This window comes from Limnobacter sp. UBA7229 (assembly GCF_002473065.1).
GTDB classification, from domain to species: domain Bacteria; phylum Pseudomonadota; class Gammaproteobacteria; order Burkholderiales; family Burkholderiaceae_B; genus Limnobacter; species Limnobacter profundi.
Window position 1 is genome coordinate 57,672 of record NZ_DKTN01000013.1, and the last position, 205,092, is coordinate 262,763.

The window sequence follows — 205,092 nt, forward strand, 5'->3', positions numbered from 1 at the left end:
GAATTCAGTGGTTCGGTGCCCTGCACAGCCAAACCCTGCAAGTGTTGCTGACTCAAAGCATTGAAGCACTGTCGCGCCCCGTGGCCGGCATCAATTCAGATCTGGAAACCCAGCGCCAGCTGGAGACACAGCTTAGGCTGGACACACTGCCGAAACTGGCCCAACTCAAAGCACACATTGCCCAAGCCACCAACGGTTTCCTTGTCTTGGTATTCGGCCTTGCGACCTTGCTGGCTTCGATTGGCTTTGCCCTGGGCGTTCAATGGAACACCCATCGAAAAACACTTGCCCTGGGTCGTCGCGTACAAATGTTGAGCCGCGCATTGCATAGCCAACAAGAAAACGACCAGAAACGGGAGGGAGCCCACGCGGCCCTTGAAGGTGTGCTGAAAGCGTTGAACAGCAATCAGCAACTGGAGCATCGCGGCACGCTGATGCAAATTGGCCAACAACTTGAAGAACTGAACCAGAGCGGGCGGGCGGTGTTGCAGTTTGCAAAATCATTTCACCAGCTGTCTACCCAAGGCACCCAAGTGGTGAAATCAACCTTGAACAGCGAGCAACGCAACGCCAAAGCCGAAAACCACATGGAAATCATGCAAACCCAACTTGAAGGTTTGCGCGCCGACATTCGAAGCGCTGCGCAGGGCTTGCGGAAAGCCGGCGAGGTCAGCCGCCAGCTGCTGGGCCGGCTGGATTCCTCACAAATGGAATTGACCCTGACCGAACCCGAAAACAGCCGGCAATTGCAGCAACTGGTCGAGCAAAGCCAACAGGCCTTGAAAGAATCGATTGAGGGTTTGGTATTGGCCAGCCAAAAAATAAATGCAGGGCAGCATGAATCAAACAAGCTGGCCGAGTACATGGCTGTGAATCAAACCGCGTGGTCTAACCTGCTGAGCCAGGTTGAACAGGTGGCCGAATCTGCATCGCAAGAATCAGAAAGCGCCCTTCGCCTTGCCAAACGCCTGATGGAACAAAGCCAGCACACAGCACTGGCCTCGCCAAACAATCAAGCAGCCAAGGCACCACCGCAGCTGCTGCCCTGACCCGCGGTACAGCCATAGCAATGGTCACCCACCACCACTTCGATGGAATCAAGCGCGGTCTGCGTCAAATCAGCCAACGTCAGCGCCCTGCCCTGTGAATCGCGCACAGGCCAACCCAGTTGCTGGTTGAAGTCGCAATCGTACAGCGTGCCTTCGTAGTCAATCGACACCAGGCTGCGGCACATCACCGCCGCCAGGTTACTTTCCCGGTAAGCACCTTTCAGCGTGTTCATATAGGTCTCGAACGTGCCCTTGCTGATCAAGGTGCTGCCAAAACGGGCAATCGGCATGTTGGTGATTGTCACCAGGCCGGTGAAGCGAATGCCAAACTTCTCGAACAACACAGCCTTGTAATCGGCTTCCAGTGCTTCTTGCGGGGGTGGCAATGAAGGACCTTGTGGGTTGAACACCAAGGTCAAACGCAGCTTGTCACCATAACCCAGTGCATTCAGTTTTTGCAGGCCTGCAATGCTGGCATCGAACACACCCTTGCCGCGTTGCTTGTCCACATTGTCTTCAAGGTAGCAAGGCAAGGATGCAAAAATTTCAACTTCATTTTCAGCGAGAAATTCAGCCAAATCCTCATAGCCTGGCTCACTCAAAATGGTCAGGTTGCACCGGTCAATCACATGCACACCTGCTTTGCGCGCAGCCACCACCAGGCGCTTGAAGCGCGGGTTCATCTCCGGAGCACCACCGGTCAAATCAAGTTTTTTCACCCAACCCTGATTCATCAGCGCAATCAACTGGTCAATTTGCTCGTCTTGCATCAGCTCGGTGCGATTGGGGCCTGCATTCACATGGCAGTGGGTACAGCTTTGATTACACAGGTAACCCAGATTCACCTGAATGGTTTCCAGGTTCAAGCGCTTCACGCTGGGGAAGGTGGTACTTTTCAACAAATGAACTACTGAGTGCATGTAGGCTCCGGTTTCTGTGCGCCGCGCGGTTATTTCGTTTTCAGATAATGAGAGAATCAAGGCTTGCAAGCAAGATTGATCCGGTTTGATTATCGCGTTAATCGATAGTAACAAACTTACACAAGCTCATTCGCTCAAGCCATGATTCAAGTTACAGTCAACGGTGAAAATCGTGAAATGCCCGAGAACAGCACTGTGGCGCACCTTGTGGAAAGCCTCAAACTCACCGGCAAGCGCATCGCTGTCGAACTGAACGGTGAAATTGTGCCCAAAAGCCAGCACGCCACCACGCCATTGAACGCCGGGGTCAGCCTTGAAATTGTGGTTGCCGTGGGTGGTGGCTAAATAATCAGTACCAATCAGGAGCAGTACCCGCATGAACACCTCAACTGAAAAGCACAACGACACCTGGAAAGTAGGTGGCCGTGAATTCACCAGCCGCTTGCTGGTGGGCACTGGCAAATACGCCAGCCTCGATGAAACCCGCGAGGCCATCACTGAAAGTGGTGCTGAAATTGTGACAGTGGCCATCCGCCGCACCAACATCGGCCAAAACGCAGGTGAAGCCAGCTTGCTCGATTACATTCCGCCCAGCAAATTCACCTACCTGCCCAACTCGGCTGGTTGCTATACCGCCAAAGATGCGGTGCGCACCTTGCGCCTGGGTCGTGAACTGCTGGATGGCCATAATCTGTGCAAACTCGAGGTGCTGGGCGACCCCACCAACCTGTACCCTGACATGGAAGAAACACTGATTGCCGCCAAAGAACTGGTGGCTGATGGGTTCGACGTGATGGTGTATTGCTCTGACGATCCCATTTATGCCCGCAAACTGGAAGATGCTGGCTGTTTGGCCATCATGCCCTTGGCCTCGCTCATTGGTTCTGGCATGGGTATTTTGAACCCCTGGAACATCAACCTGATTCTGGAAAAAGCACAGGTGCCCGTGATTGTGGATGCCGGTGTGGGCACGGCGTCCGATGCCGCCATCGCCATGGAACTGGGTTGTGCTGGCGTATTGATGAACACCGCAATCGCCAAGGCACAAAACCCGGTGCAAATGGCCCGTGCCATGCGTTTGGCCACACAGGCCGGTCGCGATGCCTTTCTTGCGGGTAGAATGCCGAAAAAGTTTTACACGGCCAGCCCCTCTTCCCCTGTGGAAGGCGTTATTTCCTCCAGTTCAAAATGACAGACCAAACCCCCGACAATCCGTTTCGCGACCAGCACATCAAAAGTTTTGTGAAACGTCGGGGGCATATTTCACGCGCCCAAGAACGTGCCGTAGAAGAAGGCATGCCCAAATGGGGCATCGCCTACAGCCCACAAACCCACATTGATTTCGACAAGCAATGGGGCACACAAGGCCAAGCCAATTGGCTTGAAATCGGCTTTGGCATGGGCGAAACCACCGCAAAGATTGCCAAGGCACACCCCCATGTAAACTACTTGGGTGTTGAAATTTATACCGCCGGTGTGGGGTCGCTGATCAAGAAGATTGAAGAAGAGGGCATAGAAAACATTCGGATCATTTCCCATGATGTGGTCGATGTACTTCGCGACATGATTCCCGATGCCAGCCTTGACAAAGTGTTGCTGTATTTTCCCGACCCCTGGCGCAAGGCCCGCCACCACAAACGGCGACTCATCCAAGCTGAATTTGTGGCAAAGCTGGCGAAAAAGATGAAACCTGGCGGGGTGCTGCACTGTGCCACCGACTGGGAAAATTACGCCCACCACATGCACGATGTACTCAGCGTGGCGCCCGATTGGCAGAATGTGGCGCCAACACCCTTTGCGCCACGGCCCGATGACAGGCCTCTGACCAAGTTCGAGAATCGCGGATTGAAACTTGGCCACGGTGTCTGGGACCTTCTCTACCGTGTTCGCTGACACGGTTCAAACAGACCTCCCCTCTTGCGGTATGCCTTGCTGCGCCTGAATTTGCTTTAATCAGGCTCAACCTCGCAAATTCGATACGGCATGCTTTCATCGCAAAAAAACGGGCTGTTGCGCGCGCTGATCGCCAACAGCACCGTCATCTCGCTTAACTCACGCACGTTACTGGTTTGCGTTACAGCGCTGTTGGCCCTGTCACTTAGCATTTACGCCATTTTGAATAATCAGTTCAGTGCACAACATGCCGAACGCATAGATCAACTGCTCATTGCCAAAGCCCAAGCCATTGACCACAAGGACCACTCCGGGCACAACCACGCAATGGCCATGACGCCGGTGTATTACCACTCCGGCAATATTGAGGGTGCACAAGGCACACTGCACTGGCCCAAAGATTGTGAACTTTCCCAAGCCCCATCGGGATCAAAAATTCAGCGATTCAAGTGCGAAAACGGCGTTCGCCTGCACGCACTTCAGGCCATGCTGCCCCTGGAAGACTCGGCGAATCAAACAATCACCCTGTGGGCCACGCACATTCCAAATGCCTCACTGCTCAACATGCAAGTTGAAGACATTCTTGGACTTACCGCCCTGGTGCTGGTCATCAGCACCTTGTGCAGTCGCTGGATCAGTCAGTCCATCACCCAACCCCTGGGAGAAATTACCACCAGCGCGCAACTCATGGCCGAGGGAAATTACGATTGGCGACTTCCTGAAAGCTCCATTGGCGAAATCAACCAGCTGGCGTTCACCTTCAACCACATGGCGAAGAGCCTGCAAGAACGCGACAAGGTGATTCGGCGCACCGCCTACAAAGATCAATTGACGGGGCTGGACAACCGCGCGTATTTAACCCTTGCCCTGCGAGAACGTACGCAAAGCGCCCGCGAACCGTTGAGCATTGTGATTTGGGGAATCGACAACCTGGACAATATCAATGAAGTGCTGGGGCATGATGTTGCGGACAAAGTGTTGGTTAAAGTGGCACGCAAAGCCAGTCGCATTTGCCAGGAAAACCTGGTGATTGCGCGTCTTGAAGGCAATATTTTCTGCATGCTTTTGCCACGAGAATTGCTGGAAAGCATGCTGAAAAAACACACCCTGAAACGCATGTTGCATGGTTCACTGCGGGTACAGAACTATCAACTGGACATTCAAAGCCATGCGGGCCTTGCGCACTATCCCGAGCACGGTCAATGCCCCGAAACGCTAATGCGCCGGGCTGAAATTGCTCGCCAACTGGCCAAAAAAACACGCCAAACCAGCATTGTTTTCGAGGCGCGGCTTGAACAGCGTTCGGCCAATCGGCTTGAACTGATTGCCCAACTGCGCAAAGCCATTACAGACAACGAATTCTGCCTGTTTTTTCAACCCAAATTGAACCTGCGCACCAACAGCATTAACCAGGCGGAAGTGCTCTTGCGCTGGAACCACCCTGTTCACGGTTTGATTGCGCCTGGGGCCTTTATTGAACTTGCCGAGCAAACCGGCATGATCCGCGACATTACGCGCCTGGTTCTCAAACAAACCTACGCCATCATTACGCTGTGTGCCAATCAAAACATCAGGTTGTCAGTCAATCTTTCCGCGATGGATCTGGAAGATTTCAGCCTGATTGATTTCATGCAAACTTTGCACAAGCAGCAACCCGATGCCTCGCGCCATATTGTGTTGGAAATCACTGAAAGTGCAGCCATGCGAGACCCAGAGCAAGCGTTGGACATACTCAATCAGTTGGCTGCCATGCATTTTCAAATCGCGGTGGATGACTTTGGCACGGGCTACTCCTCACTGGCCTATTTGAAGCGCTTCCCGGTCACCGAATTGAAAATTGACCGCTCACTAGTGCAGGGCGCAGACCTGGACACGGATGGTCAGATCATTCTTGAATCAACCATCGAAATGGGCCACATCATGGGCTTGCTGGTCACCACCGAAGGTGTAGAAACCCAGTCCGAATACGAACTGGTTAAAAAGCTGGGGGCCGACTATGTTCAAGGCTTCTGGCTGTCCAAACCCATGCCGTTTGACGAATTCAAACTGAAACACCTGGTTGGCAACCACGACCAGCTGGTCCAACACCTCTAAACGGCTCAAATAGCACATCAAAATTGGTCGTATTTGACCCGGGCACCCTCGGCTTCGATATGATGTGAGCATGACAATTCACACATTCAAAGCATCACCGTGAAAATGAAACAGTTCGATGTCGCCATCATTGGCAGTGGTTTGGCAGGATTAACCACCGCCCTACAATTGGCCGACAAGCTCAAAGTGGCCATTATTTGCAAACGCTCGGTTTCCGACTCGGCAAGCCGTTGGGCCCAAGGTGGCATTGCCGCTGTGCGCGACCCTGCCGACAGCGTGGCCGAACATGTGCAAGACACCCTGGTAGCGGGTGGCGGCCTGTGCGAACGTGATGCCGTGCAATTCATTCTGGAAAACGCATCCAAATCCATCGACTGGTTGGTGGAACAAGGTGTGCCGTTTTCTCGCGAAGACGAAGAAGGCCCCAGCAATACCGAACCCAACGGGTTCCACCTGACCCGAGAAGGCGGGCACAGCCGCAGGCGAATCCTGCACGTGGCCGATGCCACAGGCGATGCAGTACAAACCACGCTGGAAGCCAAAGCGCGCAACCACCCCAACATTCAATTGTTTGAACACCACATGGTGATCGACCTGATCACCGGCGACCGGCTAAGCGAGAAAAAGGCCGGCATTTTGGGTGCTTACGTTCTGGACGAACAATCGCAACGCGTACTCACCCTGACCTGCCCTTACATTGTGCTGGCTTGCGGCGGCGCGGGCAAAGTGTACAACTACACCACCAACCCCGACACAGCCACGGGTGACGGGATTGCCATGGCCTGGCGTGCAGGATGCCGAATTTCCAATATGGAATTCATCCAGTTCCACCCCACCTGCCTGTACCACCCCTATGCCAAAAGCTTTTTGATTACCGAAGCGGTGCGCGGCGAAGGTGGTTTGCTGAAACTGCCCGATGGCACACGCTTCATGCCCGAGCACGACGAACGGGCAGAACTGGCACCGCGTGATGTGGTGGCGCGCGCCATCGACTTTGAAATGAAAAAACGCGGCCTGGATTGCGTGTACCTGGACATCAGCCATGAACCGGCTGAGAAACTGAAAAAACATTTCCCTACCATTTACAAACGTTGCCTTGAACTGGGCATCGACATCACCAAGCAAGGCATTCCTGTTGTGCCTGCTGCGCATTACACCTGCGGTGGCGTGGTCACCGACCACAATGCCCGCACCGACATTCCCGGCCTGTATGCCGTGGGCGAAACAGCCTACACAGGCCTTCACGGTGCCAACCGGCTGGCCAGCAACAGCCTGCTGGAATGCGTGGTATTGGGGCAAGCTGCCGCCAACCACATTTTGACCAAACCCAACCGCGAAACCATGGGACTGCCGGATTGGGACGAAAGCCGGGTTACCGACCCAGATGAAGAGGTGGTGATTTCCCACAACTGGGCAGAACTTCGCCAGACCATGTGGAACTACGTGGGCATTGTACGAACCGACAAACGCCTGGAACGGGCGCAGCACCGCATCCAATTGCTTCGTGCCGAAATTCTGGAGTTCTACAGCAACTTCCGCGTAAGCCGGGATTTGCTGGAATTGCGCAACCTGGTGGACGTGGCCGATTTGATCGTGACCAGCGCACTAAGCCGCAAGGAAAGCCGTGGTTTGCATTTCAGTGCCGACTACCCGGGCACCCTGCCCAAAGCATTCCCCACGGTGTTGCAACGACCCAAGAAAAAATGAATATGCGTGATTTCAAGGGAATCGGACAACCCCGTCGGGTTGACGCACCAAACCAACAATTCGCGCTCACTCCATTACTCGAAGCGAATAATCCACCGCCGTAACGTCTTTCGTGAGCGCCCCGATCGAAATGCGGTCCACACCAGTCTCGGCAATGGCTCGCACCGTGTGCTCGTTTACCCCGCCTGATGCTTCCAGAATAGCCCTGCCTTTGTTCACCTCAACGGCCACACGCATGGCCTCCAGCCCAAAGTTGTCCAGTAGCACCGACTTGGCACCAGCTTGCAGCGCCTCCTCAAGCTGAACCAAACTTTCAACCTCAATTTGCACACTCACATGCGGCGCACCCAAGGCATCGGCATTGGCCAGCACCGGGGCAATTCCTCCCGCAGCCGCAATGTGGTTTTCCTTGATCAAAATACCGTCGTACAACGCCAAGCGCTGATTCAAACCGCCCCCAACCCGCACAGCGTACTTTTGAGCCAAACGCATGCCGGGCAAGGTTTTTCGGGTATCCAGAATGGATGCTTTTGTGCCTTCAATCAGGCGCACAAAATGGCGTGTTCGGGTAGCCACTGCAGAAAGCAACTGCAAATAATTCATCGCTGAACGCTCGGCCGTCAGCAAAGGCCGGGCATGGGCATCAATCTCACACACCACTGTGCCAGGCTGAACCTCGTACCCCTCAGGCACTTGCCAACGCACCAAAGCATCCGGGCACAGTGCATTGAACACCCCGTTGAACCAGTCCTGCCCACACACCACCGCCTTGTCGCGGCACAGCAGCTGCGCCTTGCAGCGCTTGCCCTCGGGCACTAACAGACCGGTCCAGTCTGTATTGCCCATGTCTTCGGCAATCGCATCATGCACATTTTTCAGCAAGGCCAGCTCAAGCGCCGGCCCAAACGATTGAAAGAGTTCTGAACGGCTCATGCTGGCCCCACTCCCTTGTGTGCCTGTTCCAGGCGACCCTGGCCACGCGGCCCGGAAATACCATGTGTTTTCGCGAAATCCAGCATTCGGTCGATGCAACGGTAAGCCTGTTTGCCCAGCGCGGAGTCCACATGCACCTCGCCCAAGCCGGTATCAAACCCGGTCTTCAACACATCGCGCAGGTTTTTCAAACCATTCATGGCCATCCAGGGGCAATGGGCGCAGCTTTTGCAAGTGGCTGAATTGCCCGCGGTAGGCGCCTCAATCAAGGTTTTACCCGGTGCAAACTGACGCATTTTGTGCAAAATTCCGTTGTCAGTGGCCACAATGTAGGTGTCAACACCTGGGGTTTGCGTGGCCTTGATCAGCTGAGTGGTCGAACCCACCACATCGGCCAGTGCCACCACATCGGCTGGCGATTCCGGGTGCACCAACACCATGGCCTGCGGGTGCTGGGCTTTCAGCATTTTGAGTTCTTCAGCCTTGAACTCGTCGTGTACCAGGCACGAGCCCTGCCACAGCAACATATCGGCACCAGTCTGTTTTTGGATGTACTGCCCCAAATGCCGATCGGGTGCCCAAATCAGCTTTTGCCCCTGTGCATGCAAATGGCCCACAATGTCCAAGGCAATGCTTGAGGTCACCATCCAGTCTGCGCGCGCCTTCACGGCAGCACTTGTGTTGGCATACACCACCACTGTGCGATCGGGGTGTTTATCACAAAACGCGTTGAACTCTTCCGAGGGGCACCCCAGGTCCAGTGAACATGTGGCATCCAGGTCTGGCATGAATACGCGTTTCTCGGGATTCAAAATCTTGCTTGTTTCACCCATGAATCGCACGCCCGCCACCACCAGGTTCTGCTGCTTGCTCTCGCGCCCAAAACGCGCCATTTCAAGGGAATCTGAAACACAACCGCCAGTTTCCTCAGCCAGGTCTTGCAATTCAGAGTCCACGTAATAATGCGCCACCAACACGGCATCACGGGCTTTCAGCAAAGCCTTGATCTCCGCCTTCAAGGCAGCCCTTTCGTCGGGCCCCGGTTGCTGGGGCACACGGGCCCACGCCTGGGAGGGTTTACAACTGGTGGAGGGACTGGCCTGTGAGGGCAAATCGAACTCAACAGGCTTGATGTCTACTTGATTCACGGAACGCTCGGTTGGTGACAAGGAAAACACGCATTTTACTCCCTTGGCCCCAGAAAATCCCGGGAATCCAGAACGAAGAACGATCTGAACTTTTGAGTGCTCCCCGTCACTCAAAGGGAGCATTTTCATTAATGCGACAGCGCTCGTTGCCCAAATGCCCGAAGCACTTGTCTTTTTAGCCCTCATCAATACTCTTGGAGCACTCCACATGTTGAAGCAATCCCTTAAATCCTTGTCCATTCTGGCTGCATTGTTGTCCATGCACTCAGTTGCACAGGCCACCTGTCAAGGCAATGACTGTCAAGTTGAAATCGATGCCAATGTTGAATTTGACAGCAGTTATTACCTCAGCCCAAACCACAACGGCATTTTCATTCAAAGCAACACTGGCACCAATGCTGCAATCGTTGATCTGCAAAACGTGGTCATGCGCGACAACGGCGATATCACTGGTTCAGCCCAGGCCGTGGGCAACAACATTGCCATTTCTCTCAGTTCATCATCCAAAGTTCCTGTTCGCCATGTGTCCCAAAGCAACTATGGCGATCAACTGGCGTCAGTCAACCTGTCCCAGCGGAGCACATCAAAAACTGGCGAAGTTCTCATTGAAGCCGTTTCAATTGGCAACAACTTCAGCCTGAATCTTGACAACACAAGCCTGGCCGAATTGTCAGTGGCTCAGTGCAACGTCAGCGACAACGTGGCTGTGGCTGAATACCGTTGGGATCCAACCCGCCTCACAGCGTCAGCTACCGCAGTTGGCAACAACATTTCAATTGGCGGCGCACGTCCTTAATTGAACTTTTTTGCCCCAAGCGACAACCTACAGCCAAAGGTCGCTTGGGGCAAACCCACCCCCATAAATCCCATCCGGAAATACCAAGGAAGCCATCGAATGAAATTACTCAAACTTTGTTTTGCCACTCTTGCCCTGGGCCTTGGCAGCGCACACGCACAAACCTTTGAAGGCAATGTCAGTTCATTCGAAACACCTTTTGGCATGCGCAGCGTCACCGACATCGACTCACCCGCAGGCACACGCCGCGACGCGAATTTCAACCGCACCCAAGTTGACTCTCCAGGCTGGGGGTTCGCCGCCACCGCAATCGGCAACTTGATCAATGTACAAACCGACGGCAACAACAACACCGTTGTCATTAATGCCACACAAATCAACAATGGCGCTCAGAACGCCACGATTGATGGCGGCTTCTGATCCAAAGTCACTTACTGCTCTTGAATACACAAAGGCCCACTATGTCCCGCTATCCGCTTCCAAAATTTGCATTCATCTCGATGCTTGCCGCATCGGCCAGTGCATGTACAACGCTACCCTCCTTCAGTGAAGCGGAGTACGTCAGCCCCTTCGACGGAGCAAGCGTGGTAGAAAATACAACCCGCTACAGCCCTGCACTGGAATGCCTGAGACCCATGGTAGGCGGCCGAGGTCCCAATGCAAAACGGTTTGCAGTCGGGCGGGTCAGTGATTTCACGGGAAAAGAAGACCTGGTCAACGGAAAACGAATCACCCAAGGTGCAGCCTTAATGGTTATTTCTGCTTTGGCAAAAACCGGGGTGCCCATGGTTGAGCGGTTCGACACCTCGATTGCCGACATGGAATTGAAGTACTCCGACAACAAGTTGATCACCGACAACCCGGACAGCAAAGCACATCGGCAAATTTTTTCAGGTTCGCTGCCAGGCTCTGACTATCACATCGTGGGTGGCATCACCGAGGTGAACTACAATATTCGCAGTGGCAGCCTGGAGTCATCCATTCGCTTCATCGGCGCGGCAGCCCGCTACTTTGTCATGAACGTAGCAGTTGATCTGCGTGTAGTGAACACCAAAACACTTGAAGTGGTAAACACACAAAGCCTTCAAAAACAGATTATTGGTACTGAATTGAATGGCGGTTACTTCCGCCTGTTCAGCGATGGCCTGGTCGATGTGAATGCCGCTGAACGAACGCAAGAGCCAATTCAAAAAGGTGTTCGAATGGTGATTGAACATGCGGTGTTCAATATGCTGACCGAGATGAACAATTTGTCAGCACAAAGCTGTGCAAGATTAAGTACAGTCAAACCCGGCGAAATGCGCAGCAATCAAGCCGCCATGAATACGCCAGCCAAACAGCGCAGCAACAATTCAATCGTGCTAACCCCTCCACCCGCTTCAACCTCGGCAGGGCAAGACCCCAGCATTGTGATCGACCCCTACACCGGAGAAATCATTCGCGAAGCAAGCATTGAGAACGCCGCCACCGCGTCATCACAAAGCGAGGTAACTGAGTTGAAAGGCTTGTTTGGCAGTGGCAGCAACGCGCAAACCGCACCGCAGGAATCGACTAGCAACACCACCCGTGAAATGCAGGAAAAACTGCTGTGGGGCAGTCGACCACAGATTCGATAAGCAATTGGGTAACAACGGTTGCGGAGTAAGCAATACGCAGCGCACCAACAAAAAAGCCTCAAGAGTACTTGAGGCTTTTTTAATGGGGTTTTTTACCGGTTTATAGGGTCTTAAGCAGACTCATCCGACTGCACACCATCTTCCTTGATCGGTGAGGCCAAAATTTTGTCAATCCGCTTTTGATCCATGTCCACCACTTCAAATCGCCAACCTTCCCAATCCACCGTGTCTCCGGTGGCTGGCAAGCGCCCTGTCAACAACATCACCATGCCACTCAGGGTGTGGTAACGGCCTTTTTCTTCTTCCGGCACACTCTTGATATTCAAGGTGTCTTTCAGTTCCAGAATGGCAATGGCACCATCCAGCAACCACGAGCCGTCTTCGCGCTGTACAGCCCAAGAGTCTTCCTTGTTGTGCGGGGTAAACTCACCAGTCAGAGCTTCCATCAAATCGTGCAGGGTCACAATGCCTTCAAGTTCGCCATACTCGTCGATCACAAAGGCAATGTCCATGTTGTTGCTGCGGAACTGGGTTAACAGCTCCATGCCCGTCAGGGTTTCCGGCACAAACACACACTGCTGCAAATTGGTTGAAAAGTCGGGCATCTTGCCCTGTGCGGCGTAGGCCAAAGCCTGTTTGGCATGAATTACACCGATCAAGTTGTCAAGGTTGCCATCGACCACCGGGAAGCGTGAATACTGCGATTCAATCACACGCTTCAGATTTTCCTCCTGAGGCAGTCGAATATCGAGATACAACACATCGGAACGGGGAATCATGAGTGAACCCAGCTGGCGATCGTCCAAGCGGAACACATTGCGCAGCATGGTGTGCTCGCTGCTTTCGATGACGCCCGATACCGAACCCTCGTCCAACATGGCGTGAATTTCTTCCTCGGTCACACCGTTGTCGGTGTTTTCTTTCACACCCATAATGCGCAACAAACCGCGGGTCGAAAAAGACAAAAACATGACGAACGGGCGCGTGGCAATTGCTAGAATTTGCATGGGCCTTGCCACCAAGCGGGCAATGACCTCCGGGCTGATTTGCCCCAAACGCTTGGGCACCAGTTCACCGACCACAATTGACACATAGGTAACACCAACAACCACAATGGCTGTGGACACAATGTCTGTCATCGCCACTTCCAGGCCGAAGGTTTGCAACCAAAGCGCCAGTGGTTTGGCCAATACCGCCTCACCCACAATACCGCTCAGCACACCAATCGATGTGATACCAATTTGTACTGTTGACAAAAACTTGGTGGGATCTTCAGACAACTTGAGCGCAACCGCAGCGGATTTGTCACCTTCTGCAGCCAACTTCACCAAACGCGCCTTTCTGGCGGTAACCAGGGCAATTTCGGACATGGCAAACAAGCCATTGGTCACAATAAGACCAATCAGAATCAGCACTTCCACGTCAACTCTCCTCTTTTCAAGGGCAAAACAAGGGTGCCAAGCGCAAGGCTTAAAGGAGCATTGTCAAGCAGGAAGAACTTGGGAAAACGACGCGCAACGAGCGCTTTGAAGGGGGTTGCCAATGACGGCGCGGTGAAGTTTGAGCAACTTCGACAACTGGAACTATCCATATACGGTCGGGAAAGGCCCGAGCACTCCTATCAGAAAAAAACACCGCCTAATCGTACAAAGACGAAGGGGCGGTGTCAATTTTTCTTTTAAAAATCAGGTCTTGTGGTAAATCTCAGACCCTTTCTTGATGAACTCGATCGATTTTTCTTCCATTCCCTTGCTCAAGGCATCTTTTTCAGAAACACCCAGTTTTTCTGCGTATTCACGCACATCTTGGGTAATTTTCATCGAGCAGAAGTGCGGGCCACACATTGAGCAGAAGTGAGCCACTTTCATGCTTTGCTTGGGCAGGGTTTCGTCGTGGAATTCACGGGCCGTATCGGGGTCAAGCCCCAAATTGAACTGATCTTCCCACCGGAACTCGAAACGGGCCTTGGATAAGGCATTGTCTCGAATTTGAGCGCCAGGGTGCCCTTTGGCCAAATCGGCGGCGTGGGCTGCAATTTTGTAGGTGATGATGCCGTCTTTCACGTCTTTTTTGTTCGGTAAGCCCAAGTGTTCTTTTGGGGTCACATAACAAAGCATGGCACAGCCGTACCATCCAATTTGTGCGGCACCAATGCCACTGGTGATGTGGTCGTAACCCGGGGCGATGTCCGTGGTCAAAGGGCCCAGTGTGTAGAACGGGGCTTCATGGCATTCCTTCAACTGAATGTCCATGTTCTCTTTGATCAATTGCATGGGCACATGGCCTGGACCCTCGATCATTACCTGCACATCGTGCTTCCAGGCAATCTGGGTCAATTCGCCCAAGGTGCGAAGCTCGCTCAGCTGCGCCTCATCATTGGCATCCCAAACCGAACCGGGGCGCAAGCCATCACCCAGCGAGAAGCTGACGTCGTAAGCCTTCATGATTTCGCAAATGTCTTCGAAATGCTCATACAAAAAGCTTTCTTTGTGGTGGGCCAGGCACCACTTCGCCATGATTGAACCACCACGAGACACAATACCTGTCATGCGGCTTGCGGTAAGCGGCACATAAGCCAGGCGCACACCGGCGTGAATGGTGAAGTAGTCCACACCCTGCTCAGCTTGCTCAATCAGCGTGTCGCGGAAAATTTCCCAGGTCAGGTCTTCAGCCTTGCCATTGACCTTTTCCAGGGCCTGGTAAATAGGCACTGTACCAATGGGCACAGGGCTGTTGCGCAAAATCCATTCGCGGGTTTCATGAATATGCTTGCCAGTGGACAAGTCCATTACCGTGTCGCCACCCCAACGAATGGCCCAGGTCATTTTCTCGACTTCTTCACCGATTGAAGATGACACAGCCGAGTTACCGATGTTGGCATTGATTTTCACCAGAAAATTGCGACCAATGATCATCGGTTCAATTTCAGGGTGATTGATGTTGGCGGGAATGATGGCCCGACCACGGGCAATTTCATCGCGCACGAACTCTGGTGTAATTTGCTCAGGAATGGACGCCCCAAAAGACTGGCCTGGGTGCTGACGGGTCAGCAAATCAACCATTTTGGCGCCAATTTTTCCACCTGCGTTCTTCAGGCTTTCAATGTATTCCTGGCGGCGCAGGTTCTCGCGAATGGCCACATACTCCATTTCCGGCGTAACAATACCCTGGCGAGCGTAATGCATTTGCGTCACGTTTTTACCGGCCTTCGCCTTGCGCGGTTTGCGCTGCAAGTTGAAACGCAGTTCTGTCAGCTTGGGGTCATTCAGGCGCTCAATGCCGTATTCAGAACTGGGGCCACTCAGCAACTCTGTGTCATTGCGTTCTTCAATCCAGGCATTGCGAATGGCAGGCAAGCCTGAACGAATGTCGATTTTTGCAGTGGGGTCTGTGTAAATGCCGGAGCAGTCGTACACGTAAATCGGCGGATTTTTCTCGCCACCGAATGAAGTGGGTGTGTCGTCTTGTGAAATTTCACGCATGGGCACCTGAATGTCGGGCCGTGAGCCCTGCACATAGACCTTGCGGGAATTGGGAAGCGGCTTGACCGCAGCTTCATCCACCTTCGCGGTGGCTGCGAGGAAATCGGGATTGGCGCTCATGTGTACTCCTGTTGGGCGTGAATCGTTGTGCCGGGTGCATGAACATTCCACCCAGCCAAGCCCAAGGAGCAAAGCCAGTGAAACGCTTCCTGCAAACAGCATTATCTGCACAGGTGTGAGGGTTTTTCTCACCCGGCAACAATTTGCCAGGACCCCTGCGTTAAACTTGAATAAGCTCAAAGTATAGGCCCGCCTGCGTCGTACCTCAATACGCGGTTTGCACAAGGCGCTCTTTTTGTTCAACTTTCTCGGATCACGCAATTCAATGGGCAACAGACTCAGTTCAATCACCACCCGCACTGGCGACGATGGCACCACTGGCTTGGCCGATGGCAGCCGTTTGGCGAAAAACGATCTTCGTGTTCATGCCATGGGCGATGTCGATGAGTTGAACAGCCACATCGGCCTGATATTGACTGAAGCCTTGCCTGAGCGCCTGGCCACCGAACTCACCCGCATTCAGCACGACCTGTTTGATTTGGGCGCAGCCCTGTGCATGCCGGGTTTCGATGTGTTTCCACCCCAAGCAGTGGCGCGGCTGGAAGACTTGATCAAGGAGTTCAATGAACCCCTGCCGCGTCTGGAAGAATTTATTTTGCCTGGCGGCAGCAAGGCCTCTGCTTACACCCACATTGCGCGCACTGTTTGCCGCAGGGCGGAGCGGGTACTGGTGGACTTGAACCAGCAACAAAAACTGCCAGAAGACTTGCTTTTGTACATGAATCGCCTATCGGATTTCCTGTTTGTGGCTTCCCGCTGGATTCACCACAAGAAAGGCGTTCGCGATGTGCAGTGGAAGAAAGGGTTCAACCGCCCACAAGAATAAGTTCGCTTGCAGGCTTGATTAATCGCTACTTCGACTCGGTTTTGGCTGGGCTCACGGCATTGCTGACCGCTGCGCCCGCTTCTTTGGGTGGATAGAAGAACTCGCCAGGGCTCTTGAAAAACCGCTTGAAAATACGCCCCGCCAAAGACAGGCTTTCCAATCTTCGAACACCACGTGCACGTAAGGCGGTAAAAAACGCCAGGCTAAAGCTGACGCCCAGGTTCACCATACCGATCAGGAACACACCCACGGCGGCAATCGCCACCTCAAGCCCGCTCAACATGAATTCATGGGCCTGAATTCCGTAAGCCATGTTTGCCGCGGCAAAGGTAATGTGCCGAATGTCGATTGGCAAACCAAGAATGAGTCCTATAAAACCTGCCGAACCCAACATGCAACCGAAAAAGAAGTTGCCTGCCAAGGCCCCTGTGTTTTTGCTCAAATAATCGGCCAGTTTGTTGGCACGCACCACACCCAAGCGCTTGCGCAACCAGGGCACCTTCCGAATTCTGTCCGGAATACGGTGGTAAATCGACAGGTTATCGTAGTAACCCGCAATAACACCCGCCAAAAACAGAAAAACCCCGGCGATTGCCGCATGGGGCAAAGCTGCCGACAACAAGGGATTGAGCTCCAGCAACATTTTTTCGCCCTTCTCAATTGCCACAGGCGGCTCTCCGAGCAGGAATGTAAGCCCCACAGCCACCACGGTGGCAGTGGCAAATGCTGGCAACACATTGCCCCAAATCGAGATGAATTGGGTGCGTGCAACCTGGGTAATCAAATCAGCCACCCGGTCGGCCGAGCTTAAGCGCCCGTTGGCAGCATCAATGGCCGCTGCGATTCGCGCTGCGGTCATGGCTGGCTGCTTGGTGGCAATGGTGAAACCCAACAGGTGAATGATCACAAAGCCAATGCCGTAATTCAGGCTGAAAAATACGGCCTCCCAAAATGGGGGCAAATGCCAACTTGAAATGCCGGCCTTGAACAAAGAAAGAAGCGCGATAATAACGCCCGCGCCCATGGCCGCTTTGGCCATTTTCCAGTACTCGGCGCGGGTTTCTGTGGCGTACTTCTCACCCGACTGGCTAGCATGTTCAGTAATTCGCAACGCCAGCTTGTCAGTCAAGCCACGCCACAAATCGGTAATGGAATGTTTGCGGTTTTCCTCTTTGGTCAAGGTGCAGAAAAACTGCACGCATGTGCCTACCCGGTTTTCTGTGGGCAAGGCGCCCAGTAGTTGCAGCAGTCGTCGCATGCGGTTGATCGATTGTTCGAGCCGAATCAGCTGCATACTTAAGGTGACTGAAATACCTTGCACGCGAGCCTGCGCATAGGCTTTCTTGATTTGGCCCTGACACTGGTCCAACAACACATCCAGGTGGTCGCCCAAATCGTGCAAGGGCTCCATATTGCTCAGCTTTTCATGGGCCTGCCCAATCATATTGCGCAATTCCAGGTGCTGCTCAACAAAAGGTGAAGTGTGCCGCTCTGAAATACCCAGGCAGCGTACCACTTCGGAATCAATGCCCAGGGCCGCGATTCGCACCGCCAGCATTTCCATGGCCTCAAGCATTTCGTGCTGAATGCGCTTCCACAACGGCATGGCGGGGTCTAACCATTCCAGCACATGAAACAGGCGGGTCCAGCTGGCCACACTGATTGATTCAAGCCATTCATGATCATCTGGTTTGGTGAACATCAGGCTGAGCGATTCACGAACGGTTTTGTCTTCGACCGTGGCCGGCAACAGGCGCTGAAATATCCTGTTTTTCATGGCCTGACCAAATGTTTCATTGCCCAGAATACCGAGCTCGGCAAAGGTATACCGGTAACGTGATTCTTTCAGGAATTGTTCAAGGTAGCCCTTGACCTGCACACGCAGGTCGTTGGACTGCTCAAGCGCTTCCACCAGCATGGAAAATCGCCGCTCGATTTCGAAGTCGGAGCCCGGAGCCCCTTCTCGAAACCATTCCATGAGGTGACACAGGTGGGCAATGTCCGCCTCATGCCTGGTGTCTGGACCCATCCCGTTCAGGATGGTCAGCAGCGCACCTCGAATATTGTAGTTTGGGTTCGTTGCCATATTCTGAATACCTAGTCCGAGGGCTAGTGTACCCGATGAATTGGCTATTTACTCCAACTGTCCTTCAGCGTAGTGGCCCGATTGAACACCGGGTTTTCCAGAGTATGGTCCTTCAAATCAGGCACAAAATAGCCGTGGCGCTCGAACTGGTACACCGTGCCAGACCAGGCATCCTTCAGCCCTGCCTCCAGATAAGCCTTCACTTCGGTCAGTGAATTGGGGTTCAAGCTGTCCATGAAGTTTTTACCACCAGAGTCGGGGTGCTCTTCGGTAAACAGGCGATCGTAAAGGCGCACAGTGGCAGGCAGGCAGTCCTCTGCATCCACCCAATGAATATTGCCTTTCACCTTGTAGTTGTCTGCACCTGGCGTGCCCGATTTGCTGTCCAGAAACACCTGGGCATGCACGGCGATTACTTTGCCGTTTTCATCTTTGTCGCAGCCCGTGCATTCAATCACATAGCCATATCGCAGGCGTACTTTGTTGCCCGGGAACAGGCGGAAAAACTTTTTCTCCGGGTTTTCCTGAAAATCCTCCGCTTCAATCCACAGGCGTTTGCCGATGGTGAACTGGCGCATACCCCAATGCGGGTGGTGCGGATGAACAGGCGCGGTGCACATGTCGGCCCAATCGTCGTCCACGTTGTCCAGGATCAATGGAATTGGGTCGAGCACCGCCACAGCACGGTGGGCAATTGGGTCAAGCGTGTCGCGTAAAGCGCCTTCCAGCACCGAATAATCAATCCAAGAATCGGATTTGGACACGCCAATGCGGGCACAAAACAACTGAATTGCCTCAGGTGTGTAGCCACGACGGCGCAAACCCACAATGGTCGGCATGCGGGGGTCGTCCCACCCATTGAGTTTGTTTTCAGTTACCAGTTGCTGCAATTTGCGCTTGCTGGTGACCACATAGCTTAGGTTCAGACGGGCGAACTCAATCTGCTTGGGCAAGGGGTGGCTTAGAAGGGGCTTTAACACACCGCCATCCGCCGTTTTGTGTTCAGAAGCTAAGTTGTCCAGAAGCCAGTCGTAGAACGGGCGCTGGTCTTCGAATTCAAGCGTACAAAATGAATGGGTTATGCGTTCCAGCGCATCTTCGATGGGATGCGCAAATGTGTACATGGGGTAAATGCACCAGTCATCGCCAGTGCGGTGGTGAAATGCCCGGCGAATGCGGTAAACGGCCGGGTCACGCATGTTCATATTGGGGCTGGCCATGTCAATTTTGGCACGCAGCACCGCAGCGCCATCGGGCAGTTCGCCCGCGCGCATGGCGCGAAAACGGGCCAGGCTCTCAGCGGCTGGGCGATTGCGGAATGGGGAATCCACACCCGCTTGGGTCAAGGTGCCGCGATTGGCACGCATGTCATCTGCATTCTGTTCATCAACGTAAGCCAAACCCGCTTGAATCAGGAATTCAGCGGCTTGGTACATGAATTCGAAATAATCGCTGGCGTAATACAGGTTGTCGTCACCAAAGTTTTCCCAGCGAAAGCCAAGCCAATGCACGGCATCCAGAATGGAATCCGCGAATTCCTCGCTTTCTTTTTCTGGGTTGGTATCGTCAAAGCGCATGTGGCACGCGCCACCGTATTCTTTGGCCAAACCGAAATTCACACAAATGGCCTTGGCATGGCCCACATGCAAGTAGCCATTCGGCTCGGGCGGAAAACGCAGGCGAATGTTCGCGGGATCAGCGGGCGCACCGTCGTGCACATCGGCCCCTCCGGGTTTGCCGGCCCACGGGCGTACCTGATACTCGGGCTTTTTCAAGTCCGCATCAATGATGTTGCGAAGGAAATTCGAGGCGGGGGCGTTGTCGGCCCCGGCATGGGTATTTTTGTTTGCAGAATCAGACATCAGCACATCCTGTTGGCGAATGCGCTGATGTTAGCAAAAACAAGCCTTAGGCAACGGCCAAGGCCTCGCCCTTCTTGGAAGAAATTCCAGTAAATGCGAAATCCAGTTCAGGCTGCTTGCCATTCATGATGGACGCGATTGATCGGCCCGAACCACAAGAATGGGTCCAACCCAAAGTGCCATGGCCTGTGTTCAGGTACAGGTTTGAAATTTTGGACACACCAATGTAAGGCACGTTCGAAGGGGTCGCGGGGCGCAAACCAGTCCAGTACACAGCCTGCTCCGGGTCAGCCATGCCGGGGAACAGCTCCATGACACGGCGGGTAATTGCCTGGCAACGCACATGGTTCAAGTTGGTACTGTAGCCATTCAATTCTGCGGTGCCTGCAATGCGCAACTTGTCGCCCAGACGGCTGAATACCAGTTTGTATTCATCGTCTGTCAGGCTGACTTGTGGGGCCTTGCTGGCGTCGTCGATTTGCAGGGTGGCCGAGTAACCCTTGGCTGGGTAAATCAGCAAATCCACGCCCAGGTCTTTTACCAGCATTGGGCTGTAGCTGCCCATGCACAGCAGGTACTTGTCAGCTTTCAGCACTTGTACTTGACCATCCGCGCCACGCACGCGCACACCGCTGATTTGGCCACCTTCAGTGTCCAAGCCCAGAATGGCGGTGTCGTACTTGAACTCAACGCCTTTTTCCGCGCACAGCTTCGACAGGTTTTGTGTAAACACATGTGCATCGCCGCTTTCATCTGCATCAGTGAAGGTGGCGCCAGCAATTTTGTCTTTCACAGTGGCCAATGCGGGTTCAAGGCGAACTGCTTCTTCTGCGCTGATTACTTTTCGGTCGCAACCAAACTCGCGCATGATTTCAGCAGGTTCCAGTGCATCGTCAAATTCTTGCTGGTTGGTGTAGAAATGCAAAATGCCTTTGGTGAGGCAGTTGTACTGAATACCAGTCTCGGCGCGCAGTTCTTGCAGGGTGCTGCGGCTGAATGTGCCTAGGTTCACCATTTGAATAATGTTATGGCGTGTGCGCTCGGGGGTGCATTCACGCAAAAACTGCATGCCCCAGCGCCACTGGCGGGCATCGGCGCGCAAACGGAACAGCAGGGGCGCATCTTCTTTCATCAACCACTTCAGCACTTTCTTGGGTGCGCCCGGGTTGGCCCAGGGTTCAGCATGGGACACAGAAATTTGGCCACCATTGGCAAAGGAAGTTTCCATGCCTGCGGCAGGCTGACGATCCACCACAGTCACGTCGAAACCTTCTTTTTTCAAAAACCAGGCGGAAGTAATGCCGGTAACACCAGCACCGAGAACAATAGCTTTCATGAGGATAAGGCTCCACAAACAGTAAAAAGGGCTTTCGGCAAACAATTTGCCTTGTAGCCCCTCTCTGTCCGTTTGCCTGAAAGATTCACAACGGGTTGCGTTGCTTGCCTCTTCGGCGGCTGTACTTACGCGGCGATTGGCCGCGCACAGCGCTCTCCAGATTTGAATTCTTGAACCTGTACTGAAGCCTGAGCGTTCATGGGGATTGCGCCTTCGGCGGACCAGCACAGATACGCGCTAGCCACTCTCCAGATTCAGCCTTCAATTGTACTACCGCCGATCTGGAGAAGCCAGTCTAAATTACTTCTTCAAGGAATCACGGATTTCACGAAGCAACAGAATATCTTCAGGAGTGGGTGCTGGCGCGGCTGGTGCGGCCTCCTCTTCCTTGATCAGAGCTTTGGTCAATTTGCTGACCTGACGAACCATCATGAAAATAATGAAGGCCAAAATAATGAAATTAATCAGCACCGAGATAAAGCTGCCATAGGCCAACACAGGCACGCCAGCAGCCTTGACGGCGGCCAGCGTGGGGGCCACTCCCGCCGGAATTTCTGCCAAAGGCAAATACAGATTGGAGAAATCGAGACTGCCAAAAATACGACCCACAATCGGCATGATGACATCATCAACCAGGCTTTTAACGATGCCGCTGAAGGCACCACCAATGATCACCGCCACAGCCAAATCAACCACATTGCCTTTTACTGCGAACGCCTTGAAGTCTTTGAGCAAACTCACGCTGCCTCCTTGTTGAATGTATACCAATGTAAAAGTCCAATACCCGCGCAGATTATCGCTGTGGAATCCTTTCAGGGCAATACGGCGAGTGCCCGGTGGTGATAAAATCGCACCTCTTTGATTCAACAACAGAAAGTGAGCCATGGCAGGACACAGTAAATGGGCCAACATTCAGCACCGCAAAAACCGGCAGGATGAAAAACGCGGCAAGGTGTGGACGAAAATCATTCGTGAAGTCAGCGTGGCGGCCCGAGTTGGCGGTGGCGATGTGGCCACGAACCCACGCTTGCGCCTGGCCATGGAAAAGGCTGCTGCGGCCAACATGCCCAAAGACAACGTGCAGCGCGCCATTGCCAAAGCCACAGGCGAAGCCGAAGGTGTGAATTACGAAGAAATTCGCTACGAAGGCTATGGTGTGGGTGGCGCAGCCGTAATCATCGACTGCATGACGGACAACAAAGTGCGCACTGTGGCTGAAGTTCGCCATGCGCTGACCAAGCACGGTGGCAATTTGGGCACCGACGGTTCTGTTTCTTTCATGTTCAAGCATTGTGGTCAGTTTATTTTTGCCCCCGGCCACAGCGAAGACACGATCATGGAAGTGGCGCTGGAGAATGGGGCCGATGATGTTGTTACTTCCGACGATGGCGTGATCGAGGTAACTTGCCCTGTACCCGATTTTCATACCCTGAAAACCGCTTTTGAAGCGGCGAACATGAAATTCGAAAACGCAGAGCTGACCATGAAACCTGCAAGCGAGACCGAGCTTGAGGGCGACGATGCCATTCGCATGCAAAAAATTATTGACATGCTGGAAGACCTGGACGACGTGCAACAGGTTTACACCAACGTGATCATCAACGAATAAAAAGTACGGAGCACTACACACATGAAAATTTTGGTGATTGGATCAGGCGGCCGCGAACATGCCATGGCATGGCGTATTTGCCAAACCCCGGGCGTAACAAAGGTATTTGTTGCTCCTGGCAATGGCGGTACTGCCCTGGAAGCCAAAATGGAAAATGTGCCAATCAGCGACCTGACCGAACTAGCCGATTTTGCAGCCAAAGAACAAGTGCACCTGACCGTGGTTGGTCCGGAAGCGCCATTGGCCGCGGGGGTGGTTGACCTGTTCCGCCAGCGCGGCTTGCGTATTTTTGGCCCAGCCAAACTTGCAGCCCAACTGGAAAGCTCGAAGGACTACGCCAAGGCCTTCATGAAGCGACACAAAATTCCCACTGCGGAATATGAAACCTTTACCGATGCTGCCAAAGCCCACGATTATGTGAATGTCAAAGGTGCCCCCATTGTAATCAAGGCCGATGGCCTGGCCGCGGGCAAGGGCGTGGTTGTTGCCATGAGCCTGGAAGAAGCCCACCAGGCCATTGACGACATGTTGCTGGGCAACAGCATGGGCAGTGCCGGTTCTCGGGTTGTGGTTGAAGAATTCCTGGAAGGCGAAGAGGCCAGCTTTATCGTGATGGTCGATGGTGTGAACGCTTTGGCCATGGCCAGCAGCCAAGACCACAAACGCCTGCTGGATAGCGACCAAGGCCCCAACACCGGTGGCATGGGTGCGTACAGCCCCGCCCCCGTGGTTACGCCCACCATGCACGCCCGCGTGATGCGAGAGGTTATTTACCCCACCATCGCCGGCATGAAAAAAGACGGCCTGGTGTACACCGGCTTTTTGTATGCGGGCTTAATGATCGACGACAAGGGCGACATCAAGGTACTGGAGTTCAACTGCCGCATGGGCGACCCGGAAACCCAACCCATCATGATGCGCCTGAAAAGCGACTTCGTGAATTTGCTGGACCACGCCATTGATGGCACGCTGGACAAGGTTGAAGCAGAATGGGATCGCCGCACCGCTTTAGGCGTAGTGATTGCCGCGCACAACTACCCACAAACCCCGCGCACGGGCGATGAAATTACCCTGCGCGCCGAAGCCAGCGACGAAGCGGTTGTATTTCATGCCGGAACTGTTGAAAAAAATGGCAAGGCAGTGACCGCGGGTGGTCGCGTGTTGTGCGCCACCGCCTTGGGCGACACCGTGCGCCAGGCACAGGCCAAAGCCTATGAATTGATCGACACTATCAGCTTTGATGGCATGCAGTTTAGAAGCGACATTGGCTACCGCGCCATCAATCGCAAGTAATCAGGACTTAGAGCAATGACACCTTCTGAACTGAATCAGGTAAAGCAATACCTTCAAGGCCTTCAAAGCAGCATCATCGCGGGCATTGGTCAGTTCGAAAGCAAACCTTTTTTGAACGATTCCTGGGAGCGGGCTGAAGGGGGCGGCGGTTGCAGCCGCGTGCTGGAAGAAGGCAGCTTGCTGGAGCGTGGCGGTGTCAATTTCAGCCATGTAATGGGCGACAAGTTGCCCGGCTCAGCCACTGCCAGCCGCCAGGGCCTTGCTGGTGCCAGTTTTGAAGCCATGGGTGTATCACTGGTATTTCACCCCCGCAACCCTTATGTACCCACAGTACACATGAATGTGCGCCTGTTTGCAGCCACCACCGTGGAAGGTGAATCGGTGTGGTGGTTTGGCGGCGGCATGGATTTAACCCCCTACTACGGCTTTGAAGAAGACGCAAAACACTTTCACCAAAGCTGCAAAAATGCACTCGACCCCTTTGGTGCGCACTACCATGCCAAGTTCAAGAAATGGTGCGACGAGTATTTTTACCTGAAACACCGCAAAGAACCCCGCGGTGTAGGCGGTGTGTTTTTCGATGATTTTTCCGAGCTGGGTTTTGAGCAGAGCTTTTCAATGACTCGCAACGTGGGCGATGCCTTCCTGAAAGGCTACCTGCCCATTGTTGAGCGCCGCATGAACATGGCCTACGGCGAACGCGAACGCGACTTCCAGGCCTATCGGCGTGGCCGCTACGTTGAATTCAATTTGGTATTCGACCGTGGCACCCTGTTTGGCCTGCAAAGCGGTGGCCGCACAGAATCAATCCTGATGAGCATGCCCCCGCAGGTGAAATGGCGCTATGACTGGCAACCTGAGGCAGGCAGCGCCGAGGCAAGGCTGTACACCGACTTTCTGGTGGACCGCGACTGGCTGGCGGCCTGAGCCATGCCCACACGGCAAATCTGCATCATTGGCGGCACCTTCAACCCCATCCACATGGGGCATTTGCAAATGGCTCGTTCAGCCCAAGCACAGTGCATGGCCGATGAAGTGTGGTTTATGCCCGCAGGCCAACCTTGGCAAAAACCCAACGCAGACCTTGCACCTGCCGATGTTCGTAAAAAATTGGTTGAACTCGCCATTGAGGGCGTGCACTCCTGGCGCATGGAACCCTTCGAAATTGAGCATGAAGGCCCCACCTACACCGTGGACACGCTTGAGAAGCTGAGCGAACAGCACCCTGACCACAAACTTTCCTTTGTGATTGGGGCTGACCAATTGGCCAACCTGACCAGCTGGAAACATTGGCAAAGCCTGTTTGATTACGCCCGTATTGGCGTGGTGGACCGCACCCAGTGGGGCGATTTTCAGGTGCCCGAGGCTTTAAAACGACATTTGCTCCAAGATCGCCTGTTTCGCATACCCATGCCCAGCGTGAACATCAGCTCAACCCAAATTCGAAGGCAATTCCAGCTGTTACAGTCTGGCAACGCCGAAGTCCGGGAAACCGCCCGCTTCAAACTTGAGGCCAGCCTACCCACCGCTGTGCTCAAGTACCTGACACTGCACCCAGTTTATGGTCGCGCCCAGCCCTGAAAGTTGTTAGAATTCAGGCAATTAACAAACCTTTGGAATTGCATGGAATTGCGTAAACTGCAGCGCGTCGTGATTGACGCCCTCGAAGACATCAAAGCACAAGACATCGCCGTTTTCGACACGACCCACCTTACCGGTGTTTTTGACCGGGTCATCATTGCCTCAGCCTCTTCAAACCGCCAAACACGCGCTTTGGCCAACAACGTTCGCGAGAAAACCAAGGAAAACGGTGGCGAAGTGTTCAGCACCGAAGGTGAAGACACCGGCGAATGGGTACTGGTCGACCTGGGCGATGTGGTGGTGCATTTGATGCAACCCGCCATTCGCGAGTATTACAACCTGGAAGAAATTTGGGGTGGCAAGCCCGTGCGCGTGAAGTTGAACCCGCACAGCCTGAGCAAACCAATGCCCGGCGTGGATTATTTCCCGCAGCAGGCCGAGGCCTATTCAAGCCAGTACAACTAAGATTTTCGCTTCGCTTTGAAAATCCACGTTATCGCCCTGTCTCACAAAATCGAGCCATGGGCGCAACAGGCCGTAGATCAGTTCCAGAAACGCTTTCCAGGCGACTGGAAGCTGACCATCAAAGAATTGAAACCTGAAGACCGGTCTGCGGGCAAACCCGTGGACCAAATTCTCGCCAAAGAAGCCGAGCGCATTCGAGCGGCCATACCCAATGGCGCACGCGTCATTGCACTCGATGAACGGGGGGAACGCCACACCAGCAAAGCCTTGGCTGAGCAACTTCAGAAATGGCACAACAGCAGCGAAACCTTGTGCCTGCTCATCGGCAGTGCCGATGGGCTTGATGAAAACCTGAAGCGGCAATGCCAGGGCATGTGGCGGCTATCCGACCTTACCCTGCCCCATGCACTGGCGCGCGTGCTGTTGGTGGAAGCGCTGTACCGCGCATTTTCCATTACCATTGGGCATCCGTACCACCGCGAATAAGCCCCAACATGAACACACCCGTTCGCCCCGAGCACAGTGGCCTGCCGGCCCAGGTTTGGCTTGCTTCGCGCAGCCCGCGCAGGCTTGAATTACTTGAAACACTCGGATTAAAAGTGCAGGTGTTTCTGGCGCAGAGTAGCTCAGAGGCCGAAGCGCTTGAAGCGCCTTTTGAACACGAAGACCCCTTGCTGTACGTGCAACGCGTGACCCAACTGAAACTGAATGCAGCGCTTGAGGCCATGCGTGCGCAACAATTAAGCGGGCTGGTATTGGCGGCCGACACCACAGTTGCACTGAACGGCACCATTCTGGGCAAACCGCAACATGCGGCGCAGGCCTTTCAAATGCTGCAAAGCCTGTCCAACACCACCCACGAGGTGCATACCGCAGTGGCTGGCGCTTGGCTTCATGTCGATGGCAGCACCACTGCAACCAGAAGCACCGTGCAAACGTCACACGTGGAGTTCACAAAACTTCCCGAAACCTTCCTCCACGCCTACATCGACAGTGGCGAGCCCTTCGACAAAGCGGGCGCCTACGGCATTCAGGGGATCGCAGGGCAATACGTTCGTCACATTTCCGGCAGTCATTCTGGCATTATGGGTTTACCACTGTTTGAAACCAGCGAATTGATACGCCAACTCCAAACAGCGGCCCAAAACAGAAACTGAGCTGCAACAAGAATCGATTAATACCCAAGAAGCAAAAGATGATCAACGAACAAATACTGGTGAACGTGACACCGCAGGAAACGCGCGTGGCCATTGTTCAGCACGGTGCTGTGCAAGAACTTCACATTGAACGCACATCCACACGCGGCATTGTGGGCAATGTGTACCTGGGCAAAGTAGTACGCGTGTTGCCCGGCATGCAATCTGCATTTGTCGACATTGGATTGGAGCGCGCAGCGTTTCTGCATGTGGCCGACCTGTGGGAACACCGCACCTACAACCACCACCAATCGAAACAGAATGGCAACCCACCGCCCGCCATTGAAAAAATGGTGTTCGAGGGGCAAACCATTATTGTGCAAGTGAGCAAAGACCCACTGGGCACCAAAGGCGCCAGGCTCACCACGCAAATCAGCCTGGCAGGCCGCATGTTGGTGCACCTGCCGCAAGACCCACACATTGGTGTTTCACAGCGCATTGAGAATGAAGGCGAGCGAGAAGAGCTGCGCGCAAAACTAACTCGCCTGCTGCCCGAAAACACCGGTGGCTTTATTATTCGCACGCACGCCGAAGAAGCCACCGATGAAGAATTGACCGCAGATGTGAATTACCTGCGAACCCGCTGGCGCGAGATGCTGGAATTGACCCGCACGAAGCCCGCACCCAGCCTGATTTACGAAGACCTGACCATGGCGCAGCGCGTGGTGCGCGACCTGGTGAGTGCCGACACCCAAGCCATTCTGATTGATTCAAAAGAAACCCTGAAAAACCTGCTGACCTTTGCTGAAACCTATGCACAGGAAACCAAAGACCGCCTTCAACTGCATCAAGGAGAGCGGCCTCTTTTCGAGCTGTACAACATTGAAGATGAATTGCAAAAGGCGCTGGGCCGTCGGGTTGAACTGAAATCGGGCGGTTATGTAATCATTGACCAAACTGAAGCGCTCACCACCATCGATGTGAACACGGGCGGTTTTATTGGTGCCCGCAATTTTGAAGAAACGGTGTTTAAAACAAACCTGGAAGCGGCGCACGCGATAGCGCGCCAACTGCGCTTGCGCAACCTGGGTGGCATCATCGTGATCGACTTCATCGACATGAGCACCGAGGAACACAAAAAAGCGGTGCTAGCGGAACTTCAAAAGGCGTTGGACCGCGATCGCGCCCGAACCAGCGTGACAGACTTTTCTGCACTGGGCCTGGTGGAAATGACCCGCAAGCGCACCCGTGAAAGCCTGGCCCATTTGTTGTGCGAACCATGCCCCAGCTGCCAGGGCAAGGGGCAGGTTAAAACAGCCCAAACAGTAGCCTATGAAATAATGCGGGAAATTGTGCGCGAAAGCCGCCAGTTCAACCCCAAAGAATTTCGCATACTGGCCAGCCCAGCCGTGATCGACCTGTTTCTGGAAGAAGAGGCCCAACACTTGGGCATGCTGGAAGAGTTTGTGGGAAAGCCAATTACCCTGCAAGTAGACAACCTGTTTGTGCAGGAACACTACGACATTATTTTGACCTGACCTAAGCGCGATGAACCTGAGCCAAGCCAGCCAGCAACGCCTTGACCTTTTGGCCCAAGACAGCGGCAAGCGGGTGTTGCTGCCCTGCCCTTTGAACCAGCGTGCATTCGATTTTTCCAGCAACGATTATTTGTGCCTGGCCCAGCGCGCCGACATTGTAGAGGCAGGCCATGAATGCGCGAAAAAATACGGTGCAGGTGCAACCGGCTCACGTTTGTTGTCAGGCAACCTCGATTGCTTTGAACAACTGGAATCGCAAGTTGCACAATTCAAAAACGCTGAAGCCGCACTAGTATTTTCAAGCGGCTACCAAGCCAATGCCAGCGGGTTGGCCGCACTGCTGGACAAAAGCCTGTGGGGTGGCGTGGTGGGTGGCACTGAGCCCCTTGTGTTCACCGACCGCCTGAACCACGCCAGCTTGCACCATGCCTGCCAACTTGCGGGGGTGAAACAAATTCGTTTTCGCCACAACGACATGGCGCATTTGACTGAGCTGCTGGATAAACACACGGAATCCAGGCAGCCAAAAATTATTGTTTCAGAAACGGTTTTTGGCATGGAAGGTGATCTACTGCCGGTTGAACAACTCGCGGAAACTGCCCTGCAACACAACGCTGTGGTGTACCTGGACGAAGCCCACGCCACGGGAATTTGGGGACCGGAAGGTCGAGGCCTTGGGGCGATGCAACACCCCGCCATAGATGCACTGAAAACCTTGGGGCACTGGGTCATCATGGGTACCTTCAGCAAGGCTGTGGGGGTCAGCGGGGCGTACATTGCATGCAGCGAAATATTCAAACAATACCTGGTCAACCGTTGCACCGGCTTTGTGTATTCCACCGCGCCCTCGCCTTTTGTAATTGGCGCAGTTGGCAAAGCATTGGAAATTATTCCGGGCCTGAATAAAGAACGGGGCATGCTGCACACCGCCGCAGACACACTGCGCAACCAGGTACATAAACTGGGCTTCGACACGGGCTTGTCGAACACCCACATTGTTCCCTTGGTGGTGGGCAGTAACAATGCATGCCTTGAACTCAAGACCCATTTGCAACAGGCAGGCATTCGAACCTCTGCCGTACGCCCTCCCACCGTGCCCCCCAATGCCGCACGGGTTCGGCTTGCACTGAACACTGGCCACACTCTTACAGTGTATGAGCAACTGCTCCACGCACTGGCCAGCTGGAAGGTGGGCACATGAAGCAGCCCGAAATAACGCAAGTGCTATTGATGGCCCACGGCTGGGGTTACAACCACCGTTTCTTCAATGCCTTGTTGAATACACTTCCCGCAAATACACGCGAGACTACCTTGTTTGTTTGCCTGGAAGCGGGTTACTTTCCAGAGCAAGCCAGACAAGGCTTGATGATTCATACCCCAGGTATCAGCACGCAAGACCAATGGGTACACTACACGGCAGAAGTGCTACACAGCTTGGTGCTTGCATACGCCGAAGTACCTTGGCTGGGACTTGGGCATTCGCTGGGGTTTTCAAAACTGCTGGATTTTTCAGTGCGATGGCACAGCCTGTTGAGCATTCATGGCTTTACTCACTTTGTGAAAGGCGATTCCAACACCCAAGGCACTCCACCGCGTTTTCTGTCTCGCATGATCCAGAAGGCCGAACAGAACATGCCAGAGGTATTGCGCGACTTTCACAACCGCTGCGGGCACCATGCGCAATGGGCCACCCTGGATGAACAAACGTTATTGACTGACCTTCGCAGCATGCAAGAATTGAACGCAGCACAGGCATTGCAACAGGCCCTTTCCCATGGCGCCGAATTACACGCCTGGGCCAGCAACACGGATGAAATAGTGCCACTGGCTTTGGCACTGCAATGCTTTGAGCACACGCTGAAACAGCAAAACCGCGAGTTGCATACACTGGCTTCCGAGCACGCAGGCATTGCCACCGCCCCTGCGCGGTATACTGACACTTTATTGTCCCTTCTCAGCCAGCATTAATTTCAAGCCGCATTGAAATGTCTGAAAACGCCTTGCCGCGAAAACTGAATTCTGCCCAGGCTGCCTCACGCCGCTTTTCCGATGCTGCCCGCGATTACGATCACCATGCGCGCGTGCAAAAACATTCAGCCCAACACCTGTGTCAGTGGCTGGATCAAATGCTGCCAGTCGACTTCAACCCCAAAGCTTGTGTGGATGTGGGCAGCGGCACCGGGTTTTTAACCGAGCATTTGCTGAACAAGTTTCCCGAAAGTGCGGTGCATGCCGTCGATTTGGCGCAAGGCATGCTGACCGAATTAACGCGCAAGTACCCCACTGAACGCCTGCACACCCACTTGCTCAATGGCGAGGAATTGGCAGTTGAGCACCTATGGATTCCGAACCACTCCCTGCTCATTTCAGGCATGTGTGCGCAATGGTTTGGCAACATTGAAGAGGCGATTCGACGCTGGCTTTCAGTGTCGAATACCGTGGCTTTCAGCGTACTGCTGGATGGCTCTTTTCAGGCCTGGGAAGTGGCACACGAGGACACCGGGCAAACCAGTGGTCTGCGGCCACTGCCCTGCGACGATGACTTGCAGGACATCATGAACGCATTGGTGGCCGAAGGCATTGCCGCCAGCACTGCTCACCACACCAAAAACTTTCTGGACCATCATCCCGATGGGCTTTCATTTGCACGCAGCCTGCGTGCCATTGGTGCGGACCAGCCCCGCGTAAACCACACACCGGTTAATTTGCGCAAGGTGATATCCGCCTTGGGCGAAGCCTGCACCATGAACTACCACATTGGTTTTTACTACCTGGAACGGCCGTGAAACATTTGTTTGTGACAGGTACCGACACCGGCATCGGAAAAACGATTGTGAGTGCTTGGCTGTGCACTCACTGGCAAGCAGATTACTGGAAGCCGGTACAAAGCGGGCTCGAGGGTGGCAGCGACAGCGAGTGGATTGCCCGCCTGAGTGGCTGTGCAGTGCACCCGGAAACGTATCGCCTCACCCAGCCCTTATCGCCTCATCAGGCTGCCGACATCGATGGCGGCAAAATTCAACTGACCGATTTTACGCTACCCACAGCCGATCGACTGGTGGTGGAAGGCGCGGGCGGTTGCATGGTGCCCCTGAACTGGCGGGACACCATGCTCGACCTGATGAAACACCTGGGCAGTTGCGCTTTGTTGGTGGCCCGCAGCGGGCTTGGCACCATCAACCACACTTGCCTTTCACTGCAGGCCTTGAAAGCTGCTGGCGTGCCTGTGCTGGGCGTGGTGATGGTGGGTGAGACCAACCCTGCCAATCGTGAGGCGATCGAACATTTTGGTGAAGTGCCGGTGTTGGCTGAATTGCCGGTTTTCAATGAATTAAGCCCGCAGGCACTGGCTGAATTTGGCATGCCCGAGCGCCTTGTTCGCGCGCTTGACAGCTTGTGATCGCACAGCCCTCATGAAACAGCTTACCCACACCCAATTGCTTGAACTGGATGCACAATACTGTTGGCACCCCTTCACGCAAATGCAAACCGCTGCGCCACCTTTGGCAGTGGTACGTGGTGAAGGCGAATTTTTGTTCGATGCCCAAGGCAACAAGTACTTTGATGCGGTTTCAAGCTGGTGGGTGAATATTCATGGTCACAGCAACCCCACCATTGCAAAGGCGATTGCACAACAGGCGCTTGAGCTTGAACATGTGATGTTCGCGGGTGTAACCCACCCGCCTGCTGTGCAGTTGGCCGAACGCCTGGTGCACAACGCCCCAGCCCCCATGGCCAAGGTGTTTTACTCCGACAATGGGTCCACCGCCATTGAAGTAGCCCTGAAAATGGCCTTTCAGTATTGGCAAAACAAGGGCGTGGCCGGTAAAAGTCGCATTGTTGCGCTGGAAGGTGGATACCATGGTGACACCTTCGGCGCCATGGCCACTGGCAAATCCAGTGGTTTTTACGCCCCCTTCGCACCCTGGCTGTTTCATGTTGATTTCATACCCACCGGTGTTTGCGCCTGCATGGAAGAACAGGCCCTGGCTGCACTCGATCATTTGCTGGCAAACAGTGCAGGTGAAATTGCTGCGCTGGTACTAGAGCCCTTGATTCAAGGTGCCAGCGGCATGCGATTCATGCGCGCAGCCCATGTGGCCGAACTGTGTAAACGCTGCGAAGCGGCTGGTGTGCTGGTGATATTCGACGAAGTATTCACTGGCTTTGCCCGAACCGGCACCCTGTTTGCCGCCGAACAAGTGGCGCAATTTGGCGGTCAGGCTGACATTATTTGTATTTCAAAAGGGCTTACCGGCGGCTTCATGCCCATGGCAGCCACACTCACCAGCCAAGCGGTGTACGACGCGTTTTTAAGCGACCAGGTTGGCCATGCCTTGCTGCACGGCCATTCCTACACCGCAAACCCATTGGGTTGCGCTGCGGCCCTGGCCAACCTCGCCTTGTTCGATGAAGAAAGCACATGGGCGAACATTCACCGCATTGAAGCCACCCACCAACGCTGGTTACCCACCTTGGCTTGCCACCCCCTGATTGAAAACCCGCGCGTGTGCGGCACCGTGGCAGCCTTTGAGCTAAAATCCAGTCACAGTCAGTATGGTTCCAGCGCGAGTCAATGGATACGCCAAACGTTTCTGGAACTGGGCATTGTGGTGCGCCCCCTGGGCAACACCGTGTATTGGGTTCCGCCTTATTGCACCGAGCCCGAGACACTGGAAAACGCCTACCAAACACTGATGCACGTATTACAACGCTGGGGCAGCCTGATTGCACCCGGCCCCGGAAGCGAATTGTTCTGAAGGATGCACATGGAAAGCCAAATTACCTGGGTTGAAAACAAAAAAGCAGCCCCACCCGCCGTTGATCAGCAACGCTGGAGCGTCGAGGCCATTGAAGCCCTGTTCGCACTGCCGTTCAACGACCTTATTTTCAAAGCGCAGCAGGTGCACCGCGAGCATTTCGATGCGAACACCGTGCAGCTGTCCACCCTGCTGTCGATTAAAACAGGCGGCTGCCCGGAAGACTGTGGTTATTGCCCCCAATCGGCCAAGTACAACACTGGCGTGGAAGCAGAAAAGCTGATGCCCATCGATGAAGTGCTGAAAGCCGCACAGGCCGCCAAGGACAAAGGCGCCACACGTTTTTGCATGGGTGCCGCATGGCGCAGCCCCAAAGACCACCAGGTTGAAGCTGTAGGTGAAATGGTAACTGCAGTGAAAGCCATGGGCCTGGAAACCTGCGTCACCCTGGGCATGCTGAAAGAACACCAGGCCAAACAGCTACAAGAGGCGGGTCTGGATTATTACAACCACAACCTGGACACCTCGCCCGATTTTTACGGCGACATTATCAGCACCCGCACCTACCAAGACCGCCTGGACACGCTGGACCGTGTACGCGATGCGGGTATCAAAGTGTGCTGCGGTGGCATTGTGGGTTTGGGTGAAACGGTAACCCAGCGGGCCGGGCTAATCGCCCAACTGGCCAACATGGCCGAACCGCCCGAGAGTGTGCCTATCAATAATTTGGTGAAAGTTGAAGGCACACCACTGGCGAACAACGAAGAAATCGATCCACTCGATTTTGTACGCACCATCGCCGTGGCTCGCATCACCATGCCCACCAGTTTTGTACGTTTGTCCGCTGGCCGCGAGAGCATGAATGAAAGCACACAGGCCCTCTGTTTCCTTGCAGGCGCCAATTCAATTTTCTACGGCGAAAAACTGTTGGTAACAGACAACCCGGAATTGGAACGTGACACCAAGTTATTTGAAAAACTGGGCTTAAAGCGACTTGAGAATTAAACAGCAAAACCCCTTGTTTTTATTCAAGAACTATCAAGCAGCAGGTTTAAATACCTGATTCAAATCAATGGTTTGGCGGGGTGAAGGCAACCCTTCTCCCGCTTTATCCACACCAAAATTACGCGCATAATTAAAGCCTTGCATGCGAAACAGCGCAAATTGCTTGAATTGCTGCTGTTGAAGGGAATAACAATATGAAAAAAACATTGATTTGTGCCTGCCTTGCGCTGGCACCCGCCTTGGCCAGTGCCCAAGCTGGTGGCGTGACATTGAATATCGATGGGCAAAACCCATTGAGCAAATGGGGCCGCTGGACCAGTTCCGAGAACGGTGGCTTAGGCTATGGTTTCAGATTGAACCAGGACCGCAACAAAGCCCCCATGAGTGCCCAATGGGGTACCGGAGATTGGGTATTCAAACTAAGCCGTGAAGAGGGCAACAAGTACCCCGATTTGTTTTTTGGCTTGAAAGTATCCGAGAACCAACTTCAAACCACCTCGCTGGGTTGCATGAGCAACAGTGGCAGTGCCACACGCTACAGCAGCACCTTGTGCGGCGTGCAACTGGACATGAATTTGCAATAATCGATTCGATTGAATTAAGCCAAGTTGAGTTGTATAAAAAAGCACCTGAACAACCAGGTGTTTTTTTTTCGCCTGGTTTTTTCGCTTCATGTGCGAATGGATATGCGCGTTGCGCTGGCTGAAATAGAAAAAGCCACCCGAAGGTGGCTTTTTCAAACTTTGCATTCAAACCAAGCTTATGCTTGGCGTTGAATTAGAAGTTGTGACGCAGACCAATTGTGAAGTTGTCCTGATCTGTTTCAGCACCAGTTGCAACTACTTCGTTAGTCAAGCGGTTGAAACCAACGTATGTACGTGTGCGCTTGCTAAAGTCGTAATAGTAAGCGATTTGGGCTTGAGTCAATTCCAAAGGAGTGCTCACACCAGCAACGGTGTTGTTGTTACGCTCTGCATCGGCGTAGGCACCGAAAATGCCGCTGTTGGCGCTCAGAGGAACGGTTGCTGACAACAGGTATTCAGTGTTGCTGTCTTCGCCGTTAGCTGCTGGGCCGTACAGTGAAGTTTGAGCAACCAGACCGGCCAAGGTGAATGAACCGAAGTTGTAAGCTACAACACCCTGAACTGTATTCTCAGGCTGGGCAGCAACTGTAGGATCTACACCTTGCTGGTCGAAAATGTTGAAACCACCACCAATTGTCAACGCGCCAACTTTGTAAGTTGCAGCAACTTCGGTTTGACGTGTGCCGTTTTCTTTGATCGGTGTATTGTTGGCGTTGTTGTTGTTACCAACAGCACCAACAGACAAAGTATTCAGGTTGTCACCAGCAGTCAAAGCATGACGTGCTTCGATTGCAACACCAGCGATGTTGGTCTTGTAACCGAAAGAGTTGTCAACGCGCTGTACACGGTCAATAGCGACGCCGTTACCCAAAGAAGTGCCGCCACCACCAATGGTTGTCAAAGGACCACCTTGGTTAGAAACGCCGCCAGTCAAAGAAGCCTGGGTGTACAAAGGAGCAACTGACTCGTTACCACCGTCTTGCTTACCGGCCACGAATGTACCCCATGCACCCTTCATACCGATGTATGAGTGACGACCTGAAACACCAGTGTTGTTGTCAGCAGATACGGCGAATTCGTAACCGAATACCAAGCTCAAACCACCACCCAGGTCTTCCTGACCCTTGATACCAAAACGTGAAGACACGTCTTCCAGGGCGAAGTTACCGCCTGTGTCGCCAGCGTTGGAGCTGGTGGACTGGTGATCCAGGGCTTGGTGTACGCGACCGTACAAAGTTACGTTTGATGAATCAGCAAATACTGGAGCGGCAAATGCCAGGCCCAGAGCAGCAGCTACTAGCTTCTTGTTCATATTTCACCCTTATTAGTGTTGGTTGAATCTTTGCCGCCATTTCTAGCGGCACGAGAGACAATGTACACGGGGACCCTTGGGCCGACCAACCAAATCGTGGTGTGAGAATGGGGAAATCGGTGTTTTTGTCGCTGACGTGCAACAGGAGAAATTGATCATTCCCATAGTTTTATGACATCAACAATTCGCCAAAATTGCCCCGAGAGCCGCAAAAAGCCTTGTGAATGAAAAACTTAGAATTTCAGAACCAGGCAAACGAGGCACCAAAGCAGGAGACTGTTGAGGCCATGCATTAACTGTGACTTTTAACCAACAAGAGGCGGTCTGAGCGGCCCATTTCTGCGCAAATTAGGGTGATGGCTTCTGAAGCGCTGATCACCCGATCCGCGTACGCAATCAGGCCCATGGCCCGGGGCAAACCCAGTTGTAACCAGCCGGGCTGACTAGCACTCAATTGCCGGGCGAGTAATCGATTTTCCCCAACAACCGCCGCTACGGTTAAGTGCGTATTGCCGCCAAGCTGAGCAAGGCTGCATTGCAATGCCTGCCATTGCAAATCCAGACTGGGTGCATTTTCTTCGGCATACAGCAAGGCCACAGCCTTGATCAGACTCGGTGATGTTTTGCGATACAGCTGGGTTGCATAAGCCAAGGCTTGGGGCCCAGCCTGTAACAAGGGCCGTTCAGCCTGCAAAAAGCCCGACAATTCCTGTTGCATGAATTGCCCCCCAACGCCCAACATTTTTTGAACATGCTGAAATTGTGCATCGGCTTGCTGGTTTTGCTCTGGCAAGTCCGCCAAAGCAGAAACCCCAATACACAGGTTGAGCTTCAAGCCGCGCAGCTTTTTAAACTGGGCGCGTTTTTCAAGGTAATAAGAAAGGCGGGTTTGCGCGGGGCGCCGGGGTTCCAAGGCGCGCAAGGGGATGTACACGGGCACCCGTGCGTCCATTTCAAACAAAAACAAGCTGCCTCGGGGGCCAAACAACACCCAATCCGCACCAGGATATTCAGCCTGCAATTGCCCCCATGCCGCGCGTGCCGCCAGGGCACTGTGTAGCCCTTGGCCAAACCAAACGCCAATTCGCTGACTCACTGGCAAACACCCAGGCATCAAGAGCGACCCAACCGAGGCGTTTGAATGGTGCCCACCAAGCCATCAATATTGCTTTGTTTGCCAAACTGGGCCAGCACGGTTTGCCGGCCCAGTGCAGCCATGTTGCGGGCTTTTTGGGGTTCAGCCAGCACGACACCCAGTGCTTGAACCCAAGCATCCAGCGCACCGGGCGCATGGGGTGCCGGGCACACATAGCCAGTCACGCCGCTTTGTACAGTTTCAGGCAAACCGCCTACGTTGCTGACCACCACAGGCACGCCCAAGCCAAGGGCTTCAATTTGGCTCATGCCCAAAGGCTCGTAACTGGAAGGCATAACCAATACATCAGCACGCTTAATCAGCGGTGCCACGGGGCTCAACATGCCCGGCAGCACCACATGTTTGCCCAAGCCCAAACGCCGTGCTTCGGTTTCGATGGCCTGGCGGGTGTCCCCCTCGCCGGCTGCCACGTACAACAAATTGGGAAACTGTGGGAGCAAGGCTTTCACCACCTGCAACATGAAGCTGTGCCCTTTCTCAACCCGAAACATGGCCGCATGGGCAATCACAGGGCGCTGCTGCAAATCGCTCAGGCGGGCATCAAGTTCAGGGGGCAAACCAAGCGCCGCCGCAGCAGCGATACTTTCAAAATCAACACCGGGATACAACACCCCGATTTTTTCGGGCAGTACGCCCGTGTTTTGCAGCAGCTGGTCTTTCAGGGCCTGGCTGGGCGTGAAGGTTTGATCAAACATTTGGTTGTAAGTGAATGCTTTGGCCGGGCCGGGCTGGTAAGTGCGCATACGAATTAACGTGGGCCGGGGCTTGAGCAAACCAATTTTTGCCAGGGTATGAATGGTAATAGAGCACAAATTGGCATCGTGGCTGCTGTGGCACACCACCGCCACCGGCTTGTGCTGCCGAACCAAATTGGCCAGCCTTAAAACACTGGGCGGGTGAATGGCATTGCGAAATGCCACAAACTCAACATTCAAACCCAGCTTGTAGGCTTCCTGAGAAATTCGACTGCCTGGCCGGCACAATATATAGGGGGTGTAACCTTTGGCTTTCAGACCCACCGCCTGCTCAAGCAATTGCAGTTCTTGACCACCGATATTTTTGGAACTTTCAGAGAAGAAAATGCTGGTCATTTGAATTGGAAAACAAAATTGGTTGAAATCACGGTCTATATTCGCTCTGTGTTTGCTCAACGTATGTGCGGGCTCACTTGGCAGTTTAATGCGCCACCGCACACGCATGGGCGTGAATTCACTCTAATCAATACCGGGTTGAAATACTTTGCAGAAAATTTTGGTGATTAAATTAAGGCATCACGGCGATGTGCTGTTAACCACGGCCCTGTACCACGCCTTGCACGACCAATTTCCCGGCATACAGGTTGATACCCTGATTTACAAAGAAACCACGCCCCTGTTGCAAAACAATCCACACTTAAACCGGGTGCTGTGCATTGACCGGAAGCTGAAAGGTTTTGCAAGGTTGAAGGCCGAACTTGGCCTGATTTTTCAAGTGAGGCGCACCAGTTACGATGCAGTGGTGCATTTAACCGATCAATGGATTGGTGCGTTGATTGCACGCTTTTCAAATGCACCAGTGCGCGTACAAATGGCCTATGCAAAACGCGACAAGGCCCTGTGGCATGCTTGTTTCACGCACCGCGTAGTACCCCCACCCCGGGGGCAAGCACACGCCGTGGAGCTGAACCTGCTGTGCCTGCAAGCCTTGGGCATTAACCCCCGCAGCCTGCGCGGTGAAATGGTGTTGCGCCCAAGCCCCGAGAATCTGGACAAAGCCGACAAACTGCTGGCCCAACACAAGGTGAATGGACCATTTGTGTTGATTCACCCTGCTGCTCGCTGGCCCTTCAAATGCTGGGAAGACGACAAGTTTGCTGACGTGGTTGTGCATTTGCTAAACCAAGGTTTACACGTGGTGCTGACATGCAGCCCAGACCCCGTGGAAGTGGCCATGACCGCCGAGATTGAGCGGCTGGCACGCACCAAGCGTTCGCCGGGCTCAAACCAACTGGTGAATGTGGGTGGCCAAATGAGCCTGCCTTTGCTTGCGGCTTTGTTGAAATTGAGCAAGTTTTATGTGGGCGTAGATTCGGCCCCTATGCACATGGCAGCGGCATTGAATGTACCGCAAGTGGCGCTGTTTGGCCCCTCGTGGGTACAAGAATGGCGGCCTTGGTCAGACAAAGCCACAGTCATTTATGCGGGCGATTTTGGGCCACTCCCCCACCCCGACAGCATCAATACCGATGACACCACGCGTTTGCTGGCGGCCATTCCCACTGAGGTTGTAATTCAGTCAGTGGATAAACTTGTGGACTGATTTTGAATGGAATGCAGGTAGTGGTATTTGCCCTGTCTTGCCAGCAACTCCTGATGGGTACCCTGCTCAATCAACTTGCCCTGATCCAGCACGATTATAAAATCGGCCGTGGTCAGTGTGGACAATCGATGTGCAATCACCAGTGTGGTTCGACCATGGCGCAATCGTTCCATGTCCTCTTGAACTTCACGCTCAGCTTCGGAATCGAGTGCAGAAGTGGCTTCATCGAGAATTAGAATTGGGGCGTTTTTAAGGAATGCCCGTGCGATTGAAATACGCTGGCGCTGGCCACCAGACAATCTCAGTCCGTTGTCGCCCAGCACCGTATCAAGCCCATTTTCAAGTTTTTCGATAAATGGCAGGGCATTGGCCATGCGGGCGGCATTCAAAATGGCTTCGTCGCTGGCACCACGCATTTCGCCGTAAGCAATGTTGTTGCGCACGGTGTCGTTCAGCAAATGGCTTTCCTGGGTTACCACTGCAATTTGGCGGCGAAGGCACTGCAAATCCCATTGTTTCAAATCAACACTGTCCAGCTTCACCACGCCACTTGTGGGGTCCAGAAAACGAGGCAGCAGGTTGATCAGGGTTGACTTGCCACCGCCCGACACACCGACGATACCCACGGTTTGCCCGGGTTTGACCCACAAATTAATGTCGATCAATGTAGGCGCTTCGGCACCAGGAAAGGTAAGACCCACTTTGTTGAATTCAATGTAACCCAGCGCCCGATCGGTGGTGTGGGTGCCGCTGGAATTTTCAACCGAGCGGTCGACAACCCGGAATACGTTGTCGGCAGCCGCCAAGCCTTTTTGAAGCTGCTGGTTAATGTTGGTCAGGCGCTTCACTGGGGCCAACAACATCATCATCGCGGTCATGAAAGAGGCGAAATCGCCCGCAGTCATGCTGTCACTTTCAGCCAAAATACCCGCGAAGTACACCACAGCAGCCACAGCGGCGGCGAGTATCCACTGAACAATTGCAGAGTTGGCCGCACTGGTGGCCACCAGCTTCACGCGCGACCTCATGATTTCATCTGCACTTTTCATGAAGCGATCGGTTTCCACCTGTTGCGCACCATAAATTTTGATGATTTTTTGCGCACCAATTACTTCAGAAATGCTTTGCACCAAATCGGCATGCGAGGTTTGCGCGCTGTGCGCGAAGCGGTTCAAACGCTTGGCCGCCACGGATACACCAATGGCGATCAAAGGAAGAATTGCAAAGCAGATCAGGGTGAGTTGCCAATTGGTGTAAAGCAGAATAGCCATAAGGCCAATGACAATTGCACCGTCACGAATCAGCACAGTGATGATGTTGAAACCCGCTTCGGTGACCGCATCCACGTTGGTAGACACCGTAGAAATGATTTTCCCGGCGGGTTGCTCAACAAAATATGAATTCGGGAAACGCAAAATTCGGGACAGCATGTCAAATCGCAAATCGTGAACCACCAAGCCAGCCAGTTTGGCGCTGCAATACTCGTTGATGTACGTGGCCAAACCGCGGATGAGGAACAATACAATGATGATGACCGGCAGCCACTTCGCCATTTCGGTTCGCTCGCCGGAAAAGTTCTCGTCGATCAGCGGCTTCATCAGGCTGGCAAACAAGGGCTCAGTGACAGCGGCGAACACCAGGGCAATTAAAGATGTCGCGAAAAGCGGCCAGTAACGCAGGCTGTAGGAAAGCAGGCGTTTGTACAGACCTTTGGCGGTGTAGTCAGTGATTTCGGGCATGCAACGTGAACGTGGATTGGATGGACGAAGTTTACACGGTTGTGGGTGGCAAGCGGGTTCGACTCAAGCGGCATGTGTTCGTCGCACAATCAGCGTATTCGCTTGCACAATCAGCGGCGATCACGCAACCGAGCCCTAGCGGAGTGTGTGGAAGATTCGCCAACGGCGGTGCTTCGGCCAACTCGGCAGTGGGTTTGCCTGTTACGAACTTCAAGAAAACCGCCCCGTTTGGATTCATTCGCTGCGTTTGGCGATTAGCCAACACCGAGACTCGGCCATGTGTTTTGCCGAGCGAGGTGAGCAAGAATGAATTCAAAAAGGGATGAAGCGGTTTTCGGTGAGGAATCGGGCAGCCCCGCTGAGTTGGCTGGAAGAATAAGGCCGCTCGTCTAGCCGAACACCCACTTGGCATTGCCTTCACCCAACCAGCCTTGCATTTCAATCAGCAAATCTTCTTCGGGCCGCACTTTCCATTCACTGCTCAACTGGGCCACGCAGGCTGCATGGCCATTGTGATAGTCAATTTCAACCAGGCAACCCTGCTCAGGGTCACGAAACGGTTCCAGCATGGCGCGCAGCTTTTCAGCATCCGATTGTCCATTCATGCTAAGCCTCAGGCGGCTGACAAAGTGAGCACGTGCACTGGCCAGCGAATACAGGTTCTCGGCTGAAATTCGCAAGCCTCCGGTGTAAGAGTCTTCAGACACCTTGCCCTGTAAAACCAGCAAGGAGTCTTCTTTCAACAAGTTGCGATTGGCCTCAAACTGCTCGTTGAAAATGGACAACTCAACCTGCGCGGTAGAATCGTCGAGCAACACAACCGCCATTTTCCCGCGCTTGGTCATCATGGTGCGCAGCGATGCGATTACACCCGCCATCCACACCAAATCCCGGCCAGGCGACAGGTCTTTCAACTTCAGTTTGACGAACTGGCGCACTTTGTCTTCATCCGCCTTGAACAAATGCCCGCTGAAGTAATAACCCAAGGCCGCTTTTTCCTGCTGCAGCTTTTCACGTTCGCTCCAGGTGGGCACTTCCACCAATTCCGGCGGTGCATCGCCACCCAAGGCTTCACCGAACAAACTCACCTGTGCAGCCGTGGCGGCCTGTTGAGCAGCCCATTCCATGGCCTGCCCTGAACTGGCCAACAACCTTGCGCGGTCTGGGTTCAGAGAATCGAAAGCACCTGCGCGAATCAGTGCCTCAATCACCCGGCGATTGATCTGTTTGCTGTCTACACGCTTCACGAAATCGAACAGACTGGTGAACGGACCATTGGCGTTGCGCTCGGCAACAATGGCCTCACAGGCAGCCTGGCCAGTTCCTTTTACAGCACCCAAACCGTAGCGAATGGCGCTTGCACGCTTCTCACCATCAATGCGCACCGCGGTAAAGCGGAAATTGGACTCGTTCACATCCGGACCCAGCATCGTGACCATGGTGCCGGCTTTCTTGCCCGGCACCTGACACATGGCCATGGCGTCTTCAACAAAGATTTTGACTTTGTCGGTGTCGTCCATGTCTGAACTCATGGACGCAGCCATGAATTCCGCTGGGTAATGTGCCTTTAACCAAGCTGTGTGGTACGCAATTAGCGCATAAGCGGCCGAGTGCGATTTGTTGAAACCGTATTCTGCAAACTTTTCCATCAAGTCGAAAAGCTGCTTGGCCACCGCCGGGTCTACACCGCGCTCGGTGGCGCCAGTCGTGAAAATTTCACGCTGCTTGGCCATTTCCTCGGGCTTCTTTTTACCCATGGCTCGCCGCAACAGGTCAGCACCGCCCAAGCTATAGCCCGCCAGAATCTGGGCAACCAGCATCACCTGTTCTTGGTAAACAATCACACCGTAGGTACTTTTCAGGATGCCTTCGAGCTTGGGGTGGAAGTACCACTCCGCACGCCCTTTGCCGGTTTTGGAGGTTTCCTTTTTACGGGCAATGAAGTCGTCCACCATGCCCGAGCCCAAGGGGCCAGGGCGGTTCAGTGCCATCAAGGCAATGATGTCTTCGAAGTTGTCCGGCTTCAGCTTCTTTTCAAGGTCTTTCGCCGAGCGCGATTCAGACTGGAACACGGCTGTCGTGTTGCCCTCTGAAAACAACTGATACACCGCCGGGTCATCCAGCGGCAAATCTTCCAGGCGGAAGTCGCGTTGGTCTTCGTAGTTCTCGCGCACCCAGCGCACTGCCCAATCCAGAATGGTCAGGTTGCGCAAACCCAAGAAGTCGAACTTCACCAGGCCCACGGCTTCCACGTCGTCTTTGTCGTATTGCGACACCACGGAATCGGTAGATCCATCGGCACAATACAAAGGGCAGAAATCAGTCAGCTTGCCCGGTGCAATCAGCACACCACCGGCATGCATGCCCACGTTGCGGGTCAGGCCTTCCAGCGGCCGCGCCACCGCAATAATTTCCTTGGCCTCGTCTTCGTTTTCCACACGCTCGCGGAATGTGGGCTCGTCGGCCATGGCGCGATCCAGGTCCCAGGGGTCGGCGGGTGTTTGGGGAATCAGTTTCGACAAGCCATCGCAATACATGTAGGGCATGTCGAGCACACGGCCCGCATCGCGAATAACAGCCTTCGCGCCGAGCGTACCGAAGGTCGCGATTTGGCTAACCGCATCGCGCCCGTAGTTTTGCTTCACATAGTCGATGACGCGGTCGCGGTTGTCCTGACAGAAGTCAATGTCGAAGTCGGGCATTGAAACCCGCTCAGGGTTCAAGAAACGCTCGAACAGCAAGTCGTACCGCAACGGGTCAAGATCGGTAATACCCAAGGCATAAGCCACCAGCGAACCTGCACCAGAACCCCGGCCAGGCCCCACGGGCACGCCATTGCTTTTGCCCCAGTTGATGAAGTCCTGAACAATCAGGAAGTAACCAGGAAAGCCCATGCCAATGATGGTGTCGCATTCAATTTTCAAACGCGCTTCGTATTCCGGACGCATTTTTTCCCGTTCCTCGATATTCGGGAACAGGTGCGCCAAGCGTTTTTCCAAACCTTCCTTGGACAAATGCACCAGGTAGTCATCCAGTGTCATGCCATCGGGCGTGGGGAATGCGGGCAGCTTGGGTTTGCCCAATTCAAGCGTTAAATTGCAGCGCTGGGCGATTCGAATGCTGTTGCGAATGGCACTGGGAATGTCGGCAAACAGTTCTGCCATTTCCTGCGCGGTTTTGAAATACTGCTGCTCGGTGAAGCGGCGAGGCCTGCGCGGATTCGACAAAATTTCGCCCTGCGCAATACACACCCGCGCCTCATGCGCACGGAAGTCTTCGGGCTTCAAAAACTGGATTGGGTGCGTGGCCACCACAGGCAACTGCAACTTGGCAGCCAACTGGCAACTCAAATTCACCAGGTTCTCGGCCTGGGTGGACCCATCGCGCTGAAGCTCAATGTAATAGCGCCCCTCGAAATACTTCAGGAATTTGCGGGCCGAATCTTCGGCGCGGGCCATGTTGCCACCCAGCAAAAACTGGCCGATATCGGAATTGGCAAACCCTGATACAGCGATCAGGCCATCACAACCTACCTCATCAAACCACTCAAATTTCAACGTGGCTTTGCCGCGCTTCTGGTTGCGCAAAAACGCCCGGCTTAACAACTCGCAAAGTTGCAAATAACCTTTGTGGTTTTGCACCAGCAGCAACATGCGTGCGGGTTGTTCTTCGTCGCGGTCGCTTTCAATCCACACATCGCAAGCAGCAATTGGCTTAACGCCAGCACCACGCGCCTTGCCGTAAAACTTGATCAGACCAAACAGGTTGGACAGGTCGGAAATGGCCAGGGCAGGCATACCGCAGCCTGCGGCGGCTTTGACAGCCTCGCCCACGCGCACCATGCCGTCGAGCACCGAGAACTCGGTGTGCATGCGCAGGTGAACAAAAGTGCTGGGGAGCGGGTGGGATGGATTTATCATGCGACCATTTTACTACCAAGTGGCTGGCAAACTATTGAGAATGACGAATCCACGGACTAGAACAAGGGGTGAGCTAACTGCTGTGTAGCAGCATTCGACTTCCTTGCTGGACTTCGATTGAAATAATCGTGACGGACCTTTATGTTTGCGTAGTTAACCGGCAAAACCGCCAAGAAACGCCCCCGAAGATTATCTTCAATATCTGATTCATGATTGTTCCACATATCCAAAAATTGAGATTTACTCAAAGTGACATGTCCTAGCGATGGGTCTGCCAAATGCACGGTATTTCGACCAATCCCCTTAAGAACAGAGAAATGCTCGGTAGTCCTGTGTTTTAAGTACACAAGCACAGGGGCTTTGAGGTTGAGCAACTGATCATAGGTTGCAGCGAAACCTTGTGCTTTAAACCCAAAACTGGGCAATGTGCGCTGCATATCAGCAAAGCTTGCTCTGGCATCGCCTTTATCCAATACTGTTAACAACTCCTGCTCAGAAATTGACTGCCCGTAAAACTGATTCAGGATAGTAGCAAGCCCAGCCGCCCCGCATGAAAAATCAAGGTTTTGCTTGACTATTCCTTCATCACGAATCGACTTCCAATTTTTCAATTGCAGATTCACAACAGACGACGGGGTCAAGTAAGTAGGTTGAGCTGAAATATGTTCTGAAAACATCATAAAAATAACCAGAACAAAAATGGTATGCAGCTTAAAAATGCTCATAAATAATAAGTCAAAAATATAGTGCATAATCAATAGATTCTCGGGATCGAAATCAAGCACTCTAATGGAGTGAGATTTCTGTTTATTTTTTTCCGTTTCGCTTACGTTCGTAGAGAGCAATCGCCACCACGAAAAAAGCACAAACAATTCCTAGTATAATCGATGAAATATACAACTTTACTAAATTCGCATTTTCGTCAAATAAGACCTTCCATAAAAAGAAAACCGTGGCTACAGAAATCATAATCGACGAAAATAATTTAACCAAACTCCAACTAGCGAACAAGAACTTCTCTTTCAAGAACACCGCTAGAACAATAATCAGATTTTCCACGCTACTATTTTAATAAAAACTTTAAATTTATTGCGTTACTGGCGAAGAATTTAAAAACTCACCAAGAAATTGATGACATCATTTTACACTTCATATGGATATGCTCAAATATCTTTTAGAGAAAACACTTTACATTTAATGTTTGGAACATAAACAATGACGACCGTCAAATTTTAATAAACCCAAACCAATAAAACCACCAACTAAACTAATTAATCAATATTACTTATAACCCCCATCTAAAAATATCTCACGAGTATCGACTTGAAACCCACGATAATATTTTTTTTAGAATATAAAAACCGACGAAGTAAAATGCGGATACAAAAATCGAATCAACTATCAAATCGATCAGAATTTTTTTCTCACAAAACATTTGACTTAATCCAAAAATCAAAAAACAAAGTGAAAATATTAATATATATGACGTTAAAAAATTCGAGCTTTCGATTGAATAATCCACGATTCTGCTAGATGCAAAAATCAAAGTAATTATTGCTAGAACATCAAATAGATCACACAGATTAGTCATATTTTCCTATTGATTTATCCTTATCTCAGCCTGTTATAGATTGAGATAAGGGAATTTTTACACTATTTGAAATCAGTAAGGCATATACCCTACACCAGATCCGCCATAGCCAGCCCCAGATGGAGAGTACATCGCACCATAGCCAGAATAACTATTGAATGAATTCGAATACCATGACTCTGCGCCTGCGGCTCCAATCAAATAACCTGCACCGTAGCCCATTCCTCCGACTACGCGACCAACGGGGGAAGCATAAAATCCGCCAGTTGCGCCAGCTCCAACATCACGCCAATCAACGTTTCCGTCATTTCGAGCGTAGCTATACACAGCGCCAGACCCTGCACCGAGTGCTGTGTAGCCAATCACAGGTAAAAACCAAAGAAATGAACCCTCGGTTTCCTTCATTTCTTCCGTGCTCAAAGCTGCAACTTCAACAGCATTAGACTCTGACGCAAACAGAGCCTCATAATCCACAGCTTCAAACGCCAGCGTTTCAGTTACTTGCTTCTGCTCTGCAAATACGGGTTTTACAACGCTTCCCACCAAAAGTATTGCGATAAGACTTTTACTCAGCTTATTCATATTCTTCCTGAAAATAATTATGGGTGCTGTTAGATATGTCGCCGAAAACTACAAAGTTTGCAGCCAACTTAACCTCAGGTCTGCACCCTGCCCACCTGAAGTATTCGTTTTTAAGGAAAGATTGATTGATGACCCTTCTTGCAAGCCGTAGCCGGCCCCCAAGACCAAACTTGTTTGAGTCCGCCGAGCAAATTGGGATTGACCATTCACTGAATCGGCTAATCGTGCTGTCCATTGGAACCCTGTGCTGAGCGACACACGATCATTGGCAGCAAAAATTACAGTTGGCGATAGGGTCCAGATAGCGCCTGGTTTTACGTTAGCGCCATTCTCATCTCGAGAAGCACTTGCTCTATAGGCTGCGGTAATTGCCAATACGACAGGATCAATTGCCTTGTAGGCAGTTAAGCCAATCAAGGTAGATTTCAAATTACTTGAATCTGAACCGCGATTTTCATACAACGCCAGCTCGCCAAATCCAAGAATGGCTGGCGTTGCATCATCGGCCTTGAATTGGTGGGACACCCCAAGCCAAGCGTCAGCAACATAGGCGTCTGACTGGGAGTCGAATCCCATCCCACTCATTTGACGACTTTCAGTGAACAAATACGAGACACGCGAGGTAACCTCCGTGCGAGCGCTTAGTCCATAACGCAGACCCAGTGAGCCAACCAGAGTATCTGCATTATTTTGAACCTGACCAAATTGAGTAGGAATCAAAACGAATGAGGTAGGTCCTGTCTGAAGTAGCAGTGGCTCTCCCGCGAATAAGCCGGTTTGATCACTGTTCGAATAGGTACCCGACAACTCGAAACGGTACCTACCCTGATCGGTCAGAATATCTTCGACAGTTAACGGAATATCAGCATTGGCAGTTCCCAAGCTTGTACCAATCAGTTGGCAGCAAAGGACAAAACGCCACAAAATATGACACATAAAAAAACCTCCTAATACGTCGGAGATTAGTTAAGTGCATTTATTGACTGAATACAAACCGGGTAACTCGCACGAGCTACCCGTGATTAACTGCCTATGACCTAGCCAGCCTCTTGGCAAACTCAGCCACCCGGGCACCATAAACTTTCGCAGTTTCCAGGTCAGAAGCAGGCGGAGTCACGTCTGCCGGGGCATTGTCCGATTGAGTCATCACACCCACCCAAGAACCCACGCGGTTCAGTTCATTGACATCGCCAGGCTTCTGGGCACCCGGGGTGGCACTGCCCACCCAGATCATGCCGTGTTGCATGGCGTAGGTTACAAAATATTGCAAAGTACTCAGCTTGTCGCCGCTCATGGACATGGAGTTGGTGAAGCCACCCGCCACCTTGTTTTTCCAGCCTTGGCTGAACCACACTTTGCTGGAAGCGTCTGCAAACTTTTTGAAGTCCGCCGAGGCACCGCCCATGTAGGTGGGTGAGCCGAAAATGATGGCATCAGCCTTGGCCAATACGTCCCAAGTGGCGTCATTCACGTCGTTGACTGAAATGAGGTGGGTTTGTACACCTGCCACGCCCGCTGCACCTTGTTCAACGGCCTGCGCCACTTTGGCTGTGTGACCATAACCACTGTGATAAACAATTGCTACTTGTGTCATTTCTTACTCCCTCGTTGTTTTAACAATCAAGCTGGCAAGTCGAAGAAAAGTACTTCGGCCTGTTCGCTCACATCAAAATTCAGTTCCCGCTCACCGGCGATCAACAGTGCATCCCCGGTTTGAAGCAACACATTGCCCACATTCAAAGAACCCTTCGCCACATGCAAATAGCCTTTGCGTGCCGGGTCCAACTCACGGTGTACGCTTTGATTGCTCAAGCGGCCTGCGTACATTTTTGCGTCCTGGTGGATGAAGGCGATTTTTTTCGCATCAGCCTCTGCCCTGTCGCCTGTCACGATCAGACCAAGCTGACCGGTGATTGTGGCTACATCCAGATCGTGGTCCTTGTAGCCAGGCTCCACGCCATTCACGGCAGGCTCAATCCAGATTTGCAGCAAGTGAGCCACGTCGGTTTTGTGCGCATTCATTTCTGAATGTCGAATACCGGTGCCAGCACTCATGCGCTGAATCTGATTGGGCTTGATGGCCGAACCACCACCCAAACTGTCCCGGTGGCTAAGCTCGCCACCCAACATGTAAGTAATAATTTCCATGTCGCGGTGACCGTGCGTGCCAAAACCGGTTTGCGGCTGAACCCAGTCTTCATTGATTACGCGCAGTGGGCCGAAACCCATGTGCTTGGGATCGTAGTAGCTGGAAAAAGAAAAGCTGTGATAGCTCTCAAGCCAACCATGATTGGCATAACCGCGCTCGTTGGATTTTCTGATCTGGAACATGTTCAACCTCCTGTTGAATGATGAATTCAGTGTAGGTGGTGCCATGCGGCCAAACAAGGCGTAGAATTTGACGAACTCATTCAAAAAAACTGAACCCATGACCATCAACCTCGACAGCCTTGCCCTGCTTGAATTGATTGAAGCACGGGGCAGTTTTGCCGCCGCCGCAGTGGCCCTAAACAAGGCACCTTCGGCGATCACCTACCAACTTCGGCAGCTGGAAGACAGTCTGGATGTTCTGATTTACGACCGGTCTGGCCACAAAGCCAAACTAACCCCTGCGGGCAAAGCCCTGTTGGAAGAGGGTCGCAAGTTACTTGAAAGCACCGATGCACTCACCAAGCGCGTAAAAGCCGTGGCCAGCGGTTGGGAGACCGAGCTGCGTATTGTGCTGGATTCGGTTGTGCCCTTTGAACAAGCCATTCCCTGGATACAGGCTTTTGATGCACTGGAAAGCCCGACACGGCTGCGTTTCTCAAGCGAGGTGTTGTCGGGCACCTGGGAGGCTTTGTACTCAGGTCGAGCCGACCTGTTGATTGGCAGCCGCCTGGATCAAAACCAGTTTGCCAGCGCCACCGGGCTGCACATTCAAAGCTTCGGGCAATCGCTGTTTGTGTTTGCAGTGGCCCCAAGCCACCCGCTGGCCAATGCGGAGGAACCGCTGTGCATCGACACCATTCGCCAGTACCGTGCGGTAGCCGTTGGCGACACGTCCCGCAACTTCAAGCCGCTTACTTTTGGCTTGCAAAGCGGGCAGGCCGTGCTGACGGTGCCCAATCTTCAGGCGAAAGTGAAGGCACAACTGGCCGGCCTGGGTTGCGGCTGGCTACCCTGGAACTTGATTGAGCAAGAGGTGGCCAACGGAGAACTGCTTGTAAAAAAAACCGAAGACAGTACCCGCCAAAGCAGCCTGTGCTTTGCCTGGCAACGGGGCAGCCAAGGCAAGGCACTGGACTGGTGGACCCAACACTTGGCCACAGTGCACCTTAACTTTCAACCACCTCAATAAACAGTGCTGAACATACCTGCACAAACGCCCTACGTTGGCCGCTTTGCCCCCTCGCCCACCGGCCCCTTGCATTTGGGTTCGCTGGCCACCGCGCTTGGTAGCTTTCTGGATGCCAGGGTGCACCAAGGCCAGTGGCTTTTGCGCATTGAAGACATCGACGAAGGGCGTTGCGACTCCGCCGCTGTGGAGCACATTCTTCACACCTTGACTCGCCATGGTCTTCAATGGCAAGGCGAAGTGTGGGTGCAATCGCAACGGCACTCGGTGTATGAAGTGGCCTTGAAACGATTGAGCGTGCTAAACCTGACCTACCCTTGCGCCTGCACCCGAAAGGAAATCGACGATGTCAATTCAACGCGCGCGCCAGGCGAAAACCGCATTTACCCCGGCACGTGCCGGCACGGCATGCCAGCTGGCCGGGAAGCCCGAGCCATTCGTTTTCGTTGCCCAGTTGCACCCATTGCCTGGCTCGACCACAGGCTGGGGCGGTTTGAAAACGACTTGAACACCAGCAGTGGCGATTTTGTATTGAAACGGGGCGATGGTTATTGGGCCTACCACCTGGTCGTGGTTGTCGATGATTTGGCAAGCAAGGTGACGCACATTGTGCGCGGTGAAGACCTGGCAGACACCACCGCCCGGCAAATTGCGGTGTGGAAAGCCTTGCAGGGCGGGCTTGATGCGCAAGCTGTTGCTCAAGCTACATTGATCCCCCCAAGCTATTGGCACTTGCCAGTGATACTGGCCAAAGACGGGCAAAAACTTTCCAAACAAACCGGTGCTTTGGCTGTGCCCGAACACGACCCTGTGCTGAACTTGAACATCGTATGGCAACACTTTGGTTTGGGCAAAATAAAAGCCACTGAAGTGACTCAGTGGCTTGAATTGGCGACTCCGGTTTGGGCCGGTTATCGGGCAGCACAAGCTGCGCGATAAGTCTTAATTGCGTGGCTCAATTTCTGGGATTAGTTTCTCGGACTACCACCCAACAAAAACGCCACAGGCGCGGCATTCTTGTTTTTTGGTTTGTTGTTGCCAACCGAAGACTGACCCGAAGCAGCAGCTTCACCAGCGGCCTTGTCTTCCTTGGATTCCTGATAAGGCTGATTGAACAACGAGTCTTTCACACGTGTTTGGGCCAGCTTGGCACGCAAGCGTTCGTATTCCGCATCGCGGTGAATTGGCGCATTGTCGTTGAAACGGGCCCCCTGATAAGACATATCACGTGAAGGGCGGCGTTCACGGGCTGGTGCAGCCTCATCACCACTTCGTGCAGGGCGACGGTCGGAACGACCCTCGTAAGTGCGGCCCTCATTGCGGCCTTCGCCACGTCCCTCGCTGCGACCTTCGCGACCGCCTCGCTCTTCCCTTGGCGCGCGTACCCCGGGCACAAAGCCCTCAAGTTCTTCACGCACAAAGGCTTTGCCAATCAGCTTTTCAATGTCTTTCAAGGCACGTTCATCGCGTTTTACGACAAACGAATACGCAGTGCCCTTGGCGCCAGCTCGGCCAGTGCGGCCAATGCGGTGCACATAATCTTCAGGCGTGGTGGGCAGGTCGTAGTTGATCACGCAAGGCAAATCAGCAATGTCCAAACCGCGTGCGGCTACATCGGTAGCCACCAGCACCGTCACCTCACCAGCTTTGAAAGCCTCAAGCGACTTCGTGCGTTCTGCCTGGGTTTTGTCACCGTGAATAGCAGTGCTGGAAACACCCTGCTTCTCGAGATAAATTGCCAAACGTGCAGTACCCAGCTTTGTGTTTGAAAACACAATCACCTGGCTCAGCGCTTTGCTTTGAATCAGGTGGCAAACCGCCATGCGTTTGTCTTCTTCGCTGTCGAGCGCGAAAATAACCTGTTTGATGTTCTCGGAAGTTGCATTGCGGCGGGCCACTTCAATCAAAGTGGGTGCCACCATAAAGCTTCGGGCCAGCTTCTGGATTTCAGGCGAGAACGTAGCGGAGAACAGCAGGTTCTGGCGCGTTTTGGGCAACAAATTGATTATTCGTTGCAGGTCGGGCAAAAAGCCCATGTCCAGCATGCGGTCGGCTTCATCGAGCACCAGCACCTGCACTTGGCCCAAGTTAATGCTTTTTTGCTGAACGTGGTCCAGCAAACGGCCAGGCGTGGCAATCACCAACTCAACCCCACGGCGCAAAGCCTGAATTTGGGGGTTAATGTCAACACCGCCGTACACCACGGTGGAACGCAGGGGCGTGAACTTGGCGTAGGTGTGCACATTGGCAGCAACCTGGTCAGCCAACTCCCGAGTGGGCGTCAAAATAAGCGCACGAACCGGGTGGCGGGCAGGCGAGGTATTTTCCGTGGCCAAGGGCATCAGGCGGTTCAAAATCGGCAGTGAGAAACCAGCGGTTTTGCCCGTACCGGTTTGGGCCGCGCCCATGACATCCACACCAGTCAGCACCACTGGAATGGCTTTGGCTTGAATGGGTGTAGGTTGGGTGTACCCCTGGGCATCGATGGCTTTCTGGATGTCGGGGTGCAGCGCGAAGTCTGCAAAGGTTACATTCGCGAGTGCAGCTTCTTCAGCTGCGTTGGTGGTATACGGTTCAGTTTGTGTCATGCACGCATTCTAAGCCTATTTGGTGCTTATTATTTGTGCAATCGCTTTAAATTCACTCGCTGCACCGGCTGGGTGCAGCAAATGTACTTTTCATACAACAGCCAATCGACCCTGTCTGCTTACAGGTTTTCAGCAATAAACTCGTCCACGTGTTTAATGGCCAAACGCCCAGCGTTGGCCTGCGAACTTTCGGTGCCCCAAGCCACGTGTGGCGTGATGATACAGCGCGGGTGCTGCCACTGCACCATCAGGTGATCGCGGGGCGGCGGCTCTACTTCCAGCACATCGAGTGCAGCACCGCCCAAGTGCCCACTTTCTATGGCTTGTTTCAGCGCATCAAACTGCACCAAACCACCGCGTGCAGTGTTAATCAGTATCGCGCCCTTTTTCATTTTCGGAATGGTGTCTGGTCCGATCAAACCTTTGGTTTGATCGTTCAAGGGGCAATGAAGGCTAAGCACATCGCTGTGGGCCAGTCCGTGCTCGAAAGTCACATACCCCTCACGAGGTTTTTCAACGCCTTGGCGTTCAATGTGCAAAATAGTCATGCCAAAAGCTTTGGCGAATTCAATCAACTTGCCGCCAATCGCCCCGCTACCCAGCACGCCCAGTGTTTGGGTGTGCAGGCCACGCATTGGCAGTGTGTGCAGGCAGAAAAAGCGCGATGCGCTCCAACTGCCATCGTGCACCAACGCTTCCCACTCGGGTACACGGCGGGTCAACTGCAAAATACACGCCATGGCGTGCTCAGCCACGGATTCAGGGCCGTAATTCACCACATTGCTCACCTTGATGCCGCGCTCGGCACAGGCCGCTTTGTCCACGTTGTCAGTACCCGTGGCCACCAATTGAATCATTTTCAGTTTGGGCGCCGCATCCAGTTCAGCCGGGCCAATTTTCACCTTGTTGATGATCAGGATTTCCGCTTCCCTGATGCGCTCTTTCAGCGTGTCTGCGGTGGTAAAAGGGTATTCAGTCCACATGTGTGCGCACTCTGGGCGAGGCAAGGGGGTACGTACGGTTTCGCTTTCCAGCCAAACAATGTTCATGGTGTTGTATCTCCAGTTCAGTTGCTAGAAGGCTACCGGCTAATCGCTGGCTTCGACACTGGGGCTAACCATGAAAACATTTGACCAACTTAGACCTTGACGACTGCATCACCAAGCAAAAGTTCAGTGGCGACTCCGGCAATTCGATAGCAGTTTTTACCCGCCTTCTTGGCTTGATACATTTGCTCATCGCTAATTTCAAGCAGCTCTTGAATGGAATGCCCGTGCAGTGGGTGCATGGCTGCGCCAATACTGCAAGACACCGTCAAACCATGGTTTTGCCGAACACGCACCAATAGCTTGTCGCAGGCAAATGATTCAATAATTCGTTCCGCAATGTTTTTAAGCAATTGAATATTACAGCGGGCCACAATAATGGCGAATTCGTCGCCGCCCAAGCGCGCAACATGGTCCACATTGCGGGTTGCTCCCTTCAACAAGGTGGCACTGGTCTTCAAAATTTGATCGCCTGCTTTGTGGCCCAGGGTGTCATTTACGGCCTTGAACCCGTCAAGGTCGAGAAACATAAGCCCAAGAGTTTCTCCCGGCAGCAGTCGTGAAAGCCGAGCCTCCAGGGTCATATCGAACCCACGTCGGTTCAGCACGCCGGTCAGTGGATCGCGCTCTACCTCATTGCGCAAGTCCTCCACATTTTTGCGAATACTGACGTCGTCTACAATCAACACCGCATGGGCACCCTGAATTTTGTCGTTGTACACCGCAAACCGGAATTGCAGCACCCGGCCATCCGTGAAATTCAGCTCAACAGGCATCTCATGGTTCCCAAAATAATCAGTCACCAGGTCTTTCAAACGAATTCGCTGCTCTCGAACCACCCCAGCTTGAATCAACACCGACTCAAGCTTCGCCGACGCGGGATTGAGTGTTTCAATTTTCAGCATTTTTGCCAGGGCTTTGTTCAGGTACAGCAAGTTGAAATGCTCATCCAGATAAGCAACGCCACTGGCCAGAGACGACAACAGCATATCGAGTCGGTTTTTCTCGGACACAGACCGTGCATGGCTTTCCTCCATGGCCTTCATTTGCAGCTCAATGGCCTGGGCCATGCTGTTGAAGGCTGCACCCAGACAGGAAATTTCATCACGCCCGGTTACCTCGATTCGGGACTGAATTTTTCCAGACTGCAATTCCATGGCCTTGCTGCGAAGGTCCTCGAGCCGGGCAGACAGGGTATTGCTCAAGCCCAACAGAATCATTGAGCAGGCCAGCGCACTCAATAAAAAAACACCGGCCAGGTAAAACAACATGTCATTGCGGCTGCGATATACCTCGTTTTCATCAAACAACACCTTCAGTTGTTGCCCGGTATTTGGTATATCAAAAATCGACAACAAAGGGGTTGCCACTTGGGTCAGGTCGTCGGGCACGTCGCCCATGGCATAAGCCATCTCGCTGCCCTCGTTCACCCACACGGCTGCGGGTTTGTGGCGCGAGTAGAAATCCCGAACGATTGAAGAAAGTGCGTTCAGCGAATGGCTGTTATTGGCCAAATGAGCCTTGGTCAGTTCGGATTGAAAACTTTCCTGAATGCGAAGCAGATCCTGCTCGGCCAACTTGCCCATGTGTATGTATTGAATGGTCGTGAAAATGCCCCCCAGCAGCAACTGGGCTACAAACGTAGTAAGCAACCATTTCCACTTGAAAGACATTGTGAACAAACCCGTTTTGGATAAGGTACACAGTCAGTATGTGGGTTCGCTTCGCACCCGGTAATCCCACGAGAGGGGCACATTTTCGGCAATCGCAAAAAAAATGACTTATTTCTGCAATGGGGTGTTGTGTTCAATATTGTTTTTTGCCATAATTGCGGGCTTGCCGAGGTGGCGGAATTGGTAGACGCGCTGGACTCAAAATCCAGTGGTAGAGATATCGTGCGGGTTCGATTCCCGCCCTCGGCACCAGCCCCCAGGACAACATGAAAGCAACCATGAAACTGTCCGAATTCGATTTTAATCTTCCTGAACAACTGATTGCCCAACACCCCCCGAAACACCGTGGTGAGTCGCGCTTGCTTGTTTGCAACAACAACAAACCCATTGAAGATCATCTGTTCGCGCATGTGCTGAACTTGCTTCAGCCCAATGATGTACTGGTGGTTAACGACACCAAAGTGCTGAAGGCCCGACTTGAAGGCCACAAAGCCAGTGGCGGAAAAATCGAAGTGATGCTGGAGCGAATTCTCGACGACAGGCGCTTTACCGCCATGATTCGGGCCAGCAAGTCACCCAAACCGGGCAGTGAAATTGTATTGGCTGGCGCGGCCACAGCCCGTGTGCTGAGCAAACACGACATGATGTACGAGCTGGAGTTGCTGGAAAGCAGCCTGAGCCTGCCCGATCTGCTGGATACGTATGGCGCCCTGCCCCTGCCCCCCTACATTGAACACAGCGCCAACGCACAAGACGATGAACGCTACCAAACCGTGTTTGCGCGCGAACCAGGTGCTGTGGCAGCCCCTACAGCGGGCCTGCATTTCACCGAAAAGCTGCTACAAGACGCACAGGCGCGCGGCGTAAAGCTGTTGAACCTGACATTGCATGTCGGCGCTGGTACTTTCCTGCCTGTTAAAACAGACAACGTGGATGAACACGTGATGCACAGCGAGCGCTACGCCATTTCGGGTTCGCTCATCGAAGCCATGATCCAAGCCAAAGAAAATGGTGGCAAGGTGGTTGCAGTGGGCACCACTTCCCTGCGGGCATTGGAGGCCTGGGCCACGGAAACAGGCTGCAATTTAAGCACCACCGAAGGTTTGAATAAGGCAGCAGAATTTGCGCGTAGCGGCCATGGCGGCGACACGCAAATTTTTATCAAACCCGGCTACAGCTTCAAAGTGGTCGACAGGCTGATCACCAATTTCCACTTACCCAAAAGCACCTTGCTGATGCTGGTGTCTGCTTTTGCCGGAAAAACCAACATACTCAACGCATATGCGCATGCAATTGCGCAACAATACAGGTTCTTCAGTTACGGCGACGCCATGTGGCTTGAACGCTCCGAATGATCGAATCTGCATACCCCGTTGTTTCTCACGATGGCAGCGTTATACAAATGATGCGCTGGTCTAACTCCGGAAACAAACCCAAACTGCATTGGGCACACGCCACCGGGTTTAACGCCAAAACCTACACCCCATTGCTACGCGAGTTATTGCCACACTTTGACGTACACACCTGGGACATGCGCGGACATGGCGAAAGCCGGTCAGCGGGCAACCCAAAAACATTTCGCGGCTGGTCCACTTACTACCAAGACCTGATCGCCGTGCTTGACCAGGCCAGCGAACCCATGTGGCTTGCCGGGCATTCAATCGGTGCCACCACCAGCCTTGCGGCAGCAGCCCAACGCCCTCACAAAGTAAAGGGCCTTGTATTGGTAGAACCGGTGTTGCTAGACCCCAAGCAAGGTTTTGCCTTGCGCTTGGCAAACTGGTTTGGCTTTGCTGACCGAATTGCCATGGCTGCAGCAGCCGCCCGACGGCGGGCAAGTTTCCCAACACACCAAGACGCTTTTGAGAATTACCGCAGCAAAAAAGCATTTGGTACGTGGAGCGATGAATGGCTACAAGCCTATGTAGAACATGGTTTTGTGCCCAGCCACAACAATGAAGTTGAACTGGCCTGCCCACCCAGCTGGGAATCACTCACCTTTCAACACACAGAGCCCAATGCCGCGCGCTGGATTCGTGACCCAGGCTGCCCAATCCATATTCTGGCAGCAAGTCGAGGATCTACATTTCCCGCCACCGCACACGCGCACATTCAGAAGCATTTGCCCAAGGCCCACATCGAGGTGATTGCCGATGCCACGCACTTCTTGCCGATGGAACACACCGGGCTGGTCGTGCAACGCATCTGCGACCTCGCAAAAAAATAAAGCCCGGTGATTTCTCACCGGGCCTTTTGAAAACAAGCGATTTGCGTCGAGCTTACTCGACCGCTTTCACCATGTCTTCAATCACTTTCTTGGCATCGCCAAACACCATCATGGTTTTGTCCATGTAGAACAACTCGTTGTCCAAACCGGCGTAACCCGCGTTCATTGAACGCTTGTTCACGATAATGGTTTTTGCCTTGTAGGCTTCCAGAATTGGCATGCCTGCAATCGGGCTCTTGGGGTCTTTTGCTGCGGGGTTCACCACATCGTTCGCACCCAGCACCAACACCACGTCGGTTTGTGCAAATTCGCTGTTGATGTCTTCCATCTCAAACACCTGGTCGTAGGGCACTTCAGCCTCAGCCAGCAACACGTTCATGTGGCCAGGCATACGGCCCGCAACTGGGTGAATCGCATACTTCACCGTAACACCCATGTGAGTCAGCTTCTCGCTCAGTTCTTTCAGGGCGTGCTGCGCGCGAGCCACGGCCAAACCGTAACCAGGCACAATCACCACGGTTTCCGCATTGGTCAGCAAGAAGGCCACATCGTCAGACGAGCCACTTTTCACGGTGCGTTGTTGGCCACCACCTGCTGCGCCTGCATCGGCCTCGCCACCAAAACCACCCAGAATCACGTTGAAGAAGGAGCGGTTCATGGCCTTACACATGATGTAAGACAAAATCGCACCGGAAGAACCCACCAGCGAACCCGCCACAATCAACATGCTGTTGTTCAGCGAGAAGCCAATACCTGCTGCCGCCCAGCCAGAGTAGCTGTTCAGCATGGACACCACCACTGGCATGTCGGCACCACCGATTGGAATAATCAGCGTGACACCCAGGATGAAAGCTGCAATCGTCATGATGACAAAGGGCGTCCAGTCTTGCGTAATAGCGAACCAGACACCGCAACCAATCATCACGATGCCAAGAATTGCGTTCAGCTGATGCTGACCCGTGAAACGCACAGGTGCGCCCTGAAACAGGCGGAACTTGTACTTGCCGCTCAACTTGCCAAAAGCAATGACTGAGCCTGAGAAGGTAATTGCACCCACAAAGGTACCGATGAACAGCTCGATTTTGTTACCCAGTGGAATGTCGAAATTGCCCTTGGCGGTGATACCAAATGCGTCGGGCTCGGCTACAGCAGCGATCGCAATGGCCACAGCAGCCAAACCAATCATGCTGTGCATGAAAGCCACCAGCTCAGGCATTTTCGTCATTTCGACACGCTTGGCCATGACGGTGCCCAAACCACCGCCCACCACCAAACCAGCCAGTACCCAGCCCAAACCGGTTACGGCCGATTGCCCAGCAATTTCAGCCAGCTTGAAGATAAGGCCGATTGTAGTGGCAATGGCAATTGCCATGCCCACCATACCGAAGGTGTTCCCCAAACGCGAAGTTGTGGGGTGTGAAAGGCCCTTAAGAGCCTGAATGAAACAGATTGACGCCACCAGGTACAACAGCGTCACTGCGTTGAAACTCAATTCCATAAATTTCTCCAGATCGCTGTTGGTTTATTTGTTCTTTTTCTTGAACATTTCAAGCATGCGACGGGTGACCAAAAATCCACCGAACACATTCACAGCGGCCAAGGCCACAGCCAGCACACCCATGAATTTGCCCAGGGGCGTTACGGTCAGCGCGGCTGCCAGCATGGCACCCACAATCACGATTGCTGAAATAGCGTTGGTCACCGCCATCAAGGGGGTGTGCAGCGCGGGGGTTACGTTCCAAACCACGTGGTAACCCACGTAAATGGCCAGTACAAAAATAATCAGGTTGACCACGGTGGGGCTAATTGCGTCCATGTTGGCTCCTTCCTTAAGCGTTTTTGCGTTTGAGTTCGCCGCCGGTGCACATCAGGCACGCAGCAACAATGTCGTCTTCCATGTCGATCTTGAAGGCGCCTTCCTTGTCGAAAACCAGCTTCAGGAAATCGATCACGTTGCGGGCATAGAGTGCGGATGCATCTGCGGCCACCATGGCGGCCAGGTTTGCATAACCCACTATTTTTACGCCGTTGACGTCGACAATTTCGTTCAGTTTGGACAAGGGACAATTGCCGCCCTGCTCCACCGCCAGGTCGATGACCACAGAACCGGGCTTCATTGCACGCACGGTTTCTTCATGCAGCAATGTGGGCGCCTTGCGGCCGGGGATCAAGGCCGTGGTAATCACGATGTCGCTTTTGATCGCTTTGTCATGAACGGCAGCAGCTTGGCGCTTCATCCAGCTTTCAGGCATGGGGCGTGCATAGCCACCCACACCTTGGGCAATTTCACGTTCTTCGTCTGACTCAAAAGGTACATCAACAAATTTTGCACCCAACGATTCGACCTGCTCTTTCGTGGCAGGGCGTACGTCAGATGCCTCAATAACCGCACCCAAACGCTTGGCAGTTGCAATGGCTTGCAAGCCTGCAACACCCACACCGAGAATAAGAACGCGAGCAGCTTTTACGGTACCGGCAGCAGTCATCAACATGGGCATGAAGCGCTGGTAAACGTTGGCCGCAATCATCACCGCTTTGTAACCTGCAATGTTGGCTTGTGATGACAACACGTCCATGCTTTGCGCGCGCGTCGTGCGTGGCGCAGCTTCCAGTGCGAAGGCGGTTAAACCGGCCTTGTTCATGGCTTCCAGTGATGCATTGTCAAAGGGGTTCAGCATGCCAACCACTACCTGACCTGCACGGTAGGCCGACAATTCGTTTTCAGCGGGCGCGCGCACTTTGAGGATCATGTCGCAGTTGCTGATTACATCCATTGCGCGATCAACAATTGTTGCACCCACATCGCTGTAGGCCTGATCGGTGATCGAGCTGGCAATACCTGCACCTGCTTGAACAAACACTTCGTGTTTTTGAGAAATGAGCTTCTTCACCGTTTCGGGTGTTGCGGCTACACGCGTTTCTCCGGACCTTGTCTCGGCCGGGATTCCGATTTTCATGGAACTTCTCCTTGTGGGAAAGCGCTTTTATTTGATGTTTAGGAACTGCAAATACACTGCTGGTGCGGACTATAGCACGGTAGTATCACTCAATCTAAGGGATAACCACAACCCAGCATCTGACAATAATTCTTGTCAAATAATAATTGAATCCGTTGAAATTGTGTTGATCCAGTGATCTAAGCATCAATTGGAGAATGGTGAGAAGCGCAGGGCTGCTTCTGAGTCAAAAATTCAGCGGCGAGCCTGCTCAATGTGTGCGCACACCAACTTGGCGGCCCCAATAAGGCGCGGGCCATTGCGCACCAAAATATCATTGGGAACGGTATACACATGGTTGCGCTTTACAGCTGGCATCTGAGGCCAGCTGGCCCATTGCATGACGAAACTTTGATGATCTCGCTCGGAGCCACTTGCCAGCAACACCTCGGGCTTGCGCTTCAGTACCCCTTCCACGCTCACCTGTGCAGCAAGGTTTGGCAAATCAACAAATATGTTTCGCCCGCCACACAGCTCAATCACCTCGGATACTGCATGCTGCCCACCCAAAGTCATCAATGGCTGACTCCACACCTGATAAAACACCGGCACTATTGATCGACCGCCGTACTCGGCTCGCAAAGACTTGAACTGCTGCAACCAATCGTCTATGCGGGAAGCACTTCTCTGTTCTGTGCCCAGCAGGGCAGACAACCTGCGCATAGTGCTAGCCACCTGCTCAATTTTCTTGGGCTCGCTGACAAATACTGGCACACCCGCTTTGCGAAGCTGTGCCACAACTTCCATTGAAATACCTGATTGCCACACCAACACCAAATCGGGTTTGCGGGCGAGAATTGATTCTGCACCGAGCATCCACGGGTTACCTAACTTGGGCAAAGTATTCACGCTTTCCGGAAAATTACTGGAACCATCCACAGCGATAACCTTGCTCATGCCACCCACGAAATCCACAATTTCCGTGAGGTGCGGTGCAAGCACCAGCACTCGCTGGGCTTGCTGTACACACACGGTTTGGTTTGTGTCGTCCTGGACGCAGACAGCAGCCACTGCCTGGCCAGAAAGCCAGGTCAGGCAAACCGCTGCGAGCAAACGAATGCATTTCATGACAATTAAAACTCGGCATTCAGATTAACAAAAAACGCACGACCAATTTCCGGATAAATGCCGTTCGGGCCGAACTGGGTTCGGTAGTATTGCTTGTCCAACACGTTTTGAACTTGGAACACCACACTGTACGAATCAGCACGATATCTCCAGTTCAAATCGAGCACGCCAAAGCCCGGGATCTGCAGATCCGTATTCGCGGCTGAACGTTGATCCGACTGAATATTCAAAATTGCCTCTGTCGACACACTCGATGTCCAGTCATATTCGGTGGCCACCTTCAAATTGTGGGCAGCCACCAGAGGAACACGGCCTCCACTCAGCGAGCCTGATTTAAACTCAGCATCCAAATACTGGTATGCCGCGATCATGCGCAGGTCTTTCCGAATACTGCCATTCCATTTCAGCTCTGCGCCTTGCCTGCGCAGTTCGTCCAAATTGCTGTTCAAACCGTTGATGAACATCGTAGGGTCCACAATGGTCGGGTCGAAAAACAATTCATTGTCCACATCCATCACGAACAGCGTCGAGCTGAACTCACCATTCCACAAACCTGTTTTCAAACCCACTTCAAATTCGTCAGCAATTTGAGGATTCAAAAATGGAACACGTGTGGTGCCAACACCCGCAAACCCGTTTTCATTGGCATTCGGAATTCTGAAACTGCGAGCCAATTTCGAGAACAATGTGAGATTTTCGGCAGCTCTCCATGAAGCGCCTAACTGGTGCGCCACCAGAGAATAATCGCGTGTCTGGCCACTGGCCTTTTGCTGCTCGGAACGCTCGTAACGACTACCCGCGTTGATTCGCAGAACATCATTCACAGTCCAGTCATCTTCAATAAAAATCGCATTGGATTCCAGCGTACCTGCATCGAACCCTCGCAAAGCTGCTTTTTCAATGTCGTAACCAACCCGAATCACATGGGCACCCGTGCTGTGGGGCAGCGTGAAAGTGAGGTAAGGACTGATTTGATCTTGTTCATATTCCGAACGAGCGTCAAAAACGAAGGTACCAAAATCAAACGATCCCAATGCTTCGTGAGTGCGTCGACTTACACGCACACCAGTGCCCCAATTGCCGTAATCCGCCTCACCATAAAACCGGAATGTATTTCGCTCAAAAGAGCCGAAATCATTGGGGCTGTTCGTTTGCTTTGGGTTCTGCTCGAACTGCGCGCGGTTCAATGAACCGGGAAAACGCGACTTGGACCCCTCAGCCGAGAAAGATGCGCCTGCACTGTACACATCGCCTTGCCAATCCAGCGCAAGGCTACCCAAATCGCGGCTGGCTTCGCTGTTGTCGCGGTACCCGTTCGTAAACTCTTTTGATCCGTTGAACACAAGTGAGAAACCATTCGCACCACCGTACAGGGTTGCGCCCAATTCTTTGGTGTCATAGGAACCATAAGATGCAAATACGTCACCACCGAAACCTTCACGCCCCCTGCCTTTTTTAGTGGTAATTCGAATGACACCGCCACTGGCACCGCTGCCATAGGCAACAGAGCTTCCACCGCGAATTACTTCAATGGTTTCAATGCTACTAACAGGTATGCTGCCATAACGCGGCGTAACACCCTCGTTGTCGTTGAGCTTCACGCCATCGACCACAAACACCACGTTGGCCGACGCAGTTTCTCCAAAGCCACGTAAATCAACTGATGCACTGCGACTGCCGTCCAGCGGTGTACGCACATTGACCAAAGCCAGCTTGGAAAGCACGTCACGTACGGTGGTGTAACCAGACTGGCGAATCTGCTCAGCGGTAATCACCGTGGTTGAAAATGGTTGATCTTTTTCTGACACAGCAGTGTGTGTGGAGGACACGAAAACAGGCGGCAGCGCATAAAAGGCCAATTCTTCCTGGGCAAGTGCTGGCGAAGCAGCCAACAAACAAACGATTGGTAATTTTTGAAAACGAATAGACACCTTGAACTCCAGTAAACCGCACCCACCGTGCAGCAATAAATTCACTGGAGAAGACAAAGAACAGGCGAAAGAACAGTGCGCGCAACAAAACCACGGACAATACGCCAGGGTAAGTTACGGAAAAAAGTTCGATTAGAAGCAATTAGCCGCCTGCGCACTGCCTCCCCGCAGCACCAGTCGCTCGCCTGAATGGGACAGGCTGAACGGTCAAGGCCGGTATCCGGGCTTGTAAGTTTTGATGTGTCGCCTTCCCAGTTGCTGCGTTTAGAACAGCTTTACTACCAGTGGCAAAATGACACACCCGCACTTACTTACCGTTGCGGGGGCAGCGCAGGCTTGAACCTGCTTCCCGTTTAACTGCGCTCAAAAAATGAGCACAAGCACCTTAACCCTGCTATTCTAACGTGTTTTTTAACTCCCAAACCTCGGCGCACCCTGTTTAGGTAGTGCGATTGAAAACCATGTCAGAAGTCTGGAAACCCAGCGTTACAGTCGCGGCCATTGTTGAACATCAGGGCAAATTCCTGATCGTGGAAGAACACACCACCGACGGCATCAAACTGAACCAACCTGCAGGCCACCTGGACCCAGGTGAAACGCCACAATTCGGTGCTGCACGCGAGGCGCTGGAAGAATCGGCCTGGGAAGTAAAACCTGTTGGTTTACTGGGCATATACATGAGCCGCTATACCAGCTCGCGCACTCTGGAAGACGTCACTTACCTTCGCTTCGCATTTGCAGCCGAGGTGGTTAAACACCACACAGAGCGTGCCCTGGACGACGGCATTATTCGCACCCTGTGGATGACGGTTGAAGAACTGCGCGCCACTCAAGACCAACACCGCAGCCCCTTGGTGATGCGTTGCGTTGAAGACTTTCTGAACTGGAAAGCGGGCAAGCAACCTATTATGCCGCTTGAGCATGTGTACACGCACCCCAGCGTACTTGCGGGGCCAATGCCTCCCGGCGTATCGTAAATATCATGGCAAAAACAGTAGTTATTGGCATGTCGGGCGGGGTTGACTCCTCAGTGTCGGCATGGCTGCTCAAACAGCAGGGTTACAACGTGATTGGTCTTTTCATGAAAAACTGGGAAGACGATGACGACTCGGAATATTGTTCCAGCCGGCAAGACTGGCTGGACGCTGCAAGTGTGGCTGACGTGGTGGGCGTGGACATTGAAGCGGTAAACTTCGCCAGCGAATACAAAGACCGGGTGTTCTCCGTGTTTCTGGAAGAGTATTCCGCCGGCCGCACGCCCAACCCCGACATTCTGTGCAACAGCGAAATCAAGTTCAAAGCGTTCCTTGATCACGCTTACAGCCTGGGCGCCGATTACATCGCCACCGGGCACTATGCCCGCGTGCGGGAAGTCAACGGTGAATTCCAGCTGCTGAAAGCGGTGGACCACAGCAAAGACCAATCGTATTTTCTGCACCGGCTGAACCAGGCGCAGCTGAGTAAAACCTTGTTTCCGCTCGGTGAAATACAGAAAACCGAAGTGCGGAAAATAGCGCTTGAACTCGGTTTGGCCAACGCCACCAAAAAAGACAGCACTGGCATATGCTTCATTGGCGAGCGCCCTTTTCGCGAGTTTTTAAATCGGTATTTGCCCACTGCACCCGGCCCCATTTTGAATGACGAGGGCCATCAAATTGGCGAGCATGTGGGGCTGAGCTTCTACACACTGGGCCAGCGCAAAGGCATCGGTATTGGTGGCCAGAAAGAAGGCAACGGCGAACCCTGGTTTGTGGCCCGTAAGGATCTGAAAAACAACACGCTGTATGTGGTGCAAGGCCATGACCACCCTTGGTTGCACCAGAAAGTGCTGGCAGCCGAACAGGCCCATTACATTTCAGGCCAGGTGCCTTCAGAAACACACATGGCTTGCAAGGCGCGCTATCGCCAGGAAGACTCGGCTTGTGACTTCCAATTGACCAATCAAGGCTTCGAGTTGAACTTCATGGAAAGCCAGTTTGCAGTGACACCCGGGCAAAGCGCAGTGCTTTACCAGGGTGATGTGTGCCTGGGTGGCGGAGTTATTGCCAGTTACTGAGGTTTGGTGTCCTCAAAGCTTGGGCGACAGGCAATGCGTTCGGAATATTCATTCAATTCCGGATACAACTCGCGCCATTTCAGTTCAGGCATGCGGAAATCCAGGTAGAACAATGCACAACCAACCGTGATGTCCGCCAGGCTGAATTGCTCGGTCAGGTAAAAACCGGGGGTGGTTTTAATGCGGTGGGAAACCCAGGCCAAGCCGTTGTGAATTTTCTGGGTTTGACGATCAATCAATGCCTGGCTTACTTTGTCGCCCTCATGGAATTTCTTCTCCAGAATAATATCAACAGCGGCCTGGCTAATACCCTGCCCCAAAGACTCCATGGTGCGAACCAAGGCACGCATATTGGGGTTTGTTGGCAACAAGGGCACTGTTGGCATCATGTATTCAAGCGTGCCTGAGATTACCAAAGAATCGAATACAGTCTGACCACCATCCAAAATCAGACAAGGCACTTTGCCCAGCGGATTGTGGTCGGCGATGCGGGTATTTTCATCCCACACATTTTCCAGAACAAACTCGTACGGAATTTCTTTTTCTTGAAGCTGAACGCGAATTTTGCGCACGAAGGGGCTAGTCAGGGATCCCACTAGTTTCATCACAGTTCTCCTAAATACAATCCTGGATGAGATTGCGTCTTGTTTTTTACGACCTGAAAGTGTCTAACAGTTTTACAAATTGAACAAGCAGAATTCCAAAATACCACCGCGGACACCATTCTGTCCAAACAGTTTCCAGTGAGACAGGTTACAATACAAGGCTTTGAAAAACCTCAATTTTTACCACCCGCATGATCTCTTCAGACTCTTTAAGCACCTTAACCGCAATCAGCCCGCTTGACGGCCGTTACCAGTCCAAAGTGGCCAATTTGCGCCCATTGCTCTCTGAAGCGGGGTTCATGCACCACCGCGTGATCGTAGAAATCGAATGGCTCAAGGCACTGGCCAATGCGGGCTTTTCTGAGCTCCCTGCCTTCTCCGCAACAGCTTTGGCAAAACTTGAAGCCATCAAAACCGAATTTTCAGAAGCAGATGCCCAACGCATCAAGGAATTCGAAGCGACCACCAACCATGATGTCAAGGCTGTTGAATACTTTATTAAAGAAAAGTTTCAAGCCGATGAAGAACTGAAAAAATCAGCGGAGTTTGTTCACTTCGCTTGCACGTCTGAAGACATCAACAACATGAGCCATGCACTCATGTTGAAAGCAACGCGTGAACAAGTGATTTTGCCGACACTGGACCGCATGGTGACCACCCTGCGCAATTACGCCCACCAGTTTGCAGACCTTCCGATGATGTGCCGCACCCATGGCCAGCCAGCCAGCCCCAGCACCATGGGCAAAGAATTTGCCAACGTGGTACACCGGTTGGAGCGCGCCATCGCCGCGATCAAAGCAGTCGAGCTGCCGGCCAAAATGAACGGTGCCGTGGGCAACTTCAACGCTCACCTGTCAGCCTACCCCGATTTTGACTGGGAAAGGCTCAGCCGTGATTTGATTGAAAGCCTGGGGCTTACCTTCAACCCTTACACCATTCAAATTGAACCACACGACGGCATTGCTGCGCTGATGGATGCAATTGCCCGCACCAACACCATTCTGATCGACTTGAGCCGCGACATTTGGGGCTACATTTCCCTGGGCTACTTCAAACAAAAGCTGAAAGCAGGTGAAGTGGGATCATCCACCATGCCGCACAAAGTGAACCCCATCGACTTCGAAAATGCAGAAGGCAACCTGGGCATGGCCAACGCGGTGTTGAAACACCTGGCGGAGAAACTGCCAGTTTCACGCTGGCAAAGGGACCTGACCGACTCTACCGTGCTGCGCAACTTGGGCGTGGGCATAGGCTATGCGGTGTTGGCCTATGAAAGCTGCCTGCGTGGCCTGGGCAAACTGGAGGTGAATGAAGCAGCCATCGCCGCCGACATCGACAACGCCTGGGAATTGCTCGCAGAACCAGTACAAACCGTGATGCGTCGTTACGGCCTGCCCAACCCGTACGAACAGTTGAAAGAACTGACCCGCGGCAAGGGCATTACACAAGAAGGATTGAAGCAATTCATCGCCCAGCTTGATCTGCCCGAAGCGGAAAAAACACGCATGCTGGCCATGACTCCCGCAAGCTACATCGGCAAAGCCGCCGAGCTGGCCAAGCGCATTTGACAATCACCCCCGGGGCAAACGACCACCGTTTGTAAGTACCCTGCCTCGGGGATGATCAGCACGAAATACCCACGCATACTCAAGCACATAGAGTCATTTTTGGTGTTTGACCATGCGTGCGGGCCTCGGATTTACCTTGATTGAACTGACATTTGCAATCGCAATTGTCGGTGTACTCGCAACGCTAAGCTATGCTGGGTATGAATCTTCTTGGGAGAAGTCCAACTTTCGTTCCATGCGGGAGTTTGGCGTAGAGTTGGCATTAAGCCAGCAACTGCACAGGCAACGTTACGGACGCTACGCGCAGGGTGTCTCAAGCAATGGCGCACCGAATGCAAACCGCTTGGTTCTTCCTTCATCAGCCAAATACAGCGTGGTGGTCTCGAATTCCAACTTTCGGGGTTATCGCGCAGAAGTTACCCCCAGCGCGAGCGCGCCACTGAAGCTGCCCGAGGCCTGCCGAATCCTGATTGTTGAAAGTGACATGGGCATTCAACGTTTTGGCGCCCGGTCTGCCTCTAATCAAAACACATCTGAAAGGTGTGTTCCACATGGCTAAGGCAGACAACGGTTTCACCTTAATCGAAATAGTGGTTGGCTTGGCCGTGGTAGGCGTGTTGGCCGTTTCTGTAATCCCGAGTATGAACTCGGTGTTGAACAAACAAACGCTGAAGGTCAAGGTATCCCGGCTGGACACGTATGTGGACCAAGCGCGCAATTTGGCTGCAATCACCGAATGCCCGGTTCAAATGAACCTGCAACCCGCCAGCGCGGCGGTGAATCTGAATGTGACTGTTCAACACGATCCGTTCCTGAAGGGTTGTAGCGCGTGGTACGCACAAACCAGCAGCCAAAACAATCGCGGATTTTCAGCCACCTTGAATGACGTCACCTTGGCAGGTGCGGTGCGCCTGAATTTCAATGCGGTGTCGGGTGTGCTCGACACACAAAACCAAACACGCCTGACCCTGAATTACCGTGACAGGCGCGCACAGATTACCTTCTTGGGTATCGGCAACGGGGTGGTGAGCTATGACTGACAAAACCCGGCGTTGTCACGGCGCATCCACAGTCAGCCTTTTGATTGGCATGGCCTTGTTGGCGATCAGCATTACCGGCGCACTGAAATTAATGGGTGTCAGCATGCGCGCACAAAACGATTTGAATACCGAAAAGCTGGTGGATCAGGTTAATCGGATTGGTGAAATTATCACGGTTCACCTGAACCGGGGTGGCAGTTACCAAAACCCGGATGTCGAGGCCAAAGGCATACAGCTGTGCAGCTTGCAAAACCAGGCGGCCCAATGCAACGGATACCAACCCACCAGCCAAAACTTTTGTCTGAGTATTCCCACCCGGGTCAGTCGCAGCGGAAATGACGTGATTAACTTAACCGGCTTTCGTCTGCTCAATGGCGTGCTGGCTCAAAGGGAACTGAACGGCGTCAATATGGCGCAATTTGACCATGGCGCATTTTGCAACAACAGCCCGGACTGGCTTGATTTAAACAACAAGCACGACTTTGAATTCACCAACATTCGGTTTTGCAGATTTCAAGCCAACACACCGAATCAAGTCACAGCGCACTACGAACAGAATTGCAACTCGGTGATAGAGAACAACCCCGAATCCAATATGTTCTGGATTGCCATGTTCAAAGCCAAAATTGGCAACAACCTGACCGAGGGGCAGTATGAAGAAGCGAGAATTATTCACCTGCTGAACACCACGCGGGTAAGGGTTGGATCATGAAAAAGCGGCGCAGCTTGTTGCACCATAAATTACAAACCGGTGCGCTTGGCGTGTTTGTATGTGTGGTGTTGGTGATTGTGTTCGGGCTGATCAGCCTGCAAAACATCACCACCACGAGTCTGGATCTTTATCTGTCCAACTCCAAACAGCACATTGAAGAGGCACGCCAGTTGGCCTATGCCGGCCTTCGACATTACACCCACAATTTTGGCAACGATGAGGCCATTCAGCAGCTTATTGATTCGCACCAAGGAGACACTCGGGTCATCGGCGAATGCTCCTACACAGTTGATTTACCCGAAACACTCGACCCGCAAGTACAGTTGGCCAGCCCAGACACGCCGGTCGACACGCGCCAGGACATTGTGATTCGCGGCATTGTAGTGCCGTACAACTGCGATCACTCTATTTCAGAGGAAAACTACAGGGCCACTTTTGAAATTGTGGCCAGTGTCAACTGTTCAGGAAGCAATGGTGTTGAATCGGGTTGCGTCAAACGCTCATTTGTGTTCAATCGCGAAGACAGCAACGGCTTACCCTACGTTACAAGAAAAACACCACCGCCCCCACCGCCCCCACCAGACCCGAATCCACCGCCACCTCGAGCTGAGCCTTCACGTCCACCCGCTGGGCCACCTTCCGGGGAAGTAAGGGAGCCGCCACCAAAATCGAAGGGCAAACATGAAGTTGGATTCTAGAAAAAACGGATTCTCAATGGTCGACGCATTGATCGCCATTCTGGTGCTGTCCATTGGTTTGGTGCTGTATGCCAAAAACTGGACAGCCAACTATGGCGCCAAGAATTCGACCCATGTGCGTTCAATCGCTGCAACCCAAGTCGCAGAGATTGGCAATGTATTGCTGGCCAATATTTCCGACCTGGACAGGGACACGCCACGCGGACAAATCATCGCCCGCATGCAGCAGTTCTCGGGGAGGCTGGAAGATCACTTGAACAGTTACGCGGGTGCCAGGGGCTACGAATGCACCAACAATGGACCAAGGGCCTTGGGTGCACCCAACAATTCAATTAACCTGAGCCAGGCCACATTGCCGCGCGCATGGGCGCAGGGTGCGGCGTCGTGTGTCAGCATTCGGCCCTTACCCAATTTGAACACCCAGACCAACGGCGTTTGGGTGCACATCGAAGCCAGATGGATTGACGCGCACACACGAGACAACCAGACAGAAAATGTCAGCGTGTACACCTTGGTTAGTCCGCTTTGAGGCTACTTTGAATACAGTTGGGGAGCCAAACGGAGATTCAGGCGATCGCTAACAAACGCGTGAATGACTGCAAATTGTTCATCGCTCAGCGACTTTAAGGCAAAGCCATAAGTTGATGAGGAGGGGCCAGAGTCACGCGGTTTTGAGACCACCTCGGCATCGCATTCAATCAAATACTTGCGATCATCCAGAATGATTTGAAACGCAATCGAGATGGATTGCCCTATTTTGAAAGACACCGCCTTGGCAAACAACAGTTCAAGCCCCCCAGTTGAAATATTATCGATTACAGCAGTGATCGATTCGACTGAACCACTTTGACTGCCATTCAAACGAATGGTGGCAGGCAAATCGCAATTCACACGCCTGGCGCGGCGAATGGCCTGCGACTCCAGGTGAGTTTCATGGGGCCATGACATCACAATCAGCGGGTGCGGCGACAGCAACACCTTTTCAATCATTGAACTGAAGCGGTAAATGGACAAACCATAGGTGGCCTGGAATTCCCAAACCTGCCCTTCTTTGGCAAATACACATTTGCCATCCCGCATGGGGTGCGTGATCAAAATGGCGGCTTGAGGGATGCTACCGATTAAACGAACATGGAAAGGGTCTTTGGATTGCCCAGGCGCAGACATTTTCAGTTGGCTGCCCGTCTCGAAGGGATCTTCAAACGCCTGTTTCGCGGGAAGCATTCTGGGCAAGGCGTTTGGATCAATTTGGGGCTTGCCCGGTTGAATCACAAACTTGTTGGCCCACCGGGGGTTATGGTACAAGCCCTTGGCGGCCAGTTCATCAAGCTGTTTCTGGCTATTAACCGCCTGGCCTTCTGCCAACAGCAGTACACCGCTTCTGTCAAAGATTGCGAATGGCAGCGCCTTGCCAATTTCAATGTCGCCTTTGGCCAAAGGCGAAAGGTCTTTGGGATTGTCCACGCTGCCTCGCTTACTAACCCCGTTTTACGGGGTCTCAAATTCTTTGTCTTTTTTCACAGGCTTCACCAAGTCTTCCCTGGTCAGGCCCAGCCACATCAACAGGGGGCTGGCCACCAACACTGAGGAATATATGCCAAAGCAAATACCAATGGTCAGCGCCAAGGCAAAACCGTGCAAGGTAGGACCACCAAAAAACAACATCGAGCACACCATGATCTGGGTAGAACCGTGGGTAATGATGGTGCGTGAAATTGTTCGGGTAATTGCGTTGTCGATGGTCTCTTCAACGGTCATTTTTCGGACTTTCTTGAATGTTTCGCGAATTCGATCGAATACCACCACCGATTCGTTCACTGAATAACCCAAAACAGCCAATATCGCTGCCAGCACCGCCAGGGAAAACTCCCAACCGAAGAAGGCAAAAAAACCGAGAATGATGACCACGTCGTGCAAGTTGGCCACAATGGCTGAAACCGCAAACTTCCATTCGAAGCGAAGGGCCAGGTAGATCATGATGCCGATGATCACCACCATCAAGGCAATCACACCGTTCTCGGCCAACTCCCGACCAACTTGTGGGCCAACAAACTCAACTCGCATTAGCTGCACGTTTGGGCCACCCAAATTTAACACCTGCTCGGTGAGTGCCTGTTGATTCAGCTTGCCTTCGGTGCCCAATACGCCCGATTGCAAATCTTTCACAGCCAAACGAACCAGCACATCGCGCGCTGTACCGAAGTTTTGAACCTGCGGTTCATCAATTCCGGTGGCACGCAAACCTTCGCGAATTTTCTCGAGTTCGGCAGGCTGGGAATAACGGGCTTCAACCAGTACACCACCGGTGAATTCAACGCTCAAATTCAAACCTTTGTGAGCAAGGAAAAACACCGCTGCCGCAAAAGTCAGGAACGAGATGATGTTGAAAATTTTGGCATGCCGCATGAACGGAATGTCGTTTTTGATTCTGAATAGTTCCATTTTGCTTTTAGTTCACTTGGTTCGGTTGGTGTGGGTCACGCTTTTTTAGCGACAGCAGTGTCATCACTTGGACGCCAAATTTGCCCGATACTGACAGAGTCCAGTTTCTTTTTACGGCCATACCACAGGTTGACTACACCACGGGACACCACAACCGCACTGAAAATCGAGGTCAAAATACCCAGACAATGTACCACTGCAAAACCACGCACAGGGCCTGAGCCAAAAATCAGCAAAGCCAAACCGGCAATCAAGGTGGTAATGTTCGAATCCAGAATGGTGGCCCATGCTCGCTCGTAACCTGCAGCAATGGCTTGCTGCGGCTGCGCGCCGTCACGAAGTTCTTCGCGAATACGCTCGTTGATCAGCACGTTGGCGTCAATCGCCATACCCAGGGTAAGCGCAATCGCTGCAATACCTGGCAATGTCAGGGTGGCCTGCAACACCGACAACAAGGCAAACAACAACATCACGTTGACCGCCAGTGCAAACACTGAAAACACACCAAACAACAAGTAGTACACGATCATGAATGCGCCCAGCACAACAAAGCCATACAGGGTTGAGTTAATACCCTTGTCAATGTTGTCAGCACCCAGGCTAGGGCCAATGGTGCGCTCTTCAATGATGTCCATGGGTGCAGCAAGCGAACCCGCACGCAGCAACAGGGCCAGGTCAGCCGACTCAACCGTATTCATGCTGCCTGAGATTTGCACGCGGCCACCGCCAATTTCACCGCGAATGACCGGCGCGGTGACAACCTCGCCCTTGCCTTTCTCGATCAGCACAATCGCCATGCGCTTGCCAATACTTTCAGCAGTTACGTTACGGAAAATACGGGAACCCTGGCTGTCCAGCGTCAAATGCACCGCAGGTTCCTGGGTTTGATTGTCAAAGCCGGCTTGCGCATCGGTCAGGTTGTCGCCAGTCAAAATCACTTCCGATTTCAGCAACAAATCGCGGCCACCACGCTCGGTGTAACGCTCCAGGCCAAAAGGAACAATACCGCTGGCCAGGGCAGACTGGGCCTCCGGGCTGTCATCCACCATGCGAACTTCCAGCGTCGCAGTGCGGCCCAGAATGTCTTTGGCCTTCGCCGTGTCTTGCACACCCGGCAACTGCACCACAATGCGGTCCGCACCCTGGCGTTGAATCACGGGTTCGGCCACACCCAATTCGTTAATTCGGTTGTGCAATGTAGTGATGTTTTGGCGCAAGGCGTACTCGCGCGCCTGCTGTTCAATTTCTGGCGCCAACGTCGCTACAAGCGCAAATTCAGTGCTGTTTTCAGGAGTGGCAAGCTGCAAGTCCGGGTATTCCTTGGCCAGGGCAGCCTGCGCCTTGTTGCGGGCTTCTGCATCGCGGAAGGTCAGGTTAAAACCAGCGGGCGTGCGGGGCGCGCTGGCATACCGCAAATCTTCTTCGCGCAAGGTTTGCTTGGCGCTGGCCAGCAAGGCGTCCTTGCGTTTTTCAAGTGCAGCATCCATGTCCACTTGCAACAGGAAATGCACACCACCCCGCAAATCGAGACCCAGGTACATGGGCAATGCATTGATGTTGGTCAGCCAGTCAGGTGAGCGCGACAACAAATTCAGGGCAACAATGTAATCGGGGTCTGCCGGGTCTGGGTTAAGCTGGCTTTGAAGAAAGTCTCTCGCCTTTAATTGCTCTTCAGACGAGTTGAACCTTAATTTCAGAGTTCCGCCGCCCAGTGTTTCTTCGAAAAATACCCCATCGGGCTTGACGCCTTGCGCCTCAAGCTGACTGAACAATCGGTCAGCCAGATCGGGTGATAATTTCAAGGTGGACTTGCCACTTGAAACCTGCACAGCGGGCGCTTCACCATAAAAATTGGGCAGGGTGTACAACACACCCAGCACCAACACAATGGCGATCATCAGGTACTTCCAGACAGGGTATCGATTCATGACAGCAAAATTAACGTGTTTCTTTCAGGGTGCCGCGAGGCAGCAGGCTTTGCACAGCAGCGCGTTGCAGCACAACTTCAACAGGCTTGTCACCCATTTCGGCCACTTCCAGCGTGATGTACGATTCGTTGATTTTGCTGATCTTGCCCAGCAAACCACCCGAGGCAATTACTTCATCGCCTTTTTGCAGGGCTTCAACCATGGCTTTGTGTTCTTTCTGGCGCTTCATTTGGGGACGAATGGCCAAGAAATAAAGTACGCCAAACATCAAAATGAGGGGCAGGAAGCTTAAAAGGCCACTTTCCGGGCCAGCGGCTGCGGATTGCGCAAACGCGGATGAAATCACAGTCATCTCCTTAAAGTTGTGATGGGTTCGCGCCGAGTATACAACGCTTGACACTTAAAATTCAGACCAAAAGGCTTGACTTGGGTTCCACTTAAAGATTCACTTAGCGATTGTGGGAACAATAAAAATAGGCTTTGATCTATGTCGAGCAAGATAGAACAGGCAACCTTGGGCGGGGGTTGTTTCTGGTGCACGGAAGCTGTTTTCCGGCAACTCAAAGGAATCGAGTTGTGCGAATCGGGCTACAGCGGGGGAAGCGACCCCAACCCCAATTACGACAAGGTGTGCGGCGGGAGAACCGGGCATGCCGAGGTAATTCGGCTGCACTACGACCCCGAAATCATTTCGTTTCGCAAAATTCTGGCGGTCTTTTTTGCCATCCACGACCCCACCACCTTGAACCGTCAAGGCAATGATGTGGGAACCCAATACCGCTCGGTTATTTTCTTTCACACGCCCGAGCAGCGCGACACAGCCGTGGCTTTTGTTGAAGACCTGGAAAAACGGAAAATTTTCCGCGACAAGGTAGTGACCGAGATTTCGCCCTTGCTGAATTATTTTCCGGCCGAGAAATACCACCAGGAATACTTCGAGAACAACCCGATGCAACCTTACTGCGCCTATGTGGTGGCCCCAAAGGTTGAGAAAGCTGAAGACCTGTTTGGTGATCTGTTCAAGCGCTAAGTTTTAAGAACCAGGTTTGCTGCGCTTATCGACCGCGTGCGCAATGGCCCACGCGGTCATTTGCATGCCCATGGTGGCGGTTACTGCAACCACTGAACCGTAACCTGCGCAATTCAGCCCAGCCGCGGGCTCACAAGCATCGCTGCGCTTGACCTGCTCCGCTGAATAGAAAACCGACACGCCCAATTTTTTCTTGGGGTCCTTGGCATACCCGTGTTCGCGGCGCAAGGTGTACCGCACCTTGGCCAGCAAGGGGTCGTTGGTGGTGTCGCGCAAATCGGCAGGTTGCACAAGCCAGGGTTTGGTTTTTCCGCCCGCGCTGCCAGACAGCACCACGGCAAGGTTTAAACGCTTGGCCCAAGTCACCATGGCCACCTTCGCCCGCACATTGTCGCAACAGTCCAATACAACTTTGCATTCGCCAGCCGCAGCGGCAAATTCAGTCAATAGGGCCTGTGCATTGTCAGGCTCCAGGAACGCATCCACCAAAGTAATTTGGCACTGCGGGAAATAGCCATGAATATGATCGGCCAAAGCCTTGATTTTTTCCCGCCCCAAGGTGGCATCAGTGGCCTGAATTTGCCGATTGATGTTGCTTTCAGCAACATGGTCCATATCAACCAGCGTAATGTGGCCAACCCCACTGCGCGCCAAGGCCTCGGCAGCCCACGAACCCACGCCCCCCACACCCACCACCAGGGCATGAACGCGCTGGTTGAGAAACGCATGTGTGCCATCACCGTACAGGCGACTTATTCCGCCAAAACGTCGATCCAGATCCGAGTGCTCGTCTGTTGATTCAACCATTAACGTGCTTCCAGATCCACGATGCTGACAGCCACTTCTCGCGTGTCATCGCCCCGCATCACCAGCAGCTTGGCAGTGCCGCCCACGCCGATTGTCTCCAGTGCTTTGGACAGCTGCAACACATTGGCCACTGGCTTGCGGTCTACGGCGATAATGATGTCGCCCACCACACCAGCCTGCAAATCAAAGGGTTTCAAGCCAGCCTGGGCTGCAGGCGAACCCGGCTCAACACCCATGACTGCAATGCCACGAATACCCAGGCGGCGGGCCAGCGACTCATCGGCCACCGCAATTCCGATACCGGGGCGGGGTAAAGTGCCACGCTCAATCAATTGCGGCACAATTTCATTGACCAAATCAACAGGAATTGCAAAACCAACACCTGCCGAAGTACCGCTTTGAGAAAGAATGGCGGTGTTGACACCGATCAAACGCCCGGCAGAATCCAGCAAGGGGCCTCCTGAGTTGCCAGGGTTGATCGCTGCATCGGTTTGTATGACGTCAGGAATTTCACGCCCGTTGCTCACAGGCAAAGTACGCCCCAAGGCACTGACAATGCCGGCAGTGAGCGTTTTGGACAAACCGAAGGGGTTGCCAATCGCAAACACAGACTGCCCCACCAGCAAGTCGCCAGAGGTGCCCACAGGGATGGGCCGCAGGTTGGCAGGCTTGTTCACCAGCCGGATCACCGCGAGATCGTATGAGGGTGCAATACCCACAAGACGCGCCGGTAAAGGCTCGGAATCATCAAGCTGCACACGAATACGACTGGCGCCCTCCACCACATGGGCATTGGTCACAATGTGGCCGGCATCGTCCCAAATAAAGCCTGAGCCTGTGCCTTCCGCCACTCGCCTGAAAAACAGTTGACCCTGCACGCTTTCCGTAAAAATGTAAGCCACGGACGCCTTGGACACCTCGAAGAGCTCAACCACGCTTTTTTCGCCTGCGGCGAGATCTCCCCGCGCCTCCACCACACGTGGCGTGACATTTTCGGGGCGGCTGGTGAACAGGTTTTCGATACTAGACTGGTTGTACAGCACGTACAGCAAAGCCACAAACAACACAAAGGCAAGCAATGCAGTGGCTGAGGCACCGCGTTGATTCTGGTTCGGTTTCACGAATTGGGATCCTGCTGGTTAACTTCTGGATTCGGGTTGAATTGAAAACGCAGCGCCACAGCGCTCGATTCAATCGGCAGCAATTTCAACGTGCAAGTGCATTGACCCGTGGACGTGGTTTTGTCACGGCGCAGCCTTGTGCGCGCAGCAATCAGGGTGTCGGGGTCTACTTCGGGCACTGCCCAACTGGCCTGGTGAATCAGCTCGCCTTTGCTTTCTTGCAAGCCTTTCGCAAGCAGGTCCATGTCATTGCTGTGCAACAGGCCAATGCCTTGCTCACCTTCAATCAACACCCTGCCCTGTTCATCTTGATACATGCCCAAAGGCCAACACACCAAGCCGGTGTGGGTGCTCAACATCAAAGCGCCGTGTTCCAGCGGGTGAATTCGATACACCCAAGGCGTGTACGCCAGGTGCACATAAGCCTTTTGAGGGCCATTCTGAAAATAGTAGCGGCCATCGGCCTCACGGCCGTAATTGCGCGCCATGAAATTCAAGATTCGCGGGTGACTGATTGTTAACCCTTCTGGCACTGGCCCGGTCAGCAGCCAGTCGCCCTGCAAGTTTAACTTGAGCCACCCGGCAATAGCCGGCACGTTGGGCCAGCGCGCCAGTGCTTTTTCTACAAGGTCATCCACCACTTGCTCCTGTTTGCTTTGCAGAGTGCTGCGCAAAGAAAGCATCGCATTGCTTGGGCAACCAGTCCAGCCCCAAACGCAAGCTGCGACCATTGGCAAAGCCCACATGGCCACCATGCTCTGTAAAAAGGCACTTCACCTGCGAAGAAACTTCATGGTGTGCCGGCAAATGTTGACCACTCATGAAGGGATCATTTTTTGCGTGAATCATCAAGGTGGGCACCGCAATATGTTTCAGCAGCGGCTTGGCCGAGGACACAGCGTAATAATGCTCGGCATCCCGAAAACCGTGCCAAGGGGCGGTAACGCGGTTGTCGAAATCAAAGAAATCTTTGCAATTGGCAATGTCTTCAGCCTTTCCCAATTCCGGAAAGCGCTTGACCTTGTCAATTGACTTTGGCACCAAAGTACTCAAAAACATACGGGTATAAACCAGGTTGAAACCTTTGGCCAGCGACACAGCCCCAGCCAGCAAATCGACAGGCGCACTCACCGACACCGCTGAACTGACCACCTCTTGCGCCTGCTTTTCCTGCTCACCCAGCCACTTCAACAACACATTGCCACCCAGCGAAACACCAGTCACATGCATGTGCTCAACGGCTGGCAACTGTTCACGCAAGCGGCGCAGTATCCAGTCCATTTCAGGAGAATCGCCCGAATGATAGGCACGCGGCATCCAATTGTTTTCGCCGGAACACCCCCGAAAGTGCACAACCACACCCAAAGCCCCCGCCATGCGAGCCTGGTTCATTACCGCAAGGCTGTAGTGACTGCGGGAGCAACCCTCCAGGCCGTGAAACAACACCCACAACGTTTGGTGTTTTGCTGCCTGTTCAGGAGGCTCAGTGAAGTCGAGGTCGATGAAATCGCCATCGGGTGTATTCCAGCGCACACGGTGATAATGCACGCTGGGTTTGTTGGCCCAACGTGCAGCCATGATGGTTTGGGAATGGCCCTCGGGAAGCCACCAGGGCGGGCGGTACACCATACTGCCTCAGCCTGATTAATGCAGCGTAGGCTGCGGATCGAAGTCGGACAGATCGTCCTCGACCATTTCTTCAGAATCCATGGCAGGGCTTGCGTGATGCATCACGATTTTCCAGCCGTTCGGCCCCTTGTGATACACATTGGTCGCATTCACCTGCACGACATGAGGCTCACCCCGCGGGCTGCTCATCATCACTTGTTCAACAATGTTGTGTACCGACACCATCACGCCTTCCACACGGTGCACAGGCACCACTCGAATTTGCAGAGCGCCCGCTGAAAGAATTTCCTTCCACGAGTCGCGCACGTCGTGATAGCCCTCCACACGGGGGCCGCCAGGGTGAATGCACACCACATGTTCATCGTCAGCCCAAAGATCCATCAGGGCTTCAAGATCGGCCGCTTCAAGTGCCTCGTAAAAGGCTTGCTCGATGTCTTGCGGTGAAGAATGAATAACTTTGGCTCGGGACATTCAACGCACTCCGATAGGTATTAATGTGTTTTGAATGACATTTTTGAGGCAACTCACTGAAACACCACGGTTTTTGATCCATTCAAAACCACACGGTGTTCACAATGCCATTTCACCGCACGGGCCAACACCATACACTCGGTGTCACGTCCTCGGGCGGTCAACTCTTCTGGGGTTAAAGAATGGTCAACGCGTGCTACATCTTGTTCAATAATCGGGCCTTCGTCCAGATCTGAGGTCACATAGTGCGCCGTGGCACCAATCAACTTGACACCCCGATCAAAAGCTTGCTGGTAGGGCTTGGCACCCTTGAAGCTGGGCAAGAAACTGTGGTGAATATTGATCACCCGACCCAGCATATCGCGGCACAATTCCGGCGACAAAATTTGCATGTAGCGGGCCAGCACCACCAGGTCAATTTTCTCGCGCTCAATAATTTGGCGAATCTGTGTTTCCTGAAGCTCCTTGGCCTCATGCTTGACAGGCAGGTGGTAAAACGGAACACCGTACGAAGCGGCCAGCAGGGCAAAATCCTGATGATTGGAAACAATGGCCGGAATTTCACAGGGCAGCTGACCACTTTTCCAGCGAAACAGAAGATCGTTCAGGCAATGACCGAACTTGGATACCATCAGCAGCACGCGAGGCTTTACACGGGCATCAAAAAACTGGTATTTCATGGCGAAGGGCTCTGCCACCTTCGCGAAATTGGCCTGCAATTCGACTTCGGTCAGCTTGCTTTCAAGCGGCAATGAAAAATGCACACGCAGGAAAAAAAGATTGGTGGACTCGTCGCCAAATTGGGCAGAGTCAAGAATATTGCACTGTTGGTCAAACAAAAATTTGCTGACGTTGTACACAATGCCCGTGGTGTCAGGGCAAGAAATAGTCAGGATGTAATCACGCATGGTAAGGCCAGGGTGCGTTGAAAATGGGCTTGTAAGATCATACTCCCTGAGAAGCAGGCACCAGCTGTTCCAACACCATTTTCGGGTCGAGCTTTTTCAGGCAATTGGTGTGGCCCAGTGGGCACTCCCGCTGAAAACAGGGGCTGCACTCCAGATTGAGGTAATACACTTTGGCCCTGCTGCTCAAGGGCGGTGTGTGGTGCGGGCTGCTGGAACCAAACACCGCGTGCACCTGCACGTTTAACGCAGCAGCCACATGCATCAAGCCCGAATCGTTGGTCAACAACTGACTAGCCGCCGACATCAGGGCCACAGCCTGCGCCAAACTGGTTTTACCTGCCAGGCTAGAGGCACGGGTTTGTAAATCCAAAGGCAGCAGGCCAAGAATTTCCCCGCAAAAACCAGAGTCTTTGGGCCCACCGAACAGCACAGCCTTCTGTGAAGGGTTGCGCAGTAAAAACCCGGTCGCCACTTCAGCGAAATGCCCGGCTGGCCAGCGCTTGGCGGGACCGAACTCGGCACCGGGCGCAATGGCCAAAAAACCGGGCTGAAGGCCAAACTCGGTGCATGCTTCGATGCGCATCCCCTCTTCAACATGCAACACCGGAAACTCAAGCACATCGGCGAAATAGGCTCCAAGTTGGCCGTACCACTCGATCATGGGAGGCTTGGCTTTTTTGGAGGGCTTGGGCAAGGGATGCGTAAGCACCGCTGTGCGCAGCTCTCCGCTATAGCCCACCCGTTTTGGAATGCCTGCAAACCAGGGCACCAAAGCTGATTTCAGGGAATTGGGCAAAACCACCGCCATGTCAAAACCACGACCGGCCAGCGAAGCACCCACTTGTTTGCGCAAGCGCCACTGTAATTTTCCATGGGAAAAAGGTTCAACCTGCACAGCTCGGACAGCGTGGCTGAACTGGTACACCGGCGCAGTGACCGGTGGGGCTAGAACATGGATTTCGCAGGGTCTGCCGTCAGCAAACCGCAGGGTGTTGTCTTGATGCAAGGCTTGAATCAGCGACAGGCTCATGACCGCATCGCCAATCCAATTGGGCGCAACAATTAAAACCTTCAATGTGCGTGTACTTTTGCACCAGGCTTCAAGGTGTACACCGTGCCGCAATAAGGGCAGGTGGCCTTGCCTGTTTTGGTCACATCCAGGTACACCTTGGGGTGTGTGTTCCACACCGGCATGGCCGGGTTGGGACAAAACGCAGGCAGCTGGTCGCCATCAAGTTGCACAGTTTCGTGTTTTGCTTTTTTATCACTGATCATGATGCTTTACACCCGGGTCAGCCAGTGTTCATATTTTTCATTTCGACCGTACACCACGTCGAAATAACGCTTCTGCAATTCCTCGGTAATTGGGCCGCGTGTGCCAGCACCGATGGTTCGGTTGTCCAGTTCGCGTACGGGCGTTACTTCAGCCGCCGTGCCAGTGAAGAAGCACTCGTCAGCGATGTAAATGTCATCACGGGTCAAGCGCTTGCTTTTCACCTCCATACCCATTTCCCGGGCCAGGGAAATAATGGTTGAGCGGGTAATCCCGACCAGGGCCGAGGCAATTTCAGGCTCGTAAATGCAGCCGTCTTTAATCACGAATACGTTTTCGCCAGCGCCTTCAGCCACAAAACCGTCCACATCCAGTAACAGGGCTTCATCGTATCCGTCTTGCACAGCTTCAGTGTTGGCCAGAATTGAGTTGGCATACGTGGCCGCAAACTTGGCACGCGCCATGGTCACGTTCACATGGTGACGGGCGTAAGACGATGTTTTAACCCGAATGCCTTTCTGCAGACCTTCTTCGCCCAGGTAAGCGCCCCAAGGCCAGGCAGCAATTGCCACGTGGGTTACAGCACCCTTGGGCGATACGCCCATTTTCTCAGAGCCGTAAAAGGCAATTGGGCGGATGTAACAAGAGTCCAGGTTGTTGGCGCGCACCACTTCGCAACAGGCGTCCATGATCTGCTCGCGGGTGTAGGGCATGTTCATGCGGTAAATGTGGGCCGAATTGAACAGGCGATCGGTGTGCTCTTTCAACCTGAAAATGGCAGGGCCTTTGTCTGTTTTGTAAGCACGCTCGCCTTCAAACACCGACAAACCATAATGCAAACTGTGGGTGAGCACGTGAATTTGAGCTTCACGCCACGGCACGAGTTTGCCGTCAAACCAGATAAAGCCATCGCGATCGGCCATTGACATGCTGAATTCTCCGAAATTCCAAGATTTACCAAACCGACATATTCTACAACCCAACAAGCACCGATTTGGGCTTACCACGTTGACTCGGTGAAGAATGAACCACTATAGTGCAATCAACCACTCTAAAAAAAGAAGTACACCTATGAAGCAATGTCTGGCGAATGCTCAACCCCGTTGGACGCGTAGAAAACAAGAGCGCCCACAAGAACTACTCGATGCCGCACTGACCATTTTCAGCGAAAAAGGATTCGCTGGAGCCCGCCTTGAAGACGTGGCCAAAAGCGCAGGCGTCAGCAAAGGCACGGTTTATCTGTATTACTCCAACAAGGAAGAACTACTGAAAGCCGTGGTGAAAGAACATGTTTCACCCATTGTGGAAGAGGCAAAAAGCCTGCTGGAACCCGACAAAAGCTCGGCCACACTGATTCGTGAAGCCATCCACCTGTGGTGGTTGAAATACGGCTCTACCAAATTAAGCAGCATCACAAAAATTGTACTGTCCGAGGCCAATGCATTTCCCGAGCTGGCTCGCTTTTTCTATGACGAAGTGGTTCGCCCGTGGTGGGACTACCTTGAATCCGTGCTGAAACGTGGCATTTCCCGCGGAGAATTCACAGACATTGACACCGAGTACGCTGCCCAAGTGCTGTGCGCACCGCTGGTTACCCTTGGATTGTGGAAACGAACAATGGATGGTTGCTGCGGCGTGGAAACCAACCCCATGCGCTACATTGAAGCGCACATTCAAATGGTGCTGAATGGTTTGACCTGCCCGCACACATCGCGTGTTGCGTAAAATTTGCTAAAATAGCGAGTTACCCATTATCCCCACGCGAGAACCCGCCATGGACTTCGAGAAAGCCCGCTTCAACATGATTGAACAACAAATCCGCCCTTGGAACGTGTTGAACCAGAAGGTGCTTGATTTGCTTGAAATGATCAAACGCGAGAATTTTGTGTGTACCGGGCTTGAAAAACTGGCCTTCACCGATTGTGACTTGCCGATCCGGGTGAATGGCGCCGACACAGGCGAGGCCATGTTCAGCCCAAAAATGGAAGCTCGCATTCTTCAGGAACTTGAGTTGGGTACGCATGAAAAGGTGCTGGAAATTGGCACTGGCACGGGCTATATGGCTGCGCTGATGGCACAACAGTGTGCCCATGTCACCACCATTGAGTTGAACCCGGCCATTGCCGAACTGGCCCGCAGCAACTTGAAAAAAAACGGAATTACCCGCGTGAAAGTGCTTGAAGGCTGTGGATTCCAGTTGGCGCCAACGCTCGGCCAGTTTGACGTCATCGTGCTGTCTGGTTCCACACCCATCATGCCCGCCGGCTTGCTTGAAGCGGTCAACCCACTTGGACGCCTGATGGCCGTGATTGGTCAGGCACCGGCCATGCAGTTGGTGTTGGCCCGCAAGTCGCGCGATGGCCAACTGATTACCACACCTTTGTTTGAAACCATGACCAAGGTGTTAATCAACGCACCCAAGGCCAACGAATTCGTATTCTAAGGACAAGGGACTCATGACCCAGCCCGATCAACCCGTGCCAACGCGACAGAAATCGGGCCTCAAGCACTTGCTGTTCATGACTTTGCTGGGATTGCTGGGTTACTCAACGCTCAGTAATTCGGCATGGGCTCAAAACCCCACCCCTCAAAACCTGCTCACGCTGTACAGCCTGGCCAAACAAAACGACCCCACCTTTCGGGCAGCAGCTTCGCAGTTGCAGGCTGACCTTGAAACTGAAAACCAGGCATTTTCAGCTTTGCTGCCCAATATCAACTTTGGGGCACGCATTGAAAAACAAGACAACACCTACGATGCGTTTGGCATGTCGATTGACGCCAGCCGCAATCCCGGCACCTACAGCCTGGTGCTGAACCAGGCACTGTTTCGCCCTCAAGCCTGGGAAACCTACAAGCAAAGCCAATTGAGCGGAGAAGTTGCCAAGCTCAGCTTTCAGCAAGCTGAACAGGAACTTGTTTTGCGGTTGACTCGCGCATATTTCGATTTATTAACCGCGCAAGACGACTTGGCCAGCATTCGTGATCAAAAAACGGCGATTACTGAACAATTGGCCTTGGCGAAAGCCAATTTTGAGGTGGGCAGCGCCACCGTCACCGATCAACAAGAGGCACAAGCCCGATTTGATCTGGCCGTGGCCCAGGAACTGGCTGCCCAGAACCAGTTGGCCCAACGCAAGCTACAACTGGAAACCATAGTGGGCATGTCGGTGGATGAACTGGCCACACTTGCACCCACAACGCAACTTAAAGCACCTACGCCAAACACCGCCGAGGCCTGGGCAGAGCAGGCCCGCAACAACAACCTGAAAGCCCAGCAAGCGCGACTTGCAAAATTGATTGCCAAAGGCGAGAGCAACAAGGCCAAATATGGGCACTTGCCTACCCTTGACCTGACTGCCCAAATGGTTGAAACCGAGCAGCAGATTTTTGATGGTAACAGTGGGCGCCCCTTCGACTTGGGAGTTGACAGCACTACAATTGGCTTGGTGATGAACATACCGATTTTTAGCGGTGGTGGCACTCAAAGCCAGGTGCGCCAGCAAGCTGCACTGCTGGAAAAAGCAATGAACAATGTAGAACTGGCAGGCAGGAATGCCACGCAGGCTGCGAAGTCAGCATTCTTGGGCGTTCAAACCAGCCTTGCACAGGTGAAAGCACTTGAAACCGCACTGGCCTCGAGTGAACTAGCCCTGCAATCGAATAAAACCGCCTATGAGGTGGGAATCCGGATCAATGTCGACGTATTAAACGCCCAGCAACAGTTCAATGCCACGCAACGTGACCTCTCAAAGGCCAAATACGCCAGCCTGATCAATATGCTTGAACTACAAGCAGTGGCTGGGCAATTGAATGCTGAAACGGTGCAGCAAATTAATCAGTTACTGGTTCAGTAAGCAAACCAGCTGCTGGCAACTGGCTTGCTTGGTTCAGTACATCGAAGCTGCGCTGGGTTGCGCCACGATGGCCCCGAGCATAAGCAAAAGCGGCCCTCTTGCCCTCATCAAAACCGTGAAAACCACTCAAGTAAAATTCACATGCCGCCAGCAAATGTTCGAATCGGCGAGCCGCTTTCGCGGCCAGAGCATCCTCTGCGGCCTTGGCAAAATTAAAAGTATTGGGCCCCATCCACACCGGGCAACCATAGGCGCAGGCCTCAATCAGGTTTTGCCCGCCAAAAGGTAACCAGGAACCGCCCAACAAAGCCAGATCGGCCACGCTGTAATAGGCCGGCATTTCACCCATGGAGTCGCCCAACACCAAACGGGCCTGCCCAAAACCTGCCAAGGCAATATTGCTGCCTGCATTGAAAGAGGCACTTCGACGTACGGGACGAGCCACGCCCATCCGCGTGGCTGCCTCTGCCATCAATTCAAACACCTCATCAAAACGCTGAGGGTGACGCGGCACAATCCACACACTGGCTTTGGGCATGCGTTTGAAAAATTGACATCGATTCAAGGCGTCGAGTAACAACGCCTCTTCCCCTTCCCGACTGCTGGCAAACAACACCACCTGCTCAGCCTGGGTAGCCTCTCTCCAGGCGCGCCCCGTGGTGGCCAACTCAGGCTTCAGCGCCACATCAAATTTCAGGTTGCCACACACCGCATCTACAGGTCGACCAAGTTTCTCGAACACAGCCGCATCGGTCTGTGTTTGCGCAATCAAGGTACCAACACTTTGCAACACGGGCTGGCTCAACAGTCTTAGTTGCGCCAATCGTCTACCAGTGGTGGGCGAAACCCGGGCATTGAGCAAGGCAGTGTGCACTTTGGCCTTGGCTGCCCCCAACAGCAAATTGGGCCACAGCTCTGTTTCAACCACCCACAGGGAATGCGCGCGCACTTGTTTGAGTGTGCGCGCAACCAGATAAGGCAGATCGTAAGGTAGATAAAAAAATTGAACCTGATTCAATGTCGAATAAAGCTGGCGGCATGTGGCCAAACCCGTGGGTGTGGTGCAAGAAACAGCCCATTCATGTTGAGGATAAACCTTGGCCCAATGCTGCACCAAAGGGGAAATGGCATGGGCCTCGCCCACTGACACAGCATGCACCCAGATTCGCTTTTGCCCCCCGGGCACAGATCTGAATTCAGGCAGGTTCGCCAAAAAACGCTGACCCCACCCCTGACGATATTCAGGCTGCCGAATACCGCGTTTGAGCAAATACAAGGCTAAAACTGGCTGAAACAAAAAAAGAATCAGGCTGTAAAGCGATAGAAAGAAGCGAGCTGACACACTCAAAGTTTATTTCCCCGTAGCAAACGCGTTGCCGCCTCGAACACTTCACCCACCGCAGGCTCTCGACCTACATCGCCCAAACTGATGGCATGTGGGTTAAAGCGCGGTGCGAATCGCCACGCTGGCGTGGCGAAAAACAAAGCGACCATGGGTAAATAATGCGCAGCCGCCAAATGCGTTATACCGGTGTCCACACCAATTACAAGGCCGGCCCTCTCCAGACGAAGGCGCAATTCGCCCAAAGCCATTCGAGGCAGCACCTCAACCCGGGCTATGCCAGTGGCTATTTTTTCTGCCTGCTGTTGTTCTGCGTCGCTGCCCCAAGGCAGTTTGACCGCATACCCGAGGTCTGAAAATCGATGAGCCAATTCACGCCATTTGACAATTGGCCATTTTTTTTCATCGCGGGCCGTGGCGTGCAAAAACCAGATTTCAGCACCGCTTGGAATGGCGGGAAGTACTTTTTGCGGGGCGATGTCATAAAAAACCGGCTTGCCTAGCAAACGGTAGCCCAATAACCCGGCTGCCAACTCTCGCAGACGCTCGACCGCATGGGCTTGTGGATCCCAGCCTGCACGTTTCGAATAAAAGAGGCAAGCCAGGCTTTCCTTGGCATAAGAAAAACCAGGGCCCATTAGGGTGCCCTTCGCGGCGCGCGCCAGCACTGCGCTTTTGATCAGGCCCTGCAAATCAACAATGGCGTCGTATTGCCTGTCAGCCAATTTGCTTTTCAGCAACTTCCATTGCTGCCAGGTGTAGCGAATTCCCTGCTTGCGCCACTTGCGCAAGTTGACCGGCACCACCTCGTGAACATGGCGACTGCCCCGCACCAAGTCCACAAACGGCTCCTCCACCATCCAGTCAATCTGGATGGATGGATCTTGGGCGTGAATATCATTCAAAACCGGCAAGGCATGAATGACATCGCCCATGGAAGTGGTCTTAACAATTAAGATACGCTTCATCTAGCGCTTAGGTTGATCGCAACCGCATTATTGTAAGCGGCAAGCGAGTAGCCATTCCGAATCCGCTCAGCCAAGGAACGATAAATTTGAACACAGCAGCCAACAACCGCATCGCCTTGTCCGCCGTGCTGATCACCCTGAATGCCGGCAAACAACTTGCTGCAGCCCTTGAAAGCCTGCAATTTTGTGGTGACCTGGTGGTGGTCGATTCCAACAGCACAGACAACACCGTTGAAGTTGCGGAAAAATTCGGTGCACGTGTTGTGCAGCAAAACTGGCTTGGCTTCGGACCACAAAAACAGTTTGCAGTGGCCCAAGCCACCTACGACTGGGTACTTTGCCTGGATGCAGACGAACGAGTAACGCCCGAGCTGGAGCGCACTATTCGAGCGGTCATTCAACAAGCCGAACAGGGCCTTTTACCCAGCGATGTTGCCGGGTTTGAAATGCCCCGCTGCAACTTTTTTTTGGGTCGTTACCTTCGCCATGGTGAAGGCTACCCGGACTATTCACGCCGCTTGTTCAACCGAAAGATGGCCAACTGGAGCAATGACGCAGTCCATGAAAAAGTAGAAAGCAGCTCCTCAGGTGCCCGCTTTGAGAAGCTTGAAGGCGACTTGCTGCATGAATCTGCAGAAAGCCTTGAAAGCTACATGACCAAGCAAAACCGATACACCAGTATTCAGGCACACAGCTTGGCTGCGCGCGGAAAATGGCCAGGGCTTGGAAAACTGATGCTGTCGCCGGTAGTGCGGTTCATCAAGTTTTATTTGGTGAGAAAAGGCTTTCTGGATGGTTGGCCCGGGCTGGTTCACATTGCAATTGGGTGCTTCAACAGCTTCTTGAAATACGCCAAGACACGAGAGTTGATGCAGCAAAAACGTGAGCGCTGATTGTGGTGCGGCGTGCGGCGTGCGTGATACTAGTCAAGCAACTGACCCTGCGCAAGCCCCGTTTGCTTGAAGGCCCAAAGGAAAAGAGTCACCCCTTGCTTTGGGAACCGGAGGACCAACTCGCGCTGCGCACTCAAACAGGTCCATCCGGGGCCCTTCGGACCATCCCAAAGCGGCGAGTTGACGAAGTATGTGGTCCTTCTTGAATCGCAAACTGCGGCTTGCGCAGGGTCAGGTGCTTTCACTGAGATGACATGCCCGCACAGCGTTGCGACGCGGGATTATCGCTGATACATCGCCGATGCAGCACAAGCTTGCATGTCGCTTGCGCTAGAAGAATTCCTACCCAGCTGAGTGTGCCCAACATTCACGTCTCGTCCGCCGTTTCCTCATCTGAAATGGATTAGACGCGAAGCGGCTCCGCAAGGCGCCATTGCGCTTGCGGCATCCATTGCAGATGGGAGAAGAAACGGCCACAGCCGCGCACATCACCTTGGGCGAGGCGGTTGGGCAAGCTTGGCTAGGTGGGAATTCTTCAGCACGCGCCCGCATCCAGGCGCAGCGTTGAATCAAGGTGCTGCCGCCAGAGCCCAAGCCCTGGCAGCACCGAACTCCGGATCAGTGACCCAGAATTTTCGAGAGAAACAACTGCGCACGCTCCGAGCGTGGTGTACCAAAAAAGTCTTCTTTGGTGCAGTCTTCAACAATATTGCCTTGGTCCATGAAAATAACCCGGTCTGCAACCTTGCGAGCAAAACCCATTTCATGGGTTACGCACATCATGGTCATGCCTTCTTGGGCCAATTCCACCATCACATCCAGCACCTCGTTCACCATTTCAGGATCGAGCGCTGAGGTGGGTTCATCAAACAACATGCAAATTGGGTCCATCGACAAAGCGCGTGCAATCGCAACGCGCTGTTGCTGACCACCCGACAATTGTCCGGGAAACTTTTCCGCCTGCGCTTTCAAACCTACACGGTCCAATAAACCCAAACCTTTGGCAACAGCCTCTTCTTTTGAGCGCCCCAACACCTTGATTTGCGCCAAGGTCAGGTTCTCGGTGATGGTCAAGTGCGGGAACAGTTCAAAGTTCTGAAACACCATGCCCACGCGTGAACGCAACTTGGGCAGATCAGTGCCTTTGGCACCCACCGAGACACCATCTACCGTGATGGTGCCTTCCTGAAAAGGCTCCAGCATGTTCACGGTTTTAATCAAGGTTGACTTGCCCGAACCGGAGGGGCCACACACCACCACCACTTCCCCTTTTTTAACAGAGGTTGTGCAATTGGTGAGCACCTTGAAACTGCCGTACCACTTACTTACTTTATTGATTTCAATCACAGTGCTCTCCTGTTATCGAATGATTTGAGTTTTTTTCTGGAGCGCCTTGACCAGCATGGACATGCTGAAACAGATCGCCAGATAAACCAAGGCCACGAAGGTGTACATTTCAACCAAGGCGCTGTCGCGCTGCGCAATTTTAGACGCGGCACCCAGGAAGTCGGTGACAGAAAGTACATACACCAATGATGTGTCTTGGAACAAAATAATGGTTTGGGTCAACAACACGGGAAGCATGTTGCGGAAAGCCTGTGGCAGCACAATTTTCGCCATGGTCAAGCGGTAATTCAAACCAAGTGCCTGCGCGGCAGCCACCTGCCCCTTCGGAATACTTTGAATACCAGCCCGCATGATTTCGCAGAAAAATGCGGCTTCAAACATAATGAAAGTGATGTAGGCAGACCGGTCGGGACCAATTTGCGGAGGCCGTTCGTACCCCATCACAGACTGCAAGACCACTGGCACCAGAAAATAGAACCAGAAGATCACCAGAATCAGGGGAATGGAACGCATCAGGTTCACGTAACCGGCTGCAATCATTGCCAAGGGCTTAATGCTGGACAAACGCGCCAGCGCCAAAAGCGTACCGAAGAAAATACCGCCCAAGCAGGCCACCACGGTAAGCTGCACCGTGTAAGTCAAACCCTGCATGAGATAAGGCAATGAAGTGCTGATTGCACTGAAGTCGAAGTCGTTCATTATTTACCTCCCGTGATGTAACCGGGCACAGCAGTTCGGCGCTCGACCAAAGCCATGACTCGATTCACCGTCATTGCCACAATCACGTACAACACAGTGGCAGCAATGTAGGCTTCAAAAAACGCAAAGGTGACTTCACCCATTTCACGGGTTCTGAAGGTGAGTTCAGTCAGGCCAATGGTTAATGCCACCGATGAGTTTTTAATCAGGTTCATCGCCTCGGAGGTCATGGGCGGGACGATGATTCGGTAGGCCATTGGCAACAACACGAAGCGATAGGTTTGCCCTTCGGTCAAGCCCAAAGCGTAACCCGCAGCACGTTGCCCGCGCGACAGCGACAAGATGCCCGACTTGACCTGCTCGGCAACCCGGGACGCGGTAAACAAGCCAAGGCAAACCACAGAGGCCAGGAATTGCACGAAGGTGGGGTCTTGCTCAATCGACCATTCTTTCAGGGCCGGAATGAATTCTGGCACCACAAAATACCAGAGAAAAAATTGGACAATCAGTGGGATGTTGCGGAAAATTTCCACATACGCATTGCCCAGAAACGCCAAAGGTTTGCTGGAGGCTGTGCGCAAAACACCCATCAAAGAACCCACAGTGAAGGCAATGACGCCTGCAACTGCGGATGTGGCAAGGGTCCACAGCAGGCCGGAAAACAACATTTCCCACCAAACCAGGGTTTCACCTTCCACAATCGGCTGAAAAAACAACAGCCAATTCAGGTCGCTATTCATTTTGGATACTCCCGAGTCAATATTCTCGGCCAATACAAGTAAAAGGCCGGCTCACGTTTAAAACGCACAGCCGGCCCGTGACTAACTAGGGCTGTTTATTTAACGCCTTTGTCGTTTGGATTCGCAAATGCTTCCTTCAACAGCGGAGACATCGGGAAATTCAAGTTCACGTCCTTGGGTGGAATTTTGCTCATGAACCACTTGGTGTACAGCTTCTCAGCTTCGCCAGACTTGATCATGCTGTTCACGGTTTCATCCAGCAAAGCCTTGAACTGGGGATCGTCCTTGCGCAGCATGATGCCGTAGGGTTCTGTGCGCAAAATTTCTGGCAGGAACATGAACTCATCCGGGTTCTTGCTTTGAGCAACCAAACCAGCAATCAGGATGTCATCCATCACAAAAGCCTTGGCACGGTCATTGGCCACCAACAAGAAGCTTTCAGCATGGTCTTTGCCGTAAATTTCCTTGAAGTTGATGTTTGCGCCCTTTTCGTTTTGCTTGATCAACTGAACTGACGTGGTGCCAGAAGTTGTTGCAATGGGCTGTCCATCCAGATCGGCCAGTGACTTGATGCCACTGCTTTTCTTCACAACCACTTTTACGCTGGTAATGAAAGTGCTGTTTGCGAAAGAAACCTGTTCCTGACGAGCCACGGAATTGGTTGTAGAGCCACATTCCATGTCGATGGTGCCGTTTTGCAGCAGCGGAATGCGGTTTGCAGAAGTAACCGGTTGCAATTGCACATTCAGATTTGGCATTTTCAACTTGGCTTTGACTGCATCAACAACCTTGTTACACATGTCCATGTGGTAGCCGATAGGCTTCTGGTTGTTGTCCAGGTATGAAAATGGAACAGAGGACTCACGGTAACCCACCACGATGGTTTTGGTTTCGGTAATCTTTTTCAAAGTACCCGTGAGATCTTGGGCAACTGCGGGCTGAACAGCGGCTACACTGGCCACGGCCAACGCTGCTGCGAGGAGATTCCTTTTCATTTTTGCTCCTTGAATGAAAAAATTAAGCACGAATTGTGCATACACCCTACGCCATGCGAACCAGGTTCGTGGCGGTACTAAAGTTTTATTCTCCGAGGACGGGTGAGAACCTCGGGTCTGAGTATTTCATTCAACTGCTGCTCTGACAGTAAGCCTTTTTCGAGAACAAGCTCGGAAACCTTCCGGCCGGTTTTCAATGCAGTTTTTGCAATCTCAGATGCTTGATCATAGCCTATGTAAGGGTTCAGTGAGGTGGCCAAACTGGCTGATTCCTCGACCCTTTGACGCAAAAGTGACTCATTTGCGGTAATCCCTAATACGCAATTTTTCGTCAGCGTTTTACAAGCGGCGGTTAAGTGATAAATACTCTTGAACAGGCTCCATGCAATGATGGGCTCAAATGCATTCAATTGCAGTTGTCCGGCCTCGGCTGCCATGGTCACGGTGACGTCGTTTCCGATCACCTCAAACGCGACCTGGTTGACCACTTCGGGGATCACCGGGTTCACCTTGCCAGGCATGATGGACGAACCCGCAGCGCGTGGCGGCAGGTTGATTTCGTTCAGGCCGGCTTGGGGACCTGACGACAACAGACGTAAATCGTTGCACATTTTGGACAACTTCACGGCCACCCGCTTGAGCACCCCGGAAAGTTGAACAAATGAGCCCGTGTCCTGGGTAGCCTCTACAAGGTCTGCGGCAGTAACCAAGCCCAGCTGGGTGATTTCTTCCAGATAATGGCGGGCGCGGGCGGCATATTCCGGGTCGGTGTTGATGCCGGTGCCAATGGCTGTGGCACCCAGATTGATTTCAGAAATCAAGCTGGTCGCCTCGCGCAGGCGTGCCATGTCTTCGCCCAACATGACCGAGAAGGTTGCAAACTCCTGCCCCAGGGTCATGGGCACGGCATCCTGCAACTGGGTGCGGCCGATTTTCAGGATTTTCCGGAATTCAAAGGCTTTTTCGCCGAAAGCCTCTTTGAGTTCTTCCATCGCGACCAACAGGCCCGAGATGGCGTTGATCAGACCGATTTTTACCGCAGTTGGGTACACATCGTTGGTGCTTTGCGAGGCATTGACATGCTCGATTGGGTGCACCATTTTGTAATCGCCTTTTTTGCCGCCCAGAATTTCAATGGCACGGTTGGCAATCACCTCGTTGGCATTCATGTTGGTCGAAGTGCCAGCCCCGCCCTGAATGACGTCTACCACGAACTGATCATGAAGTTTGCCGGTTCGAATTTCCTTGCAAGCCTGGGTGATGGCTTTGGCCAAATCGTGGGGAACAGTGTCCAGGTCTGCATTGGCCTTGGTAGCAGCCCATTTGACCGCAGCCAGTGCATTGATAAGTTCGGGGGCGTTGTAAAGCGGAAAACCAGTAATTTGGTAATTGTCGAGGGCGCGGCTGGTGTGCACTCCCCAGTAGGCCTCAGCGGGAATCTTCTTTTCTCCAAGAAGATCTTTTTCCACGCGATGCTCTGAGTGCTGCTTGACCATGTCATCCCCTGATGAATTTTGAATGTGGGCCATGCTAAATCTTTAGTGGCCGGCACTCCAATACTTAATCAGCATTAAACCATGCAATTCCCGCATATCCAAAGAAACCCTAATAAGGGTTATCCACAGAGGGGGATTAGTCTGGCCAATAATGCCAAATCAAATCCACCTGCTCGTGGGCAACCGAGTTTTCAGTTGGACGATGCGTGCGGCGATACAGGCGAACTTCCATGTCGGTGAAATAGGGTCCGGGAATTTTGCAAAGACCAGAACCCGTGGCCACGGCGCTTTCCGGCAACCACGCCACGCCCAAACCAGCCTCGCACATCGATTTCAAGCTTTCCGACATATCCGTTTCAAACAGCGACTTTTTCAGGAACAGCGGGCCCGACTCCATGGCAATGTCAGTCATTTTCGACAGGTAAGCATGTTTGGAATACGAGAGGTAAGGCACGGGCAAAGGGGCCAATGGGTCTAGCGAGTAAATTGGGCTGCCATCGGCCTTCGCCGCACTGTAGGGCGCAAACCGTTCCGTGCCCAGCACCCGCACTTCAAACTTGCTGGGGTCGAGTTCAATGGGTTCCCGGCTGTGGTGGTAGCACACCAGAAAGTCACTTGCGCCATCGGTGAAGTACAGCACCGCATCGTGCACATTGCTGGCAGTGAGCTGAAAACTCAGGTCGGGCAGGCGATCGGCAAGCTTGGCTTTCAAACTGCGCACCCAATGTGGCGCTTTGCTGCAGGCCAAAGTGTGCGGCACCACCAACCGGATGGGTTGGCGACTTTGCAAACTACCACCTCGAACAATGGTGCGGGCCTGGCGGATCTGCTCCAGCATGGTGAGCGCCTGCTCGTAAAACACCTCGCCTTGCGGACTCAAGCGTGTGGGGTAGGAACCCCGGTCAATCAATTCGCAGCCCAGCCAACCTTCAAGCGCCTGAATTCGGCGCGAGAAAGCAGGCTGGGTTACGCACCGCAAGTTGGCCGCTTTTGAGAAGTTCTTGGTTTGGGCCAGCGTGATGAAATCTTCAAGCCATTTGGTTTCCATGGGCAGACGCGTTGGGTTGACTGTGCTGTTGAATCAGCCACATTCGGGCGTATTCACCATTCTTGTCAAGTAGTGATTCATGGCTGCCACTTTCGATCACCTCACCCTGACTAATCACCAGAATTTGGTGAGCATGCACCACCGTGCTTAAACGGTGGGCAATAATCAAGGTCGTGCGGTTGCGGGACAGCATTTGCAGTTCTTGCTGAATGGCGCGTTCTGATTTGGAATCCAGCGCTGAAGTGGCCTCGTCGAAAATAAGAATCGCCGGGTTTTTCAAGATGGTGCGGGCAATGGCCACGCGCTGCTTCTCTCCCCCAGAAAGCTTGAGCCCACGCTCGCCCACTTGGGTTTTATAGCCATCGGGCTGATTCACGATGAATTCGTGAATGTGCGCGGCCTTGGCTGCGGCCTCAATTTCCGCCTGTGTTGCATCAGGCCTGCCGTAGGCAATGTTGTAGGCAATGGTGTCGTTGAACAGCACGGTGTCTTGAGGAACAATGCCAATATTTTTACGCAATGAGGTTTGTGCCACCTCCCGAATGTCTTGCCCGTCAATGAGAATCGCCCCGTCGGTGACTTCGTAGAAACGATATAGCAAGCGCGACAAGGTAGATTTGCCTGCACCGCTGTGCCCGACCACTGCCACAGTGTGGCCAGCCGGTACGGTGAACGACATGTTTTTAAGCACTGTACGGCGCTCGTCATACCCAAAGTTCACGTTGCGAAATTCTATGGCACCGCCCCTCACCTGGAGCTCGGGGGCATTGGGCTTGTCTTTCACTTCAAGGTTTTCATCCATCAAGCCAAACATGCGCTCAATGTCGGCCAAAGCTTGCTTGATTTCCCGGTAAATGACACCCAAAAAATTCAGAGGAATATACAACTGAATCATGAAGGCGTTCACCAGCACCAAATCACCCAGGGTCATTGATCCGTCCAGCACACCGGCGGTTGCGCGCCACAACACCAGCGTGACTGCAATGGCGATGATTGCGCTTTGCCCGGTGTTCAACAGGGTGAGGGATTTTTGTGAACGAATGGCAGCCTCTTGCCAGGCCGCCATGCTTTTGTTGTACCGCTCGGACTCAAAACGCTCGTTGCCGAAATACTTCACGGTTTCATAGTTGATCAGCGAGTCGACCGCCCGCACATTGGCTTTGGAGTCGAGGTCATTCATGGTGCGGCGAAAATGCAGGCGCCACTCTGTGATTTTTACGGTGAAGAAAATGTACAAGGTCAGTGCCACCGCAGTGATGACCGAGAACCAGATGTCGTAGTTGATGAACAAATAGCCCACCACCAGCACAATCTCAATGAGCGTGGGCAAAATGCTATACAGGGTATAGCTGACGAGACTTGAAATGGCCCGGGAACCCCGTTCGATGTCACGAGTAACCCCACCCGTTTGCCGATTCAAATGAAACCGCAGCGACAGTGCGTGCAGGTAATCGAATACCTGAATGGCAATGGCCCGGACTGCATTTTGGGTGACCCGGGCAAACAGGAATTCGCGCAGTTCGGTGAACACTGTGGTGGACAGGCGCAACAAGCCGTAAGCCACCAACAACACCATTGGCATGGAGGCGGCAGCCAGCAAGGCGTTGCTTTGCAAAAGTGGCGTTAGCTCGTCAATGATTTCCTTGAGCACCAAAGGCACGCCCATGTTGGCGACTTTGGCGAGCACCAAACAGGCAATGGCGAAAACAACCCGCCACTTGTATTCCCACAGGTAGGGCAAAAGCTGGGCGATGGTACCCCAGTCGCTTCGTTTTCGGGGTCTTGGCGGGGCGGATTCCACCGGTGCGGTTCTGCGCATGCGATACTTCTCGGTACAAAAAAAGAGGCGATGGAGGCAATGCTACCACCCGCCTTGCCAAACGAGTTGCATACCAAGCAGGAGACAAAAGCAAATGGCAAGTATTCAAAACAAAGTGATCGTAATTACCGGTGCATCCGAGGGCATTGGCGCCGCATTGGCCATCAAGCTGGCCCCGGGCAACAAACTGGTGCTGGCAGCCCGTCGACTTGAAAAGCTGCAAGAGGTTGGACAGCAGGTTGAGGCGGCTGGCGGGCAGGTGCACTGTGTGGCCTGTGACGTGATGGAACAGGCTCAGTGCGAGAACCTGGTGGAAGAATCGGTGAAAGCCTTTGGCGGCATTGACATGATTGTGAACAATGCCGGCGTTTCAATGCACGCCTGGTTTGAGGACATCACCGACTTGGGTACCTTCGAACGGTTGTTCCGCGTGAACGTGATGAGCATGGTGTGGATTACCCACAAGGCCCTGCCCCACATTAAAAAGTCCAAAGGCCTGATTGTCGGCGTTTCCAGCCTGGCTGGTAAAACCGGCGTGCCCGCCCGTACCACCTACTGCACCAGCAAGTTTGCGATGAGTGGTTTTATGGAAGCGCTGCGCATTGAATTAATGGGCACAGGCGTGGATGTGTGTGCCATTTTCCCGGGTGTGGTGGATACGGAAATTCGCCGCAATGGCTTGAACCCCAATGGCGAGCGGGCTGGTGTCTCTGGCCTTCGCGAGAAAGGCGCCATGACGGTTGAGCAATGTGTGAATGAAATTGTGGATGCCATGGCCGAGCGCAAGCGAGAATGGGTCATGACAGCCAAAGGTCGCTTGGGCCTGAAGCTAAAACCCTTTGTGCCAGCCGTGATCGACAAAATGGCCAAAGATGCCCTGGACGATGAACACGGTGGCAAAAAATCAGCCTGACAGGCTGCAATACACCCAGGTTCAGGCGCTGAACAACACCACCGCCTGAACCACCACCGCCAAAATGCTCAATGCCAAAACAACGCCCAGCACGGTAACCGCTTTGCGATTGGATTCGATTTGCGCAACCAATTGCGTATTTTGACTGGCCAACTCTTTGATGACCCCGGCAGACTGAACCACCTGAGCCTGCAAATCTGTGATTGTTTGCTCAGCCGAATGCAGGCGATGTTCCAGCTTTTCGACGGCAGCCATATCCGTGGCCAACATCACATCGGTCACGTCGCTGTCGGTTTCACCATCAACCCGCTTTTTGGACACGCTGTTCCACAGCTTGACCGCACCATCGGCCACCTTGGGCGCATTTTTAATCACTTCGCCCCAAGGCACCATTTGCAACACTGTTACCCAACCTGCAGCCATCGCTTCCTCAACTCATGGACTCAATAAAACCCCATTATCGTCTGTTTCATGAGATGGGGTTGGAAGCATGCACCTAGAATGAAATGCAGACTCTAGGTGCTCAGCGTTACAATCGAAAGTTAAACCAACAACAAAGCACCTGCACATGAGCACACCCAAACCCATTTTGTTACCTGTCGACCGTGAACCCGTGATTCGGGTCATTCCCATGCCCAGAGACTCCAACGCGTCGGGCGACGTGTTTGGCGGCTGGATTATGGCGCAAGTGGATCTGGCTGGTTCGGTACCAGCAACAGCCCACGCCAAAGGCCGAATTGTGACCGTGGCGGTGAACGAGTTTATTTTTAAGGAACCAGTGTTTGTTGGTGATTTGTGCAGCTTTTATGCCGAAGTGGTAAAGGTGGGCAGAACCTCCATGCAAATTTACGTGGAGGTGTTTGCGCAACGCCGCTTGAAACCCGACGATGTGGCCAAGGTAACTGAGGCCTATGTAACCTATGTGGCTGTAGACGAGAACCGGAATTCCCGCCCAGTGGACCCGCTTAAATAAAATATTCGCTTCAGAAGTGTGAGAGGTCTTGTTGATGCATTTCGAATGCGAACTCGACTTCGTTCACATGCTGCCAGGAACTTTGGCCCTTGGCCTGCTTGCGCGACAATTCAATTCGGTAGTCATATCGATCAGGGCGATACAGACCTTTGAGCACTTGCACGGGCCTGCCATTTTCATCGTAAGCCACCCGTGAAATAGCCAGCAACGGCGCACCCACCGGCACGCCCAAGGCATAGGCTACCGAAGCATCGGCAAGCCTTGCAGAAATGGTTTGGCGGGCTTTGGCCACCTTCACCCCTGCTTCTTCAAGCAGCACCAAAATTGGAAACTCGCGTAGGCGTCGGCGACAAATGCGTCCCGACAAATCCTGTGGAATAAAGCTGGTCAGGTGCGCCACTGGTTGCCCGTCAAGCTGACGAATGCGAATCAGTTTTTCGACGATGGCATCGCTGGGCAAATGCAAGAGCGTTGCAATGTCGGGCGGTGGCAAAATACGTTTGGACGTGATGAGTTGCAAATCGGACGAATCACCACTGGCCTGCAAACGCATGGCCGAAGCGCTCAACAACTGGCTTTGCCCCACCGACGAGTTGCGTGACTCGGTGCGCGGTTTTACGAATGTACCCTTGCCACGCCCCCTTGCGACCAAGCCTTCTTTGACAAGGTCTTGCAGTGCACGACGCATGGTGACGCGTGACACATTGAACTGCTCGGCCAGCACCAGCTCACCTGGCAAAGGCTTGGTGTCGTAGTGACCCTCAATAATGCGTTCACGCAGTATCAGGTAAATTTGGTGGTAAAGGGGAACGACTTGATTCGGGTCTAATTTGCTGTCACCGAAATTCGATTCTTCTGGGGATGCGGCGGGAAACTGACTGTCCATTCGTACTGTCCAAATGCTACTGGGCTACGACATGGATAATACAACACAATGCAACACAATTCATACTGAATAAGTGTGCGAAATAAACAAGGGCCATTGAAACAACGCTTCAATGGCCCCTGGTCAGAATGCGTCTGCGTAAGACTTATTCTTCGTGGAATGCCTCTTCCCGCTTCTTGCGAATAGAAGGCATGAACACCACGATCAAGGCAATGGCTGCAATGGCCAGCATGGTTGCACTGATTGGACGCGTAACCAGCACTGAGAAATCACCACGCGAGAGCAACAAAGCCCTGCGCAGGTACTCTTCCATCATTGGGCCCAGAATAAAGCCCAACAGCAAAGGCGCAGGCTCGCACTTCAATTTAGAGAAGATGTAACCCAACACACCGAAGCCTGCCAACAAGTAGATATCGAATACCTTATTGCCCAAGCTGAACGCACCAATACAACAAAATACCAAAATGGCCGGATACAGGAAATGATAAGGCACCGAGATCATTTTGACCCAGATACCAATGAGCGGCAGATTCAGAACCACCAGAAACAGGTTACCGATCCACATGGAAACGATGATGCCCCAGAACAAAGCAGGCTGCTCGGTCATGACCGCTGGACCTGGTGTAATCCCTTGAATGATCATGGCGCCGATCATCAAAGCCATGACCGGGTTGGACGGTATACCCAAGGTTAGCAAGGGGATGAACGAGGTTTGAGCGCCTGCATTGTTGGCTGACTCGGGACCAGCAACACCTTCGATTGCACCCTTGCCAAACTGCTCGGGTGTTTTCGAGATTTTTTTCTCGATGGAGTAAGAAGCAAACGAAGCCAGCATGGCACCGCCACCGGGCAAAATGCCCAGCAATGAACCTAGACCCGTACCGCGCACAATCGGCATGGCCATACGCTTAAAGTCTTCTTTGTTGGGCATCAGGCCCTGAACCTTGCTCACCATGGCAGAGCGTAAGTGTTCTTCTTCGAGGTTCTTGATGATTTCGCCCAAGCCAAACATGCCCATGGCCAAAATCACAAAGTTAATGCCCTCAGCCATGTAAGGAGTGTCGAAGGTGTAGCGCTCCAAGCCTGAATTCACATCGGTGCCTGCCATGCCCAGGAGCAAACCCAGCACGATCATGCCAAACGCCTGCAACAAGGAACCGCTGGCCAACACCACCGAGGCGACCAAACCAACCACCATCAACGAGAAATATTCGGCAGCACCAAACTGCAAAGCGATGTCTGCCAAAGGAGGCGCAAACAAGGCCAGCAATACGGTTGCGAAAGTACCTGCCACGAAAGAGCCAATTGCCGCTGTGGCAAGGGCCTTGCCCGCCTTGCCCTGCTTAGCCATTTGATAACCATCAAGCGCTGTAACCACCGAGGATGATTCACCAGGCAAGTTGACGAGGATAGCCGTGGTTGACCCACCATACTGAGCGCCGTAATAAATACCGGACAACATGATGAGAGACGACACTGGCGGCAGGCCGAAAGTGATTGGCAACAACATGGCAATGGTAGCGGTGGGGCCCAAACCGGGCAACACGCCAATTGCAGTACCTAAAAACACACCAATCAAGCAAAAAAACAAATTATTCAGTGTGAATGCTGTTTCAAGGCCGATAGACAGATTACCAAGAAGTTCCATGATTACATTCCAAACCAAGACCCGAAGATGGGCAGCGGAATACCCAGACCTTTGACGAAAAGCAGGCTGCAGAACACAGCAGAACACACTGCAATCACAAGGGTTAACTTCCAGTTGAAAAATTTACTTGCAGCGGCAGAAATACCAAATACAAGCATGACAGCGATCGCAAACCCCGCACCTTCAACCACCAAAGCAAACACAAGGATTGAGACGGTGACGTACAGAATTTTCGACAGCGGGAACCCTGTTAAAGGCTCGCCCTCGACAACAAAAGAACGAATCAGCGAAAGGGACCCAATGAAAATGAGCAGACCGCTCAATACCTTGGGAAAATAGCCCGGGCCCATACTGACTGCAGTACCCATTTCATAATCAGCGGCCATATATAAGGCTGCTGCACCGATAATCAGGTACAGCAGCCCGGCCCAAAAGTCTCGTAAATCTTTTGGCATTTTAGATCTCTGTTATAGATCAGTCAGCGTACTGACCAGCTTTGTCGATAATTGGCTTCCAACGTGCAATTTCAGCATCCAGGTGCTTGCGCAAGGCGGCTGGTGTGGCTTGGTCTTGAGGCACTGGCTCGGTGCCCAATTCAGCAAAACGCGAAATCACTGCTGGGTCTTTCAAGGCTGTTTGCAGAGACTTGCTCAGGCGATCAATGATGGGCTTGGGTGTGCCTTTGGGGGCATACAAACCGTGCCAAACACCCACTTCAAAACCAGGCAAACCAGCCTTGTCCAATGTTGGCAGATCAGGCAGAGAGGCCACTGGCTTTTTGGTGGTCACGGCGTAGGCCTTGATTTTTCCGCCTTTGATTTGGCTGGTGGTGTTGGTGGTTTGGTCACACATGAAGTCGACCTGACCGCCCAACAAATCGTTCATGGCTGGGCCAGTGCCTTTGTAAGGAACCGTTGTAAGGTCTACACCCACAGCTGTCTGGAACAACATGCCGCACAGGTGCGAAGCTGAACCAATACCTGCATTGGCGTAAGTCACTTTGTCTTTGTTGGTTTTGATGTAGGCCAGCAATTCCTGCATGTTTTTGGCAGGCATATTGCCACGGGCCACGATGGTCATGGGTACATCGGTTACCAGGCCAATGGTTTCAAAGTCGGTTGATGCGTTGTACGACAGCTTGCGATACAAGGAAGGCGCAGTGGACTGACCAATGTGGTGAAGGAAAATGTTGTAGCCATCGGGTGCAGAACGGGCCGCCTTGCCAGCAGCCAGGGTGCCGCCTGCACCGCCGAGGTTTTCAACAATCACTTGTTGGCCCAGGTCTTTGGACATGGACTGTGCAATCAAACGACCCACCGTGTCAGTTGGGCCACCCGCTGCAAATGGGATCAGCATGGTGATGACTTTGGACGGGTAAGCATCTTGGGCTTGCACGGAACCCACCAAGCCCAACAGGGCAACTGCCAATACGGATTTAATCGATTTCTTCACGGAACTCTCCTTGTGATTTGTATCAGAATGTCAACTGCGAAAGCTGTTTTTCTTATTGAATTTCCACACATATTTGCGCAGGTGGATGGAGTATCAGCATGCCCGTGATGCGCAGCAATTGTGGTTTTCCATATACGCAGAAACCACAGCATGAGCCATTCGGAGAGAAGTTCAAATCAAAAAATACTGCGCGACAAAGCTTAAAAAAAAGTTAGCTTAAGAAAATTAACTAAATTACAGTGAAAAATGAGTAAATACCTTTTTTTCAAGAAAAATAATTTATAAATCGATATTAATTGAAAGGGTAATTCAATCACCTAGCCAGCAAAAAACGGATAAAAAAATCGACTAATGCGCTCAGTGAGCGGCCATTATTTTTTTGTTTGAGTACTCAACCAGTCGTTCAAGGCGGTTGCAACCACCTGATTAATGCCTTGATCTGTACCTACCGCGTATTCACGCAGGCGACTTACCAAATCGGCAGGTAGACGGTAATTCACCGGAACCAGTTTGCTGGCGGGAATATCAGCAGCACGCTCACGTTTGTTGTTTTGCACTTTGGAGGCTTGACCGAAACGATCAGGAAGGCTTTCGGATTTCAGTGAACCGTCAAGTTTCTTGGCCATGTTTTTGGCCATGTCGGTGGATTTAAGCGCCATGGGGTTCCTGAGGAAAGGGGCAGATCGGGAACGAAGTATAGCGCCAAACCACGCCCCGAGGTGAGCCAACGATTAAGCCACTGTCAAGCCCGCTTGATCAAACGAATCAACATCAACAACACCACTGCGCCGACGGTTGCCACCACAATGCTTCCCAACAAACCACCGCCGCTGGAAACCCCCAGTGAATTGAACAGGAAACCACCCACAAAGGCGCCAATTACGCCAACCACCAGGTCGCCGATCAAACCGAAACCACCGCCCCGAACCAACTTTCCAGCCAACCAGCCGGCAACAATCCCAACCAGCAAAAAGACCAACAGACTCATTTTATTCTCCTAAAACGAATGGACGAAACGTGGAGACGTGACCAAATCGCCAGAACAAAGGTCGTTTTTTTCGTACTCGGCAACCAAGGCAGCGGCCTGATCAAAGTGCTCAGAAGCAACAAAAACATTGGCAAAACCGTTGGGGGAGAGGTCGCCGACAGCGCCCTGAAGAAAATGGCCGCCAACGTAAGTGGGTATTTCGCAGGCGTTCAGCATACCGGCAACGATATGCGCCTCGATAATGTTGCCCGCTTTATAAACAATTTCCATGTTGCCCCCTTGTTCAGCAAGACTAGCCGAAAACAAGGGAGCAGGTAAACACATCATGTGACTGAATGCTAACGGGCACTCACGCGAAGTACCTTGCCATCCGAGCTGTCGGTCAACAGGTAAATTGCACCATCGGGGCCTGTGCGAACATCCCTGAAACGCGCACCCACTTCTTTGAACAACACTTCTTCTTCAGACGCTTTGTTGCCTCTCAACACCACTCGACTGACCTGCTGGGCCTTCAGTGCACCCACCAGCAAGTTGCCTTTCCACTGGGGAAACATGTCGCCGTTGTAAACGGTGATGCCCGAGGGCGCGATGGACGGCACCCAGTAAATTGCGGGTTGTTGGGTACCCTCGTATTCTTTGTAGGGTGAAATTTGTGCACCGGTGTAGTCGATGCCGTAAGTGGCTTTGGGCCAGCCGTAATTGGTCCCGGGGGTAATAACGTTCACTTCGTCGCCACCACGCGGACCATGCTCATGAGCGATCAAGCGTTTGTTGGCGGCATCGTAGGCCAGGCCCTGAACGTTGCGATGACCGTAACTATAAATTTCAGGTTTGGCGCCCTGTTTGCCCACAAAGGGATTGTCTTTGGGCACAGAACCATCGGCATTGAGCCGAACAATTTTTCCAAGGTGATTCGACAAATTCTGCGCTTCTTCACGATAACTGTAACCGTCGCCCAGTGTCACGATCAGCGTGTTGTCGGGCAGCCACGCCATGCGCCCGCCATAATGGGCACTGCCTGATTTTGCCATCTGCGAACGGAAAATTTCTTTGACATTCGCAAGGCTGTTCTCGCCAAGCTTGGCGCTGGCCACACACAGATGGTTTGCACTGCGCGTGCCGCAGGCATAGCTGAGAAAAATTTGCTGACTTTGCGCAAAATCGTGGGAGGGCAAGACATCAAACAAACCCGCCTGGCCGCCATAAAATACCTTCGGAACACCAGCAATTGGGGCATTCACCAATTTGCCATCGGCGGCCACCAGGCGCAGCTGGCCAGGTTTCTCGGTGATCAATGCGCGGCCATCAGGTAAAAATGCAATGGACCAGGGACTGTCCAAACCATCGGCAAAAGTCTCGATTGTGTAGGGTTTGGCAGATTGGGCCTGGGCCTGGCCGGGTGGCAGCGCAACACTGGCAATCAGTAATGCAAGAATTGCTGGACTGGCCGACAGTTTGCGGGTCGACAGTTTGGCGAACAAGGCGCCCGAGACCGCCGCGGCTGCAAGCATGGAAAACATGCCCCCGACGGTGCGGGTGGATGAAATAAGTATTGGCATTGGTGCAATCATGTCGACCACTTTGAAAGTTACCCACAGACCCAGTGCAGCACCGAAAACACACCAAAAGGTACGCCATGCAGTGCCGGTGAAACGCGTGAACAGCAATGCGACGGCCTGAGATACCGCAAAACTGCACCCAAAGATGACTGCATAAACGGGCGAGAAGTTCCCGAGATCGTGCAGGGTGGTGTGAAGCCGTGTACTCCATGGAATGACAACCCCCAAGTTTTGCAATGCCTGCAAATTGACCTGTGACTGCACCAGGGTGCCCAGTAAGGAACCCAGCAATCAGACCAAAAGCCAAACCAGAAAAACCGAAAACCATTTGTTTGCGTGATTCATGAAAGCATGCCCAAGACGGCCGGCGCGTGCCGAACCTGATGTGTTAACACAATAATTCGATTGATTTATTCGGGTTGTCGCCCATATGAAATAGACTGCACCACGCCCCCCCGAAAGCGTACGGTGGCAATCAAATTACCCTGCCCCCTGTCGTACACCCACACTTCTACGGGCAGGCAAGGCACCAGCGATTGCGCAAACGGAGAGGGAACCGGTTGCAGGGTACCGGGAAAATACACTGGATCACAAAAAGTATCTTTCAAAGCGGGTTGCCCGCATTTGTAGAGCACAGAGACCCTGCTGTCGCCCTCATAGGCACTGCCCTGCGAACACCGCAAGGCCTCTGCTTTTGCCGGTGAAACCAGGCAAAACAGGGCAAACATTCCGATTGTGAGCAGTGCATGTTTCATGGTTCAACTGTCTCCTTCGTGAATTCGACAGCCTGGAAAAAACGAAAGTTCAGTGAATAGCGCAATCAACCGAGAAGGCTTAGCCGTAAACCGCTACCACCTGATAGCCCAGCGATGCCAGTTGACCATTCGGGGTCCACAGTTTGGCGCTTTGATTCACATAGCCGTCCGCACCGGCTTTGGTTTCCATGTCGATTTGAAACCAGCCTTCACTGTCGATATTGGCAGGAATGGGCGGCAATTCAAGCGACCAGCTTACCGAACTGGCCATGACAGGCCCTTTAAAGTGGCTAAGGCAAGGTGTGGGCGGGCCATCGCTGAGCATGACAATCAGCACTTCAGGGCTCAGGTTTTTGTCAGTGGCACGAATGTAAATGCCACTTTCCCAAAACGGGTTGCCCATGTAGGGAATGCTGCCAAGCGCCCAGCGCATTTCAACGTGCTGCAAAAAGTTGGGGGTAATTTTCGGAATGAAAGGCAATGGCGCAATGTCGTCCACTGGCTTGGGCAGCGGTTTGTGCTGAGGGCTAAGGACTGGCAATGCGGTTTCACGCGGGGCGCCAAACACACCCACCACCAAACCCGCCAAGGTTTCGTCGCTGTAAATTTCACATTGCACCTGACTGACACTTTTGCCCTGCCGGAGCAAACGCGTGCGGTACACCACATCACCGGCGGGCACAGGGCCCACAAAATTGGTTTGCAGCGCACGCAAGGGCATGTCGATACCCAGCGTATCGCGCATGGCAACCACGGCAAGTGCTGAGAGGAAGCCACCGAACATGGTGCGACCCTGCATCCAGTCCTCGGTGGCGGTGAACGTGACTGTATCGCCACTCAAACGGCGATTGGACAAAATTTCTGAAAGTGCAACGGTCATGCTGAGCCCTTGGTGCTTATTGGATTAGTTTTCGAACTGCTTGAAATTGGGGGCACGCTTTTCGCCAAATGCTTTGAATGCCTCTTGTGCCGGGGCTTGCGGAATCATGCTCATGAACAAGTGCCCTTCTTCGGCCATTTTTTCGGCCACAGCAGTTTTGTTGGCCGACTTCATCAAACGCTTGGTGGTCAACAGGCTTGTGAGTGGCAGGTCGAGCAGTTTTTTCACTTGCGCTTGCACATGTGCGTCCAGTGCCGCTGGTTCAAGCACATCGGAAACAATGCCGGTGTCGTAGGCTTTCAAGGCGGTGAAACTATCGCCCAGCAACAACAGTTCAGCCGCTTTCTGATAACCCGCAGAGATAGGCAGCAACAAGCTGGACGCCGCTTCCGGGCACAAGCCCAGTTTCACGAAAGGCATGGAAAATTTTGCGGTGCTTGCTGCATACACCAAATCACAGTGCAGCAATACGGTAGTGCCGATACCAATGGCCAAACCTTGCACCTGTGCTACCACAGGCTTGGGGAAGACAGAGATCATGCGAAGAAAACGAAACACCGGTGCGTCCAGATCGGTGGGTGGGGTGTTCAGAAAATCGCCCAGATCATTGCCCGCAGAAAAACAGCCTTCATGGCCTTTGAGCAACACCACTTTCACGCCACTGCTGTGCGTGGCATCGCGAAACGCGTCCGCCAGCGCGGTGTACATGGCATTGGTAAATGAGTTTTTGCGTTCTGGCCGATTGATGGTGATGGTCATCAAGCCATTGCTGATTTCTGTTTGAATGTCCACTGCCGTATTCCCTGTCTGTTTTTGTTGTAAAAACTCAAAAAAAACGGGTGAAGGTTTGCACCCACACCCGCTTTGATTTGCGCTGAAATTACACGCGTTCGAAGATGCCTGCTGCACCCATGCCGGTACCGATACACATGGTCACCATACCGTATTTCAGGTTGTGCCTGCGCAGTGCATGCACTACAGTGGCTGCGCGAATTGCACCGGTTGCACCCAGTGGGTGGCCCAAGGCGATTGCGCCGCCCATGGGGTTCACCTTGGCTGGGTCCAGTTCCAGGTCTTTCATCACAGCCAAGGATTGCGCGGCAAAGGCTTCGTTCAATTCAAACCAGTCGATGTCGCTGGCTTTCAGGCCAGCAGTTTTCAACACCGCAGGAATTGCTTCCTTGGGGCCAATACCCATGATTTCGGGGGGCACACCACGCACGGCAAAACCGCGCCACTTGGCCAGGGGAGTGAGGTTGTAGCGCTTCACGGCTTCTTCAGAAGCCAGAATCAAGGCACCAGCACCATCACTCATTTGCGAGCTGTTACCGGCGGTCACTGAGCCCTTGGCAGCGAATACAGGCTTGAGTTTGGTCAGCCCCTCAATCGAAGAGTCGGCACGGGGGCCTTCATCCAGCTTCACTTCTTTGGTGCTGGTTTTGATTTCGCCTGTTGACAAATCAGGCGTGGCTTTTACAACTGTGAACGGTGTAATTTCATCATTGAACTCGCCGGCCTGTTGAGCGGCGATTGCCTTTTTGTGGCTGTTCAAGGCGAATTCGTCTTGCGCGTCGCGGCTGATGCCCCACTGCTGGGCTACCTTTTCGGCGGTCATGCCCATGCCATACGCAATACCCAGGTTTTCATCTTTCTGGAAAATTGCGTTGTTGAAGCTGGGCTTGTTGCCGCTCATGGGCACCATGCTCATGCTTTCGGCGCCGGCTGCAATCATGACTTCGGCTTCGCCCATGGCAATGGCGTTGGCAGCCATTGACACAGCCGTAATACCAGACGCACAGAAGCGGTTGATCGTGACGCCACCCACAGTGTTGGGCAGACCTGCCAGCAACACAGCGATACGGGCCATGTTCATGCCCTGCTCGCCTTCGGGGAATGCACAACCCACGATCGCATCGTTGATTGAGGCTGGGTCGAGAGTTGGCACCTGGGCCATGGCGCTGGCAATGGCATGCACCAGCAGGTCATCGGGGCGGGTGTCTTTAAACACGCCACGGGGGGCCTTGCCGATTGGGGTGCGCGTTGCTGCGACAATGTAAACATCTTTACAAGTTTGAGCCATGTTTGCTCTCCTTAATTAGTTACGCACTGGCTTGCCGGTTTGCAGCATGCCCATGATTCGTTCTTGTGTCTTGGGGTTGTCGAGCAACTTCACGAAGTGCTTGCGTTCCAGGTTCAGGAACCACTCTTCATCCACCAAGGAGCCTGTTTCAATTTCGCCACCGCACACCACTTCGGCAATCACACAGCCCAAGTGGAAGTCGTAAGCAGAGATGAAACCACCGTCGCGCATGTTGACCAGCTGCGCCTTGATCGTGGCGTAGCCTGATTTGCCTGCGGCTGGCACACCCTTGATTTTGTGGGGTGGGCGATAGCCGCCGTCGAACATGGCGCGTGCGCGTGAAATGGCGACATACAACAGTTCATGGCTGTTGAAAACGATTGTGTCAGATTCCTTGATGAAGCCCAGGTCGCGACATTCCATGGCCGATGTGCCCACCTTGGCGGTTGCAGCGGTCATGAAGCCGTCTTTCAGGAAAGCCAATACATCGGCTGAACCCGCTTTTTGAGCTGCCAAGCCGGCGTTGACAGCGATTTCTTTCAAGCCACCGCCGCCGGGGATCAGGCCTACGCCCACTTCCACCAGGCCCATGTAGCTTTCCAGGTTGGCCACACGTGCAGCACAGTGAATTGCAAATTCGCAACCACCACCCAAAGCCAAGCCAGTTACAGCGGCCACAGTGGGAACCTGTGCGTATTTCAGCGCCGCAGTGCCTTTCTGGAATTCAGCCACCATGGGTTCGATGGCCTTGCCACCGCCCTGCATGAATGCGGGCAACATGGCTTGCAGGTCAGCACCTGCGGAGAAAGGCTCGTCCGGGCTCCACAACACCAAACCCTTGTAGCTTTTCTCGGCCAAGGCAATGGCTTCGTGGGTGCCAGTGATGACATCGGGGCCAATCGCGTGCATTTTCGTTTTGATCGACAAAATCAACACATCATCATGACCAGGTGCAGTCCAAATGCGAACTGCATCGTTTTCTTTGATCGTGGTGCCGCCGTTGTGACCCGTCACGGTTGTTTCGCCCAACACTTTGGCGCGGAAAATTTGACGCTGGTACACCGGCAAATCTTTGCGGGGTACGAATGAATTGCTTGCTGGGCTGAATGCGCCAGCGGTGCTGTACACGCCGCCGTTGTCTGCAACAGGGCCTTCAAATACCCAAGCTGGCAAAGGTGCGTTGCACAAGGCTTCGCCTGCATCGATGTCGGCCTTCACCCACTGGGCAACCTGCTTCCAGCCTGCGGCTTGCCAGGTTTCAAATGGACCTTCTGTCCAGCCATAACCCCAGCGCAGTGAGAAATCAACTTCACGTGCTGTGTCTGCGATGTCGTTCAGGTGAAATGCGATGTAATGGAATGCATCACGGAAAATCGCCCACAGGAATTTGGCCTGTGGATGCTCGGAAGCACGCAAAGCAGCCATGCGTTCGGCCACATTGCGGTTCTTCAAAATCTTCAGCACGGCTTCGTCGGCCTTGCCCTCAGACGCCACATAGCTGCTGGAGTTCGCATCGAACACCATGATCTGCTTGCCTTCTTTCTTGAAGAAACCACCTTTGGTTTTCTGGCCCAGTGCACCTTTCTCAACCAGTGTTTTCAACACGGCGGGTGTGGCATAGCTGGATGCAAACGGATCGTTGGGCAATGTGTTTTGCATGGTTGCAATCACGTGGCCCATGGTGTCCAGACCAACCACATCCGCAGTGCGGAAGGTGGCCGATTTTGCACGGCCCAGTTTGGAACCAGTCAGCTGGTCGACGATGTCGAATGGAATGCCGTACTTTTGCGCTTCAGCCATGGTGGCCAGCATGCCAGCCACGCCCACGCGGTTGGCCACGAAGTTGGGCGTGTCTTTGGCAGTAATAATTCCCTTGCCCAAGGTGGTGGTCAGGAAGGTTTCCAGATTGTCCAGAATGTCTTGGCGTGTGGTCGGCAGCGGAATCAGTTCGCACAGGTGCATGTAACGGGGTGGGTTGAAGAAGTGAACGCCACAGAAGCGGCTCTTCAGTTCTGCATCAAAACCTTCGCTCAGTTTGGAGATGCTCAAACCCGATGTGTTGGTTGCAAAAATAGCAGTGGCGTTGATGTGCGGTGCCACTTTTTTGTACAGGTCGTGTTTCCAGTCCATGCGCTCGGCAATGGCTTCGATCACCAAATCGCAGCCCTGCAGCAATTCCAGGTGCTCTTCGTAGTTGGCTGCTTGTACATATTGCGCAACGTCCTTCGCGCCAAACGGGGCAGGCTTCAGTTTCGTCAGGTTCAAGATGGCTTTGTCTACGATGCCGTTCTTGGGACCTTCTTTGGCGGGCAGATCAAACAGCACCACGGGCACTTTGGCATTGGCACAGTGGGCAGCAATTTGTGCGCCCATCACGCCAGCGCCGAGCACGGCGACTTTGCGAACGATGAAATTGGACACGCGTGTCTCCTTCGAGTTAATTGGATTCAACGCCCGCAACCACGTGTGGCTGCGGGGTACTACGGGACAGGATTTGTTAGAACAGGTCGGCTTCCATTTCCATCAGGCTGCTGGAACCCGCACGCGCCTTGCGAATCAGCATGGCGGTTTCAGGCAGCATTTTCTGGAAGTAGAAACGGGCTGTATGCAGTTTGGCGGTGTAGAACTTGTCGCCACTGGCTTGCTTTTCCAGCGCGATTTTTGCAGCTTTCGCAAAGAAGTAGCCGTAGAACAGGTGGCCCACAACACGCAGGTAATCCACGGCTGCAGCACCCACTTCATCTGGGTTTTGCATGGCCTTGCCACCAATTTCCATGGTCAGTTTGCTGACCTTGTCGCCCAAATCAGCCAGGGGTTCAATGAACTCTTTCATGGCTGGGTTGTTGGCTTCAGATTCGCACAAGGCGCGCACCATTTTGCCGAACTTCATCAGCTTGGCGCCACCGTCGCCCAGCACTTTACGACCCAGCAGGTCCAGTGACTGAATGGTGTTGGTGCCTTCGTAGATCATGTTGATGCGGCTGTCACGAACATACTGTTCCATGCCCCACTCAGCGATGTAACCGTGGCCGCCATACACTTGCATACAGTGTGATGTGGCTTCCCAAGCGTTGTCGGTGATGAAGGCTTTTACGATTGGCGTGGCCAGGGCAACCATGTCGGATGCTTCCTTGCAAACGGCTTCATCAGGGTGGTTCAGTTCTTTGTCCAGCTCCAGCGCGGTCCACATGCACAGTGCACGGCCACCTTCGGCGTATGCGCGAGTGGTGAGCAACATTTTCCGCACATCGGGGTGAACGATGATGGGGTCAGCAGGTTTGTCAGTGGCCTTGGGGCCAGTCAGCGAACGGCTTTGAATGCGATCCTTCGCATAAACAACAGCGTTTTGATAAGCCACTTCAGTTAAGCCCAGTGACTGCATGCCCACGCCCAGGCGGGCTGCGTTCATCATCACGAACATGGCGGCCAGGCCACGATGGGGTTGACCAATCAGCCAGCCGGTTGCGCCGTCCAGGTTCATTTGGCAAGTGGCGTTGCCATGAATACCCATTTTGTGTTCGATGGCGCCACAGAAAATCGGATTGCGCTCACCAATGGAACCGTCGGCATTCGGAATGAACTTGGGTACCAGGAACAAGGAAATGCCTTTGGTGCCCACAGGCGCATCAGGCAGTCGTGCCAACACCAGGTGAATGATGTTCTCGGCCATGTCGTGTTCGCCAGAGCTGATGAAGATTTTCGCGCCGGTAATTTTGTAGCTGCCATCGGCCTGTGGCTCAGCCTTGCTGCGCAACATGCCCAGGTCGGTGCCGCAGTGTGGTTCGGTCAGGCACATGGTGCCAGTCCATTCGCCGCTGGTCAGCTTGGGCAGGTACAGGTCCTTCTGTTCCTGGCTGCCGTGCTCGTGCAGGCAATCGTAGGCGCCGTGCGTCAGGCCGGGGTACATGGTCCAGGCCTGGTTGGCGCTGTTCATCATTTCGTAGAACGCCTGGTTCACGGTCACGGGCAGGCCTTGACCACCGTAGTTGGGGTCGCAGCTTAGCGAGGCCCAGCCAGCTTCCACAAACTGCTGGTAGGCTTCCTTGAAACCGGTTGGGGTTTTCAGGGAATGGTCGGCCTTGTTCAAAGTACAACCTTCCGAATCGCCCACAGCGTTCAGGGGTTGCAACACTTCCGCGCAGAATTTGCCGCCTTCTTCGATGATCTGATTCACCGTGTCTGCGTCAATTTCTTCAAAGGCGGGAATGCTTTTGAAAGTGGCTTCTGCGTTCAACATTTCGTGCAGTACGAATTGCATATCGCGGATCGGGGGCGTGTATTGGCTCATTGAAGTGTCTCCTGGTACTACTGGCTCAGAATTTCTGACTGGGTTTGCTGGTAATGCTGAATCATGCGCTCGAAGCCTTGGCTGGCCCGCTTCACAGACGAGGAATCGCCCATGAGGCGACCTTGCTGGTGGGCTGCCAGAATCAGGCCGACCATCTCGAAAACGAGTTGATCCGCATGGGCCTGATTGGCGGGTAAATGGTTTTCTTCGATGGCCTGTGCCGTGGCACGGTGCATTTCTTTTTGCCAGTCGCGATGCATTTTCACCAGGACATCGCGAACTGCCCCTGGCCTGTCATCGTATTCTGTCGCGCCTGAAATATAGATGCAACCACTGTCGATTTCCTTGCCGATCCGGTCAAGCCAGCGCATGAAAATTGCGCGCAAACGCGGCAATCCACGGGGCTCTTTCAGGCAGGGGAACAACACGGCATTGATGAATTGGGTTTCGTACTCTTGAAGGACGGCAATTTGAAGCTCTTCGCGCGAACCAAAGTGGGCAAACACACCACTTTTGCTCATGGTCATTTTTTCTGCAATGGAGCCAATGGTTAAACCCTCGAGCCCTTGCGTGGACGCGATTTCAAGCGCCGCCTCAACAATGGCGGCTCGGGTTTGTTCACCTTTGCGCATATAGAAAATAGACCGAACGTTCGTTTTTTTATGAGTGTACGCTATTTCTTCAGGAAAAAGGGAATGGACCAGGTTAGAGAAATTCTTCTAGGGCATCATGATCAGCAAATAATTATTCAAATTATTTGAACAATTACTGCAAAAAAGGTCACTCGATTTTTGGCAATTGAACGCGCATGATTCGCTCATCGATTCAGTGAATCGCAAACCCAATACGGAGAATTGAAATGACTACAGCAAACACAACACACGCAGGCACGAATGTGCTGGACAATGCCTTTAACTCATCCGCCTCAACCATTGCCCTGATTGGCCGGGTTCTACTGGCTGCCATGTTTGTTCTGGCGGGCTTCGACAAAATCGGTGGGTTCGAGGGCACCGCCGGGTACATCGGTTCTGTGGGTCTGCCTTTTCCAGAAGTACTTACTGTGCTGACCATTGCGGTTGAAATTGGCGCGGGGCTGGCTTTGATCGTCGGCTTCCAGGTAAGAATTGCAGCGTTGCTGCTGGCCGGCTTCACCCTGGCTGCCTCAGTGCTGTTTCACAACTACTGGGCCATGCCTGCTGAACAAGCCTATGTTCAGCAACTGATGTTCATGAAAAACGTCAGTGTGGCTGGTGGCCTGCTAATGATTGTGGCTTTGGGTGGCGGCACACTTGGCTTGAGCAAAGGCAAGTAAAAAGCAATCAGTGGGCAAATCAGCGGGCTGAACGGCCCGCTGTTCACACCACTGGAAATACTGCTTCGCCAGCCTGGGGATTCACTGCATAACCGCCCGTGAAAGCACCAAATGAAGGCAGTATGAGCTGATCGGTTTTCAGGTAGAAGCATGGCACTCGGGCTCGGCTTCTGCCTTTTCCGTTCAGCACCACGACTGGGTGCTCATGCCCGGCAAGCACCAAAGCATTTTGTACGGTTTGCGGGTGATGGCACAAAGCAAACCCACCCAGCATGAAAGGCTCCTCCACCACCGAAATGTTCAAACTTGCGGGCGGATCACCTGCCTTGCTGTCGTGATTGCCGCGAATCAACGTCATGGCCAGGTTTGTGTGCTGGGCACGCCAAGCCAGCAGTTTGCCAAGCAAGTCGGGGTTGTGCGCCATTTTTGCGTGCAACAAATCGCCCAGAAAATACACCGAAAGTGGATTGAATTCTGCAATGCATTCTGAGAGCTTATCCAGATTCTCTTGCGTGGTCCCGGCTGGCACAGGCACACCCAGGCTGCGAAAAGTTGCGGCTTTGCCCAAATGAACGTCGGCGACAAAAAGCGCCTTGTGTGCGGGTGAAAACGCCGTTTTGTGGCGCGACAGTTGAAGTGCGCCAAAAGGTGTTTCCATTGAATGTACTGAAGAGTTTGCTGACAACAAATGCACGGTGAAGATGACCTGAATTGTAATTTTGAAATCTGTTAAACCTGAGCAGCTTTCTCCAGCTCGGCCACCATTCTTGCCACACGATCGCTGAGCTTTTCCGTGCTGACGGTTTCGCGCAATCGCTCAATCAGCAAGGGAAACGCAAAAGGTGTTGGGCGATCAATCGACTTGAACACCAAAGTTTTGCGGTGAATTGCACAAAGCGCTGCCTCCATTCGTTTCAAATCAAGCTCTTGTTCAAGCGCCTCACGCTGGGCCTGGTCCAGCAACAAATTATTTTGATCGTGTTTTTTGAACACCTCAAAAAACAAACCGCTGGAGGCTTGTAACTGCTTTGCACTTTTTCCCGCCCCGGGGAAGCCTTGAAAAACCAACCCCGCAATTCTGGCGATTTCCCGGAAACGTCGCTGGGCGAGTTCAGAAGCGTTGAGACAAGCCAACACATCCTCAAAAAGATTCTCCGTTGAAAACAACGGGGCTTGCGCAAGGCTGCCCGCAATCCATTCATGCCAGTTCACGGGTTCCGCGCTCAATAGCTCAAACCCGTAATCGTTCATGGCAATTGAGAACGTACCCGGTTTGTGCCGCGAGGCACGCCAGGCCAGAAGACTGGCCAAACCAATGTGCACCGTGCGTCCTTCAAATGGATACACAAACAGGTGGTGACCTTCTTTGCTGTGCAGCGCTTCAATCAGCAAGTTGCCCGTATTGGGCAAAGCACTCCAGCGCATCTGCAAAGCCAACAAACTCTCAAGTGCCTGCAGCTCAGGCAAGGCGGTCTTTTTTCCAGAAGAAATAGCCTGATGTGCCAACTCCAGCATTTGCAGGGAGGCGTGAGCAAGTTCACTGCTCAAGGGCATTTTACCGCCCTGCCACTGCGGCACTGTCGCTTTTTTGCGGTTGGCTTTGCGCACATACGCGGTCATGTCACGCACCTTCACCAGTTCAAGCACGCGGCCTGCAAAACTGAAACAATCACCCGTTTTCAGGCGTGCAATAAACCCTTCCTCAATGGTGCCAAGGCGCCCGCCAGTCATCCACGCCACATGCATGGCGGCATCAGAAACAATGGTGCCCACCGACATGGCATGCCTGCGCGCAATGTCACGCCGCGGCACGCGGTAAATGCCTTCCTCATCGGCAGCTACCCTTTGATAGTCCGGATATGCCGCCAGGCTTTCGCCTCCCTTTTCTACAAAAGCCAGGGCCCAATCGAACTGGGAGCGGCTCAAATTTTCATACGCACTTGTGGTGCACACTTCGGCAAACAATTCATCGGGTTTAAATCCAGTGCCCATGGCCACAGTCACCAGGTGCTGCACCAACACGTCCAGTGGGGCCTGTGGGCTGAAACGCGATTCAATCTGTTTTTGCTGGGCAGCATGTCGGGCAGCAGCAGCCTCGACCAATTCAAGCGCATGGGTGGGCACCACGGTGATTCGGGAAGGCCTGCCGGGTGCGTGCCCGGAACGGCCTGCACGTTGAAGCAGACGGGCAACGCCCTTGGGCGAGCCAATTTGAATCACGCGTTCTACGGGTAAAAAATCCACGCCCAAATCAAGCGATGAAGTACACACCACCGCCTTCAGGCTGCCGTTTTTTAATCCTTGCTCAACCCAATCGCGCACGGTTTTATCGAGTGAGCCATGGTGCAAGGCCAGTAAACCGGCGTAGTCGGGCCGGGCTTCGAGCAAAGCCTGATACCAAATTTCTGCTTGGGAACGTGTGTTGGTGAACACGAGGGTGGATGCAGACTGGTCGATTTCTCGCGCCACAAACTCGAGCTGATTCAAGCCCAGATGCCCACCCCATGGAAAACGCTCAAAGGTGTCAGGAATCAAGCTGTCGATCATCAATTGCTTGGGCAACTTGCCCTGGACCAAAGTGCACTTGGCGTGGTTTTTAACAGGGTGTAGCAGCACATCCATGGCCACCGGCAAGTTACCCAAGGTGGCGCTTAAACCCCACACCTGCAAGCCCGGGTTAATGCGCGCCAGGCGTGCGATGGCCAACTGCAGTTGCACACCACGTTTGTTGCCGATCAGTTCATGCCATTCATCGACCACCAACACTTGCAGTTTGCTCAAGTTGGGCTGGCTGCTGGTGCGCGTGAACATCAGGGTCAGGCTTTCAGGCGTGGTGACCAATGCGAAAGGGGGTTTGCGCAAAATGGCTGCTCGCGCGGCTGAATCGGTGTCGCCGGTTTGCAAGGCCACATCGCAATCACCCACCAAGGCTGACAGCGATTGTTGCAAAGCCTTGGTGCTGTCAGCAGCCAAGGCGCGCATGGGTGTTATCCACATGACACGGGTTGCAGCGCCCCTTGGCGTGGGAAGTTGTGCCAGCCTAAGCAAGGCACCCAACCACACCGCCAGGGTTTTACCGGCACCAGTGGTGGCATGAAGCAAGCCGCTGTGGCCTTTTTGAAATGCCTTCCACACCTGCAATTGATACTCGAAAGGCTGCCAGCCTTGTGCGTCGAACCACTCCTGAAGATTGGCCAAGGTGAGTTCTGACAACGGCGGCCTATTCGCATGAAGAGCGACTTCGGGGGCTTGACCTACAATGGCTGGTGCCGAATTTACTGCCCTGTCGGCCGCTTTCTTTTTGCGGCGCAAGGCCTTGAGCTGTGTGCCCACATTGGGGCCTGGCGGAATGCCTCGAAATTCAGACATGGTTTACTGCATTGATGATCCGGTTCCCGATTGTGCCATGGTTAATGCAAACCCGGTTGGTGATCAGCCAGCAGCGTCAAGTTACCACCGATGGCTGCGGTGTTGACCGACAGCACCTGCTCACAAACCAGCCTGTAATCTGGATAAACGCCATTCTCATCGCCCAACACCAAAGGAATGATTGCTCCCGGGTGCTGTGCCAGACGATCACACACCCATTTCAAGATTTCTGTGTTTTCCGGGTGACAAATTACCAGGTTGATATTGCCAAGATCGATTTCAGACAACACCTCGGCATTCACGATTGAATGCGGGTTTCGGTCAGCATCTGCGAGTTCACAAACCGGCACATTCCCGGTGGCCAGCACTGCGTCAATTTGTTGTTCAAGCAAAGTAAGATCGCGTGCAGTGCACCAAACCCGGCCACGGGGTCGGCAACGGTAAAGGTTTTTTTCACCTGTGGGGCCGGGCAATTCTTGGTTCTGCATATTCTTAAGCTGAGGCAGGCGCATCAAGGTAGGCAAATAATGCGGGCCACCCGCTTTGGGGCCGGTTCCCGATTTGCCATGCCCACCAAATGGCTGGCTACCCACCACAGCACCTACCATGTTTCGGTTCACATACACGTTGCCCGCTTTCGTGGTGTTGTAAACCAGATCGATGGTGGATTGAATGCGGCTGTGAATGCCAAAAGTAAGGGCGTATCCGGTGGCATTCAATTCATGAAGCAAGGCAGGCAAGTGGTCGGCCTTGAAACGCAAGACATGCAGTACCGGGCCAAACACCTCTTGCTGCAGTTCATTCAAGTGCTGTAGTTCGATCAGGGCCGGTGCTACAAAGTGACCCGCGACGCAGGGATCTACGCGCTCCGCCCGGAACACAGGAAATCCATTTGCGTTCATGTTTTCAATGTGGGTATTCACTGCTTGCCATGCATCTTGATCAATCAGGGGTCCAAGATCGGTGGAAAAAAATGCAGGATCGCCCACTTGAAGCTCCTGCATTGCAGCTTTTAGCAGAGCGATGAGGCTGTCGGCGATGTCCTCTTGCACACACAGCACCCGCAGTGCCGAACAACGCTGCCCCGCACTTCCAAAAGCCGATTCAAGCGTATCCCCAACCACTTGTTCAAGCAATGCCGATGAGTCAACCACCATGGCATTTTGTCCGCCTGTTTCAGCAATCAGCAAGGCGGGGCTTTGCAAGCAGTCACGATTCAACAAACTGGCTTGAATATGCTTGGCCGCTGCATTTGAACCCGTAAACAAGACGGTATCCACTGCTGGATAACTGCATAGCCACGCACCCACTTCCCAGTCGCCATAGACCAGCTGCAACACCTCAACAGGCACGCCTGCCTTGTGCAACAGCTTTGCTGCATAACATGCAATGTGCGGCGTTTGCTCGGCGGGCTTGGCCACCACCACGTGCCCACTGGCCAGTGCACCCACCACCTGCCCCATAAAAATGGCCAAAGGAAAATTCCAGGGGCTGATGCACACCGTAAGGCGCGGTGTTGATTCGGGTTGCAATGCACGCAAGGTGGAAACCTGGGCTGCATAGTAGCGGCAAAAATCAACGGCTTCGCGCACTTCCATGTGGGCATTTGGGATGGTTTTTCTGGCTTCGTGAACCAGCAAGTTAATCAATTGAAGGTGATGACTCTCAAGCAGCTTCGCTGCTTGCAACAAGACAGCCGCCCAGTGTTCTGGCCCTTTCTCAAACCAGTCGCCACCCGTACTGCGTGATCGAAAAGCAACACCCAATGCGGATTGCACCTGCCCATGTGTGCTGTAAGCCAAGGGTTCCAAATCCTTAAAGGTTCCGCTACCCACGGCTTGATGCAGTTGCTGCAGAGTGCGTTTGCAATACAAATCAAGCCCGCTTGAGTTCAGGCGATTGGCACCAAACAAATTCGGTGCAGGTACGCAGGCTGGGTTGCTTTGAACACCATGCCTACGCAAGATGAGAACCGGGTGTTCCAGCAGTTCATTCACGTCTACATTCGGATCCACCATCTGGTTGACAAACGAAGTGTTGGCACCATTTTCCAGCAAACGGCGCACCAGGTAGGGAAGCAATGTTTGGTGAGTGCCCACAGGCGCATAAATCCTGGCACGGCTGTAAAGCCCCTCACCCATGCCGTGCAAACACTGCATCTCGAACTGCCGCACATTCAGTTGCTCGGTCATGTGCTGAACAGCGGCGTAGGTGTGGGCGTTGTGGGTGGCAAATTGTGGGTAAATGAAATTGGCATTGCGCAACATCAGCTCCGCGCAACACAGGTATGAAAGATCGGTGTGAACCTTCTGGGTAAACACCGGGAAATGTGCCAAACCCTGTATTTGGCAACGCTTGATTTCACTGTCCCAATATGCACCTTTGACCAATCGAACCTGGATAATCCGTTCACTGGCGCGTGCCAGTGCAGCAATAAACCGAACCACAGCTGTCGCTCGGGTTTGATAGGCCTGAACCGCCAGCCCAAGACCATTCCAGCGCTTTAATTCAGGCTCGAAGGCCAAGCGTGTGAACAGGTCGAGTGATAGTTCCAGACGCTCGCTTTCCTCTGCATCCACATTGAATGCAATGTTGTGCTGCCTGGCTGAAAGTGCCAGTGTGTACAGCCGCGGGTACAGGTCGGCTTGCACGCGTTGTTCTTGCCACAAGGTGTATCGCGGGTGCAATGCTGACAACTTCACAGAAATACCGTGACCGTCGATTACGCCTTTGGAATTACTTTGTCCAATCACATGGATTGCATGCAAGTAGCTGCTGAAGTAAGCCTGCGCGTCCGCTTCACACAAAGCGGCTTCACCCAGCATGTCGAAGGAATGGGTAAAGCCCTGCAATGATTTCGCACGGCTGTTGCTTAAGGCCTCCTCAATCGTTTGGGCGGCAACAAACTGCTGCCCCATGAATTTCACCGCCTGTTCCACCGCAGCACGCACCAGGCCTTCGCTGCTGCGTGCGATCAAGCGCCGCAGGGTGGAGTACAGGGTGTTGTCATCTGGAATTTGAATCCAATGACCAGCCATGAACAAACCCCAGGTGCTTGCATTCACAAACAGGGAGGTGCTGTTCCCCAAGTGAGCTGCCCAATTCGCATGGCTTAATTTGTCGCGAATCAAATCATCGCGTGTTTGGGTATCCGGAATTCGCAACAGAGCCTCGGCAAGACACATCAGCGCAACACCCTCCTGAGTGGACAAGCGATATTCCGCCATCCACTGGTGGATGCCTGCACGGTGCTTTTGCACCTCATGCAAACGCTTTACATGCCCGAGTGCGGCCTGTTTGATGACATCAAACCCGGTGTCAGGCCAATCGTATTGTTCAAGCAGGTTGCGCACTCGCTGTGTTTCATCCACCCGAGTCAGTGCATCTATTTCTGTGCGCAAACGGTCCAGCTCAGCCTGCATGTTCAGCCCAGTCAAACGAACGCTGTACATGCCGCTCCCAATGCGGATTCAGAAGAACAGTCAACAACTCCACTGCACGCTGCGCACTGCTGCCAGTGGGGTCTGCAGCAGGGTTTAACTCAACCAGATCGACCGACCCAACACAACCGGTTTGAGCAATGCGCGCCATGCAATATCGAAGCGAATCGAGCTGCAAACCACCGTCTTCCGGGGTACTCACGCCGGGTAACACCAAGGGGTCAAGGCAATCCACATCGAAACTCACGTGCAAATGCGTACCCGGCTCAATGTCGCTCAGTGCAATATTCATGGCCTGAATAATTCCACGCCCTTGTATGTGCCGCATGGTAAGCATGGGCAAAGCCGCACGGCGCACCGCGCGGCGCTCTTCAGGGTCAACAGAACGCACACCCAACAATCGAATTTGAGAAGCACGCAAGGCTGGGGCGAACCCGGCAAGCTCGGTCAACTCAGAAGGTCCCTGACCGCACAGCGCGGTCAATGGCATGCCATGCATATTGCCGGTGATCGAAGTATTGGCCGTATTGAAGTCTGCATGCGCATCCAGCCACAACACGCGCAGTTCTTTGTTCTGACGTTGGCAATTCGATGCCACCGCACTGATTGACCCCATGGCCAGCGAATGATCGCCACCCAGCAATACGGGAATATCGCCAACATTCAATGCGTCGGCCACCGCGGCATACACTGCCCGATTCCACGCCAGTACTTCATGAAAATTCCGATACCCCTGCACCTCGACATGCGGTTCAGATGTCGGTATTTTTAGATCGCCGCGGTCAATCACTTTGCAACCGATTTTTTGCAAACCTTGCTGAACACCCGCACGCCTTAGTGCACAAGGCCCCAGTGCTGCACCAGCCATATTTGCGCCGGCATCGCACGGGGCACCGATCAGTGAAATCATGCGACCTCCCCGTGTTTCAACCAACTGTACAAATTCTTGGGATCCGGCAGTTCGGGGATCAAGGACAGTGATTCAAGCTCACCCTGTGCAAGCGCCAACCTGTGCATGTAGCGCATCGCGGAAAAATCCTCGAGTGCAAAGCCCACCGAGTCAAACACAGTGATTTGATCGGGCGCTGTGCGCCCAAGCGCAAAACCAGTCAGCACTTCCCACAACTCCGTCACTGGAAAATCCTTGGGCATTTGCTGGATCTCACCCTCAATCCGCGTTTGCGGTTCATATTCAACAAATACGCGGGCGTCGCGAAGAATATCGGGGTGAAGCTCGGTTTTGCCGGGGCAGTCGCCGCCTATGGCATTGATGTGAACACCCGGCCTCAGCATGTTTTTGGTCAACACGCTGGCATGGGTTTTTGCGGCTGTGGCAGTGGTGATCACGTCAACCTCACGTACAGCTTCCGGGACACTTTTGCACAATATAGTCTTCAAGCCGAGTTCATACAAATGAATGGCCAGTTTTTCAGTGGCCGAAAAATCGGTGTCGTACAAATAAAACGTGTCAATGCCCAGCAGCTCGTGAAACGCAACAGCCTGAAACTCGCTTTGCGCACCATTGCCGATCAGCGCCATGCTACGCACCGCTGGGTTGGCCATGTGCTGTGCTGCCAGTGCAGAAGTCGCCGCAGTACGCAACGCGGTAACCAACGTCAATTCACTGACAAACTCCGGCAGGCCGGTTTCTACACGAGCGAGAACGCCAAAGGCCATGACCGTGGGCAATTCATGCCGGTGATTGTTGGGATGCCCGTTGACGTATTTGAAACCATAGGTTTGTCCATCGCTGATTGGCATGATTTCAATCACGCCCTGTGCAGAATGACTCGCCAGGCGCGCCGACTTGTCAAACTGTTCCCAGCGCTTGAAATCATGATCAATCTCGTTAACCATTCCCCGAATACAGCGTGCCAGACCAACCCGCGAAATCAGTGTTGCCGCGCCCTGAGCGCTCAGGAATAAGGTGCGCATCGCATCCTCCCTCACCTGCTGAATTGCAAGTAGAACCACCATTGTGCTGCCCATTCAAGGCAATCAAAAGCACACAATTTGCTTACAAAATGGCATTTTTCTAGCACAATGACAGAACCACCTTACACTTCGATAGCATGGATACTTTAGATCGCCAACTTTTGGGGCTGCTTCGTACCAATGCCAGGTTGAGCATCGCGGCGTTGGCCCACCATCTGAAAGTGTCCCGCGGCACAGTGACCAATCGAATCAACAAGCTGGAGAGCTCAGGCGTGATCGTGGGCTACAGTGTCAAATTGCGGCCTGACACAACACCCAATCTGATTGTCGCCTGGATGAGTATTTTGATTGAAGGCAATGACAGCCGCACAGTGCTGGCGAAGCTGCTCGGGGAACCTGGGGTAACCGCCATTCACAGCACCAATGGACGCTGGGACTTGCTGGTCGAGTTGCAGGCAGAAAACCTGACCGGGCTGTCAGGAATTTTGGAACGAATTCGACTGATCAAGGGGATCAGCAACACCGAGACCAGCATTCATCTATCAAGCTACAAAAGCTGAGTAATTTGCAGACAATTGCGGAACCAAGCTTGGATCTTGTCAACTCACTACAATATCCATCCTCGCGACCTGACTTATGTTCAAGGCAAACCAAATTGCGGTGTGCGACGCAAAAGCGGTTGAAGAACCCTCTGCTTCCGAGGAAGCTTCAATACAACACACACCTTCAGTTTCAAGCGCCGCGAAAACAATTGCGAGATTGTCCCTTCCTGGTTTGGTGGCGAACCGGTGTCAATTACCCAATCAATCCGAACTATCGAGTTCACGTGCAATAAAAACGGCCGACGGCAAGTGGCCTAAGGTAATAACAAAAGAAAAGCTGGGTGACGGATTTGTGCCAAGCAGCCTGAAAACACACTACACCAAACCGCCCGCACCAGACTGCAAAAAGGCTGGGCTAGATGAAATTCCAATACTTGACGCACGCCTGCACCTGCTTACCTCAGGGCAAGATGATGCAGCCATGAAACGCAATTTCGACTACATTTTCAATCAGCCAGTGAACCCAATCGTGATTTGCCTGGCGGATCAAAAACTTGAACAGTTCAAGACTCGGATACCGGAAGTTCAACCCTCGCACCTGGAACAGCTTGCCCTGCTTCGCCGTGGTGGTTCAGAAACACTGAAACATCGAAATGCACACCACAGCGTCGCCTTGGCGAATTGGGACCTGGCCAGCACCATCGTCTACGAAACCGCCAAGCGCAGGGAACCTGTAACGCCGGAGGCCATTCGCAATTTGTTCATTCGCATCAATACGGTGCTGATGCAAGAAATTCACAACAGTGCGGGTGGGAAAGTAAGGCAACTGAACAATGTGTGGGTCGGACCCTGTGACGCCAAAGGCAGCACCGACCCCCACCCAAGCCGCCTTGCGGTGCCCGGCTCAATGGTCAACACCGAATTGAACACTTTGTGCAATGAAGTGGCCGAAGAATTGAACCTGGGCAATGTCAACCCAATTTTGCTGGCGGCAAGAACCGCCATGAAAGGAATTTCAATTCATCCTTTTTCAGATGGCAACGGCAGAACCTGCCGCCTGATTGCTGATTTTGTGCTGCTGAGATCAGAACTGTTGCCCGCTTGCTTTGACGATGAAGGCAAAAACATGATGGTGTTCCCAAGGATTGCGCCTGACATGAACCACAACACAACCAGTGCAGCAAATTTGATGATGGCTGCACTGCAGAGAAGCTACCAACAATTTGATTAATTCAAACGATCGTTTGATTTATTACAAATGGCTTTGCTATGATGGACTTCCCAAAATCATCAACAAGTGACCATGAGCATGCCAACCCCAAACACCATCAAAATCGGCGGCGCCTGCGGCTTTTGGGGCGACAGCAGCCTGGGCACTGAACAACTGCTGAAGGTTCCGGGAATACAGTACATCACCTACGATTACCTTGCGGAACTGACCCTGGCCATCATGGCGGGCATGCGCATGAAAAACCCGGAGCACGGATATGCACTCGACTTCATTGACCTGATGAAGAGGACCCTGCCCGCGGCCAAATCCAAAGGCATCAAGATTATCGCGAACGCAGGCGGGCTTAACCCTGCCGGTTGTGCAGCGGCCTTGCAGCAAGCCATGATAGAGGCTGGCCACACCATTCGAATTGGCGTGGTCAGCGGCGATGACGCAACAGGCACGCTTGGCCAGCTGCGCAAGGATGGCGTTGAATTGCGAGACCAGCATTCAAGCCAGGCTGCGCCGCCATTTTTCCTGACAGCCAATGCCTACCTGGGTGCTTTTCCCATTGCTGCTGCACTGGATGCGGGTGCTGATATTGTGATTACCGGCCGTGTGGTCGACAGCGCGATGGTGTTGGGTGCACTGGTGCATGAATTCAAGTGGCAAACCACAGACTTGAACCCGCTTGCGCAGGGCAGCCTGGCAGGTCACATTGTGGAGTGCGGCGCACAGGCCACCGGCGGGCTGTTCACAGACTGGCAACAAGTGCCTGACTGGGCCAATATTGGTTACCCGATTGTGGAAGTGGCTGCGGATGGAAGCTTTGAATTGAGCAAACCGGAAGGTACAGGCGGATTGGTGAACAAAGCCGTGGCCACCGAGCAATTGCTTTACGAAATTCATGACCCGGCCAACTATGCCCTGCCCGATGTGGTGTGCGACTTCACCACAGTGAATATTGAAGAAACCGGCCCAAACCGGGTACGGATTTATGGAGCCACTGGCAAAGCACCCAGCGACCTGTACAAGGTGTGTGCCACGTATCCAGAAGGTTTTCGGTGCATTGGCATGCTGTCGATTGTGGGGTTTGATGCGCATGCCAAGGCTAAGCGCACAGGCGAAACCATTCTGGAACGTACACGCGCCATGTTCAAGCGCCAAGGTTTGGCAGACTACACACGCACATCCATCGAAATCATTGGCAGTGAAACCGATTTGGGCCCACATGCACAGGTGCAGTTGGGTCACGAAGCCATGATGCGCATTGCAATCACGCACAGCGACAAAAAAGCCGCTGCAATTTTCTCTCGTGAAATTGCCCCGGCAGGCACCAGCTATGCGCCGGGTACCAGCGGCAACTTTGGTATGGGACGCCCCAATGTAACCCCCTTGGTAAAAATGTTCAGCTGCTTTGTGCCCAAACACATGCAAACTGCGGCTGTGCAGGTGGGCGGTGAAAACATTCAATACCAGGAACCGGAACACCCCAAGGCACGCGCCGAAACCCACCCGACTACGGAACAGTCATTTGACGAAATAACAGTGCCCCGCGAGCTATTGGGCAAACCCTTGATTGAAATTGCACACGGTCGAAGCGGCGACAAAGGCGACACCAGCAACGTGGGCATTGTGGCCAGAAAGCCGGAGTATTGGCCGGTGCTGCGGTATTTACTACGCCCCAAGAATGTAAAAAACCACTTGGCTCACCTGGTGAAAGGTGAGGTTCACACTTTCGAGCTACCTCAAGTTCAAGCCTTTAATCTCGTTATGAAAGAAGCACTCGATGGTGGTGGCATGACCTCGATGAGAAACGATCCGCTGGGCAAGGGCATGGCCCAGGTGATGCTGAACATGAAAATTACCGAATAATCTTCACCTGTTTGAAGGGGTACACCACGTTGGGCGGACCCCCTAGCTAGTTATCTTTTTCCTACACGGTGTCTCCGTTAGTGAAAGTGTGAGGCGAGATCCAGAAAGCGCCTACTACACCCAACACACAGGAGAACACCATGCAAGTTAAACAGATCGCAATCGTTGCAGCCATCGCTTCCTCTTTCGCAATGCCCATGACAGCCCAGGCTTCTGACATTGCTACCCTGAACGGCTGGGGCGCCTTGTTCGCTGCCGCGCATTCAGGCCAACAGGCTTCTGCCCAGGGTCAGGCACAGGGTGAAATCAAGGTCAGCCTGTTCCAGCGCCAGCAACCGCCGGCAGCCCAACCTGCTCCTGAAGCAACCCCAGAACCAACACCAGTGGCTGAACCCACGCCCACCAACGAACCAGCCCCAACAGCTGAAGCCCCGGAAATGGAACAACCTGAAGCAGGCGACCAAACCGCTGCAACTGGTGACAGCGTGGGTGAATCTACCGAAGCGGGCCAGGAAAACGCTGGCCAAGCCATGGCAAGTGCCAACGCCAGCCTGAGCGCCACTGTGAATTTGAGCGGCGAGCAACTGGGCCAGGTGTTGAATACAGTCGATGGCGTGTACCAGACAGCAGGTACCGTGGTTGAAGGTGTGACTGGCGGCGTATTGGGCACTGTGCAAAACGTGGCCAATATGACCTCTGGTGCAAACCTGGCTGCCGACATGGCCAGCACAGGTTCACTGGATATTGCAGGCTTGGCCACAGCCAACATGGCTGGTAATTTGAGCGCGACAGCCAGCATGATGAATGCGGGCCAACTGGGTGCCATTACCGCGATGACCTCAAGCTTGATCCAGAACGTGATTGCTGCCCGCCCAGCTTCATTGACAGGCTTGCTGCGTTAATCGCAAGCAACGCAATAAAAAAGCCCTTGCTGGTGGAAATCATGCCAGCAAGGGCTTTTTCTATTCAAGCGTGTTGGGACAAAAAGAAAGCCACCACTTTGTCTGAAAGCGTGTCCAGGCTGTCGCCTTTCTTCGGCTTGTACCAAGTCACCATGAAGTTCATGGCACCCAATACCATCAAGCGCGCAAACTTGGTGTCTCCACCCAGAAAACCTGCATTGTGCAAGCCGTTCACGGCATTTTGCCAAATGGCGTCATATTCATCTTTGGTTGCAATCAGCCTGCGCTGGTGTACCTCGTCCAGGCAACGCCAGTTGTAAAGCATCACTGGAATGAAGTCATTGCCGTCTTCGAGAATAATGCTGAGGTGCACTTTCACCAGGGCACGAAACTGCGCATCAGCCGGCAAGTTGGGTTTGACGACAGCACGGGTTTTTTCAAGCCCCTGGCGCAAGCCTTCCTCAACCACCGCCACCAAAATGTCTTGCTTGCTGGCAAAGTGGTAAAAAGGGCTGCCGCACTGCATGCCTACCGCGTTGGCAATGGCCCGCATGCTGGCACCATCGTAGCCCTTGTCGCGAAACAGCTTCGCGGCTGCACGAACAATGTCGCCACGCCGCCCGTCATCGTGTTTTTGTTCTTTCAATACTCTAGCCACAACCCAGTCCTTTTTTATGTTGTCAGGTCTCGCACCATCCACTGGTGGGGTATTCCCACCTCCATGTGGGCTTTACCACACGGTGCAAAACCATGTCGACTGTAAAATTCGATCGCCTGCTGCTGCGCACTCAGGCGCACCTGCGGCAAATTTTTTTCTTTGGCCACTGCCAGCAAAGCCAGCAACATGGCACTACCTATTCCCTGGCTTCTGAATTCAGGGAGTACAGCCATTCGGCCAATTTTTCCTTCAGGCAACAACCTTGCTGTGCCCACGGGCTTGTCGCCTAACCAGGCAAGCACATGAGTAGAAACCGAGTCGTGTTCATCCCATTCTTCGGATTCATCAATGCCCTGCTCTTGAACAAAAACAGAACGGCGAATGGAACTGGCCCACTCGCCGTTGATCAACCAACTGGAACAGTCAATCCGAATCAACGAATCGATCAGCCCAATGCAGCGAATTCAGCATCAACTGCTTCCAGCATTTCCTGGGTAATCAAACCACCAGAAAAATTGGCCACAACAGCCAATGGGAAGCCCTTGCCCATGCCGATTTGCGGATGTGTAGAAATGCCGGGCATGTGTTTTTCCAAAATTGCTGCGGTTTGGGGGTTGTCCAGCAAATCGCCCAGTTTGGATTGGGTTGAGAAAGCCATGTAAATCGTCTCCTAGAATTTTAAATGAACCCACAATTCAAACAAACGCTTGAATTATTTTCTCATTCTAGACCAAGAATCGATTAGCTGTAACGCTTTTTCAATGCGGTTACCGCATCGGTGTAAATCTTGTCGAGATCCTTGGGGTCAGAGATGGAGATTTGAAGGTTTCTCACAATGCCGTCTTTCAGGCTATACAACCAGCCATGCACCGTGAGGTCTTGTCCGCGCTCCCAAGCATCCTCAATCAAGGTGCTCTCGCACAGGTGTTTCACCTGCTCAATCACGTTCAATTCGCACAGTTGATCGTGGCATTTCTGCTCAAGGGCTGCGTCGCAAGTGACAAGCCCGTGTCTGCGCGCCAACTGGTGAATGGGGCGCACCCATGCATCGGCCAAACCCACCCTGTCGCCCCGCATGGCCATGCGCACGCCCGAGCAGCCATAATGACCACACACAATAATGTGTTTAACTTTCAAAAACTCGACAGCGAACTGCGTGGCCGATTGACCATTCAAATCGCCATGAAACACCTGGTTGGCAACGTTGCGGTGTACAAAAACTTCGCCGGGCTGCAAATTGACAATGGTGTTGGCCGGTACACGGCTATCGGAACAACCAATCCAGAAGTACTCCGGAGATTGCTGATTCTCCAGGCGTTTGAAAAACTCAGGGTCTTTGTCCACTTGAGCAGCGGCCCAAGTTTGGTTGGCATCAAGAAGGTGTGAAAGGTCTTTGGACACGTTGTTCGCCTGTTGGAATCAAGACCTGCATTTTACTGCAGCGCAGCATGCTTTAACATTGGGGGGAGCCCGAGGTGACACTTTTGCGTCACCCCGTTGTTGGCAGAGAATGAAGACCAGGTTTTACTCGACCTGTGACACGTAGCTGACCGACAGAACATCGTCGGGGCTGGCTGTGCTGCGGCCTTTGGTATAACCAAACTGCAAGGCAGACGTCGTGTCCAGTGCATAGACGGCTGAAATTGCCCGCTCCTTGCGCTTCTCGGTGCCGGCCAGCAGTTCATCGCGCTGGGAGGTGGTCAGGTTAATGAACAAAGAATCGCCCAAGGGGAAATTCACACCCACGGTGCTGTAATTGCCGTTGAGCAAGGGCAGTTCAGGTGTGTCGCCATAGTACTGGCGTCCCAACACGGCAGTCAGGCCAAAACCATTATTGAAACGGTAAGCAAGGTCGGTCTGAATACCATAGTCGGTTTTGCCGGTTCCAAGCCCCCGGTCTTCATTGCCGCTGGCAATTTTCACCAAGCCAGTTGCCGACATGGCAAAGCCCTTGGTTTGAATGCCGCCGATAATGTCGGTGGTATACGTGGCCACCATATCGCCAAGGCCCTGCTCACTGCGCCGTGCCGGTCCATTGGTACCAGTCACAGTGCCAGCCACCAGGGTACCTGGGCCTTCCAGTGAAATGTAAGGTACAAACAGGGAGGCGCGGTACCCCTCGCCCACCAGGGTTGCACCCAGGGTGAAAGATCTGGCCTTGATTTCCTGTGCTTGACCAAACTTGCCCGACAAACTGTCGAAGCTGTAAGTCATCAACAAGCCCGGAGGGGCTGCGATTGCTGCGGTGCTGGCTGCTGTCAAAGTGCAGGCCAATGCGAGTCGAATAAAAGATTGCCCCATTAACTGTCTCCTTTTTTTGAAACAGTATAGGGGCAAAAGCACAGCTGCTGGAATACTTCAAAAGGTGGTTGGGAAAGTACCTACAAAATTCAGGTATTACATGGCATTGCTTGCATTGTCAGCTTTGCGTTTGCTGTAACGGTCCTTCATTTTCTCTTTCCATTCCGCGCGAATCACTTTGGCCTTCTCACGCTGCTCGGGTGTCAGTACTTTGTAGATCTCGTGCTGGGTGCGCATCATGCTCAATTTGGTGGCACGCTCCTGTTCCTGTTGCTGGGCAATCAGGCGCTCCGCTTTGGCGGCATCAAAAGTGTCTTGCTCCACAATCGACTTCATTTCTTCGCGGTGTGCACGGCGATCGCTCATGGCTGTTTTCATCTCGGTCCTTTGCTTGTCCATAATCTGTTTCACCTGCGCCTGTTGCGCCTCGGTCAAATCAAGCTGTTTCAACATGCCCATGCCACCATGCTTGTGGTGGTGACGCATTTCCGAATGCTGCTTTTTGCCACCTTCCTCGTGATGACCTGCGTACGCACTCATGGGAATCGCCATGGCCATTGCAGTGACAGCAATCATTTTCTGGATGGTCAGTCTGGATACATTCATTTGTCTACTCCTTGTGTAATGGATAACTGCATTGTGCAAAACCGGCTTGTAAACGAGGATGTAGGCTGTGTAAAGATGGGTAAAGCGCTTGCAAACAATTGCGCATCAACCCAGGCTGCCTAGTAATATTGAAGCCATGACGAAAATACTTCACATCGACGACGACATTGAACTGGGCGAAATGCTGTGCGAATACTTGCGAGGCGAAGGCTTTGAGGCGGAGCATTGCGCAAATCCAATTGAGGGTTTGAAAAAACTGGCGGACGATCAATACCAGCTGGTGGTGCTCGATGTCATGATGCCGCAGCAAAGCGGGCTTGAAACCCTGAAACAGATTCGCCTGAAGTACAACACCCCCGTGCTGATGCTGACTGCGCGGGGCGACAACATTGACCGCATTGTGGGGTTGGAGCTTGGTGCCGACGACTACGTGCCCAAACCTTGCCTGCCTCGTGAAATTGTGGCCCGTGTCCGTGCAATTTTGCGGCGCGCCAATGATTCCAGCAACGCGCCGAAGCAGGCACTTCAGTTGGGCCCACTGGAAGTGCAACCCGCCAAACGCAAGGTGCTGTTGAACGGCAACGAGGTAGAACTGACAAGCGCCGAGTTTAATTTGCTGGAGGTATTGGCCAGCCATGCAGGCCAGGTGGTCAGCAAAGCCGCACTGAGTGAACAGGGCTTGGGTCGCCCGTTGGAACGATTTGACCGCAGCATTGATGTGCACTTGAGCAGCCTGCGCAACAAACTGAATCTGAACGATGAGCGCCTGCCCTTGACCTTGCACACCATTCGCGGGCAGGGCTATCAGCTCAGTCTCGATTAGCCAGGGCTACATTCATGGGCAAGTTGTTCTGGAAATTCTTCTTTGGTTTTTGGTTGTGCCTGATTGCTGCGGCTGTTGCCACGGGCACCGCACTGTACCTGATGCGGGAAAAGCCTGCCAGCAGCGACCTTGCTGAAGGCCCACGCGCGCAATTCATGCTTGAAACCATTCAGGAAGTACTCGAAGGCAAAGGGCCAGATGCCCTGCGGGACCTGCTGGACCGCAATCGCCAACGAACCGGCAATGCCATACCGGTGTTTGCCGTGTCGAGCGAGGGCCAGGAAATTTTAAGCCGCGAGGTGCCTGAGAACATTCAGCAACGGATTACCGCCTTGTTCAACAACAATGAATCAACCGAGCAAGGTATTTTGAAAGTAACTGCGCAGGACCAGTCGCAATGGATTCTTTTCATTCCACGCAATCGTCGCCATCTGGAACCAGCAAACACAGCCAATCCCAACACTGGCGAACCTGAACAAACTCACAGTGAAAAACGCAAGCAACGCGAGGCGCTTGAACCGCCACTTCCACCCGTACCGGGTGCCGGGCTGTTTGCTGCATTTCTGGCCAGCCTGTTGTTTGCGGGCGTGCTGGCCTACACATTCAGCAGACCACTGAACACTTTGAAAAATGCGTTCAGGGAAGCGGGCAAGGGCCGCTTGGGTGTGCGCATTTCAAACAGCCACAAAACCGGCAAAAAACGCAGTGATGAAATTGGTGAACTGCTCAGCGGCTTTGACCACATGGCGGAAGAAATTGAAACCCGCATTGAACAACAAAAAGCCCTGTTGCACGATGTGTCGCATGAACTGCGCTCGCCATTGGCACGTCTGAATCTGGCTGTGGGCCTTGCCCGCCAAAACCCCGCACAGCTGGATACCAGCTTGAGTCGCATCGAAACCGAGGCGGAAAGACTGGACAACCTGATTGGACAACTGCTGAACCTGTCTCGACTCGACTCCAGGCAAAACCCGGAAAGCAACCGCGAACACAATGTGATTGAATTGCTGCTGGCCGTAGTGGATGACGCACAATTTGAAGCCGAACAACAGAACAAACAAGTGGTGTTCAACAGCCGGATAAAACTTTGGCGTTTGAATTGCGATGCCGAAAGCCTGCAAGGCGCATTCGACAATATCATTCGCAATGCGATCAAGCACACACCTGCCAACACGGCCGTGAGCATCGATTGCTCGCTTCAGGAAAAACAGCTGCGCATTGAAATCAAGGATCAAGGGCCGGGTGTGCCCGCCGCGCTGCTGCCCAAACTGTTCACACCATTTTTCAAGCACGGGGAACACTCAGGCCATGGTCTGGGTTTGGCCATTGCCAAGAAGTCGATTCAGCGTGTGAATGGGGTGCTTGACGCACGAAACTGCGCGCCAAACGGTTTGCTGGTGTGCATTGAATTGCCAGGCAAGGGCACTTAGGGCGTCACACCCGCGATCCAGCCTTCCACAGGGTCGATCAGCTTGGGCAAACCGAAATTGGAATCCGCACGTTTTGCTGCCCACCCAGCGACCAAGCAACACAACACTGCATCCAGGTGATCGGCTTTGACATCGTCAAGCAACTTCGCACGCAAATAAGGCCTCACCTGCACCTTGATGCCAAACAACATGCCCTCCTCCAGTGCACACAACAACTCGGAGCGGGCCATGCGGCGGTCCGCAGTGTCTTTTTTCGGGTCGTCGCTTTTGTAGCTGGCCCGGTTCAACACCTTGCGAGCCAAGTAGCCGGGGTAGGCCTCCAAGGCCACGCGTGTAGAGTCGCCACGCTGCATGCCAGGAATATGAACGCCTGTTTTCATCAACAACGGTGCGCCGGCGTGCAGCATGTAGGCCACCGGCGGGTTCACCCACTTCATCGAAGGCGAGGAGCCCGCAGGACCATCGCACTCGCGGTGCGCAAATTTGTGCCCGGCAGGCCTTGCGTCACACCACGCTTTGAAAGTGGCGCGAATTTGCTCACGGCTTAGCGCACTGTAGTAATTGATCAGGCTTTCCCAAGCCTTGAAGTCGGTACGCCCGGCACCAGGCCACTTCAAACCTTCGACCAGTTTGCGCGACAAACCAAACGGCATGTCAATCGCCGCCACAAACCCCAACTGTTCCAAAGGCCCTGCTGCGCGCTCGAATTTTCCAAACGCCTGCGGCCCCTCTTTCAACAAGGTTTCAAACTCGCCCAGCGTGGTCAGCGACATCAGTTCATCAACCGCCAGCACAGCGCCTTGCCAGTGGCCCACAGCCACAGCAATCGGCTTTTTCTTGGTGGGGCTACTGGAAAAATCAATGCCGAGCAAGCGACTGTTTTCGGGATTCAAACTGCATTCTCCGGGGGCAACAAAGCTTCGAGCACGGCAAGGTGATCGGCTTCATGCAAAGGTTTATCGTGGCGAATGCGCAGCATACGTGGAAAACGAACGGCCACTCCGCTTTTGTGGCGAGTGGAGCGGGAAATTGCTTCGAAACCAAGTTCGAAAACCAACACTGGCACCACAGTGCGAACCGGCCCAAACTTGTCCACAGTGTGTTTGCGAATAACTCGATCCACTTCCTTGAATTCTTCATCGGTCAGGCCAGAGTAAGCCTTGGCAAACGGCACCAAACGGGGCAAACCACGGGCCACGGTGTCTTCCACTTTCTCACCGTTCGCAATCGCCTGTGCCACCTCTTGCGCTTGCGCCTCCGAGGCGGGCGGTGTTTCCCACACGGCAAAGGTGTAATCGGTGTACAGGCTTGCGCGGCGGCCATGGCCCCGCTGAGCATACACCAACACGCAGTCCACGGTCATTGGATCAATTTTCCATTTCCACCACAAGCCATCGGCCTTGGTGCGCCCAACTCCGTATTTGGACTCCAGGTGCTTCAACATGAAACCTTCCACACCTCGCCCACGGCTTTCTTCGCGCAACAGCTTCAATGCATCCCAGTTGTGTGCTTTCACACTTTGCGACAACAACAAACGCGGCATGGCATTCACAGTACTTTGTTCATGGTGTGAAGCATAAAATTTCTCCAGCGCAGTTCGACGTTCACGCTGAAAAAGATTCACCATATTGTCGCCATGAAGCCGAAGCAGGTCATAAGCCAAAAAAACAACCGGCGCATCGGCCATCAATTTTTTGCTGACCACTTTGCGGTTCAAACGACCTTGCAAGGCATTGAAGCCAGCCGGCGCATCGCCTTGCCAAACTAAAATTTCACCGTCCAGAATACTGCCTTCAGGCCAGTGTGCAAATGCGGCCTGCAACTCGGGAAACTGCTCACTCACCAACTCTTCACCGCGCGACCACACCCACACCTGTCCGCCCTCTTTCACCACTTGGGCCCGGATACCGTCGTATTTCCATTCCACCAACCAGTCTTCAAGTGCTCCCAGCTTTTCGGGTTCCTCCTGCAAAGGATGCGCCAGAAAAAACGGCAAGGGCTGCCCCAAACGGCCCGGGTCCTGCCCTGTGTCGCTGTCGTCTGGTGCAGCCAACAAGGCGCTGAACTGCTCGGCGGTGGGTTGATTGCTTGCGTCGGCAAAACCCATCATGCGGGTGGCCACCAGTTTGGCATCCAACCCGGCCAATTCAGACAATGCGCGGGTCACCAACAACTTGGATACTCCTACCCGAAAACCTCCACCCACTAGTTTTACGAACAAAAAACGCTCCGTGGCAGTCAGTTCACTCCAGCACGCTTGTACGGCGGGAATACGTTCTTCATCCGGCAGATTTCGCAGAGGCAAAATACGGTGTTGCATCCACCAGGCCAAGCCCTGCGACTGGCTGGCAAGCGCAGGTGTAATCGGTAACACATGCGCAATGGTCTCGGCCAAATCACCCACGGCCTGGTAACTTTCTTCAAACAACCAATCGGGCAAACCACTCACCTGCAAGGCCACTTCGCGCAGTGTGCGTGTGGGCACGGTGCGTTTGGGTTTGCCGCCAGACAAGAAGTACACAGCCCAAGCGGCGTCCTCAGCGGGCGCATGTTCAAAGTAATGCCGCAAAGCCTGCACCTTGTGCAAAGTTGAGGTAGAGCCATCCAGTTCAGCGAACAATTCTGCAAACTGCTTCATGCGGCAGGCTCCTGCTCGCCTTCTCCTTCGCCACCATACTCAGTCACGAAGGCGCGGGCATTCAATCCCTGTTCTTGCAGCCAGCGCACCATCACCTGAACATACCCGTGAGTCACAATCACCTGTTCCGCACCAGTAGCGCCGATTGCACGCATCAGGCCGGGCCAGTCGGCGTGGTCGGACATCACAAAACCCCGGTCTACATTGCGCCGCCTGCGCCCGCCACGCAACTGCATCCAGCCCGAGGCAAATGCATCGGAATACGCATTGCCAAATCGCTTCATCCAGGCTGCGCCTTGGGCAGCAGGCGGCGCAATGGCAAGGCAGGTTTTGTAAGTGGATTTATCGAGTACCTCGCTCACGGTCAACGTTTCTGGCAACTTCACACCCGCATCGCGATAGGCCTTGTTCAGGCCTTCGCAAGCACTGTGGCATACAATGGGGCCAATACTTGAATCAACACCCGCGAGTATTCGCTGCGCCTTGCCAAATGAATAGCCGTACAACACGCTGGCTTTGCCTTGTGCTGCATTGGCAGCCCACCAGGCATTGATCTCGGCGTAAATTTCAGCGTCGCTGCGCCAGCGGTAAATGGGCAAACCAAAGGTAGACTCTGTGATGAAGGTGTGGCATTTCACCGGTTCGAATGCATCGCAAGTTAAATCGGGAGCCACCTTGTAATCGCCGCTGGCCACCCACACCTGGCCTTGGTACTCCAGCCGAATTTGACAAGACCCCAACACGTGACCCGCCGGGTGCAGAGAAATTTTCACGCCGTTGTGAACGGTGCTTGTGCCATAAGGCAAGGTGTCCAGAGAAATATTGCCCAAGCGGGTACGTAACACACCTTCGCCGGGCGCAGCACACAGGTAGTGGTTGTGGCCAACACGGGCATGGTCAGCATGCGCATGGGTAATGATTGCGCGGTCTACCTTGCGCCACGGGTCGATGTAAAAATCGCCCGGTGGGCAATACAAACCTTCAGGGCGACTCACCACCAAATCCATGCTGCACAACCTTCAAGAACATGCACTAATACCGGCTGCCAAAACCACCCAGAAAAACAGCCAAGAGCATTAATTTATAACACAGCCAACTGAACACCCTTTCTTTCAAAGGTCGCTGTGCGTGTTCATGGGCTTGAATTTCGCGGCTGTCTGTCTGAATGGATTTTTGTAGCTCTTCGCGCAGCGCACTTGCAAACTCGCGGTTGTAAACAATCACATTCGCTTCACGAGCAAACAGGCAACTCAAGGGGTCCAGGTTGGACGAACCCACAGTGGCCCAATTGGAATCCACCACCGCCACTTTGGCATGCAAAAAACTGGGCAAGTATTCATAAATATCAACGCCGGCCGCCAACAAACTGGAATACAAACTTTGCGTGGCGTAATGCTGAAAACGATACTCCACCCGCCCTTGCAACAGCAGTTGAACATGCACACCGCGACCACGCGCTGCCAACAAGGCTTTGCGTATTTTACGGCCCGGCAAAAAATAGGCATTGCTCAGAATGATCGAACGTTGCGCATTGCCAATGGCCTGCACGTAAGCGCGTTCAATACGCCTGCGCAAACGGAAGTTGTCACGCACCGCCAGTTGGGCTTTCACCTTGCCCACCGGTTTTGGTTTGGGTGTTGAACGCTGGCGGGCCATGGCCTCTTGCAACTGTTCAACCCTTTCCTTCCACCAAACCGAACTAAAAGTATCTGTCACCCGACCACCGGGGCCAATTTGTAACCACAACCACTCCATGTTGTGCCACACATCCTGCACCACCGGGCCTTGCAACTGCACGGCAAAGTCGTAGCGTGGCCCCAATGTTTTTTGATCCAACAAATCGGTGTTCACCACCATGGCCTGTTCACGCATGCCACCTGAAGCACCCCAAATAGGCTCCCGTTTTTGTTGTGCCCGCTCTGTGGCTTTCAGCAGCTCATCGCGTTCACCTTCATGGTTAAGGTCATCAATCAGGTTAATGCCGCCCACAAAAGCAATGTCGTGATCGACGGCAATAATTTTCCGGTGCATGCGGCGAAGCCGTTTCGGGTTCAGCTTGAACAACACGCCCTCAGGCCGAAACACCCGCACATGCACGCCATGCTGCTGCAAAGTGGGCACCCATGTGCGTACGCCTTCCTGTCCACCAAAACCATCCAGCACCAGGCGCACATTCACCCCGCGTGCTGCAGCACGGCACATCGCCTCACAAAATGCTTCGCCAATTGAGTCGTTTGCAAAAATATAGGTTTCGATGCGCACGGCATGCCTGGCTTGCTCAATGGCGTCCATTGCGCGGGGAAACAGCTGCTCCCCACCCACCAGCAACTCAACTGCATTGCCCTCCCGCTCAGGTGCAGCCGCTGGCAACAGGTTCAACACCATGCACACTCCAGGTCGACCACGAATGGCGCATGGTCGGACAGCTTGGCCCAAGCAGGCCCATGAAGCACCGTGGCCTCATGAACCTTAAAACCACGTGCAAATACGCGGTCAAGCCCCAGCACTGGAAACCTGCTTGGAAAGCTACCCACACGGGCCAGGCGATTTTTCTTGTCCAGGGGCATGACTTCCTCAGCCTTCAAGCCTTGCTGCAAAATTGGCCCCAAGCGGCGCTGCCAGTCGTTGAAATCGCCCGCAACCACCAAGGGCATGCCGGCAGGTACATGCGTACCCACATGCTCAATCAGTTTGCTGGCCTGCCGCACACGGCTGCGGTAGAGCAAACCAAAATGCGCCACCATGGCATGAATGGGACCCGCAGGCGTTTTCACGCAGCAATGCAATAAACCCCGTTGTTCAAGCCGATGGTCTGAAACATCCTGATTCAGCATCCATTCAATTTCATAGCGTGACAACAAAGCATTGCCATGGTGCCCGTGTGAGTACACCGCATTCATGCCGTAGGCTGTAAAGTACTGTTGGCTGGCATGGCCCAACAGGTCGTCAATCGCAGAGGGAGACTGGGCCAAAAACTCGTGTTGCCCACCTTCTGGCCAGTGTTCAAACTTGCCGGCATGGCGGTCGTGCCGACCCTGCACCTCCTGTAAAAATACCAGGTCCGCATTCATGGCGTGGATTTGTTCGCGCAGGGCATGAATGGTCAGGGAAGGCTTGCGCAGGCCCATCACCCCCTTGTGAATGTTGTAGGTCGCAATTCGAAGTCGCATTACATGCAATACCTAGAAAATAGATCGGTAATTTACCAAGTCAATTCAAGTCATGTCACAAACACTGGGTATTGCCCCCCAATTAGGGTTACCCCTATACTCAAATCGTAAATATTGAACTTTCTAAAGCAGTTTAAAACCGTTTCCAGCAGCAGATATATACCGTATATGAAAAAAGGGGCCCTTTGCGGCCCCTTTGTATTTTCAAGCCGACGGGGCCTGAAGCCTTAAGCTCAAATCAAGAATAGCTTGTGCGTTGTTGGGAGAAAAACACCGCCCTGCTGCTTCTTGCGCACTCAACCAGGCATACCCGACATGCTCATCGGCAGCCAGTTGGGGAATAAAATCGGCGGGCACACACGCCACAAACCAATGCTCGGTGTTGTGGGTTACACCCGGCGGGTAACGATGACGCCAATGCTCAAAAATTTCGTACTGCAAGCTGTGCGGCCAAGGTCGCAGCACGCCCGTTTGGAGCAAATCGCCAAGGCTGGACTGCATCACGGTAGGGGACTGTACGGGCGAGGCCGCGAAACCGGTTTCTTCGGCCAGCTCACGCACCGCAGCATGCAATGGCAATTCATCCGGAAAATCAAGGCTCCCAGTCACCGATTGCCAATAACCGGCTTTGTCTGCCCGTTCAATCAATAGAAAATCCCCGGCCGGACTGACCATCACGACCAGCACCGATACGGGGATTTTATGACCGCTCAAAACTGCGCTGCCCTGGGTGGTCAAGCGACGTTTTTGGGTTCGGTCTGACGCAAACGAATATGCAATTCACGCAACTGCTTTTCGTCCACAGGGCTTGGCGCTTGGGTCAACAAGCACTGCGCACGCTGTGTTTTCGGGAAAGCAATTACATCACGAATACTCTCGGCACCACTCATCATGGTCACAATGCGATCCAAACCAAAAGCCAAACCACCGTGGGGTGGTGCGCCATACTGCAAGGCATCCAACAAGAAACCAAACTTGGCAGCCGCTTCTTCTTCAGAAATGTTCAAGGCACGGAACACCTTGCTTTGTACTTTTTCCTTGTGAATACGCACCGAGCCACCGCCCAGTTCCCAACCGTTGAGCACCATGTCGTAGGCCTTGGCAATGCACTTGCCGGGGTCGGTGGTCAGGTAGTCTTCATGGCCGTCTTTGGGGCTGGTAAAGGGATGGTGGCAGGCCACCCAGCGACCGGCTTCCTCGTCCAGTTCAAACATCGGGAAGTCGATCACCCACAGCGGTTCCCACTTGCCTTGCACCAAACCGGCTTTCTGACCAAATTCGCTGTGGCCGATCTTCAGGCGCAACGCGCCCATGGCGTCGTTCACCACTTTGGCCTTGTCGGCACCGAAGAACAGAATGTCGCCATCAGCTGCACCGCTGCGCTTGAGCAGTTCATTCAGGGCAGTGTCGTGAATGTTCTTCACGATGGGCGATTGCAAACCGTCACGGCCCTTGGCCAGTTCGTTAACCTTGATCCAGGCCAGACCTTTGGCACCATAAATGCCGACAAACTTGGTGTAGTTGTCAATTTCCGAACGCGGAATTTCAGCACCGCCGGGTACACGCAGCGCCACCACGCGGCCATTGTCCATATTGGCTGGGCCAGAGAACACCTTGAAATCCACATCTTTCATGATGTCGGTCAGTTCGGTGAATTCCATTTTCACGCGCAGGTCGGGTTTGTCTGAACCAAAGCGTGCCATGGCCTCGCTGTAGGGCATTACAGGGAAGGGGTTCTGCAATTCCACATCCATGGTTTGCTTGAACACCTTACGGATCATGTCCTCGAACAGATCACGAATCTCCTGCTCGCCAAGGAAGGAGGTTTCAATGTCCACCTGAGTGAATTCAGGCTGACGATCGGCGCGCAAGTCTTCGTCGCGGAAACACTTGGTGATTTGGTAATAACGGTCGTAACCGGCCACCATCAGCATTTGCTTGAACAGTTGAGGCGACTGCGGCAAGGCAAAAAACTCGCCGGCATGTACACGAGAGGGCACCAGGTAATCGCGCGCACCTTCAGGTGTGCTCTTGGTCAGCATGGGGGTTTCAATGTCCACAAAACCCTGTGCGTCCAGGTGGTTACGAATGGCCATGGCCACTTTGTAACGCAACATCAGGTTTTTCTGCATTTGCGGGCGACGCAAATCCAGAACCCGGTGAGTCAGGCGTGTGGTTTCAGACAGGTTTTCATCATCCAGCTGGAAAGGGGGTGTGACCGAGGCATTCAGAATTTCAAGCCCCTTGCACAGTACTTCCACAGCACCGCTTTTCAGGTTGCTGTTTTCAGTACCCGATGGGCGGGCACGCACCAGGCCTTCCACACGCACGCAAAACTCATTGCGCAAGGTTTCGGCGGTAGCAAATACATCGGCCAGGTCGGGGTCGCACACCACCTGCACCAAACCTTCTCGGTCGCGAAGGTCGATAAAAATAACACCACCGTGGTCACGGCGACGTTGCACCCAGCCGCACAGGGCAATGGTTTGGCCCAAGTAGGCCTGTGACACATTGCCACAATAGTCAGTACGCATTTTCATGAATGTAAGTCTTGTTTAATGGGTTGATCCAACACGTCATCAGAAGGTGTCACCACCCCCAAGGACACAATGTACTTCAAGGCCTCGTCCACAGACAAACCGGACGGACGCAATAATTTCTCTGGAACCATGATCACGTATCCCGAGGCAGGGCTAGGCGATGTGGGCACGTAAACCGACACCAGCGGACCCTGATCATTCAGGTTTTCCAGCAAGCTGGGCGGCGGGGTTCCGGTCACAAAACCCAAGGCCCACACCCCGGGGTGTGGATAGGGCACCAACACCGAACGTGTGAACGCTTTGCCAGATGAGCTTAACAGCGTATCGGACACCTGCTTGACGCTGTTGTACACAATTTTGAACAAGGGAATGCGTGACAGCACCCAGTCACCGGCCTTGAATAACCAAGCCCCGAAATAATTGGCCGCCAACACCCCCGTGCCCAACAACACAGCAAGGGTCAAAATAACACCCAGCCCGGGAATATGCACACCCAGCCACACCCGGGGGTGCAGCGCATCGGGCAACAACATCAGGGTTTGGTCCATCAAACCCACCACCAAGGCCAATACCCACAAGGTGATACCCAAAGGCACCCAGATCAACAAACCCGTCAGCAGGTATTTCTTGATGATGTCCGAGTTCAAGACCCGTTCAGGCAACTTGGCCGATGACTTGGCTGTAGACTTAGCTGGCATCGGTACTTGGCGCCGTGGTTGAAGGTGGGCTTGCGCTTGGCGCCACAGTGGCTGCACCTGCTGCCGGCTTTTCCGAAGTGGACGAAGCAGTCGAACCAGCGGCCGACGATGCACCGCCACCGCCCCGGAAATCAGTGACATACCAACCCGAGCCTTTCAATTGAAAGCCCGCCGCAGTTACCTGCTTTGCAAAGCTGGCCTGCCCACAACTTGGACACTGGGTCAAAGGGGCATCGCTCAGTTTTTGCAACACGTCTTTTTCGAAGCCACACGCTTCACAGCGATACGCATAAATAGGCATTTCCGCTACACCTGCAAATACAAACGAAAAACTCCCCATTATAAGATGGAAGGCTTAAGAACTCCAACATCCTGAATTTCAACGACAAAAAAAGAGCGCTTTCCTTTCGAAAAGCGCCCTTCGTGTCGACGGAGTAGGCTGCCCCATTGAAGAATTCAGCCAATGACACTAGAACTACGCCGCCCTCTCTCTAGCAAAGAGCGGTTTTGGATCAACAGGCTCTTAAGCGGCCTGGTATCCTGCCTCCTGTTGACCCTGCTCCTTGGCTGACCAGCGATTAGCCCGCTTGAAGGTGCCCAGGTCATTGAACCGCACACCGTTCGCACGCATCACTTCGTGCGCCTTCTTGGCGGTCATTTGACGAATGTAGAACGGATCACGCACTACAAAGTGATGAATGCCGTGTGTTGAACCGAAGTTGAAACAGAACAGGTGGGGAATGATGAACCACTTGCTGTTCAAGACTTGACACTGCTGCACAAAGTTGCCGTCTTCAATGTCGCCGAAGTAATGCATGTTCGAACTGATGAAGTTGATGCTGAATGAACGCAACAGGTTGGGTGCAAAAATCAGCACAGCCACAGTATTGGCGGTGGCCACCAGCTCAGGTGTTACAAACGCGGGCCAAGGCACGCTGTAACCTACTGCCCAGGCTGCAGCTTCCACTGCCCAGTAAGCCACATAAGCGTGCCATCCAATGTAGAAAGCAGAGGCCAAGGGGAAGTTGCCGGCAGCACCCATCATCAACGCTTTCATGCGACGGTTTTTGGGAATCTTGAAAATACGCAGCACCACGCTCAATTCCAGATCGAACATCATCAACAAACGCAGGGGCGTAAAACGCTCGCCGTTGGTAATGGCGCGCTCTTCCAGATCGGTTTCTGTGCCGGAATGCTTGTGGTGGTGCAGGTGCAGGTGGCGACGTGCCCAAGGATTGATGGTGCTGGGGCGGCAAATCCACACCAGGGCCATCATCAGGTTGTGCATGAACTTGTTCTTGCGGAAATACATGTAGTGAATCAGGTCATGTTCCAGCTCATGCGTAAAGCTCAGGAAAATGGCGATCACCGGAATGGTCACGTACCAGGCCAGCACGCCTTCCAGGTAAGCCCAACCAGTCAACACCGCACCCGCCATGGACAGCAGCAAAATGGTCATGCCAATTGCGTCCTGATGCTTCAAAATCGGGTATTTGGCGCGAATTCTATCGCCTTCAGCGAGCACCGCAGTTTTAATGGCAGCAATGCGTTTTTGATCCAGCGCATTGATACTGTTCTGCTTGATTCGTGAACCACCTTCGGCTTTGGCCGACTGACTCATCAGCTTTTCACTCAAACTTGACATACTCTTGCCTCTTTATGATTTGGCTTTTGGTGATTGAAGTATGCTTGGGGTTGCGCAGTAAAGCTTGTTCTGAAACGCCAAGCTTATGACCTTCGGCGCCAAAATAAAGAAGCAATGAACAACAAAGCGTCCAACCCTACCAGCAACACCCCAACGGCCCTGGCCAGTTGGATGCGTGGCCTTGCCCGCGAACTTGAACACCAAGGCTGTGATGCACGCGCCTTGTTCAACGAGGCCGGGCTGGACTTTGCCCTGCTGGACGCACCTGAAGCGCGCTACCCCGTACCCCAAACAACCCTGCTGTGGCAAAAAGCAGTGGCTGCCACTGGCGACGAAACCTTGGGCATCAAGGCCATTCGGCACATTACCCCTGCCACCTTTCATGCCGTGGGCTTAAGCGTCATGGCCAGCGAAACCCTGGAACAGGCTTTTGGCCGAATGCGCCGGTTCGTGGACCTTGTGACCGACGCCAGCGAGATTGAGCTTTTGAGTACTCACGATGAATTTATTGTTGAGTTGAAATTAAGGGAGGGCGCACACCCTGCCCACCAGTCGACCGACGGATTTTTGTGTTTGCTGGCCAATGCAGGCAAAGGCTTGGGCGACCCCAGCCTGGTGCCACAACGGGTTGAACTAAGCCGCCCGGCGCCGCAGGTGCGCAATCTGGAATTTTTTGAAAAAAGTTTTGCAGCGCCGCTGAAGTTTGGCAGCAACACCATGCGCATTGTTTACGAACTTGCCATGGTGCGTACCCGGCTGAAAGGCGCCAACCCCTTGATCGCCGAGCACCTGGACCAAGCCAGCCAAGCGGCCATTGAAAGACTAAAACCCGCCAGCAGTGTGAGCAAAAAAATACGCGCTTGGGCAGTCAACCATTTGCCGCAAGGCGCACCCAGTATTGAAGAAGCTGCGTCGTACATGAATATGAGTGCCCGAAACCTGCAACGCAAGCTGGCCGACGAAGGCACCAACCTGGCAAGCATTGTGGACGAAATCAGGCAAACCGAGGCCACGCGTCGCCTGAAGCAAAGTCAGGATTCGCTCACCGCAATTGCACTCGACCTGGGTTTCTCTGACGCATCAGCCTTTAGCCGGGCCTGCAAACGCTGGTTTGGCAAAAGCCCCAGCGACATTCGCGGGGCCTAGTGCTTGACTTTATAGAGGTTCACACCTAACAACAGGGCACAGGTTTTGCACTGCAACAAAAGTAAATCTGATTCATGCCAAGTCTTACCGACGGCAACTTGATTACTTTTGATTGGAGTTGGTGCAATGCTAAGTAATAAACCTACACGATTCTTTCTCTCCTGCGCACTTGTTTTGCCCTTTGCACTGGGTGGGCTGATTGCATTTGGTGCAGCAAGCAGCAATTTGCAACAGCAGGACATCTCACCCAGCGTGCGCAACCAAGCCGGAGCAGCACGTGTTTCAGAACCCCTGGATTATCGATCTTCACAGATCATCGTCACCGACCCCGAAGGCATTGCTTACAACGCAGACGTGAATGCACTGGTGCGCTACCCACTGGACGGAGATGGACCCTTTCCAGTGGTGCTTTATTTGCATGGCCGCCACGTAACCTGCAGCTATTTGGGAACCGAATTTTTGAGTACTGGCGAATGCGATCTTGAACTGCCCAGCGTACTCGGCCAACCACTGAACGTGGTGAAATCGGTGGACAGCTACAAAGGCTACGATTACATGGCCAGAAATTTGGCTGCACACGGATATGTGGTGGTATCCATCAATGCCAACGATGTGAACGACAAAGACCTGGCTGGAGATGCAGGGGTTCAGGCACGATCCGAATTAATTTTGCACCACCTCGATATTCTGCGAGAAATCAACCGGACGGGCTTTTACAGCAAACTGGACGAACCCTACCTGCTGGCCAGTTTGCGGGGCAAAATCGACATGGGCAAGGTGGGCCTGATGGGCCATTCCCGCGGCGGGCAAGGCGTAACGCATTCACTCAGTGTGAACCAGGCACGTGGCCCCACGCTGGAAGTAGGTGAAGTAACGCCAGCTGGCAGCGCATTCAACCAGCCACACAATATCAGCGCTGTGTTTGCCCTGGCCCCGACCAACTTCGACATCATCACCGCGCCCAACGCCACTTTTGCGGTATTACTGCCCTATTGCGACGGGGATGTTTCCAACCTGCAAGGTGCATTCATGTATGACGAAAGCCGCAATCTGGAGGAAACCACACCCAGTCGAAAGTTTCAACTCGTCACAATGGGCGCAAACCACAATTTCTACAACACCACATGGTCTGGGGATGATTATTCCAACAGTGACTCTTGGTGCGACAGTGCTGCTGAAACGAGTGGACGTGACAGCCCGATTGACCAACGTCGACATGGCGAATTCTTGATGTCTTCTTTCTTTCGTCTTTTCTTGGGCAATGAAACGCAATTCTCGCCCTACTGGTCAGGCATGGCCAGCCTGCCTGCAGACGCCTGCCCTGTGGGTTCGGCCAACGCGGGGCAACGGTGTGATGAACGTGTGCACTTGACCATACAAACCCCCAAGGAACAACGCCTTGAAATTGACAACACAGCCACTGCCACCTCATTGACAAGCAACCAGCTGGGCGGCGCAAACAGCACCAGTGACACGGATCGTTTTGAGTTTTGCTCAACCCGCAATGAATCGGGCACCGTGAACTCGACTGGCTGTCCAAGCCTGCGCACCTGGGCCACCAGTGGCCAGCTTTATCTGGAATCTGACAACAGTGAATCACGCTTCAAAACCCAGCTGAATGATCTGGACGTGACCCCTTATGACAGCCTGACATTCAGGGTTGGCGTACCAGTGAAGGCTGCCGAGAACAATCCGCTGACAACGGCTCCCAACATGCGTGCCATGCTCACCGACACCTTTGGACAAAGCACTGTAGTCGATGTCGCCAGCTATTCAAACGCTCTGTATTTGCCGCCTGGAGACCCGCTGAACACCGAAGGTGCGAAAACCTTGTTGAACATGATTCGCCTGCCGCTGGCCAGCTTTCAAGGCGTTGATTTTGAGCATTTGGCCACTCTGGAATTGATTCATGTTGGCCCTACCCAACTACAGCTGACCGATTTTCAATTTCAGGCACTGGCAGGTGAGCTTCAGCTTTCCGACTCTGACACTGGAACACCTGTGGTAGTAACCCCCAACGAAGGTTCAGGAAACACAGTAAACGCGGACAGTGCTTCAGGGGGAGGTGGCTCAACCACACTGCCGGGGCTGACGGCGTTGGCACTCTGCTTGCTGGCATTCAAACGCAAGCGGGGTGCTAAGGGCGAGCCTCATAATGTGTAAATGAGCTGATTTCACCCTGTTTGCTCACCAGCAACACATTGTATTCAGCCCGTTTGCTGGGGTAATCAGGGTGTTCCATGCCAGGAGAACCCATGGGCATGGCTGGCACCGACAGGCCCACCACATTGGCGGGCTTTTCGGTCAACAATTTCTTGATATCGTCAGCGGGCACATGACCCTCGATGGCATAGCCTGCCACTTTGGCACTGTGGCAACTCCCGTACTGCTGTGGCATGCCCAAAGCCGCCCTGAAAGAGTCCGTGTTTTGAACATCATTCACCTTCACGGTGAAGCCGTTCTCCTCCAGGTGCTCAACCCACTCCGAGCAACAACCACAGGTGGGCGTTTTCCACACCTCGACGAAACTGTCTCCTTGCTGAGCCACATCAGCCGGCTTGTCACCGCAAGCCGCGATCACGCCCGAGCAAGCCACCAGCAAAGCGCCCAGCCAATAATTCGTTCGAAAATTTTTCATTGAATCAACTCACTTTGAATTCAGTATCAATCAAACCTGGAAGCACCAAACGAAGTTGATCGCCGCTTTTTAGAGCCCCAACACCCTCGGGAGTTCCGGTGAAAACAAGATCACCTTCCTGCAAGGTAAACACCTGGCTTAAATAACGCACGATAAACGGAATGGGAAACAGCATTTTTCGGACATCGCCATGTTGGCGAATTTGCCCGTTCAAATGCATTTGAAACTCAATATTGTGCGGGCGTTCAATGTGTTCAGCGGGCACAAACTGCGTCACTGTGGCCGCACAGTCAAAACCCTTGGCCACAGCCCAGGGCAAGCCGCCCTGCTTGGCTTTGGTTTGCAGGTCTCGCGCAGTCAAGTCCAAGCCCAGGCCATAGCCAGCAATGTGTTTCAATGCCTTGTCCTCGGCAATATTTTTCCCGCCTTGCCCCACCAGCAACACCAACTCGGCCTCGTAGTGAACATCGCCGGAATGCGCAGGCAAAACAATGGGTGTTCCCGGCGTATGCAAAGCCGAGGTGGGTTTGATAAACACCACCGGATCTTCTTCGGGGCGATTGCCCAACTCGGCAATGTGCGCAGCATAATTTCGGCCGATGCAGAAAATATTACGAACCTGTACTGCTTTGGTTTGCTGGGCCAACAAGGCAATGTGAGGCATGGAAGTGTCCTGTTTAAAGCGATTGTCTTGCAATTGTGCATCAAGACAAAGTCTCGTCCATAAGGACGAGACGATTTCAGTTGCGCAAGGTACCTGAATTTGTCACCATCAAAAAAAATCGAACTCACCGCATGAAATTACTTGTTGTTGACGATCATTTGCTGTTTCGCGAAGGGTTACGCCACATATTACTGAGGCTTGACCAAACTGTTGACATTCACGAATGCGGTACTGTTCAGGATGCAATAGAAATCGCCAAGCAAATCACCGAATTTGATCTTGTTTTACTGGACATGCAGTTACCAGGCCTTCAAGGACTGGAGGGTCTGCATGCATTAAAGGGGGCTTTCCCCACCAGCCCAATCACCTTGATTTCCGGCGTTGCAGACCAACGCGCAATTGCAGAGGGAATACGCAGTGGCGCCCAAGGCTTTGTCTCGAAATCCGGCAGCGCGGAAGACATGCTGAATGGTCTCAGAAAAGTGATCAACGGCGAACACCACATACCCCCTGAGATCAGCAACTCACAAGGAGATGGCATTCGGCTGGATCAAACCTATCACCTCACGCCGCGGCAGATCGAGGTGTTGGCCCAGTTGTGTGAAGGACATTCCAACAAGGAAATTGGACGCACACTGTGCATGAGCGAGAACACAGTGCGTTGCCACGTGGCCAGCGTATTTCGAGCCTTGGGCGCGAAATCAAGAACCGAAGCAGCCATATTGGCCAAACGCAAGGGTTTGCTGTGACCGCCGCGTTGAACATCAGCGACGATCAGTACAAACCACTCATTCTTAAAGAACAGACACGCCTGCTTTTTGAACACCTGCCATTCGTGCTGATTGGAAGCCTGGTTTCTGCCACGGGCGTCGCCGTGATTCTTTGGAATGAAGTTGCGCATTCCGTACTTCTTGGTTGGACGGCGCTGGTCTACCTGTTGTGCCTTGCACGCTGGAAAATTCGTCAATACTTTATGCGACTGGGCACCGATTATGACGCCAATCGCTGGATACACGTGGCTACAGCACTCACCGCGTTGGCAGGACTGCTGTGGGGAAGCATGGGTGTTCTGTTTTTTGAAGACACGCCACTGGTGCTCATGACGCTGGTCATTGTTTTGGGCGGCATGACTGCGGGTGCGGTTTCATCCCACAGCTGCCACCTTCCAGCTTACATTGCCTTTGCAGTGCCTGCTGTAAGCCCGTTCGCCTTGCGCTGCTTCGCCGAGCTGGATGGTTTTCACATCGTTCTTGGCACCCTTTCACTCACCTTCATGTTGGTGAATATTCTGTATGGCCGCAACTTGCAGGGAAACTTGCTTGAAACCATGCGACTGCGGTTCCAAAACGCCGACCTTGTGGTGGCACTGACCCATCAAAAAGAGGCTGTTGAGCAGGCAAGCCTGGCCAAAACACGGTTTTTGGCCGCAGCAAGCCATGACCTTCGGCAACCAGTGCAGGCCATTGAACTGTTTGTCGATGTACTTGATCAAGATCTCAAGGACACGCCGGCCACCGTGATGCTGAACCGTATTCGTGCTGCCGGTCGAGGACTTGAGACCTTATTGAATGCCCTGCTCGATTTTTCGAAAATTGATGCTGCGGCAATTACTCCGGACAAAAAACATTTTCCGATTCAATCGATTTTTGATGTGCTTCACACCGATTTTTGTGCCCAAGCAGACCGCAAGGGTATTTCCATTCGTTTTGTAGGAAGCAGGCTTTGTGTGCATAGCGACCCCAATTTGCTTGAACGAATACTGCGCAACTTTGTGTCCAACGCGATCAAATACACGCCAGCTGGAAGTGTGTTGATTGGGTGCCGAAGACAGGAAAGCGATGTCCGGATTGAGGTTCATGACACAGGCATCGGAATTCCAGACAAGGCACGCGAAAAGGTTTTCAAGGAATTCGTGCAACTGGACAACCCCGAGCGAGATCGCGAGAAAGGACTAGGCCTGGGTTTGTACATTGCCAGCAGCCTGGCGGGTTTGCTGGGACACCCCATCAGGCTGAATTCCACTGTGGGTCGCGGCTCTGTGTTTTCAGTCACGGTACCCCTCGGAAAAACTCAAACCGAAACACCCGACCAACTTGTACAGCCAAGCCCAAACCAGGGGTTGCGAGACAAAACTGTGCTGTTTATCGATGACGATCCGAATTTGAGAGTGGGTGTTGCCGAAATGCTGGAACGTTGGGACTGCGCCGCGGTTACCGCTGAATCCGCACAGGAAGCACTCGAACTGATGCAGATGAGTGGATTTGTACCCGATGTGATCGTGGCCGACTATCGCCTTCGACACGATGAAACGGGTGTTCAGGCCATTAAAGCCATTCAGGCCCGCTGGGGCACAGTGCCCGCCGCCATTCTGACCGGTGACACCGAGCCCGACCGCATTCGCGAGGCTCGGTCATCAGGATTCCCATTGGTTCACAAACCACTGAGTGCGGCCAAGTTGAGAACCTTGCTGACACACTTGCTTGGTAAACCCTAGATACCTGCCTCTTTCAAAAAAGGACCAAAGCAGGTGTCAAGCTCAGCCTTCTGGCACATCATGAATTTGGAGCCCGTGGCATGCATCACGATGTAATTGGTCGCCACATTGCCATTCGGCACTTTGTGACCCATGCAATCGGGTTGGTCGTTCACCTGCACCACCGTGTCGACCCAAGTGTAGAAGCCCTGCGCATTTGGCCGCAAGCTGATGTCATACCGGGTTTGCACCACCTGCCCGCCGCTCAGAATTTGGGTGGTGCCATCGGTACGAATGTCGTAGATTTCAGCGCAGTTTTGTTCAGGCAGATTGATTCGCCACAAGCCCACCAGCGGGTGCTCCTGAGGCAATGCGGTGTCCGCATGAACGGCGGCAGAAAAAGCTATCGAGAACACACTCAGCAAAACGACCCTGTAATTCATGTAGCCCCCTGCAACGTTACTTACGCAAACAGCATACTGAGGCTTACTGGGTAGAGCAAGCCGGAATCAAAAAAAGCCTGTACCCAAAAAGGAGACAGGCTTTTGGAGTTACTGCAAAACAACAATCAGAACGGAATGTCATCATCCAGATCGGCTACGCTTTGTGGGGCTGAGCGCTGCGGTGCAGGTGCAGATGAACGCATGCTGCTGCCACCCGAGTTGCGGCTAGGCGCTGGCGACTGATCAAAATCATCGCCTGCCCCCATGGATGAACCACCGCCGCCACCACCGCCCTCACGACCACCCAGCAATTGCATCTGATCTGCAATAATTTCAGTGGTGTATTTATCCACGCCCGACTGGTCTTGCCACTTGCGTGTTTTCAGACGGCCCTCGATATACACCGAGCGGCCTTTCTTGCAGTACTCGCCTGCAATTTCCGCCAGGCGGCCATAAATTACAACACGGTGCCATTCAGTTTCTTCGCGCTTTTCACCCGTGTTTTTGTCTTTCCAGCTGCTCGACGTGGCCAAGGCCAGGTTCACTACAGCACCGCCATCGGGCAGGTAGCGCACGTCGGGGTCTTTGCCCAAATTACCAACCAGAATTACTTTGTTTACTGAGGCCATGGAATGAATTGCTCCTTAAATTCTTGAATACGTATTGAAATGCATTTGAGCGAGACTACTTATTGCCGCGCTGAGTTGAGTTTGCCAAGTGTGACTAAGCAAGTGGACTTGTTGAGCCATCAGCAGGTACCTGAACTGCGGCCACCGTGGCTGCGCGTGGGGGCAAGGCTTTAATACCCATGGCCAACAAAAACCACGCAACCACCAGAAACAACACACATTCAAACACACCTTGCGCGCCCAGGTGGCGAAACGCAAGCCCGCCCAAAGCGCCACCTGCAAAAAGCCCCAATGCCTGAGAAGTATTATATACACCCAAAGCCAAACCCCGGTGACTGAGGGGTGCCACTCGTGACACCCACGAGGGAAGGGTAGCCTCAAGCAAATTAAAGCCCACAAAGTAGGCAAGTAACAGCACAACCAGCGCCCAGCCTTGGTTTGAAAACAACACGAAACCCAAAAGCACCGCACCCATCAGGCCGATTGAACCCAGTTTCACCTGCTTGGTTTTCGCTTTTTTCTCGGCCCACACCATCAGTGGCACCATCAGCACGAACGAGCCCAATACCACCGGCAAATACACCTTCCAGTGTTCAGCCAGTGGCAATTCAAGACTGCTGAGCAGCAGGCTGGGCACCACCACAAAAAGGGACATTTGCGTTAAATGCAGGGTAAAAATACCCAGGTTCAAGCGCAGCAAATCGGGCTGGGTAAGCACGGCCCAGCCATCGGCAAAACTGCCCTTGAGCTTGGCTTCCTGATCGGCCAAATTGGGGGTGGGCAACAGCCAAATCACCACACCAATGCCCAGAATACTCAGCACACCGGTCATGGCAAACAGCCCGCTTAAGCCAAAAAACTTGTACAACACCGGCGAAAACACAAGCGACAAAGCAAAAGTAACGCCAATGGAGGCACCAATCATGGCCATGCCTTTGGAGCGCACTTCATCGCGGGTTACATCGGCCAGCAAGGCCGACAGGGCTGCCGAAATGGCACCAGCGCCCTGCAAGGCGCGCGCCCACACAAGCTGCTCTACTGTTTCGGCCACATAGCCCAACCAGCAACCAGCAGCAAACAACAACAGGCCACCGATAATAATGGGCTTTCTGCCCAGTTTGTCTGAGGCCCAACCCAAGGGAATTTGCATACAAGCCTGTGCAAGGCCATAAATACCCATGGCCAGGCCCACCAAGCTTAAATTGTCCCCACCAGGCATACCTGCAGCATGCAAGGAGAACACGGGCAAAATCATGAACATGCCAAACATGCGCAACGCGTAAATGCTGGCCAGCCACCCGGCCGCTTTGCGCTCGGCGGGCAGCATTTTGAAAGCATCGGGGGCTGCGGTATGGCTCACGGTCTTGCGGCTCATGTGTGATTGAAATTCAAGGGCTTGAACAACCCTTGCAGATGTCTTGTTCCGGGAAACCGTCTATAGTATCAGGTTGGCCGCTGATTCCATTTGTTGTACCGCATGAACTCCATACGCATTCGTGGCGCTAGAACCCACAACCTGAAAAACATTTCGCTCGACCTGCCCCGCGACTCGCTTGTGGTGCTGACCGGGCTGTCTGGCTCGGGCAAATCCAGCCTGGCCTTCGACACCTTGTATGCCGAAGGACAACGCCGTTACGTGGAAAGTTTGTCGGCATACGCCCGCCAGTTCTTGCAGTTGATGGAAAAACCCGATGTGGACTTGATCGAGGGGCTGTCCCCCGCCATTTCCATTGAACAAAAAGCCACCAGCCACAACCCGCGCTCCACCGTGGGTACAGTGACTGAAATTCACGACTACCTGCGCTTGCTGTTTGCCCGTGCCGGCACACCCCGTTGCCCTGAACATGACCTTGAACTGAGTGTGCAGACAGTTTCAGAGATGGTGGACACCGTACTGAGCTGGCCCGAGGAAGCGCGCATCATGATTCTTGCGCCGGTGTTGAACCAGCGAAAAGGCGAACATGTGGATTTGCTCAACGACCTGCGCGCGCAGGGCTTCGTGCGCATTCGCCTGAAAAAGGGCCCACAAGACGCGCCCGAAATTCTGGAACTGGACAAACTCCCGCCGCTGGACAAACACCACAAGCACAATCTGGACGTGGTGGTTGATCGCCTGAAAGTGCGCGTGGATGCCCGCCAGCGCCTGGCAGAAAGTTTCGAGACTGCACTGCGGCTAAGCGATGGCAAAGCCATCGCAGTGAACCTGGACACGAACACTGAAACCGTGTTTTCCAGCAAATTTGCCTGCCCGGTGTGCGACTACAGCCTGACCGAACTGGAACCCCGCTTGTTCTCGTTCAACAACCCGGCTGGCGCCTGCCCGGTGTGCGATGGCCTGGGCCATGAAACCTTTTTCGACCCTTTGCGCGTGGTGGCCCACCCCGATATATCGCTGGCTGCGGGCGCAATCAGCGGCTGGGATCGCCGCAATGCCTTGTACTACCAAATGATTCAAAGCCTGGCTGCGCATTATGGCTTCGACCCGGAATCGCCCTGGAACGAGTTGCCAGAAGATGTGCAGCAGGTGGTGTTGTATGGTTCTGGCAGCGAGCAAATTACGTTCACCTATTTGAGTGAACGCAGCAAACCGGTGGCCAAAACCCATGCCTTTGAAGGCATTTTGCCCAACCTCACACGCCGCCACCGCGACACCGACTCTTCTGCGGTACGCGATGAACTGGGCAAGCTGATGGCGGTGCGAAGTTGCCAAGCCTGCCAAGGCTCACGCCTGAAAACCGGCGCTCGTCATGTGTTCATTGGCGAACACGAACACCGCAAGGCCTTGCACCAGGTCACTGAGCTGCCCATTCACAAAGCACTGAGTTATTTTGAAGCCATGCAAATGCAGGGTGCCAAAGGGCAAATTGCAGAAAAAATTGTGGTGGAGATCAAGGCGCGTTTGCAGTTTTTGAACGACGTGGGCTTGAACTATTTAACGCTGAACAGAAGTGCAGATACGCTAAGCGGCGGTGAAAGCCAGCGCATACGGCTGGCCAGCCAGATTGGTTCCGGGCTTACCGGCGTGATGTATGTGCTGGACGAGCCCTCGATTGGTTTGCACCAGCGCGACAACGATCGCCTGATACAAACCCTGTTGCGTCTGAAAAATTTGGGCAACACTGTGCTGGTGGTTGAACACGATGAAGACGCCATTCGCTGCGCCGATTATGTGGTGGACATGGGTCCTGGCGCCGGCGAACACGGTGGCCAGGTGGTTGCACAAGGCACACCTGCTGAAATTCTGGCCAGCCCGGAATCGCTGACTGGCCAGTACCTGAATGGCAAGCGGAAAATTGAACGCCTAAGCCCACTGCGCTTGCCCGACCCGGCGCGCATGCTGACCATTCACAATGCCACTGGCAACAATTTGAAAGACGTTACCGCCAGCGTTCCCGTGGGCTTGTTTGTATGCGTGACGGGTGTTTCAGGTTCAGGCAAATCAACCCTGATCAACGACACTTTACTGGCCGAAGCCGCACACCAGTTGAACCGTGCGCACAAGGAAGGCGCACCACACAGCCACATCAGCGGGCTTGAACATTTCGACAAAGTCATTGCAGTCGACCAAAGCCCGATTGGCCGCACACCCCGAAGCAACCCGGCAACCTACACGGGTTTGTTCACGCCCATTCGTGAATTGTTCGCAGGCGTGCCCGCCTCGCGCGAGCGCGGTTACGATGTGGGCCGCTTTTCATTCAACGTAAAAGGTGGGCGCTGTGAAGCCTGCCAGGGCGATGGTGTGGTGAAAGTGGAAATGCACTTTTTGCCCGACTTGTATGTGCCTTGCGACGTGTGCCACGGCAAGCGTTACAACCGTGAAACACTTGAAATTTTGTACCGTGGAAAAAGCATTGCCGAGGTACTGGAATTAACAGTTGAACAGGCGTTGGAAGTGTTCGCGGCTGTACCCAATATTGCACGCAAACTACAAACCCTGATTGATGTGGGTCTTGGTTATATTCGCCTTGGGCAATCGGCCACCACGCTGTCGGGCGGCGAAGCACAGCGGGTAAAGTTGTCGCTTGAGCTTTCAAAACGCGACACCGGCAAAACCTTGTACATACTGGATGAGCCCACCACTGGCCTGCACTTTCATGACATTGCCATGTTGCTGAAAGTATTGAACCCGCTGGTTGAACAAGGCAATACCGTGCTGGTGATTGAGCACAACCTTGACGTGATTAAATGCGCAGACTGGGTGCTGGACATGGGCCCAGAAGGTGGCGACAACGGCGGCATGCTGATTGCTGAGGGCACACCCATGGACATTGCAAAAAATGCAAACAGCCACACCGGAAAATTTTTGGCCCGCTTTTACAACGACGAGTCTGACAAAGCACAACGCGCCAACGGCTTGTAGTTAAACGCGCACTTTGTTTGCATTCAACAAATCGATTCCACGGGCGAGATCACCTCGGGCCTGGTCGTTGAGCGGTTCGCTTTGTACCCTGTAGGTTAAGTTGTCGACCAGCGCTTGAAGCGGAATGACATTGACTCCTCCGTGCATCTGCCGGTGTTCAAAACCCCGACCAGCTACGCTATTCCTGGCGGGCACTACATCCACTACCAGTGATTCACGCCCCTGCCCTGCCCAGCTCAGGCTTTCGGTGTTGCCAGGCTCGGATTTAAACCCGAGTTGACTCAAGCCCTGATGATCAAGATCGGACAGACGATCCATGGCAGAGGGGCTAACCACCACATCCAGATCATTGGGTCTACGTGCGGTTGAGTCTGTAATCGATCGATGATGAAGCGCCAAGGCAACACTTCCTCCGATTGCATACTCGCTGGCACTGCCAAACAGTTCATTCAAACCCAACAGTAATTTGCCTGCATCGGGCGTGTTCAAAATTTCAGCCAAGGCAGCGCTAATGGCTGGCGGCTGTTTGTTCAAGACTTGTGGGTCGACGGGCAAACCATGGCTGGTGCGCACAAGGCTAGGTACAGGCACATCAAGGCTTAGGTTAAATGAAGGTGGTCTCATGACTGTTGGCTGCACGTTTGAAGGACTACTGAGTAGCTACATCATGGCGAGAGTTCCGGGCTGAAACCGGGTCATTTTTTCAGTCATGTACAATAGGTGGCTCTTTTTAGCAGTGGGAGCACCATGAACGAACAACTCGAAACCCTATTCAAATACATCGAACCAGCCAAGCTGCTGGACCTTGGTTTGCAAGCCGCAAAATTTTTTCTGGTCATCGTAGTTGCCCTGATTGTGTTGCGCTTGGTAAAAACAGCAATCGATCGCGTGGGTATGCGCATGCAGGCACGCAGCAAAACGCTGGATGATCAAAAACGAATCGAAACCCTGATGCGCGTGCTGAAATACGTGGCCAATGTGGTCATTTTGCTGCTCGGCGCGTTGATTGCCTTGGGCACCATTGGTATATCCATTGCCCCTGTGCTGGCCGCTGCCGGTGTGGTGGGTTTGGCCGTTGGTTTTGGCGCACAAAGTTTGGTGAAAGATTACTTCACCGGTATTGTGCTGCTGATCGAAAACCAGATTCGCGCCGGCGACTTCATTGAAGTGGGTGGCAAAAGCGGCACGGTCGAAAATGTAACTCTGCGATATGTGCGTTTGCGTGACGCACACGGCAATGTGCATTTTGTTCCAAACGGTCAGATTGATTCGGTGACCAACTCCACCATGGACTTTGCCTATGCAGTTGTTGATGTGGGCATCGCCTACAAAGAGGAAGTCGACGTAGCCATTCAGGTGATGCAAAAAGTGGGCACTGAATTGGCTGAAGACAAAGAGTGGGGAGCGAAGATTACCGAACCCATGTCGACCTTTGGTGTGCAAGAACTTGCCGATTCAGCCGTGATTGTTCGCGTGCGATTTAAAACGCTGCCAGGCGAGCAATGGGGCGTGCGCCGTGAGTACAACAAGCGCATTAAGGCGGCGTTTGACAATGTTGGCATTGAAATTCCATTCCCGCATGTCACCATGTGTCCAAGTGGTGGAAGTGCTGTGGAGCTGCCAGCGCAGATCTCGTAGAGCTGAGTTTCAGAGCAGGGTGAGGTTTGTGTGCTGCGCCGACACAACCCACCGATGCACAACAAAAAAGCCGCTGGTCGAAACCAGCGGCTTTTTTACGACTTATTTTATGACTTAGTAAATTCCGATTAACGCGGCAGTACAGTAGCGCCCATCAGGAACTCGTCCACTTCGCGTGCCGCCTGGCGACCTTCACGAATCGCCCACACCACCAAAGATTGACCACGGCGCATGTCGCCCGCAGCAAATACCTTGTCCACATTGGTGCGGTAGCAGCCATCACCATCGGTGGTGGCTTTGGCATTGCCGCGGTTGTCTTTCTCAACACCGAAAGCATCCAAAATACTTTTCGCAGGGTTGGTAAAGCCCATGGCAAACAGCACCAGGTCCGCATCGACCACGAACTCGGAACCTGCAATTTCCTGCATTTTCATTTGGCCGGTGGCTTCGTCTTTCACCCATTCAACTTTCGCGCACTTGGCTGCTTTCACATTGCCTTTGCCATCGTCGATGAATTCTTTGGTGGTCACTGCCCAGTCGCGTGCCACGCCTTCTTCGTGGGAAGAAGAGGTGCGCATTTTCATGGGCCAGTATGGCCACACCAAAGGCTTGTTTTCCTCTTCGGGTGGCTGGGGCATCAATTCAATTTGCGTAACCTGCTTGGCACCATGGCGGTTGGAGGTACCCACGCAATCGGAACCCGTGTCGCCGCCACCAATCACCAGCACACTTTTCTTCGTGGCCATGATTTGGTCTTTCAACTTGTCACCGGCGTTCACGCGGTTTTGCAATGGCAAGAATTCCATCGCAAAGTGAACACCCTTCAACTGGCGACCAGGAATTGGCAAGTCGCGTGGTACTTCTGAACCACCCGTTAAAATAACGGCGTCAAACTGAGCCATCAATTCTTTCGGTGTAATGGTTTCCTTGGCCAAATTGGTAATGCCACCCTCGGCCAGCTTTTCGCCCACGAACACGCCGGTTTTGAAGGTGACACCTTCGGCCTGCATTTGCTCGACGCGACGATCAATGTGGAATTTCTCCATCTTGAAGTCGGGGATGCCGTAACGCAGCAAACCACCAATGCGGTCGTTCTTTTCAAACACAGTAACATCGTGACCCACACGCGCCAGCTGTTGTGCAGCGGCCATGCCTGCGGGGCCTGAACCCACCACAGCCACTTTCTTGCCGGTTTTCTGGGCGGGCACCTGGGGCACTACCCAGTTGTTTTCCCAGCCTTTGTCGATGATTGCGTGCTCAATACTCTTGATGCCTACGGGTTCTTCGTGAATACCCAGTGTGCAAGCCGCTTCACAGGGAGCCGGGCAAATGCGGCCCGTAAATTCCGGGAAGTTGTTGGTGCTGTGCAGGGTGTGCAAAGCCGCCTTCCAGTCTTGCTTGTAAACCAGATCATTGAAGTCGGGGATGATGTTGTTGACCGGGCAGCCGTTGTTACAAAACGGAATACCGCAGTCCATGCAACGTGCACCCTGAATTTTGGCTTCGTCGTCGTTCAGCGTAATAACAAATTCTTTGTAGTGCTTGACGCGCTTTTCGGGAGCCTCGCTGGCTTCCTTCAAACGCTCAAACTCCATAAATCCTGTGACCTTTCCCATTTTTCAAATCCTCACTAACAGGTTGGTTCTCAAGCAGCCACGACAGGTTTTTCCTGCGCTGCCACGTACAGTTCTTTCAAGGCGCGGCGGTATTCTGTCGGGAATACTTTCACGAACTTTTTGCGCTCAGTGCCCCAGTTTTCCAGAATTTCCTTGGCACGTTCGCTGCCGGTGTAACGGGCATGGCGTTCGATCAGGCTCTTCAGAATCACTTCATCGGGCTGACGGTCCGCACCACGTGCGGGGCTGTGCCAAATTTCGCGGTTGCCCAAAGCTTCCTGTTCGGTTGCAGGCACCACTTCTTCCAGCTCAACCTGCGCCATGTTGCAACGCTTGGCAAACAGGCCGTCGATGTCGTACACGTACGCCATACCGCCGCTCATGCCCGCTGCAAAGTTGCGGCCGGTTTCACCCAGCACAACCACAGTACCGCCAGTCATGTATTCGCAACCGTGGTCACCAGTGCCTTCAATCACAGCGGCCGCGCCTGAATTGCGAACTGCGAAACGTTCGCCAGCCACACCGCTCAGGAATGCTTCACCAGCAATTGCGCCGTACAACACCGTGTTGCCCACAATCATGTTTTCTTCAGACAAACCACGGAAGTCGTTGGTAGGGCGAACAATGATTCGACCACCACTCAAGCCCTTGCCCACGTAGTCGTTGCCCTCACCCACCAGGTCCGCGGTTACACCGTGGGCCAGGAATGCGCCGAAGGATTGACCCGCAGTGCCGGTGAACTGAATGTGGATGGTGTCGTCTGGCAAGCCTGCATGACCGTACTTCTTGGCCACTTCGCCGGACAACATGGCACCCGCAGTGCGGTTCACGTTCTTGATCGGTGTAATGAAAGAAACGCGCTCGCCCTTTTCCAAAGCTGGCTTGGCCAGTTGAATCAATTTCTGATCCAGTGCCTTGTCCAAACCGTGATCCTGGCTGCCTGTGTGCAACAAAGGCTCTGTGGTGCCTTCAGGTACCCACAGCAAACGGCTGAAGTCCAGACCCTTGGCCTTCCAGTGGGTGATGCCTTTTTTCATGTCCAGCAAATTTGCGCGACCAATCAGGTCATCAAACTTGCGAATACCCAACTGCGCCATAATTTCGCGCACTTCGTTGGCCACGAAGAAGAAGTAGTTCACCACATGTTCTGGCTTGCCGGTGAACTTCTTGCGAAGTTCGGGGTTCTGTGTGGCAACACCCACTGGGCAGGTGTTGAGGTGGCACTTGCGCATCATGATGCAACCTTCGACTACCAGCGGTGCGGTGGCAAAGCCGAATTCGTCGGCACCCAACATGGCACCAATCACCACGTCGCGGCCGGTTTTCATTTGACCATCAACCTGTACGCGAATGCGACCACGCAAGCCGTTCAACACCAGAGTTTGCTGTGTTTCGGCCAAACCCAGTTCCCAATTGGTACCAGCATGCTTGATGGAGGATACGGGCGATGCACCTGTACCGCCGTCTTGCCCGGCGATCACCAAGTGATCGGCCTTGGCTTTGGACACACCTGCTGCAATCGTGCCCACGCCCACTTCAGACACCAGCTTCACTGAAATGGAAGCCTGCGCATTCACGTTTTTCAAATCGTGAATAAGTTGGGCCAAATCTTCAATGGAGTAAATGTCGTGGTGCGGGGGCGGGGAAATCAGGCCCACGCCAGGCACGGAATAGCGCAGCTTACCGATGTAATCTGATACCTTGCCACCGGGCAACTGACCGCCCTCGCCTGGCTTGGCACCTTGCGCCATTTTGATCTGGATTTGATCAGCGGAAGTCAGGTACTCGGCAGTTACGCCGAAACGGCCTGAAGCAACCTGCTTGATGCGTGAGCGCAGTGAATCGCCTTTCTTCAAGGGGAAGTCGGCAACCACGACATCGCCCAGTTCACTCTTGAGCGTGGCGCCTTCGCCAATGGGGCCAGTGCCCGGGCCAAACTTGTCAAGGCCGGCACGCAACTCAGCGCTGTAACGCTTTTCATCCTCACCGCCTTCACCGGTGTTGCTCTTGCCGCCAATGCGGTTCATGGCAACGGCCAGTGTTGAATGCGCCTCAGTCGAGATGGAACCCAGTGACATGGCACCGGTTGCAAATCGCTTCACGATTTCTTCAGCGGCTTCCACTTCTTCAATTGGAATGGCTTTGGAAGGATCGATCTTGAACTCGAACAAGCCACGCAAGGTCATGTGGCGCTTGCTTTGATCATTGATGATCTGCGCGTATTCCTTGTAAGTATTGTAAGTGCCGGAACGGGTGGCGTGCTGCAATTTCGCAATTGCATCGGGGGTCCACATGTGTTCTTCACCACGGGTACGCCAGGCGTATTCACCACCCGCATCCAGAGCACCTGCCAACACGGGGTCTGGGCTGAATGCAGCCTGGTGTACACGAATGGCTTCCTCGGCCACCTCGAATACGCCAATGCCTTCCACCTTGGTGGGGGTGCCTGCAAAGTAGGCATCGATAAATGCCTGGTTCAAACCCACGGCTTCGAAAATTTGCGCGCCGGTGTAGCTCATGTAGGTAGAAATGCCCATCTTGGACATCACTTTCATCAAGCCCTTGCCCACCGCCTTGATGTAGTTGTACACGGCTTTTTCCGGGCTCAGGTCGCCAGGCAAACCTTTGCTCATGTCAGCAATGGTTTCCATGGCCAGGTAGGGGTGCACTGCTTCAGCACCGTAACCGGCCAACAAAGCAAAATGGTGGGTTTCACGGGCAGACCCAGTTTCAACCACCAGGCCGGTGGAGGTGCGCAAGCCCACTTTCACCAAATGCTGGTGAATGGCAGACACGGCCAACAATGCCGGAATGGCCACGTTGTCACGGCTCATCATGCGGTCGGTGATGATCAGAATGTTCACACCCTGTTTCACGGCATCGCGGGCTTCGGCACACAGGGAAGCGATGCGCGCTTCAATGCCTTCCTTGCCCCAGGCCACTGGGTAACAAATGTTCAGTTCGTGGCTGGTGAATTTGCCGCCAGTGAAGGCTTCAATGTTGCGAATCTTCGCCATGTCTTTGGAAGTGAGCACAGGCTGTGACACTTCAAGACGCATGGGCGGGTTGATGTTGTTCAAATCCAGCAGGTTTGGCTTGGGACCGATGAAGCTGTTCAAGCTCATCACCAGGTTTTCACGGATCGGGTCGATCGGGGGGTTGGTCACCTGCGCGAACAACTGCTTAAAGTAGTTGTACAGCGGCTTGAGCTTGTTGGACATCACCGCCAATGGGCTGTCGTTGCCCATGGAGCCAGTCGCCTCTTCCCCGCTTTGCAGCATGGGGGCCATCAGGAATTTGAGGTCTTCCTGGGTGTAACCAAATGCTTGCTGGCGATCCAGCAAAGTTTCATTGGGTTCGATGGGCTCAGGCTGCCCTTCCACTTCATCCAGCTTCACACGAATGGTATCAATCCACTGCTTGTAAGGCTTGGCGGCGCTAAGCTGGTTCTTCAACTCGTCGTCGTTAATAATGCGGCCAGCTTCCATGTCGATCAGGAACATTTTGCCGGGCTGCAGGCGCCACTTCTTCACAATCTTGCTTTCTGGAATTGGCAATGTGCCAGATTCAGAAGCCATCACAACCAAATCGTCTTCGGTCACGATATAACGCGCTGGGCGCAAGCCGTTGCGGTCAAGCGTGGCACCAATCTGCTTGCCATCGGTGAAGGCCATGGCGGCAGGACCGTCCCAGGGTTCCATCATGGCGGCATGGTACTCATAGAAGGCACGGCGATTGTCGTCCATCAAGGTGTGCTGCTCCCACGCTTCCGGCACCATCATCATCATGGCTTGGGCAATCGGGTAGCCCGCCATCACCAGCAGCTCGAGACAGTTGTCGAAACAGGCTGTGTCGGATTGACCTTCGAAAATCAGGGGGTACAGCTTTTGCAGATCGTCGCCCAACACGGCGCTCTTCATCACGCCTTCGCGTGCGCGCATCCAGTTGAAGTTGCCTTTTACGGTGTTGATTTCACCGTTGTGCGCCAACATGCGGTAGGGGTGAGCCAGTGGCCACTCGGGGAAGGTGTTGGTTGAAAAGCGCTGGTGAACCAGTGCCAAGGCAGACACGCAACGCGCATCTTTCAGGTCGAGGTAGTATTCGCCAACCTGGTTGGCCAACAACAGGCCTTTGTACACAATAGTACGGGCGCTCATGGAAGGGCTGAAGTATTCAGTGCCGTGCGCCAGGTTCAGGTTCTTGATGGCGTGCACTGCGCGCTTGCGAATCACATACAGTTTGCGTTCCAGCGCATCGGTCACCATGATGTCGCGGCCACGGCCTACAAACACCTGGCGAATCACGGGTTCTTTCAAACGAACAGTGGGGCTCATGGGCATGTCTGCATTCACCGGCACATCGCGCCAGCCCAACAGTACCTGGCCTTCGGCTTTCACAGCGCGCTCAATTTCCTGCTCGCAGGCAATGCGTGATGCTGTTTCTTTGGGCAAGAACAACATACCCACGCCGTATTCACCGGCGGGTGGCAGTGCTACGCCCTGCTTGGCCATTTCTTCACGGAAGAAGGCATCGGGAATCTGAATCAGGATACCGGCACCGTCGCCCATCAATGGGTCGGCACCCACGGCACCACGGTGGTCCAGGTTTTCCAGAATTTTCAGGCCGCCCGCAATAATGTCATGCGTACGCTTGCCTTTGATGTGCGCCACAAAGCCAACGCCACAGGCGTCGTGTTCATTGCTGGCGGAGTACATGCCTTTTTCTTCGGCAATCTTTCTGATGTCTTGGTGTTGCATGGAAAAGCCCCTGATTTCAGTACGTTGGTCACTTTACTGCACTGCCGCAAGATTCTCAAGGAAAATAAAAGGGGTCTGACCCTAATTAATCCACCCCATCGAAATCAGGGCTATTTAATTGGGGACACACCAAATAACATGCACTTAATTTGTGCTTTTGATTGCTTTGGCAGGTCGCCCACGCGGTCGGGGGCGAACCGGTCGATTCGCAAGCTCTTGAATTTGCGCGCAAAAAGAATCATCGCTCCAAAGCCACCCTTTTTGCAAGCACTGCAAAAGCCCCGAAGTGTCATGCTCGCCCAAACCTTGTTCACTGAACTGCCGGTAGCGGCTTTGACGCTCGAAGGGCGTATTGCCCAATTGCCAGTAAATCGGCAAATCTGCCAACCAGGCTTCATTCACCACCCCGGCATGGGTCGCAAAACTGCTCCAGGGATAAGTGGCCAAATCAGGGGCACCTGCCGCACGCATGGCCAATTGCTCAACAAACAGGCAGGCTTTCAAGCTGTGCAAACCGGGCTGAACCACTGTGGATTTAAACCGGGGCTCCCACAGCGCACTGGAATGCACTGCTTGCACCTGCCGAACAGCGGGCGAAAAATGCCGGTTCAGGTTTTGTACAAAACGCCCGGCTTGGGCAGCCTGGGCAGTGCTGATCATGAGCAATGCGCCTGACGGCACCAGGCAATATGCATGAATTGCCACGTCTTCTTCGGAAGCGCTTTGGGGCAACTGGGCATGAAACAGGGAAAAAGCCTCGCGGGTTTTAAATACGTCCTGCCCGGCGATGCCCTGTAACTCCAGCACCATGGGACATTCAGGAATAAACAGTCGGGCTTGGCGAGCCATGGGGCGCTGGTGTTACTGAACGCCGGGGACAGTCAGGCGCTGATGCTCTTTCATGGCATAGCGGTCGGTCATGCCGGCAATGTAGTCCGCGATTGCACGCGGTATATCAGCTTCGGAACGCTGAAAAAACTGGGGTGGCAACAGGCGTGGATCATCCATGAAAATATGGAACAACTCCTGAACCACGCGACGAGCCTTTAACGTGGCGCGCAACACTTGATAGTGTTGATACAGGGCTTTGCGCAAAAACACCTTCAGGGCGTGGTTCAGCTCAGCCATTTCCGGGCTGAAACCAATCAACTTGTCGGCCAATTGAACATCGGCAACACAGGTGGGTTTCATGGCTTGAATTCGGCGCTCCGATTCATGCAAAAGGTCTTGAACCAAAGCATTGATAATGCCACGCACAGTTTCATGAATCAGCCTGCGACCTTCAATATTGGGGTGACGGGTTTTCACACGGTCCAAGTGTATTTTGAACAGCGGAACCTCGGCCGCTTGCTCCAGGGTAATCAGACCTGAACGCAAACCATCGTCAATGTCATGGTTGTTGTAGGCAATTTCATCGGCCAGGTTAGTCACTTGTGCTTCAAGCACCGGACGGCGGTTGCTTAAAAAACGGTCGGCCACTTCACCCAGCTTCTCTGCATTGGGCCTCGAGCAATGTTTCAAAATACTTTCACGGGTTTCAAAGCACAAGTTCAGGCCATTGAAACTGGCATATTTCTCTTCCAGCTCATCCACAACCCGCAGGCTTTGCAGGTTGTGCTCAAAGCCCCCGTGCGGGGCCATGCATTCATTGAGTGCGTCTTGCCCGGCGTGGCCAAAGGGCGTGTGCCCCAAATCATGGGCCAGCGCCACCGCCTCGGTTAACTCCTCGTTCAAGCCCAGGTTGCGGGAAATGCTGCGCGCAATTTGTGCCACTTCAAGACTGTGGGTGAGGCGTGTGCGGTACAAATCACCTTCGGTGTTTACAAATACCTGGGTTTTGTATTCAAGGCGACGAAACGCTGCACTGTGAATAATGCGGTCACGGTCACGCTCAAATTCGGTTCGGCCTTCCGGGCTTTTCTCAGGGTGCAGCCGGCCACGTGTGTTCGTGGAACTGACTGCATACGGGGCCAAACTGAGTTCGAAGTTGCGCACTGTTAGTCCCCTGCCCCCATTTCCTGCAATGTTTGCCGTACAAGGGCCTCATCGGCCGGCGAGGTGGATGCCCCACCCAGGCCATTCAACAGCACATATTTAATCGAGCCCGAATCCGCTTTTTTGTCATGGGCCATCAGCGCCATGAACTTGTCCACGCCCAAGCGTGGCGGAATGGCTGGCAACCGGGCATCAATCACAATCTTCTTCAGGCGGGCAGATTCTTCCATGCTCAGGCGACCCATGCGGCGGCACAAATCGGCAGCAATCACCATGCCACAACCCACGGCCTCGCCGTGGTACCAGTGGCCATAGCCCATGCCTGCTTCAATCGCGTGCCCGAAGGTATGACCAAAATTCAAAATGGCGCGTATGCCACCTTCACGTTCATCTTTAGACACCACATCGGCCTTGATCTCGCAGGAACGCTTCACCACGAGCGCCAACAACTCGGGATCACGGTTCAGCAGAGCGGGCATATTGGCCTCGACCATGTCCAGGTATTCAGTGTCTGCGATTGCGCCATGCTTGATGATTTCAGCCAGGCCGCAACTCAGTTCGCGATCTGGCAAGGTGTTCAGGGTAGAGATATCGGTCAACACCATTTGCGGCTGGTAAAACGCACCAATCATGTTTTTGCCCAAGGGATGGTTGATACCGGTTTTTCCACCCACCGAACTGTCCACCTGACTCAGCAAAGTGGTGGGCACCTGAATAAAGGGAATTCCGCGCATGAAGGCGGACGCCGCAAAGCCGCCCATGTCCCCAATCACACCGCCGCCCAGCGCCACCAACACGGTTTTGCGGTCGCAGTGGTTTTGCAACAAGGCATCAAACACCCGCTGCAGGGTGGGCCAGTCTTTGTATTCCTCGCCGTCCGGCAGGCTGACCACATGTACCAGCTTCGCACCTGCTTGCTGCAACGTGGTTTTCAAACGTTCTGCATACAAGGGCCCTACCGTGGTGTTGGTACAAATCATCACGGTTTTACCCGCCACATGGGGCTGAAAAAGGGCAGCCTTGTCTAGCAGGCCCGCGCCGATGTGAATCGGGTAACTGCGTTCGCCCAAATCAACTTCAAGGGTGTATTGACTCATTCTGTTCCGGTGGCCTTCTGTTCAGTGTCGGGCGCCTTTTGGCCCAATTTTAAAGCATGGCTGATTTTGTTCACAATTTGGTAAACAGGTTGCCGGCCAGTCTCCACGACCACATCGGCGCACTGTTTGTACAAAGGCAATCGCGCTGCCAGCAATTCTTCAATTTTCTTGCGGGGGTTGGGGCCTTGCAGCAAGGGGCGGTTCTTGTCCATCCGCGTGCGTTGGTACAGTTCAGCCGCCGAGGCGCTTAAATACACCACAGCACCAATTTGCTTCAGAAGTTCACGATTTTCTGGCGCCAGCACGATGCCGCCGCCGGTGGCGATCACCTGCCTTTCCCGGCCAACAAAGCTGGCCAGCGCAGTCGATTCTCGTCGACGAAAACCAGCCTCGCCCTCAATCTCGAAAATAACGGGAATACTGACACCTGTTTGATGCTCGATCAGGTGATCGGTGTCAGTGAATTCCCAGGACAGATGCTTGGCCAAGGCCTTGCCGACTGTGCTTTTGCCGGCACCCATCATGCCCACCAGCACAATGCATTGATTAGACACTTCGTTAAGTCTTTGTGAACAATCAAATCATTGTACGGTAAAGCATGTGCTATTGGCTTGTAAGCACAACCGGCGTCAAAAAGATTAACAATTCAGCACGGCGCTTGGATTCATTTTTGCCACGAAACAAGACACCCAACCCCGGGATATCACCCAAAAACGGGGTTTTGTCATTCAGCACATTGTCATCTTCTTCGAAAATACCACCCAGAACCACTGTGCCTCCGTCGCTCACCAAAACTTTGGTTTTCACCCGGCGTGTGTCGATCGCAGGTCCGTTGGAAGTTTCTATTCCGATGGAGTCTTTCGCAACATCCACATCCAGCAGCACCGTGCCGTCGGGTGCAATTTGAGGTGTTACTGCCAATTTCAAATTGGCCTCCTTGAACTCGGTGGCTGTTGCACCACTGCTGGTGGCAATTTGGTAAGGAATTTCAGTACCCTGCTCAATCAAGGCAGGTTCTTTGTTCGAGGTAATGACGCGGGGATTGGACACCGTGCGCACCTTGTTTTCAATTTCAAGCGCCCGAAGCTGCAAATTGATCAATCGCGTTGAATTGGCATTGAACAGGGTGTAGCCCAAATTGGTCGCGTTTTCAACACCGGTATTCACGAAATTGCCGCTGCCAAACTGATCGCCAACATCCTCAAAACCCGGATCGGCCCGAGCTGACAAAGCCCGCAACCTGATGCCCAAATCTCGAGACACCGAGGTATCTGCAAGCACAACACGCGCCTCAATCATCACCTGCTTCACAGGTTTGTCCAGACCATTGACGATCATGCTGATGCGCTCAAGCCGGGTAGGCGTGTCTTGAACGAAAATCTGGCTGGTGCGCTCATCTGAAATCAAGGTGCCTCGAGCCGACAACAGTTTGGAATCCTCTGATTTGATCAACGCCACCAGGTCGGCTGTTTTTTGATAGCTCACCTGAAACACCTTGGACACCAAGGGCTCCATTTCGTCCTGAGCACGGCGGTTGGCGGTTTGAAACTGATCGTTGGTGACATCCGTGGGCGTGGATACCAACAACACATTGCCCGACTGGCTCGACACCAAACCTTTGGAGCGCATCACAATGTCCAGCGCCTGGTCCCAAGGTACATCTTTAAGAAACACCGTCACCTTGCCCTGAACCGAGTCGCTCAACACCAGGTTCATTTTTGTAAAGTCGGCAAACACCTGCATCACGGTGCGTATATCAGCATCCTTGAAGTCGAGCGTAATTGGGCGACCTATGTATCGGGCCACCACACTTTGCTCTGAAGTTGCGGGCTTCAGTTCAATTGCCTTTGTTTGTGCAGCCATGTTTTGCGTCGGGCTTAGCTCAACCTCCACCACTGGTCCACGTTGACGCACCAGGTGCGTGGCACCATTCAGTTTCATCTGAACAGTCAATGCCAAATCTCCAGGCTTCAACTCCGCCATGGCAATCGGTGAATCTCCAGTGGTTTGCAATTGCCGCGCAACACCCGAAGCAAGTTGCGCATTGGCGAACCTGACTTTCAACTGGTCGTTCAGCAGCATCGCGTCCGCTACAATATCGGGCCGATCGAACTCCAGCCGAAGCACCCATTTCCCAGCCAATTTGTCCATCTTCCAGGCTTTCATGACCGGGCCTTCTGCAATCATTGCAGGCCTGCCCATGATCTGCGCAACAGTGTCTTTGAGCTCACTTTGCTCAGACAACACCGCTGCCTGCCCGCCGTTGGGCTGAAAGGGTTTTGGTCCGGAGAATGTCAGCTCAATTGCGCGATCTTTTTGATTAAGCTGCACTTCGTAATTTTGCGCCAACTCAAACACCAGTCGGGTTTTTCCGCCCGCCGCGATCAGCTGGGCCTTTTTGATTCTGCTGCCCGAGGGAAAAGCCATGGGTAGCGTGCTGTTGCCCAATTCAACGGGAAAATCAAGCACCTGTCGGGCAGGGTTTGCAATCCGGAACAAGCCCAATTTGCCATCGAAATCCTGATCAAAAAACAGGGTCACGCGGGCCTGGTCGGCCAACTCTTCCAGTTTGGCGTCCACCACCGCCAGGGCATGAACTTGAAAATGCATCAGCAAACCCGCTGCCAGCGCAACTGCCTTAAAACAAGTTCGCACAAACCCAGCATTAAATAGTTGATTGTTCATTGAGCATCCTCGGGTATGTTCACTGGCATCAAGTTCAGTTCAAGGCGCTTTTCTCCCGCCCTGGAGTCTATTCGCGACAGCACAACCTGCCCCGGTCCAAAAGAGGTCACTTTGTAGGTGCCCAACACGTAACTGCCCACCCCAACAACATGGTCGACGTGCCCGTCATTCAGAATGGCAACACGTTGACCAGCCGACTCAATCAAACCCGTCAGGCGCAACGATTCCGCCGACAAATTAACGGCTGCGCGCCGATCGGCCTCATCGCCCCATTGGGTACTCGACCATTGAAACAAACGACCGGTGATCGGCGGTAAATCTGCCGCACGAACACTCAAGTTGCCCGCGTGTTGTAACGCGCTTGAATCTTCAGGCTCTGATACATCCCCAGCTTGCCTCTGACCCGCGTTCAGGCGTTGCCCCAACTCCGCCATGGCCACGGCGTGATTGTCCCGGGGATCTCCCAATTCAGGAAAAAAGGGCACCAGCAGTATCGAAAAGAGAAAGTCCATCATGGGTTTTCGACCTCCACGGTTTGCGGTGCATTCAAGGGCAGTTGTGCAAAGGCATTCAGCTCACCGGTCATTTTCCAACCACCCTCATCCGGCAAATACGCCATGTCAAACTCCTTCAAACTCACCTGGCGGCTAAGTGCGGCAATGTAATTCGGCAAACGTGAAATTGCATCGCCATCACCGCGCACACTGACTGTCACCGGCACCACACGCATCACTTCGCGGTTCAATGGCTCTTTGGGCGTAAACTCGGCAAGCTTTAATTCGTGATCCAGAATCACTTCATTGATACGCTCCAGCAGCGAGGCCAGTTCACGCTCAGAGGGCAAGGCCATTTTCAGCAAAGGCAACTGCACCTCCAGTTGAGCCAATTCAGCCTCAATCGCAGGTCGGTCCAGCAACAAACGCGACTGCGTATCCAGACGGGCCAAAGATTCCTGAATATTGGTTTCAAGTTGTGTGCTCACGGTTAAGGTGTCTTTCCAGAACAGAAAAAAACCCAGCACCAAAAACACCAACCAAAGCCCCCCAATCAACAACAGCCTTTTTGACCAAGGAAGCAAGGGCAGTTCATCGGCCAAGTCCCGAAAACTCATCTCATCCAGGCGCATGCTCAGCACCTCGCAAAATAGCCCTGATCTCAAACAGGTGGCGGTTGTCCACCACGCCCTTGACCGTCTGCTTCGGCTCAGTCACCGATACCAGGTCGACTGATTCGAACAGGCTGTTGCCAGCCTCCATTTGGTCCACCCACTGCGCCAGGCTTGACACCGCATCAGTAAAGCCGTTGATGATCAACACGTCTTTGCTCACAAACAAACGCGTCATCGACACATTGGAAGGCACCGTCCCGTCAAGGAAAGAAACCCATCTGCTTGCAAGAATCGATTCTTTTTCCACCGCCTCCAAAGCACTCACCTGGCGATTCAACACCGTCACCTTGTCTTTCATGGCTTGAACCTCGGCCACGCGTGTCGCCATTTCTGATTCCATCGCGCTCAAATTGCCAAGAAATACCTCTTGTCTTGCCACGCGCGCGCTAAATTCGCTGCCAATGGCGTAGCAGGCACCCAAACCGAGCACTACACCCACCGTCAACTCGGCCATGAAACGGCGCTTTCTGCGTGTCTCACGCAACACCCGGTAAGGGTAAAGATTGAATAGAATTACTCGCATGGCATCGCCTCCAAAGCACCAAATGGCACCACGTCGTCATGCCATCGTCCTTGCAATTCTTTTCGGGGAGAAATATCAATCAAGCGTGGTGACAAGGTTTGGCTGCGTTTGGCAGTTGACTCACATCCTTTTGCATACATCAGCTCGCCTCCAAGAATCAGGCGAACCGAAGCAACCTCCTCAGGGGCACCGTCTCGTGTCCAAGTCGATACAAGGCGCTCCAGCGCAGACACTGCCTGCACCACCGAGAAGCCCTCCTCGCTGTGCTCCCAGCTTTCATTGAACAGCACACCTTGAGAGAAAACGGCCAATCGAACATGGTGGCGAGACAGTTCACCGTGCAACAGGAAACGGATATCTGCCGACTTCAATGCAGCAGGAGCCATCTGCAAATAGCCATTCATGGCAGCCACGGTGTCCAGCGTGATGCCCAGACAGGTCAAGCCACAGGACTGGCAGGCACGCATGATTTCATCAACCTGTTTTTGGTCAATCCCTGCAACAGCCAGGCTAATGCTGCCATCTGACAGTTCTGCCTTCACCTGCCAATCAAAAGCAGCCTCACGCTCCGATTCCCCCGCAGCGGCTTCCATCAATTCCTGAATCTGAAAACGAATCAAGTTCTCGCGCTCATCCTTGGCCACGCCAATCTCCCCCAAATAAGCATGTTTGGAAGGCACAGAAACCACCACGAACTGTGGCTTGGCCAGAGTGGGTGGTAGCTCCCGAATTGCAGCCACGATCGCTTGCTCCAGGGATGCCGCGCTCAACAAAGCATCATCCTGAGGGACAAGCTCCAGGGTACCGCCACCCGATGCACGAATCGACTTGAATGACAGGCGGCCCTGGCGCTCAATTTCTCCGTAAACCCACCGCCACCTGCCACCACTGAACGAGATGGACAAGGCATGGGCCGCGCCTGCGTGCAAGCTGAAAAACCACTTTCGAACTGATTTCATGAATGAACCCTGAGCAAGGTAGAGCTTCAGGGTAGAGAATTCAGCGTAGCCAGCTAACCCTCATTGGAGGGGTACAACCACTAGGGGGAGAGCACGAATTCACCACTAGAGTCAACGATCGGAAATTCCCGTGCGTTGGCAGATACAATGTAACCACTGACACCAATCCTGCTCCGACCTGTGAATTCAAACAAAATCCGCCTCAAGCACCACTCCGATGGCTTTATTGCGACCGCGCTCACCGTACTGATCGGCTTGGGCGTGTCTGGCGCGCTGCTCGTGGGCGTGGCCTTGGCACTTATTTTCCCCAAGTTACCCGACCTCGATACCCTGACTGATTACCGACCCAAAGTGCCGTTGCGCGTGTTGACTACCGATGGCGTACTCATCGGTGAATTTGGCGAAGAACGGCGCCGCCCAGTCGACATTACCGAGGTGCCCTTGGTGATGCAACAAGCCATTTTGGCGGCCGAGGACGATCGGTTCTACGAGCACGGCGGCATCGACTTCATGGGCGTTGCACGGGCCTTGGTGACCAACGTCACCTCGGGCGGGCGCACACAGGGCGCCAGCACCATTACCATGCAGGTCGCCCGCAATTTCTTCCTGACCCGAGACAAAACCTGGACCCGCAAACTGTATGAAGTGCTGCTGGCCTACAAAATTGAAGACAGCCTGAGCAAAGACGAAATTCTGGAGCTTTATATCAACCAGATTTACCTGGGCCAACGCGCCTACGGGTTTCAATCTGCCTCACAAGTGTATTTCGGCAAACCGCTGCGCGACATCAATGCCGCAGAGGCAGCCATGTTGGCTGGTTTGCCCAAAGCGCCCTCTGCCTACAATCCAATCGTAAATCCAAGCCGTGCCCGTGTGCGCCAGGAGTATGTACTACGCCGCATGAACGACCTCGAGTATCTCGACGATGCACAGTTTGAAGAAGCCTTGAACACCGAGTTGGTGTACCGCAACCGCAAAGCCAACGGCGATGACATCGAGGCCACAACAGGCCTGACCATCAATGCCGACTATGCAGCTGAAATGGCACGCCAGGCCGTGGTTGAAATGTATGGCGAAGAGGCCTATACCTCGGGCATCACCGTGACCACAACCTTGATTGCAAAAGAACAGCGTGCTGCCCAGCGCGCCTTGCGCAACAGCGTGATGGACTATGAACTGCGTCAATTCTTCCGTGGCCCTGAAGGCTACATTGAGCTGCCCAACGACCCAAAAGAAGCCGAAGAAGTCATCGGTGACAACATCAGCGACTACACCGACTACGGCTTTTTACAAAGCGCAGTGGTGCTATCAGCCAGCCCCACTGAAGTGGTGGTGTCGCAAGGCGCAGGGGAGCCCCTAAAACTGACAGGCACAAGCCTGAAGCCCGCAGAAAGCTGGTTAAATGAACGCGCCCCTGCCAACAAACGACTGAAACGCGGTGCTGTTGTGCGTATTTTAAAACGCAAAGACCAGCCCCCCATGCTGACGCAATTGCCTGAAGTGGAAGCTGCGTTTATTGCCATCAGCCCCAAAGACGGCGCAATCCGCGCCCTGTCCGGTGGGTTCGAGTTTTCTCGCAACAAATTCAACCATGTCACCCAGGCCACCCGCCAACCGGGCTCGGCATTCAAGCCGTTTGTGTATTCTGCTGCACTTGAAAAGGGAATCACACCAACCACACTGGTGGCCGATGAGCCCATTTTTGTGCCAGCCGACACCCCGGGTGGCAAGGACTGGAGCCCGAAAAACTACGATGGCAAGTACGATGGCCCCATGTTGCTCAAAGAAGGCCTGGCCAAGTCGAAAAACATGGTGTCCATCCGGGTGCTACAAGAAATTACCCCACAATACGGCCAGCGTTGGGCCACACAGTTTGGCTTTCCTGCTGCCAATGTGCCGCCCTACCTCACCATGGCCTTGGGCGCTGTTACAACAAACCCCCTTCAAATGGCCAGCGCGTTTGCCGTATTTGCCAATTCGGGTTACCGCGTCAAACCCTATTTGATTGAAAAAATCACCGATGGCACCGGTCGAATTGTGGCCCGTGCCCGCCCTGCTGTTGCTGGCGAGGAAGCCAACCGTGTAATCGATGCCCGCAATGCATTTCTGACCACCCGCCTTCTGCGCGAAGTGGTTGAGCGCGGCACTGCCACCCGGGCCAAAGTGCTCAACCGGGGAGACATTGTTGGCAAAACAGGCACCACCAACGACAGCCACGACGCCTGGTTCGCAGGCTACAACAGCGACATTTCGGCGGTGGCCTGGGTTGGCTACGACCAACCCCGCAACCTGGGTGCCCGCGAAACTGGTGGAGGCCTGGCCTTGCCAATCTGGATTGATTACATGAAAGTGGCGCTGGCTGATTCACCAGAAAAACCACAAGTGGTCCCCCCAGGCATTGAATACATCGACGGGAATTATTACTACTCCGAATACACACCCGGCAACGGCGTGGGCCGCATCGATGTGAACGGCGGTGGCGACGACATTCCAAGCCTTTTCAATTTCCTGAAAGGCTTGGGCGGTATGCTCGAGGGCAGCGGTGAAGCACCCATCAGTGGCAACCCCACCGCAGGCGATGGTACCAGCCACGCGGCACCAGCCCGCCCGCGAGAGCAGCCACGGGATGATATTGAACGGCTGTTCGGCAACAACTAAAACACTTAGAAATTGGGGCAGTTTTGCCCCAATTGGCCACTCAGCAGTTCAACAAAGTGAGTTTTGAAGGGCGTTTTGCTGCGGGTGTCCAGCCATTCGCCATTGGCATACTGATAATGAAAACCACCCGATTTTGCAGCCAGCCACAACTCGTGATTGGCCACCTGACTGTTTAAAATCATCTTGCCTTTGTCTTCAAAATCAAGGGTTAATACATTGCCCGAGCGCATTGAATCTGCATCAAGGTCCAACGTATCGACCAAGGATTCAATATACTCTTCTACTTGAACCAAGGTGGCATCCACCACCGCCTGGAATTCTGTGTCTGTCATGAAAAAATCACCTCTAAGAACATTGGCCATTGTCACCCTGTTTGCACTGGGCCTGAATGCTTGCGGCCAACGCGGACCACTTTATTTGCCCGAGCCGCCTGCTCCCTTACCCAAGCCCGCTGGCTACGACAAACCTGAACAACAGCAAAACCGCTAAACCTACAATTTTCGAGCAATTTTACCGTGCAAAACAACTCAGTGAATCCCAGCGATCTCAACCCCCACTTGCAGTTCGACACAGCCAGTGGAGAACTTCAATTCGAGAGCACCGAGCTTTCCGGTTTGGCGCAGGAATTCGGAACACCCTTGTATGTGTATTCCGCCTCTTCCATCAAAGCGGCTTATCGTGCATACGCCAGCGCCTGTCAGGGTCTGGCCCACGTCACCATTTGCTACGCGGTCAAAGCCAACTCCAACATTCATATTCTGAAATTGCTGGCCCAAGAGGGTGCAGGGTTCGACATTGTGTCTGCCGGTGAACTGGCACGTGTCATCGCAGCAGGTGGTGCTCCTGAAAAGGCAGTGTTCGCAGGCGTGGGCAAATCCATGCAGGAAATTGAATACGCACTGGGTCAAGGCGTGGGCTGCTTCAATGTGGAATCTGAAGCCGAAATGGAGCGCGTGGCCCTGGTTGCCGAGAAATTGCAACGGAAAGCCAATGTGTCGCTGCGTGTGAATCCCGATGTCGATGCAAAAACCCACCCCTATATTTCCACGGGCCTGAAAGAAAACAAATTTGGCGTGTCGATGAACGCGGCCAAACGGGTTTATCAATTTGCCAATTCACACCCGTGGCTGAATGTGCATGGCATCGATTGCCACATTGGCTCTCAACTCACGGATGCAAGCCCCTATTTCGATGCGCTTGACCGGGTACTGGCATTGCTTGACCAATTGGCAGCCGACGGCATTGAAATCAACCACCTCGACCTGGGCGGCGGCATCGGCATTCGTTATCTGGACGAAACACCACCCACACCGGCTGAAGTACTACCCAAGTTAATCGGCAAAGTTCAAAGCTGGGCCCAAGCCAAGGGTCGCGGCATGCCCACCTTGTCATTCGAGCCCGGACGCTCCATCGTAGGCAACGCGGGGGTTTTGCTAACCCAGGTTGAATTCCTGAAAGAAAATGAAGGCAAACACTTCGCGATCGTGGACGCCGCCATGAACGACCTGATGCGCCCGGCAATGTACAAAGCGTTCCATGGTGTGGTGGCGGTACAAAACAACCCCCATGCCACGGCACAAGAATACGATGTGGTGGGCCCGGTGTGTGAATCGGGCGACTGGCTGGCAAAAAACCGCACACTGACCATTGAACAGGGCGACTACCTCGCCATTTTGTCAGCGGGTGCCTACGGCCAAACCATGGCATCGAACTACAACAGCCGCGGCCGTGCAGCGGAAGTGCTTTTGGAAAACGGCAAAGTCACTTTGATTCGTCGGCGCGAAACCATCGAAGACCAGCTTCGCCCGGAACTCGACGTTTAATCACATCCAGGTATGAAAGAAAAAAGCCCCGATTCAAGCGAACCGGGGCTTTTTTTATTACTCAGTGCGTCAATCGCTTACCTGATTACAACTCGCCATAAGAATGCAAACCAGACAAGAACATGTTCACGCCCAGGAATGCAAAACCGGTGACCAGCAAGCCCACCAAAGCCCAATAGGATGCGACCACGCCACGCAGGCCTTTCACCAAACGCATGTGTAGCCAGGCAGCATAGTTCAACCACACCACCAGCGCCCAGGTTTCCTTCGGGTCCCATTGCCAGTATGCGCCCCAGGCCTCTGCGGCCCACAAAGCGCCCAAAATGGTGGCCACTGTGAAAAATGCAAAACCCACGGCAATCGACTTGTACATCACGTCGTCAAGTACTTCCAGCGGGGGCAAGGCATCTGCAATGCGCTTGCGCGCCAGCAAAATTGCACCCACCACGGCACAACCAATGCCCAGGTACAAGGCCCAGTAAATTGAAATTCCTTCAGTACGGAACACCATGGGCTCCAGGAACATCAACACACCCAAAATACCGGTGGGAATCAATGCCTTGATACTGGGCGCATGGGCATACACCTTCAACAGGTAAGCAAACGCCACCATCGCTGCAATCGAGAAAGTACCGTAACCAATGAAGTTGGCGGGTACGTGAATTTTCATCCACCAGCTTTGCAGGGCGGGCACCAATGGCTGAATGGCATAAGCCTGGCGCTCCACGCCGTACCAGGCAAGAAAGCCCACTGCGGCCACCACCACCAACATCACAAAGGCACCCAGCTGGCGGGTTTTATACACCTGCTCGTAAAACAGGTAGTAGATCGCCGTAATCAGGGCAAACAGCACAAAAACTTCGTACAAATTGGAAACCGGAATGTGGCCTACATCCGGCCCTATCAGGTAGCTTTCGTACCAGCGAATGAACATGCCGGCAAAGCCCATCACAACAGCACCCCAGGTCAACGCCGTGCCCACAAAACCCGCTGTGGGAGAACGGCCAACCAAACCAATCCAGTAGGACACAGTGGCTACCACAAACATCACGCCCATCCACAAGATGGCGGATTGACTTGAAAGCAGGTACTTCAGGAAAAACTTCTGCTCTGCGGCCGCCAAATCACCGCCATAACTTGAAATCGCCAGCAAGCTCAAACCCGCGACAGTCAAAATCAACCATTTCAGTGATCCCCAGCGGTAAGCCATGTAAGCCGTCACAGGCACACAACTCCACAAAATAGTGATCTCGTAAATGTCCATGAAACTGTGGTATTGCTGCGAGGCATAACCCGCCGCAGCCACCAACAATGCGGCAAACGCAAAGTCACTCCAATGAAATGATTTTGAAAACCAACCCGCCTTTTTCGTGGGCAAGCCTGGCTTATCGCCCGTGGGGCTTTGATTGATCCAGGTCGAACTCATACCGCATCTCCTGCCGAGGCTGCTTTAGGCGCAGCCCTGCTGTTCAATTCATTCACAAACTGCTCGTACTCTTTCTCAAAATCCATGGTCTTTCGAGTGGTGGACATACCCATCATCACTTTGGAACCCTCTTCATCCTGGGTTACCCAGAAAAATGCCCTGCGCTCGCGGATGTAGAACATCGAAAATACCCCGATGCACAAAAACAAACAACCCAGATAGACAATCCATTGCCCCGGGGCTTTGGCCAACTGAAACACACTGGCCTTCACCTCATCAAACTGGTCCAGCTGAAACATCACTGGCGCGCCATACAGCGACAAATCCGACAGGGCAATTTGTGCGTCCTGCACAAATCGTCCATGTACTTCATCAGGTACTGCAGGAGGCAAGTTGGCCGTGGTGCGTGAAAGTTGATAAACCTCCCACATGGCGCCTTGCAACAAACGAATAATCACGTCACTGGCTTTCTCGCGTTCGCCCTCGGGCACGGTGCTTTCAATAAACTGCGCAATGGCGGGCAAGCCTGACAGCGAATTATTCAAGCCCGCAAAACGCTCCAGGGCACGCTGCGCACTGTCAGCCACACTGGCCACCAACTGGGCCGAATCGGGCCTGTCGCCAAATGCCTGCTGCGCGAAACGCTGTGCCGCGGTTCTTCGAATTTCATCATTTTGCAGGGCCGCGCGGAAGCGCATAAAGCCCTCCAGCTGGCCATTGTCATCGACTGGAATTCTCAGATACTTAAAACCATCCGCGGGGGTTTCACGCACACCCGCCAAATAATACCGTCCGCCATCCAGGTTAATGGGCAACATGTAATTGTGAAACTCACGGGCTTGCCCCGCCTGGTCGCGCAATTTGTAGGTAATGCTGGGGCCAATGTTCGTGAATTTGGTCTTTGCGTCCTCTTTGACACCGGGGCCCAACACGCTGGCCAGGTTGGTCTCGAAAGGTGACAAGGCATCGGCATTGCCCAAGGCCAAATCGTCCACGCTCACCTGGTCAGCGTTGTCCACGGGCAAGGCCTCTACATTGATTGATTTGAAGGCAGTGAACTCCACCTTCAAATCCCGGCTCAAATCGCCTTGCAACTGGCTCAGGTCTCGGCCTCCGCCCACCACACCATCCAGGTCGAAGCGATAGTCACGCTCGCCGGTTAGCGGAATGCCTTTCAGTTGAACCTTGGTGCCACCATCGTCAAAGCTCGACTGATACACCGTCACACCCTTGTAAATCAGCGGTTTGTTCACCTCAATGGTGGCCTCAAATCGCTCCTGGGTGTCCGGGTCAAAAACCTCCACATCACTGGCGAACAACTTGGGCATGCCCGTGCTGTAAAAATCAATTCGAAATTCTTTCAGGGTCAGCTCAAACGGCAGGTCTTGCACCAGCAAACCATCATCGGTGTTCAACACCGCCACACGGCTGGTTTCACCCTCTGGCAATAGCAAATTGGCACGGTAACTTGGGTTCGATTCCGCAAGGCGCGCCTTTTCCGGAATGCCCGCCGTAATTTCAGCCCCGGTCACAGGCGTTTTGCCAGTTGCCCAAACGGCAACCTGCAAAGGCACACCGCTGTCCAGCAAGCCACCAATGCAAATCACAATAATCGACAAATGCGCGGCGATGTATCCAAAACGGTTTGCACTGCCTGCTTTGGCGGCCACCATGGTGCCGTTGTCGCGCACCGATTGTTTCACCTTGAAACCTTTGTGCTCCAGCCACTCGGTGACGATGCCTGGCAATTCAGAGGGCTTCTCCTTGAATCGCCCCTCCCACCGGTGAGCGAATGCCCTCAAACTGTTCTCGCGAATATTCTCGCGATACACCCGCATTTCCTTGATCATCTTGGGCGTATTGCGGTAAACGCACAAGGAAGTGGACACCACCAAAAACGCCATCACGGCGATAAACCAGGGCGCATTGTAAATTCGGAACAAACCCATGGGTTCGAAAAACGAAGCCCAGAAAGGCCCAAACTGGTTCACGTAGTTCACCCAGGGGTCAGCCTGACCAACCACCGTACCAATTGCAGAGGCGATACAAATCAGCGTCAGCAGGCTGATTGCAAAACGCATCGAGCCCAGCAACTCCATCAAACTGACCCAAAACGACTGCTTGCCCATTCTTTGTGGGTTCAAATTGTCTGCAACGTCCCCTGAACTACTCACACGCTTCCCCACTATTGACTCTTTGTACTTCTCTCACTTTCCCGACTTTTGCCCATGCCGAAAAAAAAGGGGCTATCCTCTAGCCCCTTTTTGACCGGCGATTGCGTCAAATGTTCAACGCAAACCTGCGATGTAATCGGACACTGCTTTCATTTCCTTGTCCGACATCTTGTTTGCAATTACTGTCATCTGTTCGCTGTTGTTGCGCACACCATCACGGAAGGCAATCAACTGGCTCTCTGTGTACTGGGCATGCTGACCACCCAAACGTGGATACTGGGCTGGAATACCAGCGCCATTCGGGCTGTGGCAACCGGCGCAGGCTGGAATTTTTTTGTCGGCAATACCACCACGATAAATCTTTTCACCCAAGGCCAGGGTGTCTTTGTTCTTGGCTGAACTCAAAGTCTGTTTTTGCGCTTGCAGGTAGGCCGACACGTTCTTCATGTCTTCATCTGACAAAGCAGCTGCGAAGCCTGCCATGATTGCATTGTCTCGCAGCGGCTTTTCACCATCTTTGCCAGGCTTGAAATTTACCAGTTGCTTGTACAGGTACTCAGCATGCTGACCCGCGATCTTGGGATAGATAGGAGCTGAGGCATTGCCATCGGCGCCGTGGCAAGCCACACACTGCTGCATGATTTCCTTGCCTTTGGCCAAATCAGGCTTGAACACTTCAACGGGGCCGGCAGCTTGGGCCACAGACATTGAAAACATCAAAGCGGCAAACAGAGAACTCAGTTTAAGCGTCGTCAGCTTGTTCAGCATGGTCAAACCCATCAAAAAGTGCATCAAAAAATAGTGCGGCTATCCAAAAAACCCTGCCCAGCCAGCCCAATGAAAAACAAGGGCGCGGCCACCAAAGGCGCGCAACTACAGCAAAGTTTTCACAAACCCTAGATTATAACCACTCAAGCGGCTGTCTTGCATCTAAAATGTGCGCATGACAATCAATTTCCACAACACGCATTTCGAGATCTCAGCATCTCGCATGGTCGAATGCCCGGGCGCCAGCGTCCCCGAGATCGTATTTGCCGGGCGCTCAAACGCCGGCAAGTCCACGGCCATTAACACCCTTTGCAAACAGCGGCAATTGGCCTATGCCAGTAAAATGCCCGGCCGCACCCAGCTTCTCAACTTTTTTCACGTCATTGAGCAGGCCGAGCCAATTGCGCGCCTGGTCGACCTTCCAGGCTACGGCTTTGCCCAATTGGCGCAAACCAGCCAAAGCGTGTGGGACAAAGAACTGGGTAGCTACCTGGCTGAACGCCCCAGCCTGGTGGGTACGGTGCTGATTGTAGATTGCCGTCGCGGTCTGCTTGAACTTGATTATGCTTTAATCAAATGGGTGGGGCATCGCCAGTTGCCGGTGCACATCCTTCTGTCCAAGGCCGACAAATTCAACCGTCAAGAGCAGGTGCTTGCCTTGCGTTCCACACAAAAAGCCCTCGATCCGTATCGGGTAAATGGCCATGAAATCACGGTTCAACTGTGGTCTGCATTGAAAAAAATCGGCATGGTTGAACTGGAAACCCAACTGTCGAACTGGGTAAGACCGCCCGTACCCACCCCCGAAACACCTGAAACCGAGCCGCCGACAACATGACCCAACATCTGTATCATCGCCCCCGTCGCCTGCGTCGAACCGACGCACTGCGTCGCCTCGTGTCCGAGCACACACTGAGCGCAGCCGATTTCATTTATCCAGTCTTCGTCATACCCGGCAGCAACAAACGCGAATCCGTGGCCTCCATGCCCGGCGTAGAACGCCTGTCACTCGACCTGTTGTTTGCCAAGGCCGAACAATGCCTGGCATTGGGTGTGCCGGTGATGGCTTTGTTCCCCGTCATCGAAACCGACAAAAAAACCGCCGACGGCCTGGAAGCCACCAACCCCGAGGGTTTGGTGCCGCATGCGGTGCGAGAACTGAAAAAGCGTTTTCCCGAATTGATGCTGCTGACCGACGTCGCGCTCGACCCATTTACCAGCCACGGCCAGGACGGCCTGATTGACGAACATGGCTATGTGCTGAACGACGAAACTGTCGAAGTGTTGCAAATGCAGGCTTTGGTACAAGCGCAGGCAGGCGTGGACATCGTCGCCCCCAGCGACATGATGGACGGTCGCATTGGCGCCATTCGAGAAACCCTCGAAGCCAACCGCTGCATTCACACCAGCATCATGGCCTACTCCGCGAAATACGCCTCGGCTTTCTACGGTCCCTTCCGAGACGCGGTGGGATCGAGCGGCAACCTGGGAAAAAGCAACAAAAAGGTGTATCAAATGAACCCGGCCAACAGCAATGAAGCGCTGCTGGAAGTCGGCATGGACCTGGATGAAGGCGCAGACATGGTCATGGTCAAACCTGGCATGCCTTATCTGGACATTTTGTGGCGCGTGAAAGAAAAATTCGCCCGTCCCACCTTTGCCTATCAGGTCAGTGGTGAATACGCCATGATCAAAGCAGCCGCGCAAAACGGCTGGCTGGACGAAAACGCCGTCATGCTTGAATCCTTGCTGGCCTTCAAACGCGCGGGCGCAGACGGTATCCTCACTTACTTCGCACTCGACGCGGCAAAACTTCTGAAACAGGGTTAATTCGCATGGGAATCTGGACGCATCTGACTCAAGACAAGATCAAGAAGTTAAGTGATGCGCCCAGCCAGTTGCCCGAGTCCGGGTTTCTGTGGCTCGACACACAACTCGATGAAGAGTTGTCCTGGCTGCCGGCGGTTGAATCCCTGCTCGGCTTCAAGTTGGACGAACTGCATCTGGAAGACCTCGGCAACACCTTTCATCCCAGTCACTTCGACATTGGTGATGGCTACAACATTCTGATCATCCGGTCATTGTCCAGCAAACCCCTGTTTGACGAAAACAATCGGCTCAGCATCAAAACACGCCCAGTGTTTTTTGTTATCACTCCAAAACTGTTGGTCACGTTTCGGCCCAAAGACAGCCGCACATTTGCCATGGCCCGCAAGTTTGTGGAAAGTGCGCCTGAAAAACCAATGGATGAAATCGAAACTTTCCTGAAATTCAAACGTGCCCCAGCGGGCACAGACGAACTCATGATCCAGTTGGTCAGCAATTTGGTGGACCGCTTCATGGAAACCCGGATCGAAATTTCCGAACAACTGGATCGCTGGCAACGTGATTTGCTCAATCCGCGCAAACGCTTTCAAGACTGGAATGCCTTGCTCGCCGCTCGCAATGAAATGAATCGACTGGAATCAGTTGCTCAAGACCAGCGCGATGCGCTCACCGACTGGCAAGACGATCAAGAGCGTGAAGGCCGCATGGCTGCCGCCCTCCAAGTGAATGCACGCGACACGCTTGAACACCTGGAGCGAGTCGTCAGCCTCACCCGCCGCCTGGGTGCAAATACGGAAACTGCGGTGCAGCTTCACTTCTCCGCTACAGCGCACAAAACCAATGAAATCGTCACCGTGCTGACCATGCTGACAGCGTTGTTCATGCCACTCACGCTCATCAGCGGCATTTTTGGCATGAACTTCGAAGAAATACCTTTCTTGAAAAATCCGAATGGGTTCTGGATCAGCCTGGGTCTCATGGGCCTGTCCAGCATCATTTCAATTGGATTGATCTTCTGGATCAAAGGCCGAAATCACCTCGGCAAACCCTGAACGGCTCCAGGCTTATAAACCAAGGTTGGGACGAACCTGGTTCAAGGTCTGATCAAACCGCTTCGCATTCTGAAAGCCAATCACCTGATGAATAGACTCTGTTTGCCCGGCCGGAAAAAACAAAATTGCCGGTGGTCCAAACAGGCTGAATTGCTTTAACAAAGCCTGATCACCTGCGGTATTGTCAGTCACATCCACCTGCACCAAACGAATACCATTGAGCTTTTCCTTGACCGAGGTGTCCGTCAAGGTAAACAACTCAAATTCTTTGCAACTCACACACCAGTCCGCATAAAAATCGAGCATTACTGGCTGCTGGCTCGATTCAATCAAACTCACAACCTCCTCACTGCGCACCTTCTCAAACGCAGGTTTGCCTGTCGCAAGTTGTTGAGATACTCCGTTCGCACCTGTTTGCTGACCATTCAAACCAGCCAAAGGCTGAAGCAGGCTACCTGAGCCAGAAAAAAGGCCCATCAGGTAAATCAAGGCCAAAAGCGTAAACAACAAACCGAATGTTTTGCTGATCACCTTGCCTCGTGAGCCCATAGTCGCCATGCTGCTTGCACCATGAAACAAGGCCGCCGCAGTCATACACGCCAACAAAGCCCACATCGCCATAATCAGCCACACTGGCGTCACTGGCGTAATTGTCCACACCGCCACGGCCAACAACACAAAACCGAACGCAGCCGACACCCAACTCATCCAGGCCCCAGCCTTTGGCAATGCTGCACCTGCGCCTGCGGCAAACAGCACCAGAGGCAAGCCCATGCCCAAGGCCAGCAAAAACAAAGCTGCTCCACCCAAAACTGCGTCACCAGTTTGTCCGATATACAACAACGCACCAGCCAAGGGCGGCGCCACACACGGACCCAACAACAGAGCCGACAACACGCCCATGACCAACACGGGAATGAATTGCCCACCTTTCAGGCGACCGGTTTTCTCTTGCAACCACCCTTGAAAACTCGCCGGCAATTGCAGCGAATAACCCATCAAGAGTGCAACCCCCAGCAAGGCCAACACACCACCAAAAGCCCACAGCACGGGTGGCTGTTGCATGGCCATGACCAGGCTTTGACCTGTCAATCCAGCCAGCACGCCCAACAAAGCGTATGTCAGGGCCATGCCCAACACATACACCAATGCCAAAGCCATGGGCCTTGTCTTGCCCGCCGCCCCTTGACCACCAGTTTGCTGACCAACCACCAAACTGCTGACAATTGGCAACATCGGCAAAGTACAGGGCGTAAAAGCCAACAGCAAACCCAAACCAAAAAACACCGGCAGAACCACCAGCCACGATTGGGCTGCCAGCCTGCTTGCCAAGTCGCCCGCCTCATCTGCAGGCAAACCAGTGCTGGATTGCCTGCTATTCGTTGAGGGCGAGTCCACCTTATTCCCGAAGAATGAGCCTACTCCACCACCCAACACTCCACCCAACAAACCACTGTCCTTGAATGCCACCGGCGTGGTCATAGGCGGGTAACACAAGCCTGCGTCCGCGCACCCCTGGGAAATTAATACAGCCTTGGCCACATCCACCGGGTTATCACCCAAACCATAACGAATTTGAAACGCCATTTCTCCCCGAAGCGCTTCAATTTCCTGATTCAGAAATTCATCAAACTTCCGATCGCCCCGCGGCAAGTCAACAAACTCAAACACCGGCAAACTCATCGGGTTCTCAAGCGCAAACCGCTCACGGTACAAATAATACTCCGGCGCCACTTTGGCACGCACATCGATCAGGCAGTTCTCAACACAAGCCGGGTCTTGCACACTCAACGTAAACTGAAACGCCTCTTCGGGCGGCAAAAAATCATTGGCACGGGCCTGACTTACACTCACGCACAAACTGACCAGCAGCAACAACGCTGGCCACATCCAGCGCACGGTTCGCTCACTCATGCCCCAACTCCCTTGCCGCTTGCAGCAATCCAGTCAAGGTAAGGCACGTGTCCATCTGCAATTGGCAGCAGGATCAGCTCTGGCACCTCATAGCCATGCAAACGCGGCAACGCCCTCTTCAATTCCTCGCATTGCGATTCGGAACACTTCATCATCAACATCCATTCCTTGGTCTGCTCAACCTTTCCCTGCCAGCGATACACCGACTCCACCGGGCCCACAATATTCACACAGGCCACCAACTGCTCATCCACCAACCGATGTGCCAACGCCGTAGCACGACCATGTGAGTCGACTGTGGAATAAGCCACCCAACAGCGTTCCGCATTGTTCTTCATGCGCCTTTCCGTTTAAACCTGCGTTCGGTCAAGAATATCGCCAACCCTATTCCCACTGTCGCGTAGACAGCCATTTGAAACAAAAGTGCCGGCAACATGCTGAAGTCACGCGCATAAATACCCCTGAGTGCATCGACCACCACCGAAAGTGGCATGTAGTCAGCCACCATCCTCAACCATTGCGGCAACTGCTCCCTCGGGAAAAATGCACCCGACAAGAATGTCATTGGTGTTACCACCAAGGTAAAATAAAACATAAAGAAATCGTAGCTGGGCGCCCTGGCATTGATACACAGCCCAAACCCGGCAAACATCAAACAAGCAAGAATCAGCACAAACCAGGACAAAACCCAGAATTGAACGTCACCAATACCCAACAGTGCGACGATCAACAACATCGCCCCCGTACTAATTAAGCCTTTGCTGGCAGCCCAACTGCATTCACCCAACACCACCTCGCGCAGGCGAACCGGCGTGTTCATGATCACCTGCCATGTTTTCTGGGTGTGCATGCGTGAAAACGCAGAGTACAAGGCTTCAAAAGTGGGCGCATTCATGGCGCTAATGCATACAGCCCCCACGGCCAAGTAGTTCAGGTACGGCATGCCTCCCACATTGGGCAACATTGATCCAAGCCCCAAGCCAAAAGCCATTAGTGCCATAACCGGGTCAACCACATTGCCGAGTAACGATGGAAGCGCCAGCTTTCGCCACACCAAAAAGTTTCGGCGCCACACCTGAAATACCGCATGAAAATTAATCATCGCGCAAAGCCCTGCCAGTCAAACTGAAAAACACATCTTCCAGATTTCCCGGGCGATAAATATAGTCCACATCGGATTGGGGCGAACGTTTCAATGCCTCCAACATCTCGTCGGCTTTTTCATTCCTGAAATAAAAAGTCTCGCCTCGCTGCTCGATCGGCTCACCCTTTGAACTCACATGCTGCGACACGCAACGCGCCGCACCCGCGCCCCACAACTCCAGTACTGCGTGGCCAACCACATTGCGGATCAGCGTCAGGGGTTTGTCACAAGCCACAATATCGCCATGATCAAGCACAGCCACCCGGTCCGCCAGGCGCTGTGCCTCATCCATGTAGTGCGTCGTTAAAAACATCGCCATGCCCTGGCGCTTCAGGTCAACCAACCGATCCCAAATCACATGTTTCGCTTGCGGGTCCAGGCCCGTAGTTGGCTCATCAAGAAACAAAACCTTTGGCTGATTGATCAGGGCGCGAGCCAACATCAAACGCCTGCGCATGCCGCCAGACAATGTGGCTACCGAATCATTTCTGCGGTTTACCAACTGCGCGAAACCCAGCAACAACTCGGCACGCTCACGCAATTGCTTGCCGTGCAGGCCGAAATAACGGCCAAACACCATCAAGTTCTCGAATACCGTGAAATCGGGGTCCAGCGCATCGTATTGAGGCACCACACCCACATCCTGCCTGGCAATGTGCCCTGCTTCGGGAAGAGTTTTCCCCAGCAACTCCACCACGCCATCATCCGCCTGCGCCAAGCCCAGCGCCAAGGCAATCGTGGTTGACTTTCCAGCGCCGTTCGGCCCCAGCAAAGCAACACACTCGCCCGCATTCAGCGAAAAATTCAAACCAGTCAGTACCGCGCGTCCACCATAGGTTTTGCGTACGCCACTCAAGTTCAATACAGTAGAGCCAGCCACTTACCAAAATCCCCTACAACTTTCGACACAAAACAGACCCGTCAAAGAAAATAAAAAAGCCGCGCTAGCATAAGCTAACACGGCTTTCTTAAAACTGATTCCAGAACACTCACATTCAGCATCACTTGAAGTGGCAACACAGTCACCACAAAAAGCAATGTCAAATGTTTAGGCCTGCTCTTCAGCGATTTCTACAATCTCAGCAGTTTCGGGACGATCCACCAACTCAACCAAAGCCATTGGTGCATTGTCGCCTTTGCGGAAACCAAACTTCAAAACGCGCATGTAACCACCTGGGCGAGCCGCGTAACGAGGACCGATCTCGTCAAACAACTTAACAACCATTTCACGGTCACGCAAGCGGCTAAATGCCAAGCGCTTGTTGGCCAATGTGGGTGACTTGCCCATGGTAATAATGGGTTCTGCAATCTTGCGCAGTTCCTTGGCCTTTGGCAGCGTTGTTTTGATCACTTCGTGACGCAACAAAGCGTTGGTCATGTTTCTAAACATTGCAAGGCGGTGGCTGCTGGTGCGATTTAGTTTACGCAATCCATGACGGTGACGCATTTTAAATATCCTTCAATCTAACAAACGCTAAGCTCAAGGCTTATCGAGACCGGCGGGTGGCCAGTTTTCCAATTTCATACCGAGTGTCAAACCGCGTGCGGCCAACACCTCCTTGATTTCGTTCAATGACTTGCGACCCAGGTTTGGAGTCTTCAACAACTCGTTTTCTGTGCGCTGAATCAGATCGCCGATGTAATAAATGTTCTCTGCTTTCAAACAGTTTGCCGAACGTACTGTCAGTTCCAGATCATCGACTGGACGCAACAGGATTGGATCAACCTGTGGAGCACGTTGAGAAACTTCAGGTTCAGCCGTATTTTCCAGTGCAGCAAACACCGACAACTGCTCAACCAGAATACGCGCAGCCAAACGAATTGACTCCTCTGGCGACAACACACCATTGGTTTCAATCGACATCACCAAACGGTCCAAATCAGTACGCTGTTCTACACGCGCGCTTTCCACAGCGTAAGAGACACGTTTAACCGGGCTGAATGATGCATCCAACACGATGCGGCCAATCGCCTTGCTTGGCTCATCAGGAAAACGACGAACCGAACCTGGCACATAACCACGACCTTTTTCAACTTTGATCTGCATGTCCAGCTTGCCGCCTTGCGACAAATGGGCAATCACGTGATCTGGGTTGATGATTTCAACATCATGGGGAAGCTCAATGTCACCCGCAGTCACTACACCCTCAACCTCGCGCTTCAAAGTCACGGTCACCACATCGCGTGATTCCAACTTGAAGACGATTCCTTTCAGGTTCAACAACAGGTCTACTACGTCTTCCTGCACTCCATCCAGTGTCGAGTATTCATGAACCACACCAGCGATTGACACCTCAGTGGGAGCATAACCAATCATGGATGACAACAACACGCGACGCAGAGCATTACCCAGAGTGTGGCCATAACCACGCTCAAACGGCTCCATTACTACTTTTGCACTGTTGGGAGCGACTGTCTCGACCTCAACAATACGTGGCTTCAGCAAGCTAGCATTAAACATTCAAAATCCTTTTCAATACCCTCGGCTCGTTACACCGATAAGGCTGGGGATCCCTGGGATCAGTTAATCAAATTAACGTGAGTACAATTCAACGATCAAGCTTTCGTTGATCTCTTGAGAGAGGTCAGCGCGCTCAGGAATGCTCTTGAAAGAACCTTCCATTTTCTTCGCATCCACATTGACCCACAGCGGGAAACCCATCTGTTCAGCCAAAGTTACAGACTCAACGATACGTGCCTGTGTCTTCGACTTTTCGCGAATGGAAATCACGTCATTCAACTTCACAGAATAGGAAGGAATGTTAACGGCTTTACCATTCACCAAAATTGCCTTGTGGCTGACCAGCTGACGTGCTTCGGCGCGTGTCGAGCCAAAACCCATGCGATAAACCACATTGTCCAGACGGGATTCCAACAGTTGCAACAAGGTTTCACCGGTGTTGCCTTTGCGGCGTGATGCTTCAGCAAAGTAGCGACGGAACTGCTTTTCCAGCACTCCGTACATACGCTTCACTTTTTGCTTTTCACGCAATTGTTGGCCGTAGTCAGAGGTACGAGCACCTGAGGTGCGACCATGCTGACCTGGCTTTGAATCCAGTTTGCACTTGGAATCGAGACTACGGCGTGCGCTTTTCAGACTTAAGTCTGTGCCTTCACGACGTGACAACTTACACTTTGGACCTGTATATCTAGCCACTTGAAACCTCTTTCATTACGCGATTTGACTCGCTTCAGTCCGCCAAACGATCTGACGAACAATGGTCTTAAAAAATTAGATGCGACGACGCTTGGGAGGACGACATCCGTTGTGCGGGATCGGAGTGATGTCAGAAATACTGGTCACTTTGATACCCAATGCATTCAAAGCACGTACGCTAGACTCACGGCCTGGGCCAGGTCCTTTGATAAGTACTTCAACTGTCTTGATACCGCATTCTTGCGCGGCCTTGCCTGCAACTTCAGCAGCCACCTGAGCAGCAAAAGGAGTCGACTTGCGTGAACCCTTGAAGCCCTGTGCACCCGATGTAGACCAAGCCAAGGCGTTGCCCTGACGATCTGTGATCGTGATGATGGTGTTGTTGAATGAGGCGTGTACGTGCGCAATACCGTCAGAAATATTCTTTTTGACTTTTTTGCGTGCGCGGTTATTCGCTGTTCCTTTGGCCATTTGGCTAACCTTCCTATGATTACCTGATTATTTCTTCAGTGCGATACCAGCACGCTTCGGACCCTTGCGAGTGCGAGAGTTTGTGCGAGTACGCTGACCACGTACAGGCAGACCCTTGCGGTGACGGAAACCACGATAGCAACCCAAATCCATCAAACGCTTGATGTTCATGGTTACTTCACGGCGCAGATCACCTTCAGTCAGGTACTTGCCCACTTCGTCACGCAGCTTTTCCAAATCCGCGTCGTCGAGGTCTTTAACCTTCTTGGACTCAGGAATTGAGGTCACTGCACAAATTTTCTTGGCGGTGGAACGACCAATGCCGAAAATAGCAGTCAGACCGATAACGGTATGCTGGTGGCTTGGAATGTTAATGCCGGCAATACGAGCCATTTAAATCCCCTTTTATTAACCTTGACGCTGCTTGTGGCGCGGCTCAGAACAAATCACGCGAACAACGCCTTTGCGCTTGATCACTTTGCATTTTCTACAAATCTTTTTTACAGATGCCTGAACTTTCATGGCGAAACTCCAAAAAGAACCAATTCATTTGGCTCGAAAAACAATTCGTGCTCTGGACAAGTCGTACGGCGTCAACTCAACCGTCACCTTGTCACCAGGAAGAATCCGGATATAGTTCATCCGCATCTTGCCTGATATGTGACCAAGCACCACGTGACCATTTTCCAATTTCACTCGAAAAGTGGCGTTAGGGAGGTTTTCTACTACCTCTCCCTGCATTTGGATAACGTCGTCTTTAGACAATCACTACCTCGTTAATCCAGAACCCTTGAAGCTTGATTTCTTCAACAGGCTGTCGTATTGCTGGGACATCACGTAGGCCTGAACCTGCGCCATGAAATCCATCGCAACCACTACAATAATCAACAGAGATGTACCGCCAAAATAGAACGGAACACTCAATCCCAAAACCAGAAACTCAGGCAGCAAACACACCAGGGTGATGTAAGCCGCACCAATCAGCGTCAAACGTGTCAACACCTTGTCGATGTATCGTGACGTTTGCTCACCAGGGCGAATTCCAGGCAAAAATGCACCGCTTTTCTTCAAGTTGTCAGCAGTCTCTCTGCTGTTAAACACCAAGGCGGTGTAAAAGAAACAGAAAAAGACAATTGCAGCAGCGTATAACAACATGTACAGAGGATGACCAGGAGAAAGCGTCTGAGAGACTTCTTTCAAAAACCCAACCACTGCACCATCCCCAGTACCAAACCAGCTCGTCAAAGTTGCGGGAAGCAAAATAATGCTAGACGCAAAAATTGGTGGAATCACACCAGCCATATTTAGTTTCAATGGCAAATGCGAGGTTTGACCCTGATAAATTTTGTTACCGACCTGTCTCTTGGCATAATTCACCGTAATCTTGCGTTGGCCGCGTTCAACAAACACAACCAAGTAAGTCACCGCCACCGCGAGAACAACGATCATCAGAGCAATCAGAGAATTCATCGCGCCGGTTCTAACCAGTTCAAACAAACCACCAATCGCCCCCGGCAACCCAGCCGCAATACCGGCAAAGATCAAAATAGAGATACCGTTGCCCAAACCACGTTCTGTAATCTGCTCACCCAACCACATCAAGAACATGGTTCCGGTGACCAAAGAAACAGCAGTAGTAAAACGAAACGCCATGCCCGGATCAATTACCAAACCAGCCTGAGACTCAAGAGCGATCGAAATGCCAATCGCCTGAAAAGTGGCCAGAAAGAAGGTGCCGTAGCGGGTATATTGGGTAATCTTGCGACGACCGGCCTCACCTTCCTTCTTCAAAGCCTCTAACTGAGGAACTACCACGCTGGCCAACTGCATCACAATCGACGCAGAAATGTAAGGCATGATACCCAAGGCAAAAACGGTAAAGCGGGAAAGTGCCCCGCCCGAGAACATGTTGAACATGCCCAAGATGCCGCCTTGCTGGCTATCAAACAACTGCTTCAGCTGGGTAGGATCGATTCCAGGTACAGGAATGTGTGCGCCAATACGATACACAATCAGAGCCAGCAACAAAAACACCAAACGCTTGCGCAGGTCAGCGAATTTGTTGGATGACGCCAATGTAGATGGATTAAAGGCCACGCGATGCTCTCTTAAGCGTTAATGGTGCCGCCAGCTGCCGAGATGGCCTCTGCTGCGCCTTTCGTTGCCTTAATGCCGTTCAATACCACAGCACGCTTGATCTCACCAGCCAGAATTACCTTCACTGACAAAGTTTGAGCCGGAACCAGGCCAGCCTGCTTCAAAGTCAGAATATCAATGGTATCCACAGCCAATGTGTCCAGATCGGTCAAACGGATCTGGGCATTAAAAGCGGCAGTGCGGGATGAAAAACCACGCTTGGGCAAACGACGGTGCATAGGCATTTGACCGCCTTCAAAACCGACTTTATGAAAACCGCCGCTGCGTGACTTTTGACCCTTGTGACCACGGCCAGCAGTTTTACCCCAGCCGGAGCCAATACCACGACCCACGCGCTTGCGGTTGAACTTACTGCCTGGTGCAGGTGCAAGTGTATTCAGTTCCATTATGCAGCCTCAACTTTCAACAGGTAGGACACCTTGTTAATCATTCCACGCACTTCGGGTGTATCAACCAGCACTCGGCTATGGTTCATACGACGCAGACCCAAACCGCGCACAGTTGCACGATGAGTTTCTTTGGTTCCGATAATGCTCTTAACCAACGTAACTTTTACAGATCCGCTCATGATTAAGCCTCAAATAACTTTTCAACTGACAAGCCACGCTTTGCGGCGATCTCAGCTGGGGTTTGCAACTTGCCCAAAGCATCCAAAGTTGCGCGAACCAGATTGTAAGGATTCGAGGAACCATGGCTCTTGGCCACGATATTGCGAACACCCACAACTTCCAGAACGGCGCGCATAGGGCCGCCCGCGATAATGCCGGTACCTTCTTGCGCTGGAGCCAGGAACACCTTAGAGGCACCGTGCTGACCGTACACAATGTGATGAATGGAGCCATCGCGCAGCGATACTTTTTCCATCTGGCGACGAGCCTGTTCCATGGCCTTTTGAACCGCCACGGGCACTTCACGGGATTTGCCTTTGCCCATACCCACGCTACCGTCACCATCACCTACTACGGTCAATGCTGCGAAGCCCAGGATACGGCCACCCTTAACAACCTTGGTCACGCGGTTAACCGCGATCATTTTTTCCTTCAGGCCGTCATCACGCGCTTCAGGCGCGGCATTTTTACCTTGCATTCTTGCCATGATCACTCCTTAGAATTTCAAGCCAGCTTCACGCGCAGCGTCAGCCAGTTCTTTAACGCGACCATGATAGGCAAAGCCTGAACGGTCAAAAGCAACTTCGCTGATACCGGCCGCCAAGGCGCGCTTAGCAATCGCAGCTCCAACCAATGCTGCAGCAGCCTTGTTCGAACCGGACTTACCTTCCAGCTGAGCACGCAACTCTTTGTCATTGGTAGACGCAGCGGCCAACACCTGACCACCATCTGCAGAATGAACTGCAGCGTAAATGTGGGAGTTGGTACGGAACACACACAGACGGGTTGCACGAGCAAGCGCGATACGACGTCTGGTTTGTTTTGCACGACGGGCACGTGCTTCTTGTTTAGTTTCCATGATTTACCTCTTGGCGCCTTATTTCTTCTTGGTCTCTTTGATAACCACACGCTCATCCGAATAACGCACACCCTTGCCTTTGTAGGGCTCTGGTGGACGATACGCGCGAATCTCAGCGGCAGTTTGACCAATCACTTGTTTGTCGGCACCCTTTAAGACGATCTCTGTGGGTGTTGGCGTCTCAGCCTTCACGCCTGCTGGCAATTTGTGAATGACAGGGTGAGAAAAACCCAGTGCCAGGTTGATCGAATCACCCTGAACCGCGGCTTTATAACCCACACCCACCAATTGCAGCTTGCGCTCGAAACCCTTGCTCACACCGTTAACCATGTTGGCCAACAATGCGCGGGCCGTTCCAGCCTGCGCGTTTGCATCAGTCGTATCTACAACTGGCTTCACGGACAGAATGCCGTTCTCGAACACTGGCATAACCAATGAATTCACATTCAGCTTCAATTCGGCGCTACCGCCCTTTACTGAAACAACCTGACCATTCACGGTAACCTGCACACTTGAAGGCACAGAAATGGGAGCTTTCGCTACTCTTGACATTTCATTACCCCTTTAAGCGACGTAGCAGATAACTTCGCCGCCAATACCAGTGGTACGGGCCTTGCGATCAGTCATCACGCCTTTGGAAGTTGAAACAATTGCCACACCCAAGCCGTTCATTACCTCAGGAATAGCGTCTTTGCCTTTGTAAATACGCAAACCGGGCTTGGAAACGCGCTCGATCTTTTCGATCACTGGGCGACCAGCGTAGTACTTCAACTCAATTTTCAATACAGGTTTTGCGGACTCACCCACAATTGAGAAGCTCTCAATGTAGCCTTCGTCTTTCAAAACTTGCGCAATAGCTACCTTCACTTTTGAGGAAGGCATCTCAACCGAAACCTTGTCAACACCCTGAGCATTGCGAATGCGGGTCAACATGTCGGCGATTGGATCACTCATACTCATAATTAGAACCCCTTACCAACTTGCCTTAGTGATTCCAGGAATCTCACCACGCATGGCAATTTCACGGATCTTGTTACGGGCCAGACCGAACAAACGGAATGTGCCGCGGGGACGACCAGTCAATTCGCAGCGATTGCGCTGACGAGTTGGGTTCGCATTTCTTGGCAGCGCCTGCAACTTAAGACGTGCCTCATAACGGTCTGCTTCACTGACCGACTGATCTTTTACAATCTTGTTCAAAGCCTCACGCTTGGCCGAGTACTTCTTGACCAGTGCTGCGCGCTTTTTCTCACGATTAATCAAAGCTAGTTTTGCCACGTCACACCTCAGTTACGGAACGGGAACTTGAAAGCGGTCAACAAAGCCTTGGCTTCATCGTTGGTACGCGCTGTCGTAGTTACGCTGATGTTGAGACCCCGAAGTGCGTCGATTTTGTCGTACTCAATCTCAGGGAAAATAATCTGTTCTTTGATACCAATGTTGTAGTTGCCACGGCCATCGAAAGATTTGCCAGACACCCCACGGAAGTCGCGCACACGAGGAAACGCGATCGTTACCAAACGATCCAGGAATTCATACATGCGGTCTCCGCGCAGAGTTACCATACAACCTACTGGATAACCTTCGCGAATCTTGAAACCGGCAATCGCCTTTTTGGCTTTCGTCACCACCGGCTTCTGGCCAGCGATTTTAGTCAAATCACCAACAGCGTGCTCAATGATCTTTTTGTCATTGACGGCCTCACCCACACCCATATTCAGGGTAATTTTGGTAATGCGAGGCACTTCCATCACCGACTTGTAACCAAACTGCTTGGTCAACTGACCAACCACTTCGTTTCTATAAAACTCTTGAAAACGTGACACGACGGCCCCCTTAGTTTGCCAACTGAGCGCCGGTTTTCACCAGGACTCGCACGGACTTTCCATCAACTTCCTTGATGGCTACACGAGATGGCTTACCTGTCTCTTTGTCAAACAAGCTGACATTGGACTGGTGGATAGGCATTGTTTTGTCAACAACACCACCAACATCTCCCTTCATAGGATTTGGCTTTTGATGCTTCTTAACGATGTTGACACCCTCTACCAAGAGGTACTCATCGTTCACACGGGAAAGCACAACGCCTTTCTTTCCCTTGAACTTGCCGTTAAGAACCAGCACTTCATCGCCTTTGCGAATTTTGTTCATATTTACCTCACAGAACTTCTGGTGCCAACGACACGATTTTCATGAACTTTTCATTACGAAGCTCACGTGTCACTGGGCCAAAAATACGGGTACCGATGGGTTCAAGTTTTGCATTCAACAAAACCGCTGCGTTGCTGTCGAATTTAATCAACGCACCATCTGGGCGACGAACGCCCTTGGCCGTACGAACGACCACCGCGTTGTAAATTTCGCCTTTCTTGACACGACCGCGTGGGGCCGCATCTTTAATGGACACCTTGATGATGTCACCAATGCCCGCGTAACGGCGCTTGGAACCACCAAGAACCTTGATGCACATTACAGAACGCGCACCCGTGTTGTCGGCCACATCTAGCCGTGATTGCATTTGTATCATGGATTGTCAAACCAACTTAATTGCTTTCGCAACCAGTTTTGGTCCCGCAAGGGTTGAAAAGATAGCCTGCTATATTAGCAGGCTTGAATTACTTGAGCAAGACAAAAATCAGATGATTTTCGCTTTCTCCAACACTTTGGTCACACTCCAAGATTTTGTCTTGGAAATTGGACGACCTTCGCAGATCTCAACCAGGTCACCCTCACCCACTTCATTACTTTCGTCGTGGGCAGTGTACTTGTGAGACTTAACGATGTACTTGCCATAAATCGGATGCTTGATTCGGTTTTCAACCATCACAACCACCGATTTGGTCATCTTGTCACTTACAACGCGACCCACCAGGGTACGCTTCAAACTTACTTTCGTTTCGGTGCTCATGCGGACCTCTTCGATTGAGTCATCACCGTTTTTACACGTGCGATGTCTTTACGTACTTTTGCCAACTGGGAGTTGTTGGTCAGCTGCTGCGTAGCAGCCTGCATACGCAGAGAAAACTGCGCGCGCAACAACTCTTCCAACTCTTTCGTCAATTCTGCAGCGCTTTTGCCGCGCAATTCAGAAGCTTTCATTGCTTAACTCCCAATCTGACGTGTTACGAACACACAAGGAAGAGGCAACTTGGCAGCTGCTAGGCGGAACGCCTCACGCGCCAACTCTTCACTCACACCGTCCATCTCGTAGAGCACCTTACCAGGCTGAATCTCAGCCACATAAAACTCAACGCTACCCTTACCGTTACCCATACGAACTTCTGCAGGCTTGTTGGTAATTGGCTTGTCCGGAAACACGCGAATCCAAATCTTACCGCCACGTTTGATGTGGCGAACCATGGCTCGACGAGCTGACTCGATCTGGCGTGCAGTCAAGCGACCGCGGCCAGTGGACTTCAGACCGTAAACACCAAAAGAAACACTTGCGCCACGCGTGGCCAGACCGGTATTACGGCCTTTGTGTTCTTTTCTATATTTGCGACGTGATGGCTGTAACATCATGCGCTCCTAGATTACTGTTCTGAGGAAGTGCTGGCAGCGCCTTCCTCTTTGTTTGAACCACTAGCTGCTGCGCTAGCACCTTCGGGTTTACGCGCTTTGCGTGCACCGGCTCCGGCTGGACGAGTGGAGGGACGACGCGGACGACGCTCTTCCTTTTCTGCCTCAACTGGTGCTGCGGCCACATCGCCACGACCCAATGTGTCACCCTTGTACACCCAAACCTTGATGCCGATGATGCCGTAGGTGGTAGCGGCTTCACTTGTGGCGTAATCAATGTCTGCACGCAGTGTGTGCAAAGGCACACGACCTTCACGGTACCACTCGGTACGGGCAATTTCGATGCCATTCAAACGACCCGAGGACATGATCTTGATACCTTGGGCACCCATGCGCATTGCGTTTTGCATCGCGCGCTTCATGGCACGGCGGAACATAATGCGACGCTCGAGCTGCTGGGAAATTCCGTCGGCGATCAATTGCGCGTCAATTTCAGGCTTGCGAACTTCTTCGATGTTCACATGAACTGGCACACCAACCAATTTTTGCAAGCTGGCTTTCAACAACTCAATGTCTTCACCTTTCTTGCCAATCACCACGCCTGGACGAGCTGAGTAAATTGTCACGCGAGCATTCTTGGCTGGACGTTCAATCAGCACCCGACCAACTGACGCATTTTTCAACTTCTTCTTCAGGAAATCACGAACCTGAATGTCTTCAAGAAGCATCTTGGAGAAATCACGATTCGATGCGTACCAGCGAGAAGCCCAGTTGCGTGATACCGCGAGGCGAAAGCCCGTAGGGTTAATCTTCTGACCCATGTAACCCCCTTAGTTTCCAACCGTCACATAAATGTGACTGGTCTTCTTAGTGATACGATTGCCACGGCCCTTGGCTCGCGCTGTAAAGCGCTTCAACACAGGACCCTCTTCCACGTAAATGGTTTTTACTTTCAATTCATCAACATCAGCACCATCATTGTGCTCGGCGTTGGCGATTGCACTTTCCAACACTTTTTTCACAATCAATGCCGCCTTCTGCGGAGAGAAAGCAAGAATGTTCAAGGCTTGATCAACCTTTTTACCGCGAATCAAATCAGCGACCATGCGGCCACGCTGAGGAGACAAGCGAACACCCTTCAAAATTGCACGAGTTTCCATTTCTTACCCCTTATCGCTTGGCCTTCTTGTCAGCCGCGTGCCCCTTGAAAGTGCGTGTCAACGCAAATTCACCGAGTTTGTGACCAACCATGTTTTCGTTGATGTACACAGGCACATGTTGCTTGCCATTGTGAACAGCGATTGTCAGACCGATGAACTCAGGGAGTACAGTCGAGCGACGTGACCAGGTTTTAATTGGACGCTTGTCCTTGGATGCTGCAGCAGCCTCTACTTTTTTGATCAAGTGGGCGTCGCAGAAAGGACCTTTTTTTAATGAACGAGACATATCTGTTTACCCCACTTAACGCTTGTGACGACGCTGAACAATCATCGAATTGGTACGCTTGTTGTTGCGAGTGCGGTAGCCTTTGGCTGGCTGACCCCACGGGCTCACAGGCACACGACCTTCGCCGGTCTTACCTTCACCACCACCGTGCGGGTGATCTACCGGGTTCATCGCGGTACCACGCACAGTTGGGCGAATACCCTTCCAGCGTGTTGCACCAGCCTTACCCACCTTCTTCAAACTGTTCTCTTCGTTGCTCACTTCACCAATAGTGGCGCGGCATTCGATGTGAACACGACGGATTTCACCAGAGCGCAAACGCATTTGGGCGTAGGTGCCGTCACGGGCCAGCAACATGGCTGAGCCACCGGCCGAACGTGCAATTTGAGCACCTTTGCCTGGCAGCATTTCTACACAGTGCACTGTTGTACCCACGGGAATGTTGCGAATTGGCAAAGTATTACCGATCTTGATTGGCGCCTCAGAGCCATTCACAACGGTTTGACCCAACTGCAAACCACGGGGTGCAATAATGTATGCGCGCTCACCATCTGCATAGCAGATCAAGGCGATGTGGGCCGTACGGTTTGGATCGTACTCAATCGTTTCCACTTTCGCTGGCACGCCGTCTTTGTTGCGTTTGAAGTCAACCATGCGGTAGTGCTGCTTGTGACCACCACCCATGTGACGAGTAGTAATGCGACCATTGTTGTTACGACCTGCAGTCTTGGATTTCTTTTCCAGAAGCGGTGCGTAAGGCTCACCCTTGTGCAAATGCGGATGAACCACTTTCACCATGGCACGACGGCCGGGTGATGTTGGCTTTAATTTAACTAATGGCATGTTACGCAGCCTCCGAGAAATTAATTTCCTGACCAGCTTTCAGTGCAACATAGGCTTTGCGCACATCGGAGCGGCGCCCCATGGTGCGGCCAAAACGCTTCTGCTTGCCAGCAATGTTGACTACACGCACAGCCTCAACCTCAACCTTGAACAGCAGCTCTACAGCAGCCTTGATCTCGTGTTTGGTCGCAGTGGTGCAAACCTTAAAAGCAATTTGCTCATGCTTGTCGGCCAGCATGGTGCTCTTTTCAGAGACGATGGGTGCCAACAAAATTTTCATTAAACGCTGGGTGTTCATGCGTACATCTCCTGCAGTTTGTCGATTGCAGCACGAGTCGCAACCACTTTCTTGAAATAAATCAAGGAAAGAGGGTCGGCGTAGCGTGGCTCGACCACTGCCACATTGGGCAGGTTTCTGGATGCCAGGTACAAGTTTTCGTCCACTGAATCAACAATCATCAGGACTGAATCGAGACCCATGCCTTTCAATTTTTGATCAAGCAGCTTTGTCTTTGGTGCTTCCAAGTCCAAGGACTCAACCACAACCAAACGACCTTCTCGACTCAATTGAGACAGGATGGAGCAAACGCCCGCGCGGAACATTTTCTTGTTCAGCTTCTGCGTAAAATTCTCATCGGGAGAGTTCGGAAAGGTTTTACCGCCTCCGCGCCACAAGGGGCTAGAGACTGCACCAGCACGCGCACGGCCAGTACCTTTCTGCTTCCAAGGCTTGCGCGTTGAGGCACGAACTTCAGAACGATCTTTTTGTTGACGTGTACCCTGACGTGCGTTGGCCTGGTACGCAACAACCAACTGATGAATCAGCGGCTCGTTGTATTCACGGCCAAACACAACATCGGAAACCTGAACAGTTTGAGAGGCCTGCCCAGAATCACTAATGACTTTCAATTCCATCTGGTTCCCCTTACGCCTTTGCCTTGACAGCTGGCTTAACCAACAATTGGCCACCCTTTGATCCGGGCACAGCGCCCTTGATCAAAAGCAAACCACGCTCGGCGTCAACACGAACCACTTCCAGATTCTGGGTGGTTCGATTTACGTTACCCAATTGACCTGCCATACGCTTACCAGGGAAGACTCGACCTGGATCCTGGGCCATACCGATTGAACCGGGCGCATTGTGGGAGATCGAGTTACCGTGGGACGCGCGCTGCGAACTAAAGTGGTGACGCTTGATGGCACCGCTGAAACCTTTACCCTGCGTTACACCACTGACGTCAACTTTTTGACCAGGCGCAAAAATTTCTGCTGAAACGGCAGCACCAACCTGCAATTCAGCAAGCTTGGCCGTGTCAACGCGAAATTCAACAAGGGAGGAAGCGGCTTCGATAGAAGCTGCTGCAAAATGACCAGCCTGCGCCTTGACAACGCGGGAGGCTCGCTTGGACCCGTAGGCCAACTGAACGGCTGTGTAGCCATCTTGTTCGAGTGTTTTGAGCTGCGCAACACGGTTAGAAGACACATCAACAACAGTCACGGGAATTGAAACACCCGCGTCTGTAAAGATGCGCATCATGCCGATCTTGCGACCAATAAGGCCTAGACTCATGATTTCTCCAATTTCGGCTACGATTGGCCGAATGATTAAATTCTATCTAAAGCTAACCTTTTGAAAAGGTTAGCCGAAGATTATATGCGTTAATTAAATTTATTGCAACTTGATTTCAACATCTACACCAGCAGGCAGATCCAGCTTCATCAAAGCATCTACAGTTTTGTCTGTAGGGTCAACGATGTCCATCAGACGCTGATGGGTGCGGATCTCGAACTGGTCACGTGAAGACTTGTTCACGTGAGGGGAACGCAGAATGTCGAAGCGCTTGATTCGGGTAGGCAACGGAACCGGACCTTTCACCACGGCGCCTGTGCGCTTGGCTGTTTCCACGATTTCGAGTGCAGACTGATCAATCAGCTTGTAGTCGAAAGCTTTCAAGCGAATACGAATTTTTTGATTATTCATGTTTGTTCCTAAAGAGCTGAAAGAGTGTGACCAAACTTAACTTTTGGCTCACCTCAAAATTACCCGCATCAAGCGATTGATGCGGGCCCATTCCAAGTATTACTTGGTGATTTTGGCAACTACGCCAGCACCTACCGTACGCCCGCCTTCGCGAATCGCGAAACGC

General features: G+C 53.1%; 205 protein-coding genes, 1 tRNA gene, 2 pseudogenes and 2 riboswitches (1 of these 210 cut by a window edge). Of the genes and pseudogenes, 66 read left to right on the forward strand and 142 right to left on the reverse strand.

All coding sequences use genetic code 11. The features are described from left to right. Positions 1-1,049: the 3' portion of a hypothetical protein gene (locus tag B4C79_RS07075; protein ID WP_291740018.1), read on the forward strand. 319 nt of this gene lie to the left of the window's left edge; only the last 1,049 of its 1,368 coding nucleotides appear in the window; its start codon lies beyond the left edge, outside the window; its stop codon occupies positions 1,047-1,049. Here the strand turns inward: B4C79_RS07075 and arsS are convergent. Further along, positions 1,013-1,969, reverse strand: a complete 957-nt coding sequence (gene arsS, locus B4C79_RS07080; RefSeq protein WP_291740017.1) for an arsenosugar biosynthesis radical SAM (seleno)protein ArsS — start codon at positions 1,967-1,969, stop codon at positions 1,013-1,015. The two genes, B4C79_RS07075 and arsS, sit on opposite strands and share 37 nt — an antisense overlap. Before the next feature lie 144 nt (positions 1,970-2,113). Here arsS and thiS point away from each other — a divergent pair, with 144 nt between their 5' ends. The 5 genes from thiS (at position 2,114) to nadB (ending at position 7,663) form a co-directional block, all read left to right on the forward strand. Next, positions 2,114-2,314: a sulfur carrier protein ThiS gene (thiS, locus tag B4C79_RS07085; protein ID WP_291740032.1), complete on the forward strand. Its 201-nt coding sequence runs from the start codon at positions 2,114-2,116 to the stop codon at positions 2,312-2,314. A gap of 31 nt (positions 2,315-2,345) precedes the next feature. Further along, complete coding sequence (locus B4C79_RS07090) at positions 2,346-3,161, forward strand: thiazole synthase (RefSeq protein ID WP_291740016.1); 816 nt, start codon at positions 2,346-2,348, stop codon at positions 3,159-3,161. Beyond that, positions 3,158-3,862: a tRNA (guanosine(46)-N7)-methyltransferase TrmB gene (trmB, locus tag B4C79_RS07095; protein WP_291740014.1), complete on the forward strand. Its 705-nt coding sequence runs from the start codon at positions 3,158-3,160 to the stop codon at positions 3,860-3,862. Before B4C79_RS07090 ends, trmB begins: the two co-directional genes overlap by 4 nt. A 90-nt stretch (positions 3,863-3,952) precedes the next feature. Next, on the forward strand, positions 3,953-5,956 hold the full coding sequence (locus tag B4C79_RS07100; RefSeq protein ID WP_291740012.1) for a putative bifunctional diguanylate cyclase/phosphodiesterase: 2,004 nt from the start codon (positions 3,953-3,955) through the stop codon (positions 5,954-5,956). Positions 5,957-6,061: 105 nt separating this feature from the next. Further along, positions 6,062-7,663 carry an L-aspartate oxidase gene (gene nadB, locus B4C79_RS07105; RefSeq protein WP_171097651.1) on the forward strand — a complete coding sequence of 534 codons (1,602 nt, stop codon included), beginning with the start codon at positions 6,062-6,064 and terminating at the stop codon, positions 7,661-7,663. 66 nt (positions 7,664-7,729) lie between these two features. On the opposite strand, the gene nadC is transcribed toward nadB, so the two are convergent. Continuing rightward, entirely contained in the window at positions 7,730-8,596 is an 867-nt protein-coding gene (gene nadC, locus B4C79_RS07110; RefSeq protein WP_105028222.1) for a carboxylating nicotinate-nucleotide diphosphorylase, read from the reverse strand. After that, positions 8,593-9,774, reverse strand: a complete 1,182-nt coding sequence (gene nadA / locus B4C79_RS07115) for a quinolinate synthase NadA (RefSeq protein WP_414673964.1) — start codon at positions 9,772-9,774, stop codon at positions 8,593-8,595. Before nadA ends, nadC begins: the two co-directional genes overlap by 4 nt. A gap of 178 nt (positions 9,775-9,952) precedes the next feature. On the opposite strand from nadA, the gene B4C79_RS07120 reads away from it, so the two are divergent. The 3 genes from B4C79_RS07120 to B4C79_RS07130 all read left to right on the forward strand — a co-directional run bounded on the left by B4C79_RS07120 (position 9,953) and on the right by B4C79_RS07130 (position 12,156). Further along, on the forward strand, positions 9,953-10,540 hold the full coding sequence (locus tag B4C79_RS07120; RefSeq protein WP_171097649.1) for a hypothetical protein: 588 nt from the start codon (positions 9,953-9,955) through the stop codon (positions 10,538-10,540). A 99-nt stretch (positions 10,541-10,639) separates the two neighbouring features. Beyond that, positions 10,640-10,960: a hypothetical protein gene (locus B4C79_RS07125; protein ID WP_146106631.1), complete on the forward strand. Its 321-nt coding sequence runs from the start codon at positions 10,640-10,642 to the stop codon at positions 10,958-10,960. Positions 10,961-11,040: 80 nt separating this feature from the next. Continuing rightward, positions 11,041-12,156, forward strand: a complete 1,116-nt coding sequence (locus B4C79_RS07130) for a CsgG/HfaB family protein (RefSeq protein WP_291739945.1) — start codon at positions 11,041-11,043, stop codon at positions 12,154-12,156. 110 nt (positions 12,157-12,266) lie between these two features. On the opposite strand, the gene B4C79_RS07135 is transcribed toward B4C79_RS07130, so the two are convergent. Then, the gene (locus B4C79_RS07135; protein ID WP_105028218.1) at positions 12,267-13,577 is read right to left on the reverse strand and encodes a hemolysin family protein; all 1,311 of its coding nucleotides are present in this window, start codon (positions 13,575-13,577) and stop codon (positions 12,267-12,269) included. 264 nt (positions 13,578-13,841) lie between these two features. Next, entirely contained in the window at positions 13,842-15,758 is a 1,917-nt protein-coding gene (thiC, locus tag B4C79_RS07140) for a phosphomethylpyrimidine synthase ThiC (RefSeq protein WP_105028217.1), read from the reverse strand. A gap of 265 nt (positions 15,759-16,023) precedes the next feature. Here thiC and B4C79_RS07145 point away from each other — a divergent pair, with 265 nt between their 5' ends. Further along, positions 16,024-16,584, forward strand: coding sequence for a cob(I)yrinic acid a,c-diamide adenosyltransferase (locus B4C79_RS07145; RefSeq protein ID WP_105028216.1), 561 nt, complete (start codon positions 16,024-16,026; stop codon positions 16,582-16,584). 25 nt (positions 16,585-16,609) lie between these two features. Here the strand turns inward: B4C79_RS07145 and B4C79_RS07150 are convergent, their stop codons facing one another. The 4 genes from B4C79_RS07150 to mscL form a co-directional block, all read right to left on the reverse strand. Continuing rightward, complete coding sequence (locus tag B4C79_RS07150) at positions 16,610-18,670, reverse strand: site-specific recombinase (protein WP_291739572.1); 2,061 nt, start codon at positions 18,668-18,670, stop codon at positions 16,610-16,612. Positions 18,671-18,714: 44 nt separating this feature from the next. After that, positions 18,715-20,532 (reverse strand): glutamine--tRNA ligase/YqeY domain fusion protein, encoded by a 1,818-nt coding sequence (locus tag B4C79_RS07155; RefSeq protein WP_291739571.1) that lies wholly within the window; start codon positions 20,530-20,532, stop codon positions 18,715-18,717. Positions 20,533-20,578: 46 nt separating this feature from the next. Next, complete coding sequence (locus B4C79_RS07160; RefSeq protein WP_105028213.1) at positions 20,579-21,868, reverse strand: D-amino acid dehydrogenase; 1,290 nt, start codon at positions 21,866-21,868, stop codon at positions 20,579-20,581. Between the two features lie 54 nt (positions 21,869-21,922). Then, positions 21,923-22,038, reverse strand: a riboswitch (glycine riboswitch). 130 nt (positions 22,039-22,168) lie between these two features. Then, positions 22,169-22,609 carry a large conductance mechanosensitive channel protein MscL gene (gene mscL, locus B4C79_RS07165; protein ID WP_105029795.1) on the reverse strand — a complete coding sequence of 147 codons (441 nt, stop codon included), beginning with the start codon at positions 22,607-22,609 and terminating at the stop codon, positions 22,169-22,171. 142 nt (positions 22,610-22,751) lie between these two features. On the opposite strand from mscL, the gene B4C79_RS07170 reads away from it, so the two are divergent. The 15 genes from B4C79_RS07170 (at position 22,752) to B4C79_RS07240 (ending at position 35,839) form a co-directional block, all read left to right on the forward strand. Beyond that, positions 22,752-23,477, forward strand: a complete 726-nt coding sequence (locus B4C79_RS07170; protein ID WP_291739570.1) for a YebC/PmpR family DNA-binding transcriptional regulator — start codon at positions 22,752-22,754, stop codon at positions 23,475-23,477. Positions 23,478-23,498: 21 nt separating this feature from the next. Further along, positions 23,499-24,770, forward strand: coding sequence for a phosphoribosylamine--glycine ligase (purD, locus tag B4C79_RS07175; RefSeq protein ID WP_291739569.1), 1,272 nt, complete (start codon positions 23,499-23,501; stop codon positions 24,768-24,770). Between the two features lie 15 nt (positions 24,771-24,785). Beyond that, positions 24,786-25,697 carry an oxygen-dependent coproporphyrinogen oxidase gene (hemF, locus tag B4C79_RS07180; RefSeq protein ID WP_291739568.1) on the forward strand — a complete coding sequence of 304 codons (912 nt, stop codon included), beginning with the start codon at positions 24,786-24,788 and terminating at the stop codon, positions 25,695-25,697. 3 nt (positions 25,698-25,700) lie between these two features. Next, complete coding sequence (gene nadD / locus B4C79_RS07185; protein WP_171097633.1) at positions 25,701-26,351, forward strand: nicotinate-nucleotide adenylyltransferase; 651 nt, start codon at positions 25,701-25,703, stop codon at positions 26,349-26,351. 42 nt (positions 26,352-26,393) lie between these two features. Continuing rightward, positions 26,394-26,816 carry a ribosome silencing factor gene (gene rsfS, locus B4C79_RS07190; RefSeq protein ID WP_105028205.1) on the forward strand — a complete coding sequence of 141 codons (423 nt, stop codon included), beginning with the start codon at positions 26,394-26,396 and terminating at the stop codon, positions 26,814-26,816. 15 nt (positions 26,817-26,831) lie between these two features. After that, the gene (gene rlmH / locus B4C79_RS07195) at positions 26,832-27,302 is read left to right on the forward strand and encodes a 23S rRNA (pseudouridine(1915)-N(3))-methyltransferase RlmH (RefSeq protein ID WP_291739567.1); all 471 of its coding nucleotides are present in this window, start codon (positions 26,832-26,834) and stop codon (positions 27,300-27,302) included. Positions 27,303-27,310: 8 nt separating this feature from the next. Next, positions 27,311-27,973 (forward strand): Maf family protein, encoded by a 663-nt coding sequence (locus B4C79_RS07200; RefSeq protein ID WP_291739566.1) that lies wholly within the window; start codon positions 27,311-27,313, stop codon positions 27,971-27,973. 41 nt (positions 27,974-28,014) lie between these two features. Continuing rightward, positions 28,015-29,490, forward strand: coding sequence for a ribonuclease G (gene rng / locus B4C79_RS07205; protein ID WP_171101347.1), 1,476 nt, complete (start codon positions 28,015-28,017; stop codon positions 29,488-29,490). A gap of 10 nt (positions 29,491-29,500) precedes the next feature. Then, positions 29,501-30,691: an aminotransferase class I/II-fold pyridoxal phosphate-dependent enzyme gene (locus B4C79_RS07210; protein WP_291739565.1), complete on the forward strand. Its 1,191-nt coding sequence runs from the start codon at positions 29,501-29,503 to the stop codon at positions 30,689-30,691. Further along, entirely contained in the window at positions 30,688-31,458 is a 771-nt protein-coding gene (locus B4C79_RS07215) for a hypothetical protein (protein ID WP_291739564.1), read from the forward strand. The genes B4C79_RS07210 and B4C79_RS07215 overlap by 4 nt, the downstream gene beginning before the upstream one ends. A 17-nt stretch (positions 31,459-31,475) precedes the next feature. Next, positions 31,476-32,276 carry a methyltransferase domain-containing protein gene (locus B4C79_RS07220; protein ID WP_291739563.1) on the forward strand — a complete coding sequence of 267 codons (801 nt, stop codon included), beginning with the start codon at positions 31,476-31,478 and terminating at the stop codon, positions 32,274-32,276. Beyond that, complete coding sequence (gene bioD, locus B4C79_RS07225) at positions 32,273-32,890, forward strand: dethiobiotin synthase (RefSeq protein WP_291739562.1); 618 nt, start codon at positions 32,273-32,275, stop codon at positions 32,888-32,890. The genes B4C79_RS07220 and bioD overlap by 4 nt, the downstream gene beginning before the upstream one ends. 13 nt (positions 32,891-32,903) lie before the next feature. Next, positions 32,904-34,250, forward strand: a complete 1,347-nt coding sequence (gene bioA, locus B4C79_RS07230) for an adenosylmethionine--8-amino-7-oxononanoate transaminase (RefSeq protein WP_291739561.1) — start codon at positions 32,904-32,906, stop codon at positions 34,248-34,250. A 9-nt stretch (positions 34,251-34,259) separates the two neighbouring features. Further along, a complete protein-coding gene (gene bioB, locus B4C79_RS07235; protein ID WP_291739560.1) occupies positions 34,260-35,255 on the forward strand; it encodes a biotin synthase BioB in 996 nt (331 codons plus the stop codon). A gap of 194 nt (positions 35,256-35,449) precedes the next feature. Then, positions 35,450-35,839: a hypothetical protein gene (locus tag B4C79_RS07240; RefSeq protein WP_291739559.1), complete on the forward strand. Its 390-nt coding sequence runs from the start codon at positions 35,450-35,452 to the stop codon at positions 35,837-35,839. Between the two features lie 193 nt (positions 35,840-36,032). Here B4C79_RS07240 and B4C79_RS07245 read toward each other — a convergent pair whose 3' ends face one another. The 3 genes from B4C79_RS07245 to B4C79_RS07255 form a co-directional block, all read right to left on the reverse strand. After that, positions 36,033-37,151, reverse strand: coding sequence for a porin (locus B4C79_RS07245; RefSeq protein ID WP_291739558.1), 1,119 nt, complete (start codon positions 37,149-37,151; stop codon positions 36,033-36,035). Positions 37,152-37,443: 292 nt separating this feature from the next. After that, entirely contained in the window at positions 37,444-38,247 is an 804-nt protein-coding gene (locus tag B4C79_RS07250) for a hypothetical protein (RefSeq protein ID WP_291751379.1), read from the reverse strand. A gap of 17 nt (positions 38,248-38,264) precedes the next feature. Beyond that, on the reverse strand, positions 38,265-39,398 hold the full coding sequence (locus B4C79_RS07255) for a glycosyltransferase family 4 protein (RefSeq protein WP_291740886.1): 1,134 nt from the start codon (positions 39,396-39,398) through the stop codon (positions 38,265-38,267). A 163-nt stretch (positions 39,399-39,561) separates the two neighbouring features. Between B4C79_RS07255 and rfaQ the strand changes: the two genes are divergently transcribed. Continuing rightward, positions 39,562-40,605, forward strand: a complete 1,044-nt coding sequence (rfaQ, locus tag B4C79_RS07260; protein ID WP_291751381.1) for a putative lipopolysaccharide heptosyltransferase III — start codon at positions 39,562-39,564, stop codon at positions 40,603-40,605. Here the strand turns inward: rfaQ and msbA are convergent. From msbA to B4C79_RS07295, 7 genes are all read right to left on the reverse strand, one after another. After that, a complete protein-coding gene (gene msbA, locus B4C79_RS07265; protein ID WP_291740890.1) occupies positions 40,578-42,344 on the reverse strand; it encodes a lipid A export permease/ATP-binding protein MsbA in 1,767 nt (588 codons plus the stop codon). The two genes, rfaQ and msbA, sit on opposite strands and share 28 nt — an antisense overlap. A gap of 389 nt (positions 42,345-42,733) precedes the next feature. Then, positions 42,734-46,264 carry a DNA polymerase III subunit alpha gene (dnaE, locus tag B4C79_RS07270; protein WP_291740892.1) on the reverse strand — a complete coding sequence of 1,177 codons (3,531 nt, stop codon included), beginning with the start codon at positions 46,262-46,264 and terminating at the stop codon, positions 42,734-42,736. A 56-nt stretch (positions 46,265-46,320) separates the two neighbouring features. Continuing rightward, the gene (locus tag B4C79_RS07275; protein ID WP_291740894.1) at positions 46,321-47,130 is read right to left on the reverse strand and encodes a C39 family peptidase; all 810 of its coding nucleotides are present in this window, start codon (positions 47,128-47,130) and stop codon (positions 46,321-46,323) included. Between the two features lie 797 nt (positions 47,131-47,927). Continuing rightward, complete coding sequence (locus B4C79_RS07280) at positions 47,928-48,437, reverse strand: hypothetical protein (RefSeq protein WP_291740896.1); 510 nt, start codon at positions 48,435-48,437, stop codon at positions 47,928-47,930. A gap of 48 nt (positions 48,438-48,485) precedes the next feature. After that, complete coding sequence (locus B4C79_RS07285) at positions 48,486-49,373, reverse strand: hypothetical protein (RefSeq protein WP_291740898.1); 888 nt, start codon at positions 49,371-49,373, stop codon at positions 48,486-48,488. Between the two features lie 94 nt (positions 49,374-49,467). Next, entirely contained in the window at positions 49,468-50,031 is a 564-nt protein-coding gene (locus B4C79_RS07290) for a flavodoxin family protein (protein WP_291740900.1), read from the reverse strand. A gap of 26 nt (positions 50,032-50,057) precedes the next feature. Next, positions 50,058-50,768, reverse strand: a complete 711-nt coding sequence (locus B4C79_RS07295) for a pirin family protein (RefSeq protein WP_105029793.1) — start codon at positions 50,766-50,768, stop codon at positions 50,058-50,060. Positions 50,769-50,865: 97 nt separating this feature from the next. On the opposite strand from B4C79_RS07295, the gene B4C79_RS07300 reads away from it, so the two are divergent. Both B4C79_RS07300 and gluQRS read left to right on the forward strand, forming a co-directional pair. Further along, positions 50,866-51,777, forward strand: coding sequence for a LysR substrate-binding domain-containing protein (locus tag B4C79_RS07300; RefSeq protein ID WP_291740910.1), 912 nt, complete (start codon positions 50,866-50,868; stop codon positions 51,775-51,777). A 3-nt stretch (positions 51,778-51,780) separates the two neighbouring features. After that, complete coding sequence (gluQRS, locus tag B4C79_RS07305; RefSeq protein ID WP_291740903.1) at positions 51,781-52,713, forward strand: tRNA glutamyl-Q(34) synthetase GluQRS; 933 nt, start codon at positions 51,781-51,783, stop codon at positions 52,711-52,713. Positions 52,714-52,742: 29 nt separating this feature from the next. Here the strand turns inward: gluQRS and B4C79_RS07310 are convergent, their stop codons facing one another. From B4C79_RS07310 to B4C79_RS07320, 3 genes are all read right to left on the reverse strand, one after another. After that, positions 52,743-54,362 (reverse strand): DEAD/DEAH box helicase, encoded by a 1,620-nt coding sequence (locus tag B4C79_RS07310; RefSeq protein ID WP_291740905.1) that lies wholly within the window; start codon positions 54,360-54,362, stop codon positions 52,743-52,745. A 119-nt stretch (positions 54,363-54,481) separates the two neighbouring features. After that, the gene (locus tag B4C79_RS07315; RefSeq protein ID WP_291740906.1) at positions 54,482-55,411 is read right to left on the reverse strand and encodes an NAD(P)-dependent oxidoreductase; all 930 of its coding nucleotides are present in this window, start codon (positions 55,409-55,411) and stop codon (positions 54,482-54,484) included. A gap of 89 nt (positions 55,412-55,500) precedes the next feature. After that, a complete protein-coding gene (locus tag B4C79_RS07320) occupies positions 55,501-57,081 on the reverse strand; it encodes a GGDEF domain-containing protein (RefSeq protein WP_291751383.1) in 1,581 nt (526 codons plus the stop codon). A gap of 165 nt (positions 57,082-57,246) precedes the next feature. Between B4C79_RS07320 and B4C79_RS07325 the strand changes: the two genes are divergently transcribed. The 3 genes from B4C79_RS07325 (at position 57,247) to B4C79_RS07335 (ending at position 59,308) form a co-directional block, all read left to right on the forward strand. After that, a tRNA-Leu gene (locus tag B4C79_RS07325) sits at positions 57,247-57,333 on the forward strand. 14 nt (positions 57,334-57,347) lie between these two features. Then, positions 57,348-58,436: a tRNA preQ1(34) S-adenosylmethionine ribosyltransferase-isomerase QueA gene (gene queA, locus B4C79_RS07330; protein WP_291740540.1), complete on the forward strand. Its 1,089-nt coding sequence runs from the start codon at positions 57,348-57,350 to the stop codon at positions 58,434-58,436. Next, entirely contained in the window at positions 58,433-59,308 is an 876-nt protein-coding gene (locus B4C79_RS07335; protein WP_291740539.1) for an alpha/beta fold hydrolase, read from the forward strand. The genes queA and B4C79_RS07335 overlap by 4 nt, the downstream gene beginning before the upstream one ends. Before the next feature lie 52 nt (positions 59,309-59,360). Here B4C79_RS07335 and B4C79_RS07340 read toward each other — a convergent pair whose 3' ends face one another. The 5 genes from B4C79_RS07340 to B4C79_RS07360 all read right to left on the reverse strand — a co-directional run bounded on the left by B4C79_RS07340 (position 59,361) and on the right by B4C79_RS07360 (position 65,303). Next, positions 59,361-60,806: an NAD(P)(+) transhydrogenase (Re/Si-specific) subunit beta gene (locus B4C79_RS07340; protein WP_105028185.1), complete on the reverse strand. Its 1,446-nt coding sequence runs from the start codon at positions 60,804-60,806 to the stop codon at positions 59,361-59,363. Between the two features lie 24 nt (positions 60,807-60,830). Next, positions 60,831-61,124, reverse strand: a complete 294-nt coding sequence (locus B4C79_RS07345; RefSeq protein WP_008249635.1) for an NAD(P) transhydrogenase subunit alpha — start codon at positions 61,122-61,124, stop codon at positions 60,831-60,833. Between the two features lie 13 nt (positions 61,125-61,137). Then, positions 61,138-62,265 (reverse strand): Re/Si-specific NAD(P)(+) transhydrogenase subunit alpha, encoded by a 1,128-nt coding sequence (locus B4C79_RS07350; RefSeq protein WP_105028184.1) that lies wholly within the window; start codon positions 62,263-62,265, stop codon positions 61,138-61,140. A gap of 234 nt (positions 62,266-62,499) precedes the next feature. Next, positions 62,500-63,372 carry an ABC transporter substrate-binding protein gene (locus B4C79_RS07355; RefSeq protein WP_291740536.1) on the reverse strand — a complete coding sequence of 291 codons (873 nt, stop codon included), beginning with the start codon at positions 63,370-63,372 and terminating at the stop codon, positions 62,500-62,502. 5 nt (positions 63,373-63,377) lie between these two features. Then, the gene (locus B4C79_RS07360; RefSeq protein ID WP_291751386.1) at positions 63,378-65,303 is read right to left on the reverse strand and encodes a TonB-dependent receptor; all 1,926 of its coding nucleotides are present in this window, start codon (positions 65,301-65,303) and stop codon (positions 63,378-63,380) included. 194 nt (positions 65,304-65,497) lie between these two features. Beyond that, positions 65,498-65,706: riboswitch (cobalamin riboswitch) on the reverse strand. Between the two features lie 58 nt (positions 65,707-65,764). Between B4C79_RS07360 and B4C79_RS07365 the strand changes: the two genes are divergently transcribed. Together B4C79_RS07365 and mnmA are read left to right on the forward strand one after the other, a co-directional pair. Next, positions 65,765-66,280 carry an NUDIX hydrolase gene (locus B4C79_RS07365; RefSeq protein ID WP_291751389.1) on the forward strand — a complete coding sequence of 172 codons (516 nt, stop codon included), beginning with the start codon at positions 65,765-65,767 and terminating at the stop codon, positions 66,278-66,280. A gap of 5 nt (positions 66,281-66,285) precedes the next feature. Next, complete coding sequence (mnmA, locus tag B4C79_RS07370) at positions 66,286-67,359, forward strand: tRNA 2-thiouridine(34) synthase MnmA (protein ID WP_371133834.1); 1,074 nt, start codon at positions 66,286-66,288, stop codon at positions 67,357-67,359. On the opposite strand, the gene B4C79_RS07375 is transcribed toward mnmA, so the two are convergent. Further along, on the reverse strand, positions 67,353-67,964 hold the full coding sequence (locus tag B4C79_RS07375) for a glutathione S-transferase C-terminal domain-containing protein (RefSeq protein ID WP_171097584.1): 612 nt from the start codon (positions 67,962-67,964) through the stop codon (positions 67,353-67,355). The two genes, mnmA and B4C79_RS07375, sit on opposite strands and share 7 nt — an antisense overlap. 191 nt (positions 67,965-68,155) lie before the next feature. On the opposite strand from B4C79_RS07375, the gene purB reads away from it, so the two are divergent. From purB to B4C79_RS07405, 6 genes are all read left to right on the forward strand, one after another. Continuing rightward, positions 68,156-69,532: an adenylosuccinate lyase gene (gene purB, locus B4C79_RS07380; RefSeq protein WP_291739196.1), complete on the forward strand. Its 1,377-nt coding sequence runs from the start codon at positions 68,156-68,158 to the stop codon at positions 69,530-69,532. Between the two features lie 112 nt (positions 69,533-69,644). Beyond that, positions 69,645-70,091 carry a type IV pilin protein gene (locus B4C79_RS07385; protein WP_105028177.1) on the forward strand — a complete coding sequence of 149 codons (447 nt, stop codon included), beginning with the start codon at positions 69,645-69,647 and terminating at the stop codon, positions 70,089-70,091. Continuing rightward, positions 70,084-70,572, forward strand: coding sequence for a prepilin-type N-terminal cleavage/methylation domain-containing protein (locus tag B4C79_RS07390; protein ID WP_105028176.1), 489 nt, complete (start codon positions 70,084-70,086; stop codon positions 70,570-70,572). Before B4C79_RS07385 ends, B4C79_RS07390 begins: the two co-directional genes overlap by 8 nt. Continuing rightward, a complete protein-coding gene (locus B4C79_RS07395; RefSeq protein WP_291751391.1) occupies positions 70,565-71,284 on the forward strand; it encodes a PulJ/GspJ family protein in 720 nt (239 codons plus the stop codon). Before B4C79_RS07390 ends, B4C79_RS07395 begins: the two co-directional genes overlap by 8 nt. Further along, positions 71,281-71,982, forward strand: coding sequence for a hypothetical protein (locus B4C79_RS07400; RefSeq protein WP_291739194.1), 702 nt, complete (start codon positions 71,281-71,283; stop codon positions 71,980-71,982). Before B4C79_RS07395 ends, B4C79_RS07400 begins: the two co-directional genes overlap by 4 nt. A gap of 16 nt (positions 71,983-71,998) precedes the next feature. Next, a complete protein-coding gene (locus B4C79_RS07405; protein ID WP_291739193.1) occupies positions 71,999-72,511 on the forward strand; it encodes a hypothetical protein in 513 nt (170 codons plus the stop codon). Between the two features lie 2 nt (positions 72,512-72,513). Here the strand turns inward: B4C79_RS07405 and B4C79_RS07410 are convergent, their stop codons facing one another. Genes B4C79_RS07410 through yajC form a run of 4 tightly spaced genes read right to left on the reverse strand, consistent with a single transcriptional unit; the run spans position 72,514 to position 76,704 of the window. After that, complete coding sequence (locus B4C79_RS07410) at positions 72,514-73,446, reverse strand: flagellar brake protein (protein ID WP_291739192.1); 933 nt, start codon at positions 73,444-73,446, stop codon at positions 72,514-72,516. A gap of 24 nt (positions 73,447-73,470) precedes the next feature. Then, complete coding sequence (secF, locus tag B4C79_RS07415; protein ID WP_291739191.1) at positions 73,471-74,424, reverse strand: protein translocase subunit SecF; 954 nt, start codon at positions 74,422-74,424, stop codon at positions 73,471-73,473. A gap of 35 nt (positions 74,425-74,459) precedes the next feature. Beyond that, positions 74,460-76,352: a protein translocase subunit SecD gene (secD, locus tag B4C79_RS07420; RefSeq protein ID WP_291739190.1), complete on the reverse strand. Its 1,893-nt coding sequence runs from the start codon at positions 76,350-76,352 to the stop codon at positions 74,460-74,462. 10 nt (positions 76,353-76,362) lie between these two features. Continuing rightward, positions 76,363-76,704 (reverse strand): preprotein translocase subunit YajC, encoded by a 342-nt coding sequence (gene yajC, locus B4C79_RS07425; protein ID WP_008249612.1) that lies wholly within the window; start codon positions 76,702-76,704, stop codon positions 76,363-76,365. 135 nt (positions 76,705-76,839) lie between these two features. Between yajC and msrA the strand changes: the two genes are divergently transcribed. Beyond that, complete coding sequence (gene msrA / locus B4C79_RS07430) at positions 76,840-77,382, forward strand: peptide-methionine (S)-S-oxide reductase MsrA (protein WP_008249610.1); 543 nt, start codon at positions 76,840-76,842, stop codon at positions 77,380-77,382. Between the two features lie 3 nt (positions 77,383-77,385). Here msrA and B4C79_RS07435 read toward each other — a convergent pair whose 3' ends face one another. The 9 genes from B4C79_RS07435 to B4C79_RS07475 are packed head-to-tail and all read right to left on the reverse strand — an operon-like array spanning position 77,386 to position 84,520. Beyond that, on the reverse strand, positions 77,386-78,189 hold the full coding sequence (locus tag B4C79_RS07435) for a tRNA threonylcarbamoyladenosine dehydratase (protein ID WP_291739189.1): 804 nt from the start codon (positions 78,187-78,189) through the stop codon (positions 77,386-77,388). Beyond that, on the reverse strand, positions 78,189-79,310 hold the full coding sequence (locus B4C79_RS07440) for a S1C family serine protease (RefSeq protein WP_291739188.1): 1,122 nt from the start codon (positions 79,308-79,310) through the stop codon (positions 78,189-78,191). The genes B4C79_RS07435 and B4C79_RS07440 overlap by 1 nt, the downstream gene beginning before the upstream one ends. Continuing rightward, on the reverse strand, positions 79,307-79,948 hold the full coding sequence (locus B4C79_RS07445; protein ID WP_291739187.1) for a DUF2946 family protein: 642 nt from the start codon (positions 79,946-79,948) through the stop codon (positions 79,307-79,309). Before B4C79_RS07445 ends, B4C79_RS07440 begins: the two co-directional genes overlap by 4 nt. Further along, complete coding sequence (locus B4C79_RS07450; protein WP_171097569.1) at positions 79,941-80,939, reverse strand: hydrolase; 999 nt, start codon at positions 80,937-80,939, stop codon at positions 79,941-79,943. Before B4C79_RS07450 ends, B4C79_RS07445 begins: the two co-directional genes overlap by 8 nt. Before the next feature lie 15 nt (positions 80,940-80,954). Beyond that, a complete protein-coding gene (locus tag B4C79_RS07455) occupies positions 80,955-81,410 on the reverse strand; it encodes a YybH family protein (protein WP_291739186.1) in 456 nt (151 codons plus the stop codon). Positions 81,411-81,463: 53 nt separating this feature from the next. Next, on the reverse strand, positions 81,464-82,318 hold the full coding sequence (purU, locus tag B4C79_RS07460; RefSeq protein WP_171097568.1) for a formyltetrahydrofolate deformylase: 855 nt from the start codon (positions 82,316-82,318) through the stop codon (positions 81,464-81,466). Positions 82,319-82,355: 37 nt separating this feature from the next. After that, entirely contained in the window at positions 82,356-83,441 is a 1,086-nt protein-coding gene (gene waaF, locus B4C79_RS07465; RefSeq protein ID WP_291751393.1) for a lipopolysaccharide heptosyltransferase II, read from the reverse strand. Beyond that, a complete protein-coding gene (locus B4C79_RS07470) occupies positions 83,390-83,593 on the reverse strand; it encodes a zinc-finger domain-containing protein (RefSeq protein WP_008249601.1) in 204 nt (67 codons plus the stop codon). The genes waaF and B4C79_RS07470 overlap by 52 nt, the downstream gene beginning before the upstream one ends. Before the next feature lie 6 nt (positions 83,594-83,599). After that, positions 83,600-84,520, reverse strand: a complete 921-nt coding sequence (locus B4C79_RS07475; protein ID WP_291739184.1) for a branched-chain amino acid transaminase — start codon at positions 84,518-84,520, stop codon at positions 83,600-83,602. 142 nt (positions 84,521-84,662) lie between these two features. On the opposite strand from B4C79_RS07475, the gene B4C79_RS07480 reads away from it, so the two are divergent. From B4C79_RS07480 to B4C79_RS07490, 3 genes are read left to right on the forward strand one after another with little or no spacing between them, the layout of a single operon-like run. Beyond that, positions 84,663-85,316, forward strand: coding sequence for a TetR/AcrR family transcriptional regulator (locus B4C79_RS07480; protein ID WP_171097562.1), 654 nt, complete (start codon positions 84,663-84,665; stop codon positions 85,314-85,316). A gap of 49 nt (positions 85,317-85,365) precedes the next feature. Beyond that, positions 85,366-86,034 carry a protein-L-isoaspartate O-methyltransferase family protein gene (locus B4C79_RS07485; protein ID WP_171097560.1) on the forward strand — a complete coding sequence of 223 codons (669 nt, stop codon included), beginning with the start codon at positions 85,366-85,368 and terminating at the stop codon, positions 86,032-86,034. Between the two features lie 13 nt (positions 86,035-86,047). After that, on the forward strand, positions 86,048-87,445 hold the full coding sequence (locus tag B4C79_RS07490; RefSeq protein ID WP_291739183.1) for a TolC family outer membrane protein: 1,398 nt from the start codon (positions 86,048-86,050) through the stop codon (positions 87,443-87,445). Here B4C79_RS07490 and B4C79_RS07495 read toward each other — a convergent pair. Together B4C79_RS07495 and waaC are read right to left on the reverse strand one after the other, a co-directional pair. After that, on the reverse strand, positions 87,423-88,787 hold the full coding sequence (locus tag B4C79_RS07495) for a 3-deoxy-D-manno-octulosonic acid transferase (RefSeq protein ID WP_291739198.1): 1,365 nt from the start codon (positions 88,785-88,787) through the stop codon (positions 87,423-87,425). The genes B4C79_RS07490 and B4C79_RS07495 overlap by 23 nt on opposite strands. Before the next feature lie 2 nt (positions 88,788-88,789). Next, positions 88,790-89,755, reverse strand: a complete 966-nt coding sequence (waaC, locus tag B4C79_RS07500; RefSeq protein WP_171097554.1) for a lipopolysaccharide heptosyltransferase I — start codon at positions 89,753-89,755, stop codon at positions 88,790-88,792. Between the two features lie 86 nt (positions 89,756-89,841). Between waaC and B4C79_RS07505 the strand changes: the two genes are divergently transcribed. After that, positions 89,842-90,648 (forward strand): glycosyltransferase family 2 protein, encoded by an 807-nt coding sequence (locus B4C79_RS07505; RefSeq protein WP_291742069.1) that lies wholly within the window; start codon positions 89,842-89,844, stop codon positions 90,646-90,648. A 439-nt stretch (positions 90,649-91,087) separates the two neighbouring features. Then, a complete protein-coding gene (locus B4C79_RS07510) occupies positions 91,088-91,216 on the forward strand; it encodes a hypothetical protein (protein ID WP_291751398.1) in 129 nt (42 codons plus the stop codon). A gap of 50 nt (positions 91,217-91,266) precedes the next feature. On the opposite strand, the gene B4C79_RS07515 is transcribed toward B4C79_RS07510, so the two are convergent. The 7 genes from B4C79_RS07515 to B4C79_RS07545 all read right to left on the reverse strand — a co-directional run bounded on the left by B4C79_RS07515 (position 91,267) and on the right by B4C79_RS07545 (position 98,792). Continuing rightward, complete coding sequence (locus B4C79_RS07515) at positions 91,267-91,995, reverse strand: amino acid ABC transporter ATP-binding protein (protein WP_171097550.1); 729 nt, start codon at positions 91,993-91,995, stop codon at positions 91,267-91,269. Between the two features lie 12 nt (positions 91,996-92,007). Further along, positions 92,008-92,694: an amino acid ABC transporter permease gene (locus B4C79_RS07520; protein ID WP_171097548.1), complete on the reverse strand. Its 687-nt coding sequence runs from the start codon at positions 92,692-92,694 to the stop codon at positions 92,008-92,010. Continuing rightward, a complete protein-coding gene (locus B4C79_RS07525) occupies positions 92,694-93,434 on the reverse strand; it encodes an amino acid ABC transporter permease (protein WP_171097546.1) in 741 nt (246 codons plus the stop codon). The genes B4C79_RS07520 and B4C79_RS07525 overlap by 1 nt, the downstream gene beginning before the upstream one ends. A 95-nt stretch (positions 93,435-93,529) precedes the next feature. After that, positions 93,530-94,429, reverse strand: coding sequence for a transporter substrate-binding domain-containing protein (locus B4C79_RS07530; RefSeq protein ID WP_171097544.1), 900 nt, complete (start codon positions 94,427-94,429; stop codon positions 93,530-93,532). 77 nt (positions 94,430-94,506) lie between these two features. Beyond that, positions 94,507-95,925 (reverse strand): aspartate ammonia-lyase, encoded by a 1,419-nt coding sequence (aspA, locus tag B4C79_RS07535; RefSeq protein WP_105029789.1) that lies wholly within the window; start codon positions 95,923-95,925, stop codon positions 94,507-94,509. 136 nt (positions 95,926-96,061) lie between these two features. Further along, the gene (locus tag B4C79_RS07540; RefSeq protein WP_291742062.1) at positions 96,062-96,973 is read right to left on the reverse strand and encodes a LysR substrate-binding domain-containing protein; all 912 of its coding nucleotides are present in this window, start codon (positions 96,971-96,973) and stop codon (positions 96,062-96,064) included. Further along, positions 96,954-98,792, reverse strand: a complete 1,839-nt coding sequence (locus B4C79_RS07545; protein WP_171097538.1) for an ABCB family ABC transporter ATP-binding protein/permease — start codon at positions 98,790-98,792, stop codon at positions 96,954-96,956. The genes B4C79_RS07540 and B4C79_RS07545 overlap by 20 nt, the downstream gene beginning before the upstream one ends. 94 nt (positions 98,793-98,886) lie before the next feature. On the opposite strand from B4C79_RS07545, the gene B4C79_RS07550 reads away from it, so the two are divergent. Then, positions 98,887-99,705, forward strand: coding sequence for an SDR family oxidoreductase (locus B4C79_RS07550; protein ID WP_275270209.1), 819 nt, complete (start codon positions 98,887-98,889; stop codon positions 99,703-99,705). Between the two features lie 21 nt (positions 99,706-99,726). Here the strand turns inward: B4C79_RS07550 and B4C79_RS07555 are convergent, their stop codons facing one another. Beyond that, positions 99,727-100,128, reverse strand: coding sequence for a hypothetical protein (locus tag B4C79_RS07555; RefSeq protein ID WP_171097534.1), 402 nt, complete (start codon positions 100,126-100,128; stop codon positions 99,727-99,729). Between the two features lie 145 nt (positions 100,129-100,273). Between B4C79_RS07555 and B4C79_RS07560 the strand changes: the two genes are divergently transcribed. Beyond that, positions 100,274-100,678 (forward strand): acyl-CoA thioesterase, encoded by a 405-nt coding sequence (locus tag B4C79_RS07560; protein WP_168426887.1) that lies wholly within the window; start codon positions 100,274-100,276, stop codon positions 100,676-100,678. A 10-nt stretch (positions 100,679-100,688) separates the two neighbouring features. Here B4C79_RS07560 and B4C79_RS07565 read toward each other — a convergent pair whose 3' ends face one another. From B4C79_RS07565 to B4C79_RS07635, 15 genes are all read right to left on the reverse strand, one after another. Further along, entirely contained in the window at positions 100,689-101,564 is an 876-nt protein-coding gene (locus tag B4C79_RS07565; RefSeq protein ID WP_105028149.1) for a GntR family transcriptional regulator, read from the reverse strand. Positions 101,565-101,709: 145 nt separating this feature from the next. Continuing rightward, on the reverse strand, positions 101,710-103,212 hold the full coding sequence (locus B4C79_RS07570; protein WP_291742053.1) for a tripartite tricarboxylate transporter permease: 1,503 nt from the start codon (positions 103,210-103,212) through the stop codon (positions 101,710-101,712). Positions 103,213-103,214: 2 nt separating this feature from the next. Further along, entirely contained in the window at positions 103,215-103,667 is a 453-nt protein-coding gene (locus B4C79_RS07575; protein WP_291742050.1) for a tripartite tricarboxylate transporter TctB family protein, read from the reverse strand. A 19-nt stretch (positions 103,668-103,686) separates the two neighbouring features. Further along, positions 103,687-104,664: a tripartite tricarboxylate transporter substrate binding protein BugD gene (locus B4C79_RS07580; RefSeq protein ID WP_105028146.1), complete on the reverse strand. Its 978-nt coding sequence runs from the start codon at positions 104,662-104,664 to the stop codon at positions 103,687-103,689. A gap of 371 nt (positions 104,665-105,035) precedes the next feature. Further along, positions 105,036-105,323: a hypothetical protein gene (locus B4C79_RS07585; protein WP_171097532.1), complete on the reverse strand. Its 288-nt coding sequence runs from the start codon at positions 105,321-105,323 to the stop codon at positions 105,036-105,038. Between the two features lie 83 nt (positions 105,324-105,406). Next, complete coding sequence (locus B4C79_RS07590; protein WP_008249557.1) at positions 105,407-105,652, reverse strand: GlsB/YeaQ/YmgE family stress response membrane protein; 246 nt, start codon at positions 105,650-105,652, stop codon at positions 105,407-105,409. 9 nt (positions 105,653-105,661) lie between these two features. Further along, on the reverse strand, positions 105,662-105,922 hold the full coding sequence (locus B4C79_RS07595) for a DUF2007 domain-containing protein (RefSeq protein WP_291742044.1): 261 nt from the start codon (positions 105,920-105,922) through the stop codon (positions 105,662-105,664). Positions 105,923-105,990: 68 nt separating this feature from the next. Beyond that, complete coding sequence (locus tag B4C79_RS07600) at positions 105,991-107,502, reverse strand: PQQ-dependent sugar dehydrogenase (protein WP_291762558.1); 1,512 nt, start codon at positions 107,500-107,502, stop codon at positions 105,991-105,993. Between the two features lie 119 nt (positions 107,503-107,621). Beyond that, positions 107,622-107,966 (reverse strand): DUF2845 domain-containing protein, encoded by a 345-nt coding sequence (locus tag B4C79_RS07605; protein ID WP_291742429.1) that lies wholly within the window; start codon positions 107,964-107,966, stop codon positions 107,622-107,624. A gap of 79 nt (positions 107,967-108,045) precedes the next feature. Beyond that, positions 108,046-108,846 carry an acyl-CoA thioesterase gene (locus tag B4C79_RS07610; protein WP_171097522.1) on the reverse strand — a complete coding sequence of 267 codons (801 nt, stop codon included), beginning with the start codon at positions 108,844-108,846 and terminating at the stop codon, positions 108,046-108,048. A 24-nt stretch (positions 108,847-108,870) separates the two neighbouring features. Further along, positions 108,871-109,638, reverse strand: coding sequence for an enoyl-CoA hydratase (locus B4C79_RS07615; RefSeq protein WP_291742424.1), 768 nt, complete (start codon positions 109,636-109,638; stop codon positions 108,871-108,873). An 88-nt stretch (positions 109,639-109,726) separates the two neighbouring features. Beyond that, positions 109,727-110,926: an acetyl-CoA C-acyltransferase gene (locus B4C79_RS07620; RefSeq protein ID WP_291712390.1), complete on the reverse strand. Its 1,200-nt coding sequence runs from the start codon at positions 110,924-110,926 to the stop codon at positions 109,727-109,729. 15 nt (positions 110,927-110,941) lie between these two features. Continuing rightward, on the reverse strand, positions 110,942-113,347 hold the full coding sequence (locus B4C79_RS07625; RefSeq protein ID WP_291751405.1) for a 3-hydroxyacyl-CoA dehydrogenase/enoyl-CoA hydratase family protein: 2,406 nt from the start codon (positions 113,345-113,347) through the stop codon (positions 110,942-110,944). 76 nt (positions 113,348-113,423) lie between these two features. Beyond that, the gene (locus tag B4C79_RS07630) at positions 113,424-115,214 is read right to left on the reverse strand and encodes an acyl-CoA dehydrogenase C-terminal domain-containing protein (protein WP_291740881.1); all 1,791 of its coding nucleotides are present in this window, start codon (positions 115,212-115,214) and stop codon (positions 113,424-113,426) included. A 17-nt stretch (positions 115,215-115,231) separates the two neighbouring features. Then, positions 115,232-115,846: a TetR/AcrR family transcriptional regulator gene (locus B4C79_RS07635; RefSeq protein ID WP_171097511.1), complete on the reverse strand. Its 615-nt coding sequence runs from the start codon at positions 115,844-115,846 to the stop codon at positions 115,232-115,234. Between the two features lie 227 nt (positions 115,847-116,073). On the opposite strand from B4C79_RS07635, the gene B4C79_RS07640 reads away from it, so the two are divergent. Continuing rightward, a complete protein-coding gene (locus tag B4C79_RS07640; RefSeq protein WP_105028136.1) occupies positions 116,074-116,526 on the forward strand; it encodes a DoxX family protein in 453 nt (150 codons plus the stop codon). A gap of 43 nt (positions 116,527-116,569) precedes the next feature. Here B4C79_RS07640 and pdeM read toward each other — a convergent pair whose 3' ends face one another. The 5 genes from pdeM to B4C79_RS07665 form a co-directional block, all read right to left on the reverse strand. Beyond that, on the reverse strand, positions 116,570-117,184 hold the full coding sequence (pdeM, locus tag B4C79_RS07645; RefSeq protein WP_291740883.1) for a ligase-associated DNA damage response endonuclease PdeM: 615 nt from the start codon (positions 117,182-117,184) through the stop codon (positions 116,570-116,572). Positions 117,185-117,255: 71 nt separating this feature from the next. Beyond that, complete coding sequence (locus tag B4C79_RS07650) at positions 117,256-119,895, reverse strand: ligase-associated DNA damage response DEXH box helicase (RefSeq protein ID WP_291751407.1); 2,640 nt, start codon at positions 119,893-119,895, stop codon at positions 117,256-117,258. 41 nt (positions 119,896-119,936) lie between these two features. Then, positions 119,937-123,347 (reverse strand): L-glutamate gamma-semialdehyde dehydrogenase, encoded by a 3,411-nt coding sequence (locus B4C79_RS07655; protein WP_291751410.1) that lies wholly within the window; start codon positions 123,345-123,347, stop codon positions 119,937-119,939. Continuing rightward, positions 123,307-124,245 (reverse strand): arginase, encoded by a 939-nt coding sequence (gene rocF, locus B4C79_RS07660; protein WP_291751411.1) that lies wholly within the window; start codon positions 124,243-124,245, stop codon positions 123,307-123,309. The genes B4C79_RS07655 and rocF overlap by 41 nt, the downstream gene beginning before the upstream one ends. After that, a complete protein-coding gene (locus tag B4C79_RS07665; RefSeq protein WP_291742492.1) occupies positions 124,242-125,270 on the reverse strand; it encodes an ornithine cyclodeaminase in 1,029 nt (342 codons plus the stop codon). The genes rocF and B4C79_RS07665 overlap by 4 nt, the downstream gene beginning before the upstream one ends. Positions 125,271-125,407: 137 nt before the next feature. Between B4C79_RS07665 and B4C79_RS07670 the strand changes: the two genes are divergently transcribed. The 4 genes from B4C79_RS07670 (at position 125,408) to B4C79_RS07685 (ending at position 129,799) form a co-directional block, all read left to right on the forward strand. Then, positions 125,408-125,830, forward strand: a complete 423-nt coding sequence (locus B4C79_RS07670) for an Lrp/AsnC family transcriptional regulator (RefSeq protein ID WP_171097501.1) — start codon at positions 125,408-125,410, stop codon at positions 125,828-125,830. A gap of 334 nt (positions 125,831-126,164) precedes the next feature. Next, the gene (locus tag B4C79_RS07675; RefSeq protein WP_291742496.1) at positions 126,165-127,043 is read left to right on the forward strand and encodes a Fic family protein; all 879 of its coding nucleotides are present in this window, start codon (positions 126,165-126,167) and stop codon (positions 127,041-127,043) included. Between the two features lie 72 nt (positions 127,044-127,115). Next, the gene (locus B4C79_RS07680; RefSeq protein ID WP_171097497.1) at positions 127,116-128,897 is read left to right on the forward strand and encodes an acyclic terpene utilization AtuA family protein; all 1,782 of its coding nucleotides are present in this window, start codon (positions 127,116-127,118) and stop codon (positions 128,895-128,897) included. Between the two features lie 140 nt (positions 128,898-129,037). Beyond that, positions 129,038-129,799: a hypothetical protein gene (locus B4C79_RS07685; protein WP_291742501.1), complete on the forward strand. Its 762-nt coding sequence runs from the start codon at positions 129,038-129,040 to the stop codon at positions 129,797-129,799. Positions 129,800-129,863: 64 nt separating this feature from the next. Here the strand turns inward: B4C79_RS07685 and B4C79_RS07690 are convergent, their stop codons facing one another. The 6 genes from B4C79_RS07690 to B4C79_RS07715 all read right to left on the reverse strand — a co-directional run bounded on the left by B4C79_RS07690 (position 129,864) and on the right by B4C79_RS07715 (position 133,364). Continuing rightward, positions 129,864-130,457, reverse strand: a complete 594-nt coding sequence (locus tag B4C79_RS07690; RefSeq protein ID WP_171097494.1) for a TetR/AcrR family transcriptional regulator — start codon at positions 130,455-130,457, stop codon at positions 129,864-129,866. Between the two features lie 14 nt (positions 130,458-130,471). Further along, positions 130,472-130,894 (reverse strand): GNAT family N-acetyltransferase, encoded by a 423-nt coding sequence (locus B4C79_RS07695; RefSeq protein WP_171097492.1) that lies wholly within the window; start codon positions 130,892-130,894, stop codon positions 130,472-130,474. A gap of 8 nt (positions 130,895-130,902) precedes the next feature. Then, the gene (locus B4C79_RS07700; protein WP_105028126.1) at positions 130,903-131,115 is read right to left on the reverse strand and encodes a hypothetical protein; all 213 of its coding nucleotides are present in this window, start codon (positions 131,113-131,115) and stop codon (positions 130,903-130,905) included. Between the two features lie 83 nt (positions 131,116-131,198). Further along, positions 131,199-131,858 (reverse strand): carbonic anhydrase, encoded by a 660-nt coding sequence (locus tag B4C79_RS07705; protein ID WP_171097490.1) that lies wholly within the window; start codon positions 131,856-131,858, stop codon positions 131,199-131,201. 123 nt (positions 131,859-131,981) lie between these two features. Next, positions 131,982-132,758: a hypothetical protein gene (locus B4C79_RS07710; RefSeq protein ID WP_008249524.1), complete on the reverse strand. Its 777-nt coding sequence runs from the start codon at positions 132,756-132,758 to the stop codon at positions 131,982-131,984. A 96-nt stretch (positions 132,759-132,854) separates the two neighbouring features. After that, the gene (locus B4C79_RS07715; protein ID WP_291742514.1) at positions 132,855-133,364 is read right to left on the reverse strand and encodes a Spy/CpxP family protein refolding chaperone; all 510 of its coding nucleotides are present in this window, start codon (positions 133,362-133,364) and stop codon (positions 132,855-132,857) included. A 136-nt stretch (positions 133,365-133,500) separates the two neighbouring features. Here B4C79_RS07715 and B4C79_RS07720 point away from each other — a divergent pair, with 136 nt between their 5' ends. Together B4C79_RS07720 and B4C79_RS07725 are read left to right on the forward strand one after the other, a co-directional pair. Next, positions 133,501-134,187, forward strand: a complete 687-nt coding sequence (locus tag B4C79_RS07720) for a response regulator transcription factor (protein ID WP_171097485.1) — start codon at positions 133,501-133,503, stop codon at positions 134,185-134,187. A 14-nt stretch (positions 134,188-134,201) separates the two neighbouring features. Then, positions 134,202-135,617: a HAMP domain-containing sensor histidine kinase gene (locus B4C79_RS07725; protein WP_171097484.1), complete on the forward strand. Its 1,416-nt coding sequence runs from the start codon at positions 134,202-134,204 to the stop codon at positions 135,615-135,617. On the opposite strand, the gene B4C79_RS07730 is transcribed toward B4C79_RS07725, so the two are convergent. The 10 genes from B4C79_RS07730 to B4C79_RS07775 all read right to left on the reverse strand — a co-directional run bounded on the left by B4C79_RS07730 (position 135,614) and on the right by B4C79_RS07775 (position 146,308). Then, the gene (locus B4C79_RS07730; protein WP_171097482.1) at positions 135,614-136,510 is read right to left on the reverse strand and encodes a DUF429 domain-containing protein; all 897 of its coding nucleotides are present in this window, start codon (positions 136,508-136,510) and stop codon (positions 135,614-135,616) included. The genes B4C79_RS07725 and B4C79_RS07730 overlap by 4 nt on opposite strands. Next, positions 136,507-138,255 (reverse strand): cisplatin damage response ATP-dependent DNA ligase, encoded by a 1,749-nt coding sequence (locus tag B4C79_RS07735; RefSeq protein ID WP_291751416.1) that lies wholly within the window; start codon positions 138,253-138,255, stop codon positions 136,507-136,509. The genes B4C79_RS07730 and B4C79_RS07735 overlap by 4 nt, the downstream gene beginning before the upstream one ends. Continuing rightward, positions 138,252-139,262: a ligase-associated DNA damage response exonuclease gene (locus B4C79_RS07740; protein WP_291739387.1), complete on the reverse strand. Its 1,011-nt coding sequence runs from the start codon at positions 139,260-139,262 to the stop codon at positions 138,252-138,254. The genes B4C79_RS07735 and B4C79_RS07740 overlap by 4 nt, the downstream gene beginning before the upstream one ends. 25 nt (positions 139,263-139,287) lie before the next feature. After that, complete coding sequence (locus B4C79_RS07745) at positions 139,288-140,640, reverse strand: phospholipase D-like domain-containing protein (RefSeq protein WP_291739386.1); 1,353 nt, start codon at positions 140,638-140,640, stop codon at positions 139,288-139,290. Further along, on the reverse strand, positions 140,631-141,425 hold the full coding sequence (locus tag B4C79_RS07750) for an endonuclease/exonuclease/phosphatase family protein (protein WP_291739385.1): 795 nt from the start codon (positions 141,423-141,425) through the stop codon (positions 140,631-140,633). The genes B4C79_RS07745 and B4C79_RS07750 overlap by 10 nt, the downstream gene beginning before the upstream one ends. Before the next feature lie 204 nt (positions 141,426-141,629). Beyond that, positions 141,630-142,139 (reverse strand): dihydroneopterin triphosphate diphosphatase, encoded by a 510-nt coding sequence (nudB, locus tag B4C79_RS07755; RefSeq protein WP_291751418.1) that lies wholly within the window; start codon positions 142,137-142,139, stop codon positions 141,630-141,632. Positions 142,140-142,159: 20 nt separating this feature from the next. Further along, positions 142,160-143,965, reverse strand: a complete 1,806-nt coding sequence (gene aspS / locus B4C79_RS07760; RefSeq protein WP_291751421.1) for an aspartate--tRNA ligase — start codon at positions 143,963-143,965, stop codon at positions 142,160-142,162. After that, complete coding sequence (locus B4C79_RS07765) at positions 143,962-144,663, reverse strand: DUF502 domain-containing protein (RefSeq protein ID WP_008249509.1); 702 nt, start codon at positions 144,661-144,663, stop codon at positions 143,962-143,964. The genes aspS and B4C79_RS07765 overlap by 4 nt, the downstream gene beginning before the upstream one ends. Further along, on the reverse strand, positions 144,653-144,964 hold the full coding sequence (locus B4C79_RS07770) for an FmdB family zinc ribbon protein (RefSeq protein ID WP_171097464.1): 312 nt from the start codon (positions 144,962-144,964) through the stop codon (positions 144,653-144,655). The genes B4C79_RS07765 and B4C79_RS07770 overlap by 11 nt, the downstream gene beginning before the upstream one ends. A gap of 222 nt (positions 144,965-145,186) precedes the next feature. Continuing rightward, positions 145,187-146,308 (reverse strand): fatty acid desaturase, encoded by a 1,122-nt coding sequence (locus B4C79_RS07775; RefSeq protein WP_291751424.1) that lies wholly within the window; start codon positions 146,306-146,308, stop codon positions 145,187-145,189. A 114-nt stretch (positions 146,309-146,422) separates the two neighbouring features. Between B4C79_RS07775 and B4C79_RS07780 the strand changes: the two genes are divergently transcribed. Next, positions 146,423-147,454, forward strand: coding sequence for an AraC family transcriptional regulator (locus B4C79_RS07780; protein ID WP_291743265.1), 1,032 nt, complete (start codon positions 146,423-146,425; stop codon positions 147,452-147,454). Between the two features lie 126 nt (positions 147,455-147,580). After that, positions 147,581-149,617, forward strand: a complete 2,037-nt coding sequence (locus B4C79_RS07785) for a hypothetical protein (protein ID WP_291743268.1) — start codon at positions 147,581-147,583, stop codon at positions 149,615-149,617. Here the strand turns inward: B4C79_RS07785 and B4C79_RS07790 are convergent. Next, complete coding sequence (locus B4C79_RS07790) at positions 149,592-150,092, reverse strand: DUF411 domain-containing protein (protein ID WP_171097456.1); 501 nt, start codon at positions 150,090-150,092, stop codon at positions 149,592-149,594. The genes B4C79_RS07785 and B4C79_RS07790 overlap by 26 nt on opposite strands. Before the next feature lie 4 nt (positions 150,093-150,096). Beyond that, complete coding sequence (locus tag B4C79_RS07795) at positions 150,097-150,756, reverse strand: fumarylacetoacetate hydrolase family protein (RefSeq protein WP_171097455.1); 660 nt, start codon at positions 150,754-150,756, stop codon at positions 150,097-150,099. 131 nt (positions 150,757-150,887) lie between these two features. On the opposite strand from B4C79_RS07795, the gene B4C79_RS07800 reads away from it, so the two are divergent. Both B4C79_RS07800 and B4C79_RS07805 read left to right on the forward strand, forming a co-directional pair. Beyond that, positions 150,888-151,505, forward strand: coding sequence for a response regulator (locus B4C79_RS07800; RefSeq protein ID WP_171097453.1), 618 nt, complete (start codon positions 150,888-150,890; stop codon positions 151,503-151,505). After that, positions 151,394-153,250 carry an ATP-binding response regulator gene (locus tag B4C79_RS07805; RefSeq protein WP_291751426.1) on the forward strand — a complete coding sequence of 619 codons (1,857 nt, stop codon included), beginning with the start codon at positions 151,394-151,396 and terminating at the stop codon, positions 153,248-153,250. The genes B4C79_RS07800 and B4C79_RS07805 overlap by 112 nt, the downstream gene beginning before the upstream one ends. Here B4C79_RS07805 and B4C79_RS07810 read toward each other — a convergent pair. The 3 genes from B4C79_RS07810 to B4C79_RS07820 all read right to left on the reverse strand — a co-directional run bounded on the left by B4C79_RS07810 (position 153,247) and on the right by B4C79_RS07820 (position 155,676). Then, a complete protein-coding gene (locus B4C79_RS07810; protein WP_171097450.1) occupies positions 153,247-153,672 on the reverse strand; it encodes a hypothetical protein in 426 nt (141 codons plus the stop codon). The genes B4C79_RS07805 and B4C79_RS07810 overlap by 4 nt on opposite strands. Positions 153,673-153,797: 125 nt before the next feature. Further along, positions 153,798-154,301 (reverse strand): single-stranded DNA-binding protein, encoded by a 504-nt coding sequence (gene ssb, locus B4C79_RS07815; protein WP_171097448.1) that lies wholly within the window; start codon positions 154,299-154,301, stop codon positions 153,798-153,800. Between the two features lie 94 nt (positions 154,302-154,395). Continuing rightward, positions 154,396-155,676, reverse strand: coding sequence for an MFS transporter (locus tag B4C79_RS07820; protein WP_291743277.1), 1,281 nt, complete (start codon positions 155,674-155,676; stop codon positions 154,396-154,398). 102 nt (positions 155,677-155,778) lie between these two features. On the opposite strand from B4C79_RS07820, the gene uvrA reads away from it, so the two are divergent. Continuing rightward, the gene (gene uvrA, locus B4C79_RS07825; RefSeq protein WP_171097444.1) at positions 155,779-158,661 is read left to right on the forward strand and encodes an excinuclease ABC subunit UvrA; all 2,883 of its coding nucleotides are present in this window, start codon (positions 155,779-155,781) and stop codon (positions 158,659-158,661) included. On the opposite strand, the gene B4C79_RS07830 is transcribed toward uvrA, so the two are convergent. After that, on the reverse strand, positions 158,662-159,285 hold the full coding sequence (locus tag B4C79_RS07830; RefSeq protein ID WP_291743280.1) for a hypothetical protein: 624 nt from the start codon (positions 159,283-159,285) through the stop codon (positions 158,662-158,664). It abuts the gene before it with no gap. A 123-nt stretch (positions 159,286-159,408) separates the two neighbouring features. Here B4C79_RS07830 and B4C79_RS07835 point away from each other — a divergent pair, with 123 nt between their 5' ends. Beyond that, a complete protein-coding gene (locus B4C79_RS07835) occupies positions 159,409-160,299 on the forward strand; it encodes a mechanosensitive ion channel family protein (RefSeq protein WP_291743281.1) in 891 nt (296 codons plus the stop codon). Between the two features lie 128 nt (positions 160,300-160,427). On the opposite strand, the gene B4C79_RS07840 is transcribed toward B4C79_RS07835, so the two are convergent. From B4C79_RS07840 to B4C79_RS07890, 11 genes are all read right to left on the reverse strand, one after another. Continuing rightward, the gene (locus tag B4C79_RS07840) at positions 160,428-161,915 is read right to left on the reverse strand and encodes a glutamate synthase subunit beta (protein WP_291743282.1); all 1,488 of its coding nucleotides are present in this window, start codon (positions 161,913-161,915) and stop codon (positions 160,428-160,430) included. A 29-nt stretch (positions 161,916-161,944) separates the two neighbouring features. Continuing rightward, the gene (locus tag B4C79_RS07845; protein WP_291751428.1) at positions 161,945-166,672 is read right to left on the reverse strand and encodes a glutamate synthase-related protein; all 4,728 of its coding nucleotides are present in this window, start codon (positions 166,670-166,672) and stop codon (positions 161,945-161,947) included. Between the two features lie 144 nt (positions 166,673-166,816). After that, positions 166,817-167,521, reverse strand: a complete 705-nt coding sequence (locus B4C79_RS07850) for a hypothetical protein (RefSeq protein WP_291741639.1) — start codon at positions 167,519-167,521, stop codon at positions 166,817-166,819. 12 nt (positions 167,522-167,533) lie between these two features. Continuing rightward, positions 167,534-168,697, reverse strand: a complete 1,164-nt coding sequence (locus B4C79_RS07855; protein ID WP_371815435.1) for a deoxyguanosinetriphosphate triphosphohydrolase — start codon at positions 168,695-168,697, stop codon at positions 167,534-167,536. Then, positions 168,670-169,764, reverse strand: a complete 1,095-nt coding sequence (gene aroB, locus B4C79_RS07860; protein WP_291751432.1) for a 3-dehydroquinate synthase — start codon at positions 169,762-169,764, stop codon at positions 168,670-168,672. Before aroB ends, B4C79_RS07855 begins: the two co-directional genes overlap by 28 nt. Continuing rightward, positions 169,761-170,318, reverse strand: coding sequence for a shikimate kinase (locus B4C79_RS07865; protein WP_335618241.1), 558 nt, complete (start codon positions 170,316-170,318; stop codon positions 169,761-169,763). The genes aroB and B4C79_RS07865 overlap by 4 nt, the downstream gene beginning before the upstream one ends. 49 nt (positions 170,319-170,367) lie before the next feature. Then, positions 170,368-172,449 carry a type IV pilus secretin PilQ gene (locus tag B4C79_RS07870; RefSeq protein WP_291741135.1) on the reverse strand — a complete coding sequence of 694 codons (2,082 nt, stop codon included), beginning with the start codon at positions 172,447-172,449 and terminating at the stop codon, positions 170,368-170,370. After that, a complete protein-coding gene (locus B4C79_RS07875; protein WP_291741137.1) occupies positions 172,446-172,964 on the reverse strand; it encodes a hypothetical protein in 519 nt (172 codons plus the stop codon). Before B4C79_RS07875 ends, B4C79_RS07870 begins: the two co-directional genes overlap by 4 nt. Continuing rightward, positions 172,961-173,575, reverse strand: coding sequence for a type 4a pilus biogenesis protein PilO (locus B4C79_RS07880; protein ID WP_291751434.1), 615 nt, complete (start codon positions 173,573-173,575; stop codon positions 172,961-172,963). Before B4C79_RS07880 ends, B4C79_RS07875 begins: the two co-directional genes overlap by 4 nt. Beyond that, positions 173,562-174,140, reverse strand: coding sequence for a PilN domain-containing protein (locus B4C79_RS07885; protein ID WP_291740729.1), 579 nt, complete (start codon positions 174,138-174,140; stop codon positions 173,562-173,564). The genes B4C79_RS07880 and B4C79_RS07885 overlap by 14 nt, the downstream gene beginning before the upstream one ends. Next, complete coding sequence (locus B4C79_RS07890; protein WP_105028089.1) at positions 174,131-175,099, reverse strand: hypothetical protein; 969 nt, start codon at positions 175,097-175,099, stop codon at positions 174,131-174,133. The genes B4C79_RS07885 and B4C79_RS07890 overlap by 10 nt, the downstream gene beginning before the upstream one ends. A gap of 180 nt (positions 175,100-175,279) precedes the next feature. Here B4C79_RS07890 and B4C79_RS07895 point away from each other — a divergent pair, with 180 nt between their 5' ends. Beyond that, entirely contained in the window at positions 175,280-177,757 is a 2,478-nt protein-coding gene (locus tag B4C79_RS07895; RefSeq protein ID WP_171097425.1) for a penicillin-binding protein 1A, read from the forward strand. Between the two features lie 5 nt (positions 177,758-177,762). On the opposite strand, the gene cyaY is transcribed toward B4C79_RS07895, so the two are convergent. Beyond that, complete coding sequence (gene cyaY, locus B4C79_RS07900) at positions 177,763-178,089, reverse strand: iron donor protein CyaY (RefSeq protein WP_105028088.1); 327 nt, start codon at positions 178,087-178,089, stop codon at positions 177,763-177,765. Here cyaY and lptM point away from each other — a divergent pair. Together lptM and lysA are read left to right on the forward strand one after the other, a co-directional pair. Beyond that, a pseudogene (lptM, locus tag B4C79_RS07905) lies at positions 178,088-178,195 on the forward strand (LPS translocon maturation chaperone LptM); the annotation flags it as partial. The gene cyaY and the pseudogene lptM sit on opposite strands and share 2 nt — an antisense overlap. 77 nt (positions 178,196-178,272) lie before the next feature. Beyond that, the gene (gene lysA, locus B4C79_RS07910; RefSeq protein WP_414673435.1) at positions 178,273-179,580 is read left to right on the forward strand and encodes a diaminopimelate decarboxylase; all 1,308 of its coding nucleotides are present in this window, start codon (positions 178,273-178,275) and stop codon (positions 179,578-179,580) included. A gap of 85 nt (positions 179,581-179,665) precedes the next feature. On the opposite strand, the gene ccsB is transcribed toward lysA, so the two are convergent. From ccsB to B4C79_RS07925, 3 genes are all read right to left on the reverse strand, one after another. Then, positions 179,666-181,006 (reverse strand): c-type cytochrome biogenesis protein CcsB, encoded by a 1,341-nt coding sequence (gene ccsB, locus B4C79_RS07915; protein ID WP_105028086.1) that lies wholly within the window; start codon positions 181,004-181,006, stop codon positions 179,666-179,668. Continuing rightward, on the reverse strand, positions 181,003-183,180 hold the full coding sequence (locus tag B4C79_RS07920; protein WP_240965880.1) for a cytochrome c biogenesis protein ResB: 2,178 nt from the start codon (positions 183,178-183,180) through the stop codon (positions 181,003-181,005). Before B4C79_RS07920 ends, ccsB begins: the two co-directional genes overlap by 4 nt. A 114-nt stretch (positions 183,181-183,294) precedes the next feature. Further along, positions 183,295-183,960: a c-type cytochrome gene (locus tag B4C79_RS07925; RefSeq protein ID WP_240965878.1), complete on the reverse strand. Its 666-nt coding sequence runs from the start codon at positions 183,958-183,960 to the stop codon at positions 183,295-183,297. A gap of 163 nt (positions 183,961-184,123) precedes the next feature. On the opposite strand from B4C79_RS07925, the gene yihA reads away from it, so the two are divergent. Genes yihA through B4C79_RS07940 form a run of 3 tightly spaced genes read left to right on the forward strand, consistent with a single transcriptional unit; the run spans position 184,124 to position 186,827 of the window. Then, the gene (yihA, locus tag B4C79_RS07930) at positions 184,124-184,786 is read left to right on the forward strand and encodes a ribosome biogenesis GTP-binding protein YihA/YsxC (RefSeq protein ID WP_171097420.1); all 663 of its coding nucleotides are present in this window, start codon (positions 184,124-184,126) and stop codon (positions 184,784-184,786) included. Then, positions 184,783-185,778, forward strand: a complete 996-nt coding sequence (gene hemB / locus B4C79_RS07935; RefSeq protein WP_291740736.1) for a porphobilinogen synthase — start codon at positions 184,783-184,785, stop codon at positions 185,776-185,778. The genes yihA and hemB overlap by 4 nt, the downstream gene beginning before the upstream one ends. A gap of 5 nt (positions 185,779-185,783) precedes the next feature. After that, positions 185,784-186,827 carry a magnesium transporter CorA family protein gene (locus tag B4C79_RS07940; protein ID WP_171097417.1) on the forward strand — a complete coding sequence of 348 codons (1,044 nt, stop codon included), beginning with the start codon at positions 185,784-185,786 and terminating at the stop codon, positions 186,825-186,827. A 12-nt stretch (positions 186,828-186,839) separates the two neighbouring features. Here the strand turns inward: B4C79_RS07940 and dsbD are convergent, their stop codons facing one another. From dsbD to B4C79_RS08110, 34 genes and pseudogenes are all read right to left on the reverse strand, one after another. Beyond that, the gene (gene dsbD, locus B4C79_RS07945; protein WP_291740739.1) at positions 186,840-188,741 is read right to left on the reverse strand and encodes a protein-disulfide reductase DsbD; all 1,902 of its coding nucleotides are present in this window, start codon (positions 188,739-188,741) and stop codon (positions 186,840-186,842) included. Continuing rightward, positions 188,738-189,079, reverse strand: coding sequence for a divalent-cation tolerance protein CutA (gene cutA / locus B4C79_RS07950; protein WP_171097412.1), 342 nt, complete (start codon positions 189,077-189,079; stop codon positions 188,738-188,740). The genes dsbD and cutA overlap by 4 nt, the downstream gene beginning before the upstream one ends. After that, positions 189,076-189,843, reverse strand: coding sequence for an ABC transporter permease (locus tag B4C79_RS07955; RefSeq protein WP_291740740.1), 768 nt, complete (start codon positions 189,841-189,843; stop codon positions 189,076-189,078). The genes cutA and B4C79_RS07955 overlap by 4 nt, the downstream gene beginning before the upstream one ends. Further along, on the reverse strand, positions 189,836-190,765 hold the full coding sequence (locus tag B4C79_RS07960; protein ID WP_105028077.1) for an ATP-binding cassette domain-containing protein: 930 nt from the start codon (positions 190,763-190,765) through the stop codon (positions 189,836-189,838). The genes B4C79_RS07955 and B4C79_RS07960 overlap by 8 nt, the downstream gene beginning before the upstream one ends. A gap of 168 nt (positions 190,766-190,933) precedes the next feature. Then, positions 190,934-191,332 carry a 50S ribosomal protein L17 gene (rplQ, locus tag B4C79_RS07965; protein ID WP_008249425.1) on the reverse strand — a complete coding sequence of 133 codons (399 nt, stop codon included), beginning with the start codon at positions 191,330-191,332 and terminating at the stop codon, positions 190,934-190,936. Positions 191,333-191,365: 33 nt separating this feature from the next. Further along, the gene (locus B4C79_RS07970) at positions 191,366-192,346 is read right to left on the reverse strand and encodes a DNA-directed RNA polymerase subunit alpha (protein ID WP_008249422.1); all 981 of its coding nucleotides are present in this window, start codon (positions 192,344-192,346) and stop codon (positions 191,366-191,368) included. Between the two features lie 72 nt (positions 192,347-192,418). Further along, complete coding sequence (rpsD, locus tag B4C79_RS07975) at positions 192,419-193,042, reverse strand: 30S ribosomal protein S4 (protein ID WP_105028076.1); 624 nt, start codon at positions 193,040-193,042, stop codon at positions 192,419-192,421. Positions 193,043-193,117: 75 nt separating this feature from the next. Beyond that, positions 193,118-193,513: a 30S ribosomal protein S11 gene (rpsK, locus tag B4C79_RS07980; protein WP_008249418.1), complete on the reverse strand. Its 396-nt coding sequence runs from the start codon at positions 193,511-193,513 to the stop codon at positions 193,118-193,120. Positions 193,514-193,540: 27 nt separating this feature from the next. Then, entirely contained in the window at positions 193,541-193,906 is a 366-nt protein-coding gene (gene rpsM / locus B4C79_RS07985) for a 30S ribosomal protein S13 (RefSeq protein WP_008249417.1), read from the reverse strand. A 15-nt stretch (positions 193,907-193,921) separates the two neighbouring features. Next, positions 193,922-194,035: a 50S ribosomal protein L36 gene (gene rpmJ / locus B4C79_RS07990; RefSeq protein ID WP_008249416.1), complete on the reverse strand. Its 114-nt coding sequence runs from the start codon at positions 194,033-194,035 to the stop codon at positions 193,922-193,924. A 24-nt stretch (positions 194,036-194,059) separates the two neighbouring features. Further along, on the reverse strand, positions 194,060-194,278 hold the full coding sequence (gene infA / locus B4C79_RS07995) for a translation initiation factor IF-1 (RefSeq protein WP_008249415.1): 219 nt from the start codon (positions 194,276-194,278) through the stop codon (positions 194,060-194,062). A gap of 3 nt (positions 194,279-194,281) precedes the next feature. After that, complete coding sequence (gene secY / locus B4C79_RS08000; RefSeq protein ID WP_105028075.1) at positions 194,282-195,610, reverse strand: preprotein translocase subunit SecY; 1,329 nt, start codon at positions 195,608-195,610, stop codon at positions 194,282-194,284. Between the two features lie 11 nt (positions 195,611-195,621). Further along, a complete protein-coding gene (gene rplO / locus B4C79_RS08005; protein WP_275270276.1) occupies positions 195,622-196,056 on the reverse strand; it encodes a 50S ribosomal protein L15 in 435 nt (144 codons plus the stop codon). Beyond that, the gene (gene rpmD, locus B4C79_RS08010) at positions 196,056-196,238 is read right to left on the reverse strand and encodes a 50S ribosomal protein L30 (protein ID WP_008249412.1); all 183 of its coding nucleotides are present in this window, start codon (positions 196,236-196,238) and stop codon (positions 196,056-196,058) included. Before rpmD ends, rplO begins: the two co-directional genes overlap by 1 nt. A 2-nt stretch (positions 196,239-196,240) precedes the next feature. Beyond that, positions 196,241-196,765: a 30S ribosomal protein S5 gene (gene rpsE, locus B4C79_RS08015; protein WP_008249411.1), complete on the reverse strand. Its 525-nt coding sequence runs from the start codon at positions 196,763-196,765 to the stop codon at positions 196,241-196,243. A gap of 9 nt (positions 196,766-196,774) precedes the next feature. Continuing rightward, positions 196,775-197,137, reverse strand: a complete 363-nt coding sequence (rplR, locus tag B4C79_RS08020) for a 50S ribosomal protein L18 (RefSeq protein ID WP_105028073.1) — start codon at positions 197,135-197,137, stop codon at positions 196,775-196,777. An 18-nt stretch (positions 197,138-197,155) separates the two neighbouring features. Continuing rightward, positions 197,156-197,689 carry a 50S ribosomal protein L6 gene (rplF, locus tag B4C79_RS08025; protein WP_105028072.1) on the reverse strand — a complete coding sequence of 178 codons (534 nt, stop codon included), beginning with the start codon at positions 197,687-197,689 and terminating at the stop codon, positions 197,156-197,158. A gap of 12 nt (positions 197,690-197,701) precedes the next feature. Further along, positions 197,702-198,097 carry a 30S ribosomal protein S8 gene (rpsH, locus tag B4C79_RS08030; RefSeq protein WP_008249408.1) on the reverse strand — a complete coding sequence of 132 codons (396 nt, stop codon included), beginning with the start codon at positions 198,095-198,097 and terminating at the stop codon, positions 197,702-197,704. Between the two features lie 12 nt (positions 198,098-198,109). After that, positions 198,110-198,415 carry a 30S ribosomal protein S14 gene (gene rpsN, locus B4C79_RS08035; RefSeq protein ID WP_105028071.1) on the reverse strand — a complete coding sequence of 102 codons (306 nt, stop codon included), beginning with the start codon at positions 198,413-198,415 and terminating at the stop codon, positions 198,110-198,112. A gap of 8 nt (positions 198,416-198,423) precedes the next feature. After that, complete coding sequence (rplE, locus tag B4C79_RS08040) at positions 198,424-198,963, reverse strand: 50S ribosomal protein L5 (protein WP_105028070.1); 540 nt, start codon at positions 198,961-198,963, stop codon at positions 198,424-198,426. 10 nt (positions 198,964-198,973) lie between these two features. Continuing rightward, positions 198,974-199,288 (reverse strand): 50S ribosomal protein L24, encoded by a 315-nt coding sequence (gene rplX / locus B4C79_RS08045; protein WP_105028069.1) that lies wholly within the window; start codon positions 199,286-199,288, stop codon positions 198,974-198,976. A gap of 7 nt (positions 199,289-199,295) precedes the next feature. Further along, a complete protein-coding gene (gene rplN / locus B4C79_RS08050) occupies positions 199,296-199,664 on the reverse strand; it encodes a 50S ribosomal protein L14 (protein ID WP_008253348.1) in 369 nt (122 codons plus the stop codon). A 108-nt stretch (positions 199,665-199,772) separates the two neighbouring features. Next, positions 199,773-200,045 (reverse strand): 30S ribosomal protein S17, encoded by a 273-nt coding sequence (gene rpsQ, locus B4C79_RS08055; RefSeq protein WP_291751437.1) that lies wholly within the window; start codon positions 200,043-200,045, stop codon positions 199,773-199,775. Beyond that, positions 200,042-200,236, reverse strand: a complete 195-nt coding sequence (gene rpmC, locus B4C79_RS08060) for a 50S ribosomal protein L29 (protein ID WP_008253344.1) — start codon at positions 200,234-200,236, stop codon at positions 200,042-200,044. Before rpmC ends, rpsQ begins: the two co-directional genes overlap by 4 nt. A 3-nt stretch (positions 200,237-200,239) precedes the next feature. Beyond that, positions 200,240-200,656 carry a 50S ribosomal protein L16 gene (gene rplP, locus B4C79_RS08065; protein WP_008253343.1) on the reverse strand — a complete coding sequence of 139 codons (417 nt, stop codon included), beginning with the start codon at positions 200,654-200,656 and terminating at the stop codon, positions 200,240-200,242. Positions 200,657-200,670: 14 nt separating this feature from the next. Continuing rightward, the gene (gene rpsC, locus B4C79_RS08070) at positions 200,671-201,477 is read right to left on the reverse strand and encodes a 30S ribosomal protein S3 (protein WP_105028068.1); all 807 of its coding nucleotides are present in this window, start codon (positions 201,475-201,477) and stop codon (positions 200,671-200,673) included. Positions 201,478-201,486: 9 nt separating this feature from the next. After that, a complete protein-coding gene (rplV, locus tag B4C79_RS08075; RefSeq protein WP_130557584.1) occupies positions 201,487-201,816 on the reverse strand; it encodes a 50S ribosomal protein L22 in 330 nt (109 codons plus the stop codon). Between the two features lie 10 nt (positions 201,817-201,826). After that, on the reverse strand, positions 201,827-202,102 hold the full coding sequence (gene rpsS, locus B4C79_RS08080; protein ID WP_105028066.1) for a 30S ribosomal protein S19: 276 nt from the start codon (positions 202,100-202,102) through the stop codon (positions 201,827-201,829). 15 nt (positions 202,103-202,117) lie between these two features. Further along, a complete protein-coding gene (rplB, locus tag B4C79_RS08085; RefSeq protein ID WP_105028065.1) occupies positions 202,118-202,945 on the reverse strand; it encodes a 50S ribosomal protein L2 in 828 nt (275 codons plus the stop codon). A gap of 1 nt (position 202,946) precedes the next feature. Beyond that, the gene (gene rplW / locus B4C79_RS08090; protein ID WP_008253367.1) at positions 202,947-203,243 is read right to left on the reverse strand and encodes a 50S ribosomal protein L23; all 297 of its coding nucleotides are present in this window, start codon (positions 203,241-203,243) and stop codon (positions 202,947-202,949) included. Further along, positions 203,240-203,860, reverse strand: coding sequence for a 50S ribosomal protein L4 (gene rplD, locus B4C79_RS08095; protein WP_008253364.1), 621 nt, complete (start codon positions 203,858-203,860; stop codon positions 203,240-203,242). The genes rplW and rplD overlap by 4 nt, the downstream gene beginning before the upstream one ends. A 10-nt stretch (positions 203,861-203,870) precedes the next feature. Then, a complete protein-coding gene (rplC, locus tag B4C79_RS08100; RefSeq protein ID WP_105028064.1) occupies positions 203,871-204,515 on the reverse strand; it encodes a 50S ribosomal protein L3 in 645 nt (214 codons plus the stop codon). Positions 204,516-204,614: 99 nt separating this feature from the next. After that, on the reverse strand, positions 204,615-204,926 hold the full coding sequence (gene rpsJ, locus B4C79_RS08105; protein ID WP_008253393.1) for a 30S ribosomal protein S10: 312 nt from the start codon (positions 204,924-204,926) through the stop codon (positions 204,615-204,617). 99 nt (positions 204,927-205,025) lie between these two features. Beyond that, positions 205,026-205,092, reverse strand: a pseudogene (locus tag B4C79_RS08110) (elongation factor Tu); the annotation flags it as partial.

What these genes read in the sequence shown, in the direction of transcription:
- arsS (WP_291740017.1), bottom strand. Translation starts at nt 1,969, where the DNA reads ATGCACTCAGTAGTTCATTTGTTGAAAAGTACCACCTTCCCCAGCGTG.
- B4C79_RS07090 (WP_291740016.1), top strand. Translation starts at nt 2,346, where the DNA reads ATGAACACCTCAACTGAAAAGCACAACGACACCTGGAAAGTAGGTGGC.
- trmB (WP_291740014.1), top strand. Translation starts at nt 3,158, where the DNA reads ATGACAGACCAAACCCCCGACAATCCGTTTCGCGACCAGCACATCAAA.
- B4C79_RS07100 (WP_291740012.1), top strand. Translation starts at nt 3,953, where the DNA reads ATGCTTTCATCGCAAAAAAACGGGCTGTTGCGCGCGCTGATCGCCAAC.
- nadB (WP_171097651.1), top strand. Translation starts at nt 6,062, where the DNA reads ATGAAACAGTTCGATGTCGCCATCATTGGCAGTGGTTTGGCAGGATTA.
- nadC (WP_105028222.1), bottom strand. Translation starts at nt 8,596, where the DNA reads ATGAGCCGTTCAGAACTCTTTCAATCGTTTGGGCCGGCGCTTGAGCTG.
- B4C79_RS07120 (WP_171097649.1), top strand. Translation starts at nt 9,953, where the DNA reads ATGTTGAAGCAATCCCTTAAATCCTTGTCCATTCTGGCTGCATTGTTG.
- B4C79_RS07125 (WP_146106631.1), top strand. Translation starts at nt 10,640, where the DNA reads ATGAAATTACTCAAACTTTGTTTTGCCACTCTTGCCCTGGGCCTTGGC.
- B4C79_RS07130 (WP_291739945.1), top strand. Translation starts at nt 11,041, where the DNA reads ATGCTTGCCGCATCGGCCAGTGCATGTACAACGCTACCCTCCTTCAGT.
- thiC (WP_105028217.1), bottom strand. Translation starts at nt 15,758, where the DNA reads ATGAGCGCCAATCCCGATTTCCTCGCAGCCACCGCGAAGGTGGATGAA.
- B4C79_RS07145 (WP_105028216.1), top strand. Translation starts at nt 16,024, where the DNA reads ATGGGCAACAGACTCAGTTCAATCACCACCCGCACTGGCGACGATGGC.
- B4C79_RS07150 (WP_291739572.1), bottom strand. Translation starts at nt 18,670, where the DNA reads ATGGCAACGAACCCAAACTACAATATTCGAGGTGCGCTGCTGACCATC.
- B4C79_RS07155 (WP_291739571.1), bottom strand. Translation starts at nt 20,532, where the DNA reads ATGTCTGATTCTGCAAACAAAAATACCCATGCCGGGGCCGACAACGCC.
- B4C79_RS07160 (WP_105028213.1), bottom strand. Translation starts at nt 21,868, where the DNA reads ATGAAAGCTATTGTTCTCGGTGCTGGTGTTACCGGCATTACTTCCGCC.
- B4C79_RS07170 (WP_291739570.1), top strand. Translation starts at nt 22,752, where the DNA reads ATGGCAGGACACAGTAAATGGGCCAACATTCAGCACCGCAAAAACCGG.
- purD (WP_291739569.1), top strand. Translation starts at nt 23,499, where the DNA reads ATGAAAATTTTGGTGATTGGATCAGGCGGCCGCGAACATGCCATGGCA.
- hemF (WP_291739568.1), top strand. Translation starts at nt 24,786, where the DNA reads ATGACACCTTCTGAACTGAATCAGGTAAAGCAATACCTTCAAGGCCTT.
- nadD (WP_171097633.1), top strand. Translation starts at nt 25,701, where the DNA reads ATGCCCACACGGCAAATCTGCATCATTGGCGGCACCTTCAACCCCATC.
- rsfS (WP_105028205.1), top strand. Translation starts at nt 26,394, where the DNA reads ATGGAATTGCGTAAACTGCAGCGCGTCGTGATTGACGCCCTCGAAGAC.
- B4C79_RS07200 (WP_291739566.1), top strand. Translation starts at nt 27,311, where the DNA reads ATGAACACACCCGTTCGCCCCGAGCACAGTGGCCTGCCGGCCCAGGTT.
- B4C79_RS07210 (WP_291739565.1), top strand. Translation starts at nt 29,501, where the DNA reads ATGAACCTGAGCCAAGCCAGCCAGCAACGCCTTGACCTTTTGGCCCAA.
- B4C79_RS07215 (WP_291739564.1), top strand. Translation starts at nt 30,688, where the DNA reads ATGAAGCAGCCCGAAATAACGCAAGTGCTATTGATGGCCCACGGCTGG.
- B4C79_RS07220 (WP_291739563.1), top strand. Translation starts at nt 31,476, where the DNA reads ATGTCTGAAAACGCCTTGCCGCGAAAACTGAATTCTGCCCAGGCTGCC.
- bioA (WP_291739561.1), top strand. Translation starts at nt 32,904, where the DNA reads ATGAAACAGCTTACCCACACCCAATTGCTTGAACTGGATGCACAATAC.
- bioB (WP_291739560.1), top strand. Translation starts at nt 34,260, where the DNA reads ATGGAAAGCCAAATTACCTGGGTTGAAAACAAAAAAGCAGCCCCACCC.
- B4C79_RS07240 (WP_291739559.1), top strand. Translation starts at nt 35,450, where the DNA reads ATGAAAAAAACATTGATTTGTGCCTGCCTTGCGCTGGCACCCGCCTTG.
- B4C79_RS07245 (WP_291739558.1), bottom strand. Translation starts at nt 37,151, where the DNA reads ATGAACAAGAAGCTAGTAGCTGCTGCTCTGGGCCTGGCATTTGCCGCT.
- B4C79_RS07255 (WP_291740886.1), bottom strand. Translation starts at nt 39,398, where the DNA reads ATGACCAGCATTTTCTTCTCTGAAAGTTCCAAAAATATCGGTGGTCAA.
- msbA (WP_291740890.1), bottom strand. Translation starts at nt 42,344, where the DNA reads ATGCCCGAAATCACTGACTACACCGCCAAAGGTCTGTACAAACGCCTG.
- dnaE (WP_291740892.1), bottom strand. Translation starts at nt 46,264, where the DNA reads ATGATAAATCCATCCCACCCGCTCCCCAGCACTTTTGTTCACCTGCGC.
- B4C79_RS07280 (WP_291740896.1), bottom strand. Translation starts at nt 48,437, where the DNA reads ATGAATAAGCTGAGTAAAAGTCTTATCGCAATACTTTTGGTGGGAAGC.
- B4C79_RS07285 (WP_291740898.1), bottom strand. Translation starts at nt 49,373, where the DNA reads ATGTGTCATATTTTGTGGCGTTTTGTCCTTTGCTGCCAACTGATTGGT.
- B4C79_RS07290 (WP_291740900.1), bottom strand. Translation starts at nt 50,031, where the DNA reads ATGACACAAGTAGCAATTGTTTATCACAGTGGTTATGGTCACACAGCC.
- B4C79_RS07295 (WP_105029793.1), bottom strand. Translation starts at nt 50,768, where the DNA reads ATGTTCCAGATCAGAAAATCCAACGAGCGCGGTTATGCCAATCATGGT.
- B4C79_RS07300 (WP_291740910.1), top strand. Translation starts at nt 50,866, where the DNA reads ATGACCATCAACCTCGACAGCCTTGCCCTGCTTGAATTGATTGAAGCA.
- B4C79_RS07310 (WP_291740905.1), bottom strand. Translation starts at nt 54,362, where the DNA reads ATGACACAAACTGAACCGTATACCACCAACGCAGCTGAAGAAGCTGCA.
- B4C79_RS07315 (WP_291740906.1), bottom strand. Translation starts at nt 55,411, where the DNA reads ATGAACATTGTTTGGCTGGAAAGCGAAACCGTACGTACCCCCTTGCCT.
- B4C79_RS07320 (WP_291751383.1), bottom strand. Translation starts at nt 57,081, where the DNA reads ATGTCTTTCAAGTGGAAATGGTTGCTTACTACGTTTGTAGCCCAGTTG.
- queA (WP_291740540.1), top strand. Translation starts at nt 57,348, where the DNA reads ATGAAAGCAACCATGAAACTGTCCGAATTCGATTTTAATCTTCCTGAA.
- B4C79_RS07335 (WP_291740539.1), top strand. Translation starts at nt 58,433, where the DNA reads ATGATCGAATCTGCATACCCCGTTGTTTCTCACGATGGCAGCGTTATA.
- B4C79_RS07340 (WP_105028185.1), bottom strand. Translation starts at nt 60,806, where the DNA reads ATGGAATTGAGTTTCAACGCAGTGACGCTGTTGTACCTGGTGGCGTCA.
- B4C79_RS07345 (WP_008249635.1), bottom strand. Translation starts at nt 61,124, where the DNA reads ATGGACGCAATTAGCCCCACCGTGGTCAACCTGATTATTTTTGTACTG.
- B4C79_RS07350 (WP_105028184.1), bottom strand. Translation starts at nt 62,265, where the DNA reads ATGAAAATCGGAATCCCGGCCGAGACAAGGTCCGGAGAAACGCGTGTA.
- B4C79_RS07355 (WP_291740536.1), bottom strand. Translation starts at nt 63,372, where the DNA reads ATGAAATGCATTCGTTTGCTCGCAGCGGTTTGCCTGACCTGGCTTTCT.
- B4C79_RS07365 (WP_291751389.1), top strand. Translation starts at nt 65,765, where the DNA reads ATGTCAGAAGTCTGGAAACCCAGCGTTACAGTCGCGGCCATTGTTGAA.
- mnmA (WP_371133834.1), top strand. Translation starts at nt 66,286, where the DNA reads ATGGCAAAAACAGTAGTTATTGGCATGTCGGGCGGGGTTGACTCCTCA.
- B4C79_RS07375 (WP_171097584.1), bottom strand. Translation starts at nt 67,964, where the DNA reads ATGAAACTAGTGGGATCCCTGACTAGCCCCTTCGTGCGCAAAATTCGC.
- purB (WP_291739196.1), top strand. Translation starts at nt 68,156, where the DNA reads ATGATCTCTTCAGACTCTTTAAGCACCTTAACCGCAATCAGCCCGCTT.
- B4C79_RS07385 (WP_105028177.1), top strand. Translation starts at nt 69,645, where the DNA reads ATGCGTGCGGGCCTCGGATTTACCTTGATTGAACTGACATTTGCAATC.
- B4C79_RS07390 (WP_105028176.1), top strand. Translation starts at nt 70,084, where the DNA reads ATGGCTAAGGCAGACAACGGTTTCACCTTAATCGAAATAGTGGTTGGC.
- B4C79_RS07395 (WP_291751391.1), top strand. Translation starts at nt 70,565, where the DNA reads ATGACTGACAAAACCCGGCGTTGTCACGGCGCATCCACAGTCAGCCTT.
- B4C79_RS07400 (WP_291739194.1), top strand. Translation starts at nt 71,281, where the DNA reads ATGAAAAAGCGGCGCAGCTTGTTGCACCATAAATTACAAACCGGTGCG.
- B4C79_RS07405 (WP_291739193.1), top strand. Translation starts at nt 71,999, where the DNA reads ATGGTCGACGCATTGATCGCCATTCTGGTGCTGTCCATTGGTTTGGTG.
- secF (WP_291739191.1), bottom strand. Translation starts at nt 74,424, where the DNA reads ATGGAACTATTCAGAATCAAAAACGACATTCCGTTCATGCGGCATGCC.
- secD (WP_291739190.1), bottom strand. Translation starts at nt 76,352, where the DNA reads ATGAATCGATACCCTGTCTGGAAGTACCTGATGATCGCCATTGTGTTG.
- yajC (WP_008249612.1), bottom strand. Translation starts at nt 76,704, where the DNA reads ATGACTGTGATTTCATCCGCGTTTGCGCAATCCGCAGCCGCTGGCCCG.
- msrA (WP_008249610.1), top strand. Translation starts at nt 76,840, where the DNA reads ATGTCGAGCAAGATAGAACAGGCAACCTTGGGCGGGGGTTGTTTCTGG.
- B4C79_RS07435 (WP_291739189.1), bottom strand. Translation starts at nt 78,189, where the DNA reads ATGGTTGAATCAACAGACGAGCACTCGGATCTGGATCGACGTTTTGGC.
- B4C79_RS07450 (WP_171097569.1), bottom strand. Translation starts at nt 80,939, where the DNA reads ATGGTGTACCGCCCGCCCTGGTGGCTTCCCGAGGGCCATTCCCAAACC.
- B4C79_RS07455 (WP_291739186.1), bottom strand. Translation starts at nt 81,410, where the DNA reads ATGTCCCGAGCCAAAGTTATTCATTCTTCACCGCAAGACATCGAGCAA.
- purU (WP_171097568.1), bottom strand. Translation starts at nt 82,318, where the DNA reads ATGCGTGATTACATCCTGACTATTTCTTGCCCTGACACCACGGGCATT.
- B4C79_RS07470 (WP_008249601.1), bottom strand. Translation starts at nt 83,593, where the DNA reads ATGATCAGTGATAAAAAAGCAAAACACGAAACTGTGCAACTTGATGGC.
- B4C79_RS07475 (WP_291739184.1), bottom strand. Translation starts at nt 84,520, where the DNA reads ATGTCAATGGCCGATCGCGATGGCTTTATCTGGTTTGACGGCAAACTC.
- B4C79_RS07480 (WP_171097562.1), top strand. Translation starts at nt 84,663, where the DNA reads ATGAAGCAATGTCTGGCGAATGCTCAACCCCGTTGGACGCGTAGAAAA.
- B4C79_RS07485 (WP_171097560.1), top strand. Translation starts at nt 85,366, where the DNA reads ATGGACTTCGAGAAAGCCCGCTTCAACATGATTGAACAACAAATCCGC.
- B4C79_RS07490 (WP_291739183.1), top strand. Translation starts at nt 86,048, where the DNA reads ATGACCCAGCCCGATCAACCCGTGCCAACGCGACAGAAATCGGGCCTC.
- waaC (WP_171097554.1), bottom strand. Translation starts at nt 89,755, where the DNA reads ATGAAGCGTATCTTAATTGTTAAGACCACTTCCATGGGCGATGTCATT.
- B4C79_RS07520 (WP_171097548.1), bottom strand. Translation starts at nt 92,694, where the DNA reads ATGAACGACTTCGACTTCAGTGCAATCAGCACTTCATTGCCTTATCTC.
- B4C79_RS07525 (WP_171097546.1), bottom strand. Translation starts at nt 93,434, where the DNA reads ATGAATAGCGACCTGAATTGGCTGTTGTTTTTTCAGCCGATTGTGGAA.
- B4C79_RS07530 (WP_171097544.1), bottom strand. Translation starts at nt 94,429, where the DNA reads ATGAAAAGGAATCTCCTCGCAGCAGCGTTGGCCGTGGCCAGTGTAGCC.
- aspA (WP_105029789.1), bottom strand. Translation starts at nt 95,925, where the DNA reads ATGGTCAAGCAGCACTCAGAGCATCGCGTGGAAAAAGATCTTCTTGGA.
- B4C79_RS07540 (WP_291742062.1), bottom strand. Translation starts at nt 96,973, where the DNA reads ATGGAAACCAAATGGCTTGAAGATTTCATCACGCTGGCCCAAACCAAG.
- B4C79_RS07545 (WP_171097538.1), bottom strand. Translation starts at nt 98,792, where the DNA reads ATGCGCAGAACCGCACCGGTGGAATCCGCCCCGCCAAGACCCCGAAAA.
- B4C79_RS07550 (WP_275270209.1), top strand. Translation starts at nt 98,887, where the DNA reads ATGGCAAGTATTCAAAACAAAGTGATCGTAATTACCGGTGCATCCGAG.
- B4C79_RS07555 (WP_171097534.1), bottom strand. Translation starts at nt 100,128, where the DNA reads ATGGCTGCAGGTTGGGTAACAGTGTTGCAAATGGTGCCTTGGGGCGAA.
- B4C79_RS07560 (WP_168426887.1), top strand. Translation starts at nt 100,274, where the DNA reads ATGAGCACACCCAAACCCATTTTGTTACCTGTCGACCGTGAACCCGTG.
- B4C79_RS07565 (WP_105028149.1), bottom strand. Translation starts at nt 101,564, where the DNA reads ATGGACAGTCAGTTTCCCGCCGCATCCCCAGAAGAATCGAATTTCGGT.
- B4C79_RS07570 (WP_291742053.1), bottom strand. Translation starts at nt 103,212, where the DNA reads ATGGAACTTCTTGGTAATCTGTCTATCGGCCTTGAAACAGCATTCACA.
- B4C79_RS07575 (WP_291742050.1), bottom strand. Translation starts at nt 103,667, where the DNA reads ATGCCAAAAGATTTACGAGACTTTTGGGCCGGGCTGCTGTACCTGATT.
- B4C79_RS07585 (WP_171097532.1), bottom strand. Translation starts at nt 105,323, where the DNA reads ATGGCGCTTAAATCCACCGACATGGCCAAAAACATGGCCAAGAAACTT.
- B4C79_RS07590 (WP_008249557.1), bottom strand. Translation starts at nt 105,652, where the DNA reads ATGAGTCTGTTGGTCTTTTTGCTGGTTGGGATTGTTGCCGGCTGGTTG.
- B4C79_RS07595 (WP_291742044.1), bottom strand. Translation starts at nt 105,922, where the DNA reads ATGGAAATTGTTTATAAAGCGGGCAACATTATCGAGGCGCATATCGTT.
- B4C79_RS07605 (WP_291742429.1), bottom strand. Translation starts at nt 107,966, where the DNA reads ATGAAACATGCACTGCTCACAATCGGAATGTTTGCCCTGTTTTGCCTG.
- B4C79_RS07610 (WP_171097522.1), bottom strand. Translation starts at nt 108,846, where the DNA reads ATGACCGTTGCACTTTCAGAAATTTTGTCCAATCGCCGTTTGAGTGGC.
- B4C79_RS07620 (WP_291712390.1), bottom strand. Translation starts at nt 110,926, where the DNA reads ATGGCTCAAACTTGTAAAGATGTTTACATTGTCGCAGCAACGCGCACC.
- B4C79_RS07630 (WP_291740881.1), bottom strand. Translation starts at nt 115,214, where the DNA reads ATGAGCCAATACACGCCCCCGATCCGCGATATGCAATTCGTACTGCAC.
- B4C79_RS07635 (WP_171097511.1), bottom strand. Translation starts at nt 115,846, where the DNA reads ATGCGCAAAGGTGAACAAACCCGAGCCGCCATTGTTGAGGCGGCGCTT.
- B4C79_RS07640 (WP_105028136.1), top strand. Translation starts at nt 116,074, where the DNA reads ATGACTACAGCAAACACAACACACGCAGGCACGAATGTGCTGGACAAT.
- pdeM (WP_291740883.1), bottom strand. Translation starts at nt 117,184, where the DNA reads ATGGAAACACCTTTTGGCGCACTTCAACTGTCGCGCCACAAAACGGCG.
- B4C79_RS07650 (WP_291751407.1), bottom strand. Translation starts at nt 119,895, where the DNA reads ATGTCTGAATTTCGAGGCATTCCGCCAGGCCCCAATGTGGGCACACAG.
- B4C79_RS07655 (WP_291751410.1), bottom strand. Translation starts at nt 123,347, where the DNA reads ATGTACAGCGTTCGTTTGACTGGGCTGAACATGCAGGCTGAGCTGGAC.
- rocF (WP_291751411.1), bottom strand. Translation starts at nt 124,245, where the DNA reads ATGATTTCACTGATCGGTGCCCCGTGCGATGCCGGCGCAAATATGGCT.
- B4C79_RS07665 (WP_291742492.1), bottom strand. Translation starts at nt 125,270, where the DNA reads ATGCGCACCTTATTCCTGAGCGCTCAGGGCGCGGCAACACTGATTTCG.
- B4C79_RS07670 (WP_171097501.1), top strand. Translation starts at nt 125,408, where the DNA reads ATGGATACTTTAGATCGCCAACTTTTGGGGCTGCTTCGTACCAATGCC.
- B4C79_RS07680 (WP_171097497.1), top strand. Translation starts at nt 127,116, where the DNA reads ATGAGCATGCCAACCCCAAACACCATCAAAATCGGCGGCGCCTGCGGC.
- B4C79_RS07685 (WP_291742501.1), top strand. Translation starts at nt 129,038, where the DNA reads ATGCAAGTTAAACAGATCGCAATCGTTGCAGCCATCGCTTCCTCTTTC.
- B4C79_RS07700 (WP_105028126.1), bottom strand. Translation starts at nt 131,115, where the DNA reads ATGGCTTTCTCAACCCAATCCAAACTGGGCGATTTGCTGGACAACCCC.
- B4C79_RS07710 (WP_008249524.1), bottom strand. Translation starts at nt 132,758, where the DNA reads ATGGGGCAATCTTTTATTCGACTCGCATTGGCCTGCACTTTGACAGCA.
- B4C79_RS07715 (WP_291742514.1), bottom strand. Translation starts at nt 133,364, where the DNA reads ATGAATGTATCCAGACTGACCATCCAGAAAATGATTGCTGTCACTGCA.
- B4C79_RS07720 (WP_171097485.1), top strand. Translation starts at nt 133,501, where the DNA reads ATGACGAAAATACTTCACATCGACGACGACATTGAACTGGGCGAAATG.
- B4C79_RS07725 (WP_171097484.1), top strand. Translation starts at nt 134,202, where the DNA reads ATGGGCAAGTTGTTCTGGAAATTCTTCTTTGGTTTTTGGTTGTGCCTG.
- B4C79_RS07735 (WP_291751416.1), bottom strand. Translation starts at nt 138,255, where the DNA reads ATGAAGCAGTTTGCAGAATTGTTCGCTGAACTGGATGGCTCTACCTCA.
- B4C79_RS07740 (WP_291739387.1), bottom strand. Translation starts at nt 139,262, where the DNA reads ATGGATTTGGTGGTGAGTCGCCCTGAAGGTTTGTATTGCCCACCGGGC.
- B4C79_RS07745 (WP_291739386.1), bottom strand. Translation starts at nt 140,640, where the DNA reads ATGGTGTTGAACCTGTTGCCAGCGGCTGCACCTGAGCGGGAGGGCAAT.
- B4C79_RS07750 (WP_291739385.1), bottom strand. Translation starts at nt 141,425, where the DNA reads ATGCGACTTCGAATTGCGACCTACAACATTCACAAGGGGGTGATGGGC.
- aspS (WP_291751421.1), bottom strand. Translation starts at nt 143,965, where the DNA reads ATGAAAATGCGTACTGACTATTGTGGCAATGTGTCACAGGCCTACTTG.
- B4C79_RS07765 (WP_008249509.1), bottom strand. Translation starts at nt 144,663, where the DNA reads ATGCCAGCTAAGTCTACAGCCAAGTCATCGGCCAAGTTGCCTGAACGG.
- B4C79_RS07770 (WP_171097464.1), bottom strand. Translation starts at nt 144,964, where the DNA reads ATGCCTATTTATGCGTATCGCTGTGAAGCGTGTGGCTTCGAAAAAGAC.
- B4C79_RS07775 (WP_291751424.1), bottom strand. Translation starts at nt 146,308, where the DNA reads ATGTCAAGTTTGAGTGAAAAGCTGATGAGTCAGTCGGCCAAAGCCGAA.
- B4C79_RS07780 (WP_291743265.1), top strand. Translation starts at nt 146,423, where the DNA reads ATGAACAACAAAGCGTCCAACCCTACCAGCAACACCCCAACGGCCCTG.
- B4C79_RS07785 (WP_291743268.1), top strand. Translation starts at nt 147,581, where the DNA reads ATGCTAAGTAATAAACCTACACGATTCTTTCTCTCCTGCGCACTTGTT.
- B4C79_RS07790 (WP_171097456.1), bottom strand. Translation starts at nt 150,092, where the DNA reads ATGAAAAATTTTCGAACGAATTATTGGCTGGGCGCTTTGCTGGTGGCT.
- B4C79_RS07795 (WP_171097455.1), bottom strand. Translation starts at nt 150,756, where the DNA reads ATGCCTCACATTGCCTTGTTGGCCCAGCAAACCAAAGCAGTACAGGTT.
- B4C79_RS07800 (WP_171097453.1), top strand. Translation starts at nt 150,888, where the DNA reads ATGAAATTACTTGTTGTTGACGATCATTTGCTGTTTCGCGAAGGGTTA.
- B4C79_RS07810 (WP_171097450.1), bottom strand. Translation starts at nt 153,672, where the DNA reads ATGAATTACAGGGTCGTTTTGCTGAGTGTGTTCTCGATAGCTTTTTCT.
- ssb (WP_171097448.1), bottom strand. Translation starts at nt 154,301, where the DNA reads ATGGCCTCAGTAAACAAAGTAATTCTGGTTGGTAATTTGGGCAAAGAC.
- B4C79_RS07820 (WP_291743277.1), bottom strand. Translation starts at nt 155,676, where the DNA reads ATGAGCCGCAAGACCGTGAGCCATACCGCAGCCCCCGATGCTTTCAAA.
- uvrA (WP_171097444.1), top strand. Translation starts at nt 155,779, where the DNA reads ATGAACTCCATACGCATTCGTGGCGCTAGAACCCACAACCTGAAAAAC.
- B4C79_RS07830 (WP_291743280.1), bottom strand. Translation starts at nt 159,285, where the DNA reads ATGAGACCACCTTCATTTAACCTAAGCCTTGATGTGCCTGTACCTAGC.
- B4C79_RS07835 (WP_291743281.1), top strand. Translation starts at nt 159,409, where the DNA reads ATGAACGAACAACTCGAAACCCTATTCAAATACATCGAACCAGCCAAG.
- B4C79_RS07840 (WP_291743282.1), bottom strand. Translation starts at nt 161,915, where the DNA reads ATGGGAAAGGTCACAGGATTTATGGAGTTTGAGCGTTTGAAGGAAGCC.
- B4C79_RS07845 (WP_291751428.1), bottom strand. Translation starts at nt 166,672, where the DNA reads ATGCAACACCAAGACATCAGAAAGATTGCCGAAGAAAAAGGCATGTAC.
- B4C79_RS07850 (WP_291741639.1), bottom strand. Translation starts at nt 167,521, where the DNA reads ATGGCTCGCCAAGCCCGACTGTTTATTCCTGAATGTCCCATGGTGCTG.
- aroB (WP_291751432.1), bottom strand. Translation starts at nt 169,764, where the DNA reads ATGAGTCAATACACCCTTGAAGTTGATTTGGGCGAACGCAGTTACCCG.
- B4C79_RS07870 (WP_291741135.1), bottom strand. Translation starts at nt 172,449, where the DNA reads ATGAACAATCAACTATTTAATGCTGGGTTTGTGCGAACTTGTTTTAAG.
- B4C79_RS07875 (WP_291741137.1), bottom strand. Translation starts at nt 172,964, where the DNA reads ATGATGGACTTTCTCTTTTCGATACTGCTGGTGCCCTTTTTTCCTGAA.
- B4C79_RS07880 (WP_291751434.1), bottom strand. Translation starts at nt 173,575, where the DNA reads ATGCGCCTGGATGAGATGAGTTTTCGGGACTTGGCCGATGAACTGCCC.
- B4C79_RS07885 (WP_291740729.1), bottom strand. Translation starts at nt 174,140, where the DNA reads ATGCGAGTAATTCTATTCAATCTTTACCCTTACCGGGTGTTGCGTGAG.
- B4C79_RS07890 (WP_105028089.1), bottom strand. Translation starts at nt 175,099, where the DNA reads ATGAAATCAGTTCGAAAGTGGTTTTTCAGCTTGCACGCAGGCGCGGCC.
- cyaY (WP_105028088.1), bottom strand. Translation starts at nt 178,089, where the DNA reads ATGACAGACACAGAATTCCAGGCGGTGGTGGATGCCACCTTGGTTCAA.
- ccsB (WP_105028086.1), bottom strand. Translation starts at nt 181,006, where the DNA reads ATGAGTTCGACCTGGATCAATCAAAGCCCCACGGGCGATAAGCCAGGC.
- B4C79_RS07925 (WP_240965878.1), bottom strand. Translation starts at nt 183,960, where the DNA reads ATGGGTTTGACCATGCTGAACAAGCTGACGACGCTTAAACTGAGTTCT.
- yihA (WP_171097420.1), top strand. Translation starts at nt 184,124, where the DNA reads ATGACAATCAATTTCCACAACACGCATTTCGAGATCTCAGCATCTCGC.
- hemB (WP_291740736.1), top strand. Translation starts at nt 184,783, where the DNA reads ATGACCCAACATCTGTATCATCGCCCCCGTCGCCTGCGTCGAACCGAC.
- B4C79_RS07940 (WP_171097417.1), top strand. Translation starts at nt 185,784, where the DNA reads ATGGGAATCTGGACGCATCTGACTCAAGACAAGATCAAGAAGTTAAGT.
- dsbD (WP_291740739.1), bottom strand. Translation starts at nt 188,741, where the DNA reads ATGAGTGAGCGAACCGTGCGCTGGATGTGGCCAGCGTTGTTGCTGCTG.
- cutA (WP_171097412.1), bottom strand. Translation starts at nt 189,079, where the DNA reads ATGAAGAACAATGCGGAACGCTGTTGGGTGGCTTATTCCACAGTCGAC.
- B4C79_RS07955 (WP_291740740.1), bottom strand. Translation starts at nt 189,843, where the DNA reads ATGATTAATTTTCATGCGGTATTTCAGGTGTGGCGCCGAAACTTTTTG.
- rplQ (WP_008249425.1), bottom strand. Translation starts at nt 191,332, where the DNA reads ATGCGTCACCGTCATGGATTGCGTAAACTAAATCGCACCAGCAGCCAC.
- B4C79_RS07970 (WP_008249422.1), bottom strand. Translation starts at nt 192,346, where the DNA reads ATGTTTAATGCTAGCTTGCTGAAGCCACGTATTGTTGAGGTCGAGACA.
- rpsK (WP_008249418.1), bottom strand. Translation starts at nt 193,513, where the DNA reads ATGGCCAAAGGAACAGCGAATAACCGCGCACGCAAAAAAGTCAAAAAG.
- rpsM (WP_008249417.1), bottom strand. Translation starts at nt 193,906, where the DNA reads ATGGCTCGTATTGCCGGCATTAACATTCCAAGCCACCAGCATACCGTT.
- rpmJ (WP_008249416.1), bottom strand. Translation starts at nt 194,035, where the DNA reads ATGAAAGTTCAGGCATCTGTAAAAAAGATTTGTAGAAAATGCAAAGTG.
- rplO (WP_275270276.1), bottom strand. Translation starts at nt 196,056, where the DNA reads ATGGAACTGAATACACTTGCACCTGCACCAGGCAGTAAGTTCAACCGC.
- rpmD (WP_008249412.1), bottom strand. Translation starts at nt 196,238, where the DNA reads ATGAGCGGATCTGTAAAAGTTACGTTGGTTAAGAGCATTATCGGAACC.
- rpsE (WP_008249411.1), bottom strand. Translation starts at nt 196,765, where the DNA reads ATGGCAAGAATGCAAGGTAAAAATGCCGCGCCTGAAGCGCGTGATGAC.
- rplR (WP_105028073.1), bottom strand. Translation starts at nt 197,137, where the DNA reads ATGGAAACTAAACAAGAAGCACGTGCCCGTCGTGCAAAACAAACCAGA.
- rplF (WP_105028072.1), bottom strand. Translation starts at nt 197,689, where the DNA reads ATGTCAAGAGTAGCGAAAGCTCCCATTTCTGTGCCTTCAAGTGTGCAG.
- rpsH (WP_008249408.1), bottom strand. Translation starts at nt 198,097, where the DNA reads ATGAGTATGAGTGATCCAATCGCCGACATGTTGACCCGCATTCGCAAT.
- rplX (WP_105028069.1), bottom strand. Translation starts at nt 199,288, where the DNA reads ATGAACAAAATTCGCAAAGGCGATGAAGTGCTGGTTCTTAACGGCAAG.
- rplN (WP_008253348.1), bottom strand. Translation starts at nt 199,664, where the DNA reads ATGATACAAATGCAATCACGGCTAGATGTGGCCGACAACACGGGTGCG.
- rpsQ (WP_291751437.1), bottom strand. Translation starts at nt 200,045, where the DNA reads ATGAGCACCGAAACGAAAGTAAGTTTGAAGCGTACCCTGGTGGGTCGC.
- rpmC (WP_008253344.1), bottom strand. Translation starts at nt 200,236, where the DNA reads ATGAAAGCTTCTGAATTGCGCGGCAAAAGCGCTGCAGAATTGACGAAA.
- rplP (WP_008253343.1), bottom strand. Translation starts at nt 200,656, where the DNA reads ATGTTACAGCCATCACGTCGCAAATATAGAAAAGAACACAAAGGCCGT.
- rpsC (WP_105028068.1), bottom strand. Translation starts at nt 201,477, where the DNA reads ATGGGTCAGAAGATTAACCCTACGGGCTTTCGCCTCGCGGTATCACGC.
- rplV (WP_130557584.1), bottom strand. Translation starts at nt 201,816, where the DNA reads ATGGAAACTCGTGCAATTTTGAAGGGTGTTCGCTTGTCTCCTCAGCGT.
- rpsS (WP_105028066.1), bottom strand. Translation starts at nt 202,102, where the DNA reads ATGTCTCGTTCATTAAAAAAAGGTCCTTTCTGCGACGCCCACTTGATC.
- rplB (WP_105028065.1), bottom strand. Translation starts at nt 202,945, where the DNA reads ATGCCATTAGTTAAATTAAAGCCAACATCACCCGGCCGTCGTGCCATG.
- rplW (WP_008253367.1), bottom strand. Translation starts at nt 203,243, where the DNA reads ATGAACACCCAGCGTTTAATGAAAATTTTGTTGGCACCCATCGTCTCT.
- rplD (WP_008253364.1), bottom strand. Translation starts at nt 203,860, where the DNA reads ATGGAATTGAAAGTCATTAGTGATTCTGGGCAGGCCTCTCAAACTGTT.
- rplC (WP_105028064.1), bottom strand. Translation starts at nt 204,515, where the DNA reads ATGAGTCTAGGCCTTATTGGTCGCAAGATCGGCATGATGCGCATCTTT.
- rpsJ (WP_008253393.1), bottom strand. Translation starts at nt 204,926, where the DNA reads ATGAATAATCAAAAAATTCGTATTCGCTTGAAAGCTTTCGACTACAAG.